Below are 229456 nucleotides of genomic sequence, written 5' to 3'. Positions count from 1 at the left end.
CCGTCGGCGTCCGATCGTCGCGTGGGTCGGCATGGCGGTGCTCACCCTGTCGGCGTCGTTCTGGCTCGGACCCCTCGCCGCCTTCAGCCTGGGTCTCGTCGGCTCGCTGGTCTGGGTCGCCGCCGCCCAGCTCGTGATGATCGCTCTGGATCGCACGGCCCGCGACGCCGACCATCTCGCGGAGCTGCAGCAGGCCGCGTCGGCCTGGCAGGCTTCGCAGAGCGGCCGGCAGCGGGAACGTCGTATCCACGTGCAGCGGGCGTTGCAGGCGGCCGGCCCCGTGCTGGCCCGCACCATCGAGTCGGGGGGCAATCTCCGGCCGTCCGACAAGGCCGCCGCCCGCCGCGCCGAGGCCAGCCTCCGCGACGAGCTGCGCGGCACACGCCTGCTCGACGACGGCGTCCGCGCCGAGATCGACGCCGCGCGCCGGCGCGGGGCCGTGGTGAACCTCTTCGACGAAGGTGGGCTCGCGGGGCTCGGCGCGGCCGACCTCGACGACATCCGCACGGAACTGGCCTCCGTCCTCAGCGATGCCGTCTCGGAGCGCCTGATCATCCGCACGTCGCCGCACCACGAGGTGGCGGTGACGGTCGTCGGGCGCTCCCGCGGCGAGGGCGGCTCCGGCGACGACGATGAGGTCGACCTCTGGCGTGAGATCCGCCGACCCCGCTGACAGCCGGGGCCAGGGGCGGAGGGGGGAACCGCCGACGCACGTGCACCGAGAAGACCGAGGGGTGAGGGGCGGCGTGATCGCCGACCCCTCACCCGGGCGGACAGTTACCCGAAAACTGCCCGCAAAGCCGGAACCGGCTCTCAGAGCGGTCCGACCGAACGCATGATGCGTTCCAGCTCCTCCAGTATTCGACAGCTGCCCCACCGTCGTCTGTAGGCATTTCGGGGGACACTTCCGAGGTTCAGGCGGTGAATCCGTTCCAGCCGGCGATGCGGTCGAGCGGCCGGCGCAGCCCGCGCGCCGAGAGCTCCCACCGCGAGCGCGTCGCGGTCTCGGGCACCGTGGCGTCGGCTACCTCGCGCAGGTAGGCCTCGCTGACCACGACGACCGCCGCAGCCAGCTCCTCTTCGGTGGGGGTGCCGCGGACGACCTCGGCAACGGCGCGCGGTGCGCCGGGGTCGATCCCGGCGTCGGTGCTCGGCCGGCTCACAGCGGGATGTTCCCGTGCTTCTTGGCGGGCAGGCTCGCGCGCTTGTTGCGCAGGGCCCGCAGGGCCTTGGCGATCGACACGCGCGTCTGCGCCGGTTCGATGATCCCGTCGAGCTCGCCGCGCTCGGCGGCGAGGAACGGCGATGCCACGTTGTACGTGTATTCGTTGGCCAGGCGCGTGCGCACGGCGGCGACGTCTTCGCCGGCCTCTTCGGCGCGCTTGATCTCGCCGCGGTACAGGATGTTGACCGCGCCCTGACCGCCCATGACGGCGATCTCGGCGGTGGGCCAGGCGAGGTTGATGTCGGCGCCGAGCTGCTTCGAGCCCATGACGATGTAGGCCCCGCCGTAGGCCTTGCGCAGGATCACCGTCACCAGCGGCACGGTGGCCTCGGCGTAGGCGTACAGCAGCTTCGCACCGCGGCGGATGACGCCGGTCCACTCCTGGTCGGTGCCGGGGAGGTAGCCGGGGACGTCGACGAGGGTGACGATGGGGATCGAGAACGCGTCGCAGAAGCGCACGAACCGGCTGGCCTTCTCGCCGGCGTCGATGTTCAGGGTGCCCGCCATCTGCGACGGCTGGTTGGCGATGATGCCGACCGTGCGTCCCTCGATGCGGCCGAAGCCGATCACGATGTTCGGGGCGAACAGCGGCTGCACCTCGAGGAAGTCGGCGCCGTCGACGAGCCCGGAGATGACCGTGTGGATGTCGTACGGCTGGTTGGGGGAGTCGGGGATGACCGTGTTGAGCGAGCGATCGGCATCGGTCGTCTCGAACTCGAACGGGGTGTCGTACACCGGGATCTCGGCGAGGTTGTTGTCGGGGAGGTAGCCGATGAGGCTCCGCGCGTAGTCGATCGCGTCGTCCTCGTCGTCGGCGAGGTAGTGCGCGACGCCCGAGCGGGTGTTGTGCGTGTGCGCGCCGCCGAGCTCTTCCATCCCGACGTCCTCGCCGGTGACGGTCTTGATCACGTCGGGACCGGTGACGAACATCTGGCTGGTCTTGTCGACCATGATGACGAAGTCGGTGAGGGCGGGGGAGTACACGGCCCCTCCGGCGGCGGGGCCCATGATGAGCGAGATCTGCGGGATGACGCCCGAGGCCGCGGTGTTCAGGCGGAAGATCTCGCCGTACTTGCCGAGGGCCACGACGCCCTCCTGGATGCGCGCTCCGCCGGAGTCCAGGATGCCGATGATCGGGATGCCGCTGCGAAGCGCCAGCTCCATCACCTTGATGATCTTGTCGCCGGCGACCTCGCCGAGCGACCCGCCGAAGGTCGAGAAGTCCTGCGCGTACACCGCGACGGTGCGGCCGTGGATGGTGCCGGTGCCGGTGACGACCGAGTCGCCGTAGGGGCGGGACTTGTCCATGCCGAAGGCGGTGGTGCGGTGGCGGACGTACTCGTCGAGTTCGACGAACGAGCCGGGGTCGACCAGCATCTCGAGGCGCTCGCGCGCGGTGAGCTTGCCCTTCGCGTGCTGCTTGTCGCGGGCGGCGGCTTCGGCGTCGACGACCGCCTCCTGGAACCTGGTGCGCAGGTCCGCGATCTTGCCGGCGGTGGTGAAGAGATCGGGCTGGTCGGTCACGCTTTCCACCCTAGCGACCGCGACGGCACCGGCGTTGGAGGGTACCCACAAGCGAAACCGTGGGGTGCTGTGGCATCCGTCCACCGCCGTCCCTGCCCGGTGACGCGCCGACGCGCAAGACGGGTGCCCCGATCCGGCGGGATCCCTAGGGTGTGGTGCATGGCGATTCCCTCAGACGGTTACCCGCGCACCGCGGCCCGGAGCCCCCGTGTCCAGGTGGTCGAGACCACCGACTCCACGAACGCCGACGTCGTCGCCGCGGTCACGCACGATCCGGCCGGGTGGCCCCACCTGTCGCTGCTGGTGACCGACGACCAGCGCGCGGGGCGCGGGCGGCTCGACCGGTCGTGGACGGCGCCGGCGGGGACCGCGCTCGCCGTGTCGCTGGTGGTCGACGCCTCGACGATCCCCCTCGCGCTGCGCGGCTGGGTGCCGCTCGCGGCGGGCGCCGCGATGACGCGGGCGATTCGTACCCAGCTGACCGGTCACGGGGGCACCGCCGAGCTCAAGTGGCCGAACGACGTCCTCGTCGACGGCGGCAAGATCTGCGGCATCCTGGCCGAGGCCGTGCCGGAGACCTTCGACACGGTCGTGGTCGGCGCGGGGATCAACACGCGCATGAGCCGTGCCGATCTGCCGGTGACCACGGCCACCTCGTTCGCCGCGATCGGTGCCGAGTGCGACGACGACCGCCTGCTCGCCGACTACGTCGAGCACTTCGGCGAGCTTCTGTCGCACCTGTCGTCGGGAGGGGCCGAGCGCGTGCACCGCGACATCGAGAAGCTGTGCACGACGATCGGGCGCGAGGTCACGGTCTCGCTTCCCGACGGAACGAGCGTGCGGGGGCGCGCGTCGCGCCTCGACGCGGATGGTCGCCTGGTCGTCGAATCCGGAACGATCGAGACGATCGTCTCGGCCGGCGACGTCGTCCACGTGCGCTGACGGGCACGCGCTGACGGGCACGCGCGCCGACGGACGCGAGGGCGCACGGGCGATGACCCCGCCGCCGTTCCGCGTGTGCGACGGGTCTGACGCGGCTCACGCCGCACAATGAGAACGTGACCCAGCCGACCAGCTCGATCGGGCGCCCGCGCACGCCGGCGCCGGGCACCGCTGCGCCGGAACTGCGCATCGCGCGACTGCGGGCGCACGCGCGGCGTCTGACGTGGTCGGGCCTCGTCCTGATCGCGGTCGCGGGGGCGACGGCCTACTTCTACGACAACCTCCCGGCGCCGTACGAGAACTGGATGCTGCTGACGACGGCCGGGGCGCTCGTGCTGCTCTTCGTGGTCATCCCGTTCCTCGTCTGGCTCTCGCACACCTGGACCATCACGACGCGCCGGGTGATCGAACGCTCGGGGCCGTTCGGGGCGAACCACCGCGAGATCTCGCACGTGCGGGGCTATGCGATCCAGATGCGGCGCGGCATCCTGCAGCGTCTGTGGGGCGCGGGCACCCTGTCGCTGTCGAACGGCGTGGAGCCGGCGTTGCGCATGAAGAACATCCCGAACGCGGTGCTCGTGCACGAGACCCTCGTCGACCAGGTCGAGGTCAACCAGATCCTGGCGCACCGCGATTCGCAGACGTTCGGCTCGGGCTCGGTCGACGTCTGACCCGAGCGGCGCCTCCCGGAGTGGGCGGCACCCGGCTCGCGCCCCCGTGACGGGCCCGACAGAATGGATGCCGACGGAAGGAGCGGCATGGTGCTGCGAGTCGGAGTGGTCGGTGGCGGACAGCTGGCGCGGATGATGATCGCGCCCGCCGTGGAGCTGGGGCTCGAGATCCGCGTTCTCGCCGAAGACGAGGGGATGTCCGCGGCGCTGGCGGCGACCGCCGTGGGCGACTACCGCGACGTCGACACCGTGCTGGCGTTCGCTCGCGACGTCGACGTGATCACCTTCGACCACGAGCACGTGCCGCAGGACGTCCTGGCCGCCCTCGTCGATGCCGGTGTCGCCGTGCACCCGGGTCCCGCCCCGCTGGGGGTGGCGCAGGACAAGCTCGTCATGCGTCGGCGCATGGCCGAGCTCGGCCTCCCGCAGCCCGAATGGGCGGCCGTCTCCGACGCCGCCGACCTGCAGTCCTTCCTCGACGACCACGGCGGTCGCGCGGTGGTGAAGACCGCGCGCGGCGGGTACGACGGCAAGGGCGTACGCGTCGTGTCGGCCGCGACGGAGGCTGACGACTGGTTCGCCGCCCTGGCCGAGGACGGCAACGGGGGCTCGCTCCTGGTCGAGGAGCTCGTCGACTTCACCCGCGAGCTCGCGCAGCAGGTGGCGCGGCGTCCGTCGGGGGAGGTTCGGGCCTACCCGATCGTCGAGACCGTGCAGCGCGGCGGCGTCTGCGCCGAGGTGCTCGCCCCGGCCCCCCGCGCGGCCGACCGGGTGCAGCGCGTTGCGGCCGAGATCGGCGTCGCCGTGGCCGAGGGGCTGGGGGTCACGGGCATGCTCGCGGTCGAGCTGTTCGAGACCACCGACGAGCGCATCCTCATCAACGAGCTCGCGATGCGCCCGCACAACAGTGGGCACTGGACGCAGGACGGGGCGGTCACCAGCCAGTTCGAGCAGCACCTGCGCGCGGTTCTCGACCTGCCGCTGGGGTCGACGGATGCCATCGCCCCGTGGTCCGTCATGATCAACGTGCTCGGCGGTCCCGTCGACGGCACCCTCGAGGAGCGCTTCGCGCCGGCCATGGCCGCCCACCCGTCGGCGAAGATCCACACCTACGGCAAGGCCCCCCGGCCGGGTCGCAAGGTGGGGCACGTCACCGTCATCGGTGACGACCTCGACGATGTGGTCTACGAGGCGCGCGGCGCCGCGGCGTTCTTCGACTGAGCCTGCGCTCGCGCGCCGTTCCGGCTTCTTCCAGCGAGCCGCCCTACCCTGGACCGGTGACCCGGCCGCTGCATTCCTCCGAGACGCCCGTGGTCGGCGTCGTCATGGGCTCCGACTCCGACTGGCGCGTGATGAGCGACGCCTCTCAGATGCTCACCGAGTTCGGCATCCCCCACGAGGTGGAGGTCGTCTCAGCGCACCGCACGCCCGACAAGCTCATGCGCTACGGCCGCGAGGCCCGCGGCCGGGGGCTGCGCGCGATCATCGCGGGGGCCGGAGGCGCCGCGCACCTGCCGGGGATGCTGGCCTCGGTCACCGCCCTGCCGGTCATCGGCGTCCCGGTGCAACTGGCGACCCTCGACGGTCTCGACTCCCTGCTGAGCATCGTGCAGATGCCCGCCGGCATCCCGGTGGCGACCGTCTCGATCAACGGGGCGAAGAACGCGGGACTGCTCGCCGCGCGCATCCTGGGCACCTCCGACGACGCGGTGGCCGATCGGATCGAGTCGTACGCCCGCGACCTCGAGGCCCAGGTCGAAGAGAAGAACCGCCGCTTGAAGGACTCCCTGTGAGCGTGGCGGCCCCGCCGCGCCCCCGCCGGCAGGCGCCGCTCATCGAGTCGCGCCCGCTGCGCAACCCCGATGCCTCCGATCCCGCGGTGATGACCCGCCGCGGCTGGTGGCTCGTCGTGATGAACTTCCTCGTGCCGGGGTCGGCCCAAGTGCTCGCCGGCACCCGCCGGCTGGGGCGCATCGGCCTCGGCGCGACCCTCGCGATGTGGGCGATCCTCGTGCTCGCCGCCATCGGTGCGGCGCTCTGGCCGAGCGGATTCTTCGCCCTGGCGACGGGCTCGTTCATCCCCGAGTTCCTGTCGTGGTTCCGCCCGCTGCCGCTCACCCTCGTGCAGATCGCCCTGGTGGCCTACGTCGTGCTGTGGGTCGTGCTCACGATCGACACCCTGCGTCTGGTGCGCCTGGTCAAGGTCGGGCCCGTGGCGAGGATCGGCATGACGATCGTCTCGGTCGGCCTGCTCGTGCTCTCGGGCTCGGGGGCGGCGTGGGCCGCGCAGACCGCGGGCGCCACGCGCGACGCGTTCGCCGACATCTTCTCGCAGTCGGCGCCCGTCGTGCCGCCCTCCGACGGGTACTACAACATCCTCCTCCTCGGCGCCGACTCCGGCGAGGGTCGCGACTCCATGCGCTTCGACAGCATCTCGGTGGTCTCGGTCAACGCCACCACCGGCGCGACGACCATCACGGGCATCCCGCGCGACATGCCGGGCTTCCCCTTCGCTCCGGGCCCGATGCAGGACGAGTACCCCAACGGCCACGAGGGCAAGTTCGACCCGACCTGCGGGTGGGGGAGCGGCATCAATCAGCTGCGCACCGAGGTCGAGGTGTGCCAGGACGGCAACGCGCTGTACCCGAACGCCGTGTCGCAGGGCTCCGAGCCCGGCATCGAGGCCACGAAAGACGCGGCGGAGGGCATCCTCGGCATCCAGATCCCGTATTACGTGCTCATCGACATGAAGGGCTTCGCCGACGTGATCGACGCGCTCGGCGGAATCGACATCACCGTCAACGAGCGCCTGCCCAAGGGCGGCCCCGCCTACGACGGGCAGCCCGTCGACGACTGGGCTTTCGGCTGGGTCGAAGCGGGCGCGCAGCACATGGACGGCGACACCGCCCAGTGGTTCGCCCGTTCGCGCTACACGACCAGCGACTTCGACCGCATGGGTCGTCAACGGCAGCTGCAAGAGGCGATCCTCGCCCAGTTCACGCCGCAGAACGTGCTCTCGCACTTCCAGGAGGTCGCGAAGGCGGGAACGAACGTCGTCGAGACCGATCTGCCGCAGGGCCTCATCGCTCCCACGCTCGTCGACCTCGCGCTGAAGGCCAAGGGACAGCCGGTCGGCACGCTGGAGCTGACCCCCGAGGGCGGCGTCGACGAGTTCGACCCCGACTACGCCCAGGTGCAGCAGATGGTGCGCGACAGACTGCACCCGCCGACCGAGACGGAAAGCCCCACCCCATGACCGTCACGCTGCGCGTCGTCCTCGACCAACTCGTCTCACCGACCTCGCGCGACCTCGCCGAGGCCTCGGCGTCTCTCACCCAGGCGCTCGTCGACACCGCCCCGCGCGGCTGCGACGTGGCGGCGATCGTCCCCGCGCCCGGGCTGCCCGACGACGCCGGCGTGACCGGGCTCACCTCCGAGACGCGCCTGGCCGTGCGCCGTCGCGAGCTCGCGACCTCGTGGCAGCTCGGGGTCGCCCCCGGGATCGGCAAGGGCCTCATCCACTCGCCGACCGCCCTCGCCCCCCTCGTGCGCCACGACCGCGTCAACGAGACGCACCAGATCGTGGTGACCCTGTGGGATCTGCGCGCCTGGGAGACGCCCGACGAGCTGCCCAAGGCCGAGATCCTCGCGAGCCGCGCCCTGCTCTCGCGCGTCGCCAAGCACGCCGACGCCGTCGTGGTTCCCACCCACGCGATGGCCGAGCGTCTCGCCGAGGTCGCCAAATCCAAGCTCGTGCAGAAGGTGCGCGTCATCGGCGGCGCCCCCGCCGCGGGCCTGCGCGTTCCCTCGGATGCCGTGGGACGCCTGCGCGCGCTCGATCTGCCCCTGTCGTTCCTCGCCGCCGCCGGAGGTGCCGCCGCCTCGGACGGACTCGCCGAGGTGTTCTCCGCGGTCGTCGCCTCGGGCTGGGAGGGCGACGTCGTGGTGTTGGACGTCCCCGAGGGGGAGGAACCGGCGATCGCCGACATCGCGGCGGCGGCGGGTCTCGCCAAGGCCCGCGTGCACGCGCGCGGCTCCCTCGATCGCTGGGACCGCGCGGCGGTGCTCTCGCACGCCGCGGCCTTCGTCACCGCGTGCGGACGCACCGATTGGCCGTGGCGCACGGTCGACGCGCTCGCCGTGGGCGTGCCGATCGTCGCCCTCGACACCCCGGTGCACCGCGAGGTGCTCGCCGACGCCGCGGTCTTCGCGGCCGCCGACGAGCTGGGCGCGGCCGTGGCACGGGCCATCGCAGATGACGCCGACCGACTGCGGGTCCTCGCCGGCGACCGGGCGAAGGGCTTCGCCTGGGAGGCCTGCGCCGACCGGGTCTGGGCCCTGCACGCCGAGCTGTGACCGCTGCGGACCACAGCGCGACGGCCCCCTAAGCTCGGACGCATGCCTGCACCCGTCGGGATCGTCGTCCGCACCCGTCAGCGTCCCGGATTCCTCCGGCGGGCGTTGACCGACATCGCCGCCCAGACCGAGACCGAGTGGCGTCTCGTCGTCGTCAACGACGGGGGAGACCCCGCCGAGGTCGACGCGATCGTCGCCGCCGCGGAGCTCGGCGATCGCGTCGACGTCGTCCACATCGCCCCGGGAGAAGGAGGGCGGTGCGCGGCGGCGAACGCCGGCATCCGCTCCCTGCGCACCGACTACGTCGTGCTGCACGACGACGACGACCGGTGGCATCCGGAGTTCCTCGCCCGCACCGGTGCCTGGCTCGACGCGCACCCCGACCAGGCGGCCGTGTCGGCAGCCACCGAGATCGTCTACGAAGAGAACCGCGGCGGCGCGTGGGTCGAGGTCGGCCGGGCCCCCTTCTGGGCGGGCATGACGCGGATCTCACTCGGCGAGATGATGTCGGTCAACCGCGCGGTGCCCATCTCGTTCGTCTACCGCCGTGCGCTGCACGACGAGGTGGGTGGGTACGACGAGACCCTCGACGCCGTCGAGGACTGGGACTTCTACCTGCGCATCCTGCGCGGGCACGACATCGGCTTCCTCGGCGGGGAGGCCCTGGCCTTCTGGACGCAGCGCCCCGACTCCGTCGGGCTCGACGCCAACAGCATGTTCGGCCTGGCCGCCGAGCACGCCCGCGACGACGCCGTCGTGCGCGACCGCGCCCTCGCCGAGTGGGTGCAGCGGGAGGGGGCCGGTCTGCCGCTGTACATGTCGGCCCTGCAGGCTCAGCTGAGCGCCCAGCTCGACGGCGTCGCGGAGCGTCTGCGGGCCGAGATCCGCGACGATCTGCGGCGCGAGATCGACGCGCACCAGCCGGTTCTCTCGCGCCTGCGGGGGTGGCGCCGCCGCCTCGGGCGTCGATAACGGCCGCTTACCGATTCCACGCAATATTCCCATCCGTCACTCAAGCCACGCATAATGAACGCGTGAAGCACGCTTTCGACGTCGCCCGCCCGTCTCGCTCGAGGCGCGCGCGTGTCGCGCTGCCCGGCCTCCTGCTCGTGGCGGGTGTGCTGACGCTCTCGGCCTGCGCCACCCCGGTGGCGGGGGCCAGCCCGTCGCCGACCGCGTCGGCCACGGCGTCCGCCTCGCCGACGCCGACGCCGACGGCGTCGCCGACCGAGACGACGGCTCCCGAGCCGACTCCCACCGAGAGCGCCACCGCCGACGCCCCGTACAACGGCGAGGTGCTCGTCATCACGTCAGAGGTGCGCGACGGCAACCTCGAGGTCACCGCGATGGTCCCCGGGGTGTCGGAATCGGGGGGTACCTGCACGCTGACGCTCGACGACACGCAGGCGTCCGTCTCGGTCTCCGCCAACGAGGGCAAAGACGTCACCTACTGCGGCGTGATGTCGATCCCCGTCGACACGACTTCCGCCGACGTCGCATTCCACGTCGGCTACTCCTCGTCGAACCTGCGTGCGCAGTCCGAGACGGCCACGATCGAGCTCACCCCGTGAGGCAGCGGTCGCGCCGCCGCAGCGTTGCGGCGGTCATCGCCACGTGGGCCTGCGCCATCGCGCTGCTGGCCGCGGTGCCCGTCACCCTCCCGGCCACGATCGCCCCGGTCGCGTCGGCCGCCGCGGCCGACGCCCGCGACTTCACCCCGGGCAACATCATCGACGACGCGGTCTTCTACGACGGCTCGGCGATGGGCGCGGGCGAGATCCAGAGCTTCCTCAACGGCAAGGTCACCACCTGCCGGTCGGGCTACACCTGCCTCAAGGACTACCGGCAGAACACCGACGACCGCCCCGCCGACAAGTACTGCAACGGGTACGCCGGCGCGGCCAATGAGAGCGCCGCGACCATCATCGACAAGGTCGCGCGCTCGTGCGGGATCAGCCAGAAGGCGCTGCTCGTCCTGCTGCAGAAGGAGCAGGGCCTGGTCACCTCGACCGCCCCATCGGCCTGGAACTACTCCGCGGCCACCGGCCAGGGCTGCCCCGACACCGCGCCGTGCGACGCGTCGACCCAGGGCTTCTTCTACCAGGTCTACTACGGCGCCCGGCAGTTCGAGGTGTACCGCATGAACCCCAGCTGGTGGGGCTACCAGGCGGGCCGCTGGAACAACATCCTCTACAACCCCAGCGCGAGCTGCGGCACGCAGCGGGTCTTCATCGAGAACCAGGCCACGGCGGGGCTCTACATCTACACCCCGTACGTGCCCAACCAGGCGGCGCTGAACAATCTCTACGGCGAGGGCGACGGCTGCTCGGCCTACGGAAACCGCAACTTCTGGCGTACCTACTCCGACTGGTTCGGCTCGACGCAGGCCGGCGGCCGCCCCTTCGGCAACCTCGATGCCATCGAGGCGTACCCCGGCGGCATCCGTGTGCGGGGGTGGGCGATCGATCCCGACACCTCCGACCCGATCCAGGTGCACGCGTACCTCGCGGGCGACGCCACCGCGCTCACCGCCGACGGCGACCGACCCGATGTGGGCTCGGCCTATCCCGGCAGCGGCAGCAGGCACGGCTTCGATTCGCGCATTCCCGTGACCCAGGGGGGCAGTGGGCAGGTGTGCGTCTACGCCATCAACACCGCCCGCGGGTCCAACGTGACCCTCGGATGCCGCGACATGCCGTTCTACACCGGGTCACCGGTGGGCGCGGTCGACGCGGTGAAGGTCTCGTCGGGCTCGGTCACGGTCTCGGGATGGGCCATCGACCCCGACACGGCCTCGTCGATCGACGTGCACGCGTACGTCGACGGAGTCGGGACGGCTCTGCGCGCCTCCGGCTCGCGCACCGACCTCGCCACGCACTACCCCGTGCACGGCACGAAGCACGGCTACAGCGCGACGCTGAAGGTCCCGCTCGATGCGAAGCAGATCTGTCTGTACGGGATCAACACGGGTCGCGGCGACAACACGACCCTCGGCTGTCGCAGCATCATGACGCCGGCCTCGCGCGACATCGGTCGCGCGCCGATCGGCAGCCTCGACGCCGTCGACGTGGCGGGCACGTCGGCCCGCGTGTCGGGCTGGGCGATCGACCCCGACACGAAGAAGTCCATCCCGGTGCACATCTACGTCGCCGGAGCCGGTCGGGCCATCACCGCCGACGACTCCCGTCGCGACGTCGGTGGGGCCTACCCCGCGTACGGCAACGCCCACGGCTTCTCCGAGGTCGTCGACCTGGTGCCCGGCAAGAGCACTGTCTGCGTCTACGCCATCAACACCTCGGGCGCCAACACCACCCTCGGATGCCGCGACGTCACCGCGGCCGATCAGGGGCGCGCGCCCATCGGGAACTTCGAGTCGGTCTCGGTCTCGGGGCGCAGCGCCACCGTGACCGGCTGGGCACTCGACCCCGACACCGTGCGTCCCATCGCGGTGCGCATCTCGGTCGACGGCAAGGTGACCCGCCTCACCGCCCAGGCCAACCGCCCCGACGTGGCCGGCGCCTATCCCGTGTACGGAGCGGCCCACGGGTTCTCGCGCGCGGTGGACATCCCCATCGGCCCCTCGAAGATCTGCGTCACCGCCGTCAACACGAGTGGGCCCGACACCGATCTCGGATGCCGTTCGATCACCACGCGCGACGAGGGGCGCACCCCGATCGGCAGCGTCGACGAGGTGAGCGTCTCGGGCACGACCGCCACTGTGCGCGGGTGGGCGATCGATCCCGACACCGCGCGTCCCATCGCCGTCCACGTGTACGTCGGGGGTTCTGCCACGGCGCTCACCGCCGACCGGAGCCGGCCCGACGTGGGCGCGGCGTATCCGCCCTACGGTTCGGCGCACGGGTATCAGACGAACGTGCCGATCCCGGTCGGCACCTCGCGCGTGTGCATCTACGCGATCAACACCGCCGGCGCCAACCCCCTGCTGGGCTGCCGCAGCGTGACCGGCATGGCCGGTGCCCCGGTGGGCCGTCTCGATGCGGCCAGCGGCGGGACCGGCACGGTGTCGGTGCGGGGCTGGGCGTTCGACCCCGACGTGAAGGGTCCCGTGACCGTGCGGGTCGCCATCGACGGCACGACGCGCGAGGTCCGGGCAGACAAGAATCGGCCCGACGTGGGGGCGGCCTTCCCGGCCGCCGGCTCGGCGCACGGTTTCGAGCAGCGGCTGACGGCCTCGAAGGGCAATCGGCGGGTGTGCGCGAGCGTCGTCGACGACAAGGGCGGCTCCCCCGTGTCGCTGGGCTGCACCTCGGTCACGGTCCGCTGAGGCAGGGCGAGCCGAACCGCTGAATGGGCCCGTCGATCGTCGCTGCGATCGACGGGCCCGTTCAGCGTTTCGTCGGCTCGGTCGGCGTGTGTCCGGCGTCGCCTCGTCGGCGTATCGCCGACCTCGCGGGGTCGAGCGTCAGCCTCGAGTGCCGCTCACCGCGTCGGGGAGGGCGGACACGTGCTCGCTCTCGTCGGCGCCGCGGACGATGAGCGCGCGGGTGAGCACGGCCAGCCCGCCGAAGAAGGCGATGCCGAGCAGGGGCACGGCCAGCGGGGGCGACCACTGCCACGCGGCGAGGAAGTCCGCGGTCTCACCGGCGAGGTAGCGGTGGGCCGTGCGGACGGTCGTGATGGTCACCCCGAGGACGAGGAACGCGGGGAGCAGCCACCGCAGCATCGCCACGAGCCGGTTCACGCCCGCGTCGAACGGAACGCGGTTGGGCCCGGAATCGACGGCGAGGGCCGCGATGACCAGCAGGGCGGCGACCAGCGGCATCGTGTAACGCCCCTGCCAGCCGTATCCCGACCACTGCAGGCCCGACAGGACGCCCGGGATGAGGGTCGCCGAGGCGAAGGCGAGCAGGATCGCCCACCGCGCCCGCCGGGAGGCGAGACCGAAGCAGAGCACGACGACACCGCCGAGCAGCAGGATCCACGACGTGGACAGGATGTTCGGGCTGCGCAGATCGAGCCAGCCGAGGTTGCCGTACATCTGGGTGACCTGCTCGTGGTAGTTCGAGTAGAACACCGAGATCCCCGCGAGCCCGTCGCCGAGGGTCGCCGGCTTCTGCACGCCCACGTAGTTCGTTCCGTGCAGGACGACCCACGCGACGCTGAAGCCGGTGACCACGGCGATGCCGCCCGCCACGATCCAGGCCCGTCGATCGGTCAGCAGGCGGCGTGTGCGAGCCACCCCGGCCAGCAGCAGCAGAGCCACGGCGGTGACGGCGAGGAACAGCGGCGAGAGTCCGCGCGAGACCACGAGCACGCACGACGCGGCGAGCAGAAGGGTGTGCTCCTCGCGCCAGCGGGTGGTTCGCGGACCGCAGGCCACGGCGAAGCCGGCGACCGTGGCGGCGAAGAGCGTGGCGATCTCCCAGGCGCTGGGGTTCAGCACCATGCCGACGTAGAGCGTCATCGGGGTGAGCAGCAGCGAGGCCGCGAGCAACGGCAGAGGGGTGCGCGCGGTGCGTCCGAGCAGCGACAGCCCCCACGCGAGGAAGAGGGCCGTGACGAGCGCCGCCAGACCGCGGGCCAGGTACAGGCCGTATTCGGTGGGGACGAGCAGGGTGCCCAGGCCCGTCCAGAGGTAGAAGACCGGGTTGTAGAGCCCGGCGTTGGTCTGTGCCAGCACCTCGGCGGTCGAGGTGATGCGCAGCGGGCCCTGGCAGGCCGCGGTCACGTCGGGCTGGAAGGCGATGCAGCCGGCGAGCAGATCCATGTTCGCGAACCGCGCCGGCAGGGTGGGCTCGAGCATTCCCGCCTGTCCCCGCACGACGGCTGCGGCGTACACGTAGTGCGCCGCCTCATCGGCCCCCGAGGCGATCGGCAGGAAGACCGCGCCGGACAGCAGCATCGCCAGCAGGGCGACGAAGATGACCGCGATGTGGGGCACACGGTGCCGGGGGAGCGACAGACGGAGGGGGAACGAAGGCATCGGGTGGATCTCTCTGGGGCTGACGTTCACCGGCATGGTGAAGGCGGCGACGGCCGGTGCGATCTTACAAGCCGTCTCCTCCACACCCCCTCGGCGTCCGTCGGGCGAGGACGGACCCGCTGGTACGATGATGCCGATGTCTGCGGCACGATCGAGCACTCTGGTCATCGTTCCCGCCTGGAACGAGGGCGAGAGCGTCGGTCCCACCGTGCGGGAGATCCGCGCTCAGCCCGAGGGGTGGGACATCCTCGTCGTCGACGACGGGTCCCACGACGACACGGCGCAGCGAGCCCGCGAGGCGGGGGCGACGATCCTCTCGCTGCCCTTCAACCTCGGTGTGGGCGGAGCCATGCGTGCCGGCTTCCGTTACGCCCAGCGCCACGGGTACACGCGGGCCATCCAGGTCGACGCCGACGGCCAGCACAACCCGCGCGACATCGCCGCGGTGCTCGACGGTCTCGAGTCCGCCGACATCTCGATCGGGGCGCGGTTCGCCGACGTCGGCAACTACGCCGCCCGAGGACCGCGCTGGTGGGCCATGCGCATGCTCGCAACGGTGCTCTCGCGCATCGCCGGCACGCGCCTCACCGACGTCACGAGCGGCTTCCGCGCCGCCAACGTCCGCGCGATCGACCAGTACGTCGTCTACTACCCGGCCGAGTACCTCGGCGACACGGTGGACTCCCTCGTCAACGCGCTGCACGCCGGTCTCACCGTCGTGCAGGTGCCCGTGGCGATGCGTCCGCGTGCCGCGGGGCGACCGAGCCAGAACCCGTTCGGCGCCGCCGTGTACCTGCTGCGATCGGTGTTCGCCCTGTCGCTCGCGATGATGCGGGGTTCCGCCACCAAGACCGGAGTGAGCGCATGATCGTCATCGCGGGAATCGCGTTCGCCGTCGTGGTGCTGACGATCATCGTCGTCCTGCTGCTGCGTAGACAGCTCCGCGAGAAGTACGCCACGCTGTGGCTGCTGATCGGTTTGGCCCTGCTGGTGATCTCGATCTTCCCGGGACTCCTTGTTCAGCTCACCCACCTTCTGGGCGTCGAGGTTCCCGCCAACCTGATCTTCGCGATCTCGATCGTTCTGCTGGTGGGCGTGGCGCTGCACCTGTCGTGGGAGCTGTCGCAGGCCGAAGAAGAGATCCGTGTGCTCGCCGAAGATGCCGCGATCAACCGGGCCGACATCGAGGCCCTGACACGGCGCCTCGACGCGCTCGAGGGCGCCGGGTCCGTTCCGGGCCCCGCTCAGCCGTCCACCGAGGGTCCCGACCGCCCCTGACGCGGTGCGCGCGACACCGCGACTCACGGCGTGGGCGACTCCGACGGGCGCGCGGGAAAGATCCAGTACCGGTAGGCGAAGTAGTTCCAGACGGTGGTCGAGCCCACCGCCACGATCTTGCCGACCACCCAGGGCAAGCCCAGGGCCGCGATCCCCGCGACGATGCCGGTCGTGGCGACGGTGTTGAAGGCGACGAGCGAGGTGTATTTCAGGGCGCTGGATGCCATGCCGGCGTCGGACGAGAAGGTGAAGGTCCGCTGCAGCACGAAGGTGACGGCGAAGCTGAGCAGGAAGGCCGTGGGTGTCGCGATGACCAGGGCCACCCCGAACACGTCGTGCAGCAGCGCCAGCAGGCCCACGTCGATGAGGAACGCCCCTCCTCCCACGACCAGGTAGCGCACCGCGCTGTGCGACCAGACGCGGCGCACGGCGCGGGCGAGGGGACCGGAGTGGACCGGTCCCCGGCGCCCGCGGTCGCTCACGGGCGTTCGAGGTACTCGCGCAGTCGCACGCCGGCGTCGCCGAGCGGGACACCGGCGGCCTCGGTCGCTCGCGCGTCGAGCACGCTGTTCAGCGGACGGGGCGCCACCGGCCCCTGAGCGCCGGCGAAGTACTCGTCGGTGCTCACACCGCTGACGCGCGCGGGGTCGTGACCGGTCAGCTCGAACACCCGGCGGGCGATGTCGAACCAGGTGGTCGGTTCGCCCTGTCCCGTGACGTTGTAGACGCCGGCGGGGGCGCGCGTGTCGAGCAGGGCGCGGATCGCGGCGGCGATGTCGACGGTGAACGTCAGGCGTCCCACCTGGTCGTCGACCACGCGCGGATCGATACCGCGTTCGGCGAGGGAGGCCATGGTGCGCACGAAGTTGTTGCCCTCGCCGATCACCCAGCTGGTGCGCAGGATGTAGTGGCGGGGGACCGCCGACACGAGGGCGTCGCCCGCGGCCTTCGTCTGGCCGTAGACGCCGAGCGGTGAGACGACGTCGTCGGTCGCGTAGGCGCCGTCCTTCGTCCCGTCGAAGACGTAGTCGCTCGAGACGTGCACGAGGGTGATGCCGTTGGCGGTGGCGATCCGGGCGAGCGCTGCCACCGCGGTGACGTTCGCGGCCCACGCCTCGGTGCGCCCCTCCGGCGTCTCGGCCACGTCGACCTTGGTGTACGCGGCCGCGTTGATGATCGTGCCGTAGTCGCGCCAGCGGCGCGCGGTGTCGAGCTCGGGCGAGGTGAGGTCGAGCTCGGTGCGCGAGGCGTATTCGATCCACGGGTGGTCGCCGAACTCCGCGCGCAGCGCGAGGCCGAGCTGACCGTTCGCCCCGGTCACGAGGATCTTCTGCGGGGGCATGGGCACCACGTCGGCGAGGCGCGGGTGCTGGATGTCCTTGGCGCTGATCTCGACCTCGTCGAGGGGGATGGGCCACGCGATCGCCGCGGTCTCGTCGGCGAGGTTGAGGAAGGTGTACGTGGCGTCGGGAGACCAGTGGTCGTTGACGAGATACGTGTACGCGGTGTCGGGTTCGAGCGTCTGGTACGAGTTGCCCACGCCGCGCGGCACGAAGATCGCCGTCGACGGGTCGAGCTCGGTGGTGAACACGGCGCCGAAGCTGTCGCCCTCGCGCAGGTCGACCCAGGCGCCGAAGATCCGGCCGGTGGCGACCGAGACGTATTTGTCCCACGGCTCGGCGTGGATGCCACGGGTCGTGCCGACGGCATCGTTGAACGAGATGTTGTTCTGCACCGGGCCGAAGTCCGGCAGCTCGATCCCGGCGGCCGTCATCTTCTCGCGCTGCCAGTTCTCTTTGAACCAGCCGCGGGCGTCGCCGTGGACCGGCAGATCGAGCACGACGAGCCCCGGGATGGGGGTCTCACGCACCGACAGGGACTTGCCGAACTCGATGGACACCGTGGTCACTGTCCCTTGCTGGCGTAGAAGGCTTCGACGCCGTCCTTGGTGGGCGCCCACCAGGCTTCGTTGTCGCGGTACCAGTCGACCGTGGCGGCGAGCCCCGACTCGAAGTCGCCGTAGGTGGGCTTCCAGCCGAGCTCGGTGCGCAGCTTGGTCGAGTCGATCGCGTAGCGCAGGTCGTGTCCGGGCCGGTCGGTGACGAGGTCGTAGGCGTCGGTGGGCTGGCCCGCGAGCTGCAGGATCAGTTCGACGACGCTCTTGTTGTCCTTCTCGCCGTCGGCGCCGATGAGGTACGTCTCGCCGATCTCGCCCTTGTCGAGGATCGTCAGCACGGCGGACGAGTGGTCGTCGGCGTGGATCCAGTCGCGCACGTTCTCGCCCGTGCCGTACAGCTTCGGGCGAATTCCGCGGAGCACGTTGGTGATCTGGCGGGGGATGAACTTCTCGACGTGCTGGTACGGGCCGTAGTTGTTCGAGCAGTTGCTGATGGTCGCGCGCACGCCGAACGAGCGCACCCAGGCGCGCACGAGCAGGTCGGAACCGGCCTTCGTCGAGGAGTACGGCGACGAGGGGTTGTACGGCGTGTTCTCGGTGAAGCGCGCGGGGTCGTCGAGCTCGAGGTCGCCGTACACCTCGTCGGTCGAGATGTGGTGGAAGCGCACGTCGTGACGACGCGCCGCCTCGAGCAGCGTGTAGGTGCCGATGATGTTGGTGTCGAGGAAGGGGCGCGGGTCGTGCAGCGAGTTGTCGTTGTGCGACTCCGCGGCGTAGTGCACCACGGCGTCGGCCTCGGCGACGAGCGGGTCGACCACGGCGGCGTCGGCGATGTCGCCCACGACCAGGCGCACGCGATCGGCGGGAAGCCCCTCGAGCGAGGCGCGGTTGCCCGCGTAGGTGAGCTTGTCGAGCACGGTCACCGTGTGGTCGGTGTGCGCGATGACGTGGTGCACGAAGTTGGAACCGATGAAACCGGCGCCACCGGTCACGAGAAGACGACTCATACCGACAGGTTACCGGGGCGCCCGGGCCGATCGCGGGGCACCCGGATTGGCAGGCGCCTCCGGATGGGGGAAACTGGACCTCATGCGCGGAATCATTCTGGCGGGCGGCACGGGCTCCCGACTGCACCCCATCACTCAGGGCATCTCGAAGCAGCTCGTACCGGTCTACGACAAGCCGATGATCTACTACCCCCTGTCGACCCTCATCCTGGCCGGGATCCGCGACATCCTCATCATCACGACGCCGCAGGACTCCGAGCAGTTCCAGCGGCTGCTGGGCGACGGTTCGCGCTTCGGGATCTCGCTCACCTATCGGGTGCAGCCCTCGCCGGACGGTCTCGCGCAGGCCTTCATCCTGGGCGAGGAGCACATCGGCTCCGACTCGGTCGCCCTCGTGCTCGGCGACAACATCTTCTACGGCCAGGGCATGGGAACGCGCCTGCGCCAGTACAGCGACCTCGACGGCGGTGTCGTCTTCGGGTACCGCGTGGCCGACCCCACGGCCTACGGCGTCGTCGAGTTCGACGCCGAGGGGCGCGTCGTCTCGCTCGAAGAGAAGCCCGAGCACCCCAAGAGCAACTACGCGGTCCCGGGACTGTACTTCTACGACAACGACGTGATCGAGATCGCCCGTGCCCTCACGCCGTCGCCGCGCGGCGAGCTCGAGATCACCGACGTCAACCGCACCTACCTCGAGCAGGGGCGCTTGAGCGTCGAACTGCTCCCGCGCGGCACCGCGTGGCTCGACACCGGCACCTTCGACTCGTTGAGCGAGGCGACGGAGTTCATCCGCACGGTCGAGAAGCGTCAGGGGCTGTCGATCGGCTGCCCCGAAGAGGTGGCGTGGCGCATGGGCTTCCTGTCCGACGACGAGCTGCGCGAGCGCGCCGAGCCGCTGGTGAAGAGCGGCTACGGCCGTTATCTGCTCAGCGCTCTCGAACATGGCGCCGAGCGCTGAGCCGGAGCGGACGAAACCTCTGACCGAGGAGACGTCCGCTTCCGCGCGTCCGGGTTCCGCGGGGCGCGCCGTGATCTACGCCGTGCGCTCGGCAGGCCGGATCGAAGAGACCAGCGTGCTCGCCCTCGAGGCGTTGCGCCGCGTGTCGACCGCGATCGTCCTCGTGCACCCCGGGCCCCTGGCATCCGAGGTCCGCGCGCGCCTCGACGATCTGATCGACGACGTCATCGAGACCGACGGCGAGGAGTTCGACTCGGAGGCGTACGCCCCCGCGATGGAACGTCTGCGCCGCCGGTGGCCCGCGATCGACGAGATCGTGCTCACCGGAGACTCCTGGTTCGGCCCCGTCGCCGACCTGGCTCCGCTGTTCGAGCGCATGGCCGACAGCGCCGCCGATGTCTGGGACGTTCTGCCGGCGGCTCCGCCGCGCGAGGCCTTCCCGGGCGAGGGGTTCCCCGCCGTCGCCGATCGGCCCTGGTTCTTCACCGTGGTCCGCCGCGCGCTGTTCGAGAGCGCCGCGTGGCACCGGTGGTGGGGGCCGACGTCGGCCGCCGGTGAGCGGGAACGCTCGCTCGTCGCGGAGATGACCGCGGCGGGCTTCGCCCACGAGCGGGCCTTCGACACCACCCGCTTCCACGCGCACGACCCCGGGCTGTTCGCGCCCGAGGACCTGCTCGACGTCGACGTGCCCTTCGTCGACCGCGCGGTGTTCACCAGCTACCCGCCGTTCCTCGATCGCTTCGCGATCATCGGCAGCGAGATCGCCGCGATGATGGGCGAGCGCGGGTACCCGCTCGACGTGCTGCGCTCGAGCCTGGCGACGTGCGTGGCTCCGAAGGCGCTCAACACCACGCTGGGGCTGCTCTCGGTGCTGTCCGACGAAGCGGTCGAGCCCGAGGCGGGATCGTCGCTGTCGATCGCCGCGGTCGTGCACGTGAGCGACGTCGACGAGATCGACGAGGTCCTGCGCCGCCTGCAGTTCCTCCCGTCGGGCGCCTCCGTGTTCATCACGACGACCGAGGGCGTCACGGCGGCCCGCCTGGAGCGCCTGCTCGAAGCGTGGGCGACGACCAACGCGCACACCTACGAGCTGCGCGTGACCCCCCAGAGCCCCGGCCGCGACATGGCCGACTACTTCGTCGGATGCCGCGACGTCATCCAGTCCGACCAGTACGACCTGGTCGTGAAGCTGCACATGCGCCGCGCGCCCTGGAAGACGATGAATCGGCTGCGGTACTTCCGCCGGTACCAGTTCGACAACCTGCTCAGCAGCCCCGGCTACGTGCGCAACCTGTTGTCGCTGTTCGAGAAGGAAGAGCGACTGGGCGTCGTCTTCCCCCCGATGATCCATGTCGGCTACGCGACGATGGGGCGCGGGTGGGCTCTGCTCGAACCCCACGCCGAACGGCTGAGCAAGCGCCTCGGCATCCGCGTGCCGCTCGACGCCGTCTCGCCGCTGGCGCCCTACGGGGGCATGTGGGTCGGGCGTCCCGCGGCCTTCCGCGTGCTGACGCAGCGCCGGTGGACCTTCGCCGACTACGGCTGGAAGGGCGAGCGGCGCTTCGGTCACCTCGCCCACCTGCAGGAGCGCCTGGTGAGCGCCGCGGCCGGGCAGGCCGGCTACTACTGCCGCACCGTGCTGAACTACGCGCACGCCGAGATCGGCTACACCGCGCTCGAGTACAAGGTCGACCAGATGTTCTCGACCACCCGCGGGTGGCCCGTCGAGCAGATCGGGTTCCTGCATCGGGCCGGCTACACCGGCTACGGCGGGACCGTCGCCCTGGTGCGCATGTACGTGCGCACGAATCATCCGCGGGTGGCGGACGCCTTCCGTCCCGCGTACCGCGTGGCGCTGCGGGCCCACCGCGTGCTGTCGGCGGGTCGCCGTGTCGCCTCGCGTCTGCGCAGCGAACGGGGCGAGAAGGAGCGAGAGGTGTCGTCGTGAAGACCGCAGAGCTGATCGGAGACTGGACCCGTCCGGCCGACACGTTCCCTCCCGACGGCAAGCGGCTGCTCATCTACGTCGTCTTCGACCGTCGCGGCGAGGTGGGCGACTTCGTGCTGTACGCCCTCGAGCACATGCGCGCGTTCTGCGACGAGATCGTGGTGGTCTCGAACGGTCCGCTCACCGCCCAGGGTCGAACGCGGCTCGAGACGGTCGGCGACCTGGTCCTCGAGCGTCCCAACGAGGGCTACGACATCTGGGGCTACAAGCACGGTCTGGACGCCGTCGGGGAGCGCGTGTCGTCGTTCGACGAGCTGCTGCTCGTCAACGACACCTGGTTCGGTCCCATCCGGCCGTTCGGCCCGATCTTCGAGCGCATGAACGCGCACCCCCTGCACTTCTGGGGCATGACGGACCACCTGCGGGTGGAACCGCATCCGTTCACGCAGGACGAGGACTACCTGCCGTACCACCTGCAGTCGTACTGGGTGGCCGTGCGTCGGAACATGTTCACCTCTCCCGAATGGGACGCCTACTGGCGCGACCTCCCGGCGATGACGACGTACTCCGACGCGGTCACCAAGCACGAGGGAATCTTCACCCAGCACTTCACCCAGCAGGGTTTCTCGGGCGAGGTCGCGTTCCCGACGCTGACCGACAAGATCGAGAACCACGCGGTGCTCTACGCCGAACAGCTCATCGACGCCGGGTGCCCGACGCTGAAGCGACGGCCGTTCTTCCAGTGGCCGGTCTTCCTCGACCGCGTCGCGGTGATCGGCAAGTGGACCCTCGAGGCCGTGGAGCGCAACGGCTACCCGGTCGAGCTCATCTTCGACGACCTGGCACGCAACGTCGAGCCGCGCGTGCTGAACGCCGATGCCGCCCTGTTGCGCGTGCTCTCGCCCACCGACGACGGCTACGACCCGTCGAAGCCGATGCGCACGGCGGTGTTCGCGCACATCTTCTACGTCGAGATGACCGACGAGATCCTCGATCGCGCGGGTTACCTGCCCGGCGACGTCGACCTCATCGTGACGACCCCCGAGCGCGAGCGCGCCGACGAGATCGAGCGCATCATCGCCGCGCGGGGGTTCCCCGGGCGCGTCGAGGTGAGGGTGGTCGCGTCGAACAACGGCCGCGACCAGGCGGCGTTCCTCATCGGATGCCGCGACGTGCTGCTGTCGGACCGCTACGACCTGGTGGTCAAGATCCACTCGAAGAAGACGCCGCAGGACGGCGCGAACATGGGGCGTCACTTCCGTCGCCACCAGTTCGAGAACCTGCTCGGCGGCCCCCACGAGGCAGCGACCATCGTCTCGCTCTTCCAGCAGCAGCCGGGGCTCGGACTCGCGTTCCCGCCCACCGTGCACCTCGGTCACCCGACCATGGGGCACGGATGGTGGGCGAACCGGCCCGGAGTGGCCGAGTTGTGCGCCGAGCTCGGCATCCGGGTTCCGCTCGACGAGGTCTCGCCCCTCGCGCCCTTCGGGTCGATGTTCTTCGCCCGCCCGCAGGCGCTGCGCCTGCTCCTGGAGCGGGAGTGGACCTACGACGAGTTCGGCGGTGCCGAGGCGTACGTCGACGGGGGACTCGCGCACATCCTCGAGCGGATGCCGGTCTACGCGGCCGGCGAGCTCGGGTACCACTCGATGACCATCGCCACCCCCGAGTACCTCTCGAAGAGCTACACCGCCTTCGACTACAACCTCGACCACATGTCGGCCACGATGCCCGAGGACACGCAGCACCAGGTGCAGTTCCTCCGACGCGCGGGCTACATCGGGTGGGGACGATTCCGTGACTTCGTCGACATGTGGGTCCGGCTGCACCGTCCCTCGGCCGCCGACCGCATCGATCGGGCATTCACCTCCACCGAGCGTGTCCGCGGGGGCCTCTGGCGCGCGCGACAGCGACTGCGTCGTCGGTGAGTTCAGACCCCGTGCAGGAACCCACCAGTAGAATCGGTCCCCATGTCCAGTTCCTCATCCTCCGCGGATAACGCGCGCTTCGCACGCCTCGCGGAGATGCCGATGCGCTCCGTCGGCGTCACCCCCGGCTTGGGGTTCGCATCGCTCTGGACGACGCTGCGCGACATCTTCGCGCGCCGCGAGATGCTCGACCTCCTCGTCAAGCGCGACATCAAGGCGCGCTACAAGGATTCCGCGCTCGGATTCGTGTGGGCGCTCATCCGCCCCCTCATCCTGCTGGGCATCTACTTCGTCGTGCTGGGCCAGTTTCTGGGCGCGGCGCGCGGCATCCCGGACTTCGCCATCTTCATCTTCACCGGCCTGACGGCGATGAGCCTGTTCCAGGAGATCGCCGTGGGTGGCACCGGGTCGATCATCGCCAACGGCGGTGTCGTGAAGAAGGTGTACATGCCGCGCGAGATCTTCCCGCTCGCGGCGACCGGATCGGCCCTGTTCAACTTCCTCATCCAGCTCGGCGTGCTGCTGGTCGCGACGGTGATCGCGGGCAAGCCGCCGCTGCACTGGCAGATCGTCTACGCGGTCCCCTCGCTGCTGCTCATCCTCGTCTACGGTCTGGCCTTCTCGCTCTTCTTCTCGGCGGTGAACGTCTACCTCCGCGACGTGCAGTACCTGGTCGAGGTCGTCACCATGCTCCTCATGTGGCTCTCGCCGGTGCTGTACGCCTGGCACCTCGCGAGCCAGATCATCACCAGCCCGACGCTGCTGGAGATCTACACGAACAACCCGCTGACCCTCGCCGTGCTCGGATTCCAACGAGCGTTCTGGCTCGGGGGCGACGGTCTGGAGCAGCCCGCCCACCTCGTGCTGCGCATGTCCGTCGCACTGCTCATCGGTCTCGTTCTGCTCGTGCTCAGCCACCGTGTCTTCGTGCGCCTTCAGGGCAACTTCGCCCAGGAACTGTGATCGATATGTCGTTTGACGTGACCCCCGCCCTGGCGCGCCCCGAGGTCGTCGTGCTCACCGACGTGTCGAAGCGGTTCGTCGTGCGCAAGGACACCTCCATCAAGGAGCGCCTCGTCACGCTCGGCCGCGCCGGCCGTCGCCACCGCCAGGACTTCTGGGCGCTCAGCGACGTGAGCCTCGACATCCGCGCGGGCAACACCATCGGTCTGATCGGGCACAACGGCTCGGGCAAGAGCACGCTGCTGAAGGTCATCGGCGGGATCATCCAGCCGACCTCCGGCGACGTGAAGCAGCGCGGGCGCGTGGCGGCTCTGATCGAGTTGGGTGCCGGGTTCCACCCCGACCTCACCGGTCGCGAGAACGTCTACCTGAACGCCTCGGTGCTCGGGCTCAGCCGGGAAGAGACCCGGGCGAGCTTCGACGACATCCTCGACTTCTCGGGCGTCGGCGACTTCATCGACACCCAGGTCAAGTTCTACTCGTCGGGGATGTTCGTGCGCCTCGCGTTCGCGATCGCCGTGCACACCGACCCTGACATCCTGCTCGTCGACGAGGTGCTCGCCGTGGGCGACGAGCAGTTCCAGCGCAAATGCCTCGACAAGATCAAGGAGTTCCAGCGCCAGGGACGCACGATCATCATCGTGTCGCACGCCCTCGACCAGATCGAGGAGCTGTGCGATCGGGTGATCCTCATGGACAAGGGCCGGGTCGCGTTCGACGGCCTCGCCGAGGCCGCCGTGGAGCGCTTCCGCGAGCTGCTCGAAGAAGGATCCGGCAAGGTGTCCGCGCGCCCCGAGCAGGTGCTGCGGGCGGCGGAGATCGTCGCGGTCGACGTTCGCGCGGCCGACGGCACCCGCTCCAACGACTTCCAGACGGGCGAGTCCTTCCGCGTCGGTGTGACCGTGCGGGGCCTGCGCACGCTCGATGAGTGGGCGCTCGGCTTCAGCATCGACACCTCGTCGGGTCTGCTGGCCCTGGCGTCGAACACCAGCATGCTGGGCACCTCGCTGCCGGCCCTCCACGAGGGCGAGACGACGACCGTCGAGATCGACGTCGACAGCGCCCGCTTCAACCCGGGCAGCTACTGGGTCAACGCGAACCTGCACGGCATCAGCGAGTCGACCTCGCACGCCCTCATGCAGGGCGCGGAGTTCACGGTGCACGGCCGGTCGGACTCGCTGGGGTCGGTCCCCGCCGAGGTGCGCTTCCGCTGAGCCCCCGCCGACCCGCTCCCGCGGGTCAGCGTCGCGGCTGCGCCTCCCAGGCGCGTACGGCAGCGTCGAGCAGGGTGCGCGCCCGGGCGTCGAACGAGTGCTCGGCGCGCACGCGCGCGCCGGCCGCGGCCAGCGCCTCGGCGTCGGGGAAGACGGCATCCAGGTTTCCCGAGAGCATGCGGATGAGCTCGGGCACCTCGTCGTAGGTGGCGACGGCGCCGCCGAACAGCTCGTCGATCCCCTCGACCCGGTCGCTGATGGCCCGGCCGCCCGCGGCGACCACGTCGAAGAGGCGGTTGCCGATGAACCCCCGCTGCTGCATGGCGGGCCAGTGGTCGTTCAGCACCACACCGGCGCTCTCGTACAGGCCCGGCAGGTCGTCGTTCGACACACCGGTCGCGCGGATGTGCGAGGCCGGGATCCAGCCGCGCCAATCGGGACCGATGACGGTGACGGGGATGCCGGCGCGGATGGGCTCGACGATCGAGGGGCGCAGGATGCCGCGCGCCGTGCCCACGAAGAGGATGTCGTCGCCGCGCTCGCGCCCCTCGGGGCGGAAACGCGTCGCATCGGTGCACTGCAGCAGGGGCGTGATGGCGACGCCGAGCTTGGCGCCGGTGGCGGCGGCCCAGGGGGCGGAGGCCGCGAAGACCCGGTCGAAGCCCGCGACGTCGGTCGCGGTGATCTCGTCGGGGTGGCTGATGACCCACAGCAGGGAGACGCCGAAGGGGGAGGCCTCGAGGGGTTCGGGGCCCCGCAGGGCGACCGTGACGTCGTCGAGGTGCCGCGTGGAGCGCGTGCGAGCGGCATAGGAGTCGATCACGACCTCCTGCCCCAGCCGGCGGAGTGCCCCGGCCAGGGCGCGGGCGAAGTGCGTGTCGCCCCATCCCTCGGCTCGCACGCCGACCGGTGTCGCGGTCCGCAGGGCCCAGCGCAGCACGGGGACCTCGGTGCCGTCGGCGAGTTCGATCGTGCGCCGGGGGCGCCGCACCCGGGGGAGCGGACCGGAGCGCGTGCGCTCCCACCCCGCGCGGCGGAGGAGGTCGTCGGCACCGGCGAGAGGACGCGGCGCGTCGGCGGACACCGCCTCGCGGCCGGCGGATCCGGGAGTGCGGGAGCCGGCATCCGGGGTCGGCGCGGTGGGGTCGGCGACGCGCGAGCGCGTACGCGTCTCGAGGTCGAGGGCGACGAGCGCGCGCGTGCCGAGGCGTCCCGCGGCATCCGGGCCCCGCAGCGCGGTGTCGATGTCGGCGCGACGGACGGCGACGGTGAGGCCCGCCAGGGCCGGGACCTCGAGCATCGTGGCGGGGGAGAGGGCGGTGAGATCCTCGACGGGGTGCCCGGCCAGGAACCGCCCCTCGGAGGTCGCTCCGACCGCGGCGATCGTGCCGTCGCCGTCGCGCCAGACCGGGGCGACGACCGTTCCCGACGGTTCCGCGGCGACGCGTGCCGCCAGGACCACCGCGTCGGCGGCGGTCAGCGTTTCGTTCGGGCCCCGCAGCACCAGCACCTCGGCCGTCGAGGTCTGCACGAGCTCGTCGAGGGCGCGCGCGGCGTCGTCGTGCCGTCGCCGACCGATGCGGACGCGCGGGTGCGACGCGGCCATGATCGACGCGAGCGTCCAGTCCTCGGGGCGGTCGTCGAGCACGGCGATCGCCACGCCCTGACCGTCGACGTCGGCGAAGCGCACGGCCTCGGCGATCGACTCGTCGAAGTCCCACTCCTCGGGGCCGAGGGCGAGCAGCAGCTCTCGGGAGAGGGGAGTGCGACCCGCCGTCGCGGCGACCTCTCCGCCGACGCGGGCGCGAGACGCCGCCGCGGTGATCGTGCGCGACAGCTCGGACCACGTCGCGACCGCGGGTTCCGCCGCGGGGCCGTAGGGCAGCGAGTGGGCCTCGCGCCGGCGCCAGGCGTGTCCGACCGGTCCTCCCGGGGCGTCCCACGCGTCGGGATGACGGGTGCCGTACGCGACGGCATCCCACAGGGGGCTCACCTGCAGACCTCGCGGGTCGGCGACGAGATAGGCGTACAGCGCGGGAACGCGCCACGCCTCGGGGAGGTGGTCGCCGACCGCGGTGTCGACGAACAGCGGAGACAGGCGCAGGCCGTCGCGGTATCCGCCGTTCACGTAGCGGCGCACGGCGGCGGCCTCGGAGAGCGGCGAACCCGTCTGCGCGCGGACGTAGTCGAGGTCGACGATGCCCGCCCGCCGGATGACGCGCGCCCACCAGACGCGGTCGAGGCGCGCGACCAGGGGGCGCAGGGGAGCGAGGTCGCGCGCGGCGCGCACGCGCGAACGGAGAGCGGACAGCATGCGTCCGATTTTACGGAGCGACCGGCGGTGCGGCCGACGGGGTCAGGCGCGCTCGACCCAGTAGCCGTCGCCGCGCATGCGCAGCGAGGTGCGCAGATCGATCGTCGCGTCGACGGCGTCGAGCGGCAGGGGGAGTCGGGGCGCCCGCGCACCGCGGCGCCACCCCTCGATGCGGCCGCGCAGCGACACCAGGTCGCGCCGCAGCACGAGGCGCGCGACCGACACCACCGCTTCGACGGCGACGGCACGCAGTCCCCACCGCGAACGCAGCACGCCGTACTTGCGCAGCAGGTAGCCGCGGGCGAACCCCGACAACCGGCGCTGGCGCTCCGACTCGGTGCCCGCGCTCGCCCCGCCGAGGTGCGTGCCCACCGGCTCGGTGATCGCGACGCAGCCCCAGCGCGCCGCGCGCAGGCGGAAGGCCAGGTCGAGCTCTTCGCCGTACATGAAGATGTTCGTGTCGAACGTGCCCACCTCGTCGAGCGCGGCGCGGCGGTAGACCGCGACCGCGCCGTACGGACCGAGCACGGGCGGAACGCTGGCGTGCACCGCCGAGAGGGGCGCGCCGTGGAAGCGCACGAAGCCGGCGCCGGTGACGTCGGCGACGATGCCGTACGAGTCGACCGAGCCGTCGGGGGCGAGCAGCAGGGTCGCGGCGCTGCCGATGCGGGATGCCGGGTCGTCGGGCAGCGCGGTGATCGCCGCAGCGACCGCGCCGGGCTCGAGCACGACGTCGCTGTTGACGAGCATGACCAGGCGTGCGTCTCCCGCCGCCATGCCCACGTTGCACGTGCGGGCGAAGCCGAGGTTGACCTCGTTGCGCAGCAGCGTGACCTCGGGGAAAGCCTGCTCGATGCGGTCGGCGGTGTCGTCGGGCGAGCGGTCGTCGACGACGATGACGCGTGCCGCGACGCTCTGGTCCAGCGCCGCGCGCACGCACGTGCGCACGAAGTCCCAGCCCCCGTACACGGGGATCACGATGTCGATCTCGGGATCGGCACTCATGCGCGACCGGCCTTTCGTTCGGACACCGGCACCCGGAGGGCAGCACGGGGGATGAGCCCCCAGTGTACGACCGCACCCGTGGTCGACCCGGGTCGGTACGATGGGACCGCCTCCCCGGCGCACCCGCCCATGACCCCCACCGACCCCGCCGCCGCCCCGATCGAGGGGTACATCGTGCTGGCGGCGTACCGGCCCCCGGCGGAGCTGTTCGCCCGGCAGCTGCGCTCGCTCCAGGCGCAGACGCTCGGCGCGTTCCGCTGCCTCGTCGTCGCCGACGGCGGCTCCGACGCGGTGCGCGCGCAGATGATCGACGCCGTCGGCGACGACGACAGGTTCGAGGTCATCGGGTTCGAGGAGCGTGTCGGCTTCTACCGCAACTTCGAACGCGGACTGGCCGCGGTGCCCGCCGACGCCGCGTGGGTCGCGCTGAGCGATCAGGACGACGTCTGGATGCCGGACAAGCTCGCCACCCTCGTGCCGGCGCTGCAGGACGCGGCGCTCGTCAGCGGGCAGGCGCGCGTGGTGACGTATCCGGAGGGCGTGGTGGTCACGGCATCCACGGCGCGGCGCGAGGTGGACGCGACCTCGCTGGTGCTGGAGAACCAGTTCTCGGGCGCCCTCTGCGTTCTGCGCCGGTCGCTGCTCGACGTGGCCCTGCCCTTCCCCGCCCTCCCCGGACCCGCGCAGGTACACGATCACTGGCTGGCCGTGTGCGCCGCCGCGACCGACGGCACCCGCGTGGTCGACCGGGTCGTGCAGGACTACGTGCAGCACACCGCCAACGTGCTCGGCGAGGCCGATGCCGCGCGCCTCGGCTGGCGCGAGACGCTGAGACGACGCCGCGCGGCGCTCGCCGCCGAGGGCGGAGGCCCGCGCGCCCTCGCCCGCTCGCTCTACGTCGTCAACGCCGGCTGGGCCGAAGCCATGACCGACGCTCTGCGCGCTCGGGTCGACACCCCCGTCGCGCGCGGGCTCGCCGCCGCCTTCGGCCGTCGCCGGCGGGCCGGGGCGACGGTGCGCGCCGTTCTCGGGGCCGTCCGTCGCTCGGAGACGACCCCGCGCACCGCCGTCGTTCATCTGCTCGGGGCGGCGCTCTGGAGCGTCACGGGCGGTCGGCGCGGGAACGCCGCGCGCTGAGCCGCCGCGGTCGGTGCGTCTGCCCGGGCCGTGCCCTCAGCCGCGGGTGAGGAGCCTGCGCTGCGCGCGGATCTCGCGGGTCGCGGCGATGCCGACGACCGTGAGCACCACGACCTCCGACACGGCCAGACCCCAGACGATCGCGGTCGCGCCGAGGGTCGCGCCGAGCACGAACATGGCCGGAAGGCCGACGCTCGCCGAAGCGACGATCGCCAGCAGCACGACGCGGTTGCGGCCCGCCGGCACCAGGACGTTGCGGATGAGCGGCGTCGTCAGCGAGATGATCAGGTACGTCACGCCGTAGGCGGGGAACATGGATGCCGGAGGGGCCACCGCCTCGCCGAGGAACGCCGCCGTGAGCCAGGGTCCGAGCAGCACGAGCACCAGCAGGCCGATCACGCCGACCACGAGGTGCAGCGCGAGCGCGACGAGGTGGCGGCGGGTGCGGCCGGCCTCCCACGAGGCTTCGAGCACCCACTTCTGCAGGGTGTTGCCCACGATGAGGATGGCCGTGAGGCCGACCCGGTACAGCTTGTCGGCCGAGGTGAGTTCGGCCGCGGCCTGCGTGCCCACGACCCCCTGCGCGATCGGCACCGGCGCGGTGGTGTAGCTGCCGCCGAGGCCGTCGGCGCTGGCGAGGGGCAGGTTCTCGCGGAAGCTGCGTCCGATGCCGCCGACGTGGAACGGGGGGACCACGCGGCCGTACATGTGCACGTGCAGCGCGGCGAGACCGACGAGCACGCCCGCGATCATCATGAGCGGATACGCCACCAGCTGACCGGTGAGCTGCATGATCGCGGCGCTCGCGGCCGTGAACACGGCCATGGGGATCGCCTCGAACCACAGCACCATCCGCGCCCGGCCGGTGCCGACGGCGTACCACGACATCGTCAGGCCGGTGAGCCCCGTCGCGAGCACCACGAGAGCGGCCACCCCGCCGAACGCCCCGCCGACGAGGGCCGCGGCGATCGCGGCCGTCACGCCGCCGACGACGGCGAAGACGGCCAGACGCGACCAGAAGCTGTGCGCGTAGACGTCGCGACGCGCCTCGTCGTGCTCGGCCATCGCGATCCGGGCGCCGCCGGCGACGTTCCAGCCGTAGCTCGAGATCATCGCCAACAGGCTGCCGAGCGCCTGACCCGTTCCGATCGCCGCCCATCCCTCGGCGCCCTGGATGCGCGCCGCGATCGGCAGCACGAGCAGCGGTACGACCGCGACGATCATCGGGGCGGTGCCGAAGCCGATCAGGCGCGCGAGCAGGACCTTCACCGTCGTCGCTCCCCGCGCGTGCGATCCAGCACCTCGGCGGTGGCGTCGGCCGCGTCGTCCCACGTGAAGCGCGACGCCCACCGCTGTGCGTCGGCCCGCATGGCGGCATCCGGCGGCGTCGTCAGCGCGGAGGTGATCGCGGCGCCGAAGGCGGCGGCATCCGTCGCATCGGCGTACCGGGCGGCGTCGCCGCCGACCTCGCGCAGCACGGGCACGTCGTGGGCGAGCACGGCGACGCCGCGCCGCAGCGCATCGACCACCGGCAGCCCGAAGCCCTCGACCAGCGAGGGGCACGCGTACAGGTCGGCGACCTGGAACAGCGCCTCGAGCTGATCGTCGCTGACCCACCCGGGCAGCACCACGTCGCGCTCGAGGCCGAGTCGCCGCACGTCTTCGGCGAGCGGGTCGGGCAGGCGGCTGCCCGCGACGACCACGACGGGGCGCACGGCCGGGTCGATGGTGGCGCAGGCGGCGAGCAGACCGGGGAAGTTCTTGTGGGGCATGCGGTTGCCCACGCTCAGCACGATCGGCCGGTCAGCGGGCAGGCCGAGCGGCGCCAGGATGCCGGCGGGATCGGCGACCGGACGCGGTGCGGTGCTGCCGTTGTGCACGACGTCGATGCGCGTGGCGTCGACGTCGAGGTGCGCCGAGATGCTGGCCGCGGCCGCGTGCGAGACGGTGAGGACGCGGTCGGCCGTGCGGGCCGACCGGCGCATGAGCGTGGAGGTCACCGCGCGCTGCGCCCGCTGGGCCAGGCCGCCCGGCACTTCGTCGTAGATGGCGTCGTGCACGGTCACCACGCGCGGGACACCGCGGAACACCGGACCGAAATTCGCCGGCGCCCACACGAGGTCGGCGCGGCCGCGACGGGCGACGGGGCCGGTGGCGGCGACCGCACCCAGCGCCCACGTCGCGGGGTCAGCGCCCACCCACGGCACCGTCTGCACGTGCCCCGGGAAGAACGACGACACGCGCTCGGCGCCGACGCGGCCCGTCAGGGCGGCGAAGCGCACGTGCGGCAGGCGCTCCGCCAGGCGCGGCAGAAGCTCGCGCACATACGTCTCGGTGCCTCCGCGCGACCCGGTGAAGCCGAGCAGATCGACGAGGATGCGTCGGTCGGCCATCAGCTCTCGATGACGGCTTCGGGGCGCTGCTCGCGCCGGGGCGTGGTGAGCACGCCCGAGAAGAAGCTCATCATCACCGTCTGGAAGCCCAGGACGATCGTCAGCGCGCTGGGCACGGCGATGCGCACCGCCTGGGCAGCGTTCTGGGTGCCGAAGTCGAGGCTGCCCCACAGCGAGACCTGCACGATGGCGATCACGATGCCGAGCAGGAACAGGCCGACGCCGATGAGGAGCCCGCGCTCGGCGGACCACCTCGCCACGATCCGCCGATACCGCTCACTGGTGGGGAGGAAGCCCTCTTGCGTGGCGTAGAGCTTGGTCAGCCAGAAGAACAGCAGCGATTGGAACCCCGTCACGCACAGCGCGCTCGCATAGACCATGGTCGTCACGTCGAACCCGACCCCGGCGATCTCGATGCCGCCGAACGACAGGACGCCGACGGTGATGGCACCCAGGAAGAACGCCACCAGGCCCGGGTAGACGAAGAGCCAGCGCGGGGCGAACAGCAGCAGGAACCGCAGGTGGCGCCAGCCGTCGTGCCAGCTGCGCAGGTGGGGAGGACGCGAACGCCCGTCCTTCTTCAGCGTGGTGGGTACCTCTTCGATGCGGTACCGCGCGAGCGACGCGCGCACGACCATCTCGGAGGCGAACTCCATCCCCGTGGTCTGCAGGTCGAGCTCGCGGATGCGCGCGCGGTTGAAGCCGCGCAGGCCGCAGTGGAAGTCGCGGATGCCCGGTCGGAAGAACAGCTGCCCGATGAACGACAGGACCGGGTTGCCGAGGTACTTGTGCAGCGGCGGCATGGCGCCCGGGGCGATGCCGCCGAGGAACCGGTTGCCCATCACCAGGTCGGCTCCGGCGCGCAGGCGCTCGACGAACGGCTCGAGGTTCTCGAAGTCGTAGCTGTCGTCGGCGTCGGCCATGATGACGTACTGCCCGCGCGCGGTCTCGATACCGTTGATGAGGGCCGCACCGTAGCCGCGCCGCGGCGCGTGCGAGACGCGGGCGCCCAGGCGCTCGGCGAGGGCCTGCGAGCCGTCGGTGCTGCCGTTGTCGGAGATCAGCACCTCGCCCCGGATGCCGCTGCGGGCGAGGAAGCCCTGCGCCTTGCGGATGCAGACCTCCAGCGTCTCGGCCTCGTTGAGGCACGGCATGAGGATCGTCAGCTCGACGTCCGTCGAGTCGGGAGTGGTCACGGGGTGTCTTCTTTCGTCTTCACCGCGGCGGGGGTCGGCAGCGGCAGTGCCGAGAGGATCCCTTCCACGGTGCGGCGGATGGTGCGGGTGCCCACGGCGGTGTCGTACCAGGCGCGCGAGGTGCGGCGCAGGTCGTCACCCCCGTCGGCGACGGCCCGGATCGCCCGGGCGAGGTCGTCGGGTCGGATGGAGGGGGCGACGATGCCGTTGACGCCGTCGTCGATGAGTTCGGTGGCGGCGTTTCCCTCGTCGGCCACGAGCACGACGGGCGTGCCGTGGGCGTTGGCCTCGACGACGACGAGTCCGTACCCCTCGCGACGCGACGGGTTCGCGAGGCACAGAGCGCCGTGCAGGAGCGTGTCGAGCTCGGCATCCGAGACGAAGCCGGGGAAGTCGGTCCACTCGTCGCCCCCGACGCGGTGCACCTCGGCGCGGACGGCGTCGGAGCTGGGTCCGGTGCCCAGCACGACCAGGCGCAGGTCGGGGATTCCCGCGCGGGCGGCGGCGACGGCGGCGGGCAGGGCCTCGACGCGCTTGTCGGGGATGTGACGACCGACGTACAGCACGTAGGGCGGCGTGGTCGCGGGGGAGGGGGCCGCCACGTCGACGGCGCCGTCGATGAGGCCCGGGCTCACCACGGGCGGGCGGCGGAGCCCTTCGCGCCGGAGGCGCGTGGCGCTGAGCTGCGAGTGACAGGTCGCGAGGGGCGTGATCGCGATCGCCGCGCGCTGCAGCACCCACGCGATCGTGCCGGTGACGGCGCCGGAGTACTCGACCCACTGGCGGCGGTGCCACACCTCGAGGTAGTCGACCACCAGGCGCGTGCCGGAGCCGAGCAGCGCCAGGCGCGCGGCGAAGACGTTGAAGATCGGCAGTCCGCTCACGATGACGGCGGCGTAGCGCCGGCGCCGACGCACGAGGGCGCGGAAGAGTGCGGCGGCGTAGCGCAGGGCCGCCGGGATGCGGCGCACGCCGTCGGCGGAGTACAGCGACAGGCGGCCGGTGACGGGACGGATGCGGAAGCGCTCCTCGACGGGGGTCGCGCCCTCCCACTGCACGGCGGTGAGGTAGTCGACCTCGAGGCCCCGCCGCCCCAGCTCGTCGGCGAAGGCGCGGTACTGCCGCTCGCCCCCGCCCGTGGAGTACGGGAAGAGGCAGTCGTAGGCGACGGCGACCGTCGAGGAGCGGGGCACCTCAGCAGCCCTCGATGCGGAACAGGCGTGCGGCGGGCCCCTGCTGGTCGACGAGCACGAGGTGCTCCGACGGGGTGAGGCCGTACAGTCCCTGGCGGTCGAGTCCGACGCCGGGGTTGTTCCACACGTTCTGCGCACCGAAGTCGAGGACGTAGTCGACGCCGAGGCGATCGACCGCCTCGCACACCCGGGGGTCGCTGTCGATGTCGCGCAGGGCGTTGTTGATGAGCTCCTCGTCGGGCCCGAACGCGCCGAAGACGTGCTTGCGCAGCACCTCGCGCTCGCCGATCGCGTAGGCGAGCGACGTGCCGGTCCAGGGGCTGCCCGCGATGACGGCGTCGGCGGGGGTGGTCTCGGGCAGGCGCTCGAGCAGGGCCTCTTCATCGGCCGTGAGCAGGGGCGAACCCGCGTCGAGCGCGTAGGCGCCGCGGGCGTCCTGCACCGCGCGGACGATGTTGGGGCTCACCCCGACCGAGAAGACGACGACGGCAGCGACCGCGGCGATGGCCACGCGCAGGCCGCGCGCCGCGCGGGCGCGCTGGAGCGATCGCGCCGCGAGGTCGACCAGCGTGATCGCGCCGAGCACCGCGACGGGGATCCCCGCGGCGGGGAGCAGTGCGGCCAAGCGGAAGGAGTCGTTGTACCAGGGGTTGGTGAGCAGCTCGCGCACCGGGTTGCCCGCGGCGGTGCCCGACACCAGCACGAACAGCACGGTGGCGACCACCATGGGGCCGGCGATCACCAGGCGGCGCGGGCGCCGGACGATCGCGACCACGCCGACGAGCAGCAGGAGCGAGATCGTCACGGTGACGGTGTAGCCGTGGGGCGACAGCAGCAGCGCCTCGCCGAGGGCCTGCGCGGTGGTCTGCCACGGCAGCCAGCGCGACATCTCGGCGTTGGTGCGCATGACCCGCCACAGCACCGCGAGCACGAGCAGCAGTCCGAGCAGCATCGCCGCCGTCGCCATCCACCGGCGGCGGGTGGGGAACGAGATCGCCGTGGTCAGCAGCTCGACGACGACGATCGCCGCGCCGAGGGCGACCATGCCGAGGAACGCGTTCGGATGCGACAACCCGACCCCCGCCGAGGCGACGAGCAGCAGCACGGTGGCGCGGGCGCGGGCGGGCAGGCCGCGGCTGCGCAGCAGGTGCACCACGACGGCGACGCCGCCGGGCAGCACCGCGTAGCCCATGGCGTTGGGGTAGAGCACGCCGAAGAACATCAGCAGGATCGGGAAGGCGCCGAATCCGGTCGACAGCGCCGCGGAGCTCACCACGACCGCGGTGCGCTCCGACAGCAGGGCCGTGCTGAGCGCGACGACCGACAGCGGCCAGGCCACGGCCGACAGCGCGATGTTGGCCGCGTTGACGGCGAGGGGGACCGAGACTCCCGTGACGTTGGCCGCGAGGGCTGCGACGGTGTGCCAGCCGTTCGGGTAGAACCCGATGTCGGATGTCGCGCCGATGTGGAAGGCCGAGGCGTTGTCGGTGTCGACGGCGAAGGCGACGGTGTTGAGGTGGACGATCGCGTCGAAGGTCTGCGAGATGTGCGCCGGCCCGCCGAAGACGACGGCGAGCTGCAGCGCGATCACGACGGCCGCGATGCCGAGCGCCACCACGCCCCACACCGCGGTGGACGGAGGGGTGCGGTCGTCGCGTTCGGGGCCGACCCAGCGGCCCAGGCCGAAGGCGGCGGCGGCGGCGACGACCGTGAGGATCACCACCGGCAGCGGCGACCACCCCAGACCCACGAAGGGCGCCACGGTGGCGGAGACTGCCAGGATCGCGATCGACACGACCGGGGCCAGAGCCAGGATGCGCAGGCGACGCACGCCCCACCCGGCCGCGAGGACGACGATTCCGGGGACGGTGAGAGCGAGGATCGAGACGATGACGGGCATCACGATCACCGACCAGGAATCGCTCATGCACTCCCATTTCTCGCTGGACGACAGTCAGTCATGCTAACGGACGGTCCCTGACCCGCCCCTGAAGGCGTCGGCGAGGCCGCCGTTTAGACTGGACGGGTCGCGGCACCGTCTCCGCGCATCCGTCGACACGAAAGACGCTTCTCCGCATGGATCTTCTCATCGTCGGCTCGGGTTTCTACGGCCTGACCATCGCCGAGCGCGCGGCCGCCGCAGGTCGCAAGGTGACGGTCATCGACCGCCGCCACCACATCGGCGGCAACGCCTACTCCGAGAACGAGCCCGAGACGGGCATCGAGGTGCACCGCTACGGTGCCCACCTCTTCCACACGTCGAACCCGACGGTGTGGGAGTACGTCAACCGCTTCACGCGGTTCACCGACTACGTGCACCGCGTGTACACGACCCACAAGGGCGTCGTGTTCCCGCTGCCGATCAACCTCGGCACGATCAACCAGTTCTTCCAGGCCGCGTACACGCCCGACCAGGCGCGGGCGCTCGTGCACGAGCTCGCCGGTGAGTTCGATGCCAAGGACGCCACGAACCTCGAGGAGCGCGGGATCGCCCTGATCGGCCGCCCCCTGTACGAGGCGTTCATCCGCGACTACACCGCGAAGCAGTGGCAGACCGACCCCAAAGACCTGCCGGCCGAGGTCATCTCGCGCCTCCCGGTGCGCTACACCTACGACAACCGCTACTTCAACGACACGTGGGAGGGTCTGCCGGTCGACGGCTACACCGCATGGTTGGAGCGCATGGCCGATCACCCGAACATCGACGTGAAGCTGTCGACCGACTACTTCGACGAGTCGCAGCCGCTGAACAAGAAGGCCACCGTCGGCCAGGTGCCCGTGGTCTACACCGGCCCGGTCGACCGGTACTTCGACTACGCCGAGGGCGAGCTGTCGTGGCGCACGCTCGACTTCGAGCAGGAGGTGCTGCCGATCGGCGACTTCCAGGGCACCAGCGTCATGAACTACGCCGACGCCGACACCCCGTACACGCGCATCCACGAGTTCAAGCACTTCCACCCCGAGCGCGCCGACACCTACCCGACCGACAAGACCGTCATCGTGCGGGAGTACTCCCGCTTCGCCACGCGCGCCGACGAGCCGTACTACCCGGTCAACACGGCCGACGACCGCACCGGACTCCTCGCGTACCGCGAGCTGACCAAGGGCGAGCGCGACGTGCACTTCGGCGGACGACTGGGCACCTACCAGTACCTCGACATGCACATGGCGATCGGCTCGGCGCTGACGATGTGGAACAACCAGCTCGCGTGACGTCGCCGTGCCTCTGACCCTCGGGTCGCGCACCCGCCCGGCACGCGCCGGACGGGCGGACGAGGGGCGCTGGGCGTATCGGCCCGACATCGACGGGCTGCGGGCCGTGGCCATCCTGCTGGTCGTCTCGTACCACGTGTGGTTCGGACGGGTCTCGGGCGGCGTCGACGTCTTCCTCATGCTCTCGGCGTTCTTTCTCACCCGCGGTTTCGTCCGGCGGATGGCCGGGGATCACCCCGTGCGCCCGATCCGCCACCTGCTGGGAACCTTCCGCCGGCTCCTGCCGGCCGCCGCGGTGACCCTCGTCGGCGTGCTCGCGCTGGTGTGGACGCTCTACCCGCCCACCGCGTGGCGCATGGTGTGGGAGCAGACGTGGGCCTCGCTCGCCTACGTGCAGAACCGGGTGCTCGCGGCGGATGCCGTGGACTACTACGCCCGCACCGAGGTCCCGAGCCCGCTGCAGCACTTCTGGTCGCTGTCGGTGCAGGGGCAGGCGTTCCTGCTGTGGGTCGCACTGTTGGCGCTGTGCCAGGTGCTCGTCCGCCGCCGGGGGCTGTCGCCCGACCGCGTCGTCGGGGTGGTCTTCGGCGCGGTGTTCCTCGTCTCGTTCGTCTACTCGGTCATCCGCACCGCGGCCGCGCAGGAGGCGGCCTACTTCGACACCGGCGCTCGGCTCTGGGAGTTCGCGGCGGGCTCCCTGCTCGTGCTCGTGCTGCCGCACGTGCGCCTGGGCCGGGTGGCGCGCGCCGTCGTGGGGTGGACGGGGCTGGCGGGCCTGCTCGTGCTCGGCATGGTGCTCGATGTCCGCGGCGGTTTCCCGGGCTTCCTCGCGCTCTGGCCGGTGCTCTGCGCCGCCGCGATCGTGATCTCGGGCTCGGACACCGACGGGGAACGCGACCTCGGGCCCGGGCGGCTGCTGGCATCCCGACCGCTGCGGGCGGTGGGACGCGACGCGTATGCCCTCTACCTCGTGCACTGGCCGATCCTGGTGACCTTCCTCGTCGTGAACGACCGCGTCGATGTCGGGCTGGTCGGTGGTGCGGGCATCATCGTGCTGTCGCTGCTGCTGGCGCGCGCGCTCACCTGGGCCGTCGACCGCCCGGTCCGGGCGTGGCGGCGTTCCGATCCCTCGGCGCTCGTTCCGATCGCCGTGCTGGCGGTGGCCACCACCGTGGTCGCGGTGCCGGTGGCGAGCTGGCAGATCGCATCGTGGAGCGAGCAGCGCGTGATCGCGGTGCGCGCGGAGGTCGCCAACCCCGGCGCGGCCGTGCTCCGTGACCCGACCCTGCCCCGGACGCCCGCCGACGCGATGCTGCTGCCGCTTCCCACCCTGCTCGACGACGAGTGGACCCAGCTCGAGCAGGTGTGCTCGTCGTACCGGCTCGTCACCGAGCAGATCCTCGAGGGGACGTGCTTCGAGACCGCGGGCACCTCCCGCGCGTCGCGGACCGTCGCCGTCATCGGCGACTCGCACGCCCAGCAGATCACGGCCGCGCTGCTGCCGGTCGCCGACGCGCAGCACTGGGGAGTGGTGTCGCTGGTGAAGGGCGGATGTTCGATGGGCCTCGACGAGCCGGGGCTCGATCCGACCTGCGACGACTGGCGCGAGGCCGCCATCGCGCACGTCGAGCGGATCGCGCCCGACGCCGTGATGACGGTGGTCACGCGCTCCGACGCCGGCGACGACGACGAGATGGTGCGGGCCGGCATCGAGGGGTTCCTCGACCGCATGGGCGATGCCGGGATCGAGGTTCTCGGCATCCGTGACAACCCGCGGTTCGCCTTCGACATGTTCGGCTGCGTGAACGAGTCCGCCGACCCGCTCGAGTGCGCGGTTCCCCGCTCGGCGTCCCTCGCCGACCGCAACCCGGCCGACGACCTCGATCGACCGGGGCTGAGCCTGGTCGATCTCACCCCGTGGATCTGCCCCGACGACCTCTGCGTCGGCGTCATCGGCAACGTCGCGGTGTACCGCGACGACAACCACCTGACCCGCATGTACGCCCGATCGCTCGGCCCGTCGCTGGCCGAGCAGCTCCCGGCCAGGCTCGGATGAACGCCCCGCGTAGGATTTCCCCGTGACCCCCGCCGCCGTCGGCGCCCCCGGATCGGCGCGGCGCTCCCTCCACTCGCTGTGGCTGCTGTCGGCGCGCGATCTGCGCGTGCGCTACTCGATCAGCGCGTTGGGATACCTGTGGTCGGTGCTGGATCCCCTCGTGATGAGTGGCATCTACTGGTTCGTCTTCACCCAGGTCTTCCACCGCTCGGTGGGGGAGGAACCCTACATCGTCTTCCTCATCACGGCCCTGTTGCCGTGGGTGTGGTTCAACTCCGCCGTGACGGATTTCACGAAGGCGTTCAAGAAGGACTCCCGCCTGGTGCGCTCGACATCGATCCCGCGGTGGATCTGGGTGAACCGCATCGTGGTGAGCAAGGGCGTGGAGTTCCTCTTCTCGCTCCCGGTGCTCGTGCTGTTCGCGGTCTTCGGCGGGGCGCAGGTGTCGTGGGCGCTGCTGGCCTTCCCGCTCGCCGTGCTGCTGCAGACGACGCTCCTGGTGGGGCTCGGTCTGATCGTCGCCCCGCTGTGCGTGATGTTCGGCGACCTCGAACGCACCACTCGTCTGGTGCTGCGCGCCCTGTTCTACGCGTCGCCCATCATCTACGGCGTCGGCAACCTCCCCGGCGTCTTCGCGGACATCGCGGCGTTCAACCCGCTCGCGGGGATCTTCACGCTCTACCGCGTCGGGTTCTTCCCCGACCAGTGGGACACCCTCACGGTCGTGGTGGGTGCGGCGGTGAGCCTCGGCATCCTGGGTCTGGGCCTGGTGGTGTTCCCGCGGCTCGAGCGTCCGGTGTTGAAGGAGCTGTGATGGCCGGTCCCGCGATCGACGTCCACGGGTTGGGGGTGCGCTTCCGCCGCAACCGCCGGGGTGGCCGCAGCCTCAAGGACATCTTCGGCGGCACCGCGCGCCGTTCGCGGCCCGACGAGTTCTGGGCGCTGCGCGACGTGTCGTTCCGGGTGCAGCCGGGGGAGTCGATCGGCGTGGTCGGCCGCAACGGCCAGGGCAAGTCGACGCTGCTCAAACTCGTCGCGGGCGTCCTTCTCCCCGACGAGGGGGGAGTGTCCGTCGACGGCGGGGTCGCACCGCTCATCGAGATCACCGGGGGCTTCGTCGGCGACCTCACCGTGCGCGAGAACGTGCGGTTGACCGCCGGGTTGCACGGGATGCCACGGGCCGAGGTCTCCCGACGCTTCGACGACATGATCGCCTTCGCCGAGATCGGCGACTTCGTCGACACCCCGTACAAGCACCTGTCGAACGGGATGAAGGTGCGCCTGGCGTTCTCGGTGGTCTCGCAGCTCGACGAGCCGATCCTGCTGGTCGACGAGGTGCTCGCCGTCGGCGACCGGTCGTTCCGCGAGAAGTGCTATCGCCGCATCGACGAGTTGCTCGCCGAGGGGCGCACCCTGTTCTTCGTCAGCCACAACGAGAAGGACCTGCGCCGGTTCTGCACGCGGGGGCTCTACCTCGACGGCGGCGAGCTGAAGCTCGACGCCCCGATCGCCGAGGTGCTCGACCGGTACAACGCCGACTACGCGACGGGCTGAGCGGGCTCCAGGGGAGGCATCGGCTTCCACGACGCGTCGCGGGTGATGCGGCGCCCGTCGCGGAGGCCGCGGAACAGGTGGCTCGTGCCGCGGAGCTTGCGCTCCACCACCACGAGGCGGATCAGTTCCTTCACGAAGGTCAGGGTGGTCCCCGCGCTGAACGGCAGGGCCCGGTAGACGCCGAGCTGGCGGTAGTACTTCTGCAGATACGCGCGGTTGCGCATGATGTAGTACCGGTACGCGTCGCTGGAGGCGTTCATGTGGCGGATGCCCATGTCCCACTGCTTGATCTCGCGGGTGCGGCGCAGCACGAACTCGTTCACGATCACCGAGGGCGTCTGGCGGGAGGCGAGCCACCCGTAGAGCTGGTCGTCCCAGTAGATGAAGAAGCGGGGATCGGGCAGGCCGATCTTCGCCACGATGTCGCGGTGGATGAACATCCCCTCGAAGCAGCCCGAGTTCATCGGCTTGAAGCCGGACTCGTCGAAGCCGGCGGGGGCGAAGGGGATGGGGATCGCCATCGACTCGGCGACGCGGTACTGCCAGTAGAACTCGCTGCCGTCGTAGTCGTAGCGCCGCCCCTGGATGCTGCGGAATCGCGGTGCCCATCGGCCCATGCGGGCGAGACCGTCGGAGACGACCTCGACGTCGTCGTCCATGAGCCAGATCCACTCGGATCCGAGCTCGTACGCGACGCGCATGCCCTCGCTGAAGCCGCCGGAGCCACCGGTGTTCGTGTCGAGTCGCCGGTACACCAGCTCGGTGGGGAGGCGGTCCCGGAACGATTCGACGACGGCGGTCGTGTCATCGGTGGAGGCGTTGTCGATGACGACGAGGTGGCCGGGCGCCGGCTCCATCTGCGTGATGCTCTCGAGCAGGCGCGTCAGCAGGTGCGTGCGGTTGTAGGTGACGACGACGATCGTCGCCGTGGCCGGGTCGAACGCGTTCACGAGCGCTCCTCGAAGGTCGCGCGCCACTGGGCCTCGGAGACGAGGTCGGGAAGAGCCCGGCGGTACTGGGCGGACAGGCGGGGCCACTCGCGCTGCAGGCGTCGGTGCAGGCGCACGCTGTCGACGAGCATGCGGCGGAACTGGGCGCGATCGCGGGTGTAGATGTTCTTGCCCGAGCCGTCGGCGGCGCTCACGAGCGCGCTGTCGTACGTCGGGATGCGCCACCAGTGCGCGTCGTTCTTGCCGAACTCGACCTCGGGCTGGTCGACGTTGGCCGGATCGGGGGTGTGGAACCAGTGCGAGAGCAGGGTGCGCACGGTGAAGGTGCGCAGGGCGAGGCCGCGCGGGCTGTCGAACTCGTGCTTCTTCAGACGCTTGAACACCTGCCGGCCGCGACGGGCCCGCAGCGGAACGCCCGAGTCCTTGTGAACGACGGTCTCGGGGTGCTTCCGGGCGACGGCGCGCGCGTCGGGCATGGCGGTGGCCAGGCCCGCGCGCATGTGCTCGGGGCCCGACAGGATGTCGCGCAGTGCCCGGTGCCGGAGTTCCACCGGGTAGTACTGCATCATCAGGAGGTGCTTCAGATCGACACGTCGACTGTGGCGGATGAGGGTTCCGCCCAGCGGTGAGCGGGAGTGCAGCAGGGCCGCGACGATGCGGTTGCGGGCATGGAAGTACGCCTGCCAGTCGATGGAATCGTCTTTGCCGATCCACGACACGTGCCACAACGCCACACCCGGCATCGACACGGTCGGGTACCCGGCATCCCGAGCCCGCACGCAGAACTCGGCGTCGTCCCACTTGATGAACGCCGGCAGCGACAGGCCGATGTCGCGCAGGATGCTCGTGGGGATGAGGCACATCCACCAGCCGTTGTAGTCGGCGTCGAGGCGCATGTGCAGCATGGGGCTCTGGCGCAGGTTGGCGACGCTGAAGTCGTGGGGGAGGCGCTCCTGGTAGAGCGCCCGCCACATGAAGGGGGCGTCGTCGACGACCTCGGCCCACGCGTGCAGCTTCGGACGGTCGAGCAGATCGAACATGTGGGCGCCGACGATCGTGGGAACCGAGGCGTAGCGGCCGAACACCACCGAACGCCGGATGGATTCCGGTTCGATGCGCACGTCGTCGTCGAGCAGCTGCACGAAGTCGCTGCCCGAGCGGGCGAGGGTCTCGACCATGGCCCGGGCGAAACCGCCCGACCCGCCGAGGTTGGGCTGACGCAGCACCTGCAGGGTCTCGCCCAGGCGTTCCGCCACCGCGGGGTAGGCGTCCTGATCCTCGACGAGGTCGGTGCCCTGGTCGATGATGAACACGCGGTCGACGACGTCGAGCACGTCGGGGGCGTCGGCGAGGGCCTGGAGCGTCTCGACGCAGTAGTCGGGCTTGTTGTAGGTCGTGACGCCGATGCTGGCCTTGCCGCCGCGCGCCGGCTCCTGCTCGGTGGTCCACTCGGCGCCCTCGAACATCGCGTCCGCGCGATCGGCGGCGACGTCGAACCAGATCCACCCGCCGTCGCTGTACTGGTCGAGCACGAGGTCGAACGAGGTCGCGACCTCGTCGCCCTTCACCTCGCGGGTCTCGATGCGCTGCTTCGTGCCGCTGCCGTTCGAGCGGTACACCAGGATCGTGGCGTTGCCCGAGGTGTGAACGGTCAGGCGCACCTGGCGGACGGCCGTCCAGTGCTGCCAGTACGAGGCGGGGAAGGCGTTGAAGTACGTGCCGAACGACACGCGGCGCCCCGCGACGATGCGGGCGCGGTGGCGGTCGAGGATGTTGCTGAGCTGGGCGACGTTCGTGACGCGCACGGGTTCTTCGTCGATCGTCGACCAGGTCTCGGGGTCGACGTACAGCGCGAGAAGGTCGGGGTCGCGATCGAGCGGAAGCACGGCGTTCTGCAGGGTGTACGTCACGAAGAGGTCTTTCGTTCAGGGGCCGCGGCCGCGGGCGGCCAGCCAGCCAGCGGGAAGTCTACCCGGCGCGTCGCGGGCCGTCCTGAGCGTCGGCATCGCCGTCGGTCCCGTCGCCGGCGTCGTCGGCGCGGGGGGTGCGCGGGCCCGCCGCGGGGTTCTCGCCGGCCGCAGCGCCCGGCGGTGCGGCGGCGGCCATGCGCTGGTCGAGCTGCTCGCGCCACGAGCGGGACTGCCCCGCCCGCACCGCGCACAGCGCGAGCAGCAGCCACCCGGCCCCCGTCAGCGTGAAGCTCTCGAACGCCGAGACGGTGAGCAGGGCGACCAGCGTCAACGGGGCCCACGCGTGCACGATCGCGCGGCGGGAGCCCGCGACGAGCCACCCGCGGGCCAGGCCGAGGCCGCCGAGCGCGCCGAAGAGCAGCAGCCCCACCCACCCGAGCTGCAGCAGCACGTCGAGGAAGGCGCTGAGCGCGGAGGCATGCCACGCGCCGAGCGCCAGGGTGATCAGGTCGAACGGCACGATGCCGGGTACCCACGCCCCGAACCAGCCGAACCCCTGCACTGGACGCAGCTCGGCCACGTCGAGCACGCGCACCCACAGATCGGTGCGGAGCGACAAGTCGGCGCTCGCGCCGAGCGCGGCGACGAGGGGAGCGCGCAGCGCGAAGACCGCCCCCGTCGCGATGACGACGCCCGCGCCCAGCAGCGTCTGCGCCGTGCGGCGGCGAGCGGCAGGAACGCGCCGCACGGCCCACAGGGCGCTCGCGGCCAGCCCCGTCACGGCGGCGACGACGATGACGGTGGGCGAGCCGCTGAGCGCCGCGAGCACGCCGCCGAGCATCACCGAGCCGATCGCGACCCCGGTGTCGACCGAGCGGGTGCGCCACTCCACGAGGAAGGTGATCAGGGCCACGACCGTGACGAAACCGAGGGCGTTGCGCGTTCCGAACACGCCCTGCACGGGGCCCAGGTCGGCGATCGCCCCCTGGATCTGCAGGAAGGGGATCGGAAGATCCAGCAGGATGCCGCTGAGCACCTCGAGCGCGAGCGACAGGCCCAGCAGCCATCGCAGCACGTCGCCGAGCGCCCGCACCGTCTGCACCGCGTCGCGCACGAGTCCGATGACCACCGCGAGGAACGCCAGCGCGGCGAAGGAGAGCCATCCGCCGAGCGCCTCGGCGGGGGCCGTGCTCCAGAACACGCTCGCCCCCGCCCAGGCGACGAGCAGCACGAGCGTCGTGGGAGCCAGGCGCACGAGGTCGATCTCGTCGCGCCGGGCCCAGAGGATCGCGCCGCCGAGGGCGCAGAGCCCCGCGAACACCGTCGCGAGCGTCACCGACCCGGCGACCGCCGCGATCGCGAAGCCGCCGAAGGCGGCGGCGAACACCGCGAGGGTGAAGGCGCGGGCGAGGGCCGGGGAGGCGAGCAGGGGGAGCGGCGCGGCCGGCGCCGAGGTCACGGCGCGGGTCTCTGCAGCTCGCCGCGTTCGATCGACAGGCTCTGCTCGCTGGGGCCGACCCCCACGAGCGGCGTCTGCTTGATCTTCGCGCCGAAGAGCACGACGAACATCCATCCCCACAGCAGCAGCGGCCCGGATTCGGTCAGGCCGAGCACGACCAGCAGTGCTCCGATCAGGGTCGGGAGCAGTGTGAGGGGCGAGTGCGGGCGATCGGCGCGCAGGTCCCACCGCGGTCGATCGACGGCGAAGAACCACGAGCGCCAGACGTACGCGAGGTACACCAGCGCGAGCAACAGGACGCCGATGCCCCCCAGCTGCAGATACGCGTCGAACCACATGCTGTGCGCCTGCACGACGGTCTGTCCGTGGTCGACGATCCAGCCGTCGATGAGCGGTTCCGAGGCGATCCAGGGCGTCGAGAAGCCCCACCCGACGATCGGGTGCTGGTCGGCGCGCGCCACGACGTCGGCCCAGATGCCCTCGCGGCCCGTGAGGTCTGCGCCGCGGCCGAGAAGCCCGAACAGGGCGTCGCGGCCGAACCACAGCGCGGCGCCCGCGCCGAGCCCGACGGCGGCGTACAGCAGGTACCACCGCGTGCGTTCGCCGGGGCGACGGGCGGTGCGCATCACCAGCACCGTGCCGAGCACGAGGGCGACGAAGGCCGCCGCGATGAAGGCCGTCGCCGACCCGGCACGGACGAAGAGGAAGGCGGCGACCGCCATCCAGCCGATGAGCAGCGTGCGGCGGGGGGCTCCGGCGGCGAGGCGCACCGCGAAGACGATGAGGGCGACGAGCATGACCGCGGCCAGCAGGTTGGCGTTGCCGAACACGCCCTGGATGCGACCGCCGTCGAAGAGGTTGTCGCGCGACCAGTAGACGATCGGATCGACCCGTTCCGAGGCCACGACGAAGCCGGGCAGCAGCGGGCCGCGCACGAACACCGAGACCACGACCTCGAACAGCAGCGACAGGCCCACGATCCATTTGGCGGCCGACGCGACCGCCCGCACGACGTCGCGCCAGGTGAGCACGGCGCCGATGAACAGCGCCTGGAAGGTCGTGATGGCCAGCAGCAGCCACGTGAGCACGGATGCCGCGGGCCACGCGCTCCACGAGATCGAGGCCGCCGCCCAGGCGACGTAGCCGAAGGCGAGCCAGGGCAGGCGGCGCACCGCCACCGGGGGACGCACCACGATCCACACGATCGCCGAGACCACGGCGGAGCAGGCGACGACGATCGCGGCGACGAGGGGGCCGACCGCGTTGACGAGCCCCACGCCACCCAGGGCGAGCACGAGCACGAGCACGCACCAGGCGCGCAGCAGCAGGTGCCCGGTCGTCTCGCGCGGCGGTGCCGTCGGCAGCGCCGACACGGGGTGATTCGTGTACATCGCCATGGTGTGTTCAGGGTACCGGTCGGCATCCGGGGGCGCGGGGTGCTGCCACTAGGCTGACGCCCGTGCTTGTTGCGATCTCGAACACGCCCCGCGACTACGCCTGGGGCAGCCCGACGCTCATCGCCGACCTCGAGGGCCGCGAGCCCACCGGCGCCCCCGAGGCCGAGGTGTGGTTCGGCGACCACCCCGGCTCGCCCGCCGAGGTGCACGACGGCTCCGACCGCACGCTCGACGCCTGGCTCCCGGCCGAGGCCGCGGCGCACGGTGTCCCGGCGAAACTCCCGTACCTGCTCAAGCTGCTCGCCGCCGGCGCGCCCCTGTCGATCCAGGTGCACCCCTCGAAGGATCAGGCCGTCGAGGGCTTCGCCCGCGAAGAGGCCGCCGGTGTTCCCCGCGACGCGGGGTCGCGCAACTACAAGGACGACAACCACAAGCCCGAGGTCATCGTCGCCCTCAGCGACACGTTCACCGCTCTGGCGGGCCTGCGCGACATCGCGCGCACCCGGGCCCTGGTCGCCGCCCTCGGCGACGCGCCCGCGGTCACGGCGCTGCGCGAGCGCCTGGCCGCCGACGACGCGAGCGCGGCCCTGCGCTCGACGATCGGCTGGCTGCTGGGAGACGCCGATGCGGCGGAGATCGCCGAGATCGTCGACGCCGCGGCCGCGGCCCACTCCGGCGAGTTCGCCGCGGAGCTGGCGTTGGCGGGCTCGCTCCACTCGGCGTACCCGGCCGACCCGGGCATCGTGGTGGCGCTGCTGATGAACCTCGTCGAACTGCGCCGCGGCGAGGCGATCTTCGTGCCCGCCGGCGTGCTGCACGCGTACGTCGCGGGTCTCGGCGTCGAGATCATGGCTGCCAGCGACAACGTGCTGCGCGGAGGGCTGACCCCCAAGCACATCGACGTCGCGGAGTTGCTCTCGCTCGTCGACTTCCGTCCCGCCGAGCCGCCGTTCCTGTCCCCGACCGTCGCGGACGGTGTCGAGGTGTTCGCCCCGGGGATCGCGGACTTCGCCCTCGGACACCTCCTGCCCGGCGCCGCGGCGGAGCTGGAGCTGCGCGGGGTGGCGATCGCCCTGGGCGTCTCGGGTGAGACGGTGCTCACCGGTGCCGCCGGCGGCACGGTGACCCTGACGGCGGGTCAGGCGGCGCTCATCACGCCCGACGAGTCGCCGGTCTCGACCGACGGCGGCGGCGAGGTCTTCGTCGCGATGCCCGGCGCCTGACGACCCGACACGCCGTGGCGCGTCGTGAAGGTTCATCTCGGCCTTGAGGGTTTACGATCCGCGACTTGACCAAATGGAATGACACGGGTGTAATTACTTATGCGCGGCACCGCGCGTCACGGGGTTCGAACCAGGCGGAGGACGATATGGCGACATCGCAGTACCGGTCCGGTGTCCCGGACAACTGGTTCGTCGATCCGGTCGATCTCGGTGTTCCCGGAGTCCGTCGTGACATCGACTCCACCGAAGAGAACACCCTCTCGTGGCAGACCGATGCGCTGTGCTCGCAGACCGACCCCGAGGCGTTCTTCCCCGAGAAGGGCGGCTCGACGCGAGACGCCAAGCGCATCTGCACCTCGTGCGACGTGAAGTCCGAGTGCCTCGAATACGCGCTGCAGAACGACGAGCGCTTCGGCATCTGGGGCGGTCTCAGCGAGCGCGAGCGCCGCAAACTCAAGCGCCGCGCCTGATCTCCGGCCCGCTTCACCCGTAACCGAGCGATCCCGCCGCCGACGGCGCGGCGTGCGTCATCGCGCAGGAGCGCGCTTAGGCTGATCCGCGTCATGCCCGCTCGTGTACACGCCATCCTCGTCGTCCGCCCCGAAGGACGCACTCCCGCCGCGAACCATCTGCAGCGGACGCTCGCCGCGCTCGCCGCGCAGACGCGTCCCGTCGACGCCCTCACCATCGTGCTGTGCGGCGCCGATCCGGCACTGACCCAGCTCGCCGCCACCTCGGGCGCCGAGGGCGTGATCACCGCCCCCGCGGGAACCTCCTTCGCCGCCGCGACCGCACTCGCGACCCCACGCCTCACCGGCGACGCGGTGTGGCTGCTCGCGCAGGACACCGCGCCCGACCCCGACGCCCTCGTACGACTGGCCGGTGCCCTCGAGCTGTCGCCCTCGCTCGTGGTCGCCGCCCCCAAGCTCGTGGCGTGGGACGAGCGCGACATGATCCTGTCGCTCGGCGTCAGCATGAACCACTACGGCAGCACCGTCGAGCTCGCCGCGGGCGAACTCGACCAGGGCCAGCACGACGGCGACGCCGACGTACTCGGTACCGACGTGCGCGGCGTGCTCGTCCGACGCGACGCGTGGACCTCGCTCGGGGGCCTGGATCCCGCCCTGGGCGGCGCCGACGAGGGGCTCGACCTGGGCGTGCGCGCCCGCCTCGCCGGCACCCTCGTCTCGGTCGTGCCCGCGGCCCGCGTCGCGGTCGCCGGTGACGGTGTCGCGGCGATGGCCCGCGGCCGTCGACGGGCCCGACGACGCGCCTTCGCCACGCGCACCGCGCAGTTGCACCGTCGTCTCGCCTACGCGCCGGCGCCCGCCGTGCCCCTGCACTGGTTGTCGTTCCTGCCGCTGGCGCTCTGGCGCACCGTGCTGCACCTCGTGACGAAGATGCCCTACCGGGTCCTTCCCGAGTGGGGCGCGACCCTGCTGGTCATGGCCCGGGTGGCCGCGGTCGCCCGCGCCCGCCGCCGCATCCGCGCGGTCCGCACGGTGGGGTGGTCGCGCATCGCCCCCCTGCGGGTCTCCCGCGCAGAGATGCGGCTGCGATGGGAGGGCGACGGGGCCGACCCCGACGCCCCCGTGCGCTCGGAGCTGCGCTTCTTCGTCGGCGGCGGCGCGTGGACGGTCCTCGGCGCCCTCGCGGTGTCGGCGGCGCTGTTCGCCCCCCTCCTCGCCTGGCCGGTGCTCGGTGGGGGCGCCCTCGTGCCGCTGCGGGCCAACATCGCCCAGCTCTGGCAGGACGCCGCCTGGGGAGCGCGCCCCTTGGGCCTGGATGCCGTGGGCCCCGCCGATCCGTTCTCGGCCCTCGTCGCGCTGATCGGCACCCTGTCGCCCGGCGACCCCTCGCGGGCCTTCGTGGTGCTGTGGGTGCTGGCCCTGCCGCTCGCCGTGCTCGGCGCGTGGTTCGCCGCCACGCGCGTGACCGAGTCGTCGCTGCTGCGCATCACGGCCGCCCTCGCCTGGGCGCTCGCCCCGACGTTCCTCGCCTCGCTCGTCGAGGGTCGCCCGGCGGGGGTGCTGCTGCACCTGCTGCTGCCGTGGCTGTTCTACGCCGCGAGCGTCGCCCACCGTTCGTGGGCGCCCGCCGGTGCGGCATCCGTTCTGCTGGTGGGCGTGCTCGCGTGCGCCCCCTCGCTCGCTCCGGCCGTGGTCGTGCTCTGGTCGGCGGCCCTGGTCGTCGTGGCCCTCGTCGCCGGTCGCGGCGTGGCGCGCGTGGTCTGGCTGCTGGTGCCCTCGATCGTCGTGTTCGTGCCGCTGGTGTGGACGCAGGTGCGCACGGGCAATGTCTGGGGCCTGCTCGCCGACCCCGGCGTGCCCTACGCCGGCGCCGAGGTCCCGTCCGATCCCCTCGGGCGGGCGCTCCTGGCCGTCGGCTTCCCCACCTCCGACCCCGGCGGGTGGGCGTCGCTCACCGGCGGTCCCGTCTGGTGGGTGGGTCTTCTCGTGGCCCCCTTGGCCGTCCTCGCCGTGCTGTCGGTGCTCACCCCGCGGTGGGTCACCGGCTCTGCTCTCATCGTCGTCACCGCCGCCGGGCTGGCCACCGCCTTCGCCGCCGTAGGCGTGGCCGTCTCGTTCGATCACGCCGTCGCGGTGCCGCTCTGGCCCGGCGCCGGCCTGAGCCTGGCGTGGGTGGGGGTGGTCGGTGCGGCGGTCGTTGCGCTCGACGCCGGCATCGTGCCGCGCGTCTCGGCGCTGCGCCCGATCGGCGCCCTCGTGGTGCTCGCCGCCCTGCTCGTCGCCGTCGCGCCCGCACTGACGGCGCAGACGGGTAACGGCGACTCCGGGCGCTCGGTCGTCACCAACGGTCCCGTCTCGACCCTGCCGGCCTTCGTCGCCGCCGAGGGGCGCGGGTCCACTGACGTCGGGACGATCGTGCTCGACCCGCGCGCCGACGGGCTGCGGGTCGACGTCGTCTGGGGCGGAAGCGCGACGCTGTCGGGGCAGAGCACCGTGCAGTCCACGCGCACGACCCCCGGTCCGGGCGACGTCGAGCTCGCCGCCCTCGCGGCGGATCTCGTGTCGCCCTCGGCCGACGACGTCGTCTCGCGCCTGGCCGCGCGCGGCATCGGCTTCGTGCTGCTGGAATCCGCCCCCGCGGGGGAGGACGACGTCATCCGCGGGGCGCGCCTGGGGGCTGCCACCTCGCTCGACCAGCGCGATCTGCTCGACCCGGTCGGGGCGACCTCCCGGGGCGACCTGTGGCGCGTCAACGCCCCGCTGCAGCCGCGCGCCGAGATGGACGCCCACCAGGTCGCCCTGCAACGGCTGGTGACGTTCGGATCGATCGGCGTGCTGCTGGTCGCCCTGCTGCTCGCCGTTCCCACCGCCGCGTCGCGCCGCGTCGCGCGCCGCACGCCGCGCATCGTCGGCCCGACGCCGGGAGGATCCCGATGAGCAACCGTCGCTTGGCCCGCGTGGCGGCCACCAGCGCCCGCGTCGTGGCCGGCGCCGCCGTCGCCACGGCGGCGGTGGTGGGAACCGTGGTCGGCATCGCCGCCCCCTGGCCCGAGTACACGGCCACCCCTGTGCGCCTGGAGGCGACGCCCGCTCCCTCCGACACCGTGCTCGCGTGCGACGGCCCCCTGCTCGCCCTGGGGCGCAGCGCCGACGCCGCCGGCAACCTCAGCGCCGCCGCCGCCCAGCAGGTCGTCAGCGGACCCGCCGACAGTGCCGCGGCGGTCACCACGCTCACCGGCGCCACGGCCGACGCGTCAGGCGACGCCGAGGCCCTCCGCGCGGCACCGCTCGACGAGACCCAGACCCCTCTGGCCGCCGCGGGGTCGGCGACCGCCGTGTCGGACGATCTGACCGGGTTCGCGGCATCCGCGTGCCGCGCCCCCCTCGCGGAGTCGTGGCTGGTCGGAGGCGCGACGACCACCGGCGCGAACGACCTGGTCGTGCTCGCCAACCCCGGCGAGGTGCCCGCGACGGTGCAGCTGTCGGTCTACGGTGCGCAGGGCGTGTCGACGCCTCCGGGCGGGCGCAACCTCGTCGTGCCCCCCGCCGGTCGCCGCGTGGTGCCCCTGGCGGGGCTCCTGCTGGGCGAAGAGAGCCCGGTCGTGCGCGTGGTCGCCTCGGGCGCTCCGGTGCACGCGTCGCTGCAGTCCGCCCTCACCCGCGTGCTGCTGCCCGGCGGGAGCGACCAGGTCGCCCCGATCGCGCAGGCCGACACGCGGCTGGTGATCCCGGGCGTCGAGGTGCTCACCACCGGTCAGGGGCAGGCCGGCACGGTGCTGCGTCTGCTGTCGCCCGGCGCCGACGCCACCGCCACGGTGACCCTGTCGCCGCTGGACGCCGCGGTCGCCGCCCCCGCTCCGAGTCAGGTTCCGCTGAGCGTCGGCAAACCCACCTCGCTCGACCTGTCGGGTCTGGCCGCCGGTGCGTACACCGTCGAGGTCGACGCCTCGGCTCCGGTCGTGGGCGCGACGTGGTCGACCACGGGATTCGGCGAGGGTGCCGACTTCGCCTGGTACTCCCCGGCACCGCGCTTCATCTCGGCGAGCACCATCGCCGTGGCTCCCGGCGTGGGCGCCGCGGTCGTGCTGACCGCCGAAGCCCAAGACGTCACGGTGACCCTCGCCCCGACCGACGGGGGAGCGCCGATCGTGGCGACGGTCGCCGCGGGAACGAGCGTCGCGGTCCCCGCGGCGGCGGGTGCCTATCGTCTCGAGACGAGCGCCGCGGTGCACGCCGCGGTGACCTACTCGGGAGCGGGCGCGCTCGCGTCGTACCCGCTGTGGCCGGCGGATGCCGCCGCCTCGGCGCTGACGATCCTGCCCTGACGCGTCGCCGCGACGTCGTGCCCGTGAGGCGTGCGCGCGTCGATCAGAAGAAGCGGAAGCGCTCGGGGCCGAGGTCCCACGGGTCGCGATCGAGGAACTCGGCCGCGGCGCGGAAGACGGCGCCCTCGATCACCATGCGGCGGTGCAGGTCGTCGTCGTGATGCGGATGCCCGAGGCGCTCGATGGGCACGCGGTAGAGGATGATGCGTTTCTCTTCGCGCAGCACCGTCCACCGGGGGATGCCATCGGTCGCGGCCGGCGGCATGATGCCGATCTCGAACGACACGTCGCGCAGCTCGGTCCAGGCCGAGCGCAGGAACTCCGCGGCGGCCCCCACGGCGACGTCGAAGCGCTCGACGCGCGTGTCGACCGGCGGCAGCGGCGGACGCACGACGGGACTGCGGTTCTCGCGCCCGTGGCGGCCGTGCCGCGACGGACGGACGACCGGCCGGGCTTCGCGGGATCGTCGACGCACCATGCGTTCATCCTATGGTTGCGGTGCGCGACGTCGGCAGGTCCGTCGGTACCGTCTGCATTATCCGCGGGCACCGACACCGTTCGGTTCGACGCATGAAGTCGACGCATAAACGCGGATCGTGCGCATAAACGCGCTGCCGTCGTGTTTATACGCAGGATGAGCGTTTATGCGTGTGGGGGCGATGCGGGCCCGGCGCAGAGGGCGCGATGGTGCGGCTGTACCGCCGCTGTCGGGTGCGGCATCCGGGGGCGACGGCGCGGCGCGGCGGTCGCCAGGCGCCGGCTGAGTAGGCTGACCCGCGATGCGCGACAGACTCTGTTCGAAGGTGGCGTGCGCCCGCGAGGCGATGAGCACCCTCACCTACGACTACGGCGACCAGATGGCGGCCCTCGGCCCCCTCGGTCCCGTCGGAGACCCCCACGCGCACGATCTGTGCGCGATCCACGCCGATCGCCTGTCGGTTCCGCAGGGGTGGGTCGTCGTGCGGCACGAGACGCTGCGCGCCTGAGCCCGCCGCGTCAGACCCGCTCGGTGAGGGCGGCGGCGCGCTGATTCTCGAGCAGCAGCGCCCGGTACTCCCGGTCGCGCCGCACCGTCGACACGGCCCGCACGAGCGTCTCGGGGTCGGTCGGGGGCAGGGGCGACACGAACGGGCGGACCGCCTCGGCCAGCGCGGCGGCGACCCGCGCGCGCGAGGCCGGGTCGAGCGCGTCGGCCCCGCGCACGAAGGTCGACATGCGCGCCGCCAGTCGGTCGGGCAGGCGCGAGACGTCGGCGATCGCGGCCCACGATTCGAGTCCCGGAGGGATGCCGGGGGCCGGCGGCGGCAGAGGACGCGTGCGCGTGCGCTCGCTCGAGGTGCCCGCGAGCAGATCGCCCAGGCGCTGGGAGCGGGGCGTGAACATCCCCACCACCGCCGCGATCGCCCCGAGGGTGAACCACAGCTCGAGCACGCCGACGAGGGAGCGGATGAACGCCTGACGGAACCCCGCCGCGCCGCCGTCGGTGCGGACGATGCGCCCACCGACCACGAGGCGGCCGAGGCTGCGTCCGCGCGACAGGGTTTCCACCGTCGTGGGCAGCGCGACCATGACGACGACGAGCAGGGTGACCACGGCGATCCCGACCGCGCTCTCGGGCAGCGTCGCTCCCACGACCATGGTCGCGATCAGCAGGCCGCCACCGAGCAGGAGCGCGAAGCCCACCACCATGTCGATGAGGCAGCCGACCGCCCGCAGGAAGAACCCGAGGGGTTGGACGTCGAGGGCGACGGCCTCGCCGGTGAGGGTCTCGTCCGCACCCGTGTGCACGAGTGCGACCGAAGGTCCGGGGGTCGACGACGATGCCATGCGTACAGTTGACCACATGGACCTCGACGCCCTCACGGCCGCCCGACGAGACGAGTGGTCCCGCCTCGACGATCTCGGCCGTCGGCGCCGGTTGAGCGGCCCCGAGGTCGACGAACTCGTCACGCGCTACCGCGCGGCATCGGCCGACCTGGCCGACATCAAGACCTCGGCCGGACGCACGCCGCAGGGCGACTACGTCTCGCTGCTGCTCGCCCGCACGCGTCTGCGGCTGACGGGCGTGCGGGAGAACGTGCTGAAGCAGTTCCCGCGCTTCTTCCTGCAGCAGCTGCCCGCGGCGCTGTACCGGGTGCGGTGGATGACGCTGGCGGTGACGGTGTTCTTCGTCGCCGTCGCCACCCTCGTCGCCCTCTGGATCTCGAACGACCCCGCCGCGGTGGCCGCGCTCGGCTCGCAGAGCGAGCTGCAGAACTACGCCGACGAGCGCTTCGTCGACTACTACCGCGAGAATCCCAACGCGATCTTCGCCGGGACGGTCTGGACCAACAACGCGTGGATCGCGGCGCAGTGCGTGCTATTCGGGGTGACCGGCTTCTGGCCGGCGATGGTGATCATGCAGAACGCCGTGGGCGTGGGGCAGTCGGCCGCGATCATGATCGCCTTCGACCGCGCCGACGTGTTCTTCCAGTTCATCCTCCCGCACGGCCTGTTGGAGCTCACCGCGATCTTCGTCGCGGGGGCGGCGGGTCTGCAGATCTTCTGGGCCTGGGTCGCCCCCGGCCGACGCACGCGCGCCGCGGCTCTGGCGGCGGCCGGACGATCGCTGGCCACGGTGGCGGTGGGGCTCGTGTTCGCCCTGGCGCTGTCGGGACTGGTCGAGGGCTTCGTCACGCCCCGCGACTGGCCGTGGCCCATCAAGATCGCCATCGGCGCGCTCGCGCTGGGCGTGTTCCTGTTCTACATGCTGTGGGTGGGCCGGAGGGCTGCGGCCGCGGGCGAGACGGGCGATCTCACCGAGTACGAGGCGGGGACTCCGACCCTCACCGCCGGCTGACGGCATCCGGTCGTTCCCGACCGTTCCCCGGCGTGTCATTTTTGATTCACTCAAAAATAGCTAGGGTGGAGGCATGCTCGACAGTCAGCCGGACGCCACCGCGGATGCCCTCATCCGTGGCGCGGGTCTGCGGGTGACGGCGACACGCGTCGCCGTGCTCGAGGCGCTCCGCGCCCGGCCGCACGCCACCGCCGACGCGGTGTTCGACGGGATCCGGGGCACCCTCCCCGGAACCAGCAAACAGTCCGTGTACAACGCGCTCGGCGACTTCGCCGACGCGGGACTCGCCCGCCGCATCGAACCCGCCGGCCACGCCGGCACCTTCGAACTGCGCGTGGGCGACAACCACCACCACGTGGTGTGCACCGGCTGCGGACGCATCGACGACGTGGACTGCGTCGTCGGTGCGGCTCCCTGTCTGCACATGCCGGAGCAGAGCGGCTTTCTCATCGAAACCGCCGAGGTGACGTTCTGGGGCGTGTGCTCCGATTGTCGAGCGAAGTCCGAAGCCGAAAAACCGAGAGGATCCCGATGAGCGACGCTCTGAACGGGTGCCCCGTCTTCCACGATGGAGCCGCCCCCGACGACAACCGACTGCCCGTGGGCGAAGCCCCCGCCGACAGCGAGCCCGCCGGCGCCCTGCCCCACCCGACCCAGGGTTCCGCCAACCGCGTGTGGTGGCCCGAGTCGCTGAACGTGAAGATCCTCGCGAAGAACAACGCGCTGCGCGACCCGCTCGGCACGGACTTCGACTACCGCGCCGCGTTCGAGGCGCTCGACCTCGCCGCCGTCAAGAGCGACATCCAGCAGGTCATGACGACCTCGCAGGACTGGTGGCCGGCCGACTTCGGGCACTACGGCCCCCTCATGATCCGCATGGCGTGGCACAGCGCCGGCACCTACCGCGTGACCGACGGTCGCGGCGGTTCGGGCGCGGGCATGCAGCGCTTCGCGCCGCTGAACAGCTGGCCCGACAACGTCAACCTCGACAAGGCTCGCCGCCTGCTCTGGCCCATCAAGAAGAAGTACGGCCAGTCGATCTCATGGGCCGACCTCATGATCCTCGCCGGCAACGTCGCGCTCGAGGACATGGGCTTCCCGACCTTCGGCTTCGCCGGCGGCCGCACCGACGTGTGGGAGCCGGACGACGACGTGTACTGGGGCCCCGAGACCACGTGGCTCGGCGACGAGCGTTACACGGGCAACCGCGAGCTGGAGCGCCCGCTCGCGGCCGTGCAGATGGGCCTCATCTACGTCAACCCCGAGGGCCCCAACGGCAACCCCGACCCGCAGCTGTCGGCCCACGACATCCGCGAGACGTTCGGCCGCATGGCCATGAACGACGAAGAGACCGTCGCCCTCATCGCCGGTGGTCACACCTTCGGTAAGACGCACGGTGCCGCGAGCGACTCGCACGTCGGCGTGAACCCCGAGGCCGCCGACATCAACGACCAGGGTCTCGGCTGGAAGAACAGCCACGGCACGGGCAAGGGCGACGACACCATCACCAGTGGTCTCGAAGTCACCTGGACCTACCACCCGACCCGGTGGGACAACGAGTTCTTCCACATCCTCTTCGCCTACGAGTGGGAGCTCTTCCAGAGCCCGGCGGGCGCCCACCAGTGGCGTCCGAAGAACGGTGGCGGCGCCGATATGGTGCCCGAGGCGCACTCCGACGGACGCCGCGAGCCGCGCATGCTCACGAGCGACCTGGCGCTGCGCGTCGACCCGGCGTACGAGAAGATCTCGCGCCGCTTCGCCGAGGACCCGGCCGCCTTCCAGGACGCCTTCGCCCGCGCCTGGTTCAAGCTGACCCACCGCGACATGGGCCCGCGCGAGCGTTACCTCGGCTCCGAGGTCCCCGCCGAGGTGCTCGTCTGGCAGGACCCCGTGCCCGCCGTCGACCACGCGCTCATCGACGCCGCCGACGCGGCGGCGCTGAAGCAGCGGATCCTCGACAGCGGCCTGACGGTGCCGCAGCTGGTCACCACGACCTGGGCCGCCGCATCCACCTTCCGCGGCAGCGACAAGCGCGGTGGCGTGAACGGCGCCCGCATCCGCCTCGAGCCGCAGAAGAGCTGGACGGTCAACAACCCCGAGCAGCTGGCATCCGTGCTCTCGGTGCTCGAGAACATCAAGGCCGACTTCGACGCGCAGGCGGCGGACGGCAAGAAGGTCTCGATCGCCGACCTGCTCGTGCTCGCCGGTAACGCCGGTGTCGAGCAGGCCGCTCGCGCGGGCGGTGTCGAGGTCGAGGTGCCCTTCACCCCGGGCCGCACCGACGCGACGCAGGAGCAGACCGAGATCGAGTCGTTCCGCTGGCTCGAGCCGGTCGCCGACGGCTTCCGCAACTACGCCTCGCGCGACGCGCGGCTGCCCGCGGAGTTCCTGCTGCTCGACAAGGCCAACCTGTTGACGCTCACCGCGCCCGAGATGACCGTGCTGGTCGGAGGCCTCCGGGCCATCGGCGCGAACTGGGACGGCTCCGACTGGGGCGTCTTCACCGACACCCCCGGTGCGCTGACGAACGACGTGTTCGCCAACCTGCTCGACCTCGGCACGACGTGGAAGCCGCTCGACAGCGGCAAGCACGCGTTCCAGGGCACCAAGGACGGCTCGGGCGAGACGGTCGGGATCGGCACCCGCGTCGACCTGGTGTTCTCGTCGAACTCCGAGCTGCGCGCGCTCGCCGAGGTCTACGCCTCGGACGACGCGAAGCAGAAGTTCGTGCGCGACTTCGTCGCCGCCTGGCAGAAGGTCACCGAGCTCGACCGCTTCGACCTGGTCTGACCACCCGTCCCCGCTGCGGCGGGGCGCGCTGCGGCTCGGTACCCGCGGCATCCGGAAGGCCCGTCCCCTCGCGGGGGCGGGCCTTCCGTCGTGCGCGCGGCGCTGCGGCGGCTCAGCTGCAAGCTGTTGCTGCCATCGTGCTCTGCCGGGCGGATGTCCCACTTTGTGCGGGTTTGCGGTGCGGGTGCTGCACGAAGTGGGACACGCAGGGTGCGGGCGACTGCCGTGCGGAGGCGGCGCGTGAGGCGGTGTCTGCCGGGGGGATGTCCCACTTTGTGCAGGTTTGCGGCACGGTTGCTGCACGAAGTGGGACACGCAGGGTGCGGGCGACTGACGTGCAGAGGCGGCGCGTGAGGCGGTGTCTGCCGGGGGGATGTCCCACTTTGTGCAGGTTTGCGGCACGGAGGCTGCACGAAGTGGGACATGCGCGCGGTGGCGGTTGTGTCTGCCGGGGGGATGTCCCACTTTGTGCGGGTTTGCGGTGCCGGGGCTGCACGAAGTGGGACACGCAGGGCAGGGGCGACCGCCGTGCGGGGGAGGCGCACGAGGGGCGTGCGGGAGAGGGGGCCGGGCTCAGGCGAGCGACAGGCGGCGCAGACCCTCGTCGAGCGAGACCGCGGGCGTCCAGCGCAGGTCGCGGCGGATCTCGGTCTGGTCGAACCAGTGCGCGGTCGACAGTTGCTCGGCGAGGAAGCGCGTCATGGGAGGTTCGTCCTCACCCGGGCGCACGGCCCACACGCGCTCGACGAGGGCGCCGGCCGCGCGAGCCAGCCCCGCCGGCACGCTGAACCGCGGCGGTTCGACGCCCGAAGCGCGGCAGATCCCGGCGAGCAGGTCGCCGACCGGGCGCGGCTCGCCGTTGGTCAGCACGTACGCGCGACCGCTCACCTCGTCGACACGGTCCAACGCGGCGACGATCCCGGATGCCGCGTTGTCGACGTACGTGGAATCGATGAGCGCGGTTCCCCCGTTGAGCAACGGGAGTCGACCCCGGCGGGCGCGGTCGATCGCGCGGGCGATCAGCTGGGTGTCGCCCGGCCCCCACACGAGGTGCGGGCGGATCGCGACCAGGGCGGTGTCGCCGCCCGCGCGCGAGAGGGCGATCAGCTCGGCCTCGGCCTTGGAGCGGGCGTACTCGCCGTGCGCGGCTTCGGGGTCGGCGGGCTCGGCCCCGACGCCGGCCAGGGCGTGACCGGCGTGTGCGACCGACGGCGACGACACGTGCACGATGCGCCGGACACCGGCGGCCGACGCGGCGTCGAGGAGCGTCCGCGTGCCTTCCACGTTCACGGCCCGGAACTGCGCGGGGTCTCCCGCCAGCGACACCTTCGCGGCCAGATGCACCACGCCGTCGACACCCTCGAGGGCGGATGCCACGGCATCCGGATCCGTCACGGAACCGAGGCGATCCTCGGCGCCGTCGACGCGCGAGGGGCGGCGCTGCAGCGTGCGCACCTGATGACCGGCGTCGTGCAGGGCACGCACGACGGCGCCGCCGAGGAAGCCGGACGCGCCGGTGGCGAGGACCCTCACGGCGCCGTCGGCTTCGCGCCGGCGAGCAGACGCTCGGCCCACGCGGCGAGGCGCGAGCGGTCGATCTTGGAGTTGTGGCGGATGTCGGTGGGCAGCGCCGGCACCACCAGCACGGCGGCCAGCGACTGCGCCGTCGAGGCGCGGACGGCCTCGGTCAGTTCCGGCGTCGCCAGCCCCGGGCGCCGCGCGCCGGCCTCGACCACGGCCACGACGACCTGTCGACCGATGGGGCCGACCCCGACCGCGGCCGCGCGTTCGACGGCGGGCACGGTCTCGGCATCCTGCTCGATGCCGACCGGGGTGACGGGACCCTCGGCGGTCGTGATGACGTGGGGGAGTCGCCCCTCGATCCACAGGCGTCCGTCGGCGTCGAGGTGACCCACGTCACCCGTGCGGTGCCAGCGGTCGGCGACCCCGCGGCGGGCCTCGCGGTCGGTGAGGTAGAGGCGGAAGTATCCGCGCTTGAGGTGCGGGGCCGAGATGACGACCTCGCCCGTCACACCGGCATCGGTCGACGGCTCTCCCGTGGCACGGCCGTCGGGGCCGATCGCCGAGATGCGCACCTGGCCCGTGCCGAGGGGACGGCCGACGCAGACGCCGCGGTCGCCCGTCACCGCCGCCCGCTCGATCTCGGGCAGGGTCACATCGGCGACGAGCAGGCACTCGGTCATGCCGTACGGGGTATGCGCGGTCGCACGGGGCATGAGCTCCTGCGCACGGCGCAGCAGGTCGATGCCCACGGGGGCACCCGTCGAGAGGAAGGTGTCGACGCGGGCGAGGGCGGCGCGGTCGTCGGCGTCGAGGGCGCCTGAGGTGGCGACGACGTTGTGCACCGCGGCGGGCGAGAGGAACACGATGCGGGCGTCGGAGGCGCGGACGGCTGCGGCCACCGCCGTGGCGGTGAGGGTGCGCGGCGCCGAGACGTCCATGTCGGGGGTCGCCGAACGCGTACCGAGCGCCGGGCCCAGCAGCGCGAACGGCGCGAAGCCCGTCACCAGACCGGTGTCGGCCGTGACGCCGAAGTGCGCGGCCAGGGTGTCGCGCAGGGCCGCGAGTTGCGCGTGCGTGTACACGACGCCCTTCGCCGGTCCCGTGGACCCCGAGGTGAACAGGATGGCCGCCAGGGCATCGGCGTCGGGGGCGGCGGGCAGCGCGCGCCCGCGGCCGGCGCGCGCGAGGTCCGACAGGCTCGCCTCGACGCCGAGAGCGCGCGAGGTCACCGACGGCAGAGAGGCGGCCGACACCCGGCGCCCCGGCCATCCGAGCGCGCGGGCGGCGGCGAGACCGGCGACCTCGCCGATGACGACGTCGGGAACGGCGCCGCGCACGGCACGCGACAGACCCCGGATGCCGAGACCCCGGTCGGCCACGACCACGACGGCGCCGATGCGCAGGCACGCATACAACGCCGCGGTCAGGGTGGGTCCGGGTGGCACCAGGAGCGAGACGCGGTCGCCCGCGCGCACGCCGAAGGCGTCGAGACCGGCGGCGAGCTCGTCGACGCGGGTCGACAGCTGCCGCCAGCTCACGCGCAGCGGCGCGCCGTCGCGCGCGGTGCTCATGTCGATCACGGCGGTGTCGTCGTCGTCGCGGCGGGCGACGAGGGCGTCCCACAGGCGACCGGCGGGGGCGGTGTCGCCCGCACCGTCGAGCTCCGCTTGCGCGCGTGCCGCCTTCGCGCGGCCCGCGCGGGTCTCGGCGGGGGCGGCGTCGGCGGGGGTCGCGCCGGGGAGAGCGACGACCTTCTCGTCGAGCCAGTCGAGCACGACGTCGGCGTAGGGGCGCTCCTCGGCGATGAGGTGCCCGGCGCCTTCGAAACGATGCACGTCGGCGTGCGGCATCCGCTCGGTGAGATCGTCGAGGTGGCCCTCGCCGAACACGGGGTCCTTCGGTCCGCGCAGGAAGAGCGCGGGGACGTCGAGGTCGCGGAGCCCCGTCGACATCCGACGGAGCGCCGGAGTGCTCTCGTCGGTCGCGGTGGCCGGGATGTCGGCCACGAACCCGCCGATGCCGCGGCGACGGGCCACGGTGGCGTACGGGGAACGGAACGCCGCCCGCACGGCCGGGTCGAGATCGGCCAGCGCGAGGGTGGTGTCGAGGAACGCCGTGGTGCCGGTGGTGCCCGCGGCGAGCATTCCGCGCGCCGTCGCCACCCGCAGGGCGAAGGGCAGGGGGGCACCGTCGGGGTGATGCACGGCGGTGTTGAGGGCGATGACGGCCGCGAGGCGGTCGCGGTTCTCGACGGCCCAGCCGAGCGAGACGGGTCCGCCCCAGTCGTGGCCGATGGTGACGACCGGGCCGGCGAGGTCGAGCGTCGTCACGAGGGCGTCGAGGTCGGCGATGCGCTGCGCGAGCGTGCGGCGGAGCGTCGTGCGCTCCGAGAAGCCCATCTCGAGCTGGTCGACGGCGACGACGCGCCACGGGGTCGCCCCGGCTACGGCGCGGTCGAGGGAGGTGTTCACCAGGGCCCGCCAGAGGTACGACCACGTCGGATTGCCGTGCACCGCCACGATGGTGCCGCGGGGCTCGATGCCGCGTTCGGCGAGGGAGGGACCGGTGTCGAGCACGTGCCAGGTGCGCGTGCGCCCCGCGTCGGCGGCGGCGCCGGACACATCGACCAGTCGAGAGAGCGACGGATCGAGCCCGGGCAGCCCGGCCGGGGGAAGAGTGGCGGCGGGGGCGGTGACCCTCACCAGGCCAGCTCCAGCATGCCGGTGTTCAGCCCGGAGCCCACCCCCATCAGCAGGACGCGATCACCCCGGCGGAGCGTGTGCTGCTCGTCGGCGAGGGTGATGGGAATGGATGCCGGACCGACGTTGCCCAGGTGGGGGTACGTGACGGGCACGCGGGTGCGGTCGAGCTTGGCGGCACGGACGATCGCGGAGGTGTGCACGGACGAGACCTGGTGCGTGATGTACCGGTCCATCCCCGTCCACGAGAACTCGCCCTTGGCTTCTTTCCACGCCGAGACGACGAGGTCGAGGCCCCCCTTGAGCAGGGCTTTGGCGTCGGTGAACATGCCGTCGACGCTGCCGACGCAGAGGTCGTAGAACTCGGTCGCGGCGCGGGTGACGCCGCCGACCAGGCGGTGACCCTCGGGATGGTCGCTCGCGCGTCCGAGCACGGCGGCGGCCGCGCCGGAGCCGAGGGTCAGCGATGCGAACTCCTGCATGAACGCGTCGCGATCGAGGTCTTCGCGCACGAGCCGGTTGATCGTGTTGACCTGGATCTCGTCGGCGTCCTCGCCGTTGACGATGAGCGCGTAGCGCACCTGGCCCGACTGGATCATGCCCGCGGCGAGGCTCATACCGTTGATGAAGCCGAGGCACGCGTTGGCCACGTCGAAGTTGATGGCGGAGCTGGGCAGACCGAGGCCGTGATGCAGGCGGACGGCGACCGAGGGCTCCAAGTGCTTGCGGGTGACGGAGGTGTTGATGATCAGGCCGATCTCGCTCGGATCCACGCCCGCCTCGGCCAGTGCCTGCTTGCCCGCGGCGATGGTCGCCTCGTCGGAGGACTCGCCCGCGGCCCAGTTGCGACGCTCGTTGACGCCGGCCACGCGACGGAGCAGACCGGGCTTCAACTTCAGCCGGTGCAACGCGGGAGCGAGCCGATCCTCGATGTCGTCCGACGTCGTGACCCGGCCGGGCAGAACGCTCGCCACCGATACGAGGGCCACATCGTCGAAGCGTGTCGTGGCGTTTCCTGGCAAGAGTTCTCCCGCATCCTGTGCGTAGACGGCGCAGCCGGGCGCGGAGGGGACGCGCCGACGGCTCGAAGGGTACCCCCCAGGATAAGCCGCGTCGTATGTCTCCGGCTGCATGGGGGCTGGGTGTGCTACAGGCGCCCGGCCGCCTTCAGCGCGAGGTAGCGGTCGGCGACGAGCGGCGGCAGATCGTCGGCCGACGCCGAGACGGCGTCGCCCCCGGCGCGGACCACGGCCGCCCGCACCCGGTCGGCGTCATGCCGCGCGCGCTCGATCGCGGCGGCGGCGTACACGTCGGCGGCGTCGCGGTGGGCCGGGGCGTCGCCCGGGCCGTCGGTCGCCGTCGCCACCAGCAGCCGCGATCGCGCCGCGACCGCCGGGAGCGACGCGAGGAACGCGCGTGCGGCTTCGGGGTCGTCGGCGGCCGTCAGCAGCACGACCAGCGCGGGGCGCACCGAGAGGCCCCGCACCTGCGCGAAGGCGGCGTCCCAGTCGGTGTCGATGAGTTGCGGGTCGACGGGCGCCATCGCCTCGACCAGCGCGGGCAGCAGCTGCGCGCCATCGGTGCGGGTGACGCGCGCGCGGGTCACGCGATCGAACAGGAGGAGGTGCACGTGGTCACCGGCGCGCGTCGCGAGCACCGACAGCAGCAGAGCGGCCTCCATCGCGGCATCCAGCCGCACGCCGTCACCCACGCGGGCGGCGGCCGTGCGTCCGGTGTCGATGACGATGACGACGTGCCGATCGCGCTCGGGACGCCAGGTGCGCAGCATGGTCGTTCCGGCGCGCGCCGTCGCCCGCCAGTCGATCGAGCGCACGTCGTCGCCCCGCACGTACTCGCGCAGGCTGTCGAACTCGGTGCCCTGCCCGCGCACCTGCAGCGAGGTGTTGCCGTCGAGCTCGCGCAGGCGGGCGAGTCGCGAGGGGAGGTGTCGCCGGGAAGTGAACGGGGGCAGGACGCGCAGACGCCCGGGGGCGTCGACCACCGCCTGTCGGCCGGCGAGCCCCAGGGGACCCGCGGCGCGCACGGTGACGAAGGCGCTGCGCAACTCGCCCCGGCGCCGCGGGAGCAACGACAGCGCAGCTCCCCGTCGCTCGCCGGGCGGCACGGTGAAACGCTGCCGCTCGTCGGGCGCCCCGGCCGTCGGCTGCCACGCGTCGCGCACGACAGCGCGCAGAAGGCGGGTACCGAGGTTGCGCACCCGCAGTTCGCCGGTCACCGGCTCGTCGCGCAGCGCCCGCTCCGGCAGCGTGCGAGTGATCTCGACCCGGCGCGGGTCGGCGGCGAGGGCGATGTCGATCGCCGCGAGCACGACGCAGAGAGCCACCCATCCGCCCGCGACCGCCCACGCCGGAGCCCCCGCGGTGCTGAGCAGCACGAGGGGCCCGACGCCGAGGGAGACGAGCAGGGCGAGACGGCCGGAAACGAACATCAGATGGGGACGCGCGTCTGCTGCAGGACCGACGTGAGGATCGCGTCGACCGAGACGCCCTCGATCTCGGCCTCGGGCCGCAGGCGGATGCGGTGACGCCAGACGGGCACGAGCATGGTCTGCACGTGGTCGGGCGTGATCGCCGGGTAACCGCCGAGCCAGGCCCACGCCTTCGCGGCGGCGAGCAGTCCCGTGCTGGCGCGCGGGCTCACACCCAGCAGCACCGACGGGCTCTGACGCGTGGCGCGCGCGAGGTCGACCACGTAGCCGAGCAGGTCGTCGTCGACGGCCACGGATGCCGCGGCGCGCTGTGCCGCCAGGATCTGCGACGCGGTGACCGCCGGCGTCACCCCGGCCTCGTCGAGGTGCCGAGGGTCGAATCCGCCCGCGTGGCGGCGGAGCACGTCGACCTCGGCGTCGCGACCCGGAAGGTCGACGACGAGCTTGAGCAGGAAGCGGTCGAGCTGGGCCTCGGGCAGAGTGTAGGTGCCCTCGTGCTCGATGGGGTTCTGCGTGGCGGCGACGAGGAACGGGTCGGGAAGCGCACGGCTCACCCCATCGGACGACACCTGACGTTCTTCCATGGCTTCGAGCAGCGCCGCCTGCGTCTTGGGGGGCGTGCGGTTGATCTCGTCGGCGAGCAGCACGTGCGTGAACACCGGGCCCGCGCGGAACTCGAACTCCCCGGCCCGCGCGTCGTAGACCAGCGAACCCGTCACATCTCCGGGCATGAGATCGGGGGTGAACTGCACGCGGCGGGTGTCGAGACCGAGCGCGCGGCTGAAGGAGCGCACCAGCAGCGTCTTGGCGACGCCCGGAACGCCCTCGAGCAGCACGTGTCCCCGCGAGAGCAGGGCGATCAGCAGCCCCGTCACGGTGCCGTCCTGGCCGACGACGGCCTTGCCGACTTCGAGGCGCACCTGGTGCATGGCCTCGCGGAGGGCCGTGTGGTCGTCGGCGCTCGCGGTCGTGGTGTGGGGAGCTGCGGAGTTCTCGGGGCTGTCGGTCATCGGGTGGTCCCTTCGGTTCGGACGGCGGCGCGCACGCTCGCCTCGAGATCGCGGAGTCGGTCGGCGGCCGCGACGAGTTCACGGTCGGTACGGGGTGAGTCGTCGACGAGGATGCCGCGGACCAGGCCACGGTCGGCGCCCAGGCGTTCGGCGACGGCATCGGAGGTGTCGACGGGGGAGGTGCGCGCCGCGAGGCCCAGCAGCCGACCGAGCCGGGCGCGGCTCGCGCGCCGTAGCTCGTCGAGCGCGTGCCCCGCGTCGGCCGAGGCGGCGTACAGCCGCGCGCGGCCCTCGGTGGTCTCGTTCGCCCGCACCGTGACGGGGAGGCGCTCGGTGACGAGCGGGCCGAACCGACGGCCCCGCCAGACGGCGGCGGTGAGCGCGGAGGCGAGCAGCAGAAGGATCGCCGGCGTCACCCAGGGGGGTGTCAGGTCGGCGAGGGTCGGGGCGGTGGTGCCCTGGTCGGCGTCGGAGGGCGAGGGCACGTACCAGACGAGAGCGTCGGTCTGTCCGAGCACGCCGATCGCCAGCGCGGCGTTGCCGTCGGCCGTGAGGGTGGAGTTGGTGAGCACCGACAGACCGTCGAGGGCGGTCACCGTGCGTCCGCCCCGCTCGTCGGTCAGCAGGGCGTATTCGTCGCCGACGGGGTAGCAGCCCTGCACGCCGTCGCCCGGCACGAGCATTTCGCCCACGCGGGCGTCTCCGGCGCCCCGCGCCGCGGGCACGTCGCACGCCGGGCCCGTCGTCGCGTCGTCGGCGAAACCGCCCAGCGACGAGCCGTTCAGCAGCACGCCCAGCGCCCGCGAGCGCGGTTCGACGAGCACGGTGTGCCGTGCCCGTTCCGCGAGGTCGCTCAGTGCGCCGTCGGAGAGCATCGGGGCGTCGCGCAGCACGAGCGTGGCGTCGCCTCCGCCGAGCGCGCGTTCGGCGGCCTGACGGTCGCGGGCGACGGTGACGCGGACGCCCTGCTGCTCGAGGATGCGCACCACCGCTCGGGTGCCGTCGGGGCCGGCCGACTCGGGGTCGAGCACCGCGCGCTGCTGGTAGCCGCCGTACACGAGGGAGCCGCCGACGAGCGCGACGAGCAGCAGGGCCACCACCAACGCGATCCAGCCGAGCGCGGCGCGTCGGCGGGGGTGCGCGGAGCGCGAGGCCGATGCGGGACTCGCGACACCCGAGGGGGCGCTCATGAGGGGGCCGCCGCGCGGTCGGTGACGGCGCTGTCGGTGACGGCGCGGGCTCGGACGGCGGCCTCGTCGAGATCGGCGATCGCGCGATACCCGTCGGCGGTTCCGGGGCGGCGCAGATAGCGCACGTCGTCGAAGCTCGCGGCGGCGGTGTCCATCGCGGCGGCGAGTGCGGGCAGGGCGACCCCCGCGGCACGGCCGAAGGCGCGCGCCGTCGCCCCCGGCGGCGGGTCGACGAGGCCGCGCTCCGACAGACCCCGCGCGACGGCGCGGAAGCGCAGCACGATCGCGGCGTCCCATGCCCCGCGGGCGGCGGCTTCATCGGCCTCGCGCCGCAGTTCGTCGGCCGATCGCCCGTCGTCGTCGTCGAAGAGCGCGCGCGCCGCCGGCTGCGCGCGTACGAGACGGCGCGGGCGCCCCCAGATGAGCAGAGCGACGATGATGCCGACGGCCAAGAGCACGGCCAGCACGATGAGGGCCGAGGGCCCCCAGTCGGCGTTGCCGGACGGCCGCAGCAGGTCGCCGATGAACGAGGCGACGGCCTGCGCCACGCGGTCGATGAAGGTCGGCTCGGACGCCTGGTACGACGGGTCTTCGAGCTCGCGCTCCGCCCACTCCCGCGCCTGGTCGGGGTCGGGGAGGAGCGGGAACACCGCGGCGGCGGCGGTCGCGAGAGCGGCGGCCGTCATCGATCGGTCGGCGACCCGGGCGCGGCCCACGAGGTGGGCGCCGCGGGCGGGGCCACGTCGGGGCTCGGCGGGGCGGGCGGCGGGGGAGTCGCCGGACCCGAGACCGCCTCGTCGGCGGACCGATCGGCGGGCGTGGCCGACCCGGTCGCGGGTGCGTCCGAGGCGGGAGCGGGGACCGGGGGAGCACCGTACTGCGCCGGGGCACCGTATCCGGCCGGGGCGCCGTATCCGGCGGGGACTCCGTACCCGGCGGGAGCGCCATACCCGGCGGGGGCGCCGTAGCCGGCGTACGGCGGTGCCGCCCCGACGGGCACGGGTGCTGGCCGCTCGACGACGCGACCGACGCCGACGAGGTACGGATCGGCGAGGTCGGTGGCCCCGGCATCGCGTGCCTCGACGTAGGTGTGCAGATCATGGTCGAGTCCCTCGACCCGCATGCGGGCGTCGACGTAGACCAGCGCGGCCGAGGTCGACTGCACGACCAGCGCGATGCACTGCACGAGCAGGATGCCGAACTGGCCGATCACCTGCACCACGACCATTCCCACGACGGCCCCGATCTCGTCGGTGCCGGTGGGGGCGAGGATGCCCGGAACGATCCCCGCGATGAGGCTGAAGGGCACCGAGATGAGCTGGGCGAGCACGCTGAAGCCGAACGAGATGATCACGATCACGCCGAACGTCGACCAGAACCGCCGGCGGGTGAGCCGCCACGAGCGGGCGATCCCCGCGCGGATGCCGGCGCCTTCGAGGATGATCACCGAGGGCACGAGGAAGAGCTTCGTGGTCAGCCACGCGTACAGCGGGATGAGCCCGAGCACGAACAGCACGCCGACGAGGATGCCGAGCCACAGCACCGAGATCACGAGCAGCGTCACGATGCCGGCGAGCACGCCGACGACCACCAGGCTGGCGAGCACGACCAGGGCGCTGTAGCCGATGAGCCGCCAGATCACCGGGCGCACGCGGGCCCAGACGGCCTTCAGGGTCGGCTTCTCGGCCACGACCGCGTGAGCGACCTCGGAGACGACGACGCCCTGCACCACCACGCTGAGCGCTCCGACCAGCAGGCTCAGCACCAGGGCGGCGGCGCCCGTGATGACGGTGGATCCGGCGAAGATCGCGCCCCAGTCGTCACCGCCGTAGGCAACGGTGTCGAGGCGCGAGAAGCTGGCGACGGCGATGGCGCCCACCGCGGCGGCCAGCACGATGTAGGCGACGGCCTGCACGACGAGCGCGAAGCCGAGCAGCACCTTCGGGTTGTGCCGCAGGGCGACGAACGAGCGGCCGAGGATCGTGCCGAAGCCGTACGGGTGCAGGGGCACGATGCCGGGGCGAGAGGCCGGGGTCCAGTTCGGATACGCGGTCACGGTGACGCCTCCTCGTTGCACGGCAGTATCTTCATCGTGTCACACACCCCCGACACGCTCGGCCTCATCTCACCCTCGTCGACTACTCTCGGAGGAACGCGCCCTCACCCCGGGTGCTCTGCCCGTGCCGCACGGGTTCGAGACGGAAGACGTACCCCCGAATGACTTCACGGATCCTGGTGGTCGACGACGACACCGCGCTGGCCGAGATGATCGGCATCGTGCTGCGCACCGAAGGATTCGACACGGTCTTCTGCGCGGACGGCGCCCAGGCCGTCGACGCGTGGCGCACCGAGCGGCCCGACCTCATCCTGCTCGACCTCATGCTGCCGGGGGTCGACGGCATCGAGATCTGCACGCGCGTGCGCGCCGAGTCCGGCGTGCCGATCATCATGCTCACCGCGCGCACCGACACCGCCGACCTGGTGAAGGGTCTCGAGTCGGGCGCCGACGACTACATCATGAAGCCGTTCAACCCCAAGGAGCTGGTGGCTCGCATCCGCACGCGTCTGCGGCCGTCCCAGGCTCCCGTCGACGAGACGCTGCGCATCGGCGACCTCGTCGTCGACGTCGCCGCGCACGAGGTGCGCCGCGGCGACAGCCCGATCGCGCTGACGCCGCTCGAGTTCGAACTGCTCGTCGCCCTGGCCGAGAAGCCGCAGCAGGTGTTCTCGCGCGAGATGCTGCTCGAGCAGGTGTGGGGCTACCACTACAAGGCCGACACCCGTCTGGTGAACGTGCACGTGCAGCGCCTGCGCGCCAAGATCGAGGCCGACCCCGACAACCCGCGGATCGTCACCACCGTGCGCGGCGTGGGCTACCGCGCCGGCGCGGTGGCCTGAGCGCGCGATGACGGGCGCGGTGCGGACGCTCCCGCCGCGGGTCAGCAGCTGGCGCGATTGGCGGGCGGTCCGCGATCGCCTGGCGACGCTGTGGCGACGCTCCCTGCGCTTCCGCACGATCCTCATCACGGTGGCCCTCACCGCCGTGACCATCCTCGTCACGTGCGTGGCGATGGCCCTCGTCATCCAGAACGAGCTGTTCACCGCCCGCAAGGACCAGGTGCTCCTCGAGGCCCAGCGCGCGACCGCGTCGGCGCAGGCCACGCTCGACGCGGCCGTCGACTCGACCGATCCAGCCGCGGCGCAGACGCTCATGAACGGCATCGCGACGCGGCTGTCGCAGCAGTCCTCGAGCGATCTGATCGCGCTGTACCGCATCGGTCCGCCCTCGCCCCTGGCGCCGCAGCCGTTCATCTCGCCCGCGTTCGAGTCGGGCCTCGTCTCCGACGCGCTGCGCAAACAGGTGCAGTCGAGTCCCGATCTGCAGTGGTGGCAGTCGGTGGCGTTGCCCTCCGACGGGGGCCGCGACGTTCCGGGCATCCTGGTCGGTCATCAACTGCGCTTCCCGGCCGAAGACGGGGTCGATTCCTACGAGCTGTACATGGGGTACGACCTCATCAGCGCCTCGCAGACCCTCGCGTTCGTCCAGGTGCTGCTGTGGGTGGTGGGTCTGATCCTGGTGGTGCTCATCGGTTCGATCGCGTGGTTCGTGCTGCGCTCGATCACCACGCCCATCGCGGATGCCGCCGAGACCAGCGCGAAGCTCGCGGCGGGCGATCTGGGCGTGCGTCTTCCCGTGCGCGGCGAAGACGAGCTGGCGACGCTGAACCGGTCGTTCAACGCCATGGCCGACAGCATCGAGTCGCAGATCAAGGAGCTGGCCGACCTCTCGCTCGTGCAGCAGCGCTTCGTGTCCGACGTCTCGCACGAGCTGCGCACGCCGCTGACGACGATCCGCCTCGCCGCCGACATCATCAACGACCAGCGCGAGGAGTTCGATCCGGTCACGGGGCGCGCGGCCGAGCTGCTGCACGCGCAGGTGCAGCGCTTCGAGGTGCTGCTCACCGACCTGCTCGAGATCAGCCGGTACGACGCCGGCTCCGTGCAGCTCGAGCTCGAGGCCACGAGCCTCGCCCATCTCGCCGAAGACGTGATCCTCTCGATGGAGCAGCTCGCCGAGGGGCACGGCTCCGACGTGCGCCTGGTCGCACCCGGCGGGTACACCCCCGTCGACATGGACGCCCGCCGCGTGCGGCGCGTGGTGCGCAACCTGCTCGGAAACGCCATCGAGCACGGCGAGGGGCGGCCGATCGTCGTCTCGGTCGACAGCAACCGCGACGCGGTGGCGCTCGGCGTGCGCGACTTCGGTCTGGGCATGAAGGCCGACGACGTCGAGCGCGTGTTCGACCGGTTCTGGCGGGCCGACCCGTCGCGGGTGCGCACGATCGGCGGCACGGGTCTGGGCCTGTCGATCGCCCTGGGCGACGCGCGGCTGCACGGCGGCACCCTGGCGGTGTGGTCGGAACCGGGCCGGGGGTCCAACTTCGTGCTCACCCTGCCCCGAGACGGACGACCCGTGGGCGCCTCGCCCCTGCCTCTCGTCCCCGACGACGAGCAGGGCGGCGCCCTCGAGGCGCTGGGGCTCACCCAGCCCATCTCGCTCAACCGCTCGACCTTCGGGAGGATGCCGTGAGACGCGCCCTGGCCCTCGTCAGCCTCGCTCTCGTGCTCGCCCTGACGGCGTGCACCGGATTGCCGACCACCGGGTACGTCAACCCCGGCCGCGGCCCGCAGAGCGACGACGCGCAGGCGTTCGCGTTCGTGCCCGACGGTCCGCAGGACGACGCGTCGCCGGCCGAGATCGTCGAGGGGTTCCTGCGCGCGGGCTCGGGGCCGGCCGACGACTGGGCGACCGCGAAGCTGTTCCTGTCGCCCGGTGCCACGTGGGACCCCCGCGCCCGCGTGACGATCGATACGCTCGCCGCGCGCCGCGCCGCGCCCTCCGCCGACGGCTCGGTGGTGACGGTGTCGCTGTCGACGGTGGCGGGGGTGGATGCCGACGGCGCCTACGCCCCGGCCGCCACGGGCAGCGCCCAGACCCTGTCCTTCGCCCTCGCGCAGGTCGACGGCCAGTGGCGCATCACCTCCGCCCCCGACGGGGTCGTGCTGTACGAGGAAGTGTTCCCGACGGTCTACCAGTCGGCATCCATCGCGTACTTCGACCCGACGTGGAGCTTCATCGTCCCCGACGTGCGATGGTTCCCCCGTGCGCTGGTGGCCAGTCGCGTCGCGACGGCCCTGGTCGACGGTCAGCCGAGCTCGTGGCTGTCGGGCGCCGTGCGCAACGCCTTCCCCGAAGAGCTGTCGCTCGTGGGGCGCTCGGTGACGCTGTCGTCGGGGGGAGTCGCTCAGGTGCAACTGCCGCGGGCGGCTCTGAGCCTGGACCGCACGACCCTCGACCGCATGCAGACCCAACTGGCGCGCAGCCTCTCGTCGGCCGGCATCAGCGAGGTGCAGATGACGGTGGAGGGCACCCCGGTCACCGCCTCCGAGGTCGCCGTGCGCGTGACGCGCATCGATCCCTCGCCGGCGGTGCTCACCTCGCTCGGCGTGTTCGGCGCCCTGTCGGGCGACCAGGTCGAGTCGATCCCGGGTCTGTCCGACGCGATCGAGTCCCTGGCGCCGACGATGGTGGAACTCGAAGCCGACCGCAGCCTGGCGGCGGTGCGCACGCAGCAGGGAACGGTGGCGAGCGCGCTCGCCGACGGTCGGACGTTCCTGCTCGACGACCGCCCGGGCCTCATCGCCCCCACGATCGACGCCGAGGGAGCGATCTGGAGCGTGCCGAGTGCGGCCCCCGCGCAGCTGCACGTCATCACGCCCGAAGGGGTTCCCCGCGACGTCGGCAATGCGTGGCCCGATGCCTCCGAGATCACCGCGATGCAGATCTCCCGTGATGGTACGAGGGTGGCGGCCATCGTCACCGTGTCGGGTGCGCGCGAGGTGTGGGTCGCCGGCATCCTGCGCTCGGCGGGCGAGATCGACCTCGGTCCGCCGCACGTGCTGTCGTTCTCGCAGCAGGGGGCGTTCGACCTCGCGTGGCTCGACGACACCACCATCGGCGTCCTCTCGTCGGTCGACGATGTCAGCCGCTTGAGCGAGCTCAGCGTGGGCGGTCGCGGCACCGAGGCGCAGGCGCCCGAGGGGGCGCGCACGCTCGCCGCGGGGAGCACGAGCGTCCGCGTGCTCGACGATCAGGGGCGCCTCTACAGTCGGCGCGGAAGCTCGTGGACCCTGGTGGCCTCCAACATCCGGGTGCTGGCGGCGCAGCAGGGCACCACGTCCTGAGCGGGCGCGGCTTCTCCCCAGCGCGGTCGGTGTGGCATCCGTCCACGGTTGGGGCATTTCGCCCTGCGCCCGAGCGGGGGCGTCCGGAACGATGGCCCGCATGTCTCGTCCTGCGCTCGTCGACACGATCTCATCGGCCCTCCGCGATGCCCTGACCTTCTGGCTTCCGCTGGCGTGCGCCGGCTGCGGCGCGCTCGATGAGTCCCTGTGCTCCGGATGCCGCCGGGCTCTGGCCGCCGTCCCCGTCCCGCGCGAGGTGGGGCCGGGGGTGCCCGTGCTGTGCGCGCTCGAGTTCTCAGGGGTGCCGGCGCGGGTCCTGCGCGCCCTCAAAGAAGAAGGTCGCACCTCCCTCGCCCGAGATCTCGCCCCCGCTCTCGCCGATGTCTTGCGTGCGGCGGCGGTCTCCGGCGCCCTCGTCGTTCCGGTGCCCTCGTCGGCTGCGGCCTTCCGGCGCCGCGGCTATCGACCGGTCGAGTTGCTGGTGCGTCGGGCGGGGTGGCATCCGGAGCGCGTGCTGCGGGTGCGGCGCACGCCGGCCGATCAGCGCGGCCTCGATCGCATCGCCCGACAGCAGAACGTCGGGGGAGCCTTCGCCGCGCGGTCCGTCGTCGGGCGCCGGGTGGTCGTCGTCGACGACGTGGTGACGACCGGGGCCACGCTCATCGAGGCGACGCGGGCCCTCCGAGCGGCGGGAGCCGCCGAGGTGAGGGCCGTCGCGCTCGCGTACACGCCGCGTCGCAGCGCATCAGAAGGTGAATCGCAGGTGATTGCTACGTGACAGGGCGGTGGCGTCGGACTAGCGTGGGGATGACTGAAGGCGACGGATGTTCCGCCCTTAGACCGGGCGGAACCCGGAACAAGGAGGTCACTGATGGACACCAACATCGTCGGAGTGGGAGTCGGTATCACCGATCGTTTCCGCACCGTGGTTGAAGAGAAGGTCAGTCGCATCGAGCACCTGGCGCCCCGCGCTCAGACTCTCGAAGTCAAGGTCACCCACCGCTCGTACCGCAACGGGCGCATGGAAGACGACACCGTCGAGCTGACCCTCGACGGCAAGGGCCCGGTGGTCCGAGCCGAGGCCACCGATGCCGATAAGTTCGCCGCTCTCGACCTCGCGGTCGACAAGATCTCCGAGCAGGTGCGGCGCGCGAAAGACAAGCGCGTCGACGCCCGAAACCACCCCCGCGGGGCACGGTTCGAGAAGGGCACCGGCGAATTGGCGGGTATCGATGTCGAGCCCGCTTCCGTCGAGGTGCTGCGCGCCGTCGCCACCGGTGAGGTGCCGGTCCAGGATTCCGATGTCGACGAGGCGGAGTACTCGCCCGTCGTCATCCGCCAGAAGGAGTTCGGCGCCGAGTGGATGACGGTCGAGGACGCCGTCGATCGTATGGAGCTCGTCGGCCACGACTTCTTCCTCTTCATCGACGCCCGCACCGACCACCCGAGCGTCGTCTACCGCCGCAAGGGCTGGGACTACGGCGTGATCGCGCTCGCCGCGCAGGCCCCACCGGCGGAGCAGATCGCGTCCTGACGCACCCTGCCGCATGACGGAGCCCCTGTCCGGAAGGACAGGGGCTCCGTCATGCGATCTGCCGGGGATCAGCGGATGAAGAACATCTTGGCGCCTCCCCTGTTGCGGGCTTGGCCGATCGTGGGGGTGCCGCCGAGGCCTTGGACCGTGACGGGGGTGTTGGTGTTGGTGGTGTTGCCGATGCCCAGTTCTCCCTGGGGGTTGTTACCCCACGCGTAGACGGTGCCGGTGTTGTTGACGGCGTACCCGCTGAAGTAACCGGCGTCGATCTGGGTGATGCCGGTGATGTTCTGGACGGTGACGGGGGTGTTGCTATCCGTGTTCGTGCCGTTGCCGAGCCCTCCGTTGGCGTTGTATCCCCAGGCGCGGACCTGTCCGCCGACGAGCGCGTAGCCGGTGGAGAGTCCTGCGGCGATCTGGGTGGCGCCGGTGATGTTCTGCACCGTCACGGGGACGGAGCTGTTCGTGTTGGTTCCGTTGCCGAGCGCCCCGACGGCGTTGGAGCCCCATGCCCGAATCGTTCCGCCACCGACGAGGGCGAATCCGCTGAACGAGCCCGCGGCGATCTGGGTCGCGCCGGTGATGTTCTGGACGGCGACGGGTGTGGTGCTGTTCGTGGAGGAGCCGTTGCCGAGCTGGCTTCGATCGTTGAGACCCCAGGCTCGCACCTGCCCACCGGCGACGATCGCGTAGCCGCTCCCGCTGCCTGCGGCGATCTGGGTGGCGTCGGTCAGGGTGCTGACGGTGACGGGTGTGGGGCTGTTCGTGGTGGTGCCGTTGCCGAGCTCGCCATTGACGTTGGACCCCCAGGCGCGCACCTGGCCGTTGGATAGCAGGGCGTACCCGCTTCTCGACGCGGTGGCGGCGATCTGTGTGACCCCCGACAGGCTGGGAATCTTCGCCCACGTGGTTCGGGTGGTGGTCGTGCCGTCGCCGAGTTGTCCGAGGGAGTTGTCTCCGATGCTCCAGACGGTGCCGTCATGGAGCAGGGCCAGAGAGAAGCCGGACGCGGCGGTGAGGCTCTTCACGGGGGAGGGGAAGACGAGCGACAGCTGGGCGGGTGTCGAGATCGTCGTGGCCGAGGAGCCGATGCCGAGGGAGGAATTGTCGTTGTTGCCGGTGGCGTAGGCGTTGGCGCCCAGCACCGTGAGGGTGGCCGTGCCGGTGACGCCGGTGCTGGCCGCGGTGAGCAGCAAGGAGCTGCCGGGCGTGGCCCAGGTGTCGGTGGTCGTGAGGGTCGTGGTGGCGATGCCGGAACCGTTGGTCGTGGCGGTGGCGGGCGAGAAGCTGGAGCCGGCCGGCCCCGTGAACGTCACGGCCTTTCCGACGAGAGGCTGGTTCGCGCTGTCGCGAAGCACCGCGGTGACGACGGTCGTACCCGCGGCGACGACCTGCATGTTCGACGTCGTGACGCTGAGGGTGTCGCTACCGGTGCGGAGGAAGAACATCTTGGCTCCTCCTTTGATGCGGGCTTTGCCGATCGTGGGGGTGCCGCCGATGCCGGGGACCGTGACGGCGGTGTTGGTGGTGCTGGGGGTGCTGCCGATGCCCAGTTCTCCCTGGGCGTTGTTTCCCCAGGCGTACACGGTGCCGGTGTTGTTGACGGCGTACCCGCTGAAGTTGCCGGCGTCGATCTGGGTGATACCGGTGAGTGGGTCGAGCTGGTTGGTGCCGGTGAGTTGGCAGACGGTGACGGGGGTGTTGGTGCTGCTGCCCGTGCCGTTGCCGAGCGCCCCGTTGCCGCTGTTTCCCCAGGCGCGGACCTGTCCGCCGACGAGCGCGTAGCCGGTGGAGAGTCCTGCGGCGATCTGGGTGGCGCCAGTGATGTTCTGCACCGTTACCGGGATGCTGCTGCTCGTGTTCGTCCCGTTGCCGAGCGTCCCGACGGCGTTGGAGCCCCATGCCCGGACCGTTCCGCCGACGAGAGCGAATCCGCTGAACGCGCCCGCGGCGATCTGGGTGGCGCCGGTGATGTTCTGGACGGTGACGGGTGTGGTGCTGTTCGTGGTGGTGCCGTTGCCGAGCTGGCCTTGATCGTTGAGGCCCCAGGCGCGCACCTGCCCGCCGGCGACGATGGCGTAGGCGCTCGAGGTGCCTGCGGCGATCTGGGTGGCGCCGGTCAGGGTGCTGACGGCGACGGGTGTGGGGCTGTTCGTGGTGGTGCCGTTGCCGAGCTCGCCATTGACGTTGGAGCCCCACGCGCGGACCTGGCCGGTGGACAGCAGGGCGTACCCACTCCTCGACCCGGCGACGGCGATCTGTGTGACTCCCGACAGGCTGGGAATCTTCGCCCACGTGGTTCGTGTGGTGGTGGTGCCGTCGCCGAGTTGTCCGACGGAGTTGTCTCCGATGCCCCAGACGGTGCCGTCGTCGAGCAGAGCCAGGGAGAAGCCGGGCGCGCCGGTGAGGCTCTTCACCGGGGAGGGGAAGACGAGCGACAGCTGGGCGGGCGTCGAGATCGCCGTGGCCGAGGAGCCGGTGCCGAGGGCGGAATTGGCGTTGTTGCCGGTGGCGTAGGCGTTGGCACCGAGCACGCTGAGGGTGGCTGTGCCCGTGATACCGGTGCTGGTCGCGGTGAGCGGCAGGGAGCTGCCGGGCGTGGCCCAGGTGTCGGTGGTGGTGAGGGTCGTGGTGGCGATGCCGGAACCGTTGGTCGTGGCGGTGGCGGGCGAGAAGCTGGAGCCGGCCGGGCCGGTGAACGTCACGGCCCTTCCTGCGAGGGGCTGGTTTGCGGTGTCGCGGAGAAGCGCGGTGACGGCGGTCGTGCCCGCGGCGACGACCTGCATGTTCGGCGTCGTGACGCCCAGCGTCCCGAGCTCGCTACCGGCCGCGTAGGCGGGAGCAGTGGTCATCACGACGATGGCGGGAACGCTCCAGGCCGCTCCACCGAGGAGTGCGCGGCGGGACGGCCCGGACGCCGTGACGGGGGCGAGGGAATCTGAGGGGGTGATGTTCATGCTGGCGCGCTCCACTCGGGAAGGTGGTTCGTTCGGGGCGACCCTGATGAGTCGAATTTTCACCCTTCACGTCACCGTCCGTCGAGATCGGAAGCCACACATGATTCCGAGACCGGGTGAAGTCGCCTTGATCCGGCAGAACGTCAGCAGTCGCGGGGGAGCGCGGCTCCACCGTGCAATCCCGGGGATCACCCGGCGGGTGATCCCCGGGAGGAGCTGCTGTCGCGCAGAGGCGCCCGCGGGTTCGCGCAGCCGCGCCCCGCAGCGCGGGACCCGCGTCATCCGCCGTACGAAGCGGATCCGGCCGTGCTCAGCCGTCGAAGATGTCGCCGAGCAGCGAGCCGATGACGAGACCGCCCAGCATGCCGCCGACCATGTTGCCGCCGCCCATTCCGCCGCCGCCGCGGCCGTAACCGCCGCCGCGCCCGCTGCCGTCCCATTCGTTGGGTCGGGACTGCTCGATGTCGCGCTGGGCGATCTGCAGGGATTCCGAGGCGAGCGACCCGGCCCGGCGGGCGGTGGCCAACACCGTCTCGCGATCGTCTTCGGCGACCGGCCCCAGGGGGAGCCCCGCGCGCAACCGCTCGGCCTCGACGAAGCGCGTCCGCGCGTCGGCTCCGATCCACCCGCGGTGGCCGGTGATCAGGCCGCGGGCGACGGCGAGCTGACGGTCGGCGTCGTCGATTGCATGCTCGACCTGTTCCTGAGAGGGGACGGGACGTGAGGCGCGCTCGCGCGCGTGGTCGAGAGCGGCGTTGGCCTGCCGCAGGGACGACAGCGCCGCGAACGGGTCGGTGCGGGTTCCGGATGCCGGCAGTGCCGCCAGAGCACGCTCCAGGTCGGCCATGGCCTGCGTGACGGCGGGGGTCTGGGCGCCGCGACGGGCTTCGGCGAGGTCGCCGCGCGAGTCCTCGACGACGGCGGCGAGGGTGGACTCCGCGCGGAGCGCTTCGATCTCGAACATGTCGACCGCGTCGAGCAGGGACTCCGCGCGCCGTGCCGATTCGGTGGCGGCTTCGAGGGCGACCGAGGCCTGCTCGCGCTGCCCGGCCTCGCGGCGACGCTCCGAGACGGCGGCGGTGTGCACGGCGAAGTCGAGCAGTTGCTCGATCTCTTCGGGATTCCCGCCGATCTGCTGCAGGGCGGAGTCGCTGTAACGGCGCGCCAGCCGCTCGACGACCTCGCGGGCGTTCGGGACGCGCTCGGCGAGGCGGTCGCGGTCGGCGCGTACGCGCGCGATCGTCTCGGGTGCGCGGCGCACGGCGTCGATCTTGGGCTGGAGAACCTGCGTGCGCTCCTCGAGCAGGTCTTCGGCCCACTGCGACAGCTGGATGATGCGCGCGTTGCGCGTGCGCAGCTCGTCTTTGGTGTCGGGGATCTCGTCGTGGTTCAGCTGGTGCAGCCGGAACGCCTCGGCGAGGTGCGTGCGCACCGACTCGAGGGCGGCGGCGAGATCTTCGGTGGCCTTGTCGCCGAGCTCGGCGCGAGCGAAGTCCAGCTCGTCGGAGGTGAGGCGCACGCGCTCATCGGCGGCGACGATCGCGAGCTCCGCCCGGCGGGCGAGATCGGCGTCCGCCGCGTCTTGCTCTTCGCGCTTCCTCTTGCCCCAGAAACCGGCCATGGGTCGATCCTAGGCCGCGGGGTAGGGGCCGTCGCCGAGTGTTCGCTTTGGGCGCGAGTGCCGACTTTCGGATTGCGGCCGCCTCGCAGGTCACGAACGGGTAACACGGATAACATGGGCGATGTATGCCTGTTCGCAGGCCGGTGCCCACGCGGGCGCCGCACCCGACAGATGGAGATGCTTCGTGGCCAATCCGCTCGAGAAACTGCTGCGCGCCGGTGAGGGGCGCATCCTCCGCCGTCTGCAGGGCGTGGTCAAAGCGACCGGCGCGCTCGAGGAGGACTACGAGCAGCTCACCGACGACGAGCTGCGCAACGAGACCGTCGAGCTGCGCGCCCGCTACAAGGCCGGCGAGACGCTCGATCAGCTCATGCCCGAGGCCTTCGCCGCCGTGCGCGAGGCGGCCAAGCGCACCCTGGGTCAGCGTCCCTACGACGTGCAGGTCATGGGCGGCGCAGCCCTTCACCTGGGCAACATCGCCGAGATGAAGACCGGTGAGGGCAAGACGCTGACGGCGGCCCTCCCCGCCTACCTCAACGCCATCGCCGGTGAGGGTGTGCACGTCATCACCGTCAACGACTTCCTCGCGAGCTACCAGTCGGAGCTCATGGGCCGCGTCTACCGTGCTCTCGGCATGACGACCGGAACCGTCGTGGCCGGACAGACCCCCGAGGTGCGTCGGGAGCAGTACGAGGCCGACATCAGCTACGGAACGAACAACGAGTTCGGCTTCGATTACCTGCGCGACAACATGGCGTGGCGCAAAGAAGACCTCGTGCAGCGCGGACACTTCTACGCGATCGTCGACGAGGTCGACTCGATCCTCATCGACGAGGCGCGTACCCCGCTGATCATCTCGGGTCCGGCATCCGGCGAGGCCAACCGCTGGTTCGCCGAGTTCGCGAAGCTCGCCCGCACCCTCGAGGCCGGCGTCGACTACGAGGTCGACGAGAAGAAGCGCACGATCGGCGTGCTCGAGCCCGGTATCGAGAAGGTCGAGGACTACCTCGGCATCGACAACCTGTACGAGTCGGCGAACACGCCCCTGATCTCGTTCCTCAACAACTCCATCAAGGCGATGGCGCTGTTCAAGCGCGACACCGACTACGTCGTCATGAACGACGAGGTGATGATCGTCGACGAGCACACCGGTCGCATCCTCGTCGGGCGCCGCTACAACGAGGGCATCCATCAGGCGATCGAGGCCAAAGAGGCCGTGCCCGTCAAGGCCGAGAACCAGACCCTCGCCACCGTCACGCTGCAGAACTACTTCCGCCTGTACGACAAGCTCGCGGGCATGACCGGTACCGCCGAGACCGAGGCCGCCGAGTTCATGTCGACCTACAAACTCGGCGTCGTGCCCATCCCCACGAACCGGCCGATGGTGCGCAAGGACCAGTCCGACCTCGTCTACAAGAACGAGACGGCCAAGTTCGCGCAGGTCGTCGAAGACATCGTCGAGCGCCACGAGAAGGGCCAGCCGGTCCTCGTCGGCACCACCAGCGTCGAGAAGAGCGAATACCTTTCGCGTCTGCTGGCGAAGAAGGGCGTGCGCCACGAGGTGCTCAACGCCAAAAACCACGCGCGCGAGGCCGAGATCGTCGCCCGCGCCGGTCGCCTGGGGGCCGTGACGGTCGCCACCAACATGGCCGGCCGTGGCACCGACATCATGCTCGGCGGCAACGCCGAGTTCCTCGCCGTGCAAGAGATGAAGGCGAAGAACCTCGACCCGGTCGAGACGCCCGAGGCCTACGAGTCGGAGTGGGACTCGGTCTACAAGGGCACGCGCGACACCGTCGCCGAAGAGGCCGCCAAGGTCGTCGAGGCCGGCGGGCTCTACGTGCTGGGCACCGAGCGTCACGAGTCGCGCCGCATCGACAACCAGCTGCGCGGTCGTTCGGGTCGACAGGGCGACCCCGGCGAGAGCCGCTTCTACCTGTCGCTGACCGACGACCTCATGCGGCTGTTCCAGTCGGGTGCGGCCGAAGCGATCCTCGCGCGCACCAACTTCCCCGACGACGTCGCGATCGAGTCGGGGCTGGTGTCGCGCGCGATCAAGAGCGCGCAGTCGCAGGTCGAGGCGCGCAACGCCGAGATGCGCAAGAACGTCCTCAAGTACGACGACGTGCTCAACCGTCAGCGCGAGGCCATCTACGCCGACCGCCGTCACATGCTCCAGGGCGACGACATCGCCGACCGCGTGCAGCACTTCATCGAAGACGCCATCACCGCGGTGATCGACGACCACACCGGCTCGGGGCACACCGAGTCGTGGGACTTCGACGCCCTGTGGACCGAGCTGAAGACCATGTACCCGGTGAGCGTGTCGATCGACGAGGTCGTGGCCGAAGCCGGTGGGAACAAGGGGCGCATCACCCCCGAGGGGCTCAAGCGCGAGATCATCTCCGACGCCCGCATCGCCTACGAGAACCGCGAGAAGAGCCTCGGCGAGCAGGCTATCCGTGAGCTCGAACGCCGTGTCGTGCTGCAGGTGCTCGACCGCCGCTGGCGCGAGCACCTCTACGAGATGGACTACCTGAAAGACGGCATCGGCCTGCGTGCCATGGCTCAGCGCGACCCGCTGATCGAGTACCAGCGCGAGGGCTACCAGATGTTCCAGTCGATGATGGGGCAGATCAAGGAGGAGTCGGTCGGATACCTCTACAACCTCGAAGTCGAGGTGAAGAAGGTCGAGGGCGACAACGCCGAGGTCGAGGCCAAGGGACTCACCGTCAGCCCCGTCGAGACGCAGCGCCTCGAGTACTCCGCGGCGAACGATGCGGGCGAGGTCGAGGTGCGCAACGACCGCGGACAGGTGCAGCAGGCAGCCACCAACCGCCTGCGTCAGTCCGGACAGGCCGCCGCTCCCGCGACCGAGACGGCTCCGGCCGCGGCCCGCGGGGCGTTCGGGCAGCGGACCGACGGCGAGGAGCCGGCATCCGGGAACCGCGCCGACCGCCGCGCCGCCGGAAAGAAGAAGTAAGAACGACCCGGATGCCGCGCCCCCACGTCGGGGCGCGGCATCCGTCGTTTCACCAGGGAGGTGCAGGAGCGGTCCACCGGGTGTCGATTGGCTGGATACCGACGGGGATATCCTGAACCGATGAGCCCGCTACGCCCCCTCGACCAGTCCTCGAAGCTGAAGGATGTCCTCTACGAGATCCGCGGCGAGGCCCTCGTCGAGGCCGACCGGCTCGAGGCCGAGGGGCACTCGATCCTGAAGCTCAACACGGGCAACCCCGCCACGTTCGGTTTCGAGGCTCCGCATCAGATCGTGCGCGACATGATCCAGTCGATCCCCAACGCGCACGGCTACAGCGACAGCCGCGGCATCCTGTCGGCGCGGCGCGCGGTGGTCTCGCGATACGAGGAAGAGCCCGGGTTCCCCCACCTCGATCCCGACCACGTGTACCTCGGCAACGGGGTGTCCGAACTCATCACCATGACGATGCAGGCGCTCCTCGACGAGGGTGACGAGGTGCTCATCCCCGCGCCCGACTACCCGCTGTGGACGGCGATGACGAGCCTGGGCGGCGGCACCCCGGTGCATTACCTGTGCGACGAGCAGCGCGAATGGCAGCCCGACCTCGACGACATCCGTGCGAAGGTGACCCCCCGCACCAAGGCGATCGTCATCATCAACCCCAACAACCCCACGGGCGCGGTCTACTCGCGCGAGGTGCTCGAGGGGATCGCCGACATCGCCCGGGAGCACTCGCTGCTTCTTCTGGCCGACGAGATCTACGACCGCATCCTGTTCGACGATGCGGTGCACATCCCCATGGCCACGGTCGCGCCCGACCTGCTGTGCCTGACCTTCAACGGCCTGTCGAAGACCTACCGCGTCGCGGGCTACCGCTCGGGATGGTTGGCGATCACCGGGCCCAAAGACCACGCACAGGGCTTCCTGCAGGGCATCAACCTGCTGGCATCCACGCGTCTGTGCCCCAACGTGCCGGCGCAGTTCGCGGTGCAGGCGGCGCTGTCGGGCGTGCAGTCGATCGACGCGCTCATCGCCCCGAGCGGTCGTCTGCACGAGCAGAGGGATGCCGCCTGGCAGGGACTCGAAGCGATCCCGGGTGTCTCGTGCGTGCTGCCCCGCGGGGCGCTCTACGCCTTCCCCCGGTTCGATCCCGAGGTGTACGAGATCCCCGACGACGGCAAGTTCGTGCACGACTTCCTCATCGCCGAGCACGTGCTGCTGGTGCAGGGGTCGGGCTTCAACTGGCCGGCCACCGACCACGTGCGCATCGTCACGCTGCCGGAGGCCCGTGTGATCTCGGATGCGATCGAGCGGTTGGGGAACTTCCTGTCGTCCTGGCGGCCGTGATCGAGGTCGGGCGCGGAAGTTTCCTGAACGTTTCTACGTAGATTCTGGTCTCGGCCTTCGCCGTCGACTACTCCGTGATCATTCTCGTCACGAGTGCGATCATGACGTCTTTTTCCTTCGGGTCGCTCATTGCAACGAGTAGGGCGGTCGCCGCCAGAGCATTGTTTGATATCCGCCTTGTGCCGCCCGCTTTGTTCAGGATGCCGTTCCTGGCGAGGAAGGTGACGAACAGGGCAGCGGCGGTGCGTTTGTTGCCGTCCACGAGCGGATGATCTTTCACGACGAGGTAGAGCAAATTGGCTGCCTTTTCCTCGACGGTCGGGTAGAGGTCGTGGCCGTCGAAGCTCTGGTAGAGCGTTGCGATGATTCCGGTGAGTCTGTCGCCGCGTTCTCGTCCGAGTAGCGTGTCGGCGGGGAACTCCTTGCGGAGTTGCGTGACTACGTGGTGTGCGTCATCGAGGGTCAGTTCCCACGCGGGCATGACGGACGATTGGGCGTCAATCTTTCCGTCGTCGTAGTCGCGGAGGAGTGTGAGTCCGGGGAGGTAGCTCTGGAGGACGTCAGCGACTCCGGATAGGAGTTCATCCGTTGAGCGGTGCAGGATGTGGACGATCGCGTCGAGTTGTTCGAGGCGCTGCTCGTTGACGACGTATCCGCGAACCAGGTATTCGCGTAACTGTCGGGTGGCCCAGATCCGGAACTGTGTGGCCGTGGCGCTCTTCACGCGGTAGCCGACGGAGAGGATGGCGTCGAGATTGTAGAAGGGAAGCTCGCGCGCTACACGGCGTGGGCCCTCAACGCGAACCTGTCGGAATTTCCGACAGGTTGCCGCCTCGTCGAGTTCACCCTCGTCGTAGACGTGCTGGATGTGTTCGACGACGTTCGTACGTGACGTCTGTAAAAGTTCCGCGATCTGCTGCTGGCTCAACCAGACGGTCTCCGCGTCGAATCGGACGTGGAGGGTCGGAGCACCATCCTCACGGTGGTACAGGATCACTTCGCCGGACGGCTGCGCGTCCGTCATGCGGTGTGCTCGCGACCTTGCATGTCATTATCTCGGCCTGGGATCTCCCCGATGCGTCGAGAGTGCAGCGTATGGTTCCGACGCCGGGATGACGGTGCCCACGGCGGAAGTGTGATGGGCGTGAACGTTGCGCCCATGTCGGGGCACCTCTGGGGAACATCGACCTTCGTCACAGCAGCGCCAACGCCGTCACACGCCATCGCCCGTCGAGGCCCTCGAGGCGCAGGGCGATGGCGCGCGTGCGTGCGCGGGCGGCCGCGGTGACGGTGGCCTCGACGACCCCGTCGGCGGGCTGCGAGAGATGGACGTTGCGGATCTCGTGCACATCGCGCAGGGCGGCCACGCGCCGCGCGCTGCGGGCACGTGCCGCGAGGCTCGCTCGCACTGACAGGGACCGGTAGACCTCCTCCGACAGCCAGCGCGCGAGTTGTTCCACCTCGCGAACACCGGCCAGCACCTCGAGCACGCCCCGCACGATGTTGCGGATGAACGTCTCGGGCGGGGGAAGGGCGTCCGCCGACGTCTTCTGCGGGCTGAAGAAGTCGTCGTGGCGGGAGGCGGTGCCCCCGGTCGCGGTCGAGCGTGTGAGCGGCAGCGTCATGCTTCCCTCCGTCGTCATGAATGGCGCCAACGAGCGGGGGGATGAGGCCGAGAGTAAGCCAGCGGGAGAACACCCGCCGGGGCATTCGTCGACTCTGTGGACGAAACGCGGGAAGGGTGAGGTGGGGAGGGGGAGTGGATCCGGAGCGGGTTCAGTCGTCGTGGCGGATGTCTCCGCGTCCCCACAGCTCGGGGAAACTCGCTGCCTGCGACTGCCGCCAGAGAGCCGCCCGGCGAGCCGTCTCGCTCCGTTCGTCGAGGTAGGCATCGACGCTGTCAAGGTCGATCCGCCATCGTGGCGGTTCCCCGATCTCGACGCCGCGCAGCTGCCCCTCGCGGGCGAGCGCGATGACGTCGGCGACACCTAAGCCCAGCGTCCGAGCGACCTGGTCGGCCGGGACGAATCGCTCGCGGGGTGAGGACGCGTCCGTCATCCGGTCAGTATGTCCCCATTTCGGTGGGCACACGAGAATCACCCGTGAGACGCGAACGAGAGGTGCGGCGTAACCCGCGCAGCGATGTGCGGGTGTTTCCGCGCGTCGGTGATGGTCTGTCGCTTCGCCCGCCCGAAGGAGACGGCCTGTCCAAGTTCACCTTCGAGTTCACCCACGCCGAGGGATCCGGCGCCCGCGCGGTGGAGACCCCGCGAGTCCCGCCGGACGAGCCCTCTAGTCTGGAGGGGTGTCGACACTCAGTGAACTCGTCTACGCCCAGGGCCGCTCGAGCGAAGCCGATGTCGAGTGGCTGCACCGCCTCGCCGGCGATGGACAGTTGCTCGCCGACCTGGCCTTCGCCGACATCGTCATCTGGGTACCCACCCCCGACGACTCGTTCGTCGCCGTCGCGCACACGCGTCCCGGGGGAGCAGCGACGCTGTTCTACCGCGACATCGTCGGCGATCGCGTACGTCCCCAGTGGCGCACGCAGGTGCGCGAGGCGTTCCAGAACGGGCGCATCGTGGATTCGGCCTCGCCCGACTGGTTCGAAGAGACGCCCACCCGCGTCCGCGCCGTGCCGATCGTGCGCGAACTCTCGCGCGAGGGTCACGCCGTGACCACCGTCGGCGTGCTGACGCGCCACACCAACCTGGGCGAGACGCGCACCCCCTCCCGCCAGCAGATCACCTTCAACGACTGCGCCGACGACCTCTTCGGAATGATCTCGTCCGCCGAGTTCCCCGACCTGACCGCCCCCACCGCCCCGCGGCGTGGAGCGCCCCGCGCCTCGGACGGCCTCATCCGCCTCGACGTCGACGGCATCACGACCTTCGCGAGCCCCAACGCGCTGTCGGCGTTCAACCGCATGGGCTTCGACGACGAGCTCGAGGGCGAGTCGCTCGCCGAAGTGACCGCGCGCATCCTGCCCGCCAAGCGCCAAGACGTCGACGAGTCGCTCCCCGTGGTCGTGAGCGGTCGGGCTCCGTGGCGGGCCGACATGGAAGCTCGCGGCGTGCAGGTGTCGCTGCGCACCATCCCGCTGCGCGACCGCGGCACGCGCATCGGTGCGATCGTGCTCAGCCGCGACGTCACCGAGATCCGCCACCAGGAGCAGGAGCTCATCACCAAGGACGCCACGATCCGCGAGATCCACCATCGCGTCAAGAACAACCTGCAGACGGTCGCGTCGCTCCTTCGCATCCAGGCTCGTCGAACGCACTCCGACGAGGCCCGGGACGCCCTCAGCCAGGCGATGCGTCGCGTCTCGGCGATCGCCGTCGTGCACGACACGCTCTCGGAGGGACTGGCGCAGAACGTCGACTTCGACGACGTCTTCGCGCGGGTGCTGAAGCTCGTGGCCGAGGTCGCGGCGGCGCCCAACACCCGCGCGCGCACCCGCAGCACCGGCAAGTTCGGCACGCTGCCGAGCCAGTTCGCCACGCCGCTCGCCCTCGCTCTCACCGAACTCGTGACCAACGCCGTCGAGCACGGTCTCGCGGGGCAGGAGGGCGACGTCGAGATCGCCGCCGAGCGCGGCGACGAGATGCTCGAGGTGAAGGTCCGCGACACCGGAGTGGGGCTTCCCGAGGGCCAGGTGGGTCGCGGCCTCGGCACGCAGATCGTGCGCACCCTCATCCAGGGAGAGCTCGGCGGAACGATCGACTGGCACACGCTCATGGGCAGTGGCACCGAGGTGACCATCGAGATTCCACTGCGCTACATCGGTGGTTCGTCGGTCTGAGCTCAGGCCGAGGGCGCGCGAGTCGGACCGGAACGCCGAGAAGGCCCACCCCAGAGGGATGGGCCTTCTCGGTGACGACGTCAGGAGGCGCGGCGGGCGCGCGCGGCGCGGCGCTTGAGGGCGCGACGCTCGTCTTCACTGAGGCCACCCCACACGCCCGAGTCCTGACCGGACTCGAGGGCGTACTGCAGGCAGACCTCGGTGACGGTGCAGCGTGCGCAGACCGACTTGGCCTTCTCGATCTGGTCGACCGCGGGGCCGGTGTTGCCGACCGGGAAGAACAATTCGGGGTCGACGGTCAGGCAGGCTGCTTTGTCGCGCCAATCCATAGGGGTGCTCCTTGTAACAGAAAAATGATCGATTCGGCACCGAGATTCGGGTCCGGTACCCTGGTGGGAACGCGAGCGATTGCTCGCCCCACTTCGCTGTGGGAGCACACGGCTTGTTCCATGCTCCCATAGCGTTTCCCCCTGATCAAGAGGTAACCGGTAGGTTTCCGGAACGTAACGGCGCCGCTGCGCCGTCGGGAGGGCCTGTTCGATGCCTGTTCGTCTCACGGCCGCCGCTCTTCTGGCTCTCGAGGCCGTCGGCATCCTGGCCCTCGCCGGCTGGCAGATCGTGGCGTTGCTCGGGGGCGACACCGACTCGATCGTCAGCTCCCTCGCGCTCATCGTGCTCACCGTCATCGGCGCGGCCATCGTCGGCGCCTTCGCCGTCGCCACCGCGCGCGACGTGTCGGCCGGGCGCTCGGGCGGAATCGTCACCCAGCTGCTGATCCTGTCGGTCGCGATCGGTGCGATCACGGGGGAGTGGGCCGCGCCGGGCATCGCCCTGCTCATCGCGGTCCCCGGGGTCATCGGCCTGGTTCTGCTGGTGCTCGCGGTGCGGGCCTCGGCGCCGCGCCGGCGCGACGACGAGTCCTGAGCGCTCCGCCCGGCACCCACGCGAAGACCCCGCCGCCGCCGGAGCGGGACGGGGTCGTGGCAACGCGGGTCAGGCGGCGGCGAGACCGAGGGTCTTGCGCAGACGCGCGACGTGGCCGGTGGCCTTGACGTTGTACATCGCCTCGGCGATGGTGCCCTCTTCGTCGATCACGAAGGTCGAGCGCAGCACACCGGTGACGGTCTTGCCGTAGTTCTGCTTCTCGCCCCACGCGCCGTAGGCCTCGTGCACCGCGTGGTCGGCGTCGCTCAGCAGCGGGAAGGTCAGCCCGTCGCTGTCGCGGAACGCCCGCAGCTTCTCGGGCAGGTCGCGCGAGAGGCCGAGCACGGTGTATCCGGCGCCCTGCAGCGATGCGAGGCTGTCGCGGAAATCGCAGGCCTGCGTCGTGCAGCCGGGCGTCTGGGCCGCGGGGTAGAAGTACAGGATCACGCGGCGGCCACGGAAGTCGCTCAGCGAGACGGGGTGCTCGTCTTGATCGAGCAGGGTGAAATCGGGCGCAGTGTCGCCCTTCGCGAGGTTCGTCACCCCTCCAGCCTAGAACGCTCGATGGCCTGGAACGAGGTCAGCAGGCGATGCAGGGAGTCGAGGCGCGCCGCAGCCCCGGGACCCAGGCGACCGGATGCCACGGCTTCGGCGATCGCGCAGTCGGGCGCATCGGGAAGATGCGTGCAGCCGCGCGGGCACTCCTCGGCGGCTTCGGCGAGGTCGGTGAAGGCCCCCAGCACGTGCGCGGGGTTGACGTGGCCGAGGCCGAAGGAGCGGACGCCCGGGGTGTCGATGACCCACCCCGACCCCGCGGGACCGCGGTAGCGCAGCGACACCGCCGACGACGAGGTGTGCCGCCCGCGTCCGGTGACCACGTTGACGTGACCGATGGCTCGCTCCGAACCTGTCAGCGCGTTGACGAGGGTGGACTTGCCGACGCCGGAGTGACCGACGAAGACGGTGGAGTGCCCCGCGATGGCTTCGCCGATGGCGTCGAGGGGCATCGCCCCCTGCGCGCTCGTGAACACGCGCAGGTCGATGCCATCGAAGTGCGACAGGAACTCGGTGGGGTCGGCGAGGTCGGTCTTGGTGACGACGAGCAGGGGACGGATGCCGGCGTCGAGGGCCGCGACGAGATAGCGGTCGACGAGGCGCTCGCGGGGCTCGGGGTCGGCGGCGGCCACGACGATCAGCATCTGGTCGGCGTTGGCGACGATCACCCGCTCCACCTGATCGGTGTCGTCGGCACTGCGGCGCAACAGAGACGTGCGCTCCTCGAGACCGATGATGCGCCCGAGGGTGCCCTCGTCACCCGACTGGTCGCCGACGACGCGGGCCCGGTCGCCGTTGACGATGGGCTGCTTGCGCAGCTCGCGCGCCCGCGTGGCGAGCACGCGTCGTTCGTCGGGCCCGTCTTCGTCGATCAACACGGTGTAGCGGCCGCGGTCGACGCCGAGCACCCGGGCGATCTGCGCGTCGGCGTGCGCGGGTCGACGCTTGGTGCGCGGCCGGTTGGCCTTCGGGTTCGGGCGCGTTCGGATCGACGACTCGTCGTACTCCAGGTCGTCGTCGTCGCTGTCGTCGAGCCAGCTCACGCGTCAGCCCACGGCATCCGTCGATCCGTCCGGATCGAGCATTGCGCGCCAGAGCGCGGCGAACTGGGGGAGGGTCTTGGCGGTCGTGCCGATGTCGTCGACCTGCACGCCGGCGACGCGCAGACCGAGCAACGCGCCGGTCGTCGCGAGGCGGTGGTCGTGGTGGGCCTTCCACTCGCCGCCGCGCAAAGTCTGCGGCACGATGCGGATGCCGTCTTCGAGCTCGTGGGCCTCGCCCCCGAGCGAACGCAGATTGCCGACCAGCGCCGCGATGCGGTCGGTCTCGTGACCGCGGATGTGCCCGATGCCGTGCAGCGTGGTGGGACCGTCGGCGAAGGCCGCGAGACCGAAGAGGGTCGGCGCGAGCTCGCCCGCGGCCGAGAGGTCGAGCTCGACCCCGCTGATGCCCTCGCCCGCGGCGACGGTGAGCGCTCCGGCCCGGCGACTGACGCGCGCGCCCATCTCGGCGAGGATGTCGCCCAGCAGGGCCCCCGGCTGGGTGCTGTGCAACGGCCAGCCCGTGACAGTGACCGAGCCCCCGGTGACCATCGCGGCGGCGAGGAACGGTGCGGCGTTGGAGAGGTCGGGCTCGATCGCGACGTCTTTCGCGCGGACGGGTCCGGCGGGCACGATCCACTCGCCGGGCGCCGGGCGCTCGACGTGGATCCCCCGGTGAGCGAGGGCCTCGACGGTCATGTCGATGTGCGGGATGCTGGGCAGCCGCGAGCCCACGTGACGCAGGTGCAGCCCGACGTCGAAGCGCGGGGCGGCCAGCAGCAGGCCCGAGACGAACTGGCTGGACTGGCTCGCGTCGATCTCGACCTCGCCGCCGCGCACGTGGCCGTGGCCGCGGACCGAGAACGGCAGCGCCCAGTGGCCGCCGTCGTCGATGTCGACGCCCACCTCGCGCAGGGCGCGGATCATCGCGCCCATGGGGCGGTGCAGCGCGCTCTCGTGCGCCGTGACGTGCACGTCGCCGCGGGCGAGGCCCGCGAGGGGGGCGACGAACCGCATGACGGTTCCGGCTTGGCCGCAGTCGACGGTCGAGTCGCCCGTGAACGACGCGGGCGGGGTGATGAGCAGGTCGGGCCCGAACGGGGAGTCGGTCTCGACCTCGTCGATGCCGACTCCGAGGGCCCGCAGCGCATCGATCATGCGCGCGGAGTCGTCGGAGTGCAGGGGCGCGTGCAGGGTGCCCGGGCCGTCGGCGATGGCGGCGAGCACGAGTTCGCGGTTGGTGAGGGACTTCGACCCGGGCACCGTGACCGTGGCATCCACGGGATCGGTGGCGGTGGGCGCGTTCCACGCACCGCGGGGAGTGGCGGTTGAAGGGGAATACCCGAGGGGAGTCATCGGTTCCTAGCCTAGTGAAAGGGGACGACACGTGACCGCACTTCTCGAGCGCGAGAGCAGGGCAGGGGCCACTCCGGTGACCCTCGCGATGCCCGACGTAGACTGGCGCGCAATGGACGACACGGCGAACGCGAGCCCACTCCACGTGGAGCCTCGTGAACAGTTCGAAGAGCAGGCGCTGCCCTTCATGGATCAGCTCTACGCCGCGGCGATGCGCATGACGCGCAATCCCGCCGATGCGGCCGATCTCGTGCAGGAGACCTTCGTGAAGGCCTTCGGCTCGTGGGCGTCGTTCACGCAGGGCACCAACCTGAAGGCGTGGCTCTACCGCATCCTGACGAACACGTACATCAACACGTACCGCAAGAAGCAGCGCGAGCCCTACCAGAGCGCCATCGACGATCTGGAGGACTGGCAGCTCGGCGGTGCCGAGTCGACCACCGCGAGCAGTTCCCGTTCGGCGGAAGCCGAAGCGATCGACCACATGCCGGCATCCGTGGTCAAGGACGCGTTGCAGTCGATCCCCGAGGATTTCCGGATGGCGGTGTACCTCGCCGACGTCGAGGGCTTCGCCTACCAGGAGATCGCCGACATCATGAAAACTCCGATCGGCACGGTCATGAGCCGTCTGCACCGCGGCCGGCGGCTGCTGCGCGACCTGCTGTCGGACTACGCCAGAGAGCGCGGCATCCAGACCGCCACGGGAGAGACGAAATGAGCGACTGCGGCTGCGACCAAGCACGACGCGACCTCGAAGAGTACCTGCGCAATGAGGTCTGCAAGACCCAGCACAAAGACATCCGCGAGCACCTCGAGAGTTGCCCGGGATGCCAGGACGAGGCCCTCGTGGCCCGCACGCTGACCGACGTGGTCGCGCGTGCGTGCAAAGAGACCGCGCCCGACGAACTGCGCGACCAGGTGCTCTCGCGCCTGCGGGCGATCCAGGCGACGCACTGACCGTTCCGGGCCCCGGCTCGGCGTGTGTCGGAGGCCGTCCGTAGGCTGGGGGCATGGCGATCATCGACACGCTCCCTCTTCCCGCGGATGCCGAGTCCTCGGCGACCCTGTCCGACTCCGGCTTCGACTACGCGGTGGTCGACCCCGACGGGTCGGGGTTCGTCGACTTCCTGAGATCGGTCTCGCGCGGTTTCCTCGGTGAGGAGCCGTCGGATGACGAGGTCGAGAGCGCCCGTCGCGCGCTGCGTTCGCGTCGACTGGTCGGAGTGTTCGACCCCGCCGGCGCAGAGCCCGCCTCGCCGGTGGCGACGGTGGACTCCTGGCCGGCTGAGTTGACCGTGTCTCCGGGGCGCATCGCGCCGCTGTACTCGATCAGCGCCGTCACCGTCGCGCCGACCCACCGCCGACGCGGCATCGCGCGCGCCATGCTGACCGGCGAGCTGCGCACCGCGGTGTCGGCCGGGTACGCGATCGCGGGGCTCACCGTCACCGAGGCGACCATCTACGGGCGCTGGGGCTTCTCGCCCGCCGCCTGGGCGAGCGACGTCGTCGTCGACACCCGGCGGGCGCGCTGGACCGGCCCCGTGGCCCCCGGCCGTCTCGACTTCGTCCCGCGCGAAAGCCTCCCCGAGCGGTTGGCTGCGGTGCACGAGCGCATCCGTACGCGTCGGCCCGGATCCGTCGCCGGGTGGGAGGGCCGCTGGCGGGGGATGGCGGGACTCACCCCCGATGCGAAAGACGGCAAGAAGGTGCGGGCGGTCGCGTATCGCGATCTCGACGGCGTGGAACGCGGCATCCTGGTCTACACGATCGGCGAGGATCCGGGCGACGACTACACGGCGCACGAACTCAGCATCCGCGCCCTCTTCGCCGACGGTGACGAGGCGTACGCGGCGCTCTGGCGTTACGCGATCGAACACGACCTCGTCGCGCGCGTGACCGCATCGCTGCAGTCGGTCGTGCCTCCGGTGCAGTGGATGGTGTCCGATCGCCGGGCTGTCACCGCCACCCTCACCGACCATCACTGGCTCCGCATCCTCGACGTCGCCGGCGCGCTGACCTCGCGCCGCTACGCCGGAACGCTCGATCTCGTGCTCGCCGTGCACGACCCGCTCGGTTTCGCCGACGGTTCGTGGGCCGTGCGCATCGATGAGTCCGGAGAAGCGACGGTCACCCCGGCCGGCGACGACGCCCCCGACGTCGAGCTGAGTGTGGGAGCCCTCTCGTCGTTGCTCCTGGGGGGCGTGCGCGCGACGGAGCTCGCGGCCGCGGGAACGGTGCACGGCGACGCAGAAGCCCTCGCCGCCCTCGACGGTGCGTTCACCCCCGAAGCGACCCCCCTCCTCGACATCTGGTACTGACCCCTCGTCCATAGCCTTTCCCCGTAAAATCCGGGGCGATGTCCGAATCGTCTCCACCCCTGTCCGCTGAGCGGGCGCCGTCGCGGCTCCGCGCGCGGCTGCGCACTCTCGGCGCGGTGTCCCGCCGGTACCTGCGAGATCACCCCGTGTCGCTCTGCGTGGTGGTGGCCGTGCTCGCCACCGCGGCCGCGACCGGGTCGCTCTGGGGTGAGGACGCTCTCGTCTGGGGGGCGGGTCCGCTCGCCACCTTCGCCAACGGACGGTGGTGGACGCTGGTCACCGCGCTGGTGGTGCCCGACTCGACGATCGACGCCGTGTCGTCTGTGCTGCTCGCGCTGACGGTGCTGGCGTACGCCGAACGCCTGCTGGGCTCGCGCCGGGCCGCTCTGCTGCTGGTCGTGCTGGGACTGAGCGGTCTCGTGGTCGGGATCGGCCTGCACGCGGCGGCATGGACGGTGACCGATCTGCGTCCGGTGGTCGCCGCCGAGGTTCCCGTGCTCGATCCCACGACCCCCATCGCCGGGGTGGTCATGGCGGCGTCCGCCTTCGCCCCGACGCTCTGGCGTCGACGGCTGCGGCTGGTGGGCTTCGCCCTGCTGGCGCTGTTCGCGCTCTACGCGGGCGACGCCGACTCGTGGTACCGCCTGACCGCCGCGGTCATCGGCCTCGTCGTCGGCGCGGTGCTCGCGCGGGGACGCGAGCGTCGCTCGTGGCATCGCAGCTCGACACGCGAGACCCGCACGCTGTTCGCGATGCTCGTCGCGGTCGTGGGCAGCGGGCCGCTCGTGGCCCTCGTCAGCGGCGGTGGTCGCGGACCCCTCTCGCTCGTCGTCGAGGCCTACACCCAGTACGACGACGAAGTACTCAGTCGGTGCGGCCGGGTCGCCGAGGCGGTGTGCGATGAACAGATCGCCCTCCTCATGACCCGGGGCGCCGGCCCCGCTCTGCTGGCGATCGTGCCCCTCGTGCTCCTTCTGATCGCGGCGTGGGGCCTGCGCCGCGGGCGCCGGGCGGCGTGGGTCCTCGCGATGCTGGTGCTCGTGGCATCCGCCGTCCTGCCGGTGATCTCGCTGCTCGACGGCCGCCTGCAGATCGACCCGTGGGTCGACGGCAGCGGCGCCGAATACGTGCTCTGGGCGATCGCGACCATCGTCGTCCCGCTCGTTCTGGCGGCGGCTCTCGTCGTCACCCGCGCGCGCTTCTCGGTGCGCGCCACGCGCAAGGCCGCCGCAGTGGTCACTGCCGTCGTCGTCGTCGCATTCGTCGCCTGCGGGACGACGTTCTTCGTCGTGGAGTCGCTCAACCGCCGCTCGTTCAACCGCGACCTGTCGCTTCCCGAGATGCTCGGCCTCACCCTGCGGCGCTTCCTGCCGCCGTCGTTCACCCACCCCGGTGGCTCGTCGGCCTTCCCGCACCAGGGTCCGGCGCTGTTCGTCTACCAGTGGATCGGGGTGCTGTTCTGGGCCGTCGTCGTCGCCGCGATCCTCTGGCTCTACCGTCGCGCCCGCCGTCCCGTCGCGGGGGGACACGCGCACTACCGCGAGCTGCTGCGGCGCGGGAGCGACACCCTCGGCTTCCTCGGCACGTGGGAGGGCAACCGCCACTGGTACTCGGACGACCGCGAGTGCGCCGTGGCGTACCGGCTGACCGGTGACGTCGCCCTGGCCGTCGCCGATCCTCTGGCCCCCGCGGGGCGCCGGGTCGAGGCGCTGCGCGGGTTCACCGACTACTGCCTCGAGCACGGCTGGATCCCCGCCTTCTACAGCGTGCACGGCGACACCCTCGACGACCTCGTGAGCCTCGGGTGGCGGCACGTGCCCGTCGGGGTCGAGACGGTCATGGACCTCGCGGGTCTGACCTTCGCCGGCAAGACCTGGCAGAAAGTGCGCCAGCCGCTCACCCGCGCCGAACGCGAGGGCTACACCGCGGTGTGGACGCGGTGGCACGAGCTGACAGTGGGTCAGGCGTCGCAGGTCGTCGCGATCGACGAGGAGTGGGTGGCCGACCGCGCGTTGCCCGAGATGGGTTTCACGCTCGGCTCCCTCGACGAGCTGCGCGACCGCGAGGTGCGCCTGCTGCTCGCTGTCGGCCCCGACGACCGCGTCGAAGCGGTGACGAGCTGGATGCCGAGCTGGACCGACGGTGAGATCACCGGATGGACCCTCGACTTCATGCGCCGTCGCACCGACGGACCCAACGGCATGATGGAGTTCCTCATCGCGAAGGCCGCGTTGCAGCTGCAGGAGGAGGGCGCCACGGTGCTCAGCCTGTCGGGCGCTCCGCTCGCCGACGACCCGGCCGAGCCCGTCGACGGCGACCCCGCCCCGCTGCGGGCACTGCTGCGCTGGCTGGCGGAGGTGCTCGAGCCGGCGTACGGTTTCGCCTCGCTGTTCCGCTTCAAGGGCAAGTTCCGCCCCCGGTACCGTCCGCTCGCACTGGCGTACCGCGACCCGCTCCAGCTCCCCGCGATCGGGGCCGCCGTCGGACGCGCCTATCTTCCCGACGCCTCCCGTCATGAGATGGTCGCTCTGGCGAGGAGTGCGTGGGAGGGCCGCCGATGAACCGTTTCCTGCTGTCTTCCGAGCTGATCGACAGTCCGCTGCTGGTCGTGTGTGCGATCGTCGCCGGGGTGGGTGCGCTCGCCGTGGTGTCGTGGGCTCCGCGCCGCGTGGTCCGCACGCTCGTCATCGGCGTCGCCGCGGGGGTGGTGATGTACATCGTCGCCCACATCCTCGAGGCCATGAACCTCTTCCAGGGCCCGCTGCCCGCCGGGGCCGCCGCCTGGGCGGCGGGCGGCGTCGCCGCGGCCGCGGTGGGCGTCGTGGGCATCTGCCGCCGCCCGTGGGGGCGTCGGGTCGCCGGTTCGCTGACGGTGGTGGCGGCGCTCCTGGCCGCCGCGCTCGGCGTCAACACCGCCTACGGGGTGACGCACAACCTCGCCGCCATCCTCGGCGTGCAGGCGCTCGATCCCGCGGCTCTTCCCGCTCAGGCCGCCGTCGCGGGAGACCCGGCGACGCTCTACGAGACCTGGGAACCCCCCGCGGGGATGCCGACGCAGGGGGCGCTGAGTGCTCTGTCGGGGAACGCGAAGATCCCCACCGGGCAGTTCGCGGCGCGAGACGCCTCGCTGTACCTTCCGCCCGCAGCACAGGTCGCGAACCCGCCGGCCCTCCCGCTGCTCGTCTTCATGATGGGGCAGCCCGGTTCACCGGATCCGACGGCGCTGGCCAAAGCGCTCGATGCCTTCGCGGCGAAGAACAGGGGCCTCGCCCCGATCGCCGTCGTCGTCGACCAGCTGGGGGCTCCCGACCGTGATCCCGCGTGCGTCGACTCCGCGAAGTACGGCGCCGTGTCGACCTACATCAACCAGCTCGTGCCGCAGTGGGCCGAGAAGAACCTCAACGTCGTGAAGGACCACCGGTACTGGACCATCGGGGGCTTCTCGAACGGTGGCTCGTGCGCCGCGATGTACGGCTCGAAGTACCCGGACGTGTGGGGGCAGATGCTCGACGTCATGGGCAACGAGTTCCCGGGATCCGAGCACGTCGCCGAGACCGTGGCCGACACGTACAACGGCGACGCGGGCGCGTTCCAGGCCAACAAGCCGTCGGTGATCATGGCGGCAGCTCCCGCCGGGACCTACACCGGCCACCTGGCGATCTTCACGTGGGGAAGCGCCGACACCACCTACGGCCCGGGACAGCAGGCCAACTCCGAGGCCGCGCAGGCCGCCGGGTTCACCGTGCTGACGCACATCGTCGAGGGTGCGGGCCACACCGGCGAGGCGCTCGACGCGAGCCTCGAGTTCGCCATCCCCGCGCTGGCTCCGACGCTCGGACTGGCGCCGCCGGCATCCTGACGCGTCGGCGGTCTCGGCATCCTGTCGCGAGGAATCCGCCCACGCGAAAGGGCCCGGTCGACGATATCGACCGGGCCCTTCGACGTACGGATCAGCGCGCGAGCGCCTCCGCCATGATGGCGGCGTGCTCGTTGGCGTGCACCTTGGGCGAGCCGGTCGCGGTCGACGCCGCGGAGGCACGCGAGATGTTGCGGATCGAGCGGCCACCGAGCTGGTCGGCGATCTCGAGCGCGATGAACGGCCACGCGCCCTGGTTCTCGGGCTCGTCCTGAACCCACACCAGTTCGGCGTTCGGGTACTGATCGAGCACGCGGGTCAGCTCTTCGATCGGCGCCGGGTAGTACTGCTCCAGGCGCACGAGGGCGATGTTCGGGTTCGGGTTCTTGTCGAGCTCGGCGCGCAGATCCCAGTGGATCTTTCCGGCGTGCAGCAGCACGCGCATGACGGCGCCGCGGTCGACACCGCGGTTGTCGTCGAGCACCGGCTCGAAGCGACCCTCAAGGAAGTCCTCGACCGGGCTCGTGGCTCCGCGCAGACGCAGCATGGCCTTCGGGGTGAAGACGATGAGCGGACGACGCGGGCGCTGGTACGCCTGGCGGCGCAGCAGGTGGAAGTACGAGGCCGGCGTCGACGGGCGCGCGACGATCATGTTGTCCTGCGCGCACATCTGCAGGTAGCGCTCGATGCGGGCCGACGAGTGGTCGGGTCCCTGGCCCTCGTAGCCGTGGGGGAGCAGCAGCACGACACTCGACTGCTGAGCCCACTTCTGATCGGCCGACGAGATGAACTCGTCGATGACCGACTGCGCGCCGTTGGCGAAGTCGCCGAACTGCGCCTCCCACAGCACCAGGGAGTCGGCGCGCTCGACCGAGTAGCCGTACTCGAACGCCATGGCCGCGTACTCGCTCAGCAGCGAGTCGTAGACCCAGAAACGTCCCTGGTTCTCGCTGAGGTTCGCCAGCGGCAGCCATTCCTGACCGTTGTCGCGGTCGTGCAGCACCGAGTGGCGCTGGACGAACGTGCCGCGGCGCGAGTCCTGACCGGCCAGGCGCACCGGGGTGCCCTCCATCAGCACCGAGCCGAAGGCGAGGAGCTCGCCGAAGGCCCAGTCGATGTTGCCGTTGCGGCTCATGTCGAGACGCTTGTCGAGCAGCTGCTGCAGCTTGTTGTGCACGGTGAAGCCGTCGGGCTTGTTCACGAACGCGTCGCCGATGTGCTGCACGACCTCGCGCGAGACGCCCGTGGTCTCGGGCGCGCCCGTGGGCACGTCGTCGACCGCGTCGGCCGTGACGACGGGGGTCGTACCGGTCTCGGCTTCGTGGGTGTCGGCGAACGCGACTTCGAGACGGTTCTGGAAGTCCTGCTTGGCCTGCTCGTACTCGTCTTCGGTGATGTCGCCGCGACCGACGAGCGACTCGGTGTACAAACGGCGCACCGAGCGCTTGGCCTCGATGAGGTTGGTCATCAGCGGCTGCGTCATCGAGGGGTCGTCGCCCTCGTTGTGGCCGCGTCGGCGGTAGCAGACCAGGTCGATGATGATGTCGCGGTGGAACTCTTCGCGGTACAGGAACGCCAGCTCGGCCGCGCGGACGACGGCCTCGGGGTCGTCGCCGTTCACGTGCAGCACGGGGGCCTGGATGGTCTTGGCCACATCGGTGGCGTACACGGAGGTGCGCGCGTCGGTGGGGGTGGTGGTGAAGCCGACCTGGTTGTTCACCACGACGTGGATCGTGCCGCCGGTGCGGTACCCGCGCAGCTGCGACATCTGCAGCGTCTCGACGACGACGCCCTGACCCGCGAACGCGGCGTCGCCGTGCACGAGGATGGGCAGCCACGAGAACGTGCCGATGGGCTTGCGGTCCTGCTTGGCGCGGACGATGCCCTCGAGCACGCCGTCGACGGTCTCGAGGTGCGAGGGGTTGGCCGCCAGGTAGACGGGGAGCTCATCGCCCTCGTCGCCGACGAAGGTGCCCTCGGTGCCGAGGTGGTACTTCACGTCGCCCGAGCCGCGCTTGCTGCCGGTGGCGACCGCACCCTCGAACTCGCGGAACACCTGGCCGTACGTCTTGCCACCGATGTTGGTGAGCACGTTCAGGCGACCGCGGTGGGCCATGCCGATCGCGGCTCCGTCGAGGCCCTTGGACGCGGCGCCCTGGAGGATCTGGTCGAGCAGCGGGATGAGCGACTCGCCGCCCTCGAGGCTGAAGCGCTTCTGACCGACGTACTTGGTCTGCAGGAAGGTCTCGAACGCCTCGGCCTGGTTGAGCTTCGACAGGATGCGCAGCTGCTCGTCGTGCCCGGGCTTGGTGTACTTGACCTCGATGTTGCTCTGGAACCACTGACGCTGGATCGGGTCCTGGATGTGCATGTACTCGACACCCATGGTGCGGCAGTACGAGTCGCGGAGCACGCCGAGGATGTCGCGGAGCTTGGCGACGCGCTTCGTGCCCAGACCGCCGGTGACGAACTCGCGGTCGAGGTCCCAGAAGGTCAGACCGTGCGACTCGATCTCGAGGTCGGGGTGGGTGCGCTGCACGTATTCGAGCGGGTCGATGTCGGCCATGAGGTGGCCGCGCACGCGGTACGAGTTGATGAGCTCCTGCACGCGGGCGCTCTTGTCGATGCGCTCCGAGAGGTCGACGCTGATGTCGGCCGCCCAGTGGATGGGCGCGTAGGGGATGCGCAGCGCCGCGAAGATGTCGTCGTAGAAGCCGCGCTGCCCGATGAGCAGCTCGTGCACCTTCTTGAGGAACTCGCCCGACCCCGCGCCCTGGATGACCCGGTGGTCGTAGGTGCTGGTGAGCGTGATGGTCTTGCCAATCGCCAGCTCGTTGAGCGTCTTGTCGCTCGCGCCCTGGAACTCGGCGGGGTAGTCCAGCGCACCCGCGCCGATGATGGCGCCCTGACCGCGCATGAGACGGGGGACCGAGTGCACGGTGCCGATGCCGCCGGGGTTCGTCAGCGACAGCGTCGTGCCCTGGAAGTCGCCGGGCGTGAGCTTGTTGCCGCGTGCACGACGCACCAGGTCTTCGTACGCGTCGAGGAAGTCGCTGAAGCTGAGGGTGTCGGCGCGCTTGATGCTCGGCACCAGCAGCGCGCGGGTGCCGTCGGGCTTGGGCATGTCGATCGCGATGCCCAGGTTGATGTGCGCGGGGGCCACCACCGAGGGCTTGCCGTCGATCTCGGCGTAGTAGACGTTCTGGCTCGGGAACTCCTTGAGTGCCTGGATGAGCGCCCAGCCGATGAGGTGCGTGAAGCTGATCTTGCCGCCGCGCGTGCGCGACATGTGGTTGTTGATGACGATGCGGTTGTCGATCATCAGCTTCGCGGGCACGGTGCGGACGCTGGTCGCGGTGGGGACCGTGAGCGAGTCGTCCATGTTGGAGGCCAGGGCCTTCGGCATCCCCTTGAGGACGGTGACGCGGTCCTCTTCGGTGCTCGGGGCTGCGGCCGCGGGCGTCGAGGCGGGGGCCTGCGCCGGGATCGGCTGCGGCTTCGCGGGCTTGGCGGTGGTGCGCGCGACGGGGGCCTGACCGACCACCGGGATCGGCGCGGTGACCGGCTTGGGCTCCGAGGGCGGCGCTGCCGCGGCGGACCCGTCGACGACCGGGTGGTACGCCTCCAGGATCGGCCACCAGGCCTTGTCTACGGAGTGCTTGTCGACCTTGAACTGCTCGTAGAGTTCGTCTACGAGCCACTCGTTCGCGCCGAACTCGCCCTCGCTCGAAGTACCGACGCCCGCCACCTGGCTCGACACAGTCGATCGCCTGCTTTCCTCGATGAAGATTCCTGTGGATACGCGCGAACGTCACCGTCCGGCGCGTCGTCAAGCCTAGCCGAGGTTCCTGGGCGGTCTGCGGGTCTTTACGTTCTCTTGATGTGGTGAGGTGGATGCCATGGAGTTCTCCGGCGCTCAACCCGATGTCGATCTGACCTACTCGGACGTGTTCCTGGTCCCGCGTCATTCCGAGGTGCGCAGCCGCCTCGACGTGGACCTGGCACCCGGTGACGGGAGCGGTGCCACCCTTCCGCTCGTGTCGGCGAACATGAACTCCGTCACGGGAACCCGACTCGCGGCGACCCTGGCGCGTCGCGGCGGCCTCGGCGTGCTCCCGCAGGACCTCGCGCTGCCCGACCTGCTCGATGCCGTCGCCTGGGTCAAGGCGCAGCCGACGGCCTGGGACGCCCCGCTCGTGCTGCCTCCGACCGCGACGGTCGCCGACGCGCGTCTGGTGCTCCCGCCGGTGCCCGGGCGCGGCATCGTCGTCGCCGAGACCCGCGACGACGGGGTCGTCGCCCTCTCGGCCTTCCGCGGGATCGTTCCGGCCACGCGCCTCGCGACGGCGCTCCCGGATGCCACGCTCGGCGACATCGCTCGGGGCGACGCCCCGGTGGTCTCGGTCGATCAGCTGGGGGATCCCCGTGCCGTCTTCGCGCTGGTGGGGGAGGCCGACATCGTCGCCGTCGTCGACGCGGACCGCGTGGTGGGCACGCTGTCGGCGCGGAGCGCCGTGCGCGACTCGGTCTACCGCCCGGCGGTCGACGCCGAGGGACGCCTGATCGTCGCGGCCGCGGTGGGGGTCAACGGGGACGTCGCCGGCAAGGCGCGCGCCCTCGCCGACGCCGGCGTCGACGTCCTCGTCGTCGACACCGCCCACGGTCACCAGGCGCAGATGCTCCGGGCGCTGCGCGAGGTCGCCGCGCTGGATCTCGGCATCCCGATCGCCGCCGGCAACGTCGTCACCGCCGAGGGCGTGCGCGACCTCACCGACGCGGGTGCGACGATTCTCAAGGTCGGGGTGGGGCCGGGGGCGATGTGCACGACCCGCATGATGACCGCCGTGGGGCGGCCGCAGTTCTCGGCCGTGCTCGAGACGGCGGAGGCCGCGCGCAGCGTCGGGGCGCACGTCTGGGCCGACGGCGGAGTGCGGTATCCGCGCGACGTCGCCCTGGCGCTGGCGGCGGGTGCGGCATCGGTCATGGTCGGTTCGTGGTTCGCCGGGACGATCGAGTCGCCCGGGCGCCTGCGTTCCGACGCGGACGGCCGGGTCTACAAGGAGTCGTGGGGCATGGCCTCGACCAAGGCCGTGCACGGGCGCTTCGGGGCACTCGACCCGTTCGAGCGCGCCCGCAAGGAACTCTTCGCCGAGGGTATCTCGTCGTCGCGCATCTACCTCGACCCGCAGCGCCCCGGCCTGGAGGACCTGCTCGACATGATCACGTCGGGCGTGCGCTCCTCGTTCACCTACGCCGGCGCCGCCACCGTCGCCGAGTTCCACGAGCGCGCCCGCGTGGGGCTGCAGTCGGCGGCCGGGTACGACGAGGGCAAGGCGCTTCCGGTCAGCTGGTGAACACCCGCTCGAGGTCGGCCGCGGCCTCGAGCGTGATCCACGCCCCGACCTGCACCGACAGATCGAGGTCGTCGCCCTCGGCGCGCGCGGGGCGGCGGGGATCGGCCGGGAACAACCCGCCGCGGCGTGCGTCCCAGAGCGCGTCGGCGTTGCGCTGGACGAGGCGCCGCGCGGTGCGCGAGAGGGCATCGCCCTCGGCGTCGCCGCTCTCGGCGAGATCCATCGCCGCCTCGGCGAGATAACGCGCCAGGATCCCGGCGAACAGGCCGCCGTCGCCCCCGCCCGCCGCGGGGAACAGTCCGTCGTCGGCGGCGCACCACCGTTCGACCGCGGCGACGAGAGCCCGGGCACGCTCCACGTGCGCCCACGCCGGGTGCGCGTCGTCGGCCAGGGCCCGCTCGCCCAGCAGCAGGGCGAGCCCCAGGGCCGCGCCCTGGTTGTACGTCCACAGTTCGCTCCGCACGACGCCGTGCTCGACGCCGTCGCGGACGAGGCCCGTGTCGGACTGATCCAGGGTGGATGCCATCCACGTGTCGAGTGCGACGGCCTCGGCCCGGTGGCCGGTCAGAGCGAGCACCATGGCGCCGGGCGCGTTCGCCGGAGCGTTGAAGAGGTCACTGCCGACGCACCAGGGCAGTGCGCCCACGCGCGGATCGATCGCCCGGTGCAGCACCCGCGAGATGCGGCGCAGGGCGCGGGCGTTCAGGTGCGTGCGCGCGAGCGCCAGGCCCATCCAGGCGATGTCGTCGTAGTACGGGGTCGTCCACCGGCCGATCGTGCGCAGGGTCACCCCCCGGGCGAGGCGGCGCATCATCCGCCGACGGCGCGCGTCGGGCCGGTTGCGCTCGGCGTCGCCGAGCACGTGCAGCACGTGCGCGTGCCACCAGTAATGCCACGTGCGCTCGCCGTCGGCGCCGGGCAGCGCCGCCCTCGCCCAGGCCACCGGGCCGTAGCGGTGCACGAAGCGGTCCGTCACCTGACGTTCAGCGGTGGCGGCGCGCTCGCCGGCCGTGGTCTCGGCATCCATGCACCCATCCTCCCCAGGTGCCGGGATGCGCAGAATCCGGATGCCAGGGGCCCGGGGCTGCAATAGAATCGAGCGCACGATGGACGACCCTCCCAGTTGTAGACCCAGGCCCCGACGCCGCCCCTTCGACACCGACCCCCGGTCGAGCGGAGGTGATGCCTGATGGATTACGTCATGCTCGGCGTGGGGCTCATCCTCACCGTCGGAACGGGACTCTTCGTCGCCAGTGAATTCGCCCTGGTGAACCTCGACCGCGCCGACCTCGAAGCCCGCCGCGAGGCGGGCGAGACGCGGCTCTCGCTCACGATCGATGCGCTGCGCATCACCTCGACGCACCTGTCGAGCGCCCAGCTCGGCATCACCCTGACGACGCTCCTCACCGGTTACACGATGGAACCGGCCATCTCGAACCTGCTGCGGCCGGTCTTCCAGGCGTGGGGACTGCCCGAGGCGGTGATCGTCACCCTCGCCGCGATCATCGGCGTCGGTTTCGCCACCGTGCTGTCGATGATCCTGGGCGAGCTCGTCCCCAAGAACTTCGCCCTCGCGATCCCGCGGCAGACGGCCAAGCTCGTCCTTCCGTTCCAGGTCGCGTTCACCGCCGTGTTCAAGCCCGCCATCCTCGTGCTCAACGGCAGCGCCAACGGGGTGCTCCGCTCCATCGGCGTCGAGCCGAAAGAGGAGCTCTCGGGCGCCCGTTCGGCCGAGGAGCTCTCCAGCCTCGTCAAGCGCTCGGCCAGCGCCGGCATGCTCGAGAAGGACACCGCCTCGCTCCTCGACCGAAGCCTCACTTTCGCCCGCCTCAGCGCCGCCGACGTGATGACCCCGCGCCCCAGCGTGCATGCGCTCGCCGCGGGCGACCCCGCCGACGACGTCGTGCAGTTGGCCCGGCGCACCGGGCACAGCCGCTTCCCCGTGTACGGCGAGTCGATGGACGACATCGTCGGCGTCGTGCACCTCAAGGCCGCCATCGGCGTGCCGCGCGACAGGCGCGGCGACGTGCCCGTGGCCGCGCTGTCGACGGAGCCGCTGCGCGTCCCCGAGACGGTGCACCTCGACACCCTCGTCTCGGAGCTGCGTTCGCGCGGCTACCAGATGGCGATCGTGGTCGACGAGTACGGCGGGACCGCGGGCGTGGTCACCCTCGAAGACCTCGTCGAAGAGATCGTGGGCGAGGTGCTCGACGAGCACGACCGCTCCCGCGCCGGGGTGGTGCGCTCCGCGGCATCCGTGATGTTCCCCGGAGACCTGCGACCCGATGAAGCCCTCGACCGCGCGGGCGTGCGCGTGCCCGAAGGAGAGGTCTACGACACCGTGGGCGGCTTCATCATGGCCGAGCTCGAGCGGATCCCCGCGGTGGGCGACACCGTCGAGACCGACGAAGGGGTCCTGAGCGTGCACCGCATGGACGGCCGTCGCGTCGACCGCGTGCAGTTCACCCCGAAGCCGGTGGAGCAGAACGTCGGCGACCTCGTGCGCGCGGCGAAGGGCGGTGATCAGCGATGAACGATTGGGCGGGAATCGCCTGGCTGGTCGTGCTGCTCGTGGCCAACGCCTTCTTCGTCGGCGCGGAGTTCGCGGTGATCTCGGCGCGGCGATCGCAGATCGAACCCCACGCCGACCGCGGCTCGCGGGCGGCGAAGACCGCGCTGTACGCGATGGAGCACGCCACGCTCATGTTGGCCACGTGCCAACTCGGCATCACGATCTGCTCGCTGCTGATCCTGAACGTGTCCGAGCCCGCCATCCACCACCTGCTGGCGGGGCCCCTCGGCCTCACCGGTCTGCCCGAGGCGGCCGTCGACGTGGTGGCGTTCATCGTGGCGCTGCTGATCGTGTCGTACCTGCACGTCGTGTTCGGCGAGATGGTTCCGAAGAACCTGGCGTTCTCGCTGCCCGACCGCGCGGTGCTCATGCTCGCGCCGCCCCTGGTGGCCGTGTCGAAGGCGTTCTACCCGATCATCGTCGCGCTCAACTGGACGGCGAACCACGTGCTGCGCCTGTTCCGCGTCGAGCCGAAGGACGAGGCCGCCTCGACCTTCACCCTCGACGAGGTCGCGACGATCGTGAGCCAGTCACGGCGAGAGGGCATGCTCGACGACGCGTCGGGAACCGTCAGCGCGGTGGTGGAGTTCACCGAGAAGACCGCCGCCGACGTCGCCGTCCCCATGAGCGACCTCGTGACGCTCCCCGCCCGCACGACTCCGGGCGAGATCGAGCGCGCCGTCGCGCAGCACGGCTATTCGCGGTACGTGATCGTCGATGACACCGGCAACCCCACCGGGTACGTCCACCTCAAAGACGTCCTGCGCGCGGCCGACGGGACGGCCGCCGACATGGCGCGTCCGATCCCCGCCAAGCGCATCCATCAGATGGTGTCGGTGCTCGAGACGACCGATCTCGAGGACGCCCTGGCTCTCATGCGCCGCTCGGGTCGCCACCTGGCGCAGGTGCGCGACGGCAGCGGCGACGTGAAGGCCGTGCTGTTCCTCGAGGACATCATCGAGGAGCTCGTCGGCGAGGTGCAGGACGCCACCGAGCGCCGTCGCTTCGTCTGAGGCCTGACACACCGGATGCCACGGCCCCAGGGGTCGTGGCATCCGGTGTTCTCGTTCGCGGGGGTGAGCGCTCGCCGATTCGCCGTGGGGTGGGACCCGGGTCAGGAAGTCGCGGCGCGGCTCAGTACGCGCGGGTGTACTGGGCCGGCGCGGGGGAGTCGGCGCCGAGCGCGGCGGCGGCGCGCAGGCCGTAGTGCGGGTCGCGGAGCCACTCGCGGCCCGACAGGACGGCGTCGGCCCGGTCGTCGGCGACGATGTTCTCGGCCAGGGCGGGGTCGTCGATCATGCCGACGGCGGCGACCCGCAGTCCCGTCTCGCGGCGCACGGTCGCGGCGTACTCGACCTGGTAGCCGGGGCCGGTCACGATGCGCTGCTGCGGCACGAGACCGCCGCTGGAGACGTCGATCAGGTCGGCGCCGGCCGCACCCACCAGCCGCGCGGCGGCGACGGTGTCGGCGACGCTCCAGCCGCCCTCGGCGGCGTCCGTCGCCGAGAAGCGCACGAACAGGACGACGTCGGGGGTGGCCGCGCGCACGGCCTCGGTCACGCGCACGAGCAGGCGTACCCGGTTCTCGAACGAGCCGCCGTACTCGTCGTCGCGGTGGTTCGTGAGCGGTGACAGGAACTGGTGCAGCAGGTAGCCGTGGGCCGCGTGCAGCTCGACGACCTCGAACCCGGCCGCGACGGCCCGGCGGGCGGCATCCGCGAAGTCCTCGACGACCTTCTCGATGCCCGCGGCATCGAGGGCGACGGGCTCGGCGAACGTGTCGTACGCGAGCGCCGAGGGGGCGAGCGTGGTCCAGCCGCCGGCCTCGGGCGCGACGGTGCCGCGGCCGCCGGTGAGCGGGGAGGTGGTCGACGCCTTGCGGCCGGCGTGGCCCAGCTGTACGCCCGCGACGGCGCCCCGCGCGCGGATCGCCGCGACGATGGGGGCCCAGGCCTCGGCCTGCGCGTCGGTCCAGATGCCGGCGTCTTCGGGCGAGATGCGGCCTTCGGGCGACACCGCCGTGGCCTCGGCGATCACGAGGCCGGCGCCGCCCGCGGCGAACTGGGCGAGGTGCACGTGGTGCCAGTCGTTCGGCACGCCGTCGACCGCGCTGTACTGGCACATCGGCGAGACCCAGAGCCGGTTGCGCATCTCGATACCGCGGATGGACAGGGGTGTGAAGAGGGCACTCATGGAAGACCTTTGCGCTTTAGGGTGACGCCATGACGGCGAAGGACTGGACCGGGCGCGATGCCGGTCGCACACTGCGGTGGCCAACGGCGCACGACGACAAGTATTCCCGCGGGGTCGTGGGGATGCGTACGGGGTCCACCCGGTATCCGGGCGCGGCGATGCTGGGAGTCGAGGCCGCGTGGCGCACCGGAACGGGCATGGTCCGCTACCTCGGACCCGAGCGCGCGCAGAACCTCGTGCTGCAGCGTCGGCCCGAGACGGTGACCGCCGACGGGCGGGTGCAGGCGTGGGTGATGGGATCGGGAACGGATGCCGCGGAGCGCGACGCCGCCGAGACCGCGGCGCTGCGCGGCATCCTGCGCGCCGACGTGCCGGTCGTCGTCGACGCGGGAGCCCTGGACCTGGTCGCCGGGGCCACGGCACCGGTCATCGTGACGCCGCACGCGCGAGAGCTCGACCGACTGCGCGAGAGCCTGGGCCTCGAAGCGGCCGATCCGCGAGACGACGACGCCCGCGAGGCGGCCGCGCGCGAGACCGCCGAGGCCATCGGCGCGGTGGTCCTGCTGAAGGGCGCCGTCACGATCGTCGCCGCCGCGGGCGGATGGACCCGCCGCGTGACGACGGGCACGCCGTGGCTCGCCACCGCCGGTACCGGCGACGTGCTCGCGGGCGTGCTCGGCGCCGTCACCGCCGGGTCGGTCGCCGCCGATCGCACCTCGCTCGACGACCTCGCCGCGTGCGCGGCCACCGCCGCGTGGCTGCACGGAACGGCCGGCACACGGGCATCACAGGCCTACGGCGGCCTCGGCGGGCCGATCACCGCGCTCGACATCGCCGGGGAGCTGCCCTCGGTCGTGGCCGGGCTGCAGGCGGACTCGATCGGGTAACGGTTGTCGTCGCGACCCGCGCGACGGCGGGGGAGCGCGAGCCACGCGTCCGGGACGCTCAGGGGCGCCCGCTTAGGATGATGCGGTGGTGAGGCGTGTCGTTCCCTTGTTGATCGCGTTCGTCGCCGTACATGTCGTCGTCGGCATCCTGGGCTATCAGCAGCCCAACGAGCCGATGGGCGATGTGTACCTGGTGTACGAACCCTGGTCGCGCTGCGCGCTGTTCGGCGGCATCGACGTCACCTCGTGCACGCGGTCCGACGCGTGGGCCTGGCCGGGCATCACCGAGAAGTGGATCTATCCGCAGCTCGCGTTCCTGCCCATGACGTTCGCCTGGCTGTTCGCCTGGGCCGTCGGGTACACGCCCGCCTGGGTCATCACCGTCGCGCTCGCCAACCTGGTCGCCTTCGTCGTGCTCGTGGGCAAGGGACGCTCGCGCGGTCGTGTGATCGCCGCCTGGTTCTGGCTCGCGTCCATCCTGCTCATCGGGCCGGTCGGCCTGTACCGCATCGACGGCATCACGGTGCCGTTCGCGATCCTCGGCAGCATCTGGCTGCTGCGCCGCCCGTTCGTGGCCTCCCTGCTGCTGTCGATCGCCGTGTGGATGAAGGTGTGGCCTGCGGCGATCCTGGCCGCCGGTCTCATCGCCGCCCGCCGTCGCCTGGCCCTCATCTGGGGTGCCGTCGCGGTGTCGGTGACCACCGTCATCGCGGTCGTCGCCCTGGGCGGTGCGTCCTACGTCTTCGGCTTCGTCGGAGACCAGACCACCCGCGGCATCCAGATGGAGGCCCCCGTCGGCGGGCTGTACATGTTCCTCGCCGCCTTCTACGTTCCCGGCTCCGAGGTGTACTACGACGGCGGCGTGCTCACCTTCCAGGTGACGGGACCCGGCGCCGACCCCCTCATCGCCGCGATGACGCCCATCATGCTGCTCGTCATGGTCGGGATCGCCATCGTCGGCATCGTGAAGCTGCGGCGCGGGGCGACCTTCGTGAGCCTCTTCCCGCCGCTCTCGCTCGCTCTCGTCACCGCCTTCATCGCGCTGAACAAGGTCGGCTCGCCGCAGTACTACGTGTGGCTCTTCGCCCCCGTCGTGCTGGGGCTGATGATCGATCGCCGTCGCTGGTACGGATTCGCGGGCATGACGCTCGTGATCGCGGCGCTCACGCAGTGGATGTACCCGCTGCTGTACGACGGGCTCATGGCGACGCACCCGAACCCGTTCCCGGTCTTCGTGCTCGAAACGCGGAACCTGCTCGCCCTCGTGCTGCTCGTGTGGGCCGTCGTGCGCGTCGTCCGTGCGCCGATCGACCGCGTCCGTCCCCCCGCCGGGCTGCACGAGATCGTGACCGGGCGGCGTCCGGCGCGAACGCGGATCGCTCCGCGCGGCTGACCCGGGGTTCGCGTCTGGGCGCGGTGCTGCCGCGAGACGGTGCGCCGCGACCGGGGTGCACGCGGCGTCGTCCGACGGAGACACGCAGCGCTTCACTTCGCGGTGCGGCGCGTCGCTGCGCAGCGCTGTGCGGCGCGGTGGCGACGCGGCCCGTTCCGCCGAGGCCGCCCGCGGCCTAGTCTCGAATCATGCTCATCGCCTTCTCTGTCGCTCCCTCGGGTGTCGGAACCGTCGCCTCGGAGAACCCCGACGCGTCGGTGCACGACGCCGTCGCCGCAGCCGTCGCCGTCGTGCGCGCCTCGGGTCTGCCGCATCGCACGACCTCGATGTTCACCGAGGTCGAGGGGGAGTGGGACGAGGTGTTCGACGTCGTCAAACGGGCGACGGATGCCGTGCTGCCCTACGGATCGCGGGTGTCGCTGGTGCTGAAAGCCGACATCCGCCCCGGACACACGGGCGAGATCGACGGCAAGATCGAGCGACTCGAGGACGCGCTGGAGCGTCACGTCGACTGAGCTGATCGATCGAGCCTGATCGATCGAGCCCGATCGACGGAGTCGTGACGGGACAGTGGTCGACGGTTGCGCGAGGGGGCGCAGCTGCGTCGGGTTCACCCGGCGGGCGGGTCGTTCCAGATGCGCCTGGTGATGGCGGTGACGTCGGCATCGATGCGGGCGAGGTCTCCGCGCAGGCGGCTCTCGACGCTGTCGATCTTGGCGCCCAGGCCGGCTTCGACGGTGTCGATTCTGGCGGCGAGGCCGGCTTCGACGCTGTCGATTCTGGCGCTGAGGCCGGCTTCGACGGTGTTGATTCTGGCGGTGAGGCCGGCTTCGACGCTATCGATCTTGGCGGTGAGACCGGTCTCGACGCTGTCGACCCGGGTCCTCGTGACGTGGATCTCGGCCACCGTCTCGTACCGCACGGCGTCGAGACGTGCCTCGAGCCGGTCTGTGTTCGCCGTGATCACTTTCGTGAGCGATCCCATGATGAGGTTCGTGCTGAACGTCATGCCGCCCAGAACAGTCGCGGCGAAGGTTCCGATGAGCACCCATACTTGCGGTTCCGTCACGTCCGGCATCCCTTCATCCCGCGGTGAGGAAACCCAGACTGTCAGCTTTCCGTGGGGGTGGAACCGCTCGACCGCGGAGATCGGGAGAAGTTCACCCGCGGTGCGGGTGGGGAGGAGCAGTCCGCGGGGTGCACGGTCGACCCTGACGCCGACCTCACCCGCCGCACCCGGCCCTCGAAACGATTCGACGCTCGCGGCCGCGCGGACTAGCATCGCAAGGTGACCTCTTCGACTTCCTCGAGAGGTGCGGCGATGCGGGCGCTCCTTTCTCTCGCCATCGGCAGCTTCGGCATCGGCATGACCGAGTTCGTGGTGATGGGCTTGCTGCCCAACATCGCCCGCGAACTCGTCCCCGGCGCGTGGGCGGCCTCGCCCGACGACGCCATCGCCCAGGCCGGCTGGCTCATCTCGCTCTACGCGCTCGGCGTCGTCGTCGGTGCGCCCACGATCGCCGGCTCCGTGGCACGGTTCCCGCGTCATCGCGTGATGATCGTGCTCGCCGCCGCGCTGGCATTCTTCACCCTGCTGACCGTCATCGCCCCCACGTTCGAGCTCGTCGCGGCATCCCGATTCCTCGCCGGACTCCCGCACGGCGCCTACTTCGGCATCGGCGCCCTGGTGGCCGCCGACGCGCTCGGCCCCGGCAATCGCGCCAAGGGCGTGGCGTTCGTACTCACCGGGCTCACGATCGCCAACGTCGTCGGTGTGCCGCTGGGCACCCTTCTCGGCCAGCAGGTCGGCTGGCGCGCGGCGTTCGCCGTGGTGACCGGGATCTTCCTGCTCGCCACGATCTGCATCGCCCTCTTCGTACCGAAGCACCCCGGTTCGCCCGGTCGTCGATTGCGTGACGAACTGCGTGTGTTCCGCATCGGACAGGTCTGGTTCGCCCTCGGCATCGGCGCCGTCGGGTTCGGCGGATTCTTTGCGATGTACAGCTACATCGCGCCCATGATCACCGATGTCGCGGGCCAGCCCGAGTGGGCCGTCTCGCTCGTACTCGTGCTCGTGGGGATCGGCATGACGATCGGCAACATCGTCGGCGGCGCGCTCGCCGACAAAGACCTGCGGTTCTGGTTGTACGTCGGGCTCGTCGCCCTCGGTGCGGCATCGGTGGGCCTGGCTCTCACGGCCGGGTGGATCGTGGCGCTGGTGCTGTTCGCGTTCCTGGTGGCGTTCTGCGGTGCCGCCCTGAGCCCGGCGATCCAGACGCGACTCATGGACGTCGCCGAGGACAACCAGTCCATCGCCGCGGCGTTGAACCACTCGGCGCTCAACATCGGCAACAGCCTCGGCGCGTTCCTCGGCGGCCTCGCTATCGCCGCGGGCCTCGGACTCGTCGCCCCGGCGTGGGTGGGCGCTCTGCTCGCCCTGGGCGGACTGGTGGTCGCCGTGGTCTCGTACCGCGTCGAGGACCGCAGCGGACGCCACCCCGAACATCGGGTGCCGGCCGCCGAAGCCGCGCAGACCGCGATCACCGGTTCGATCCCGACGCAGCGCTGAGCGCGCGTCGTGTCGACCACGGGCCGGCGGCTGACGCGGCGCTGAACCTTGGCGCGAGTGTCCCGGACACGCCGCCTTGGGGTCCGGGGATGCGGAGTGTTCTGGACACTCGACGGTGTGTGCGGGCGGTCGCGGCGACGGCGCGCCGCTCGGGTGAGGGTCCGGAACGCGCCGGGTATGCGTGGGGGTGCCGGCTCGCCGCGGCAGCGGCGCGGCCCTACCGCGACACGCGCGACCTCGTCCTCGACCGACGGGGGGCCGGAGGAACGGATGCCGCGGTGCCCGGCATCCGGAATCGTCAGGTCGCGAAAAGACGACGCAGGTGCAGGGCGACGGCGGCGGTCTCGATGAGGAAGCCGTCGTGGCCGAAGTCGCTCGACAGCACGACGGCGTCGTCTCCGTCGAGCGTGTTCGGGATGCCGCGGGCGATGCGGTGCTGCCCGTCGATAGGGAACAGGCGGTCGCTGTCGATGCCGAGCACCAGGGTCGTCGCCGTGACGCGGCCGAGGGCGTCTTCGACGCCGTCGCGGTCGCGGCCGACGTCGTGCGAGTTCATGGCCTCGACGAGGGTGAGGTAGCTGTTCGCGTCGAAACGGCGGGTGAACTTGTTGCCATGGAAGTCGAGGTACGACTCGACGGCGAAGCGTCCGCCGCGGCCCAGCGGGCTCACCCCCGACTGCCACGAACGTTGGAATCGCTGGTTGAGCTCGGTCGGGCTGCGGTAGTTCAGCAGTGCCATGCGCCGAGCGAGGGCGAGTCCGCGGTGCGGGCCGTCGCCGTCGCCGGCGTCGTAATACTCGCCGCCGGCGAAGCGGGGGTCGATGCGCACGGTGTCGAGCTGCACCGAGTTCAGGGCGATCTGGTCGGCGGTCGTGATCGGCGGGGCGGAGAGGATCGCGGCGCGGGCGACGCGGTCGGGGTGGCCGACGGCCCACTCGATCGCGTGCATTCCGCCCATCGACCCGCCGACCACGGCGAACCACCGCTCGACGCCGAGCTCGTCGGCGAGCAGGGCCTGAGCCTCGACCTGGTCGCGGATCGTGAGGTACGGGAAGCGCGAAGCCCACTCGTAGCCGTCGGGGGCGATGCTCGCCGGTCCCGTCGAGCCCTGGCATCCGCCCAGCATGTTGGGGGCGACCACGAACCAGCGGTCGGTGTCGATGGCCGCACCGGGGCCCACGAGGTCGCTCCACCACCCGGCGGTGGGGTGCCCCGGACCGGCGGCACCGCGCACATGGCTGTCGCCGGTGAGCGCGTGGAGGATCAGCACGGCGTTGTCGCGGGCGGGGGAGAGCTGTCCCCACGTCTCGTACGCGAGACGCACGTGGGGCAGCGACTGCCCGGTCTCGGTCGCGAACGCGCCGAACGAGGCGAATCGGCGGTCCCCCGCGGGGTCGCCGTCGCGCCACGCGCCGGTCGCCGGGGGGCGTCCGAGCAGCGATCGGGCATCGGCCTCCGTCACCGGGGCCGAGGGCACCGTGTCTTCGGAGATCTGCCAGTCCATGGCATCCATTCTCGTCGGTCGCCGGCGGCCCGACCGGACTGTTACGTCGATGTCGGAGACCGCGCGTACGATTCGGCGCATGGGTGCATGGAGCGCAGAACCGTTCGGGAACGACACCGCCGCCGACTGGGCGTACGAACTCGAAGGGCAGACCGACTGGAACGTCGTGCGCGACGCACTGCGCGTCGCCGCCGATACCGAGGGCTCGCAGCTCGACTCCGACGCCGCGACGGTGGCGATCGCGGCCGCCGAGGTCGTCGCGCGGGGGCTGGGGCGGGTGCCCGGCCGGGCCTTCTCCGACGCGGTCACGGCGTTCGTGGCGCGCGCGTCGGCGCCGTCCGCCGAGTTGGTGTCGTTGGCCGACGCCGCGGTCGTCCACGCGACCTCCGACGACGGTGAACTGGCCGAGCTCTGGGAGGACGACCCCGACTGGCACGCCGAGAACGAACGCCTGCGCTCGGCGCTGACCACCGTCTGACCTCCTTGTCCAGCCCCCGCCTCCGGCGCGGAGGGCTGGCCAGAATCGCCGCATGGCGACCTTCCTTCTCATTGCGGCCTCAAGCGACATCGGCGGGGCGACCGCGACCCGACTGCGCGACGCCGGTCATCGCGTTGTCACGACGGCGCGGGATTCCTCGGTCATCGAGCCCGACTTCGTTCTGGATGCCACGGACTTCGACGCCGTCGACCGCGTGGTCGGCGAGGTGGGCGAGCTCGACGGCATCGCGGTGTTCGCGGGCTCGATGCTGCTCAAGCCCGCGCACCTGACCTCGCGCGAGCAGTACGACGGCCTCATCGCCGCCTCTCTGACCACGTCGTTCGCCGCCGTGCGCGCAGCCGGGACGCACATGCGCGACGGTGGCTCAGTGGTGCTGGTGTCTTCGGCCGCGGCCCTGGCGGGACTGCCGAACCACGACGGCATCGCCGCCGCGAAGGCCGGCGTCATCGGGCTGACGCTGTCGGCCGCCGCCAGCTACGCATCGCACGGGCTGCGGGTGAACGCCGTCGCGCCGGGCCTGGTTCAGACGCGCCTGACCGCGAAGCTCACGTCGACCGACATGTCTCGGAAGGTGTCGGAGGCCATGCACCCCCTCGGACGCCTGGGCGAGCCCGAGGACGTGGCTCGCGCGGTGGAGTTCCTGCTCTCGCCCGAGAACGCGTGGATGACGGGCCAGATCATCGGGGTCGACGGGGGCCTCGGGAGCCTGCGTCCGCGCCAGAAGGTCTGACGCGGGCGTCGCGCGGTGCGCGGCGTGTGATCAGCGGAGCGTCAGGGACGGGGGAGGGTCGCCATGCGGCGTGGGTCCTCCTGGCATCCCTGGTCCTCCGCTCGTCACCCGACGCCGCGCTGCGCGCGCCGCGCGACGCCGAGCTGTCCGCACGCTGCGCGACGCGACGCGCCGGACACGAAGACGACGCATCCCTCGACGCCGCGAAACGCCCCGACCCGGACAGCCGGGTCGGGGCGTTTCGCGAGAGGGGGTCAGACGCGCGAGGCCTCGGACAGGCGCCGCGCGGCGGCGAGGGCCTGGTCGAGGTCGGCCTTGAGGTCGGCGATGTTCTCGAGACCCACCGACAGGCGCACGAGGCCCGGCGTGACACCGGCGGTGAGCTGCTGCTCGGGCGTGAGCTGGGAGTGCGTGGTGGATGCCGGGTGGATGACGAGCGAGCGCACGTCGCCGATGTTGGCGAGGTGGCTGAACAGGCTCAGCGAGTTGACGAACTCGCGACCCGCTTCGACACCGCCCTTGAGCTCGAACGACAGCACGGCACCCACGCCCTTGGGGGCGTAGTTGTTCGCGGCGGCGTACCAGGGCGAGGTGGGCAGGCCCGAGTAGTTCACGGTCGCGACATCGGGGTGCGACTCGAGCCACTCCGCGATCTCTTGCGCGTTCTGCACATGACGCTCGATGCGCAGCGACAGGGTCTCGATGCCCTGGATGAGCTGCCAGGCGCTCTGCGGCGCGATGGAGGCACCCAGGTCGCGCAGCAGCTGCACGCGCGCCTTGATGATGTACGCGAGACCGTCGCCGACCGCCTGCGTGTAGACGGCGCCGTGGTACGACGGATCGGGCGTGGTCAGGCCGGGGAACCGGTCGGAGTGCTCCGACCAGGGGAAGGTGCCGCCGTCGACGATGACGCCGCCGATCGTGGTGCCGTGCCCGCCGAGGAACTTGGTCGCGGAGTGCACGATGATGTCGGCGCCGTGCTCGAAGGGACGGATGAGGTAGGGCGTCGCGATCGTGTTGTCGACGATGAGCGGCACGCCGGCCTCGTGCGCGACATCGGCGACCGTGCGGATGTCGAGCACGTTGATCTTCGGGTTTCCGATGGTCTCGGCGAAGAAGAGCTTGGTGTTGGGACGCACGGCGGCACGCCAGGCGGCGGGGTCGTCCTGGTTCTCGACGAACGTCGTCTCGATGCCGAGCTTCGCGAGGGTGTACTTGAAGAGGTTGTAGGTGCCGCCGTAGATCGAGCTCGACGACACGATGTGGTCGCCGGCCTGCGCGATGTTGAGCACGGCGATGGTCTCGGCCGCCTGGCCGCTGGCGACGAGCAGAGCGCCCGTGCCGCCCTCGAGCCCCGCGACGCGCTGCTCGACGACGTCTTGCGTGGGGTTCTGGATGCGCGTGTAGATGTTGCCGAACTCGGCCAGCGAGAACAGGTTCGCGGCGTGGTCGGCGTTGTCGAACACGTACGAGGTGGTCTGGTAGATCGGCGTGGCCCGGGCCTTGGTCACCGGATCGGGCTGGGCACCGGTGTGGATCTGCTTGGTCTCGAAACGCCAGTTCTCGGATGCCGACATGGCCGCTCCTCAGCTCGGGTGGCCTGGGCGGTCGCCGTGGCCTGATGCGAGCGTAGACACCGCCTCCGACACCGACAACAGGGGCGGACACGGGCCGTAACACCCGTGTCGGAGGGTGCCGGTAGCGTGGATGCCATGACGCGACGTGCAGTGGTGACCGGGGCCAGTTCGGGTATCGGAGAGGCGACGGCGCGACTGCTGCGCTCGCGCGGGTGGGACGTGGTGGGCGTCGCCCGCCGGGCCGAGCGGCTCGCGGCGCTCGAGGCCGAGACCGGTGTCGTCGCCCGCGCGGCCGATCTCACCGTCGCCGACGACATCGCCGACCTGTCGGCCTGGCTCGCCGAGACCGGTGGCGTCGACGCGCTGGTGCAGGTGGCCGGTGGGGCGCGCGGCACCGACCGGGTCGAAGACGGCGACGCCGACGACTGGCGCTGGATGTTCGAGGCCAACGTGCTCTCGTCGCAGCGGCTCGTGGCATCCCTTCTCCCGCTCCTCCGCGAGGCCGCGCAGCGCGTCGGGCACGCGGACGCGCTGTTCGTCACCTCCACCGCCGCGAAGACCGCGTACCCGGGAGGGGCGGGGTACAACGCCGCCAAGGCGGGCGAGGCCATGCTCGTGAACGCCCTGCGGCTCGAACTGAACGGCGAACCGATCCGTGTGATCGAGATCGCGCCGGGCATGGTGCGCACCGAGGAGTTCACCCTCAACCGCGTGGGCGGCGACCACGATGCCGTCGACAAGCTCTACGAGGGCGTCGAGGCGCCCCTGGTGGCCGACGACGTCGCCGACGTCATCGCCTACGCGCTCGATGCACCGGGGCACGTCAACCTCGACCTCGTGACGATGCGCCCCGTCGCGCAGTCGGCGCAGCACCTGCTCGCGCGGGGGCCGCTGCGCCCCCGTCAGAGCGAGCGCCCGGAGTAGCCGAGGGGCCGTTCCCGTCAGGGCTGCCGCCCGGTGTCGCCGGCATGCCGTCACCGTCGGTCTCTCCGCCGCGATCACCGTGGGCCCGTCGATCCTCGGCCGGTCGAGCCCGAGGTCGTCGTTCAGGCCACCTCGCCGCGTGCGGCGTGGGCGGCGGTCTCGGTCTCGGCGCTGTCGGCGAACGCCACTTTCGGCACGAAGAACAGCAGCACGGCCGCGGCGAATCCGCCCGCCGCGCAGATCGCCCACACCGTCAGGTAGCCCGCGAGCGGTGCGGCGGTGGCGGCCACGGCCGCACCGGCTCCACCGGCGAGGACCACGCCGAAGACGGCGGACGACATCGTTCCGCCCACGGTCTTGGTGGTGTTGGTCAGGGCGGATGCCACCCCTGTCTGCCCGCGAGGAGCGGCGGCGGCCGCGGCCGCGGGCATCGCCGCGACGAGGGCGCCCGAGCCCATCCCGGCGATCGCGAGGCACAGCAGCACCTGCCAGAGCTCGACGTGCAGGGGGAGCAGGAGCGCGTATCCCGCACCCACGAGCGTCGCGGCCCCGATCAGCATCGCGCGCGGACGCGCCCACCGCGAGGTCACGGCGAACAGCACAGCGCCGACGATGAGCGAGACGAGGTAGACGCCGATGACGTTCGATCGGTCCGCGGCATCGAGACCCAGGCCGTAGCCGAGTGCGCGGTCGGTGCCGGCGTAGGTCGCGAGCGGGCCCTGCGCTCCCAGCAGGCTGATGCCCACGAGGAAGGCCGTGGCCTGCACCGGCCACATCTCGGGCCGGCGCAGCACGCGGATGTCGATGGCCGGATCGCGTTGACGGAGCTCGAACAGCACGAAGACCACGCCCAGCACGAGGCCCGCGGCCAGCAGCCCGACGATCGCGATCGGACCCGGGCCGTCGGGGAGCCGCACGAACGACAGGGCGCCGGTGACGCAGAGCAGAGCGCCGGCGAGGATCGTGAAGCCGCCGAGGTCGAGGCGGCGGTCGCTCGTCGACGGCTCGGACTCGGGCACGCCCCACCAGATCACCAGGCAGATGAGCGTCACGACGATCGCGGGGACGGCGAGCGAGAGGCGCAGATCGCCGCCGGTCGCGGTGAACAGGCGCCCCGCAGCCAGGGCGCCGATGATCGCGCCGGCCTGCAATCCCACGACGAGCAGACCTGCGGCGCGGCGGGTCTGCGACACCCCCCGCTGCTGCCGGCGTCCACGGTCGAAGATCAGGGCGATCTCGAGCGGCAGCCACACGACGTAGAAGCCCTGCAGGGCCCAGGCCAGCAGGAACGTCGTGAACGAGTCGGCGAAGACGAGCCACCAGCTCGCCGCCGCGGTCGCGATCGCCGAGAACAGCAGCACGCGCTTGTGCCCGAACATGTCGCCGAGTTTGGCCAGCACCGGCAGCACGAGCGCCGACAGCAGAAGCTGCGCGGCTTCGAACCAGTTGACGTCGGCGTCGCGGATCCCCAGGTGCGTGACGATGTCGGGCAGCAGGGGGACGTAGAACCCCTGAAGGATGCCGCTGGCGAGCTCCACCAGCACGAACCACCCGATGAGCCCCGCGGTCACCCCGAGCGCCGAGGTGCGCACCCGTCCGACCGCACCCGAGATGCGCGACATGGCGCGACGATAGCACCGCCGCCGTCCTCGGCATCCGCAATCGACTCCCCGCCGGGGTGCCACGATCGCACCGGGCACCCCGCGATGAGGCGGCATCGGGCGCGGCGGCGTCTCGATCACGCCCTAGGGTGAGACGAGTCGACGAGAGGAGTCCGGTGTGACGGACGAGCGCGAGCGGTTGAGCTGGGACGATTTCGGGGTCGCCACGCGCGACATCTCCCGGGCGATCGTCGCCGACGGGTTCCACCCCGAGGTGGTCGTCGCGATCGCCCGAGGCGGACTGCTGCCGGGCGGCGCCATCGCGTACGGACTGGGTGTGAAGAACTGCGGCGCTCTCAACGTCGAGTTCTACACCGGCGTCGGCACCGTCCTCGATGCGCCCGAACTGCTGCCCCCCGAGCTCGACCTGTCGTACCTCACCGGACGACGGGTGCTCCTCGTCGACGACGTCGCCGACAGCGGTCGCACCCTCGACCTCGCCGTGAAGCTCCTCGGCCGGCACGGCGCCGAGACCCGTTCGGCCGTGATCTACACGAAGCCGTCGACGATCATCACCCCCGACTACGCGTGGAAGGACACCGATCTCTGGATCGACTTCCCCTGGTCGCACCAAGGGTCGGTGCACGAAGAAGACGCCGCGTGAGCGGCAAGACTCTCGCGCAGCTCGCCGATGCCGGCCTGATCGACGCGTCGTGGGTGACGCCCCTCGCCCTCGTCGCCGACGACATCGCGGCGCTCGGGGAGCGCCTGCGCACCGAGGGGCAGCCGTACCTCCCCGCCGGTGACCTCGTGCTGCGTGCGTTCCGCACGCCGATCGACGCGGTGCGCGTGCTGATCGTCGGCCAGGATCCGTACCCCACCCCGGGGCACCCGATCGGCCTGTCGTTCGCAGTCGACCCGCACGTGCGGCCCGTGCCGCGGAGCCTGTCGAACATCTACCGCGAGCTCTCCGACGACCTGGGGATCGCCCCCGCGCCGCACGGCGACCTCTCGGCCTGGGGCGCGCAGGGCGTCATGCTGCTGAACCGTGTGCTCACCGTGGCGCCGGGCTCCCCGGCATCCCATCGGGGGTGGGGGTGGGAGCGCGTGACCGACCACGCCATCCGCAGCCTCGTCGCCCGCGAGGCTTCGCTGGTCGCGGTGCTGTGGGGGAAGGATGCCATGAACCTGGCCCCCCTGCTCGGTGACACCGCCATCGTGTCGTCGCCGCATCCGTCGCCCCTGTCGGCCAGCCGGGGGTTCTTCGGCTCGAAGCCGTTCTCGCGGGTCAACACCCTGCTCGAGGAGCAGGGCGCGGACCCCGTCGATTGGCGTCTCCCGGCCTGACGACAGCGCCGCGCGGCCCGGGGTCACACGCTCGAAACGCCGCTGTGCGTAAAGTGTCGAGCGTGCTGGAAGAGGAGTACGAGAAGGCCCGCCGTCGGTTGCCCACGCACCTGCGGCGTGCGCCGGAGCCCGAACGACCGTTCACGTATGAGATCCGCCCGGCCACCGAGGCCGACATCCCCCACATCCGCGAGATCTACAACTATTACGTGCGCAATTCCGTCGTGACCTTCGACGAGAAGGCCTGGACGATCGCGAAGTGGCGCGACAAGTTCGCCACGTTGAACAAGCTCGGACTTCCCTTCCTCGTGGCGGAGTCGCCCAGCGGTCAAGTGCTCGGGTACGCGCTGGTGCAGCCCTGGCAGTCCAAGTCGGCGTACCGGTACACGGTCGAGAACTCGATCTACCTCGGTCAGGCCGCGGCGGGCAAGGGACTCGGCCGCGCCCTGCTGGAGGCGCTGATCTCCGCGTGCCAGGAGCTCGGCATCCGCGAGATGGTCGCCGCGATCAGCGACAAGGGAGCCGACGCGTCGATCGCCCTGCACGAGAAGCTGGGGTTCACCGAGGTGGGTCGCATGGGCCGCGTGGGCTTCAAGTTCGGCCGCTGGCTCGGAGTCGTGTACCTGCAGAAGAGCATCGTGTCGAAGAAGAAGCGTCGGAGGCTGTTCGGCTGAGCTGGTTCGGGGTCCGTTGGTGTGGGCGGGCCGAACTCCTGAGTTTTGGCCTGCGGATGCCGTTCTCCGCACCCGCGCGAGGTTCGGAGCCGGATTTCTCAGGAGTTCGGCCCGCCCCGGGGCGTGGGTCCTGACGGGCGGCGGGCCCGGGCGAGGTCGCGTGGGCGGGGCCAGATGGGCCCGTGGCCGGTGCAGCCGACCCCGTTCCGATGTGCGCGGCCGCGGGTGTGGGCGGGCCGAACTCCTGAGTTTCGGGTTGCGGATGCCGTTCGCCGCACACGCGGGAGGCTGGACGCCGGATCTCTCAGGAGTTCGGCCCGCCCGCATGCGGCCGGTCGGGATGGCGCGGCCGGCGCTCAGCGCGAGCGCGGCGTCGACGGTGCGGCCCGGCGCACCTCGTCGACGAGCGTGCGCCAGGGACCGTCGACCTGACCGTCGCCCAACCGCGCTCGCCGCACGGCGATGCCTCCGCGATGCACCTCGATGCGCCACTGATAGCGGTCGGCACCCGACGACGCAGAGGGGGCGGCATCCCACGGGCAGCTCTCGACGAGTTCGCGCCACTGAGCAAGACGCGCCGGGTCGGGCTCGGCCCGCCACTGCTTCTGCAGCCCGGCGAGGCCACCCGAGCGCACGACGACCACGGCGAAGTGCTCGTCGTTCGCGGCGTCAGGCTGCGGCATCCTCCTCGACGCCGACTGCGACCCATGCGGCGCGGACGGCGGCGACCTCCTCGGACTCCTCACCGTACTCGCTGGCGGCGGTGGCGCGCGTGGCGGCGGCGAAGGCGGCGAAGTCGGCGGTGGGCGAGAGGGTGCCCGCGGTGAGGGTGCGGTACCAGATGAGTCCGGCGCGCTCCCAGGCGAAGCCGCCCAGTGTCGTCGCGGCGACGTGGAAGGCGCGGTTGGGGATGCCGGAGTTGATGTGCACGCCCCCGTTGTCGTCGTCGGTCTCGACGTAGTCGCGCATGTGTCCGGGCTGCGGGTCGGTGCCGAGCACGTCGTCGTCGTAGGCGGTGCCGGGTGCTTTCATCGACCGCAGTGCTTCGCCCTGCACGTCGGGCGCGAAGATGCCCGCGCCGATCAGCCACGACGCTTCGTCGGCGCTCTGGCCGAGCCGGTGCTGCTCGGCGAGGGCGCCGAACACGTCGGACAACGACTCGTTCAGGGCGCCGGACTGCCCCTGGTACTCGAGACCCCCGGCGGCCTCGGTCACCCCGTGGCCGAGCTCGTGCGCGATGACGCTGAGCGAGCGGGTGAACCCGACGAACACCTCGCCGTCGCCGTCGCCGAACACCATGCGCTCGCCGTTCCAGAACGCGTTGTCGTAGTCGTCGCCGAAGTGCACCGTCGCGAGCAGCGAGCCGCCCGCCGCGTCGATGCCGTCGCGTGCGAAGGCGTCCCAGAAGAAGTCGTACGTGGCACCGAGACCGCCGTACGCCTCGTCGACGGCGGCGTCGCCGACGGGCTCTTCGTCTTCGCTGCGCACGCGCCGACCGGGCAGGTTCTCGCTGTTCTGCGCGTCGGAGATGATGCGATCGGGGGCGGGAACCGCTTCGGCGACGAGCGCGTCGCCGTCGATCGACAGCCGGAGCCGGGTGCGGGTGGGCCGCGGCGGCCGCGGCATCGCCAGGGTCTTGCGAGCCGCGGCGGCCGCGCGTGCGAGCCGCGGGTCGTCGGTGGACGCGAGCCGATCGAGCAGGAACGGGGGAACGATGCCGGGGTACATGCGCCGAGGTTAGCGCCGACCTCCGACATCGCGGCATCCCTTGCTCACGCGCACGACGGCGCTCCGCAGCGCACGGGATGGGGCCATCCGCGCGAAGACCGCCGCGCCGAAGCCCGTTCTTGCGGCGGCGGCGAACTTCAGCGTGGCAGGGTCGGGATCGACGCCAACAGCTGCCGCGTGTACGCCGCCTGGGGCTGCAGCAGCACCTTCTCGGTCGGGCCCTGCTCGACGACCTTGCCGTCCTTCATCACCACGACCTGGTCGCACACGCTCTGCACGACGCCGATGTCGTGCGAGACGAGCACGAGGGTCAGGTCTTCTTCGGCGCGCAGGCGCGCGATGAGGCGAAGGATCTGCGCGCGCACGGTCACGTCGAGGGCCGACAGCGGCTCGTCGCCGACGAGGATCCGCGGGCGGTGCACGATGGCGCGCGCGAGCGCGATGCGCTGGCGCTGACCGCCCGAGAACTCGTGGGGGAAGCGCGAAGCCATGTCGGCGTCGAGGCCGACCTGCACGAGCACGTCGCGCACCCGGGCGCGCCGGTCGCCGTCGATGCCCAGGGCCCAGAGGGGTTCGCCCACGATGCGACCGACGTCCATGCGCGGATCGAGCGACGCGTACGGGTCTTGGAACACCATCCCGGTGGTGCGGCGCAGCCAGTGCAGCGAGCGGGCGGAGCCGCCGGCGACGACGGGGCGCCCCGTCACCTCCACGGTGCCCGCCGACGGGGTGTCGAGGCCCAGCAGCAGCCGGACGAGCGTCGACTTGCCCGATCCCGACTCGCCGATGATCCCCACCGCCGAGCCCGCGAGCACCGACAGGTCGACGTCGTCGAGGGCCGTCGTGCGTTCGGGCCGTGCGAAGCCCTTCCGCGGTGCGGGATAGGTGCGCGAGAGCCCGCGCGCGTGGATGAGCGTCTCGGTCACGGCGTCTCCCCACCGGTCGGCGCGGCGTCGGGGGCGGTGGCGGTCGCGCCGGACCCGCCCGCGTCGCGCTGTGCGGGCTCGACCGGCACGCCGGCCGGGGTCGCGGCATCGTGACCGGCGGTCTCGGGATGCCAGAGCGTCGCCGTCGCGTCACGCAGCAGCGCCCGCGTGACCGGCGACGACGGCGCCCGCAGCAGGTCGGCGACTGCTCCGTGCTCGACCACGCGGCCGTGCTCGAGGACCACGGCGTGGGTGGCGACCTGCGCCAGCACCGCGAGATCGTGCGTGATGAAGACGAGGGACATCCCGGCGTCGTGGACCAGGGACCGCAGCAACGACAGGATCCCGGCCTGGATGGTGACGTCGAGGGCCGTGGTCGGTTCGTCGGCGATCAGCAGACGGGGACGGCACGCGAGCGCCATCGCGATCGCGACCCGCTGGCGTTGACCGCCCGAGAGCTGGTGCGGATAGCGCGCGACGATGCGCTCCGGGTCGGGGAGGGCGACGCGTTCCGCCTCGATCACGGCGCGGCGCGCCGCCTCTCGGCGGGAGACGCCCTCGTGGATGCGCACCGATTCGCCGATCTGGCGCCCGACCGTGCGGATGGGGTTGAGGGCGGTCCGCGGCTCTTGGAAGACCATGCCGATGTCGTCGCCGCGCAGGCGCGCGAGCTCGCGGTCGTCGAGACCCAGGATCTCGCGGTCGTTCCAGCTCACGCTCCCCGAGGCCCGGGCGTCGTCGGGCAGCAGCCCCAGGATCGCCAGGGCGGTGAGGGACTTGCCCGAGCCCGATTCGCCGATGATGCCCACCCGTGCGCCGTCGGGCACCTCGAACGACACGCCGTCGACGACGGCGCGGCCGCCGATCTCGACGCGCAGGTCTTTCACGACGAGGCTCATGCGACCACTCCCGGAACGTGGGTGCGGGCGGCGGGTGCACGCTGGGCGAGCGTCGGGTCGGCGGCTTCGCGCAGGGCGTCGCCGAGCAGGTTGAGCCCCAGCACGGTGAGGGTGATCGCCAGCCCCGGCCAGACGACGGTGAGCGGGTGCACCGAGATGTACGACTGCAGATCGCTCAGCAGGACGCCCCACGACGGTTGGGTGACCGGGGCGCCGAAGCCCAGGTACGACAGTCCGGCCTCGGCGAGCACGGCGACCGCCATGCCCCACGACAGCTGCACGATGAAGACGGGGGCGACGTTGGGCAGCAGGTGCCGGGTGAGGTTCTGCCAGGGGGTCAAACCGCTGGCACGCCCCGCGAGCACGAAGTCGCTGTGCAGCACGCGACGCAGTTCCGGGCGCGTCACGCGGGCGATGTTGACGCCGAAGCCGATCCCCACCGACCAGATGACCACGGCGAGGGAGCCGCCCCAGACGGCCGAGATCATCATGGCGATGATGAGCACGGGGAACGCGATCAGGATGTCGACGAGCACGGCGATGCTCTCGCGGATCCACCGCGCGGTGAGCGAGCCGAGGGCGGCGAGGGCGAGGCCGAGCACCGACGCGACGATCCCGGCCCCGACGGCGACGACGATCGTCGTGCGGGCCCCCGCCATGAGCAGGCTCGCGATGTCGCGACCGTTGTTGTCGGTGCCGAGCACGTGCGGCCACGAGGGGGAGAGCCAGCGCGCACGCGCGTCGACGGCGGCGGGATCGAACGGCGTCCACACCAGCGACACCACGGCCGTGATCACCAGGAGCACGACGATCAGGATGCCGAACCGGCCGGTGCCCAGATTCCACAGGCGTTTCAGGGTGCTCACGAGGCCTCCCGCTGGCGGGGATCGATCAGGCGGTGCACGAGGTCGACGACGAAGCCGACGAGCAGCACGAACCCGGTGAGGGCGAGCAGCTCGCCCTGCACCTTCGGGAGGTCGCGCGCCGCGACGTCGGCGACGAGCATGCGGCCGACGCCGGGAAGGGTGAACAGCTGCTCGATCACGACGGCGCCGACGATGATGCCGGCGATCTGCAGTCCGAGCACCGTGATCACCGACAGTCCGACGTTCGGCAGTCCGTGGCGCACCAACGCCCGCGTGCGGGTCAGTCCCTTCGCCGCGGCCGTGCGCACGTAGTCCTGCCCGAGGGCCTGCAGGGTGGCGCTGCGGACGAACCGCAGCAGCATCGCGCCCTCGACCACGCCGATGGTGAGCGCGGGGAGCACGAGGGCGCGGAACGCCGCCCCGGGGTCGTTCCACCCGGCGCGGGGGAACCCCTGCGGCGGCAGCCAGCCCAGCCAGACGGCGAACACGACGACCAGCAGCATCCCCGCCCACACCACCGGCACGGCGGCCAGGGCCTGCGACGCGACGCTGAGGGCGGTCCCCCCGGCGGTGCGCCGGCCGAGGGCCGACAGCACTCCGAGCGGGATGCCGATGAGCAGGGCGACCGTGAGCGACATGACCGCGAGGGGCACGGTGACCCGCGCCTTGTCGAGGAGTTCGGCCGCGACCGACTCGCCGGTGACCAAGGAGGTACCCAGATCGCCCCGCAGCAGCCCGCCGATCCAGTCGAAGTACTGCGTCCACAGCGGCACGTCGAGGCCCAGGCTCTCGCGCAGGGCGGCGACCTGCTCGGGGGTCGACTGCGTTCCGGCGATCAGCTGCGCGACGTCGCCGGGGAGCACCCGCAGCGACAGGAAGATCAGCGCGCTGGCCACGGCCAGGCCCAGGAGAAGCAGGCCCAGCCGTGTCAGCGCGTAGCGGATCACTCCGAGGAGACCGTCACGCCCGCGAGGGGCAGGCGCACGTTGAGCGAGTTCTTCGGGAAGTTCGCGACGTTCGTGCCGACCGCGGTGCGCGGGGTGGCCAGGAGCAGCCAGTCGGCGGCATCCTCGTCGTCGACGATGCGGGCGGCCTCGGCGAGCAGGTCGGAGGACTGCTGCTCGTCGGTGGTCGCCTGGGCCTGCGCGTACAGGCTCTGCACCGTCGCGTTGTCGTACCCGAAGTAGTACGTGGGGTTCGCCCAGTTGCCGAAGTCCCGCGCCTCGACGTGACGCACGAAGCTCAGGTCGTAGTCGTGGTTCGTGTAGACGTCCTGCAGCCAGGTCGAGAAGTCCACCGATTCGACCTTGAGCGTGACGCCCACGTCGGCGAACGACGACACGAGGAACGTCGGGATCGACGTGGGGTAGACGTTGGGGATCGTCAGCGTCAGCTCGAGGTTCTCGGCACCGGCCTGGGCGAGCAGGTCGCGGGCGCGGTCGGGGTTGTACGACACGCTGCCCGTGAGGTCTTCGTACCCGGGGTCGAGCGGGGGGATCGGACCGTTCAGGGTCTGCGCGGCGATGACCGTCTCGACGAGGGCGTCGTGGTCGATGGCCAGACGCAGGGCCTCGCGCACCCGCTGGTCGGTGAGGGGGGCGCGCTGGTTGTTGAACGCCAGAGTCGCCTTGTCGGTGGTCAGGCCCGTGTCGATCGTGAAGTTCCCGGTGCCCTCGACCTGGCTCTGCAGTTCGGGGTCGACCTCGAGGGCGACGTCGAGGTCGCCGCTGACGGCGGCGTTGACGGCCGCGCTGCGGTCGGGGATGTAGTCGAGGACGACCTCGGCGACGCCGGCCTTGTCGCCCCAGTACCCGTCGTATCGGGCGAGCGTGAGGCTCTGACCGGTGTTGCGCGACGCGACCGTGAACGGCCCGGTGCCGTTCGCGGCGGTCTGGAAGTTCGTCGTGTCGGCGTTCTTGAACACGAGTCCGGCGCGGCCGGTGAGGGTGAACAGGAAGTCGATGTTCGGCTGCGCGAGCGTCAGCACGACGGTGGACGCGTCGGGCGAGGCGATCGAGGCGACGTTGGCGAGGTCGGCGCTGTTCTGGATGGTCGCGTCGTCCTTCGCCGTCTGCAGCGAGGTGACCACGTCGTCGGCGGTCATCGCGGTGCCGTCGTGGAAGGTCACGCCCTCCCGCAGGGTGAAGGTGTAGGTCAGCCCGTCGGGCGAGATGGTCCACTCCGTGGCCAGGGCCGGGACGATCGCGTTGTCGTCGTCGCCGTTGCGGGTCACGAGACCCTGGTAGACGTTGTCGACGAGGGCCTGCTCGAGGGCGGCTCCGCTCGTGTGGCGGATGTCGAGGTTCGACGGTTCCAGCGACAGACCCACCGTGAGGGTGGCGTCGGGGTCGACGGCACCGGTCGGGGCCGATGCGGTGTTCCCGCCGGTGCAGGAGGTGAGGAGGAGGGCTCCGATCAGGAGCGCGCTCGTGGCGAGGGCGGTGCGGCGCAGCATTGCGGGGATGTCCTTTCGCAGGCCGAGGGCATCCGAGTGCTGTGGATGCCGTGCATGGGGTGGGAACAGCCTACTTTCACCCGCATTCCCTCCACGTCCTTCATGACGGTGCGCGACGCCGTATGACGAGGAACCCGCCTTCGGGTGAGCCCCGCCGGCCGCGCCGAGGCTCAGGCGGGGGCGGCCGCGTCGCGGATGATGTCGGCGAGCGCCGCCGGGTCTTCCTCCTGCGCGTTGTGGCCGGTGGGGAGCACGCGCACGGCGGCACCGGGCACCCGTTCGACGAACTGGTCGGCGTCGGCCGCGGTGACGAAACCGCGTTCCCCGCGGATCAGCGTGATCGGGGCGGCGACACCGGCCACGTCGTCCCATCCGGTGCTCGAGAGCACCGCGCGAACGGCATCCGGGGTCGTCGCGTCGGCACCGGCGTTCGCCGCCGCTGCGGCGAGGTGGGCGAAGTGGTGCTTCCACTCGACGCGGCCGTCGGCCCGCACGCGCGAGTTGAGGAAGACCCCGCGTTCCGCGGCGTCGCGCGTGCCGCCGAGCCCGAACGACAGGGCGCGGTCGACCAGCTCGTCGCGCGACGCCCAGTCGGTGGGACCGGCGAAGAACGCGCGGATCTGCGCGGGTCCGGCGCTCGGATCCACCCCCGGGGTGATGTCGACGACGACGAGACGCGCGACGAGCTCGGGACGGGATGCCGCGACGGCGGCCGCCGTGAGCCCGCCGAGCGAGTGGCCGACCAGCGTCTGCGGGCCCTCGGTCCAGGCTTCGAGGGCGATCGCGACGTCGGGAGCCAGCACGCGCGCCACGTAGGCGGCGTCGTCGCGCCATGAGGAGTCGCCGTGGCCCGGCAGGTCGAGGGCGAGGGCGGGGACCCCCAGGTGGAGCAGCGTCGTGTCCCACGTGTGGGCGTTCAGCCCGGCTCCGTGCAGCAGGGTGACCTCGGGTGGAGCATCGCCCCACCGCAGGCCGCTCAGCGTGCGTCCGTCGGGCAGGGTGAGCTGCACCCGCTCGACGGAGGGGACGTCGAGGCCGAGATCGTCGGCCTGCGCGGGAAGGAACGAGAACTCGTCGACCTCGGGCATGACAGCCACCCTGTCATCGCGGGCCCGGATGCCGCCACCTCGGCGCCTCGGGGCGTCACGGCGGGCGTCACGGTCGGCGCCCGATCGACGGCATGACGCGACCGGTGGGTCGGCGAACGCGGCACCGGTCGCACCCGCCCGCCGTAGGCTGTCGCCATGGGCGAGGAACAGCGCGTGCACCTGTCGAAGAAGGCTCCCGAGGCCTACGCGGCCCTGCGGTCGTTCTCGACCACGGTCGGCCGCATCGCCGCCGAAGCCGGCATCGACGCGCGGCTGCGCGAGATCGTGCAGATCCACGCGTCGCAGCTCAACGGCTGCGCCTTCTGCGTGCGCGTGCACGTCGACGCGGCGGTGAAGGCCGGCCTCGACGCCGACGTCATCGCCCAGATCGCCACCTGGCGTGAGTCGGGGGTCTTCGACGAGCGGGAGCGGGCGGCGCTCGAACTGACCGAGTCGTTCACGTTCATCCACGAAGACGGCATTCCCGACGAGGTGTACGACCAGGCCGGCGGCATCTTGAGCGAGCAGGAGTACGTCGCCCTCAGCTGGGTGCTCGTGGCGATCAACGCCTTCAACCGCGTGGCCATCGCGGGTCGGTACCCCGTTCCCCCGCGCGGGGGGTCCGCCGGGGGCGTCGCCGACGACCTCGCCCCCGCCGCCCACCTCCACGGCGAGGACCCCGCGTGACCGGGTCGTCAGAGTCGCGATCGTCCGAGTCGCGATCGCTCGTGTCGGGTGCGACGAACTTCCGCGACGTCGGAGGTCTGCCGACCCGAGAGGGACGCACGCGTGAGGGGGTGCTGTTCCGCTCCGGCAACCTCGTGCACCTCGACGACGCCGGGGTGCAGACGCTGCGCGAGCTCGGCATCCGGCGCGTGATCGACCTGCGCGACGAGGCCGAGGTGGCCCACGCGCCCAGCCGCTTCGACGACGTGCCGGTCGACGTGCAGCACACCCCGCTGTTCCTCGGATCGGTGGCGTCGTTCTTCGCGCGTGATCTGAGCCTGGCCGACATGTACGACGGCATCGTCGATGACTCCGCCGACCGCGTCGTCGAGGTGGTGCGCGGTCTGCTCGACGCCCAGCCCGTGCTCGTGCACTGCACCGTCGGCAAGGACCGCACGGGGGTCACGGTCGCGATCGCGCTCGCCGCGGCGGGCGTGGATCGCGAGGCCGTCATCGCCGACTACGCGCGCACCGAGGCTCTGCTGCCCACCGAACGCAACGCCGCCGTGCTCGCCGCGATCCGCGCGGTGCACCCCGGCAACGTGCACGTCGAGGACTTGGCCACCCGGTCTCCGGCGCCGGTGATGCGCGCACTGCTCAGCCGGCTCGACCGCGAGTACGGCTCACCGGCGGGCTACCTGCGGGCGCACGGGCTGAGCGACGACGAGCTGCTCCGGCTGCGTGCGGTGCTGGTGGGCTGAACCGATGCGGCCGGCGCCCGCCGTCTCGTCGGCGTCGAGATACAAAGGGGGAACTCAGGTTAGGCAACCCTTCACTCGCGGTATAGTGGAAGCCATCATGACCACCTCCACCGAGCACAACGACGCCGCGTGCCGCGCGTCGCGGCACACCCGCGTGCAGCACCTGGTGACCGCCGACGAGACCTCTCTCGTCGAGCTCCAAGCTCTGCTCGCGACCTTGCCGATCTGCTCGACCGGGCGGGTGTTCGTCGAGGTGCCCGATGAGTCGTGGATCGGACGCATCGCCGCCCCCGCGCGCATGACGCTCTCGTGGCTCGATCGCTCGCGCCGTGGCGGCGCCCCCGGCACCGGCCGCGGTTGCGCTCCGGGCGAGGCCCTGGCACGGGCCGTCGCCGGCTGGTCCGGCGAGATGCTGTGCTGCGACGACGACGCCACGCGCGTGTTCCTGCTGGGCGGCTACCTGGGTACCGCCGAGATCGTCGACGACCTGGTCGCGCGTCACGGCGTCGACGCGCAGTCGATCCACACGCCCGAGCGCTTCGGTCTGGCGACCGCACGCTGAAGCGGGCCCCGCGGCGTCGCGAAGACCCCGCAGCCGTCGACCCCGACAGTGATGGTTCGGTTCAGCTGCCTCGCGGCACGTAGTTGCCCTCGATCAGGCCCGCCTCGATCTCGAAGCGGTTGCCCAGGGGATCTCGGCCCGCGAGCGCGTAGAGCACGGGCATGAGAAAGCCGTAGCGACGCCACTGGCGGTGATGCACGGCCTCGTGTCCGAGGACGACGTCGGTGGGCCGCACGTCTCCGGTGAGGAAGCAGCCCCCGACGCACACTCCGCCGCGCGGGAACGCCCACGAGGGCAGGCCGCGGAACACCCAGAGGCCCTGCCGCTTCTCGATGCGGCCGGTGCTCCACAGCGATCCCCACACCCACCCGACCGTGCAGCCGTACCAGTAGCCGACGCGGCTGACGGGGGAGTCGAGCAGCACGGCGGGAATGAAGCGATCCCAGACGCGACCGCGCGCGACGGCGCGGTCCGCGCGCTCGCGCCAGCCGGCCGGAGGGGGCGGGAGGGGGCTCATGCCAGGGCTCCGATCAGTCGAAGGATCGTTCCGAGGTCGTCCACGGCGGCGGCGGGCGACGACGGCGAGAACTCGGTCAGGGTCGCCCCCGCCATCGGCATCCGTTCTCTCAGACGACGAATGGATGCCACGACGTCGGCCGTGCGCGCACCGAAAGGCACGGGGTGGGCGACGCCGGAGATCTCGGCGGGATCGAGGACGTCGAGATCGACGTGCACGTAGACGCGCGAGGCCCCGGTGGCGACGACCGCGTCGGCCAGGGCGTCGGGGTCGGCCAACGCGTCGGCCGAGACGACGCGCACGGCGTTGTCGTCGACGTAGCGCTGCTCCTCGTCGTCGAGCGATCGGGTGCCCGCCAGCACGAGACGCGAGGCGGCGATGCCGGGGTGCAGGCGCAGAGGGTCTTCGCCCTCGCCCGTGATCGCGCGCAGCACCATGCCGGTGAACGCGCCGCTGGGGGAGGAGGCGGGGGTGTGGAGGTCGGGGTGCGCGTCGATCCACACGACGGCGAGGTCGTCGTCGGCCACGGCCGCAACCGCGCCGAGGGCGACGCCGCAATCGCCGCCCACCACGATCGCCGGTTCGGCGGAACCGCGTACGGCGTCTTCGATGCGCTCGCGCATGCGCCAGAGGGCGGTGAGCCGGTGGATGCGCGTGCCCTGGGCGTCTCCGGCCTCGGTCGGGGCCTCGAGCACCGTCGTCGAGGCGCGGGGCAGGTCACCGGCGATGGCATCGGCGCCGTCGATGAGCTGCATCGCCCGCGACGACGACGAGCCCTGCCACTGCGGGGCGACGATGAAACGCGTCATGGGTGTTCCTCGCGAAGAGACGAGAGTGCATCGCCCGGCGGGCCGGGCGATGCACTCTCGGTGTCGATCAGAGGTCGGGGCTGGGCGCGTCGATCGCGGCGCGCTGGGGGCCGCCGACCTTCAGCGCGGCGAGACGTGCCTCGACCTCGGTGAGCTCGCCCACGTCGTCGAGCGCGTTGAACTGGGCGTCGATGCTGGAGGCCGCGAGCTCCTGCTTGCCGGCGGCGAGGGCTTCTTCGCGACGGATCTTGTCTTCGAAACGGCCGAGCTCGCTGGTGGGGTCGAGCACGTCGATCGACTTGACCGCGTCGTGCACCTTGTTCTGGGCCTCGGCGACCTTGGCACGGGCGAGCAACTCGCTGCGCTTGGAGCGCAGCTGCTCGAGCTTGCCCTTCATGCCGTTGAGGCCGTCCTTGAGCTTGTCGACGACCTCGGTCTGCGACGCGATCGTGGGCGCGGCCGACTTCGCCTCGCTCTCGGCGGTGATCTGACGCTGCAGGGCGATCTTCGCGAGGTTGTCGAACTTGTCGGCCTCGCTCGCGTTGCCGGTGGCGCGCAGCTCGTCGCCCTTGCGGCTGGCGGCGAGGGCCTTGTTGCCCCACTCGGCCGCCGCCTGCACGTCTTCTTGGTGGTCGCGCTCGAGCAGACGCAGGTTGCCGATGGTCTCGGCGATGGCCGACTCGGCGTCGGCGATCGAGTTCGAGTAATCGCGCACGAGCTGGTCGAGCATCTTCTGCGGGTCCTCGGCCTGATCGAGGAGCGAATTGATGTTCGCGCGAACGAGGGTCGAGATGCGACCGAAGATGGACTGCTTGGCCATGCGGGGTGTTCCTTCCTGAGGGCGACGATGTCGAGTCTGGTGTCGGATGCTACGAATTCTCTGTGATCGGCCCGGTCGCCGGTAGGGGTGGATCAGCGTCGATTGACACGTCCTCCGCCGGAACGGCTGCGTCCGCCGCCGCCCCCGGCCCTGCCGCCTCCGCTGCGGGAGCGTCCGCCGCCGCCGAAGCCCCCGAAGCCGCCCGAGCCGCCGCTCCGTCCGCCGCCGCCGAAGCCGCCGAGGCCACCCAGGCCGCCGCCGCCGAAGCCGCCGCGTCGGCCACCGCCGCCGAGCAGAGAGTTGATCGCGATCCCGCCGAGCAGAGCGCCCATCATGTCGCCGCCCCCGCCCTGACCCCCGCCGCCGCCGAAGGCGCCGACGTCGTTCTGGGCGAGCGACCCCGCCTGCGAGCCCAGCTGCGCGGCGCGCTGGGCGAGCGACAGCGCCGCCGCCGGGTCGGTGGAGCGCGTCTGCTCCGCCTGCACGAGGGCGGCGCCGGCCTCGGCCAGGCGCGTGCGTGCGGTGGGCCCCACGGCTCCGCGCCGTGCCGAGATGAAGTCCTCGGTCGCCGACACCTGGGCGCGGGCCTGGGCCAGCGTGCCGTCGAGTTGGCTCTCGGCGCGGCGGCGTCGCTCGGCGGCGTCACGGGCTTCGTCGAGCACGGCGTCGATGGTCGCGTTGGCCTGCTGCAACCCCTCGAGGGCGCGCAGGGGACTGGGGCGCGGGGGAGCCAGGGTCGCGCGGGCGGCGTCGAGCTGCGATCGCGCCGAGGCGGCCGCTCCGGCGATGCGTCCGTCGGCGTCGGTGAGCTGCGCCGCCGCCGCGAGGTCTCCCTCGATCTCGGCGACGAGTGCGCCGGCCCGCTGCTGCGCGTCGGCGAGGTCGGTGCCGAGAGTCGTGATCGCGCGCTCCAGCACGTCGGCCTGGGCGACCGCGGCTTGGGCGGCGCGGATGGCGACCGCCGCCTCGCCCGTGCGCCCGGCGCCGAGGGCCGCCTGCGCCGCGGCCGTCTGCTCAGCGGCGAGGTCGAGTCGGGCGCGCGCCTGCACGGGGTTGTCGGCGACGGTGGTCAGGGCGTCGTCGGCATACTGCGCACGCAGACGCGCGAGATCCGCCTCGGCCGCAGCCAGGGCCGCCGCGACGGCCGTCTGCTGCTGCGTCGTGGCGGCCAGGGCGGCGGGGGCGTCGGCCTCCAGCGCCCGCAACTCGTCGAAGGCCGCGGTCTTGGCATCGAGTGCCGCGTCGGCGGCGGCGCACAGGCGCAGGATCTCGGCGTACCCGGCGCGCTGCTGCTCGGGGGTCTCGGGGGTCTCGTCGTCGAGCTGCTGCTGGATCGAGAAGGCCGCGTCGAGGTCGGCCTTGGCCTGGGCCAGCACCTCGACGAACGGTGCGGCGGCGGCGTCGCCGAACTGGGCGCGGGCGAAGCCGAGCTCCTGCTCGCTGGTCTTGACGGCGTCGTCGGTGGCGACCAACGCCGACCCCGCGCGCCGGGAGAGGTCGTCGATGCTCTCGGCGGGGCCTCCCGCGGCGCCCGCCGTCGCGCGCCGACGACGCAGGCCGAACCACACGAGTCCGCCCGCGATGGCCACGAGGAGCAGGCCCACCACCACGATGGGTCCGATCGCCGGTCCGCTCTGCGTGGCGGGAGTGGGCGGGGGAGCGGGCTGGTTGCCCCCCGCTTCGGAGTAGGCGGCGCGGATGCCGTCGGCCGCCGAGATCGCCGCCCCCGCGTCGTCGCCCGCGGCGAGCAGGGGCTGCACGCGTTCCTGTTCGATGGCGCCGAGCTGCGCGGCGGTCAATGCGCCGTCGTCGACGTCGCCCGAGAGGTAGAACGTGGCGGCGCCGTCTTCGATCGCGACGGCGAGCAGGTACTGGTGGGGTCCGAGCTGGTTGCGGTTGGCCGTCTCGTTCGCCCAGTCCTCGGCGGCGGGTGGGTCGGTGAACCCGTCGACGTACACGACCCACAGGTCGAGCCCCGTCTGCGTGGACAGCGTGATCATGCGCGACTGCACCTGCGCCTCTTGCGCGTCGGTGAGCACGTCGGCCTGGTCGACGACGTAGCTGGAGCCCAGCGAGGGAGGGGGGACGGCGAGGGCCGCGAGAGGCCCGCCGAGGATTCCCCCCACGGCCAGCAGCAGAATCGCCAGCACGTGTGCCGCCTTCGGCTTTCGCATGCCTCCCCTTTCGACGACCCGAAGTCCCCAGCCTATAAACGACCGCCGACACCGGGGAAGGACCGGCGCGTCCGCTGTCAGCGCACAATCGCGCCGCCTAGGCTCGAGCGTTCGGAGGTACCCATGGACGACCGTTACGGCACCGATGTGCTCGCCCGCGGCTGGCGCGACGCCGGACGCACCCCGCCCGCCCGCGTCGCGGCATCCGCAGACCTGGTCGTCGAAGTGGTCGGCGACGGATTCTGCGGAGCGGTGACCCGCGTCGACGGCATGAACGTCGAGCTCGAGGACCGCTTCGGCAAGCGACGCCTGTTCCCCCTCGGCGGCGGCTTCCTCGTCGACGGCGCCCCGGTGGTGCTCGACGCGCCGTCGGCGGCCCCGAAGGGACGCACGCGCACGGCCTCGGGCTCGTTCGCCGTCGCCGATCAGCGCGCCCGCACCGCCCGCGCGAGCCGCATCTTCGTCGAGGGCAAGCACGACGCCGAGCTCGTCGAGAAGGTCTGGGGCGCCGACCTGCGCGCCGAGGGCGTGGTCGTGGAGTTCCTCGAGGGCGTCGACCTGCTCGAACAGGCCCTGGATGCCGAGCCCCCCACCGCCGAGCGTCGCTACGGCGTGCTCGTCGACCACCTCGTGCCGAACTCCAAGGAGTCGCGGATCGCCGACAAGATCGCCCGAGGCCGCCACGGCGCGCACGTGCGGATCGTCGGCCACCCCTTCGTCGACGTCTGGCAGTGCGTCACGCCCCGCGCCCTCGGCATCGCCGCGTGGCCGGAGGTGCCCCGCGGCATCGAGTGGAAGGTCGGCGTCTGCCGCGCCCTCGGCTGGCCCGCCGAGGAGCAGGCCGACACGGCCCGCGCGTGGCAGCACATCCTGTCGCGCGTCACCACGTTCCGCGACCTCGAACCGGCCCTGCTCGGCCGCGTCGAGGAACTCATCGACTTCGTGACCGTCCCGTGAGCGGCCGCAAGCGCGCCACCTCGCGAGAGTCGCCGGAATCTGTCGCTCCCGCCGACGAGACGCGACAGAATAGGGCGACTCGCGCGGCGGATAGCCTGGATGCCATGGATGCCGCGCCCGTCTTCCGCGACAAGCCCGTGTCGTTCGTCCGGCGCAGCGGACGCATGTCCGAGGCGCAGGACCGCGCCTGGGCGGAGTTCTCGCCGACCTACCTGCTCCCCGTCGAGCGGGGCGCGGCCACCACGAGCGTCAAAGAGGGATCGGCGATCGACCCGGTCGAGGTCTACGGCCGTCGCGCCCGCCTGACCGTCGAGATCGGTTCGGGCCAGGGGCACCAGATCGTGTCGGCCGCCGCCGCCGATCCCGACAACGACTTCCTCGCGGTCGAGGTGTTCACCGCCGGCCTCGCCCGCACCATGCTCGACGCCGACCGCGCGGGGGTGAAGAACCTCCGACTCGCCGAGGCCAACGCCCCCGAGGCGCTGGAGCACCTGCTGCCGACCGGCTCCGTCGACGAGCTGTGGGTGTTCTTCCCCGATCCCTGGCACAAGAACAAGCACACCAAGCGGCGACTGATCGCCCCCGATTTCGTCCGCGTCGCCGCCCTGGCGCTGCGGCCCGGGGCGACGCTGCGCCTCGCGACCGACTGGCAGGACTACGCCGACCAGATGCGCGAGGTGCTCGACGAGGCGCCCGAGTTCTCGCGGGCCTTCTCGGGCGACTGGGCGGAACGCTTCGAGGGCCGCGTGCTCACCGCGTTCGAGCAGAAGGGGCTGCGGGTGGGTCGCGACATCCGCGACCTGACGTACACGCGGGTGGCGCCGTGACCGCGCACGCCGCGGTCGCCGAGCGCGAGCGCTCCACGCTCTCGCTGAAACTCGTGCCGGCGCTGCTGGTCTGCCTCGCCGCCCCGGCGCTGTTCGTCGTACAGGTCATCTGGCTCGGCTGGCTGCTGCTGGCTCTGGCCGTGGCATCCGGAATCCTCGTCGACCGGCGCGCCGGCGTCGCCGTCGTCCCCGGTCGCGACCCCGAGCCGAGCATCGCCCGCGACGTCTCGCTCGTCGCCCTCGGTCAGTTCATCGTCAGCCTCATCCCGCTGCAGGCCGAGCTCGACAACGCCGCCTTCCTGCGTTTCACGCTCGCGCTGGGCGGGGCCGTGCTCGTGCCGTACGTGATCTCGAGGTTCGTCTACCGCGACCACGCGATCCGTTTCCCGTGGCGCGGCGGCGGGCGGTGGACGTGGTGGCAGTGGGCGTGGCTGGGCGGCGTGATCGTGCTCGGCTACCTGATCCTGCCGTTCTACTTCATCACCTCCGGCGTCTACATGAACTGGCCGGTCGTCGACACCCCCGAGATGATCGCGCGCCTGTTCGTCGGCGTGGGCGCGGTGGGCATCTGGGACGAGCTGTTCTTCATCTGCACGGTGTTCGTGCTCCTGCGTCGGCATTTCCCCGACCTCACGGCCAATCTGCTGCAGACGATCGTGTTCGTGTCGTTCCTGTGGGAGCTCGGCTACCAGGCCTGGGGTCCGGCGCTGACGATCCCGTTCGCCCTCATCCAGGGCTTCCTGTTCTTGAAGACCCGGTCGCTCTGGTACGTCGTGACGGTGCACCTGCTGTTCGACGCCGTCGTCTTCGGGGTGTTGGTGCACGCCCACAACCCCGGCGCGGCATCGATCTTCCTCATCTGAGGTCGATCCCGGATGCCGGGCCCCGGCGTCGTTCGCGTCGTCCGACCCGTGCACGGGTGCTGCCCAGGCGCGCTCGCTAACCTGAGGGTCGGACGCCTCCCGCGTCCCCGGACGACGGATCAGTACCCGGACTGCGACAAGACTGGCCAAGGAGCACAGCCATGTCGTGGATCGTCCTCATCGTGTCTGGTGTCCTCGAGGCCGTCTGGGCCACCGCCCTCGGGCGTTCCGAGGGCTTCACCAAGCTCTGGCCGAGCGTCGTCTTCGGCGTCGCGCTGGTGGCATCCATGGGCGGGCTCGCCTATGCGATGCGGGACATCCCCACCGGCACGGCGTACGCGGTGTGGGTCGGCATCGGCGCCGCACTGACGGTGGTGGTCGCCATGATCAGCGGCGCCGAGGCGATCTCGGTCGTGAAGGTGCTGCTCGTGCTGGGCCTCGTCGGGTGCGTGATCGGCCTGAAACTGGTGGGCGACGCCCACTGACCAGGGGATTTCCTGAAAGTCAACCGCAGGGAACGTTCGGGTTGATCCGCTACTATCTGGCTTCACTGCACTTGTCCGGGCCCGACACCGTCGTCACTCGCCCACATCTTCCCCTGTGAAAGGTTCCGAGTGAGCGCACCGCCGAGCGAGCTTGCCTCCCCGACGCGTCCGTCGCGCGTCATCGAGCGACCGAGTCGACTCGACCGCCTGCGCGACTCCCGAGTGGGTCGGGCACTGCGTCAGTACGGGCACGACGTGCTGCGTACGCCCGAGGGCATCGTCCCGGTCGAGCGCGGCGCGTTCACGCGCGTGCTGCTGCTGTGGGCCATCGCCCGCGCGGTCAACTTCGGTTTCCTGTGGGGCTTCTACTCGATCGCCAAGGCGGCGCGGTGGGGCTTCGGTCCCGACAGCGAGCGCCTCGGCACGTTCTTCGACTACCTGACCGGGTGGGACGCCGACCGCTACGGCCAGATCGCCGCGCAGGGCTACCCCACCTCGCTGCCGATGAACGTCTCGGGCGACATCCTTCCGAACAACTGGGCGTTCCTGCCGGTGTTCCCCACGATGGTGCGCGTGCTGTCGGGCGCGACGGGCCTCGGGTGGCAGCCGGTCGCGATCCTGCTGAGCATGGGCGCGAGCCTGGGTGCGACGTGGCTGCTCTTCCTGCTGCTGCGCACGGTCACCAAGCCGCAGCCGGCGTGGTGGGCCGTGGTGTTCTTCTCCTTCGCCCCGATGTCGTTCCTCTTCGTGATCGGCTACAGCGAGGGCCTGTTCATGCTGCTGATGTTCGCCGGCATGCTGCTGGCGATCAAACGGCGGTATCTCTGGATCCTGCCGATCGGTCTGATGACGGCGTACACGCGTCCCGGGGTCCTTGCCCTGGGGTTGGCGCTCGGCATGGTCTTCCTGGTGCGGTTCTTCCGCCGCCGGGTCGACCCGTTCCCCGTGCGCGAGTGGGCCTCGCTCATGGCGAGCGGGCTCGTCATCGCCGCCGCGGGACTGTCGTGGAACCACATCGCGCAGCACTTCACGGGCACGCACAACGCCTACATCCGCACCGAGCTCGGATGGTGGCTCGACTACGTCGGAAACGACGAGTTCACCCCGTTCACGCCGTGGTTCCGCCAGGCGGGAACGCACCTGGGCGTCGTGGGCATCATCCTGGTCGTCGCCCTCATCGTGGCCTTCCTGGCCCTGATGTGGTCGCGTCCCGTTCGCCGCATGGGCCTCATGGTCGTCACCTACGGCTTCAGCTACGGCATCTACATCCTGGCCGTGTTCCTCCCGCAGCAGAGCACGTTCCGACTGCTCATGCCGATGGCGCCCCTGATGGGCGACGAACGGTGGTCGTCGACGCCCCGGCGTCGCACGGCGATCCTCGTCGGATGCCTCGTGTTGCAGGTCGTGGCGATCCTGCTGCTGTGGACCCGCGGCAACCCGTGATCCGCTGACCTCCGAACGACGAAGGGGCGACGCCGTGACGGCGTCGCCCCTTCGTCGTTCTCACGGGCGTCAGTCGGGTCGGCCGGCCGGATCGATGGCGTCGATCATGTCCTGCTCGACGGCGTTGTCGGCATCCATCTCGGCCGTGCCGACCGCGCCGCTCTCGTCGTCGGCGAAGGCTCCCGCGGAGTCGTCGTCGTGACCGGCCGGTGCGGGCGCGGTCTCGGGAGCGAGCGGCACCGTGGGTTCGGCGGGGGTCGGGACCGTCGGTTCCGACGGGGTCGGAGCGAGCGGTTCGTCGGGAATCGACGGGGTTCCCGGGTCGGAGGGAGCCTGGGGGAGGGGGTCGGGGTGCTCATGCCCCCACTCTGGGTGCCGCGTGCCGATCGGGCGACCCCCTTTCCGCCGGACCCCGCGGGGTGTACCGGCGCTAGGCTCGACGACGGGGGAACGACGTGAAGGGAAAGACGTGTCCACGGCGCACGATGTGACGCGACGCGAGGCGATCGCGCAGTACCGACTTGTCGGCGAACCATCCGAGCCCGATCTTCAGGGGCTCGTCGAGCTCGCGGCGACCATCTGCGGGGTTCCCACCGCGGTGATCAACATCATCGACGATCGCATGCAGCACCAGATCGCGGCGGTCGGCATTCAGGCGGCGTCGTGCGCCCGCGAGGACTCCATGTGCGCCGCGGTCATCAGCACGCCCGGACGCGTCGTCGTGCCCGACGCGCGTCTCGACGAACGGTTCGCGCGGAGTGGTTTCGTCACGGGCGAGATCGCCCACGTGCGTTTCTACGCGTCGAGCCCCCTGATCACCCCGGCCGGTGTCGCGATCGGAACGCTGTGCGTCTTCGACGACGTGGTCGGAGAACTCTCGGATGCCAGCAGCCGCGCCCTCGATCTGCTCGCCCACCAGGTGATCGATGTGCTCGAGCTGCGTCGCGTGCAGCGCGACCTGATCGAATCGAACGCGTCGCTCGAGCACTTCGCCGTGCAGGTCAGCCACGACCTGCGCAACCCGCTGACGGCGCTGACGGGCTTCATCGAGCTCGCCTCGGACAGCCCCGAGATGGCGGCCGCGCCGCGCGCGGCGCAGTCGCTCGTCCGCGCAGAGGCCGCCGCCGGACGCATGACGTCGATGGTCACCGACCTGCTCGACTTCGCGCGCATGGGGGGCACGCGCCCCCACCTCGTCGAGGTCGACGTCGCCGACACCGTCGATGCGGTGCTCGAAGACCTCGACGGCGCTCTCGTGCGCACCGGCGCCGAGGTGACCGTCGACGCCTCGGCCCGGGTGATCGCCGACGACACTCTGCTCCGCGTGCTGCTGCAGAACCTCATCGCCAACGCGGTGAAGTTCACGGTGGCCGCCGAGAAGACGCCGACCATCCGCGTGAGCGTCGAGGTCCTGCCCGACGGCTGGCGCATCAGCGTCGACGACAACGGCGAGGCGGTCGAGCCCGAGCTGCGCGAACGCGTGTTCGAGCCCATGCAACGCGGCCACGGTGGCGAGGTTCCGGGCATCGGCATCGGTCTGGCGACGTGCCGGCGCATCGTCGACGCACATCGGGGATCGATCGGACTCGATGCCTCGCCCGCCGGAGGTACCCGGGCCTGGTTCGTGCTCCCTCTGCAAGACGCCGCCTGACCGATACCGGCCGCAGCCGTCGGACGCAACCATCGCGACACGGTGCCGCGCGGGCCGTAGCGTGGGCCCATCGAGACGCGGCGCCCCGTCATCCGTCTCGCCCGAACCCCCGCCGCCGAGGAGGAGCGTCCCATGGCCCGCAATGTGCGACTGATGCGCTGCACCCCCGACGACGTCTTCCGCGTGCTGGCGAACGGGTGGCTCTACCCCCTGTGGGTGGTGGGGACCTCGCGGATGCGCGACGTCTCCGAGGCCTGGCCGGCCGAGGGCTCCACGCTGCACCACTCCTTCGGGTCGTGGCCCGCCCTGATCAACGACACCACCACCATGCGCGTGTGGGAGCCGCCGTATCGCGCGGTGCTCGAACCGCACGGCGGTCCCATCGGTGTCGCCCGCGTGGCGATCGACGTGAAGGCGCGCGGTGACATGTGCGTCGTCCGTATTCAGGAAGAGCCGGTCACCGGGCCGACGACCCTGCTTCCCGACACGGTCTTCGACGCGATCACGCGCTGGCGCAACGCCGAGACCCTGCACCGCCTCGCCTACCTGGCGGAGGGGGGCGCCCCCGGAACACAGGGCGGAGCGTCGGCCCTCGGGCACGAATCCACCGCTCAGAGGGAGCCGATCGACCGATGAGCGAGACCTACGACGCGATCATCGTCGGATCCGGACCCAACGGCTTGGCCGCGGCGGTCACCCTGGCGCGCGCGGGGTTGTCGGTCGCGGTGTACGAGCGTTCGACGACCTTCGGGGGCGCCGCCTCGACGGCCGAACTGACCCTGCCCGGTTTCCGGCACGACGTGGGCTCGGCGGTTCATCCCCTCGCCCTCGAATCGTGGTTCTTCCGCGAGTTCGGTCTCGATCGGCGCGTGCCGCTCATCGTTCCCGAGATCTCGTACGCGCACCCCCTCGACGGCGGACGCGCCGGACTCGCCTACCGCGATCTCTCCCGCGCGGCCGAGGGCCTGGGCGTCGACGGTCCCGCCTATGAACGCCTCATGCGTCCCCTCGTCGATCACCTGCGCGGGGTCGCCGACTTCACCGGCAACGCCCTCCTGCGTGTGCCGGGCGATCCCCTCGCGGCCTTCTTCTTCGGCATCCGCTCTCTTGAGCAGGGCGGGCCCTGGTGGAACGCGCGGTTCCGCGAAGACGTCGCGCCGGCGCTGGCCACCGGTGTCTCCGCGCACACGATCCTGCACCAGCCGAGCCTCGCGGCCGGCGGTGCCGGTCTCGTGCTCGCCACCTACGGGCACGGCCGCGGATGGCCGATCCCCGTCGGCGGCAGCCAATCGATCGCCGACGCGATGATCGCCGACATCCGCGCGCACGGGGGCGTGTTCCACGCGGGCGTCGAGGTCACCGCCCTCGAGGAGTTGCCGCCGTCGCGGGCGGTGCTGCTCGACACGACGCCGCGGGCATTGATCCGCCTGGCCGGTGACCGGATGCCGGCGGGGTACCGCCGCGCCCTGCAGCGGTTCCGCTACGGCGGGGGTGTCGCCAAGGTCGACTTCGCGCTGAGCGACCCCGTGCCGTGGACCCACCCCGACATCGGCGGCGCCGGAACGGTGCACATCGGCGGGACGCGAGCCGAGATCGCCGCGGCCGAGAACGCCGTCGCGCGCGGCGATCTGCCCGACGCGCCCTACGTGCTCGCCGCGCAGCCGACGCTCTTCGACCCCACCCGTGCGCCCGAGGGCAAGCACGTGCTCTGGGCGTACACGCACGTGCCGGCGGGGAGCCCCGCCGACCGCGAGGAGGCGGTGGTGCGTCAGATCGAGCGCTTCGCGCCCGGCTTCCGCGACACGGTTCTGGCCTCGTCGTCGCGCACGGCCGTCGACATCGCCGCGTGGAATCCGAACTTCCCCGGCGGCGACATCTCGGCGGGCGCGCCGACGCTCCCTCAGCTGCTGGGGCGGCCGGTGTACAGCCCCGAACCCTGGCGCACCCCGATGAAGGGCGTGTACCTGTGCTCCTCGTCGACGAGTCCGGGGCCGGGGGTGCACGGCCTCGCCGGGTGGCAGGCGGCCCTCAGCGCCCTGCGGCACGAGTTCGGCACGCGCCTGCGGCCCGACCTCGCCCCGCGCGCCGACCAGGTCTTCACCTCGGCGCCCTGACGGTGCCCGAGGGTGACAGTGTTCTGCGCCTGCGTCGGCGGTTGGATGCCGCGACGCGCGGGGCGCGCGTGGTCGAGGGCGAGTTGCGTTCCGGTTCGGCGGCCGGCAGGTCGCTCGCGGGGCTGCGGATCGAGGGGTACGACACCCACGGCAAACACCTGCTCACCCGGTTCGACGATGCCACCACCCTGCACACGCACCTGCGCATGCAGGGCAGCTGGACGATCACGCGCGCCGGTCGCTCCCTGCCGACGGCCGAGCGCGAGCGGGCGCGCGTGCGTCTGCGCTTCGACGACGGCCGGGAGATGTGGGGCATCGACCTCCCCGTCGTCGAGCTCGTCGCGACGGCCCGCGAGCGCGACGTGATCGGTCACCTGGGCCCCGATCCGCTGCGCGACGACTGGGATGCCGCCGAGGCGGTGCGCCGGCTGTCGGTGCGGCCGGAGCGCACGTTCGTCGCCGCCCTGCTCGACCAGACGCGCATCGCCGGTCTCGGCAACCTGTGGGTGAACGAACTCGCCTTCCTGCGCGGCATCCATCCCTTCGCGCCGATCGGGGCGACGGATCTGCCTGCGCTGGTGGCCCTCGCCGCGCGGTGCCTGCGGACGTCGGCGACCGTGCCGGGGATGTACCAGGTGACGACGGGCGACCGACGCCGTGGTTCGTCGCACTGGGTGGCGGGCCGTGCGGGACGCCCGTGTCTGCGGTGCGGTACCCGGGTCCACGTGCGCGCCGAGGTGGCCGACGACCCCGAGCGACGGCGCACCTGGTGGTGCCCGCGGTGCCAGCCGGTGCCCTCGGGCGCCGAGGTCGGATCACCGGGGTAGAACAGCGGCCGCCGAGAACGAGAACCAACTGCGCGTCACGGCGCGGTGTCGGTACCGCCGAACGCCGGGGCTGTCGCGACGCCGGCGGCCCTCGTCGCCGAGGAGCCGCCGGACCGTCGCGTGCGGTACGCGATCAGGAGATGTCGCCGGTGGGGGAGTCCGCGGTGTTCGACGCGTCGTCGGCGTCCTTCTGGGCCGCCGCCCCCTCTTCGGGGGATTCGCTTCCCGCGCCGTTCGAGTCCTGGTCGGGGGCGTCGTCGGTGCGTCCGTCGATGTCGGTCATGTCGTCTCCATCCGTCAGGGGTCGTCGTGTCGACCCGGGCCGACGCTGTCACGCGTCGACGTACGTGTCCAGGGGGTCGACGAGGGCCGGGCGCCGCTGCGCGCGCCGCGGCATGCAGACACGGGCATGGCGGGGGAGCCCGGTTTCTCTCACAGGAACGGGGCGAGGGCGCCGGCCGTCAGCGCGAACGCCAGGGCCGTGCCGCCGACGACCGTGGCCGCGGTGGCAGTCGCACGTTCGGCGCGGTGACGCCGGGCCGTGTTGGCCGGGTGCGTCGTCGAACGCAGAGAGGATTTCGCGGCGGAGAGCTCGTCGTAGCGACCGACGGGGATGCCGTGCGCGTCGCGCGAGACGTATCCGCCGGTGACCTGGTCGACGCAACCGAAGTATTCGCCGCCGCGATGGGCGACCCAGAAGCCGGTGTCGACCTTCGCCCAGAGGACACGGGTGGAGGCGAGCGCGCTGAGAGGCGCGAGGGAAGCGGTGCTCATGTCACGCCGCCACAGACAGGCTGGGGCGCCGAGCAGCGGGCGCGGTGCCGCGCGTCGCGGCGGCACGGGCGGGTGCCTCGGCCGTGGGGATCTCGGCGTTCAGGTCGACGACCAGACCGGCCGACGAGTTCGCCATGTCGGCCATGTCCTTGAGAACGCGGGGGTTCAGGGACTCGGGCTCGGCCGAATCGAAGACGAATCGCATCGGGATCGCCGGCTGCAGCCAGATCGTCGATCGTCCCGGGGTGCCGTCGACGTGAGCCCAGCTCAGAGTGAAGCTCTCGCTGCGGCGGAGTTTGGTGGTCGCGACGACCTTCAGGTGCGACAGCAGTCGATCGGGGATCTGGATCGACTCGCTCGTCGTGCCGTAGAACAACTGCCCCATGGGGTTCTCCTCTCGCAGCGGTTTGCTGGTTTACAAACATACTCGACTAGTAACTAGTTTGTCTAACTATTGGTTTGGCGATATAGTTTCTCCACCAGGGAGGAGTGTGTCGTGACAGATGTCCGCGTCGTGCCTCGCGAGAGCGCCTCTCCGACCGACTCCGCTGAGCCGAGCTACTGGTACGGCGACGAACCCGCCGACCGACGTATGCGCAGCAAGGCCGTCCTCGAATCGCTCCGGGTGTACCGCGCGGCCGAGGTCGCGATGCGTCGCCGCACGCGCGACTCGATGTCGATGGGCGAGAACGAGTTGCTCGTTCTGCGTTACCTGCTGCGCGATTCCTCCCGCCGCGTACGACCGGGGGAGTTGACGAAGTACCTGGGTCTGTCGACGGCGTCCACCACGGCCATCCTCGACCGGTTGGAGCGATCCGGGCACCTCACCCGCGCCGCCAATCCCGACGACCGCCGCAGCATCTTCGTGCAGGCGACGCCGCGCGCCGATGCAGAGGTGCGGCAGACCCTGGGCACCATGCACGACCGCATGCTGGCCGCGGTGATCGACATGACACCCGAAGAATCGGCGAGCGTCGTCGCCTTCCTCCGGCGCATGAGCGACGCGGTCGACGGCGTTGCGGTCGAGACCCCGGCGGTCGACTCCCCGTGATCTACGTGCTCGTCGGCGGCCCCCGCGACGGACAGCACGTGGATGATCTGCCGCGCGGCTACCGTCTGTCGCTGGGCGACCCGCAGCCCGAACCGTTCGGCGAGTTCGAGACGGTTCGCGCCGTGTGGTTCGAGCTCGACGAGGCGATGTTCCGCACGGTGCAGCGACGCGACTGATCGGTACCTCACGTCGGCACGCCCGGCAACCCGGCCCCGTCGGGCGTCGGTGACCCGCAGTCTGTGAGCATGCGCTGTGTCACCTACGCCGGAGAAACCGTCCTCACCACCGATGACGTCGCGTCGTCCCTGATTCTGTTGACGGCGGCGGTGGCGAAGGAAGGCCAAGCCGAGGCCGTCAGCATCCCGATCGTCACCGACGACAAGAAGGTCGCCCAGGCGGAACTCGTCATCGGAGTCGGTAACGACGTGCTGTCGGCACCGGTCGACTGGACCGACGAGGAGCCGGACTTCTCGCACGCGGCCCAGGAGCTGAAGGACCACCGTCTCTTCCCGCGGACGCACCTGCGCGCCGTCGAGCCCGCGGAGTCCGACGAGGGCGACGGCGAGCCCATCGACTGGGACTTCGACCAGCCGACACGGGCCTGACGCCTGTGCGGGTGAGGCCCGGGCTCCGCAGGGTGGGAGTCACGCCGCGAGCCTTGCGTCGGGTTCGCGGCGTCCGCTATGTTCGCAAGTCCGTGTCGACCGGCACGATGAGCCGAGGGGACGACACGATGACCGCGATGCGCGATCTTCGTCAGGAGCAGCAGGACGCATACCTGCCGTTCCTGCTTTCGTCGTACCCTCCGGTGCCGGCCGCCTAGACCTCGTTCTCTCGCGCCCCGCCCGTCAGGTCGGGGCTTTTCTCTTTCCACCGTGTGGGGGAGTGCTCCGACCGGAGCTCACCCCGACCGCGCATCCGCGCACCACACGAAGGAAAGGACCCATGCAGAAGCTCACCGAACGACTGGTGTCGTGGGCGAGCCTGATCGATGACAAGACCATCGAACAGGCCCGTACCTCGTCACGCATGCCGTTCATCTACCCCCACCTCGCCCTCATGCCCGACGCCCACCTGGGCCTGGGTGCGACGGTCGGGTCGGTCATCCCGACTCTCGGAGCGATCATGCCCGCGGCCGTCGGGGTCGACATCGGCTGCGGCATGATCGCGGTCAAGACGCAGTTCACGTCGTCCGATCTGGCCGGTCGCGACCTCGCGGAGCTGCGCCAGCAGATCGAGCGTGCCATCCCGCTGTCGGCCGGTCGCGACAACCGCAAGATCGTCGCCACCGCCGAGCCGCGCGTGGCCGAGCTCGAGTCGCTCGCCGAGAAGGCCGAATTCGACCCCGCGAAGTACGCCGGTCACTGGCGTCACCAGCTCGGTTCGCTGGGCAGCGGCAACCACTTCATCGAGATCTCGCTCGACGAGAACGACGACGTGTGGATGTTCCTGCATTCCGGCTCCCGGGGCGTCGGCAACCGCATCGCGCAGCACCACATCAAGGTCGCGCAGCGTCTGGCGAAGCAGTGGTGGATCGAGCTCCCGCATCCCGACCTGGCGTACCTCGTCGAGGGGACCCCGGAGTTCACGCGCTACATCCGCGAGCTCCGGTGGGCACAGCACTTCGCCCTGCTGAACCGTGAGGAGATGATGGATCGCGTCGCGAATCAGCTCGGACGCTTCCTCGACACGACCGTCGAGGAGCGGGAGCGCATCAACTGCCACCACAACTTCACGGAGTCCGAGAGGCACTTCGGCAAGCGCGTGTGGGTCTCGAGGAAGGGTGCCATCATGGCCGACGAAGGTCGGCCGGGGCTCATCCCCGGGTCGATGGGCACCGCGTCGTACGTCGTCGAGGGGCGCGGCAATCCTGTCGCGCTGAACTCGTCACCGCACGGAGCAGGCCGGGAGTACTCGCGATCGGCGGCCCGCAAGACCTTCACGCACGAGCATTTGCGCGACGCGATGGCGGGCATCGAGTACCGCGACACCGACGCGTTCATCGACGAGATCCCGCAGGCGTACAAGCCGATCGATCGGGTCATGGCGGACGCCGCCGACCTGGTGAGCGTGCGACACACGCTGCGGCAGATCGTCAACGTGAAGGGCGACTGAACAGGATGCCGCGGGCGCGGCCGACGTGCCCGTGGCATCCTGCTCCCGCCGGTGGCGTTCGTAGGGTCGCTCTCGGCGGGTGATTCCACCGATCAGCGGGGGGAGATACACCTCCGGGAGGATGCGGTCTCTTCCCTCGGTTCGACAGCATGGGGTCAACGTCTGCCGCACCGCGCAGGCGTCGAACGCCCCCCGGAGCGGAGAACCCATGCCCCCGACCGCCGACTCGGCTCCCGTGCCGACCGTCGAGCGCCCCGTCGACACCGCAACGCTCGAGCGGCAGAGAGCCCGCATCCGTGCGGCGCAGGCCCGCCTGGCGGCATTCATCGCCAGTACGGCTGCCGATGTCGACGAGGTCGCCCGCGAGGCGGAGGCTGCGCTGCGTGCCGCGGTGTCGTCGGGCGCGGGTGTCGAGCGCGTCTCGGCGGAACTGGAGCTCAGCCCCCGGGCGCTGCGCGCGATCGTCGACGGGTCGGTCCGGCTTCGCAGTCTTCACCCCGACGAGCGCCTGAGGTCGGTGTAACGCGGACACACGCGAGGGCCCCGGCGAGCACGCGCAGTGTGCGCTCGCCGGGGCCCCCGTGGTGGCATCCGATCCGGGTCAGCTCAGACGCTCGGCGCGGTACTTGTCGCCGCTGAAGCCGAGGATGAGGTAGCCGATGACGTGGAACACCACGAGCAGAGCGAGCGAGAAGAACCACCCGTGGCCGAAGGCGCGGCCCACCCGCAGCGACACGATGATGTGGAAGACGAAACCGACGATCGGCACCAGGTAGAGCAGCGCGAACCAGCCCGAGAACCCGGCGATCTTGGTGAGGTAGACGACGTTCACGAGGGGGATGATCGCCAGCCACCCGGCATACCCCGCCTTGGTGAAGACACGCCAGAGCGCGACGACCAGCACGACGTACACGGCGATGGCGAGGAGCGAGTTGGTCGCGCTGAGCGCGAAGAGCGAGGTCTGCTCGGTGATGGAGGACGGGCTCGAAGTCAGCATGGGCTCATCGTAGGGCGTTGCCAGGGAGTTCTCAGGGTCGGCGTCCCCGCGCCGGAACACGCCGCCGGGATTACGCTCGGTGCAGGTCGAGCGATGGCGGAGGCGGACGGCATGGGCGAGAGCCGATTCGAGTGGGGCGGCCTGAGCGCCGGCCGGGGCGACTTCGTCACCGCGCCCGAGGCCCTCGCGATGCTCGAGGTGCTGGCGATCGCGCACACCGACCTCGAGGTGTCCACCGAGCTGCGCGATGGCGCCGCCCGCGCGCGATTCGCCCGAGGCGCGCGGTGGGCAGTCGTCTCGACCCCCGGTTCTCGCTGGTTCTCGGTCGAGACCGACACCGGTCACCGCACGGAGCTCATCGACGCGACGTCGTCGAAGGACGAAAGCGCCCGCCTGCTGGCCGTCTACGTGGATGTCGCCGAGGCCTATGTCCGCGGCGACGCCGCGCCCACGCAGGGGCACGGCTTCGGGGGGTCGACCGTGACCCTCGACGTCGACGGCCGACGCGTGGTTCTGACGCAGCCGCTCGGTCGTCGCGTGCGCGGGATGTTCGGACGCTAGGCCTCCGCCGCCTCCGCGGTCAAGCCGTTGGGGCCGAGGCCCCCGCGTTGACAGGCTGGACCGGTACGCGACGAAGGGAACACCATGAGCGACCCGCAGAACTCCGCCCCGGCCGACGACGCAACCGACCTCGGCGACGACCCGACGGTCAAGCCGAGCCAGGAGACCGACCCCGACGAGGGCTCGAAGGCCCCCACCAAGGACGACCCGAACGCCGACCACCAGGCCACCGGCATCGGGATCATCGACGGCGAGTGAACCGGATGCCGTGGGGTCGGAGCGCGAGTCCTCGCCCCCGCCCCACGGCGTCGGGGATGCCGCGGGCGCGGTGATAACCTGGACCGGTCCGCCTCCGTAGCTCAGGGGATAGAGCGTTGGTTTCCGGTACCAAAGGCCGCTGGTTCGATTCCAGTCGGGGGCACCAGGCGAGACAAGGGATCGCGGGTCATTGAGACCCGCGGTCCCTTTCGTCTAGCGGCGGGCCTCGTCGGAGCGTCATCGTTCGCGCCGGGTGAGATCACGCGTTCGTGGCGAGATCACACGCTATGTGGCGTGATGTCGTGCGTAACGTGTGCGTTGGCGCCGGGCGTGTGCCGTCGCGCCGTGCGACGTGACGCCGCTGCCAGCCCGCGTGCGGCGATGCTGTCCTTCACCAGAGACGCCGGTCCGAGCGAATCGTCGAGCAGCAGCGGCCCGATGGAGGCTCTGCGCTACTCCGGGAGCGCCACTCCCTCATCGCAGATCTGCGCGATCAGAGCGTGCCGTGGTCTTCTCTGGGGATGCGCACGGGCCTCAGCCGCCAGGCGCTGAGTGAGCGCGTTGTCGGCGCCGACAGATAGGGAGCCACGCGTCATCGCCGGCCCGGTTTGTCGGCTGGAAGTTCCTGCGCCGTCCAGATTCGACAGCTCTGGAACGGAGCGACGGATTGACGTAGAATATGACTCTGAAATCATACTGCGATGGAGGGTGCAATGACTGCCTCGACGCTCATCCGCGCCGCCCGCAAGAGCCAGCGACTCACTCAGAAGCAACTCGCAGACCGCACTCAGATCGACCAGAGCCGCGTTTCCCGGTCAGAGGGCGGGCGAGATACCGAATTCGGCACGGTGGAGCGACTGCTCGCCGGCGCAGGGCATCGGCTGTACTCCGCACCGACCCAGCGTGACGACGCGGCGACTGCGGCTGAAGAGATTCGGCATCGGCTAGCGGAAGGGCAGAGGGACCGCGCTCTTCGCGCGCTCCTGCAACTCAACGACAATCTTCTCGCCGAGCGAGGGTTGGTGCGAGGGATTCTCGGCTTGGCCGAGCCTGCATCGACGCTGGATCGAGCGTGGGATGCTGCGCTCGCGGGTCTCGTCGCCTGGCGGCTGCGAGAGGGAGGACTCCCCGCACCCGAGTGGGTTTCAGATCCGAGCCGGTATCTCCGTGCGCCCGCGACGCTCGACGTCGACCCGGCCGACCCGACTCCGCCCCCGTCGGAGGTGCCAGACGAGTTCGCCGAGCGCGGTGTGCTCGTCTGGCGTGACACCTTCGCGAGCGTGTGAGCGTGGCGACGACGCTCGACAGAGAGGACATCCTCGACGGGCTCAGGGCCCTCATCGCTGAGCTGCACGACTCACACCAGGTCGCGGGTATCCGGATCGTCGGTGGAGCAGCTCTCGCGCTCCGCTACTTCGACCGTGGCACGACGCAGGATCTCGATTCGCTCCACATCGAGCCGGGAAGTCACGCCAAAGTCGCAGCAGCCGCGGCGAAGGTAGCCCAGTCCCGCGGGTGGGATCCGGGCTGGCTGAACTTCGACGTCGAGAAGGCCGATGCGCTTCCCACGTTCGGTCGTAGATCCGTCGAGTGGGAGACCATCTACGACCACGACGGCATCGTTATCCACGTCGCCGCTCAGGAAGCGATGCTGGCGATGAAGCTGCGCGCCAACCGGCCCGGCCGCGATACGAACGACATCCGGCAGCTTCTACGACTGTGCGACGTCACCACACTCAACGACGCCGAGGAACTTTACGAGGACTTCTACCCGGGGGATGCGCTCTCGGACCGCGCCGTGAATATGGTCGCCGCCATCCTCGAGGGCGGGCTGCCAGACGAGGTCCCCTCGCCGGGGCCGATCGAACTCTAGCGACGCGATCAGGAACACACCTCGATTAGTGCTCCGACGGCAAGGCGATAGTGGTCGAGCGCGGCTCCGTTCCCATCGCTCGCTCTTTTCAGACTTCGCGCTCCGCGCTGCGCTCACCAACCGCACGTGCCGGTCGCTGGTCCGATTCCCGTCGGGGGCACGTGTCAGCAGAGGGCCGCGAGTCGTTCAGACTCCGCGGCCCTCTTCTCGTTCGCCGACGCGTGCACACCCGGCGACTCACCCGGTCGTAAGGCAAATTCACCCGCATCGGCGGTGAGCGCCATCCGTCGTCGGTCGAGGGTGAATGGCCGCCCGGCGTGGTCGCGCGGCGGGTGCTCAGCCGTGATCGTCGCTGTGACGCGGCCCCGTGAGCAGCCCCACGTCGAGCAGCGAGTCGAGAGTCTGCCGAACCGACGCCCGCGCGTCGCCCCCGTCCGGTGCCCCATGGGTCTCCACGGCGGCGGTGACGAGTTCGTCGAACGAGGCGCCGTCGGCGGCGAGCCACAGGGTGGGGCCGATCCCGTCGAGGAGGTGCACGGTGGTCTGGTCGTCAGGAGCTCTCGTCAGCAGCGCCAGACGCCCGTCGAGCTCGACGGCATCCTGAACCGGCGTCCGGCGGAAGGGGTGCACGTCGGTGCGATGGCGATTGTTCCGGGCGAGGGGAACATTCAGCGCGATGGCACCCGGCAGGGCCGCCCGCTCGGTGTCGAATAGGGCTCGCACGAGGGGGAGTACCTCTTCGGCCTCGCGATAGCGCAGGCCGAGCGCGCCTCCCGTCCCCTGGATGTGGCCGATGAGGGTCTGCAGGGGCGCCGTGAGCTCGCCGAGATAGCTGCACTGCGGGGCGAGGGCGGCGACGGCCTCGTCGACGGGAAGCTCGACGAGTCGCGGCGGCGCGTCGCCGCTCAGGCGATCGAGAGCCACGATGGCGTGCAGCCGCAGAGGTGCGTCGGGCAGATCCCGCAGCCCCAGGCTGCGCGGAGACAGCTGTCGCTTGGCCCGCGCGACATCGTCGATGATCGACAGCGGCTTGCGGTAGGCCACGACCCCGCCCTCTGCGGTGACGCCGACGCTCTCGTCGCTGACGTAGGCGTACTCGCGCGCGAGACGCGACATGAGCGTGGTCTTGCCCATGCCGGACCGACCGGAGAAGAGGATCACGCGGCCCCGGTCATCGGCGACGGCTCCCGCGTGGACCATCCAGAGGTGACCGCGTCGGGCAGAGAGCGCGGCGTGGGTCACCTGGGTCGTCAGATCGGCGACGGTCGCGTCGAAGTGGAAATGCGCCCGGGGAGCCACCGTGGCGACGGGCGACCGCGGATGCGCCGGGCGAGCGCCCGACCAGGCCTCGCCCAGCAGATCGCGGTCGGACGGGGGGAGCCCTGCGATCGCCATGCGCACGACGACCCCGAGTGCCTCGATGTCGAGATCGGCGTCGGCGGTGGTCGGCACGGACATGAGGCCCTCCCCGTGCCGTTGCGGGGGCGACACGGCTACCGAGTGTGCGAGGTGGTCGATACCGGCGGTGCCCGCCGAGCGCGATGGTCGACCGGGTGAAACCGTCGGCGCCCGCGGCCGAATCGCGCGCGCCGGCCCTTTGTCAAGACCGGTCGACGCATTCGTCACCGCTTGCGATGCTGGACCCACCTTGGAAAGGGGTCTGTCATGAGTATCGGAGCCGGCATTGCGCTCTTCGTCATCGGCGCCATCCTCGCGTTCGCGGTGAACCTGCCGAACGAATTCGTGGACCTCAGCATGATCGGGTACATCATGATGGGCGCGGGGGCGGTCGTGTTCGTGATCGGGCTCGTGCTGCTCGTTCGCCGCCGTCAGACCGACACCGTCACCCGCACCGAGGCCGCGGGCGGCGCGCAGGTCACCCGTTCCACCACCCGCTCCTCGAACGACGACCTCGTCTGATCGCTCTCGGGGGCATCACCCCGAGGGACCCGCCATGACCGAACCCCCTCCCACCGTCGCCGACGATTCCGCTGTCGGCGGCCTCTTCGACGGTCGGTACCGTCTGGGCCGCGTGCTCGGACAGGGTGGGTATGCCCGTGTGTACGAGGCTGTGGATACGAGTCTCGGGCGCACCGTCGCGCTGAAGGTGATCGACGCGGGCAGCGCCGACCCGTCAGACGCCGCGCGCGTGCGTTCCGAGATCCGCCTGCTCGCCTCACTGTCGCACCCGTCGCTCGTCACGCTCTACGACGCGCGTCTCGCCGCCGAACCGGCTTACCTGTCGATGGAGCTGATCGCCGGCCCGACGCTCGGCGAGCTCATCGCCCGCGGACCCCTCCCCGGCCCCGACGTCGCCCGCACGGGGCGCGAGATCGCCGAGGCGCTCACCGTCATCCATTCCCGCGGCATCGTGCACCGCGACGTCAAGCCGTCGAACATCCTCGTGCGCCCCGCCGCCCACGCGGGCGAGAGCCCCCGCGCGACCCTGGCCGACTTCGGGATCGCGTCGCTGGTGGGGGCGACGCGCCTGACACGCGCCGACACCGTCATCGGCACCGCCGCCTACCTCAGCCCCGAGCAGGCGCGGGGCATGCCGGCGGCCCCGCCCAGCGACGTGTACGCCCTCGGGCTCGTGCTGCTCGAGGCGCTGACGGGAACGCGCGCCTTCGCCGGCCGCACGCCGCACGAGGCGCTCGCCGCGCGTCTGGTCGCGGCCCCCGAGATCCCGCCGTCGATCCCCGACCGCTGGCGTACGGTGCTGCAGGACATGACGGCCGTCGACCCGGCGAAGCGACCGGATGCCGCGGGCCTCATCGCCGTGTTGCGCCCCCTGTCCGACCTCGAGACGTCGCCGGCCGCGTCCTCTCCGCGCACCGCGCCGCTGCCCGACGCGACCGCGCCCACGCGCATCCTCGACTCATCCGCCTCGACGTCTCGTCGCCCCTCGCGTCGGCTCGTGATCGTGGCGTCCGTGCTCGCGGTGCTCCTCGCCGCCGGAGCGGTGACGGCGGCCGTCGCCGTGTCGAGCGCGGGATCGAGCGTGCAGCCCGAGCTCCCGTCGCTCCCGCAGCCGCTCGACCAACACGTCGATGACCTCTGGAAGGAAGTCGCTCCATGAGGCGCCGTATCGCTCCCGCCGCCGGTCTCGTCTTGGCTGCGGTCCTGACCCTCTCGGCGTGCACGCCGCCCGCGGCCGAGCCGACCGCGTGGCAGTCGACGGTCGAGATGGTCGCCGCGCAGGCGTCCGGCGGTGACTACGCCGCCGCCCTGGCGACGCTCGATGCTCTCGAGGCCGAGGTCATCGCTCGTCGCGACGCCGGAGAGCTCCCCGCAGACGAGGCCGAGGCGATCCTCAGCCGCATCGCCACCGTGCGCGCTGATCTCACCTCCCTCATCCCCACCCCGACGCCGGAGCCAGAGCCGGCGCAGACGAGCGAGCCCGTGCAGCAGCAGCCGTCCGTGCCGGAAGAAGACGAATCGAGCGATGACGGCACCGAGGTCGACCCGGGCGAGCAGGATCCGGGCAACGCGCCGTCCGACCAGGCTCCGGGCGGCAACGGCAACGGCAGCGGGAACGGCAACAACGGGAACGGCAACAACGGGAACGGAAAAGACAGCGGGGGCGGACCGGGCAAGAAAGACGGCTGAGTCCGGGTGAGGACCGCGGCGGTATCGCCGCCGGCCACGTCACGATTCCGACCCCGGACGACGACGCCCCATCTCGTTGCGCGGCCGCCGAATGGCATCCATTCATCCGCATTCGCCGGTCGCGAGCCGTCGTCCCCGTGCGGCGTGCGAGGATGGCCCGGTGCCGCGCCGAGTGACCGCTGAACTCGACCTCGATCTGGGGTCGTCCGTCGACCTGATCTTCCAGATCACCGCCGCCCAGGGGGTGCCCCTCGTGAGCGAGACGTTGACCTTCTCGCAGGGCGATCGCGTGTACACGCCGACCGAGATCGTCGACCAGTCGGGCAGCCGCTTGCACCGTCTCACGGGGGAGCAGGGCCCGCTGTCCGTCCGGTACGAAGCGCGGGCGAACGGCCCGTCGCAGAACCCCCGCACGAGCGACCTCGAGACCATCACCTACCTGCGCCCCAGTCGGTACTGCCAGTCCGACGAGGTGTTCGCCCAGGCTCGCCGCCAGTTCCGCGGGCTCACCGGTGCGGAGTTGGTCTCGGCGGTCTCGAGCTTCGTGGCGTCCACCGTCACGTACACCCCCGGGCTGAGCCTCGGGACCGACAGCGCGGTCACCACGCTGATGACCGGCCAGGGTGTCTGCCGCGACTACGCGCACGTCGTCATCGCGCTGCTGCGGGCCATGGACATGCCCGCCCGCTACGCCGCGTGCTACGCGCCGGGACTCGAACCGATGGACTTCCACGCCGTCGCCGAGGCCTACCTCGACGGCGCCTGGTACGTGATCGACGCCACCCGCCTCGCCGACCGGCGCTCGCTCGTGCGCATCGCGACCGGACGCGACGCGTCGGACTGCGCGTTCCTGAGCTTCTACGGCGGCTATGTCGGCCTCGATCGCCTGCACGTCGACGCGGTGCTCGAGAACGAGGTCCCGGATGCCGCGACCCCCGACGACCACGAAGCCCTGGTGCAGATCGCCTGAGACCCCGCGCAACCGCAGACACGGCGTCGGACTCCGCGCGTCGTCGCCCACGGCCGCGACTCTCGCATCGTGCGCGCGGGGAGCGTGCAGCCGGCTCGGCCTAGAATTGCAGGGCTATGGATCCCGCTGCCCTCTCCGCTGCCCTGCTCGCCGTCATCGCCCCGCTCGCGGAGGCGCGACGAGAGGGCTCTTCGGCGGGGATCACGGCCGCCGACCTTCCGCTCGAGCGCCCGAAGAACCGTGACCACGGCGACTGGGCCTCCAACGCCGCGATGAAGCTGTCGAAGGTCGTCGGCGCCAACCCACGGGAGTTCGCCGCCGACATCGCCGCGGGTCTCGAGGCCGTCGACGGCATCGCCAGCGTCGAGGTCGCTGGTCCCGGCTTCATCAACATCCGCCTCGACGCGGCTGCCGCGGGTGCGCTCGCCAAGACGATCGTCGACCAGGGCGCGGCCTTCGGGACGAACGACTCCCGCGCCGACGAGATCATCAACCTCGAGTTCGTCAGCGCCAACCCCACCGGGCCCATCCACCTCGGCGGCACGCGGTGGGCCGCCGCCGGCGACGCTCTCGCCCGCATGCTGTCGGCGCAGGGCGCCCAGGTGACGCGCGAGTACTACTTCAACGACCACGGCGCGCAGATCGACCGCTTCGCCCGCAGCCTCGTCGCCGCCCACCAGGGCGACCCGACGCCCGAAGACGGCTACGGCGGCGCCTACATCGGCGACATCGCGCAGCGCGTGGTCGAGGCGTACGACGGTGACATCGACGCCCTCGACGCCGAGGCCAAGCAAGAGGCCTTCCGCGAGCTCGGGGTCAACCTCATGTTCGGCGAGATCAAGCAGTCGCTGCACGAGTTCGGCGTCGACTTCGACGTGTACTTCCACGAGAACGACCTGCACGACTCGGGCGCCGTCGAGCGCGCGGTCGCTCGCCTGCGCGAACTCGGCCACATCTTCGAAGCCGACGGGGCGACGTGGCTGCGTTCGACCGAGTTCGGCGATGACAAAGACCGCGTCATCATCAAGTCCGACGGGCAGCCCGCCTACATCTCGGGCGATCTGGCGTACTACCTCGACAAGCGCGAGCGCGGCTTCAACCGCTGCATCATCATGCTCGGCGCCGATCACCACGGCTACGTCCAGCGCCTGATGGCGATGTGCGCGGCCTTCGGCGACGAGCCGAACGTCAACCTCCAGGTGCTCATCGGTCAGATGGTGAACCTCGTGCGCGACGGTCAGCCCATGCGCATGTCCAAGCGCGCCGGCACCGTGGTCACCCTCGAGGACCTCGTCGAGATCGTCGGGGTGGATGCCGCCCGCTACGCCCTCACGCGCAGCTCGGCCGACTCGAACCTCGACATCGACCTCGACGTGCTGCAGAAGCGCACGAACGACAACCCGGTCTTCTACGTGCAGTACGCGCACGCCCGTACGCACAACGTGGCGCGCAACGCCGCGGCATCCGGGGTCGACCGCTCCGAGTTCGCGCCCGAGCTGCTCGACCACGAGACCGAGTCGGCTCTGCTGGGCGCTCTGCAGGAGTTCCCGCGCATCGTGTCGTTCGCCGCCGAGGTGCGCGAGCCGCACCGCGTCGCGCGCTACCTCGAGGAGCTCGCGGGTCTCTATCACCGCTGGTACGACAACTGCCGTGTCATCCCGCTGGGCGACGCGCCCGTCGAGTCGGTGCACCGCACGCGCCTGTGGCTGAACGACGCCACCGGCCAGGTGCTGCGCAACGGTCTGACGCTGCTGGGCGTCAGCGCTCCGGAGCGGATGTAAGCGATGACGGATGCCACGACGCCCCGCCGTCGGCCCCGTCGCCGGATCGCGGTGATCGTGGTGGTCATCGTGCTGCTGGTGGCGGCCGTGGTCGCAGCGGAGTTCATCGCGCGCTCGGTCGTGACCGGGACGGTGCGCTCGCTCGTGGTCGAGAACGTCGGTCTCCCCGACGACCAAGACGTCGATGTGCAGGTCGCAGGTCTCGTCCTCCCGCAGGTGATCGGCGGCCGTCTCGACGACGTCACCGTCGCCTCGGACGACGTCGAGCTCGGTCCGCTCGCCGGCGACGTGTTCGTCGAACTGCGAGGCGTTCCGGTGTCGGGCGATTCCGCCGCGGACGGCGGAGTGGCATCTGTCCGGCTCGATCAGGATCAGCTGCGGTCTCTGCTCGGTCAGATACCCGACATCCCCGTGGGGACGGTGACCGTCGCCGCTCCCGACGTCACCTTCGAGACGTCGCTGTCGCTGTTCGGGATCGCGATCCCCGTCGGCGTCGCCGTGACTCCCGGTGCCGCCGACGGCGACCTCACCCTCACGCCCGCGTCGTTCGCGGTGGCGGGCAACGCGCTGGATGCCGACACGCTCCGCGGCCAGTTCGGGGGCGTCGCTGACGGGTTGCTCCAGACATCGACCCTCTGCATCGCGGACCGTCTGCCCGCGGGGCTCGCCCTCACGTCGGCGACGGTGCAGGGACAAGATCTGGTCGCCACTTTCGACATCGCGGGCGGCATTCTCAACGACGCGGCTCTGCAGAACGACGGCACCTGCGGCTGAGGCGGCCGGCCGATCGGCCCATGACGGCCAGCAGACCCGCGTCGTCGCCCGCCGTCACCCGTCGAGAGAGATGGTCGGCCCGGTGACAAGGCCGGCGAGACGCATCTGTTCGATCGCGATCGAGACCGCCGCGCGCGCGTCGGCGACGGCGGCGTCCGCGTGTGACCGGCGGGCGACCTCGGTCAACGTCTCGAGGTCCGCGTTCTCGGCCGCGCGCCACAGGGCGGGGCCGATACCGTCGAGAACGTACAGCGTGCTCTCGTTGTCGCCCGTACGCAGGATGAGCATGCGGCCGTCGTCGAGTTCCACGGCATCGATGACCGACGTGCGCGTATACACGTCGGTGGCCGCGGGCGCGGCGGGAAGGTTCGTCACGCCCGCTCCTCTCGTCGGTGCGGGGCGCGGGGGCCTTGGGGCGAACAGGTCGTGAACGAGGTTTTCCACCTCGGCACCGTCGCGGTAGCTCATCCGCATGGCGCCGCCGACGGCGGCCAGATGAGCACGCACCGTCGTCAGAGGATGGGGGATCTCAGCGAGGTAGCTGCTTTGAGGTGCGAGGGCGCTGAGCGCCTCGGCGTCGTCGAGGATCTCGATGCCGGGATGTGCGTCGTGGCGCCGATCGAGCACCACCACCGCGTGCAGTCGTAACGGGTGAAAGGGCAGGCGCCCGAGCCCGAGCGACGTAGGGGAGCGTTGCGTCTTGGTGAGCCCTCGGGGCGTGATGATCGAGAGCGGCTTGCGGTACGGCAAAACCGAGAGGTCGGGAGCGATCCCCACGCTCTCATCGGTCACGTAGGAATAGGTACGCGCCAATCGCGTCATCAGCGTCGTCTTACCCATTCCCGACGGTCCGGCGAACAAGACAACCCGTCCGTCGCGGTCGGCGATCGCACCCGCGTGCACCATCCACAGCGCACCGCGCCGAGCGGCGAGGGCCGCGAGCGTCACTCGCGTCGACAGGTCGGCGAATGCCAGGTCGGGCGGCTCGGTGAGCTGCGGGGTCACCCGCTCCACGGGCGCGGTCGGCGCGCCGGTGGACCGGGCGTCCGACCAGATCTCGCGGAGCACCGTACGGTCGTCGGGTGCGAGGGCCTCCACGTCGATACGCACGGTCACCCCGAGGGCGTCGACGTCGAGATGGTGGTCGGTGATCAGCGGGTCCATGGAGGGGGCAGCCCTTCTGATGTCATGGTGACGCGCGGCGGGGTTCGATCGTCGATGCGGGGCGTAGCTGGCGGTCAGGCCCTTCGGGTCGACTGTCGCGTGGGGCACGGGGCTAGACAGATAACGCACCGCTCATCATGAGGGCGCGAGACAGACAGAAGTGCGGCGCGAGCCGGGAGACCCCGAACCCTCGCCGCACCCCAACTCTGACTGGCGTGGTTACTGCGTGATGAGGTAGGCGCGGTTGCTGTACGCCTCGTTGTGGGTGTTGCCGAGGCGGGTGATGGGTCGGCTGGCGGTGTAGGGGGTGGGGGTGGAGGCTCCGCCGCCCCATTTCAGGAGTGTGCCGTCGTTCTTGAGGGCGAAGACGGAATTGCTTGAGGTGGTGATCTGGGTGACGCCGGAAATGCCGCTGATTTGGATGGGGGTGGGGCTGGCGGTGGTGGTGTTGTTGCCGTAAGCGCCGGTGCCGTTGTTGCCCCAGGCGTAGACGGCTCCGGTGTTGGTGAGCGCGAACAGTGTCCAGGCGTTCCAGCTGACGGCAGTGAGGCCGCCGGCGAGGGAGGTGATGTTGTTGAGGGTGGTGATCTGGACGGGGGCGGGTTGGTCGTTTGTGGTGCCGTCGCCGTTGTAGCCGGAGGATCCTTGGCCCCACGCCCAGACGGTTCCATCGGTCTTGACGAGTACGCCTCCGCCCTGCCTTCCCAGGACATCGACGACATCGGTTCCGTTGCTGACCTGGGTGATGGGAATGGGGCCGCTGGCCGCGCCGACACCGGCCATTCCGCCGAGGTTGTTGTATCCGAGAGCCCACAGCGTCTTATCTGACTGCACGGCGAATAGCGTGCCGTTCGCCGCAGAAACTTTGGTTATCCCGGAGAGGTTTGGCACCGGAGCAGGCGTCGACCGGCCTGTTGTCGTTCCGTCGCCGAGTTGGCCGCCTTGATTGTTGCCCCATGCCCAGACGGTTCCGTCATTCTTCAGCACGTAAAACGTTCCGCCTCCGCTGTTAGAGATGGCGAGGTCGGCGCCGTCGCTGATACCGGCGACTTGCGTGTACGGATTGTTGCCCCCGGCGCGGCTCCACACGGTGCCGTCTTGCAGAAGCACCAGCTCGTTTCCGGGGCCATTCTGCGCGCGGACGATGGGCGAAGAGAACTGCGTCACCGTCTGCGTGGACGTTCCGTTCTCCTGAATCAGCATGTTCGCCCCCAACACCGTGAAGGTGGCAGACCCCGAGCCAGATTCCGAGATAGCGGTGATCACCGTCGAGGAGCCGGGTGCTGCCCACAGCGTGTTCAACCGGAACCTCGTGGTGAACGTGCCTGCGCCGTTGGTCACGCCATCGGCCGGGGTGAACGTCGACCCGCTCGGGCCGACGAGCGAGATGGGGCGAGCGGTGAGGGGGGTGCCGTTCAGGGCGAGCACCCTCACCGTGACGGTCACTTGCCCGTTCGCCGGAACAGTGCCGGAAGGTGTCGTGATGGTGAACGTGCGCGCGTCGGAGGCGGCCGCGTACGCCGGAGCGGCGGAGAGCATCGTGACGGCCGGAACGGCGATCAGGCCGGCTCCGACCACCGTGCGACGCGACGGCTGCAGGAGGGGGGGCGGGGATGGGACGGACGGCGAGGGAACGACCATGGCGACTCCTTGGGGAGGTGAGCGACGAAACTGCGACACGGGGATGCGAGAGAGAGTGGAGTTGTCCACGCTTCCTCCCCAGACGAAGGTCACCCGCACAGCACATGTGAAATTCACCCACCCGCACGCCAGAAATGGTCCGGCGTCTTCCGCTCAACTGCCGCGGCGCCGGGCCGGGTGAAACGCTCGGAGTTCGACAGAGAATCGCGACACGCCATCGCATCCGAGTGGCATCCGCCCGCGGCCCCACCGTCCGCTCGTCGTCACCCGGTTCTCGCGCGAACGTTCCTCGCTCGGCGTGCATGGCGGCGCATCGCGCGAGGGTTCGTACCCCGGTGCCCTAGACTGCAGGGACTACCCGCCGTGTGACTCTCCGCGCGGGTGGGCGCCGTGATCCGCGGCCGTCGCGTCGCCGCAAAACCCGATTGGTTCTCCTGTGTCCGCCTCGCACTCCGCGCTCGTGCCCGAGTGGCTCACCGCCCCGGCCGAAGCGAATGAGCTCGTTGCCCCCGTCTGGCCGTCGTCCGCTCGCCGCGTCGACGACGGTTCCGTCGAGATCGGCGGCGTCTCGGTCTTCGACCTCCGTGACCGCTTCGGCACCCCGCTCTACGTCCTCGACGAGAACGAGGTGCGTGCCCACGCGCGGCGCGCGCGCGAGGCGTTCGAGGCCGCGGCGGCTCGTCATGGCATCCGGGCTCGCGTCTACTACGCGGGCAAGGCGTTCCTGTCGACCGAGGTCGTGCGCTGGGTGGTCAACGAGGGACTCGCGGTCGACGTCTGCACGCGCGGTGAGCTCGAGGTGGCCCTGGCCGGCGGTGCCGATCCCGCGCGACTGGGGTTCCACGGCAACAACAAAAGCGTGGGTGAACTCGAGCGCGCGGTCGAGGTCGGTGTCGGCTCGGTCGTCGTCGACAGCCCGATCGAGATCGAGCGTCTCGCTGCCCTCGCCGACCGTCGCGGTGCGGTGCAGTCGGTGCTCGTGCGCGTGCGCACCGGCGTGCACGCTGAGACCCATGCCTTCCTCGCCACCGCGCACGAAGACCAGAAGTTCGGCTTCTCGCTCGAGGGCGCGGCCGACGCGGTCGCCCGCATCCGCGAGCTTCCCAGCCTGCGCTTCGTGGGCCTGCACGCGCACATCGGCTCGCAGATCTTCGATTCCTCCGGCTTCCGCGAATCCGCCGCCCGCCTGGTCGACCTGCACGCCGACCTGCTCGCCGGGGGAGAGATCCCCCTGCTGAACGTCGGCGGCGGCTTCGGCATCTCGTACACCTCGGTCGACGACCCGAAACCCCTCGAAGCGATCGCCGACGGCATTCTCGACGCCATCGCCGACGAGTGCGCGGTGCGCGGCATCCCCATGCCCGACGTCGCGTGCGAACCCGGACGCATCATCGTCGGTCAGGCCGGCGTCACCCTGTACGAGGTCGGCACCGTGAAGACCGTCACCGCGGGCGAGAACCTCGACCGCACCTACGTCAGCGTCGACGGCGGCATGAGCGACAACGCCCGCCCGGCGCTCTACGGTGCCGATTTCTCTGCCCGCATCGTCTCGCGCAGCAGTGCCGAGACCCCGGTGCTGTCGCGCGTCGTCGGGCGGCACTGCGAATCGGGCGACATCGTCGTGGATGCCGAGTACCTCCCGGGCGACGTCACCCCGGGCGATCTGCTCGCCGTGCCCGCGACCGGCGCCTACTGCTTCTCGCTCGCGAGCAACTACAACTACACGCCGCGTCCGCCCGTCGTCGCCGTGCGCGACGGTGCCGCCCGCGTGATCGTGCGCGGCGAGAGCATCGACGACCTCCTCTCTCGCGACGTCGGCGTTCCGGCATCCACCCTGATCGACACACCCCACGGAGACACCGAATGACCGACTACCGCACGCTCCGCGTGGCGCTCCTCGGCGCCGGCGCCGTCGGCTCGCAGGTCGCCGACCTGCTGCTCAAGCACGGCGACGAGCTCGCCGACCGCGCGGGCGCCAAGCTCGAACTCGCCGGCATCGCCGTGCGCAACCTCGACGCCAAGCGCGAGGCCGACCTGCCCCGAGAGCTCTTCACCACCGATGCCGAGACGCTCATCGTCGGCTCCGACATCGTCATCGAGCTGATGGGCGGCATCGAGCCGGCCCGTACCCAGGTGCTGCACGCGATCGCCTCGGGAGCCGACGTGGTCACCGCCAACAAGGCGCTGCTCGCGACCCACGGCTCCGAGGTGTTCGAGGCCGCCGACCAGGTCGGCGCCGAGGTGTACTACGAAGCCGCCGCCGCCGGCGCCATCCCGATCATTCGACCGCTGCGCGACTCGCTCGCCGGCGACCGCGTCGTGCGCATCATGGGCATCGTCAACGGAACGACGAACTACATCCTCGACCGCATGGACACCGAGGGCGCCGACTTCGCCGACGTGCTCGCCCAGGCGCAGGCCCTCGGCTACGCCGAAGCCAACCCCACCGCCGATGTCGAGGGCTACGACGCAGCCCAGAAGGCCGCGATCCTCGCGAGTCTCGCCTTCCACACCACCGTGCCGCTGGATGCCGTGTACCGCGAAGGCATCACCTCGGTCGACGCCGCGATGATCGAATCGGCGCGTCACGCCGGCTACGTCATCAAGCTGCTCGCCGTGTGCGAGCGCCTCGCCGCCGAAGAGGGCGGCACCGAGTCGATCTCGGTGCGCGTGTACCCGGCGCTCGTCGACCGCAGCCACCCCCTCGCGAGCGTGCACGGCGCGAACAACGCCGTCTTCGTGCAGGCGGAAGCCGCCGGCGACCTCATGTTCTACGGTGCCGGCGCCGGTGGCGTTCAGACCGCGTCGGCCGTGCTCGGCGACGTCGTGTCGGCCGCGCGCCGCCACATCGCCGGGGGAGTGGGCGTGGGCGAATCGACCCGCGCGAACCTCCCCGCCGTGCCGATCGGTCACGTCATCACGCGGTACCAGATCACGCTCGAAGTCGACGACAAGCCGGGCGTCCTCGCCACCGTCGCCGGCATCCTGAGCGAGGGTCGCGTGTCGATCGCGACGGTCGAGCAGACGGTCATCGAGGCCGACGAGAAGACTCAGACCGGCGGCTCCGCCCGTCTGGTCATCGGAACACACAAGGCCCGTGAGCAGGACCTGAGCGAGACCGTCGAGCGTCTCGCCGCGAGCGGCGTCGTCGAGCGCGTGGTCTCCGTGCTGCGCGTGGAAGGGAACTGAACATGGCACACCTCTGGCGCGGAGTCCTCCGCGAATACGCCGACCGTCTGGGCGTCACCGACGCCTCCACCGTCGTCACCCTCGGCGAGGGCGGCACGCCGCTCCTGCCCGCCCCGTCGCTGTCGCGCCGCACCGGCGCCGACGTCTGGGTGAAGTTCGAGGGGATGAACCCCACCGGCTCCTTCAAGGACCGCGGCATGACGGTCGCGCTCTCGCGCGCCGTCGAGCACGGCGCCAAGGCCGTCATCTGCGCCTCGACCGGCAACACCTCGGCATCGGCGGCCGCCTACGCCGCGCACGCCGGCATCACCGCCGCGGTGCTCGTGCCCGAGGGCAAGATCGCCATGGGCAAGCTGAGCCAGGCCGTCGCGCACAACGGCCGCCTCATCCAGATCCGCGGCAACTTCGACGACTGCCTCGAGATCGCCCGCGAACTCGCCGACCACTACCCGGTGCACCTCGTCAACTCGGTCAACCCCGACCGCATCGAGGGGCAGAAGACCGCCGCCTACGAGGTCGTCGAGGTTCTGGGCGACGCCCCCGACTTCCACTTCATCCCCGTCGGCAACGCGGGCAACTACACCGCCTACTCGCGCGGCTACCGCGAAGAGGCCGCCCGCGGCGCCGCCACGACCGTGCCCCGCATGTTCGGGTTCCAGGCCGCCGGCTCCGCCCCGCTCGTGCGCGGCGAGGTCGTGAAGAACCCCGAGACGATCGCCAGCGCCATCCGCATCGGCAACCCCGCCTCGTGGGATCTCGCCCTCGAAGCGCGCGACGCCACCGACGGCTGGTTCGGCGCGATCGACGATGCCCGCATCCTCGAAGCGCAGAAGATCCTCGCCGGTGAGGTCGGCATCTTCGTCGAGCCCGCCTCGGCGATCAGCGTCGCGGGACTGCTCGACCGGGCCGAGGCCGGGGTCATCTCCGCCGGCGCCAAGGTCGTCCTCACGGTCACCGGGCACGGACTCAAGGACCCGCAGTGGGCCCTCCGTCAGCCCGACGGCACCGACGTGCAGCCCACCGTCGTCGACGCCACCACCTCGGAGGTGGCATCCGTCCTGGACCTGCGGCCGGTGAGCGCGTGACCGCAGGCCCCGGCCGTCGGGTCGCGGTCCGCGTTCCCGCCACCAGCGCGAACCTCGGACCCGGCTTCGACACGCTCGGCCTCGCGCTCAGCGTGTACGACGAGCTCGTCGTCGAACAGCTCGACGGCGACCGCCTCGAGATCGAGGTCGAGGGCGAGGGCGTCGCCGACGTCCCGCGCGACGCCTCGCACCTCGTCGTGCGGGCCATGGCGCACACCTACGCCTCCGTCGGGCGCGCCCTGCCGGGGCTGCGGCTGACGGCGCGCAACGTGATCCCGCACGGGCGCGGCATGGGATCGTCGGGGGCCGCCGTGGTCGCCGGCATCCTCGCCGCGAAGGGGCTGCTCGAGGGCGACGCCGACTTCAGCGACGTCGACCTGCTGCGCCTGGCCACCGAGCTCGAGGGGCACCCCGACAACGTCGCGCCGGGCCTCTTCGGCGGGCTCACCATCGCGTGGATGGATGCCGCGGGCCCGCAGCACAAGCAGCTCATCGTGCACCGCGGAGTGTCGCCCCTGGTGTTCGTGCCGAGCTTCACCATGTCGACCGCGGTCGCCCGCAGTCTGCAGCCGCTGCAGGTGCCCCGCGAGGACGCCGTGTTCAACGTCTCTCGCTCGGCGCTGCTCATCGCCGCGATGACGCAGAGCCCCGAGCTGCTCATGGCCGCCACCGAAGACAAGCTGCACCAGAACTACCGCGCGCAGGCCATGCCCGAAACCGACCGCCTCGTGCGGGCGTTGCGGGCAGAGGGCTACGCGGCGGTCGTGTCGGGTGCGGGGCCCAGCGTGCTCGTGCTCGCCGACGGTCCCGGACAGCGACTCGCCGCGGCGGATCTTATGGCATCCGTGGTCGACACCCCGTGGCAGGCGCTCATGCTCGCCGTCGACGTCAAGGGTGGTACAGTGAAAAACGCAGAGGGTTCCGCGTAACTTCGCGAATCTGAGCCTCTGCACCACCTGCGAAATCCGCAACACATCGCGAACCCGGTATCGGCTGCAGTCTCCCGAACCGCTGGTGTCTCTTCGTCTGCGTTCTGCACGGCGAAGCGCGATCTGATCACGTAGCACTTCAGAGGAGCACTCGTGGAGTCCATCTCCGAGACCCAGCCCATCGACGCGCCCGAGGGCGCCGAGACCCCCGCCGAAGAGCAGCCCACGGCTGCGACGCCGGGCACCGACACCGCGCAGGCCGAGGCCGTCGCCGAGACGACGGATGCCGAGGGCGTCGACGCTCCGGATGCCGCCGCCTCCGCCGCCGCGACCGACGCGGCGCAGCCCGAGGCGCTGTTCACCGACGAGGCGCTCGCCTCGGACGCACCGGCCGCCGAGGCCGCGTCCGACGTCGCGGAGCCCGCCGCCGCCGAGGCGCCCGCCGCCGAAGCGCCGGCCGAAGAGCCCGCGCCGGTCGAGAAGCCCGCCCGGGCACCGCGCAAGCGCGCACCCCGCCGCGCGACGACGGCCACCGCCAAAGAGAAGGCCGCCGCCGAGGCCGCTGCGGCCGACGAGAAGGCCGCGGCCGACGCTGCAGCCACCGAAGCCCCCGCCGTCGACGAGGCCGCAGCCGACGCTGCGGTCGTCGAGGCGCCCGCCGCCGAGTCCGTCTCGGACGACGCCGCGACCACTCCCGTGACCACCGCGGCCGATGTCGCCGACGAGGTGGCCGCTGCCGAGGCGACCTCGACCGTCGAGGCCGACGCCCCGACCGCTGACGCGCCCGTCGCTGACGCACCCGCCGTCGACGCCCCGGCCGTCGACGAGGCCGCTGACGCGTCCACCTCCGACGCCGACGGCGCAGACCAGGCCGACGAGACCCCCGCCCGCGGCCGTGGCCGCAGCCGGTCGCGCAACCGCAACCGCAACAAGCCCGACGCCGCGGACAAGCCCGAGGCGCAGACCGCGGCCGCCCCCGCCGACGAGGCCGAGGCCCCGCAGCAGGGTGGCCAGCGCGACAACCAGCGTGACGGTGGTCAGCGTGACAACCAGCGTGACTCGAACCAGCGTGACAACCAGCGCGAGGCCGGGCAGCGCGACAACCAGCGTGACTCGAACCAGCGTGACGGCAACCAGCGTGACGCCGCCCAACGTGACGGCAACCGCCAGAACGGCCAGCAGGCCCAGCAGCAGCAGGACGGCACGAGCAACCGCAACCGTCAGCGCAACAAGCGCCGCGGCCAGAACACCACGGGCGACGAGTTCGAGACCGAGATCGGCGAGGACGACGTGCTCGTTCCGATCGCCGGTGTGCTCGACGTGCTCGACAACTACGCCTTCGTGCGCACGACCGGCTACCTCTCGGGCCCGAGCGACGTCTACGTCTCGCTCGGCCAGGTGAAGAAGTACAACCTGCGCAAGGGCGACGCCGTCGTCGGCGCGATCAAGCAGCCCCGCGAGGGTGAGCAGCAGGGGCGTCAGAAGTACAACGCGCTCGTGCAGGTCGACTCCATCAACGGCCTCTCGGTCGAAGATGCCGCGACGCGCGTCGAGTTCAACAACCTCACGCCGCTCTACCCGCAGGAGCGCCTGCGCCTCGAGACCGGCCCCGAGAAGCTCACCCAGCGCATCATCGACCTGGTCGCCCCGGTCGGCAAGGGCCAGCGCGGTCTCATCGTGGCGCCGCCCAAGGCCGGCAAGACGATCGTTCTGCAGCAGATCGCCAACGCGATCGCCACGAACAACCCCGAGGTCCACCTCATGGTCGTGCTCGTCGACGAGCGCCCCGAAGAGGTCACCGACATGCAGCGGACCGTCCGCGGCGAGGTCATCGCCTCGACGTTCGACCGCCCGGCCGAAGACCACACCACGGTCGCCGAGCTCGCCATCGAGCGCGCCAAGCGCCTGGTCGAGCTCGGTCGCGACGTCGTCGTGCTGCTCGACTCGATCACCCGCCTCGGCCGTGCGTACAACCTCGCCGCCCCCACCTCGGGCCGCGTGCTCTCCGGTGGCGTCGACGCGTCGGCGCTGTACCCGCCGAAGCGCTTCTTCGGTGCCGCGCGCAACATCGAGAACGGCGGATCGCTCACGATCCTCGCCACCGCGCTCGTCGAGACCGGCTCCAAGATGGATGACGTGATCTTCGAGGAGTTCAAGGGCACCGGCAACAGCGAGCTGCGCCTGAACCGTCAGCTCGCCGACAAGCGCATCTTCCCGGCGGTCGACGTCAACGCGTCGAGCACGCGTCGCGAAGAGATGCTCCTGTCGAACGACGAGGTCAAGATCACCTGGAAGCTCCGCCGCGCGCTGGCCGGTCTCGAGCCCCAGCAGGCCCTCGAGGTCGTGCTCGGAAAGCTCAAAGAGACCCAGTCGAACGTCGAGTTCCTCGTGCAGATGCAGAAGTCGATCCCCGCGCCCGCGCGCGGCGGTGACGACAACAGCATCCGCTGATCCGACCGGGAGTCGCGATGTCGGTACCCGCGATGTTCGAGTCGGTGCGCAGCCTGCTCGACGAGCACAAGGCCGTTCAGGAGGAGCTCTCCGACCCGGCCGTGCACGCCGATGCGGTGCGCGCGAAACGGGTCAACCGGCGCTACGCCGAGCTCAGCCGCATCGTGCACGCGTACGAGTCCTGGGTCACGGCATCCGACGATCTGGAAGCCGCCCGGGAGCTCGCCCGTGAGGACCAGGCGTTCGCCGACGAGGTGCCGGCACTGGAGGAGCGCGTCGTCGAGACGCAGGAGCGTCTTCGGCGCCTTCTCATCCCGCGCGATCCCGACGACGCCCGCGACGTGATCATGGAGATCAAGGGCGGTGAGGGCGGGGCCGAGAGCGCCCTCTTCGCCGCCGACCTGCTGCGCATGTACCTGCAGTACGCGGCATCGATGGGGTGGAAGACCGAGATGCTCGAGCGCACCGAGTCAGACCTCGGCGGCTATAAGGACGTGCAGGTCGCGATCAAGGGGTCGTCGAGCGACCCCGCGCAGGGTGTGTGGGCGCACCTGAAGTACGAGGGCGGCGTGCACCGCGTGCAGCGGGTGCCGGCCACCGAGTCGCAGGGGCGCATCCACACCTCGACGACCGGCGTGCTGGTGTTCCCCGAGGTCGACGCGCCCGAAGAGGTCGGGATCGACCCCAACGACCTGAAGATCGACGTGTTCCGCTCGTCGGGACCGGGCGGCCAGTCGGTCAACACGACCGATTCGGCCGTGCGCATCACGCACGTGCCGACGGGGATCGTCGTGTCGATGCAGAACGAGAAGTCGCAGCTGCAGAACCGCGAGGCCGGTATGCGCGTCCTGCGCGCCCGCCTGCTCGCCAAGCAGCAGGAGGAGCGCGACGCGGTCGCCGCCGACGCGCGCAAGTCGCAGATCCGCGGCATGGACCGCTCCGAGCGCATCCGCACCTACAACTTCCCCGAGAACCGCATCGCCGACCACCGCACCGGGTACAAGGCCTACAACCTCGACCAGGTGATGGACGGCGCCCTCGGCCCGATCATCGAGTCGGCCATCACGGCCGACGAAGAGGCACGTCTGACGGCACTGGCCGGCGAGTGACGCCGCCGCGTCGCGGCCCGAACTCCTGAGAAAACCGCGATCTGGCGCCTCTGCGCCCGCTGGGTGCTGGCGCGAGACGAGAATCTCAGGAGTTCGGCTCGCCCGCAGACTCCGAGACGCTCACGCGTCCCATACCGGCGGGTGGGGGAGCGCTCCGCGTCGGCCCTCGAGCTGAGCGGCGAGCGACAGCAGCTCGGCTTCGCCGCCGGGGCGACCGACGAGTTGCACCGAGACGGGGTGCCCGGCGGCGTCCGTCGTCACCGGCAGCGTCAGGGCTGGGAGCCCTGCGACGTTGACGAAGCTCGAGTACGGCGCGTACTCGACCTGCATCGCGAAAGTGCGTTCGGGATCGTGCCCCGCGTAGGAGCCCACGGGCTGGGGAGCCTGCGCCAACGCGGGGGTGAGCACCGCGTCGAACGCGGCGAAGTCGGCGATCGTGCGCCGTTCGAAGGCGCGCGCCGAGGCGAGACCTCCCAGCAGGTCGAGCGACGACAGTCGGCGCCCCTCGCGCACGAGCCACGCCGTCAGCGGCTCGACCAGTGTCATGTCGTCGTCGCTGAGAGGGATGCGCGCGGCGCTCGCGCGCCACAGCACGTGGAAGAGCGACGCGTAGCCGAACGGATGCCAGTCGGCGTCCTCGACGTCGTGCCCGGCGTCGGCGAGCCAGGCGGCGGCCGTGTCGTAGGCCGAGCGTGCATCGGGATCGAGGGTGATGTTCTCGTCGTCGTCCCACGGCGAGACCGTGGTGACGCCGATGCGGAGCGGGCCCGGGTCGCGCCGTGCGGCGTCGACGAACGGGCCGGTGCCGGGGGCGGCCGTGGCGTAGGTGAACGGACCGAGTCCCACCAGGGCGTCCAGCAGCAGTGCCGCATCTTCGACGCTGCGCGCGATCGGGCCGGTGACCGACAGCCCGTCGGGGGAATCGAAGCCCGAGCCGATCGGCAGCCGTCCGCGCGAGGGCTTGAGCCCGACGACGCCCGTCGTCGCCGACGGGATACGGATCGATCCGCCGCCGTCGGACCCCACCGCGGCGGGCAGCAGCCCCGCGGCGACCGCGACGGCGGCCCCGCCGCTCGAACCGCCCGCGCCCGCCGAGAGGCGCCAGGGATCGCGGGCCGGCGCGTGGATGAGGGGTTCGGTGAAGCCGGTGAGGCCGAACTCGGACGTGCTCGTCTTGCCGAGGTTCACCGCGCCCGCGGCGTCGAGCGCCTCGGCCAGCGGATCGGACGTCGAGGGGACGAGATGGGTGCGGGAGCGCGAGCCGTACCGCGTCGGCACCCCGGCGCGGGCGACGAGGTCCTTGTCGGCGAGGGGGATCCCCCACAGCGGACCCCGGGCGGGGGAGGCCGCGACCTCTCCGGCTCGGCGGATCGCGGCATCCGGGGTCACCTCGGCGAACGCCCCCAGATCCGCGAACCGCCGGATGCGGGCGAGGTAGTGGGCGGCGAGGTCGGTGGGCGAGAGATCGCCCGCGCGCAGCGCTGCGACCTGCGCGGCGAGGGAGAGATCGTGCAGCCGCGTCATGAGTGGAGGCACCGCGTCAGATCGAGTACTCGGGCGCGGTCAGCAGGGCGCGCGTGTCTTCGCCGCTCCGTCGCGAACGCGCCGTGGCCGGAACACCGACCAGCACGCTGCCGGCGGGGGCGTCGCGCGTCACGACGGCGTTGGCCCCGACGACGGAGTGCGCACCCAGGGTGATCGGGCCGAGCACCTTCGCTCCGGCTCCGACGGCGACGCCGTCGTGCAGGGTGGGATGCCGTTTGCCGCCCTCGCGCTGACGACCGCCGAGCGTGACCCCGTGATACAGCATCACGTCGTCGCCGACCTCGGCCGTCTCGCCGACGACGACACCCATGCCGTGGTCGATGAAGAAGCGTCGGCCGATCGTGGCGCCCGGGTGGATCTCGATGCCGGTGAACCACCGGGTCACCTGCGACAGGGCCCGCGCCGGGAAGCGCAGGCCCTGTCGCCACAGGCGGTGCGAGACGCGGTGCATCCACACCGCGTGCAGGCCCGGGTACAGCAGGGCGATCTCGAGCCCGCTCCGGGCTGCCGGATCACGGAGTTTGGCGGCGGCGACGTCTTCGCGGATGCGGGAGATGGCCCCCACGTCAGTCTTCGCGCAGGTGCTCGTACAGGGCCGTCGAGAGGTACCGCTCGCCGTACGAGGGGATGATCACGACGATGTTCTTGCCGGCGGCTTCGGGGCGGCGGGCCACTTCGAGAGCCGCCCAGATGGCGGCACCCGACGACATGCCGACCAGGATGCCGTCTTTGGCCGCGGTCTCGCGGGCCAGACGGATCGCGTCGTCGAACTCGACGTCGATGACCTCGTCGATGATGTCGCGGTCGAGGATCGCGGGCACGAAGTTGGGACCGATGCCCTGGATCTTGTGGGGGCCGGGGTGGCCCTTGGTGAGGACGGGGGAGTCGGCCGGCTCGACGGCGACGATCTGCACGCCGGGCACGCGCTCTTTGAGCACCTGGCCGACGCCCGTGATCGTGCCGCCCGTGCCGATGCCGGCCACGAAGTAGTCGACCTTGCCGTCGGTGTCGCGCAGGATCTCTTCGGCCGTCGTCTTGCGGTGGATCGCCGGGTTCGCCTCGTTCTCGAACTGGCGAGCCCAGACGGCTCCCGGAGTCTCGGCCACGATGCGCTTGGCCTCGTCGACGGCGTGCGACATGCCCTTGGTGGGGTCGGTCAGCACGAGGTCGGCGCCGAAGGCCTTGAGCAGGATGCGACGCTCTTTCGACATCGACGCCGGCATCGTCAGGATGACCTTGTACCCGCGGGCGGCGCCCACCATCGCGAGGGCGATGCCGGTGTTCCCGCTGGTGGACTCGACGATCGTGCCGCCCGGCTTCAGCTCGCCCGAGGCTTCGGCCGCGTCGACGATGGCGATGCCCAGGCGGTCCTTCACGCTGGAGGCCGGGTTGTAGAACTCGAGCTTGGCGAGGATCTGCGCGTCGGTACCCTCCGCCACGCGGTTCAGTCGTACGAGTGGCGTGTCGCCGAACGCAGAGGTGATGTCGGAGTGGATGCCGGGCATGGCTTGCCTTTCGCCGTCGATCAGAACCCCCTCATTTTAGGCGAGGCCACCGACATCTCCGGCCGTATGACGCCGCGCGACTAGGCTGGGCTCCCGTCATGCCAGAGACCGTCCCCGCCCCCGCCCCGTCGTCGGTCGCCGACGTCGTCCGCGACACCGCCCGGCGCTTCGGTGCAGCCGGAGTCCCCGACCCGCAGGTCGACGCCGAGCTGCTCGTCGCGCACGTGCTCGACTCCTCTCGCGGGGGAGTGCAGGCCGCCGCCATCCGGGGCGATCGGATGCCGCCGCCCGCCGTCGCGGCCCTGGCGCCGCTCGTCGACCGACGCTGCGCGCGCGAACCGCTGCAGCACCTGACGGGGCTCGCGCCCTTCCGCTCCCTGGAACTGGCGGTCGGGCCGGGCGTCTTCGTCCCTCGGCCCGAGACCGAGATGGTGGCGCAACTGGCGATCGACGCGTTGCGCTCCGTGGCATCCGAGAGTCCGATCGCCGTCGACCTCGGCACCGGCAGCGGCGCGATCGCGCTCGCGATGGCCACCGAGGTGTCGCACGCGCGGGTCTTCGCGGCCGAGAACTCGGTCGACGCCTACATCTGGACGAAGCAGAACGTCGCCCGCATCGGCGCGCGCAACGTCACGCTCGCCTTCATCGACCTCGCCGACGCGTTCCCCGAGCTCGACGGCACGGTGTCGGTCGTGGCATCCAACCCGCCCTACGTGCCCGACGACGCGATTCCCCGCGACCCGGAGGTGCGGTTGTTCGATCCGCCGGCGGCGCTCTACGGCGGACCCGACGGATTGGATGCCGTTCGACAGCTGAGCCGGGTGGGTCTGCGTCTCGCCCACCCCGGCGGCTCGATCGTCATCGAGCACGGCGAGTGGCAGGGAGCGACCATCCGCGACATCCTCACCGCAGATGGCTGGCGCGCGGCGGCGACGCACCCCGACCTCACCGCCCGGGACCGCGCGACGACGGCCGTACGCCCCTGACCATGATCGGCCGCGCGCGCGACTAGACTGGCGCGCGTTATGTCACCCGTCTACGACTGCCGTGACGAGTCGCAGCTGCTTCCCGGAATGCGCCACGCGCGTCAGGCGATCGGCCGAGGCGAACTCGTCGTGCTCCCCACCGACACCGTCTACGGAATCGCCGCCGACGCGTTCAATGCGCGCGCCGTCGCGGGACTCCTCGAGGCGAAGGGCCGCGGCCGCCAGCAGCCGCCGCCCGTGCTCGTCGCCGGCGTCGGGACGCTCCGCGCCCTCGTCGCCGAGATCCCGCCCGCGGTCGACGACCTCGTGCGTGAGTTCTGGCCGGGAGGTCTGACCATCGTGCTGCCCGCGCAGCCCTCGCTGTCGTGGGATCTCGGCGACACGCACGGCACCGTGGCCGTGCGCATGCCGGCCCACAAGCTCACCCTCGAACTGCTCGAAGAGACCGGTCCCCTCGCCGTCTCGAGCGCCAACCGCACCGGCATGCCCGCCGCCGTGAACATCGACTCCGCGCGCGACATGCTCGGCGACAGTGTCGCGGCCTACCTCGACGCCGGGGTGAGCGAGACCGGCATCGCCTCGACCATCGTCGACGCGACCACCCTGGTCGGGGGAGCGGAGCCCCGGGTGCGCGTGCTGCGCGAGGGGGCGATCTCGCGCGAGCGCCTGCGCGAGGTGCTCGGCGACCTGCTCGAGCCCGACCCGGTCGACGACCGCGACGTGACCCCGTCCGCTCCCGTGTCGTTCGACACCCCCTCGTCGTCCGACCCCGCGCCGCGGGCCGACGCTCACGAGACCCCGGATTCCGAGGCGCCGGGTCCGTGACCCAGTACCTTCTCACCATCCTCTTCACGGCAGCGGTGACGCTGGCGCTGTCGTGGGTGGTGTGGAAGCTCGCCCTGCGGTTCAAGCTGTACCCCGGGATCCGCGATCGCGACGTGCACAAGACGCCGACTCCGCGCCTGGGCGGGGTGGCGATGTTCCTCGGCGTCGTGGCCGCCTTCGCACTGTCGAGCCGCAACCCCTACTTCTCGATCTTCTGGACCGACCCGGTTCCGGTGCTCTCGCTGCTCGGTGCGGTGCTGCTGATCGTCCTCGTCGGTGTCGCCGACGACCTGTGGGACCTGGACTGGATGATCAAGCTCGGCGCGCAGTTCATCGCCGCCGGGATCATCGCCTGGTTCGGCCAGTTGCAGATCCTCTCGCTGCCGATCGGCGCCCTCACGGTCGGGTCGAGCTGGGTGAGTTTCCTGCTCACCGTCTTCGCCCTCGTCGTCGTCATGAACGCCGTGAACTTCATCGACGGGCTCAACGGTCTGGTCGCGGGGGTCTGCCTCATCGCGAACGGGGTCTTCTTCGCGTACTCGTACCTGCTCGTGCGCGACACCGGCGCCAGCACCTACTTCAACCTGGCGTCGTTCATCGCGGCGGTGCTGGTGGGGGCCTGTCTCGGGTTCCTCCCGATGAACTGGACGCCCGCCAAGCTCTTCATGGGCGACGCCGGGGCGCTCATGCTCGGTCTGCTCATGGCGAGCTCGGCCATCGCGATCACCGGGCAGCTCGACCCCGCCGTGCTCGACCCCGAGAAGATCGGGCGATCGCAATTGCTGGGTGCGTTCATCCCCATCCTGCTGCCGGTCGTGATCGTGCTGCTTCCCCTTCTCGACTTCGGGCTCGCCGTCGCGCGGCGCCAATGGGCCGGACGCTCGCCGTTCTCGCCCGACCGCAAGCACCTGCACCATCGCATGCTCGACATGGGTCACACCGATCGCGACGCCGTGCTCATCTTCTACAGCTGGACCGCCGTGGTGAGCCTGGCGTTCCTGCTCATGTACATCGGCACCCAGCAGAGCTGGCCCGGCGACTACGCCTTCGGCATCGTCTTCGGCATCGTCGGCGTCGCCGCCTGCGTGGTGCTCACCCTGCTTCCGTCCCGGCGCTTCGCGCGTCGCCCCGTCCGTGAGGAACCGTCATGACCGCCCCGCTCTCCAGCACCCCCGTTCTGCGCGCCGCCCTGATCTGGTCGGCGGTGGTCGCGGTGGTCGTGCTCGTCGTCGCCGTCGGGGTGGGCGCTCTCGTCGCCGGGGGTGACGGAGCGCTCAGCGGGGGAGTGGGAGCCGCGGTGGGCGCCATCTTCCCGGCGCTGACGGCCGTGAGCATCCTCGTCGCCAACCGCTTCTACGGCCACCCGTCGTGGCTGCAGATCTTCTTCGGCGTCGTGCTGGGCGGATGGCTGCTGAAGTTCGTGCTCGTCATCGTGGCCTTCCTGGTGCTGCTGCGCCTGGAGTGGGTGGTGGCGCCGGTGTTCTTCTTCGCGCTGCTGGCCACGGCCGTCAGCTCGCTCATCGTGGACCTCGTCGTCATCTCGCGCATGCGTCTTCCCGCGGTCTCCGAGACCGTCCTGCCGACGCACAGCGATCCCAATGAGGTCTGACCACACTCGGATGCCGCAAATCCACCGATCTTTGATACTGTGTTCATACGCACCTCGGCCGGTGTGCGGCGGTAACGCCGAGGCCCCGGGGAGAGACGTTTCCCACCCTCCCCGAACCGCTTCGTTGCGGCTCGAGAAGCTGGAGCCACCCCGTTGACTCAGGCGAATACGATCGCGCACATCGTTGCTGACGCGAACACATTCCACCCCCCGTCCATCTCGGACTTCTTCCCGCCCGAACTGCTGTTCGCCGGGACGCCGTTCGCGGTCACGCGCATCACCGTCGTGCAGCTGCTCGCCACCGCGGTGATGGTCCTCATCATCGTCGTCGGCACGCGCCGCATGACCGTCGTGCCCGGTCGCTTCCAGAGCGTGATGGAGCTCGGCTTCGGGTTCATCCGCGAGCAGATCGCCTTCCAGGTCCTCGGCGAGAAGGACGGCAAGCGCTTCCTTCCGCTGCTGACCGCGATGTTCTTCACGATCCTCGCGCTCAACCTCACCGGCGTCATCCCCGGACTCAACATCCCGGGTACCTCGGTGGCCGGAGCACCGCTGGTCTTCGCCCTGACCGCGTACGTCGCATTCGTCTACGCGGGCATCCGGCGCCACGGCGTGGGTCACTTCCTGAAGAACTCGCTCGTGCCGAGCGGTGTGCCGGTCTACCTCGTGCCGATCATCGCGATCGTCGAGCTGATCTCGGTCTTCATCGCACGGCCCGTGTCGCTCTTCCTCCGACTGCTGCTGAACATGATCGTCGGGCACCTCATGCTCGTCCTGTTCTTCTCGGCCACCCAGTTCTTCTTCTTCAGCTTCAACCTGCTCACGCCTCTCGCTGCGGGAACGCTGGCCCTCGGGTTCGCGTTCACCCTCTTCGAGGTGTTCGTGGCGCTGCTGCAGGCCTACGTCTTCACGATCCTCACCGCGGTCTACATCCAGCTCGCGGTGGCGGAAGAGCACTGACGACCAGCCGCCCGGCTGTTCGCCCTACGAAAGGAAACCCTCAGTGGACGCAACGACGATTCTCGCTCAGGTCACGGGCAACATCGCGACCGTGGGCTACGGTCTCGCTGCCATCGGCCCGGCCATCGGTCTCGGCATCATGATCGGCAAGACCATCGAGTCGACCGCCCGTCAGCCCGAGCTCGCCGGCCGCCTGCAGACCACCATGTTCATCGGTGTCGCATTCATCGAGATCCTCGCGCTGATCGGCATCGCCACGCCCTTCATCTTCGGCGCGCTCTGATCCACCCGATCCCCGAGTAAGGAGACAGGATGCTTCAGGCTCTTGTCACGGTCGCAGCCGAGGAAGGCTCCAGCGGTAACCCGCTGCTGCCCGCTGTCTACGACATCGTTTGGTCGCTCGTCTGCTTCATCATCATCGCCTTCGTCGTGTGGCGCATCGCGCTTCCGCGCGTCGGCGCGGTGCTGGATCAGCGCAGCACGGCCATCGAGGGCAACATCGCGAAGGCCGACGAGGCTCAGCGCAAGGCCGAGGCCGCTCTCGAGGAGTACACCGCGCAGCTCGCCGCCGCTCGCAAAGAGGCCGGCGAGATCCGCGAGTCCGCTCGTGAAGACGGTCGCAAGATCGTCAACGAGGCCAAGGACACCGCGTCTCTCGAAGCGGCTCGTCTGACCGCCGCGGCGCACACGCAGATCGAGGCCGAGCGTCAGACCGCTCTGGTGTCGCTGCGCGCCGAGGTGGGCACGCTCGCCGTCGACCTCGCCGGCAACGTCATCGGGGAGTCCCTCTCCGACGACGCGAAGGCGCAGGCCGTGGTCGACCGCTTCCTGGCCGACCTCGAGGCATCCGAGAAGGCGGCCAAGTAATGGGCAGCGCGACCACTCAGGCGCGGGCAACCGTCGCCGGCGCCCTCGGCGCCGCGAGCGGTGTCGACCTCGACGTCACCCGCGAGCTCTTCGCCGCGGCACGCACCGTGGACTCGTCGTCGCACCTGAGCGGCGCGCTGGCCGACTCGTCGGCGCCCGCTTCGGCGCGCACCGACGTGGTCACGGCCGTGTTCGGCCCGTCGTTCGCTCCGACGACGGTGGCGCTGCTGCGCTCCGTCGTCGAGCAGCGCTGGTCGAGCGTCAGCGACCTGATCGACGGGCTCGAAGAGCTCGCGATCCGTGCCGCCGCCGTGGCCGACACGCAGAGCGACGTCGAGGGGGAGCTGTTCCAGTTCTCGCGCACCGTCGCCGCTAACGGCGAACTCGAGCTCGCGCTCGGCAGCCGTGTGGGCGAGCCCGCCGCGAAGGGTGCGCTCGTCGCGTCGCTTCTCGAGGGGCGCGTCAGCGCCGCCACGGTGCTTGTCGCCTCGTCGCTCGTGCAGCAGCCCCGTGAGCGTCGCGTGCGTTCGCTCCTGCGGTGGGCCGAGCGACTCGTCGCCGAGCAGCGCGGTCGTGTCGTGGCCACGGTGCACGCCGTCGCCCCGCTCAGCGAGGCGCAGGCGACCCGTCTGCAGAACGCCCTCGGCGCCCGGTACGGCGCCGTCGTGACCCTCAACACGGTCATCGACCCGACGGTGGTGGGTGGACTGCGCGTGCAGATCGCCGACGACGTCATCGACGCGAGCGTCTCGGCGCGTCTCGCCGACCTGCGGCAGCGGATCGCAGGCTAAGACTTCCCGCCTGAACGGGCGGAGATCTGGGGGCCGATGGCCCCACGAACGAAGGAAGACAATGGCAGACCTCTCTATCAGCCCCGACGTCATCCGTGACGCGCTGAAGGACTTCGTCAACGCCTACGAGGCCACTGGCGCCGCGGCGAACGAGGTCGGTTCGGTCGTGGATGCCGGTGACGGCATCGCTCACGTCGAAGGCCTCCCCGGTGTCATGGCGAACGAGCTCGTGCGCTTCGCGGACGGCACGCTCGGCCTGGCGCAGAACCTCGACGAGAACCAGATCGGTGTCGTCGTGCTCGGCGAGTTCTCCGGCGTCGAAGAGGGCCAGCCGGTCACCCGCACCGGCGAGGTGCTCTCGGTCGGCGTCGGCGAGGGCTACCTCGGCCGCGTGGTCGACCCGCTCGGCAACCCGATCGACGGCCTCGGCGAGGTCGCGACCTCCGGCCGTCGTGCCCTCGAGCTCCAGGCTCCGGGCGTCATGCAGCGCAAGAGCGTGCACGAGCCCCTGCAGACCGGCATCAAGGCCATCGACGCCATGATCCCCGTCGGCCGTGGCCAGCGTCAGCTGATCATCGGCGACCGCCAGACCGGTAAGACGGCCATCGCGATCGACACGATCATCAACCAGAAGGCCAACTGGGAGTCGGGCGACGTCAACAAGCAGGTGCGTTGCATCTACGTCGCCATCGGCCAGAAGGGCTCGACCATCGCTTCGGTGAAGGGCGCGCTCGAAGAGGCCGGCGCGATGGAGTACACCACCATCGTCGCGGCCCCCGCGTCGGACCCCGCCGGCTTCAAGTACCTCGCTCCCTACACCGGTTCGGCCATCGGCCAGCACTGGATGTACGAGGGCAAGCACGTCCTGATCATCTTCGACGACCTGTCGAAGCAGGCCGAGGCCTACCGCGCCGTGTCGCTGCTGCTGCGCCGCCCGCCGGGCCGCGAGGCGTACCCCGGCGACGTCTTCTACCTGCACTCGCGTCTGCTCGAGCGTTGCGCGAAGCTGTCCGACGAGCTTGGCGCCGGTTCGATGACGGGTCTGCCCATCATCGAGACCAAGGCCAACGACGTCTCGGCGTACATCCCGACCAACGTGATCTCGATCACCGACGGCCAGATCTTCCTGCAGTCCGACCTGTTCAACGCCAACCAGCGTCCCGCGGTCGACGTGGGTATCTCGGTCTCGCGCGTCGGTGGTGACGCCCAGGTGAAGTCGATCAAGAAGGTCTCGGGAACGCTGAAGCTCGAGCTCGCTCAGTACCGCTCGCTCGAGGCGTTCGCGATGTTCGCCAGCGACCTCGACGCGGCGTCGCGTCGTCAGCTCGCCCGCGGTGCGCGCCTGACCGAGCTGCTCAAGCAGCCGCAGTACTCGCCGTACCCCGTCGAGGAGCAGGTCGTCTCGATCTGGGCCGGAACGAACGGCAAGCTCGACACGATCGAGGTCTCCGACGTGCTGCGTTTCGAGCGCGAGCTGCTCGATTACCTGCGTCGCAACTCGACCGTGCTCGACACGCTGCGCGAGACCAACGTGCTGGGCGACGACACCGTCGCCGAGCTCACGCAGAAGGTCGACCAGTTCATCCTCGAGTTCCAGGCGGGCGACGACCAGGCTCTGGTCGGCACCGAGAAGGTCGAGGCCGCCGAGGCCGAAGACGTCAACCAGGAGCGGATCGTCAAGGGCCGTCGCTAAAGCGACGACACGAGAACGGAATCATGGGCGCACAACTACGGGTCTACAAGCAGAAGATCAGTTCTGCTCAGACGACCAAGAAGATCACGAAGGCGATGGAGCTCATCGCTGCGTCGCGCATCCAGAAGGCGATGGCGCGTGTGCGCGCGGCGTCGCCCTTCGCGCGTGCCGTGACCAGCGCGGTGTCGGCGGTGGCGACGCACTCGAGCGTCGACCACCCGCTGACCACCGAGCGTGAGACCATCCGTCGCTCCGCCGTGGTGATCTTCACCTCCGACCGCGGACTCGCGGGCGCGTTCAACTCGCAGATCCTCCGTGAGGGTCTCGAGCTGAGCGAGCTGCTGCGTTCGCAGGGCAAAGAGGTGGAGTACTACCTCGTGGGTCGCAAGGCCGTCGGCTACTTCCAGTTCCGACGCATGGCCAGCAAGGCCCAGTGGACCGGCGACACGGACACGCCCCAGTTCTCGACGGCCGAAGAGATCTCGGCCGCCGTTCTGGAGTCGTACCGCCGCTCCGGCGAGAACGACGGCGTCGATGAGATCCACCTCGTCTACAACCGTTTCGTCAGCATGATGACGCAGTCGCCCGAGACGGTGCGCCTGCTTCCTCTCGAGGTGGTCGAAGCAGACACCGCCGCGGCCCCCGCGACCGTCTACCCGCTCTACGAATTCGAGCCGGACGCCGAGACCGTTCTCGACGCGCTCCTGCCGGTGTACGTGCAGAGCCGAATCTTCAACGCCCTCCTGCAGTCGTCGGCGGCAAAGCACGCCGCCACGCAGAAGGCCATGAAGTCGGCCAGCGACAACGCCGACAAGCTCATCACCGACTACACCCGCCTGCGCAACAACGCGCGTCAGGCGGAGATCACGCAGCAGATCGCCGAGATCGTCGGCGGCGCCGATGCTCTGGCATCCGGCAAGTAAGTCCCAAGGAGAGAAGAAGCCATGAGCCTCACCGCCGAGAAGAGCGACGCGACCGTCGTCGGGCGCGTCGCGCGCGTCACCGGCCCGGTCATCGACATCGAGTTCCCCCACGACTCGATCCCCGAGATCTACAACGCGCTGAAGACGACGATCGTCATCGACGGCGTCTCCAACGAGATCACGCTCGAGGTCGCCCAGCACCTCGGTGACGACCTCGTTCGCGCGATCGCCCTGAAGCCGACCGACGGTGTCGTGCGCGGCCAGGAAGTGCGCAACACCGGCGGCCCCATCTCGGTGCCCGTCGGCGATGTCACCAAGGGCAAGGTGTTCGACGTCACCGGCGAGGTGCTCAACGCAGCGCCCGGCGAGACCGTCGAGATCAGCGAGCGCTGGGGCATCCACCGCAAGGCGCCGAGCTTCGACCAGCTCGAGTCGAAGACCACGATGTTCGAGACCGGCATCAAGGTCATCGACCTTCTCACCCCGTACGTGCAGGGTGGAAAGATCGGCCTGTTCGGTGGTGCCGGCGTCGGCAAGACCGTCCTCATCCAGGAGATGATCCAGCGCGTCGCGCAGGACCACGGTGGCGTGTCGGTGTTCGCCGGTGTCGGTGAGCGCACCCGTGAGGGCAACGACCTGATCCACGAGATGGAAGAGGCGGGCGTCTTCGACAAGACCGCCCTCGTGTTCGGCCAGATGGACGAGCCGCCGGGAACGCGTCTGCGCGTCGCCCTGTCGGCGCTGACGATGGCGGAGTACTTCCGCGACGTGCAGAAGCAGGACGTGCTGTTGTTCATCGACAACATCTTCCGCTTCACGCAGGCCGGTTCCGAGGTCTCGACGCTGCTGGGCCGCATGCCCTCGGCCGTGGGTTACCAGCCCAACCTCGCCGACGAGATGGGTGTGCTCCAGGAGCGCATCACCTCGACGCGTGGCCACTCGATCACCTCGCTGCAGGCCATCTACGTGCCCGCCGACGACTACACCGACCCGGCGCCGGCGACCACGTTCGCCCACCTGGATGCCACCACCGAGCTCTCGCGTGAGATCGCGTCGAAGGGTCTGTACCCGGCCGTCGACCCGCTGAGCTCGACGAGCCGCATCCTCGACCCGCGCTACATCGGTGCCGACCACTACCGCGTGGCCACCTCGGTGAAGCAGATCCTGCAGAAGAACAAGGAACTTCAGGAGATCATCGCCATCCTCGGTGTCGACGAGCTCTCCGAGGAAGACAAGATCGTCGTGTCGCGTGCACGCCGCATCCAGCAGTTCCTCTCGCAGAACACCTACATGGCGAAGAAGTTCACCGGCGTCGAGGGCTCCACGGTCCCGATCAAGGAGACCATCGAGTCGTTCGACGCCATCGTCAAGGGTGACTTCGACCACGTCGCCGAGCAGGCGTTCTTCAACGTCGGCGGCATCGGCGACGTCGAAGAGAAGTGGGCGCAGATCCAGAAGGAGAACGGCTGACATGTCGTTGCGTGTGAGCCTGGTCTCGGCCGACGCCGAGGTGTGGACGGGAGAAGCCTCTCTCGTCGTGGCCAAGACCGTCGAGGGCGAGATCGGCTTCATGCAGGGTCACGAGCCGGTGCTCGCGATCCTCGCTCAGGGTGAGGTGCGCATCACGCGGACCGACGGCACGAAGATCCTGGCCAACGCCAAGGACGGCTTCTTGTCGATGGCCGACGACGAACTCACCATCGTCGCCGGGAACGCCGCCCTCGTCTCCTGACGACTTCTTCGATCACGACGCGCGTCGCCCGGTTCGCCGGGCGGCGCGCGTCTTTCCTGCGCAAGGGTGTTCATGCTGGTCCTGCTTCCCCCGTCGGAAACCAAGCGCCCGGGCGGTGACGGAACCCCGCTCGACCTCGGGGCTCTGGCTCTGCCGTCGCTGCGACCGCACCGTGCGGCCGTGATCGAGGCGCTGGTCGCTCTGTCGTCCGACGAGGACGAGGCCGCCCGCGTGCTCAAGCTCAGCGCGAAGCGTCGGCACGAGGTCGCCGACAACGCGGCCCTGCGCTCGGCGCCGACCCTGCCGGCGATCGACCGGTATACGGGCGTGCTCTTCGACGCGCTGGATGCCGGGACCCTGAACGCCGAGCAACGATCCTGGCTCGGTGCGCACGTGCTGGTGCACTCGGCACCCTTCGGACCGGTCGGCGCCCTCGACGGCATTCCGGCGTACCGGTTGGCCGCGGGGACCTCGGTGCCGGGGCTGCCGGCCCTGCGCCGCGTCTGGGCCGAGGCGGTGACGACGGCGTTGTCGGTGCGGGGCGCGTCGTTCGTGCTCGACCTGCGGTCGGAGGCGTACGTGGCGCTCGGACCGGTGCCGACGGGGGTCGACGCGGCGTACGTGCGCGTGGTGACCGAGGGCGAGGGGGGCGCGGTGCGCGCGCTGAACCACTTCAACAAACACGCCAAGGGGGATCTCGTTCGCGCGCTGGCCCTGTCGGGCGCCGACATCGCGACGCGCGCCGACTTCCTTGCGTGGGCGGGCGGCGCGGGGTGGATCGTTCGCGAAATGCCGGCGGGTGAGATGGAGCTTGTCGTCTGAGCCCGGCGTGGCCCTGTCAGGAAAGTCTCAGCTTCGCTAGCATGTGACTCGCACGGGGCGCACGGACGCTCCGCCGCGCATTCGCCTGGAAAGGAATCCGCAATGGATGACTCCTACTACTACTCCGACGACGGCGGCTTCGCAGCGCTGGCGTTCCTGGCCATTCTGATCCCCATCCTGCTCTTCTTCGTGGCCATCGCCTACGTCGTCTCGTCGTTCCTCTACATGAAGATCTTCGAGAAGGCGGGTGTGCAGGGCAAGTGGCGCGCGTGGGTGCCGATCTACAACACCCTGGTCGCCGCGAAGCTCGGCGATCTCTCGCCGTGGGTCTTCCTCATCGCTGTCGTCGCCTCCAGCGTCCTCTCGAACATCCCGGTGATCGGCTGGATCCTGTCGCTCGTGCCCCTCGCCGCGGGTCTCATGTACTCGTACCGCATCGGGCTCAAGCTGGGCAAGGACTGGCCCCTGCTGTTCCTCTGGCTCATCCCGGGCATCGGTGGCTTGATCTGGCTGGCGATCGTCGCCTTCAGCAGCAACCGCTGGAACCCCGAGGTCGGTCCCTCGCCGTGGGCGAAGACCTTCCTGGCAGACAAGACCGTCTGGAACGGCATCCCCGTTCAGCCCTACCAGAACGTCTCGGGTGGCGCCGGCGGTGCCGGTTACGGCTCGCCCGCCGCGGGGCCGGGCCACGTGCCGCCCACCGCTCCTCCGGCGCAGGGCTACACGCCCCCGCAGACCCCGCCCGCGGCAGGCCCGACGCCGCCGCCCTCGGCTCCGCCGGCCGGCCCGCAGGTCTGATGCCGCAGGTCTGATGCCGCACAGGGCCCTCCGCTTCGGCGGGGGGCCCTTCGCTTTGCTCTTTCGCGGTGCGCCGGGATGCCGAGAGCCTTCACCCGGCCGGAGCACGCAGGGTTCGGGTCCCGGTGTCGTCGGTCGGGGATAGCGTGGAGGGATGACATCCCCCGCGCTTCCCCTTCGCTCCGTCGGTCGCTCCGGTCTGCGTGTCTCGGCCGTCGGGCTCGGCTGCAACAACTTCGGCCGAGCCGGCACCGCCACCGAGACCCTCGACGGCACGCGCGCCGTGCTGGACGCCGCGATCGACGCGGGGGTCACGTTCCTCGACACCGCCGACGTCTACGGTCGCGAGTTCGGGTTGTCCGAGACCCTCATGGGCGAGGCGCTCGAGGGGCGCCGCGACGAGGTGGTGCTCGCGACGAAGTTCGGCCACTCGCACCTGGCGCCCGCACTCCCCGGCGGCTCCAAGGGTTCTCGCGCTCACATCCGTCGTGCCGTCGAGGGCTCGCTGCGGCGCCTGCGCACCGACTGGATCGACCTGTACCAGCTGCACACCCCCGACGACTCCACGCCGATCGACGAAACGCTCGACGCCCTGGCCGACCTCGTCCGCGAGGGCAAGGTGCGATACATCGGCCACTCCAACTTCGCGGGGTGGCAGATCGCCGAGGCCGAGTACGCGGCATCCGGAGTGCGGTTCGTCTCGACCCAGAACCAGTACAGCCTGCTGGCGCGCGCGGCCGAGCGCGAGGTGCTCCCCGCGGCCGAGCGCTTCGGGCTCGGGCTGCTGCCCTTCTTCCCGCTGCACAACGGACTGCTCACCGGCAAGTTCACGCGCGAGGGCGGTCCCGAGGGGAGCCGCATCATGCGTCAGCGTCCCCACCTGTGGCGCGACGCGCCGTGGGACGCCCTCGAGCGCTACCAGGCCTTCTGCGACGCGCGCGGCATCAGCATGCTCGAGGCGACGTTCGCCTGGTTCCTCGCAAACCCCCACGTGGCGAGCGTCATCGCCGGGGCGACCAGCGCCGACCAGGTGCGAGCCAACGCCGCGGCCGCCACGGCCTGGACCCCCGCCGCCGCCGACCTCGACGAGATCGACGGCATCTTCGCCCTCCCCGCCGATCCCGCGGCGGGATGATGGGGCGCGGCGCGTCCCCGGGCGATGCCGGGGTGTCCACTAAGATGACAGAGCCGTGCGTTTCCGCCGGCGCAGCTGTCGGCCAACCGGAGGATCTTTCGTGCCCGAGGTGACCACCCACACGCGTACCGTTCCCCTCGGCGCGGGCGACGTCGAGCTGTCATGGGCGGCGAGCACCGACACGGGCCGCCGCCGCGAGGTCAATCAAGACGCCGTGCTCGCCGAGTATCCGCTGTTCGTCGTCGCCGACGGCATGGGCGGGCACCTGGGCGGTGAGATCGCCAGTGCGAGCACCGTCGACCGGCTGAGCGCCGTCGTCGCCACCGGATCCGTCTCGTCGAAGAGCATCGAGAAGGCTCTGTCGCGCGCGGTGAAGGACATCATCGCCCACCCCGAGACCACCGACGAGGGCACCGGCACGACGCTCACCGGTCTGTATCTCGAGACGCACACCGACGAGCCGCACTGGGTCACCCTGAACATCGGCGATTCACGCGTCTACCTGCTGCGCGACGACGAGATCGTGCAGGTCACCACCGACCATTCCGTGGTGCAGGAACTCATCGCGGCAGGACGTCTCAGCCCCGAAGAGGCCGAGAACCACCCCTACGGCAACGTGATCACGCGCGCCGTCGGCCCGAGCGAAACCGTCAAGCCCGACTACCTGCGCCTCGACGTCCTCGACGGTGACCGTTTCGTCATCTGCTCCGACGGGCTCACGAAAGAGCTGACCGATTTCGGCATCCGGCACTTCCTCGAGGCCAACGCCGATCCGGCCGCAGCGGTCGAAGCCATGATGGCGGCGGCACTCGAAAACGGCGGTCGCGACAACATCACGATCGTCGTGCTCGACGTGGCCCGCCGGTCCGCCTGAGAATCTCCTCTTGACCGCGGTGACCCGCGGATTCTACGTTCGGCATATGACCTCCGCTCCCGAACGGACGTCGGGCAAGGGATTGGCCAGCGGGACGCTCGGACTCTGGGGTTCGACCGTGATCGGACTGGCCTCCACTGCTCCCGTCTACTCCCTCGTCGCCACCCTCGGTTTCGTCGTGCTCGCCGTCGGTGCCTCGGCGCCGATCGCCTTCGTGCTCGCGTTCATCCCGATGCTGTTCATCGCCTTCGCCTACCGCGAGCTGAACAACGAGATGCCCGACTGCGGCACCACCTTCACGTGGGGCACCAAGGCCTTCGGCCCCTGGATCGGGTGGATGGGCGGCTGGGGTGTCGCTGTGGCGGGCATGGTCGTGCTGGCGAACCTCTCGCAGATCGCCGGCATCTACCTGTGGTCGCTCATCGGCGACGGATCACTCGCCGAGAACGTGCCCCTGGTGACGGCGACGGGCGTGGCGTTCATCGCCGCGATGACCTACATCAGCTACCGCGGGGTCGAGATCGGCGAGCGGATCCAGAACATCCTGCTCGCGGTGCAGTACCTCGTGCTGGTGCTGTTCGTCGTCGTGGCCCTGTGGAAGTTCTTCGACGGCACCGCACCCAACCCGACACCGTTCGACCTGGCGTGGTTCAACCCGCTGGGGTTCACCGACTGGAGCGGCTTCACCGAGGCCGTGCTGCTGGCGCTGTTCATCTACTGGGGCTGGGACACCTGCCTCGCCCTGAACGAAGAGACCAAGGACCCGAAGCGCATCCCGGGCCGCGCCGCCCTGCTGACCACGGTCATCCTGCTCGCCACCTACGTCACCGTCACGGTGGCCGCCATGATGTACGCCGGGGTCGGCGAAGACGGCGCGGGGCTCGCCAACGCCGAGAACGCCGACGACGTGTTCCTCGCGCTGAAGGACGACCTCTTCGGGCCCTTCGCCTGGGTGCTGATCGTGGCCGTGCTGATCTCGGCGGTCTCGTCGACGCAGACGACGATTCTGCCCACGGCGCGCGGCACGCTCGCGATGGCGGCGTACAAGGCGCTGCCCGAGCGGTTCCGCACCGTGCACCCGCGCTTCCACACGCCGTCGTTCTCGACGCTGGTGATGGGTATCGTCGCGAGCGTCTACTACGTCGGAATGACGCTCATCAGCGACAACATCCTGCAGGATTCGATCCTGTCGCTCGGGCTGGCGATCGCGTTCTACTACGCCATGACCGGCTACGCCTGCGTCTGGTACTACCGGCGCGAGCTGTTCCGCTCGGGCAAGAACCTCGTGTACCGCGGCATCCTGCCCCTGCTGGGCGCGCTCATGCTGACCTACGCCTTCGTGCAGTCGGCGATCGACATGTGGGACCCGGAGTACGGCAACACCGTGCTGTTCGGCATCGGCGGCACCTTCGTCGTCGGCATCGGCGCGCTGGCGATCGGCGTCGTGCTGATGGTCGCGTGGTTCCTCGTCCCCGCGTCGAAGCCGTTCTTCCGCGGCGAGAGTCTCAACCGCGAGACCGAGGTGCTCGTGCCCGACGAGCCGATCGCGTACCCGCGTTCGGTCGACGGCGGCATCTGAGGGCACGCTCCGCTCGGCCGGGCCGCGCGTCGGGGAGACGCGGCGTGGTGCCCGGCCGGGCGCGCGCACCCACGAGAGCACACGTTGCGCGTCTGGTCTCGCGACGGATCGACCTCGCTGCGGGGCGGGTCAGACCGCGGAGCGGATGGCGCCGACCTCGCGGCCACCGCCCGAGATGCTCAGGGGCAGCAAGGCGAGCGTGTCGGCGACGGCCTCGGGGGACAGGGCTCCGGCGCGCTCGAGCAGGCGCAGCGCGACGGCGTGGCCGGCGCGGTTGGAACCGTCGAGCATCTTCAACGCCACGGTGGTGCCGTCGGGGGCCGTCATGACCTGCACGCCCTCGGCGCCCATCTTCGAGAAGACGCCGAGACGTTCGATCACCACGGTGTCGGGGCGACCGGGGCCGTCGATCGTCCACGGGTGCTCCCGCACGGCACGCACGAGGGTGCCGGCGCTGCGGTGCAGGGCGAAGGGGGAGCGCTCCGACGAGGTCGCGATGCGCTGGATCGCGCGCGCGAGGCCGATGAGGCTCATGGCGTAGACCGGGGCGCCGCAGCCGTCGATCGCGGTCGTGGTCATGCGCTCGCCGACCAGTCGCTCCAGCACCTCGCGGATGTGCACCTGCAGGGGGTGCTGTTCGTCGAGGTAGTCGGCGGTGGGCCAGCCGTTCGCCACGCACGTGAGCAGCATGGCCGCGTGCTTGCCGGAGCAGTTCATCCGCAGCGGCGAGGGGGCGCCGTGATCGCGGACGAGCTCGTCGCGCGCGGCGGTGTCGCTCGGCCACGCGGCGGGGCAGCCCAGGTCGTCTTCGGTCAGTCCAGCCGACTGCAGGATGCCACGGGCCACCTCGACGTGACGCTCGGTGCCGCAGTGGCTGGCCATCGCGATCGCCAGACGCTCACCGGACAGGTCGGCGCCCGCAGACAGGCAGGCCAGCGCCTGCAGCGGCTTCATGCTCGAACGCGGGAGGAACGACGCGGACGCCTCGCCCAGAGTCAGCTTCTCGGAACCGTCGGGGGCGAGCACGACGGCGACGCCGTAGTGGCGGGACTCGACGAATCCGCTGCGTTCGATGACGGCGAGCTCGACGGAGGCGGGGGGCGTGGCGGGCATCCCTCCATCGTATCCCCGCGGCCCCCTCGTATCCCGGGCCTGCCACCCGCGTGAGGTGCCGGTATTCGTCGCTTCGGCCGCGGCCGAAGCGACACATCCTGGCAGCTCACGCCCGAGGGTCGGCGGGGGCGGCAGACTGGAGAGCATGAACGGAGAACACCACTACCGCCTGCGCTCGACCTGGACCGGCGACCGGGGGAGCGGGACGAGCGGCTACCGCGACTACGACCGCTCCGTCACGCTCCACGTCGATGGCAAGCCCGAGGTCGCGGCATCCGCCGACACGCCCTTCCGCGGCGACCCCGAGAAGTGGAACCCCGAAGAGCTGCTCCTCGCGGCGCTGAGCGAATGCCACCTGCTGTCGTACCTGCACGCGTGCGTCACCACCGGTGTCGTCGTGACCGCGTACGTCGACGACGCGTCGGGCACCATGCAGGAAGACGGCAAGAGCGGCGGGGCATTCACCGAGGTGGTCCTTCGTCCTCGCGTGCAGGTCGCGGAGGAGTCGATGGTCGAGGCCGCCCGCGCCGCACACCGGCAGGCGCGCGAGTGGTGCTTCATCGCGAACTCGGTGAACTTCCCCGTGCGTCACGAACCCGAGATCACCGTCGGCTGAGCCGTCCGCTGCGACGGCGCGCGGCGGCGTCGTACAGTGAGCGCATGCAGTTCGAACCGGCCCTCCGCCGCCTCGACCGGATCGCCGGCGGACGCCACGCCGATCATCGCGTCGCCGTCTCCGACGACCCCCGCGTGGTCCGGGCGTTCCGCTCGGTCACCGTCCTGCTGGCGATCGGCTTCGTGCTGGGGATCGCCACGGTCGTCGTCGCGCTGGTCATGACGCTCAACGGGGCCGACGTCGGCTTCGCGGTGTGGATGCGCTGCCTCGTCGTGCTCGCCATCACCACGACGCTGTTCTACTTCCTGTGGCGCGCCCGGGCCGGGTGGTACTGGGCGTTCCGCCGCCTGCAGCTGTTCAGTCGGATCTTCCCCATCGTCGCCCTGGTGCTCGCGGCCATCCCCGGGTTGTACCCGTTCTGGGTCGTCACCGAGCAGATCCTCTTCGCGGTGCTGCTGATCGGGGTGTCGGACTACCTGCAGTCCGATGTCATGCGGGCGGCGTATCCCAAGCCCGAACGCTGAGTCTCCGGCATCCGGATGCCGGAGACCCGGCGTGGTCGCGGGCGCCGCGGCGAGCACGGCTCCGGCATCGTGACCTCGCGAGGGGCCCTTCGCGCTCCGAGCGCGGGGTGTGCAGGAGTCGTGCGTGCAGCCGCCGGGAGCCCCGACACGGTGGGCACCGCCGGCGACGTCGGGGTCGCTCGGTCGCACAACGGAAAGGACCCCGCCGGCGCGAGGCCGACGGGGTCCGTTTCGTGAAGAGGGTACTCAGCGCACGTCGTCGTCGACCCAGTCCATCGACTTGGTGACGGCCTTCTTCCACAGGCGCAGCTCGCGGTCGCGCTCGTCGGAGTCCATGTCGGGCTCCCAGCGCTTGTCTTCCTGCCAGTTGGCGCGGAGGTCGTCGAGGTTGTTCCAGAAGCCGACGGCGAGGCCCGCGGCGTAGGCGGCACCGAGGGCCGTCGTCTCGGCGACGACGGGACGCACGACCGGTACGCCGAGGATGTCGGCCTGGAACTGCATGAGCTCGTCGTTGGCGGTCATGCCGCCGTCGACCTTGAGCTCGGTCAGGTCGACGCCGGAGTCGGCGTTGACGGCCTCGAGCACCTCGCGGGTCTGGAAGGCCGTGGCCTCGAGGGCCGCGCGGGCGATGTGGCCCTTGTTGACGAAGCGGGTCATGCCGACGATCGCACCGCGGGCATCCGGGCGCCAGTACGGCGCGAACAGACCCGAGAACGCCGGGACGAAGTACACCCCACCGTTGTCGTCGACGGTGCGGGCCAGGGCCTCCACCTCGGGGGCCGAGGAGATGATGCCGAGCTGATCGCGCAGCCACTGGATGAGCGAGCCGGTGACGGCGATCGATCCCTCGAGCGCGTAGTGCGCGGGCTGGTCGCCGAGCTTGTATCCGAGGGTGGTCAGCAGTCCGTTCTTCGAGCGGACGATCTCTTCACCCGTCTGGAAGATGAGGAAGTTACCGGTGCCGTAGGTGTTCTTGCTCTCACCCGGGTCGAAGGCGGCCTGGCCGAAGGTCGCGGCCTGCTGGTCGCCCAGGATGCCGGCGATCGGGGTCTCGCGCAGCAGCGACGAGGATTCGACGGCGCCGTACACCTCGGACGAGGAGCGGATCTCGGGCATCATCGAGCGCGGCACGCCGAAGTCGGCGAGGATGTCGTCGCGCCACTCGAGGGTCTCGAGGTCCATGAACAGGGTGCGGCTGGCGTTGGTCACGTCGGTGGCGTGGACGCCGCCGTCGATACCGCCGGTGAGGTTCCACAGCACCCAGGTGTCGGTGGTGCCGAACACGAGGTCGCCGGCTTCGGCCTTCTCGCGGGCGCCGTCGACGTTCTCGAGGATCCAGACGATCTTCGTTCCCGAGAAGTAGGTCGCGAGCGGCAGGCCGACGATGCTCTTGTAGCGCTCCGGGTCGCCGTCGGCGAGACGGTCGACGATCGACTGCGTGCGGGTGTCCTGCCACACGATGGCGTTGTAGACGGGCTTGCCGGTGTTCTTGTCCCAGACCACCGCGGTCTCGCGCTGGTTGGTGATGCCGACGGCGGCGATGTCGTGGCGGGTGATGTCGGCGCGGCTGAGGGCCAGGCCGATCACCTCCTGGGTGTTGCGCCAGATCTCGAGGGGGTCGTGCTCGACCCACCCCGCGCGGGGGAAGATCTGCTCGTGCTCCTTCTGCCCGACGGAGACGACGCTCCCGGACTTGTCGAAGATCATCGCGCGCGTCGAGGTCGTGCCCTGGTCGATGGCGAGGACGTAGTCGGCCATGGAAGGACTCCTTTGTCTAGTTCAGTGTGAGGAAGGGGTGAAGACGGGTGCGGGGGCGACGCGCAGTCGAGGGGCGCGTCGCCCCCGCGGGAATGTCAGCTGCTGAGGCTGAGCAGCACGGGGGCCAGCAGGCCCGCCAGCAGACCACCGACGAGGGGACCGGCGACCGGCACCCAGGCGTAGCCCCAGTCGCTGGAACCCTTGCCCTTGATGGGGAGGATCGCGTGCGCGATGCGGGGGCCGAGGTCACGGGCCGGGTTGATGGCGTAACCGGTGGGGCCACCGAGCGAGGCGCCGATGCCGACCACGAGCAGCGCGACGGGGACGGCCGCGAGACCGCCGATTCCACCCGGGACGCCGATGTCGGCCACGCCGTAGTCACCGAAGCCGAAGATCACGAAGACCAGGACGAAGGTGGCGATGACCTCGGTGAGGAAGTTGAAGCCGTACGAACGGATCGCGGGGCCGGTCGAGAACACGCCCAGCTTGGCGGCCGGGTCGGGCTCGTCGTCGAAGTGCTGCTTGTAGGACGCCCACGCGAGTACGGCGCCGATGATGGCACCGACCAGCTGCGCGGCCACGGCCACGAGGAACTGGACGAAGGCGATCTTGCCGGCCACGAGGAGGCCGATCGAGACAGCCGGGTTCAGCTGCGCACCGGAGTACGCCGAGACGATGACACCGGCGAAGACCGCCAGGCCCCATCCCCAGTTGACCATCAGGGTGCCGCCGGCGTTGCCCTTGGTCTTGGCCAGGGCCACGTTGGCGACCACGCCACAGCCCAGCAGGATGAGCATCGCGGTGCCGACCACCTCCGAGAGGAAGTACAGCCCCAAGTTGACTTCTTGCATGTCGTCATCGACCTTTCTTCTGTCACCCGGACAACTTCGGCACGGGTGGTGTTATGCGGCTCGGTGCTCCGAACCTACGGCGAGCGTGCGGGCGCGCAACAGGCGGCGCGCCCGCACGTTCTCTCAGATTCGCGCGACGCCGGCCGATGCCAGATCGACGCGGTGGGCGGAGCGCAGGATCTCGGTCGTACGGTTCACTTCTTCGTCGACACGGTCGGAGTCCCAACCGAGGGGCTCCGCAATCGTCTCGGCGACCTCTCGCAGCGTGCGCTCGGTCATCCCGCCCACGAAGGCGAGGTGGGTGCGGCGCAGCAGCACGTCGATCAGGTGCACGACCTGCTCGTTCTGGGCGATCCAGACCAGCTCTTCGCGGTAGTAACCGGCCGCGTCTGCCAGGGCGGTGGGCTCGGCGGGGAGAACCGCGAGGATCGCGTCGGCGCGCGTGCCGTACCGCTCGAGCATGGCATCCACGAGCTCGGCCGAGTGCGCATTCGTGCGCGTGGCGATCCAGCGGCGCCGCTGCTCGGGGGTCGAGGGGAAGCCCGCGCCGCCGCCGATGGGCAGGCCCTGCGTGCTGATGCGGTGCGGACGACGCAGCTTCTGCAGCGTTTTCATGCTCAAGTGCTCGGCCAGCGCGCGGAACGTGGTCCACTTGCCGCCGACGAGGCTCATCGAGGGGACACCGGCGACCTCGTCCTCGACGATGCGGTAGTCGCGCGACACGAAGCCGGGCGCGGTGTCGTCGTGGCGGGGGAGCGGACGGATACCCGAGAAGGTGTACACGATCTGCGAGCGGTCGACGGCGACGCGGGGGAACACGTGGCCGATCAGGTCGAAGAAGTACTCGATCTCGTCGTCGGTGCACACGACCGGCTTCGACGGGTCGGCGTCGATGTCGGTCGTGCCGACGAGGACGCGGTCCTTGAGCGGGTAGATGAGCACGATGCGGCCGTCGGAGTGCTCGAAGAAGATCTCTCGCCCACCGGTCGCCGCGAACAGCTCCGGGTTGTCGAGCACGATGTGCGAGCCCTTGGTGCCGCCCATGAACTGCGTCGTGAGCCCCATGGCGGAGTTCGCGAGGTCGGTCCAGGGGCCGGCGGTGTTGAGCACGACCTTCGCCTTGACCGAGAACTCCTCGCCCGAGACCTCGTCGCGCACGCGAACGCCGTTCGCGTCGGCGCCGACGGCCGAGACGTAGTTGACGGCCTGGGTGCGACCGGCGCCGGCTTCGATGCCATCGCGCAGCACGTCGAGCGCGATGCGCTCGGGGTCGTGCATCGAGGCATCGAAGTACGTGGCCGTGTAAGCCAGGTCGGGGTTGAGCTGGGGGAGCTCGGTCAGCGACTTCTTCTTGCCGAGGAACTTGTGGCGGGGAACGGAGCCGCCGTCGCGCGAGAAGGTGTCGTACATGATGAGGCCGACCTTGATCAGCAGCGCACCACGCTCGTTGGGCTTTCCGCGGCCGTGCGTGACGAGCAGGCGGAAGGGCGCCGACAGGATGCCGGAGAACGTCTTGTAGATCGGGATCGTCGTCTCGAGCGGCTTGACGTAGTGGGGCGCGGTCTTGAGCAGGTCGTTGCGCTCGGTCACGGCCTCTTTGACGAGGCGGAACTCGCCGTTCTCGAGGTAACGGATACCGCCGTGCACCATGTGGCTCGACGCCGACGAGGCGCCCGACACGAAGTCGCCGCGCTCGACGAGGGCGACGCTGACGCCCTGCAGGGCGAGATCGCGGAGGGTGGCGAGGCCGTTGATGCCCCCGCCGATGATGAGGACGTCGAGGTTCTCGGCGTCGCGGAGCGCCTGGACGTCGGCGCGGAGCTGTGTTGCGGGGGACGACATGTCGACTGCGACCTTTCGTTGTTGGTACGACAGTCACAATGCGCCTGTCTGCACGTTGTTGCAAGCCCCTTGAACAAACGTGCACAATGGTGTTCATGGGAACGCAACCATGGTGACGCAGGCGGAAGAGCGGTCCCGTGACGCACTGCGCGCGGCGCAGCTGTACTACATGCAGGACCTGACGATGGACGCCATCGCGCACGAGATGCGCGTGTCACGCTCGTCGGTGTCGCGCCTGCTCCAGCACGCCCGCGACGTGGGCCTCGTCACGATCTCGATCAGCCCGCCCGACGACGCACGGGGCCAGATGGCACAGCGCATCGCCGACCGATTCGGCATCACCGCGCACGTCGTGCCGACCCCGGCCCGCACCTCCGAGGCCGAGCGTCTGGAGCGCACGGCGCTGACCGCGGCGCGCATCCTCGCCGAGCGGGTGGAGTCGTCGATGACCGTCGGCGTCGCCTGGGGGTCGACCCTCTCGGCCGTCGCCCGTCACGTGCCGCTGAAAGACGTGCACGACACCCACATCGTGCAGATGAACGGAGCCGCGAACGTGCGCACCTCCGGCATCCCGTACGCCGGCGAGATCCTGTCGAAGTTCGGCACCGCCTGGTCGTCGTCGGTGCACCAATTCCCGGTGCCCGCGCTGTTCGACGACCCCCGCACCAAGCAGGCGATGTGGCGGGAGCGCTCGGTGCGCTCCGTGCTCGAGATCCAGCAGCGCGTCGGCCTGTTCGTCTTTGGCCTCGGCTCGCCGCACGCCGACGTGCCCTCGCACGTCTACAGCGGCGACTACTTCGACGAGCGCGACCGCGCCGTCATCGAACGCGAGGGCATCGTGGGGGACTGCGCGACGGTGTTCTACCGCGCCGACGGCTCGAGCGACGTCCCCGAACTGAACGCGCGCTCCAGCGGGCCCGACCTCGACACGGTCCGGCGCATTCCGCGCCGCTTCTGCGTCGTGTCGAGCCTCTCGAAGCTCGACGGCCTGCGCGGGGCCCTCGCCGCCGGTCTGATCACGGAGCTCGTCGTCGAGGAGTCGCTGGCGCGCCGCCTGCTGAGCGTGACCCGCTGACCCGCCTCGGTCAGCGCTCGCCGAAGCCCTCGTCGATCAGGGCGCGGAGCTCGTCGAGGGCCTGACGGGCCTGCGGGCCACTCGCGCTCACCCGCACCCGTGCACCCTGCCGGACGCCGAGCGCCATCAGGGCGAGGAGGCTCCGCGCCGACACTTCGTCGGAGCCCGCGTCGAGGTCGGCGATACGCACCTCGGCGTCGTACCGCGACGCCGCCTTGACGAACGTGGCCGCCGGGCGCGCGTGCAGGCCCGACGGGTTGACGAACACCGTCTCGAACGAGATCGCGTCCTTCTCGCCTAAGGGTGCAGAACTCTGGGAGTCGATGCCGTGCGCCGTCGGTTCGTCGTCGCGATCCGCGGATGCCGTGGCCTCGCCCTCGCCGAGCTGACGCTGTTTCGCTGCGCCCGCGCCCCGCACCTCGGCGGCCACGGCGTCGAGATCGGCGCCGCCGGCCGCGGTGACCACCGCGGCCACGAGCCCCTCGACGAACGGCGCGGAGCTCAGCCTCACCCGATCGGGCACGGCGACGAACTCGAGGGCGGTCTCGGCGCTGAGGATCGCGGAACCGAGGTCCATCAGCACGAGCACCCCGTCGCCGGAGTCGGCGTCGTCGATCGCGGCGGCGATGGCGACGGCATCCGTGCCCAGATCGCCGTCGGGACCGCCCGCGGCCACGCGCACCCCGGGCGGCTGCTCGCCGCCCATCTGCAGGGCCAGGTGCACGGCGGCATCGGCCAGCGCGCGGCTGTGCGAGACCGCGACGATCCCGATCACTCGGCCGCCGCCAACGTGTCGCGCAGGGCCTCGAGCAGCATCGTCGCCGAGGTCGCCCCGGGGTCGAGGTGGCCGGCGCTGCGCTCGCCGAGGTAGCTCGCGCGGCCCTTGCGGGCCACGAGCGGCTCGGTCGCGTCGCGACCGCGGGCCGCCGCCTCGGCCGCGGCCCGCGCGGCGGCGGCGGGTGTCGCCCCGGCGGCCGCGGCGGTGTCCCAGGCGTCCACGGCGGGCCAGAGCGCGTCGATCATCGTCTTGTCGCCGAGCTCGGCCTTGCCCCGGGCGACGACCCCCTCGACGCCGGCGCGCAGGGCGGCGCCGAGGGTGGTGGCATCCACCTCTCCCTCGCTCAGCGCGGGCCCCATGCGCAGGAAGAGGGTGCCGTACAGCGGACCGCTCGCGCCGCCGACCGACGAGACGAGCGTCATTCCGACGGTCTTGAACAGGTCGGTCGGGCTGGCGGGACGGGGGTCGAGCCGCGCGACGACGGCATCGAGACCGCGCGCCATGTTCGAGCCGTGATCGGCGTCGCCGATGGCGGAGTCGAGCTGCGTCAGCTCGTCTTTGTGCTGCTGGACGGTGTCGCGGAACGCTCGGATCCACGACACGAGGTCGTCGAGTGCGACGGTGCCGCTCATGCGCCCCACCGCAGGCCCGGGGTCACGACCGGCGCATCCCAGAGGCGCAGCATCTCGTCGTCGGCCTTCACGACGGTGAGCGAGGCGCCGGCCATGTCGAGACTCGTGATGTAGTCGCCGATCAGGACCCGCTGCACCTCGACGCCGGCCGCGGCCAGCAGCGGAGCGATCTCGCCGTAGAGCAGGTACTGCTCGATGAGGGGCGTCGCGCCCAGACCCGACAGCAGCACGATCGCGGGTCCCACCGGCTCGCCGAAGTCGTGGACGATCGGGTCGACCAGGAGGGCGGCGATCTCGTGCGCGGATGCCAGCTTCACGCGCGAGCGGCCCGGTTCGCCGTGGATGCCGACTCCGACCTCCATCTCGTCGTCGGGCAGCTCGAACGTGGGGCGCCCGGCGGCGGGCACGGTGCAACTCGTGAGCGCGACGCCCATCGAACGCCCGGCGGCGGCGACACGTCGGGCGAGGTCGGCCACGGCGGCGAGGTCGGCGCCTTCTTCGGCCCGTGCCCCGACGATCTTCTCGAGGATGACGGTGGTGCCGGTTCCGCGGCGTCCGGCGGTCCAGGTCGAATCCTGCACGGCCACGTCGTCGGAGACGAGAACCGACTCGACCTCGACGCCCTCGGCGGCGGCGAGCTCGGCCGCCATCTCGAAGTTCAGCACGTCGCCGGTGTAGTTCTTCACGATGTGCAGCACGCCGGCGCCCGCATCGACCGCCTGCGTGGCGGCGAGGACCTGGTCGGGGGTGGGGGAGGTGAAGACCTCGCCCGCGGCGGCGGCGTCGAGCATGCCCCGCCCGACGAACCCGCCGTGCATCGGCTCGTGACCGGACCCTCCGCCCGACACCAGCGCCACCTTGCCCGCGCGCGTGGGCTCCGCCCGCAGGATCACCCGGTTCTCGGCATCCACCCGCACCTCGGGGTGCGCGGCCTGGATCCCTCGCAGAGCTTCGGCCAGAACGTCGGCCGGGTCGTTCACGAACTTCTTCACGGGTGCCTCCTCGTCGTGGCGTCGACGGCTCAGGGCCGTCACTCCCGACCCTGCTCGCCGTGCGTCGCCGCGTCAAGCGGCAAAGGCTCAGAGGCGCTCGTGCGGCAAGACCTGCTTGATGCGCTCGAGGGGGTTCTGGGCCGGAGCCTCGTTGTACGCGTTCGCGAGCTGCTGCTCGCTGAGCGCGTGGATCGCGGCCATGATCTCGTCGGTCGCGAGTCGACGGGCGCGGCCCGAGGACGCGGGGCCGTGCGGGGAGAGGTCGAGGGGCGTGCCGAAGCGCACCGTGATGCGCTCCTGGGTCGTCGGGATCTTCGCGCCCACGGGCATGACCTTGTCGGTGCCGATGAGACCGACCGGAACGACGGGGGCCCCGGTCTGGAGCGCGAGGAACGCCACGCCCGTGCGGCCCTTGTACAACCGGCCGTCGAGAGACCGCGTGCCCTCGGGGTACAGCGCCACCGCGCGGCCGTCGTCGAGCAGCGCGCGTTGCTGATCGAGCGCGTCGAGGGCCTTCTGGCCGGCGCCACGCTCGACGGGGATCGCGCCGATGGCGGTGAAGAACTGCCGCGAGGCCCACTTCTCGAAGTACGACGACTTCGCCATGAAGTGCACGGGGCGGGGAGCCGCGACCGGGATGGCGATCGAGTCGATGAACGACAGGTGGTTGCTGGCGAAGATCACCGGGCCCGTGCGCGGCACGTTCTCACGGCCCTCGATGCGCGGGCGGTAGACGGCCCGCGCCAGCGGGGCGATCAGGAAACGGCCGAGGCCGTAGGCCGCACCCATCTGCTGCGGCGCGGCGGCGGGGGTCTCGGCGGCGTCGGAACTCACCCGTCGAGGTTACTCGCCGCCGCATGCCGGGTCGCGCATGCCCGCCCGCGTGTGCGCACCCGCGTCTGCGTGCCCGGGCGCGACGGTGTGCGCGCGGGGACTCCCAGGATCGACAAAGCCGGGTGCGCCAGGATGGACGTTCCCCGTTCTTCTCGAGAGGTCTCCCGTGCGCTTCCGCCCGATCGCTTCCCTGTCCGTCGCCGCCGCCGCGGTGCTGCTGCTGGCCGGATGCACCGGTTCGCCCGATCAGGCGCAGACCCCGGATGCCAGTGCGACCCCGGACGCCGGAGCGTGCCAGACCCCGTTCACCGGCGAGGTCCCCGCCGGGCTCGAGGTGTCGGGTGACTTCCAGGGCCCCGTCACCGTCACGCGTCCCGACGGCTTCACGCCGACCGACGTGCAGCGCACCACCCTCATCGAGGGCTCGGGCGCCGAGATCGCCCCCGGCGACATCGTCAAGGCGAACTACACCGTGATCGACGCCGCCAGCGGTGCCGTCGCGCTCGACTCCCTGACGACCGATCCCGCGGGCATGGACATGGTCGTCAACGCGCAGCAGATCTTCGGCGCGGCCCTGTCATGCGTGCCGATCGGCTCGCGCACGGTGTCGACCTTCCCCGCCGGCCTGCTCGGCGACGGGTCGCCGGCCTACGTGCTCGTGGCCGACGCCATCGAAGAGCTGCCCACGCGCGCCACCGGCACCGAGGTCCCGCCCGTCGACGGCATGCCCACGGTCACGCTGGCCGACGACGGCGCTCCCACCATCACCGTGCCGACCACGCCCGCTCCCACCGAGACGCGCATCGAGAACCTGCGCCGGGGCGACGGCGACGTGGTCAACCCCGGCGACCAGGTGATCGTGCAGTACACCGGCGTGCTCTACGACGGCGGTACCGTGTTCGACTCGAGCTGGGACAAGGGCATGCCCACCGAGTTCCCGACCACGGGTGTCGTCGCGGGCTTCCGGCAGGCACTCGAGGGCCAGACGGTCGGTTCGCAGGTGCTCGCCGTCATCCCTCCCGCCGACGGCTACGGCGACCAGGAGCAGGGAGCGATCCCGGCGAACTCGACCCTCGTCTTCGTGGTCGACATCCTCGGCGTCCAGCACGCTCCCGCAGCCGCTCAGTAGGCTGACGGGATGCGCCGCGTCCTCATCCTCGGTTCCACCGGTTCGATCGGCACGCAGGCGCTCGACGTCATCCGTGCCAACGCCGACCGCTTCGAGGTCGTCGGCCTCGCCGCCGGCACCGACCGCGCCGGCCTACACGCGCAGGCCGAGGAGTTCGGCGTGGAGCACACGGCGCTCGGCGCGGCCGACGCCGAGCAGCTCGTCCGCGACGTCGAGGCCGACGTGGTGCTCAACGGCATCACCGGTTCGGTCGGCCTCGGCCCCACGATCGCCGCGCTCGAAGAGGGCCGCACCCTCGCCCTCGCCAACAAGGAGTCGCTGATCGTCGGCGGTTCGCTCGTCACCGCGCTCGCCGCACCGGGCCAGATCGTGCCGGTCGACTCCGAGCACTCCGCGATCGCGCAGGCGTTGCGCTCCGGTGAGGCGCACGAGGTGCGCCGGCTGGTGCTCACGGCATCCGGAGGCCCCTTCCGCGGGCGCTCGCGGGCCCAGCTCGCCGACGTCACCCCCGCCGAGGCGCTCGCGCACCCCACCTGGGACATGGGCCGCGTGGTCACCACGAACTCCGCGACCCTGGTCAACAAGGGCCTCGAGGTCATCGAAGCGCACCTGCTGTTCGACGTGCCCTACGACCGCATCGACGTCACGGTGCACCCGCAGTCGATCGTGCACTCGATGGTGGAGTTCGTCGACGGCTCCACGATCGCCCAGGCGTCGCCGCCGGACATGCGACTGCCCATCTCGCTCGGGCTCGACTGGCCGCACCGCGTCGCCGGCGTCGGCGCGCCCCTGGATTGGACGCGCGCCTCGCAGTGGACCTTCGAGCCCCTCGACGAGGAGGCCTTCGGCTCGGTCGCCCTGGCCAAGCGCGTCGGACGCGCGGGGGCGACCTACCCCGCCGTGTTCAACGCCGCCAACGAGCAAGCTGTCGACGCGTTCCACGAGGGGCGACTGAGCTTCCTGGACATCGTCGACCTCATTGAGCGCGTGGTCGACCAGCACGAGCCGCCGTCGACGCTCACGCGGGAGTCGCTGGCCGAGGCCGAGGCCTGGGCGCGACGCACGGCCGACGCGATCATCGCCGCGCGCTGACGACGGCTCGCGGGCTCCCGCTCCCGCGGGGCTTCGCGCGCGGGGCGGCAGCGCCGTCCTCACGCGCCGGGCGGCGTCGGGTCGCGGATCCGCGGGACGGGCGGGCGTCAGGCCGGGAAGTCGACCGGGCGCTCGGGATCCGACGACGGCGTCCGGTCGGCGGGGTACGGAACGGGCCACTGCGGATCCGGCACGGCCCAGCCGGCCGCGCGCAGCGCGCGGCGCGACAGCTCACGCGCCGAGTACGGGGTGCGAACGCCCCGGATGTCGCGGTAGTCCTGGTGGCCGGGGCCGGCCCACAGGATGGCGTCGCCCTCGCCGACGAGCTTCACGGCCTCGAGGATCGCCCGCTCGGGCGGGGTGAACTCGTGGACCTCGGCGTCGGGGCGGGCACGGCGCGCGCCCTCGACGAGCACCGTGCGAATGGCATCCGGGTTCTCGTGACGGGGGTGGTGGTCGGTGACGATGAGCACGTCGCTGCCGAGGACGGCGGTGCGGCCCATGTCGAGACGCTTGGTCGCGTCGCGATCGCCGTCGGCGCCGAACACCATGACGACCTTTCCGGGCGTCACGCGGCGGACCGCCGCGAGCGTCTTCTCGAACGCGTCGGGGGAGTGCCCGAAGTCGACGTAGACCGCGGGCCCGTCGGCGCCCGAGACGAGCTGCGTGCGGCCGGGGAGCGAGGCCTCGATGCGCTCGCCGTCGAGGGTGCTGAACAGGTGCTCCCACGTGTAGCCGGTCTCGAGCAGCATGACGATCGCCAGACCCGCGTTGGCGGCCATGTGCCGGCCGATCACCGGCACGACGGTGGTGAGCGAGCGGCCCGCGCGATCGCGCAGCGTGAACTCGGTGCCCTCCTGACGCTCGTCGACGATCTCGACGACCCAGTCGGCGTGTTCCGCCGCGGCGGCGTCGTCGGCGATGGCCGGTGTCGCGATGGTCACGACGGGGATCTCGGCGCGGGCCGCGATCTCGGCACCCGAGGCGGAGTCGAGGCAGACGACCCCCCGTCGTGCGCGGTCGGGACGGAACAGCGGGAGCTTGGCCTCGAAGTACTCGCGCATGTCGGCGTAGTCGTCGAGGTGGTCGTGGGTGAGGTTGGTGAAGCCGGCGACGTCGAAGACCAGACCGTCGACGCGGTGCCGGGTGAGCGCCTGGGCGCTGACCTCGACCGCGACGGCCTGCACACCGCGCTCGCGCATGAGGGCGAGCAGGGCGTGGAACTCCGAGGCCTCGGGAGTCGTCAACCGCGACACGATGACGTCGCCCGCGATGTGACGCTCGGCCGTCGACGACAGACCCGTGACGACCCCGAGCTGCCCCAGGATCCCCTCGAGCAGGTGCGACACGCTCGTCTTGCCGTTCGTGCCGGTCGTGGCGAGCAACTGGGGGAGCTCGTCGTCGGGACCGGTGCCGTAGACCCAGGCCGACAGGTCGCCCAGCAGGGCGCGGGGATCGTCGACCACGACGATCGGAAGACCCGCGGGGCCTGCGATCTCGGCGCCGTCGGCATCGGTGATCACCGCGACCGCACCGCGCTCGGCGGCGGTCGCGCTGAACTCGGCACCGTGGCGGTTGACTCCGCGGATCGCGACGAAGGCCTCGCCCGCGCGCAGATCGGCGGTGGCCAGCGTGATGCCGGTGAGGGTCGTGCCGTCGACGTCGCCGGAGCTGCGCACGCCGAAGCGGCGGGCGAGTTCCGCGAGGTCGCGGCGGGGCGGACGCTCCGGCCGGAGCACGGGCGGGAGGTTCGAGGGCGCGTGGGTCGGCATCTCGTCCATTGTCGCATCCGGTGTCGCACAGACACCGCATCGCGGCCGCACGGGCGGTTCAAAGGGATGCGGCGGTATCGTCGGCGGGTGACTGCGATCGCGTTCCTCCTCGGCGTCATCGTGCTCGTGCTCGGCCTGGCCGTCTCGATCGCGTTGCACGAGGTCGGGCACCTGGTGCCCGCCAAGCTCTTCGGCGTGCGCGTCGGGCAGTACATGATCGGCCTGGGGCCCACGCTCTGGTCGAAGCGCATCGGCGAGACCGAGTACGGCGTCAAGGCCCTGCCGCTCGGCGGGTACATCTCGATGGCGGGCATGTATCCGCCCGCCCCCGACGAGGACGAGCCCGGCACCCGCCGGTCGCGCTTCTTCGCCACGATGGTGCAGGACGCCCGCGACGCCAACGCCGAGACGCTCGTCGCCGCCGACGATCGCGTCTTCTACAAGCTCCCGGTCTGGAAGCGCGTGATCGTCATGCTCGGCGGCCCGCTGATGAACCTCGTGCTCGCCGTCGTGCTGTTCTCGATCGCGCTGAGCGGCATCGGCGTGCAGCAGGGCACCACCACCGTCGCGTCGGTCTCGCAGTGCGTGATCCCGGCGAGCCAGCAGCGCGACGCGTGCACGTCGGCCGATCCCGTCGCCCCCGCCGCCGCCGCGGGCATCGAGCCGGGCGACACGATCGTGTCGATCGACGGGACGCCGGTGGCGACGTTCGCCGACGCCGCGGCGATCATCCAGCGCTCGCCGGGCACGCCGCTCTCGGTCGTCATCGAACGCGATGGGGCGCAGCAGACCGTGCAGTTCACCCCGCAGACCACCGATCGCGCCGTCACCGACGCCCAGGGTCGCCCGGTCGTCGACGCGTCGGGTGCCCCCGAGTTCGAGACCGTCGGCTTCGCCGGCGTGACCGCGCAGCAGTCCCTCGTGCCGCAGCCCCTGTGGAGCGGTCCCCAGGCGACGATCACCCAGATCGAGGCGGTCGGCCGGATCGTGGCGACCCTGCCCGTGCGCATCTACGACACCGCGGTCGACACCCTCACCGGTCAGCCCCGGGACCCCACCAGCCCCATGAGCGTGGTGGGTGCGGGCCGCCTCGCGGGCGACATCGCCGCGGTGGACGCGCCGATCCTCGACCGAGTGCAGTCGATCATCGCCCTCCTGGCGGGTCTGAACGTCGCTCTCTTCGTCTTCAACCTCATCCCGCTGCTGCCGCTCGACGGCGGCCACATCGTCGTCGCCCTCTGGGACGGTCTGAAGAAAGTCCTCGCGCGCGCTCGCGGGCGCATCGCCAAGCCGGTCGACGCGACCCGCCTGGTGCCGGTGACCTTCGTGGTGGTGATCCTGCTCGTCGGGATGGGCGGCGTGCTGTTCCTCGCCGACATCTTCAACCCGGTGAAGCTGCTCTAGGCGGACGCGGCGCTCTCGTCGCCGGCGCAGTGCTCCGGCACATCGACGCGGCCGCACCCGGAACGGGGGCGGCCGCTGTCGCTTGTGTAGGAGGCGTGCCGTTCGCCTCCGGCCTCAGAGCACGTGGGCGATGAGACGCTCCAGCGTGCGCATGCCGTCGCGCGACAGGATCGACTCGAGGTGACCCTGCACCGAGGCGTAGCCCGGGCCGCGGAGCGCGTAGACGTCGCCCGTCTCGGCATCCGCCGCGACGTCGGTGACGGTCTGCGTCGTGCCGGCCGCGGAGCCGACGGCGAGGCCGCGCTGCGTGTCTCCGGCAGCCACCCGCGCCGTGAACGTGTTGTAGAACCCGATCGAGGCGGACTCGCCGAACAGCTCGACGCTCTTCTGCAGGCCCTGGTGCGGCCGGGCGAGGGGTTCGAGGTCGATCCCCAGCGAGTCGGCGAGGATCTGGTGGCTCAGGCACACCGCCAGCAACGGCGTCGATGCGGCGCGGCGGCGTCCGACGACGTGGCGCATCGCGCTCATGCGCGGGCTGTCGTCGCGCGGGTCGCCGGGGCCGGGGCCCGAGACCACCAGGTCGGCGGCGTCGAGGTCGTCGTCGGAGACCTCGGACCAGTGCACGATACGGGTGTCGAGACCCAGGTGGCGCAGCTGGTGCGCGAGCATCGTGGTGAAGCGGTCCTCGGCGTCGACGACGAGCGCCGTGCGGCCCGCGAAGGGACCGGAGCCGTCGGGATCCTGCGGGTTCATCCAGAACGGTGCGAGGCGGTCGTTGCGGGATGCCAGCAGCTCGGCGATCGCGGGATCCTCGCCGAGGGGGCGGCGCGGGGCCGCCGGTGCGTCGGGATCGGCGTCGGCGGGAGCGGCGGGCGTCATGTCGCGGGGGATCGCGCCGATCGCACCGAGCACGCCGGCGGCCTTGCCGTGGGTCTCGCCGACCTCGCCGTACGGGTCGGAGTGGCGCACGAGCGTCGCGCCGACCGGCACGCGCAGCCGCCCGTCGACCAGGTAGGCCGTGCGGATGAGGATGGGTGCGTCGAGGTCGTGCGTGGGTCCCTCGGTGGCGCCGTTCGGGGTGAAGAGCGCGGCGACGCCGGAGTAGTAGCCGCGGGGGGTCGTCTCGTGGCGCGCGATCACCGTGCAGGCGTTCTGCATGGGGGAGCCGGTGACGGTGGGCGCGAACATCGTCTCGCGCAGGATGTCGCGCGGGTCGAGGTCGCTGCGCCCGCGCAGCATGTACTCGGTGTGCGTCAGGCGCGACATCTCTTTGAGGTGGGGACCGGTGATGCGTCCGCCGTCGCTGCAGACGGCGCTCATCATCTTCAACTCCTCGTCGACGACCATGAAGAGCTCTTCGGTCTCTTTGGTCGAGCGCAGGAACTCCGCGAGGGTCTCGGACGTCGCCCCGCCCGCCGGGTGACGGAAGGTGCCCGAGATGGGGTTCATCGTGACGATGCCGCCCTGGGCGCTGACGTGCGCCTCGGGGCTCGCGCCCACGGCGATGTGCCCGTCGGTCACGACGGCGAAGGTCCAGTAGGCGCCCTTCTCGTGCTCGAGCAGCGCGCGGAACCAGGTGAGCGCGGCGATCCGCGGGTCGACGTCGACCCCGGCGACGAAGTCGCGACGGATGACGAAGTTGGCACCCTCGCCGCGGCCGATCTCATCGGCGATGACCTCGCGCACGATGTCGGCGTAGTCCTCGTCGGTGATGTCGAAGCCGGCGTCGTGCAGGGGGATCGCGGTCGTCGGCAGGGATGCCAGTACCTCGGCGCGGGGGAGCGAGATGCGCTGGTCGATGACGAGGCATCGCAGCGGCGCGCCGTCGTCGTGGCAGACGAAGCCGCGCTCGCGCACCTGGCGGTACGGCACGAGGGCGAGCACTTCGCGGGGTGTGCCGGCGTCGTCGACGAGCGGCACGTCGGCCAGCAGGTCGACGTCGACGACGTCGCCCGTGAGGACCTCGACCGTGACGCCGTCACGGGCGATCACGGCGAAGGGGGCAGAACCTGCGGCGAGGTCGAGGAGCAGGGAGGAGGGGTCGGGCCCGGTCATCGAGATAACTTCCGTCTGTGAGCGAGGGTCCAAAGCGGCCGCCGAAAACACGAAGACCGCCCGGGTTCCCCAGGGGGAGGGCGGTCTGTTGCATGCGAGCGCACCGCCTAGACGGTGTGCCACCAGGATGTGTGCGCGCGCATGGCGCCGAACCTACCACAGGGCACCTTCAGCCCCCGTCCGGGTACCACGGCGTAGGCTGAGTCCGTGCCTGCAGTGAACATCGGGATGCCCCGCGTGCCGGAGGTCCTCGCGCCTCGTCGCAAGACCCGCCAGATCAAGGTGGGCAAGGTGCTCGTGGGCGGTGACGCCCCCGTGAGCGTGCAGTCGATGTGCACGACTCCCACCACCAACATCAACGCCACCCTTCAGCAGATCGCCGAGCTCACGGCATCCGGCTGCGAGATCGTGCGCGTGGCCGTGCCGTCGCAAGACGACGCCGACGTGCTGCACATCATCGCGAAGAAGAGCCAGATCCCGGTCATCGCCGACATCCACTTCCAGCCGAAGTACGTCTTCCAGGCGATCGACGCCGGCTGCGGCGCGGTGCGCGTGAACCCGGGCAACATCCGCAAGTTCGACGACCAGGTCGGCGCGATCGCGAAGGCGGCCAAGGCCGCGGGCGTGTCGCTGCGCATCGGGGTGAACGCCGGGTCGCTCGATCGCCGCCTGCTCGAGAAGTACGGCAAGGCCACGCCCGAGGCGCTCGTCGAGAGCGCCGTATGGGAGGCCTCGCTGTTCGAGGAGCACGACTTCCACGACTTCAAGATCTCGGTCAAGCACAACGACCCCATCGTCATGGTGAAGGCCTACCGACTGCTCGCCGAGCGGGGCGACTGGCCCCTGCACCTCGGCGTCACCGAGGCCGGCCCCGCGTTCCAGGGCACGATCAAGAGCGCCACGGCCTTCGGTATCCTGCTGTCGGAGGGCATCGGCGACACGATCCGCGTCTCGCTCTCGGCCCCGCCCGCCGAAGAGGTCAAGGTCGGCCACCAGATCCTGCAGTCGCTGAACCTCCGCGAGCGCAAGCTCGAGATCGTCTCGTGCCCCTCGTGCGGCCGCGCGCAGGTCGACGTCTACACGCTCGCCGACGACGTCACCGAGGGCCTCAAGGACATGACCGTGCCGCTGCGCGTGGCCGTCATGGGCTGCGTCGTCAACGGCCCCGGAGAAGCGCGCGACGCCGACCTGGGCGTCGCCTCGGGCAACGGCAAGGGCCAGATCTTCGTGAAGGGCGAGGTCGTGAAGACCGTCCCCGAGTCCGAGATCGTGGCGACCCTCATCGCCGAGGCCAACCGCCTCGCCGCCGAGATGGGCCCCGACGCCGCCACCGGCACCGCGCAGGTCATCACGGCCTGACGCGGCGCTCACCCGGCCGCCGCGCGCAACGGCGTCGCCGGCGCGCTGCGGGGTTCCGCTAGCGTCGGCATCGTCATGACCGAGAATCCCGCCGCCTCCCTCACCCGTCCGCTCATCGCCGGGGTGGTCACCGCCCTCGTCGGCTTCACCAGCACTTTCGCGGTCGTCCTCACCGGTCTCCGGGCCGTCGGGGCGACGGCGGAGCAGGCGGCCAGCGGGCTGCTCGCCATCACCCTGGTCGTCGGTGTCGGGTGCATCGTTCTCGCGGGGCGCTACCGCATTCCCATCACCGTCGCGTGGTCGACCCCCGGCGTCGCGTTGCTCGCCGCCACGGGTGCGGTCGACGGCGGATGGCCCGCCGTGGTGGGCGGCTTCCTCGTGTCGGCGGCGCTCATCCTCTGCACCGCGCTGTTCCCCCCGCTCGGGGCCCTGATCGCCCGCATTCCCCCCTCGATCGCGCAGGCGATGCTGGCCGGTGTGCTGCTGCCGCTGTGCGTGGCACCGTTCCTGGGCCTGATCCAAGACCCGTGGGGCGTGGCACCGGTGCTGATCGTCTGGCTCGTGGCCTCGCGTCTGCTGCCCCGCTGGGCCGTGCCGCTGGCCTTCCTCGCCGCCATCGCCGTGGTCGCCGTGGAGCTGGCGCGTACCGGCGTCGACGCGGATGCCGCGACCTTGCTGCCGCGGCTGGAGTTCACCGTCCCCACGCTCACCGTCGGATCGGTGGTGGGCATCGCGCTGCCGCTGTTCGTGGTGACCATGGCGTCGCAGAACGTCCCCGGCGTCGCCGTGATGCGCAGCCTCGGCTACACGATCCCGTGGCGCCCCGCGATGCTGGTCACCGGCCTCGGATCGGCCGCCGCGGCGGGCTTCGGCGGACACGCGATGAACCTGGGGGCCATCAGCGCGGCGATCGCCGCCGGCCCCGACTCCCACCCCGACCCGAAGAAGCGCTGGGTGGCGGGCGTCTCGGCGGGCAGCACCTATCTCGTGCTGGGCGCGCTGTCGGCGGCCTTTGCCGCGATCGTGCTGCTGGCCCCGGCAGGCGTCATCCCGGCGGTGGCGGGCGTCGCGCTGTTCGGCGCCTTCGGCTCGGCGGTGCAGCAGGCCATCGATGATCCCGGCGAGCGGCTCCCCGCCGTGGTGACGTTCCTGGTCGCGGCATCCGGGATCGCGGTGTTCGGGGTGAGCGCGGCCTTCTGGGCGCTCGTGGCGGGCCTCGTCACGCGCGCGGTGCTGCACGTGGGGCGCCGCGCCGGCTGAGCCCGGGGGCTGCGCGCGGCCTCAGTGCAGGGTGCCGGCCGACACGGCGAGATCCGTCGGCACGTCGATCGCGGCGCGCACCGCGCTCTCGAGCGCGCGCACGATGTCGGCCAGCGGGAGCGACGGGGCGCCGACGGGGGCGTCCTCGCTCGCGTACGGGACGTGCACGAACCCCGCGCGCGCCCCCGGCGTCGACGCCGTCGCGTGCAGGGCGGCGAACATCACCTGGTTGCACACGAACGTGCCCGCCGAGTACGACACCGCGGCGGGAATGCCGGCCTCGCCCATCGCCGCCGCCATCGCCTTGACCGGGACGGTCGCGAAGTACGCCGCGGGCGCGCCCTCGACGATCGGGCGGTCGACGGGCTGGGCGCCGTCGTTGTCGGGGATGCGGGCATCGGCCAGGTTGATGGCCACGCGCTCCGGGGTGACCTGCGTGCGACCGCCGGCGAGTCCCGTGGCGATCACCACGTCGGGTCGATACCGGTCGATGAGGGCCCGCAGCTGCGCGTCCGCCCGGTCGAAGGTGACCGGCAGCACCTCGACGATCAGCTCTTCGGGGCCGCTCCAGCCCGCCGAGACGGCGCGCACCGCATCACCGGAGGGGTTGGTGGCGTCACCGGCGAACGGCTCGAAGCCCGTGAGAAGCACCGTGGTCATCGTTCCAGGCTACGGCGCGGGGGCTGCGTCGACGATGCCCGCGGCGCGGGCGCCGCACACCCGGCATCCGGCGCGCCCGTCGACGCCGATCGGCGACGTCGTTACCGATCCGACATCGAAAACATTCCCCGCGAGGGAACCGATGGGCGGGATGTGGACACTACAGAGTGTGGATGACGACGACGCCGGGCTCTGGCCCCGGGTATGCCGAGGCGACGAGCTCGCGCTCGCCGCGCTGTTCGATCGGCACGAAGCGCGGCTGTTCCGCCACGCCACGAGACTGCTCACGCACCGCGAGGACGCGAAGGATGCCGTGACGGTGGCGTTCTTCGAACTCTGGCGCAAACGCGCGTCGGTGCGTCTGGTCGACGGGTCTCCGCTGCCGTGGCTGCTGACGGCGGTGGCGCACTGCGCACGCAACCTCGAGCGCTCGGGGAGGCGGTACCGCACCCTGCTCGAGCGTGTGCCCGCGGCACCGCCCGTTCCGGCGCCCGACGTCGACGACGGCGCCGTGCTGGGCGCCCTGAAACGGCTCCCCGAACGGGAGCAGGCCGTCGTCGTGCTGGCGGTGCTCGAGGGCTACGCCGAACGCGAGGTGGCCCAAGCCCTCGGCATCCCCGCGGGAACGGTCAAGTCGCGTCTCGCCCGCGCGAAGGCGAAGATGCGCGACGACCTCGCGCCGGAAGGAGCACGGGCATGAACGACGAGCTGACGCCCGATGAGCGAGCGGCGATGCGCGCACGCATCCTCGGCGGTGCGCGGGGGATCACCCCGACGGGCGCCCACCGGGGCACCTGGATCGCGGGATCGGTGGCGGCGGCTCTGATCGTCGCGATCGCCGGGGGAGTGGCGGCGACGTCGACGCTGAGCGCGCCCGAGATCGCGACCTCGCCGTCGCCGAACGCGACCGCGCCGACGCCCCGCTTCACCGCGACGCCGACGCCCACCCTGAGCCCGACCGCTCCCTCGCCGACCCCGACCGCGCCGGCTCTGGCTTTCGGCGGCGACTGTTCGACCGTCTTCGACGACAGCACGGTCTCGGCTATCGCGGGCGTGGAGATGCGGCTGTCGCGGGAGCCGATCGTGTGGGATGCGAGGTGGCTCGGCGGGATCTCGTGCCAGTGGCGCGCCCAGGACCCGGCCGAATGGCAGGTGGTGAACCTCACCGTTCTGCCGTGGTCCGTCGTGCCGGACGAGGTCCGGTCGCGGGTCGGCGCGGCACCCGTCTGCGACGGGGGTGGGCCCTGCGACTACTCGGAGCGGTTCGGCGACGCGTGGGTGGTCGTCGGTTCCGACGACGGCGCCACCGCGGTACGTGCGGTCGCGGAGGCGGGTGCGCGCGCAGCCGTGTCGCCGGGGACCGAGCGGCCCCTCTCGCCCGGCGCGTGGCGCCTCGCCGACTGCGGCGAGCAGCTTGAGGGGGCGGTGGAGGGGGCACTCGGGCGTGACGATCTCGGACCGCTCGGAACCGACAACGTGCCGCAAGGTCAGGCCTGGGAGGTTCTCACGGCCCGGGGCGCGGCATCCTGGTGCACGTTCGTCCCGGTCTCGTACGACGAGACGAATCCTCCCAGCCTGCGGGTCAGCCTCGCCGCGGGTGCGCGATCCGATCCGGGCGAGGGGGAGCAGTCGGGCGGCAGCCCCGTCGAGGTCGGCGGAGCGCAGACAGCCTGGTGGATGCCCGCAGCAGACGGCAACGGCGGGCGCCTTCTCGCGAACGCCGCCGGAGGGGTCGTCGACGTCAGCGGCGAGAATCTGTCGAGGGAACAGCTGCGAGCTGTGACCGCGGCGATCATCTCCGCCCTCGGCTGAGCTCTCGGCATCCACCTCCCACCCGCCGCGACGGCACGCACCGCATCGCCGGAGGGGTTGGTGGACGACGACGCCGGGCTCTGGCCCCGGGTATGCCGAGGCGACGAGCTCGCGCTCGCCGCGCTGTTCGATCGGCACGAGGCACGGTGTTCGGGATGAGCGCGGCCTTCCGGGCGCTCGTGGCGAGTCTCGTCACACGCGCGGTGCTGCACGTGGGGCGCCGCTGACGGGCGGGGCGTCGGCGGATGCCGTGCTCCCACTCGGTGGGAGAGACCAGTGACCAGGTCTGGTTGACCAAGCTCGCACGGCGGTGAGAGGATTCCGGCATGAAGACCTCCCACGTGAAGGTGCAGTACGCCAAAACGCATCTCTCGGCTCTCATCGCCTCGGTGCAGCGCGGTGACGAGGTCGTCATCGCGCGCGGCGACACGCCGGCGGCGAAGCTCGTCGCCGTCGATGCTCCGTCCCGTCGAGAACTCGGGTTCGTCGCTTACCAGGTGCCTCCCGGCTTCGCCGATGCGCTCCCCGACGACGAGCTCGCCGCATGGGAAGACGGGGCGTGAGGTTTCTTCTCGACACGCACACTCTGTTGTGGGCGTTGACCGCTCCCGAGCGACTCGGACCGCAGTCGTCGTCGGTGATCGCCGATCCGGCATCCCGACTGACTGTCTCGGCGGTGTCGGCCTGGGAGATCGCCACGAAGAACCGGATCGGAAAGCTACCCCGGGCGGACGCGCTCGTGGGCGGCTACGAACGTCATCTCGACCGCCTCGGCGTCGAACGGCTTGCCATCGACGAGACGCACGCGCTTCTCGCGGGTTCGATGCGGTGGGACCATCGCGACCCCTTCGACCGGATGCTCGCGGCGCAGGCGATGGTCGAGTCGCTGACGCTCATCACCGACGACGCCGCCTTCGCCGGTCTCGCCGGGTTGGCGGTGCTCTGGTGACTTCTTCTTCTTCTTCTTCTTCGTCACGTGTCGTGACACGGGCGTGCGCCGCACTGGTGGCGTCGCCGGGCTCTGCACGGCCCGTGACGGACACTGCGCCGCCCGTACGGGCCGTGTCGCTCGCTCAGCGGCGCGCATCGCGCTGCGCGATGGCGGCGGTTCGGTCGAGCCACGCGCGACGCTCTGCGTCGTCGGACCTGCGCACCGACGGGAAGTGCGTCGTCCGCACCGAACGGATGCCGCAGAAGCGCAACGTCTGATTACGGACCTGTCGGAGGGTCGGGTCTCCCGTGTACGCGAGGAACCATCGCGGAGAGTCGCTGGTCAGCAGGAGTCGCCCGGTGCGAGCGGTCAGCAGGCCCTGCGGCACGCCGTTCGCCCCGTAGCGATAGGTGCGCTGCGGGACGAGAACGCGATCGAAGAAGCCCTTCAGCAGTGCGGGGGTGGAGGCCCACCACACCGGCGTCGCGACGACGACGTGCGACGCGGCCAGCAAAGCGTCGAGGGCGTCGGCCAGGTCGGGCTCCAGGTCTTGCCTCTGCCGGTATCCCCGCTGGAGGACCGGGTCGAAGTCGAGGTCGCGCACGGCGAGGAGCCGCGCGTCGCCGTGCGCGTCGGCGTAACGCCGAGCGAGGGCGGAGGTGAGCGAGTCGGCGGAAGGGTGTCCGTCGAGGACGAGCGCGGTCATGGGTCTCCTAATGTGGACAGTGTCCAGAATCTGGACGATATCAACATAGCTAGAATCTTGCCTGTGTCAACATCGTCGAAATACCACCACGGCGATCTCGGCCCCGCTTTGCTCGTCGCTGCGGACGAACTCCTCGCCGAGAGCGGTGTCGGCGTCTTGAGCCTCCGTGAAGTCGCGCGGCGCGCGGGGGTCAGCCACAACGCGCCCTACCACCACTTCGCCGACCGACGTGCGCTCCTCAAGCGCCTGTCGGAGCGCCATATGGCGCAGCTCCTCGAAGGCCAACGACGCGCCGTCGCCGAGGTGACGCCCGGTGCGCCGGCCATTCGCGCCATCGCCAGCGCATACGTCGACTACGCCGTCGCTCACCCGCAAGGCTTCGCGCTGGTCTTCGACCCCGAGATCTGCATCCCCGGTGCACCGTCCGCCGAGATGGCCCCGCTCATCCGTGCAAATGAGGACCTCATCGCCCAGGCGATCGTCGCCGTCGATCCGACTCTGAGCGGAGAGCGTCTGGAGGCCACGGTCGCGGGCGCCTGGTCGCTCGCTCACGGCATGGCGACCCTCGTCGTCGCCGGCCACCTGCCGCAGGACGCCGTCGTATCCGGCCTCGATGCGCTCGTCGCTTTCGTCCGACAGATGCCCACGGCGTGAGCGAGCCGCGGCATCCGCCGCCCTAGACTCGACTCTCGTGGTGACCCGTCTGTCGAACTTCTTCCTCCGCACGCTCCGTGAAGACCCCTCCGATGCCGAGGTGGCCAGCCACCGCCTGCTCGTGCGGGCCGGCTACATCCGCCGCAACGCCCCGGGCATCTTCGCCTGGCTGCCGCTGGGCCTGAAGGTCAAGGCCAAGATCGAGACGGTCGTGCGCGAGGAGATGGCGAACGCCGGTGCTTTCGAGGTGCACTTCCCCGCACTCCTGCCCCGCGATCCGTACGAGCAGACCGGCCGGTGGGAGGAGTACGGCGACGCGCTGTTCCGCCTGCAGGACCGCAAGGGCGCCGACTACCTGCTCGCTCCCACGCACGAAGAGATGTTCACCCTGCTGGTGAAGGACCTGTACTCGTCGTACAAGGACCTGCCGCTGACGCTGTACCAGATCCAGGACAAGTACCGAGACGAGGCGCGCCCCCGCGCCGGCCTGCTGCGCGGCCGCGAGTTCACGATGAAGGACGCGTACTCGTTCGACGCGACCGACGCCGGACTCGACGTCTCGTACCAGGCGCAGCGCGACGCCTACGAGCGCATCTTCACGCGCCTGGGCCTCGAGTACGTCATCGTCGCCGCCGACGCCGGTGCCATGGGCGGCTCGAAGTCGGAGGAGTTCCTGCACCCGACCCCCATCGGCGAAGACACCTTCGTGCGCTCCGCCGGTGGCTACGCGGCCAACGTCGAGGCGTTCACCACGGTCGTGCCCGAGGCACTGCCGATCGAGGGCCGCCCGGATGCCGTGATCTTCGACTCCCCGAACACCCCCACCATCGCGACCCTCGTCGACCACAGCAACGCCCACCTCGACGCGCCCGCCCCCGGTATCGCCGGCCCGGCGACCGACGGGGCCACCGAGTGGACCGCCGCCCACACGCTGAAGAACGTCGTGATGGCCCTCACCCACCTCGACGGAACGCGCGAGCTCGTCGTCGTGGGTCTTCCCGGCGACCGCGACGTCGACGACAAGCGCGTCGAGGTCGCCTTCGCGCCCGCCGAGGTCGAAGCCGCGACCGAAGCTGACTTCGCCAAGCACCCCCTGCTGGTCAAGGGCTACATCGGCCCCTGGTCGCCGACGGGCGCCGTGCTGGGCGAGGAATCGGCCACCGGCATCCGGTACGTCCTCGACCCGCGCGTCGTCGACGGCACCGCGTGGATCACCGGCGCCAACGTCGACCAGAAGCACGTGCACTCGCTCGTCGCCGGCCGCGACTTCGTCGGCGACGGCTTCGTCGAGGTGTCGACCGTGCGCCCCGGAGACCCCGCTCCCGACGGCTCGGGCCCCGTGGAGCTCGCGCGCGGCATGGAGATTGGTCACGTCTTCCAGCTCGGTCGCAAGTACGCCGAGGCCCTGGGCCTGAAGGTGCTCGACGAGAACGGCAAGCTCGCCACGGTCACGATGGGCTCGTACGGCATCGGCGTCACCCGCATCCTCGCGATCATCGCCGAGCTCAACAACGACGCGAAGGGCCTGATCTGGCCCGAGTCGGTCGCCCCGTTCGACGTGCACGTCGTCGCCACCGGTCGCGACTCGGCGGCGTTCGAGCTCGCCGAGTCGGTCGCCGCCCAGCTCGAGGCCGCGGGGCGCGACGTGCTCTACGACGACCGCCCCAAGGTCTCGCCCGGCGTCAAGTTCGGCGACGCCGAGCTCGTCGGCATCCCGCGCATCCTCATCGTCGGCCGTGGCGCCGCCGAGGGCCAGGTCGAGCTGTGGGACCGCCGCACGGGCGAGCGCGAGACGCTCGCGGTCGCCGACGCGGTGGCGGCGCTCACCCGCTGATCGATCCGCCGGAACGGCACCCCGCCGACGCGAAGTCGACCGGGGTGCCGTTCCGCCTTTGACCGACCCGGTCGGTGCGCGCGCCGGTAGCGTGGATGCCATGATCGCCGCCCCCCGCCTGTCGCTGTCCGACGGCTCCACGATCCCGCAGCTCGGCATCGGCACCTACAAGGTGCCCGCCGACGTCACCGCCGACCTGGTCGCCGGCGCGCTCGCCGCGGGCTACCGTCACGTCGACACGGCCGCGCTCTACGGCAACGAGACCGAGGTCGGCGAGGGACTGCGCGCGTCGGGGCTCGACCGCGACGACCTGTTCGTCACGACCAAGGTGTGGAACGACGACCAGGGGTTCGATGAGACGCTGCGCGCGTTCGACGCCAGCAGCGCACGGCTGGGCCTCGACCGGGTGGACCTGTACCTGATCCACTGGCCCATCCCCAGCGCGGACCGCTACGTCGACACCTGGCGCGCCCTGCTGCGCCTGCGCGACGAGGGACGGGCCACCTCGATCGGCGTCAGCAACTTCGCCATCCCGCACCTCGAGCGGCTGCGCGACGAGACGGGTGTGCTCCCCGCGGTGAACCAGGTCGAGCTGCACCCGCGCTTCCCGCAGAACGACCTCGTCGACTGGGACTCCGCGCACGGCATCGTCACCGAGTCGTGGGCGCCGCTGGCGCGCGGCGGGCTGCTCGACGAGCCCGTGCTGATGCGGATCGCCGAGCGCTACGGCAAGACTCCGGCCCAGGTCGTCGTCCGCTGGCACCTCGACCGCGGCCTGGTCGTGTTCCCCAAGTCGGTGTCGCTCGCGCGTCTGCGCGAGAACGGCGACGTCTTCGACTTCACCCTCGACGCCGACGACCATGCGGCGATCGCGACGCTCGACACGGGGGAGCGCACCGGGCGCGACCCCGCGTTGGACTGACGCTCAGACGTCGAGCCGCGCGTAGCGGGCGCGGAACACCGTGAACACGCCGTAGGCAATGAAGCCCAGGCCCACGAGGAACGCCAGCACCGGCCCGGTGGGAAGCGCGATCAGCGCCGACACCGCGCCGTCGAGGCCGCCCGCGGTATCGGGCTCGACGGTCACGGCGGCCACGATGAGCAGCACCCCGACGATCCCGAGCGCGACGCCCTTGGCGAGGAAACCCACCACCCCGAGCGCGCTGAGGGCGTGGCCCGCCGGTCCGTCGGGGATGCGCACCTTGGAGTGGAACGAGCGGCGCAGTCCCATCCACACGAAGCCGATGCCGACGCTCGCGACGACGACTCCGGTGGTGCCCAGCAGCAGCCCGCCGAGGGGAAGGGTGAGCACGGCGGCGCTGGCGTCTTCGGCGGCCTGCTCGGCGCGGGGGCGCGCACCGAGCGCGACCGAGGCCGAGAGGATCCCGATGACGACGAAGACGAGGCCCTGCGGCGCCTCGGCGGCGATCCGCGCGAGGCGGCGCCACCCCGACAGATGACGGGGAGCGACGGCCTGCAGCAGGTGCCAGCAGCCCAGGGCGACGAGTCCGATCGCCAGAGCCCAGAGGGCCACGGCACCGAGCGGCACCGCCGCGAGGGCTCGGAATGCCCCGGTCTGGTCGGTGTCTTCGGCCGCACCGAAGCCGACGGCGAGCACGAGGCCGCCGATGAGCAGGTGCAGGATGCCGTTGGCGACGTATCCCGTGCGCGCCGCGACGCGGAAGGCGGGGTTGGCCTCGGCATCGCGCGCGGCTGTTCGGGCGGAAGACGGCACGGACGAACCGTATGCCGCGGTGCGGGAATCCGGTAATCGCGTGTGCCGTGTCCCTTGCGTCGTGTGCGGCGCCGTGCGTTCGCCCGCGTGGCCGCGCCCGTCGCGCGTCGTCTCGCGGCGTCCGCGGAGGCCCGAGCCCCGCGCCCCGCCCCTCGCCCGATTCGGGCGGTGCCGCGTTGCCTAGGATTGCCTGATGCCCGCTCCCCGCCGCCCGCGCCCGCGCCGGTGGAATGCGCTCCCCGTGCTCACCCGCCACGCCCCGCCGCGCGTGCTGCTGATCGTCGGGATCGTCGTGGTGGTGCTGGGGGCGTTGATCGTGTCGCGGCCGCTCACCTCGCTGGTCTTGCTCGGCATCTACGTCGGTGCCAGTGCCGTGGTGATGGGCATCGTCGAGTTGGTCGCGCGCCCCGCCGGATGGTGGGCGCGGTCGGTGGCCGCCGCCTGGATCGTCGCCGGTGTCGCGGTCCTGGTCTGGCTGGGGCGCAGCCTCGAACTGCTGCCGCCCGTGCTCGCGGTGCTGCTCGTCATCGGGGGGCTCGCGTCGGTGGGACGCGCCGTCTCGCCGGGTCAGGTCAGCGCCCGCGTGCTGTCGTTGGCCTGGGGTGTCGCCCAGATCGCCCTCGGACTGCTGTCGTTCACCTGGCCCGACGTCACGGTCCTGGTGCTCGCGGTGGTGTTCGGGGTGCGCACGATCGTGTTCGGCGTGGGGGTGTTCGCCCGCGGAGTCCGCGGCATCCGTCGTCCGCACGCGCCGCGAACGCCGTTCGACGCGCCGCGGGCCGTTCGACGTCGCCGGACGCGGCTGCGCTGGGCCGCCGCCGGCCGCTACGCCCTCTCCCTGGTGCTGGTCGCGACCGCCGCGGGCGGGTGGTGGCTGAACGACTGGCTCAACGACGGCGCTCCGGTCGTCGACGCCTTCTACGACGCCCCGGCCGAGGTGCCGAGCGGTCACGGCCGTCTCATCCGCTCCGACGCGTACCTCGGCCGCCTTCCCCAGAACGGCGACGTCACGCGCATCCTCTACACGACGAGGGATGCCGTGAGCCGGCCCGCCGTGGCGAGCGCCCTCGTGATCATGCCCAAGGACCCGCCCCCGGGACCGCGTCCCGTCATCATCTGGAACCACGGCACGACGGGGGTGGCCCAGGGGTGCGCACCGAGCCTGCGCGACGCCTCGGCGACCCGGTGGTCGATCCCGGCCCTCGAGCAGGCGCTGAAGGCCGGCTGGGTGGTCGTCGCCTCGGACTTCTCCGGCCAGGGTGCACCCGGCACCTACCCCTACCTGATCGGCCGGGGCGAGGCGCGCTCGTCGCTGGACGCGGTGCTGGCGACGGCGGAGCTGCGCACCGACGTGACCCTCTCGCCCGACACGGTGGTCTGGGGCCACTCGCAGGGCGGACACGCGGCGCTGTGGACCACCGCGATCGCCGAGGACTACGCCCCCGGGATCGACGTACTCGGCACGGCCGTGGTCGCCCCCGTCGCCGACCCGCCCGCCCTGGCGCGCGAGCTGCTGTCGGGACCGCCGAACGCCATGCTCTCGGTGATCACCTCGTGGGTGCTGGTGCCGTACTCGCAGACCTACGCCGACGTGCACCTCGACGACTACATCGCCGAGGGCTCGCGCTCGATCGTGCTCGAGATGACCCAGCGATGCCCCACCGAGCCGGGCGTCGTCGTCTCGGTGCTGACGGCGCTCGGGGTGTCGGAGGACCGCCCGCTGTACAACGCCGACCTCACCGACGGCGCCCTCGGACGCCGACTCGCCGAGAACGCCATGACCGAGCCGCTCGGCACGCCGATGCTCGTGGCCTGGGGAGCCGACGACGAGGTCATCCCGCCGAGCCTGCAGCGCGACTACGTGCAGAAGCTCTGCGCCGAGGGGCAGCCGGTGCGGTGGGCGACGTACGCGGGCTACGACCACCTGCGCCCCATCCTGCCGAAGTCGCGGTTCCTGCCGGTCCTCTACACCTGGACGAAGAACCTCATCGAAGGCAAGACGCAGGTCGTCGACGGGTGCGGTCTGCGCTGACCGCCGGCATCCGGCATCCGGCCCCCGGTCGTCGTGCGGCGCGGTGGTGAAGATCATGTGTCGTTCTCGGTGAATCCTGGCAGGACGGGGTCGTTCTGATTACGGTCGGAGGGTGCCCGAGAACACACCAGAGCTCCGTCCCACCCACCCGCTCGCGATCGCGCCCGTCGTGGCGCCCGCAGCCTCGGTCGACGGCTTCACGAAACAGTTCCTGCAGAACCTGAACTTCGACCAGGGCGTGACCCTGTCGGCGTCCGACGTCAACGACCAGTACCTGGCGCTGGCGTTCACGGTGCGCGACTACCTCATGGCGCGCTGGTTCGACGATCGCGCCCAGCAGAAGAAGCTGCAGGCGAAGACCGTCTGCTACCTCTCGGCCGAGTATCTGCTGGGCCGTCAGCTCGACAACAACCTGCTCGCGGCGCGCCTCACCGACATCGCCACCGAGGCGCTCGCCCAGTGCGGCATCGACATCGACGCCGTGCGCGCGGTCGAGATCGAGCCGGGCCTCGGCAACGGCGGCCTGGGTCGTCTGGCCGCCTGCTTCATCGACTCGCTCGCAACGATGAGCGTGCCGACCATCGGGTACGGCATCCGGTACGAGTACGGCATCTTCCGTCAGGCGTTCGCCGACGGGCAGCAGATCGAGCAGCCCGACGCGTGGCTGCGCATGGGCTCGCCGTGGGACTTCCCGCACCCCGAGGCCGCGCAGACCGTCTCGTTCGCCGGTACGACCGAGACGTACGACGACGACGGCGTCGAGCGCACCCGCTGGGTCCCCGAGTGGAACGTGCTCGCGGTGCCGTACAACATGATGGTCCCGGGCTATCACAACGGCCGCGTCAATACCCTGCGCCTGTGGCGTGCGGTGGCCACCAACGCCTTCGACCTGCACACCTTCAACTCGGGCGACTACGTCGAGTCGGTGCGCGCGCAGACGTTCGCCGAGAACATCTCGAAGGTGCTCTACCCCGAGGACTCCACGCCCCAGGGCAAAGAGCTGCGCCTGCAGCAGCAGTACTTCTTCGTCGCGGCCTCGATCGCCGACTTCATCGAGAACGTGCTTCCCGACGACTTCGACATCGAGGCACTGCCCGAGCGCGTCATCTTCCAGCTGAACGACACCCACCCCGTCATCGGCGTGCCCGAGCTCATGCGCGTGCTCGTCGACGAGAAGAAGCTCGAGTGGGATGCCGCCTGGGCCATCACGCAGAAGTGCTTCGCCTACACCTGCCACACGCTGCTGCCCGAGGCGCTCGAGGTCTGGCCGGTCGACCTGCTCGGCCGCCTGCTGCCCCGCCACCTCGAGATCATCTACCGCATCAACGACGAGTTCCTGCTCGAGGTGCGCGAGCGCTTCGGCGACGACGAGATGCTCATCCGCAACATGTCGATCATCGGCGAGCACCCCACCCGCTCGGTGCGCATGGCCTACCTCGCCACCGTCGCCGGTTCCAAGGTGAACGGCGTCGCCGAGCTGCACTCGCAGCTGCTGCGCGACAACGTGCTCAAGGACTTCGCCCAGATGTGGCCCGACAAGTTCACCAACGTCACGAACGGCGTGACCCCGCGCCGCTTCCTGCGCCTGGCGAACCCCGACCTGTCGGCCCTCATCACCGAGGCGCTCGGCGCGGGCTGGACGGTCGACCTCGAGCGGCTGCGGGGGCTCGAGGCCCTCGCCGACGACGGCGACTTCCGCGAGCGCTTCGCCGCGGTCAAGCTCGCCAACAAGCGGCGCCTCGGGCGTGTGCTCGAGTCCCGCGGTGACGCGCCCCTCGACGACACCCACATGCTCGACGTGATGATCAAGCGCCTGCACGAGTACAAGCGGCAGACACTGAAGGTGCTGCACATCGTCAGCACGTACGAGGGGATCGTGTCGGGGCGCCTGCCGATCGACGAGGTGCAGCCGCGCACGTTCCTGTTCGGGGCGAAGGCCGCACCCGGGTACGGCATGGCCAAGCGCATCATCCACCTCATCAACGCCGTGGGCGAGGTCGTCAGCGCCGACCCGCGCGTCGAGGGCAAGCTCCAGTTGCTGTACCCGGCGAACTACAACGTGACGTTGGCCGAGAGCATCATCCCCGCCGCCGACCTGTCGGAGCAGATCTCGCTCGCGGGCAAAGAGGCTTCGGGCACGGGCAACATGAAGCTCGCGCTCAACGGAGCGCTCACCATCGGCACCGACGACGGAGCGAACGTCGAGATCCGCCGCCTGGTCGGCGACGACAACTTCTTCCTCTTCGGCATGAGCGAGCCCGAGGTCGAGGCGCTCTGGAGCGAGGGCTACCGCCCCGCCGACCACTACCAGGGCGACGACCGGCTGCGCAGCGCCATCGACCTCATCGCCTCGGGAGCGTTCTCGGACGGCGACCGCACGGTGTTCGAGCCGCTCGTGTCGAACCTGCTGTACGAAGACCGGTTCATGGCCCTCGCCGACTTCTCGTCGTACCTCGACGCGCAGGAGCGGGTCGACGCGGCCTACGCCGACCAGGACGGCTGGGTGCGCTCGGCGATCCTCAACGTCGCGCGCAGCGGGTACTTCTCGTCGGACCGCGCGATGCGCGACTACCTCGAGCGCATCTGGCACGCGTCGCCCGTGAGCTGAGCGGTTCCGGATGCCGCGGCCCCCTCGGTCGCGGCATCCGCGTTCCGTGACGTGTGCGCCACGCACGACCGGCGTGCCGCTCGGGGCCTCGCGGGGTGCCCCGCTCTGGCAGGATGCCTTCGGTCGCTGACCGGCGCGGGTCTGTCGGCGCCGGGCGCGCGACGCAAGAGTGAGGATTCACCCGACCCCGGAGGCCCCGTGCAGATCGCCGACATCCCCGTGCCCGACACCCTCGCCGCGCGCGGTGCCCTCGAACTGGCGACGCAGTACCAGTCGCCCGCGATCACCGCGCACGCCCTGCGCTCCTGGCTCTGGGCCGAGGCGTTCGCGCGCGTCGATGGCATCACCGGCATCGACCACGAGCTGCTGTACGTCGCCGCCGTGCTGCACGACGTCGGCACGGTCGCCGAGTACGACAACCACACCCTCTCGTACGAGCACGCGGGCGGCCACGTCGGCATCGCCCTGACCGCGGGGGCGGGGTGGGAGCCCGCGCGGCGCCAGCGCGTGCTCGAGGTGATCGTGCGGCACAACTGGCCGAGCGTCGACCCGGCGATGGATGCCGAGGGCCACCTGCTCGAGACGGCGACGGCGCTCGACATCTCGGGCGCCCGCCCCGACGCGCTGCCCGAGGACTTCCGCCGCGAGGTGCTCCGCGCCCATCCGCGGGGAACGCTCGCCGCCGAGTTCGGCGCCTGCGTGCTCGACCAGGCCGCGCGAAAGCCCGACACCGCGGCGCGCCGACTGGCGGAGGGGGGAGTGGTCGCGAAGCTGGCCGCGAACCCGCTCGAGCGCCGGTGACGCAGGCTCCCGTGCGTCGAGCTGCCCGCCACCGGCCCTCCCGTGCAGAACTCCTGAACTTCGCGACGTCGCGCGGGTCGAGGTACCGGGATCCCGCGGGTCGGCGGGGAGGCAGTGGGCGGATCACAGGAGTCGTGCGCAGCCCGGGCGTCGGCCGAATCGCTCGCCGGGTCGCGGGGCGGGTGGCATCCCGGGTATCGTAGGGGGGTTGTCGGCGCCGGTCGCGTCGACGAGAGCTGAATAACGGAGGGCCCTTGTGGACATCGATCTCGCACTTCTGAAGACGATCGAACGCGAGAAGGAGATCCCCTTCGATGAACTCGCGCGCATCATCGAGCAGGCGATCCTGACCGCCTACGCCAAGCACATCTCGCCCACCGGCGAGATCCCCGCCGGCGCCCGCGTCGAACTCGATCGCAAGACCGGACACGTCGGCGTCTTCACACCCGTGACCGACGACGAAGACATCGTCATCGGCGAAGAGGAGCAGTCCTCCGACGACTTCGGTCGCATCGCCGCCTTCGCCGCCAAGCAGGTCATCAGCCAGCGTCTGCGCGACATCGCCGACGACGCGGTGCTGGGGGAGTTCCGCGGCAAAGAGGGCGACATCGTCGCCGGCGTCGTGCAGCAGGGCCCGAACCCGCGCATGGTGCACGTCGACCTCGGAACGGTCGAGGCGATCCTCCCGCCCGAAGAGCAGGTTCCCGGCGAGACCTACGCGCACGGCTCGCGTCTGCGCGTCTACGTGACGAGCGTGTCCAAGGGCAACAAGGGGCCGCAGATCACCGTGTCGCGCACGCACCCGGGCCTGGTCCGCAAGCTCTTCGCCCTCGAGGTGCCCGAGATCGCCGCGGGCCTGGTCGAGATCGTGTCGCTGGCTCGCGAAGCCGGTCACCGCTCGAAGATCGCCGTCAAGGCCAACGACCCGACAGTCAACGCCAAGGGCGCTTGCATCGGTGAGCTCGGCCGCCGCGTGCGCGCCGTCACCGAAGAGCTCGCGGGCGAGAAGATCGACATCATCGACTACGACGCCGAGCTGCCGCGCTTCGTCGCGAACGCGCTGTCGCCGGCCAAGGTCACCTCGAGCTTCGTCCTCGACGCCACGACCAAGGCCGTCCGGGCGCTCGTGCCCGACTACCAGCTGTCGCTCGCGATCGGCAAAGAGGGGCAGAACGCGCGTCTGGCCGCCAAGCTGACCGGCGCGAAGATCGACATCCAGCCCGACAGCATCCTCGAAGACAACTGAGCGTCCGTCGCTGCGGCGACGGCGAGGTGTACGATGGAACCAGTACGAACGTGCGTCGGATGCCGCGCACGCGCCCCCCGATCCTCGCTTCTGCGTGTGGTCGCCGACGGATCTCAGCTCGTCCCCGACGAGCGGGCGGTCCTGCCGGGCCGGGGTGCGTGGGTGCACGAGACGGACGCGTGCGTGAGAAAAGCTCTCGCGCGTCGCGCCTTCGTACGAGCATTGCGTGTGTCAGGCCCGCTTGACACGCAGACCTTCGAATCACACCACCAGCGAAAAGGCTGAACGGCTATGGACACGAAGTGAACGGCTCGAAATGAGACCCGTCCGCAAGTAACGGTCTGCCCTGTCCGGGGTAGGCCCTCAGACAGGAGAATTGTGGCAAAACCACGCGTGCACGAGATCGCTTCCGAGCTCGGCGTCGACAGCAAGGTCGCGCTTGCGAAGCTGAAGGAGCTCGGCGAGTTCGTCAAGAGCCCCTCATCCACCATCGAGCCCCCCGTGGCTCGTAAGCTCCGCGCCGCCCTCGCGGCCGAGAGCTCCTCCGGATCCTCGGATGCCAAGCCCGCCGCCGCTGCGGCGCGCCCCGGCGCCCGTCCCGGCCCCGCTCGTCCGGCAGCGACCCCGGGCGCCCGCCCGTCGGGTCCGACCCCGGGCCCCGCCAAGCCCGCAGCCCCCGCCGCCGCCCCGGCTCCGGCCGAGGCCGCTCCCGCGGCAGCGACCCCCGCGGCATCCGCTCCCGAGGCTTCCGCCCCGGCCGCGGCGACCCCCGCTCCCGCAGCTCCCGCGTCCGGTGACGCCGAGGCGTCGTCGTCGGCGACCCCCGGTGCCCCCAAGCCCGGCCCGAGCTCGCCCCCGCGTCCGGGTGGCGCGCGTCCGGGCAACAACCCGTTCGCGTCGGCCCAGGGCATGGGCCAGCGTCCCGCCGGTCCCCGTCCGGGCAACAACCCGTTCGCGTCGGCGCAGGGCATGGGCCAGCGCCCGACGCCCGGCAACATCCCGCGCCCGCAGGCTCCGCGTCCCGGTGCCCCGCGTCCCGGCGCTCCCCGTCCCGGCGGTGCCGGTCGTCCCGGCGGTGCCGGTCGTCCGGGCGCCCCGTTCCAGCAGCGTCCCGGCGGCCCCGGTCGTCCCGGCGGTGCCGGTGGCGGCTTCCAGCGTCCCGGTGGCGCACCCGGTGCGGGCGGCGGCGGTTTCGCCGGTCGTCCCGGCGGTGGTGGCGGTCGTGGCCGTGGTCCCGGCGGTGGTACCGCAGGTGCCTTCGGTAAGGGCGGCGGCAAGTCGAAGCAGCGTAAGTCGCGTCGGGCGAAGCGGCAGGAATTCGAGATGCGGTCGGCGCCGGTCGTCGGCGGCGTCAACGTCTCGAAGGGCAACGGCGAGATCATCCGCCTCCGTCGCGGCGCATCGATCTCCGACTTCGCGGACAAGCTCGAGGCCCTGCGCGGCTACAACGTGCAGCCCGGCACGCTCGTGACCATCCTGTTCAACCTGGGCGAGATGGCCACCGCGACCGAGTCGCTCGACGAGGCCACCTTCGAGGTGCTCGGCGCCGAGCTCGGCTACAAGATCCAGATGGTCTCGCCCGAGGACGAGGACAAAGAGCTCCTCGAGGGCTTCGGTCTCGACCTCGACGGCGAACTCGAAGCCGAGAGCGAGGACGATCTCGAGATCCGTCCTCCCGTGGTCACCGTCATGGGCCACGTCGACCACGGTAAGACGCGACTGCTCGACGCCATCCGCCAGACCAACGTCGTGGCGGGCGAGGCCGGCGGCATCACGCAGCACATCGGTGCGTACCAGATCTGGACCGAGCACGACGGCATCGAGCGCGCGATCACCTTCATCGACACCCCGGGTCACGAGGCGTTCACCGCCATGCGTGCCCGCGGTGCGCAGGTGACCGACATCGCGATCCTCGTGGTCGCGGCCGACGACGGCATCATGCCCCAGACGGTCGAGGCGTTGAACCACGCCCAGGCGGCGAACGTGCCGATCGTGGTCGCGGTCAACAAGGTCGACAAGCCCGACGCCAACCCGGCCAAGGTGCGCCAGCAGCTCACCGAGTACGGTCTGGTCGCCGAGGAGTACGGCGGAGACGTCATGTTCGTCGACGTGTCGGCTCGCGAGAACCTCAACATCCAGGCTCTGCTGGATGCCGTGCTGCTCACCGCCGACGCGGGTCTGGACCTCACGGCCAACCCGAACAAGGCGGCCCGCGGTGTCGCGATCGAAGCGAGGCTCGACAAGGGCCGCGGCTCGATCGCCACGGTGCTCATCCAGTCGGGAACGCTGCGCGTCGGAGACGCGATCGTCGCCGGAACGGCTTACGGCCGCGTCCGCGCGATGATGGACGAGAACGGCGACGCGGTCGACGAGGCCTACCCCTCGCGTCCCGTCTCGGTGCAGGGCCTCAACTCGGTCCCCCGC

Annotated in this window: 207 protein-coding genes, 1 tRNA gene and 1 riboswitch (2 of these 209 only partly in view); of the genes, 129 read left to right on the top strand and 79 right to left on the bottom strand. The window is 71.1% G+C overall.

Annotated features, from left to right (window positions below):
- Positions 1-673: the 3' portion of a hypothetical protein gene (locus BJP65_RS04795; RefSeq protein WP_083285706.1), read on the top strand. 362 nt of this gene lie to the left of the window's left edge; the window shows 673 of its 1035 coding nt (coding positions 363-1035); the start codon falls outside the window, past its left edge; the stop codon is at positions 671-673.
- Between the two features lie 241 nt (positions 674-914).
- On the opposite strand, the gene BJP65_RS04790 is transcribed toward BJP65_RS04795, so the two are convergent.
- Both BJP65_RS04790 and BJP65_RS04785 read right to left on the bottom strand, forming a co-directional pair.
- On the bottom strand, positions 915-1163 hold the full coding sequence (locus tag BJP65_RS04790) for an acyl-CoA carboxylase epsilon subunit (RefSeq protein ID WP_055834433.1): 249 nt from the start codon (positions 1161-1163) through the stop codon (positions 915-917).
- On the bottom strand, positions 1160-2749 hold the full coding sequence (locus BJP65_RS04785; protein ID WP_191926318.1) for an acyl-CoA carboxylase subunit beta: 1590 nt from the start codon (positions 2747-2749) through the stop codon (positions 1160-1162). The genes BJP65_RS04790 and BJP65_RS04785 overlap by 4 nt, the downstream gene beginning before the upstream one ends.
- Before the next feature lie 159 nt (positions 2750-2908).
- Here BJP65_RS04785 and BJP65_RS04780 point away from each other — a divergent pair, with 159 nt between their 5' ends.
- From BJP65_RS04780 to BJP65_RS04740, 9 genes are all read left to right on the top strand, one after another.
- Positions 2909-3691, top strand: coding sequence for a biotin--[acetyl-CoA-carboxylase] ligase (locus tag BJP65_RS04780; protein WP_070408390.1), 783 nt, complete (start codon positions 2909-2911; stop codon positions 3689-3691).
- Positions 3692-3807: 116 nt separating this feature from the next.
- A complete protein-coding gene (locus tag BJP65_RS04775) occupies positions 3808-4362 on the top strand; it encodes a PH domain-containing protein (protein ID WP_070408389.1) in 555 nt (184 codons plus the stop codon).
- An 87-nt stretch (positions 4363-4449) separates the two neighbouring features.
- A complete protein-coding gene (locus tag BJP65_RS04770) occupies positions 4450-5583 on the top strand; it encodes a 5-(carboxyamino)imidazole ribonucleotide synthase (protein WP_070408388.1) in 1134 nt (377 codons plus the stop codon).
- Between the two features lie 104 nt (positions 5584-5687).
- Positions 5688-6155: a 5-(carboxyamino)imidazole ribonucleotide mutase gene (gene purE, locus BJP65_RS04765; protein ID WP_055835907.1), complete on the top strand. Its 468-nt coding sequence runs from the start codon at positions 5688-5690 to the stop codon at positions 6153-6155.
- Complete coding sequence (locus BJP65_RS04760) at positions 6152-7618, top strand: LCP family protein (protein WP_070408387.1); 1467 nt, start codon at positions 6152-6154, stop codon at positions 7616-7618. The genes purE and BJP65_RS04760 overlap by 4 nt, the downstream gene beginning before the upstream one ends.
- Positions 7615-8718, top strand: coding sequence for a glycosyltransferase (locus BJP65_RS04755; RefSeq protein WP_070408386.1), 1104 nt, complete (start codon positions 7615-7617; stop codon positions 8716-8718). The genes BJP65_RS04760 and BJP65_RS04755 overlap by 4 nt, the downstream gene beginning before the upstream one ends.
- A 42-nt stretch (positions 8719-8760) precedes the next feature.
- Complete coding sequence (locus tag BJP65_RS04750) at positions 8761-9690, top strand: glycosyltransferase family A protein (protein ID WP_070408385.1); 930 nt, start codon at positions 8761-8763, stop codon at positions 9688-9690.
- A gap of 62 nt (positions 9691-9752) precedes the next feature.
- Complete coding sequence (locus BJP65_RS16480; RefSeq protein WP_070408384.1) at positions 9753-10289, top strand: hypothetical protein; 537 nt, start codon at positions 9753-9755, stop codon at positions 10287-10289.
- Positions 10286-13003, top strand: a complete 2718-nt coding sequence (locus BJP65_RS04740; RefSeq protein ID WP_258027523.1) for a hypothetical protein — start codon at positions 10286-10288, stop codon at positions 13001-13003. The genes BJP65_RS16480 and BJP65_RS04740 overlap by 4 nt, the downstream gene beginning before the upstream one ends.
- Positions 13004-13141: 138 nt before the next feature.
- On the opposite strand, the gene BJP65_RS04735 is transcribed toward BJP65_RS04740, so the two are convergent.
- On the bottom strand, positions 13142-14662 hold the full coding sequence (locus BJP65_RS04735; RefSeq protein WP_181015985.1) for a DUF2142 domain-containing protein: 1521 nt from the start codon (positions 14660-14662) through the stop codon (positions 13142-13144).
- Positions 14663-14792: 130 nt separating this feature from the next.
- Between BJP65_RS04735 and BJP65_RS04730 the strand changes: the two genes are divergently transcribed.
- Positions 14793-15530, top strand: coding sequence for a glycosyltransferase family 2 protein (locus BJP65_RS04730; protein ID WP_070409848.1), 738 nt, complete (start codon positions 14793-14795; stop codon positions 15528-15530).
- A complete protein-coding gene (locus tag BJP65_RS04725; RefSeq protein WP_055834466.1) occupies positions 15527-15940 on the top strand; it encodes a DUF2304 domain-containing protein in 414 nt (137 codons plus the stop codon). Before BJP65_RS04730 ends, BJP65_RS04725 begins: the two co-directional genes overlap by 4 nt.
- Positions 15941-15963: 23 nt before the next feature.
- Here the strand turns inward: BJP65_RS04725 and BJP65_RS04720 are convergent, their stop codons facing one another.
- The 3 genes from BJP65_RS04720 to rfbB are packed head-to-tail and all read right to left on the bottom strand — an operon-like array spanning position 15964 to position 18844.
- Complete coding sequence (locus tag BJP65_RS04720; RefSeq protein WP_055834468.1) at positions 15964-16422, bottom strand: GtrA family protein; 459 nt, start codon at positions 16420-16422, stop codon at positions 15964-15966.
- Entirely contained in the window at positions 16419-17840 is a 1422-nt protein-coding gene (locus BJP65_RS04715; protein WP_070409846.1) for a bifunctional dTDP-4-dehydrorhamnose 3,5-epimerase family protein/NAD(P)-dependent oxidoreductase, read from the bottom strand. Before BJP65_RS04715 ends, BJP65_RS04720 begins: the two co-directional genes overlap by 4 nt.
- A 5-nt stretch (positions 17841-17845) precedes the next feature.
- The gene (gene rfbB / locus BJP65_RS04710; protein WP_055936604.1) at positions 17846-18844 is read right to left on the bottom strand and encodes a dTDP-glucose 4,6-dehydratase; all 999 of its coding nucleotides are present in this window, start codon (positions 18842-18844) and stop codon (positions 17846-17848) included.
- An 82-nt stretch (positions 18845-18926) separates the two neighbouring features.
- Here rfbB and rfbA point away from each other — a divergent pair, with 82 nt between their 5' ends.
- The 5 genes from rfbA to BJP65_RS04685 all read left to right on the top strand — a co-directional run bounded on the left by rfbA (position 18927) and on the right by BJP65_RS04685 (position 25855).
- Positions 18927-19802, top strand: a complete 876-nt coding sequence (gene rfbA, locus BJP65_RS04705) for a glucose-1-phosphate thymidylyltransferase RfbA (RefSeq protein ID WP_055834474.1) — start codon at positions 18927-18929, stop codon at positions 19800-19802.
- 70 nt (positions 19803-19872) lie between these two features.
- A complete protein-coding gene (locus BJP65_RS04700) occupies positions 19873-21750 on the top strand; it encodes a rhamnan synthesis F family protein (protein WP_181015984.1) in 1878 nt (625 codons plus the stop codon).
- Positions 21747-23678 (top strand): rhamnan synthesis F family protein, encoded by a 1932-nt coding sequence (locus BJP65_RS04695; RefSeq protein WP_070408381.1) that lies wholly within the window; start codon positions 21747-21749, stop codon positions 23676-23678. The genes BJP65_RS04700 and BJP65_RS04695 overlap by 4 nt, the downstream gene beginning before the upstream one ends.
- 42 nt (positions 23679-23720) lie before the next feature.
- The gene (locus BJP65_RS04690) at positions 23721-24641 is read left to right on the top strand and encodes an ABC transporter permease (protein WP_070408380.1); all 921 of its coding nucleotides are present in this window, start codon (positions 23721-23723) and stop codon (positions 24639-24641) included.
- 5 nt (positions 24642-24646) lie between these two features.
- Positions 24647-25855 (top strand): ABC transporter ATP-binding protein, encoded by a 1209-nt coding sequence (locus BJP65_RS04685; protein WP_070409845.1) that lies wholly within the window; start codon positions 24647-24649, stop codon positions 25853-25855.
- A 25-nt stretch (positions 25856-25880) separates the two neighbouring features.
- Here BJP65_RS04685 and BJP65_RS04680 read toward each other — a convergent pair whose 3' ends face one another.
- Together BJP65_RS04680 and BJP65_RS04675 are read right to left on the bottom strand one after the other, a co-directional pair.
- A complete protein-coding gene (locus BJP65_RS04680) occupies positions 25881-28169 on the bottom strand; it encodes a glycosyltransferase (RefSeq protein ID WP_070408379.1) in 2289 nt (762 codons plus the stop codon).
- Between the two features lie 42 nt (positions 28170-28211).
- Complete coding sequence (locus tag BJP65_RS04675) at positions 28212-29174, bottom strand: glycosyltransferase family 2 protein (protein ID WP_070408378.1); 963 nt, start codon at positions 29172-29174, stop codon at positions 28212-28214.
- Between the two features lie 129 nt (positions 29175-29303).
- Between BJP65_RS04675 and BJP65_RS04670 the strand changes: the two genes are divergently transcribed.
- Positions 29304-30311 carry a glycosyltransferase gene (locus tag BJP65_RS04670; protein ID WP_070408377.1) on the top strand — a complete coding sequence of 336 codons (1008 nt, stop codon included), beginning with the start codon at positions 29304-29306 and terminating at the stop codon, positions 30309-30311.
- A 36-nt stretch (positions 30312-30347) separates the two neighbouring features.
- On the opposite strand, the gene BJP65_RS04665 is transcribed toward BJP65_RS04670, so the two are convergent.
- Genes BJP65_RS04665 through BJP65_RS16475 form a run of 5 tightly spaced genes read right to left on the bottom strand, consistent with a single transcriptional unit; the run spans position 30348 to position 37020 of the window.
- Entirely contained in the window at positions 30348-31580 is a 1233-nt protein-coding gene (locus BJP65_RS04665) for a lipopolysaccharide biosynthesis protein (protein ID WP_055834496.1), read from the bottom strand.
- Entirely contained in the window at positions 31577-32704 is a 1128-nt protein-coding gene (locus BJP65_RS04660; protein ID WP_070408376.1) for a glycosyltransferase family 1 protein, read from the bottom strand. Before BJP65_RS04660 ends, BJP65_RS04665 begins: the two co-directional genes overlap by 4 nt.
- Positions 32704-33900: a glycosyltransferase family 2 protein gene (locus BJP65_RS04655; protein ID WP_082516491.1), complete on the bottom strand. Its 1197-nt coding sequence runs from the start codon at positions 33898-33900 to the stop codon at positions 32704-32706. Before BJP65_RS04655 ends, BJP65_RS04660 begins: the two co-directional genes overlap by 1 nt.
- Positions 33897-35093: a glycosyltransferase family 4 protein gene (locus tag BJP65_RS04650; protein WP_070408375.1), complete on the bottom strand. Its 1197-nt coding sequence runs from the start codon at positions 35091-35093 to the stop codon at positions 33897-33899. Before BJP65_RS04650 ends, BJP65_RS04655 begins: the two co-directional genes overlap by 4 nt.
- Before the next feature lies 1 nt (position 35094).
- Positions 35095-37020, bottom strand: a complete 1926-nt coding sequence (locus BJP65_RS16475; RefSeq protein WP_070408374.1) for a DUF6541 family protein — start codon at positions 37018-37020, stop codon at positions 35095-35097.
- 149 nt (positions 37021-37169) lie between these two features.
- On the opposite strand from BJP65_RS16475, the gene glf reads away from it, so the two are divergent.
- Genes glf through BJP65_RS04625 form a run of 4 tightly spaced genes read left to right on the top strand, consistent with a single transcriptional unit; the run spans position 37170 to position 41916 of the window.
- On the top strand, positions 37170-38306 hold the full coding sequence (gene glf, locus BJP65_RS04640; RefSeq protein WP_070408373.1) for a UDP-galactopyranose mutase: 1137 nt from the start codon (positions 37170-37172) through the stop codon (positions 38304-38306).
- A 7-nt stretch (positions 38307-38313) separates the two neighbouring features.
- Positions 38314-40362 (top strand): acyltransferase family protein, encoded by a 2049-nt coding sequence (locus BJP65_RS04635; protein ID WP_083285702.1) that lies wholly within the window; start codon positions 38314-38316, stop codon positions 40360-40362.
- Positions 40363-40384: 22 nt separating this feature from the next.
- Positions 40385-41176 carry an ABC transporter permease gene (locus BJP65_RS04630; RefSeq protein ID WP_070408372.1) on the top strand — a complete coding sequence of 264 codons (792 nt, stop codon included), beginning with the start codon at positions 40385-40387 and terminating at the stop codon, positions 41174-41176.
- Entirely contained in the window at positions 41176-41916 is a 741-nt protein-coding gene (locus BJP65_RS04625) for an ABC transporter ATP-binding protein (RefSeq protein WP_055834515.1), read from the top strand. The genes BJP65_RS04630 and BJP65_RS04625 overlap by 1 nt, the downstream gene beginning before the upstream one ends.
- On the opposite strand, the gene BJP65_RS04620 is transcribed toward BJP65_RS04625, so the two are convergent.
- Genes BJP65_RS04620 through BJP65_RS04605 form a run of 4 tightly spaced genes read right to left on the bottom strand, consistent with a single transcriptional unit; the run spans position 41901 to position 47632 of the window.
- Positions 41901-42866 (bottom strand): glycosyltransferase family 2 protein, encoded by a 966-nt coding sequence (locus tag BJP65_RS04620; protein ID WP_055936635.1) that lies wholly within the window; start codon positions 42864-42866, stop codon positions 41901-41903. The genes BJP65_RS04625 and BJP65_RS04620 overlap by 16 nt on opposite strands.
- Positions 42863-44776 (bottom strand): glycosyltransferase, encoded by a 1914-nt coding sequence (locus BJP65_RS04615; RefSeq protein WP_070408371.1) that lies wholly within the window; start codon positions 44774-44776, stop codon positions 42863-42865. The genes BJP65_RS04620 and BJP65_RS04615 overlap by 4 nt, the downstream gene beginning before the upstream one ends.
- A 58-nt stretch (positions 44777-44834) precedes the next feature.
- Complete coding sequence (locus BJP65_RS04610) at positions 44835-46235, bottom strand: lipid A core--O-antigen ligase (RefSeq protein ID WP_070408370.1); 1401 nt, start codon at positions 46233-46235, stop codon at positions 44835-44837.
- Positions 46232-47632 carry an O-antigen ligase gene (locus BJP65_RS04605; protein WP_070408369.1) on the bottom strand — a complete coding sequence of 467 codons (1401 nt, stop codon included), beginning with the start codon at positions 47630-47632 and terminating at the stop codon, positions 46232-46234. The genes BJP65_RS04610 and BJP65_RS04605 overlap by 4 nt, the downstream gene beginning before the upstream one ends.
- A 62-nt stretch (positions 47633-47694) precedes the next feature.
- Between BJP65_RS04605 and manA the strand changes: the two genes are divergently transcribed.
- The 4 genes from manA (at position 47695) to BJP65_RS04585 (ending at position 53650) form a co-directional block, all read left to right on the top strand.
- Positions 47695-48855, top strand: coding sequence for a mannose-6-phosphate isomerase, class I (gene manA, locus BJP65_RS04600; RefSeq protein ID WP_070408368.1), 1161 nt, complete (start codon positions 47695-47697; stop codon positions 48853-48855).
- A gap of 146 nt (positions 48856-49001) precedes the next feature.
- On the top strand, positions 49002-49325 hold the full coding sequence (locus BJP65_RS04595; protein WP_083285701.1) for a WhiB family transcriptional regulator: 324 nt from the start codon (positions 49002-49004) through the stop codon (positions 49323-49325).
- Between the two features lie 93 nt (positions 49326-49418).
- On the top strand, positions 49419-52262 hold the full coding sequence (locus tag BJP65_RS04590) for a glycosyltransferase (protein WP_070408367.1): 2844 nt from the start codon (positions 49419-49421) through the stop codon (positions 52260-52262).
- On the top strand, positions 52259-53650 hold the full coding sequence (locus BJP65_RS04585; protein WP_070408366.1) for a DUF5719 family protein: 1392 nt from the start codon (positions 52259-52261) through the stop codon (positions 53648-53650). The genes BJP65_RS04590 and BJP65_RS04585 overlap by 4 nt, the downstream gene beginning before the upstream one ends.
- A gap of 43 nt (positions 53651-53693) precedes the next feature.
- On the opposite strand, the gene BJP65_RS04580 is transcribed toward BJP65_RS04585, so the two are convergent.
- Positions 53694-54128: a hypothetical protein gene (locus BJP65_RS04580; RefSeq protein WP_191926293.1), complete on the bottom strand. Its 435-nt coding sequence runs from the start codon at positions 54126-54128 to the stop codon at positions 53694-53696.
- Positions 54129-54429: 301 nt separating this feature from the next.
- Between BJP65_RS04580 and BJP65_RS04575 the strand changes: the two genes are divergently transcribed.
- Positions 54430-54636 (top strand): DUF3499 family protein, encoded by a 207-nt coding sequence (locus BJP65_RS04575; protein ID WP_055834540.1) that lies wholly within the window; start codon positions 54430-54432, stop codon positions 54634-54636.
- A gap of 10 nt (positions 54637-54646) precedes the next feature.
- Here BJP65_RS04575 and BJP65_RS04570 read toward each other — a convergent pair whose 3' ends face one another.
- Positions 54647-55477, bottom strand: coding sequence for an RDD family protein (locus BJP65_RS04570; RefSeq protein ID WP_055834543.1), 831 nt, complete (start codon positions 55475-55477; stop codon positions 54647-54649).
- A 16-nt stretch (positions 55478-55493) separates the two neighbouring features.
- Here BJP65_RS04570 and BJP65_RS04565 point away from each other — a divergent pair, with 16 nt between their 5' ends.
- The 3 genes from BJP65_RS04565 to katG all read left to right on the top strand — a co-directional run bounded on the left by BJP65_RS04565 (position 55494) and on the right by katG (position 59279).
- Complete coding sequence (locus BJP65_RS04565) at positions 55494-56489, top strand: stage II sporulation protein M (RefSeq protein ID WP_055834546.1); 996 nt, start codon at positions 55494-55496, stop codon at positions 56487-56489.
- Positions 56490-56562: 73 nt separating this feature from the next.
- Positions 56563-57024 carry a Fur family transcriptional regulator gene (locus tag BJP65_RS04560; RefSeq protein ID WP_055834549.1) on the top strand — a complete coding sequence of 154 codons (462 nt, stop codon included), beginning with the start codon at positions 56563-56565 and terminating at the stop codon, positions 57022-57024.
- A complete protein-coding gene (gene katG / locus BJP65_RS04555; protein ID WP_156784811.1) occupies positions 57021-59279 on the top strand; it encodes a catalase/peroxidase HPI in 2259 nt (752 codons plus the stop codon). Before BJP65_RS04560 ends, katG begins: the two co-directional genes overlap by 4 nt.
- A gap of 573 nt (positions 59280-59852) precedes the next feature.
- Here the strand turns inward: katG and BJP65_RS04550 are convergent.
- The 8 genes from BJP65_RS04550 to BJP65_RS04515 form a co-directional block, all read right to left on the bottom strand.
- Positions 59853-60812 carry an NAD(P)-dependent oxidoreductase gene (locus tag BJP65_RS04550; RefSeq protein WP_070409841.1) on the bottom strand — a complete coding sequence of 320 codons (960 nt, stop codon included), beginning with the start codon at positions 60810-60812 and terminating at the stop codon, positions 59853-59855.
- Positions 60809-63505, bottom strand: coding sequence for an alpha/beta fold hydrolase (locus tag BJP65_RS04545; protein WP_070408365.1), 2697 nt, complete (start codon positions 63503-63505; stop codon positions 60809-60811). The genes BJP65_RS04550 and BJP65_RS04545 overlap by 4 nt, the downstream gene beginning before the upstream one ends.
- The gene (locus BJP65_RS04540) at positions 63502-64524 is read right to left on the bottom strand and encodes a 3-oxoacyl-ACP synthase III (RefSeq protein ID WP_055936675.1); all 1023 of its coding nucleotides are present in this window, start codon (positions 64522-64524) and stop codon (positions 63502-63504) included. Before BJP65_RS04540 ends, BJP65_RS04545 begins: the two co-directional genes overlap by 4 nt.
- Before the next feature lie 125 nt (positions 64525-64649).
- A complete protein-coding gene (locus BJP65_RS04535) occupies positions 64650-65951 on the bottom strand; it encodes a DUF58 domain-containing protein (RefSeq protein ID WP_070408364.1) in 1302 nt (433 codons plus the stop codon).
- Complete coding sequence (locus tag BJP65_RS04530) at positions 65951-66961, bottom strand: MoxR family ATPase (protein ID WP_070408363.1); 1011 nt, start codon at positions 66959-66961, stop codon at positions 65951-65953. Before BJP65_RS04530 ends, BJP65_RS04535 begins: the two co-directional genes overlap by 1 nt.
- Positions 66958-68151: a DUF4350 domain-containing protein gene (locus BJP65_RS04525; RefSeq protein WP_070408362.1), complete on the bottom strand. Its 1194-nt coding sequence runs from the start codon at positions 68149-68151 to the stop codon at positions 66958-66960. Before BJP65_RS04525 ends, BJP65_RS04530 begins: the two co-directional genes overlap by 4 nt.
- Positions 68148-68837, bottom strand: a complete 690-nt coding sequence (locus BJP65_RS04520) for a DUF4129 domain-containing protein (protein ID WP_156784810.1) — start codon at positions 68835-68837, stop codon at positions 68148-68150. The genes BJP65_RS04525 and BJP65_RS04520 overlap by 4 nt, the downstream gene beginning before the upstream one ends.
- Positions 68834-70228 (bottom strand): glycerophosphoryl diester phosphodiesterase membrane domain-containing protein, encoded by a 1395-nt coding sequence (locus tag BJP65_RS04515; RefSeq protein ID WP_258027522.1) that lies wholly within the window; start codon positions 70226-70228, stop codon positions 68834-68836. Before BJP65_RS04515 ends, BJP65_RS04520 begins: the two co-directional genes overlap by 4 nt.
- 140 nt (positions 70229-70368) lie before the next feature.
- Here BJP65_RS04515 and mtrA point away from each other — a divergent pair, with 140 nt between their 5' ends.
- The 5 genes from mtrA (at position 70369) to hpf (ending at position 75931) form a co-directional block, all read left to right on the top strand.
- A complete protein-coding gene (gene mtrA / locus BJP65_RS04510) occupies positions 70369-71049 on the top strand; it encodes an MtrAB system response regulator MtrA (protein WP_055834573.1) in 681 nt (226 codons plus the stop codon).
- 7 nt (positions 71050-71056) lie between these two features.
- The gene (gene mtrB, locus BJP65_RS04505; protein ID WP_070408359.1) at positions 71057-72742 is read left to right on the top strand and encodes an MtrAB system histidine kinase MtrB; all 1686 of its coding nucleotides are present in this window, start codon (positions 71057-71059) and stop codon (positions 72740-72742) included.
- The gene (locus BJP65_RS04500; protein ID WP_070408358.1) at positions 72739-74397 is read left to right on the top strand and encodes an LpqB family beta-propeller domain-containing protein; all 1659 of its coding nucleotides are present in this window, start codon (positions 72739-72741) and stop codon (positions 74395-74397) included. The genes mtrB and BJP65_RS04500 overlap by 4 nt, the downstream gene beginning before the upstream one ends.
- Positions 74398-74497: 100 nt before the next feature.
- On the top strand, positions 74498-75175 hold the full coding sequence (locus tag BJP65_RS04495; RefSeq protein WP_070408357.1) for a ComF family protein: 678 nt from the start codon (positions 74498-74500) through the stop codon (positions 75173-75175).
- 93 nt (positions 75176-75268) lie between these two features.
- Positions 75269-75931: a ribosome hibernation-promoting factor, HPF/YfiA family gene (hpf, locus tag BJP65_RS04490; protein WP_055834583.1), complete on the top strand. Its 663-nt coding sequence runs from the start codon at positions 75269-75271 to the stop codon at positions 75929-75931.
- 68 nt (positions 75932-75999) lie between these two features.
- Here hpf and BJP65_RS04485 read toward each other — a convergent pair whose 3' ends face one another.
- Positions 76000-78888, bottom strand: coding sequence for an Ig-like domain-containing protein (locus tag BJP65_RS04485; protein WP_156784809.1), 2889 nt, complete (start codon positions 78886-78888; stop codon positions 76000-76002).
- Positions 78889-79198: 310 nt separating this feature from the next.
- Positions 79199-80509, bottom strand: a complete 1311-nt coding sequence (locus tag BJP65_RS04480; RefSeq protein WP_070408355.1) for a hypothetical protein — start codon at positions 80507-80509, stop codon at positions 79199-79201.
- A gap of 184 nt (positions 80510-80693) precedes the next feature.
- Here BJP65_RS04480 and secA point away from each other — a divergent pair, with 184 nt between their 5' ends.
- Together secA and BJP65_RS04470 are read left to right on the top strand one after the other, a co-directional pair.
- Positions 80694-83492 carry a preprotein translocase subunit SecA gene (secA, locus tag BJP65_RS04475; RefSeq protein WP_070408354.1) on the top strand — a complete coding sequence of 933 codons (2799 nt, stop codon included), beginning with the start codon at positions 80694-80696 and terminating at the stop codon, positions 83490-83492.
- A gap of 120 nt (positions 83493-83612) precedes the next feature.
- Positions 83613-84839 carry a pyridoxal phosphate-dependent aminotransferase gene (locus tag BJP65_RS04470; RefSeq protein WP_070408353.1) on the top strand — a complete coding sequence of 409 codons (1227 nt, stop codon included), beginning with the start codon at positions 83613-83615 and terminating at the stop codon, positions 84837-84839.
- Between the two features lie 67 nt (positions 84840-84906).
- On the opposite strand, the gene rhuM is transcribed toward BJP65_RS04470, so the two are convergent.
- The 3 genes from rhuM to BJP65_RS04455 all read right to left on the bottom strand — a co-directional run bounded on the left by rhuM (position 84907) and on the right by BJP65_RS04455 (position 86897).
- Complete coding sequence (gene rhuM / locus BJP65_RS04465; RefSeq protein ID WP_070408352.1) at positions 84907-85863, bottom strand: RhuM family protein; 957 nt, start codon at positions 85861-85863, stop codon at positions 84907-84909.
- 169 nt (positions 85864-86032) lie between these two features.
- On the bottom strand, positions 86033-86464 hold the full coding sequence (locus BJP65_RS04460) for an Rv3235 family protein (RefSeq protein ID WP_070408351.1): 432 nt from the start codon (positions 86462-86464) through the stop codon (positions 86033-86035).
- Between the two features lie 151 nt (positions 86465-86615).
- On the bottom strand, positions 86616-86897 hold the full coding sequence (locus BJP65_RS04455; protein ID WP_070408350.1) for a helix-turn-helix domain-containing protein: 282 nt from the start codon (positions 86895-86897) through the stop codon (positions 86616-86618).
- A gap of 247 nt (positions 86898-87144) precedes the next feature.
- On the opposite strand from BJP65_RS04455, the gene BJP65_RS04450 reads away from it, so the two are divergent.
- Positions 87145-88641, top strand: coding sequence for a sensor histidine kinase (locus tag BJP65_RS04450; protein WP_070408349.1), 1497 nt, complete (start codon positions 87145-87147; stop codon positions 88639-88641).
- An 80-nt stretch (positions 88642-88721) separates the two neighbouring features.
- Here BJP65_RS04450 and BJP65_RS04445 read toward each other — a convergent pair whose 3' ends face one another.
- Positions 88722-88970 (bottom strand): WhiB family transcriptional regulator, encoded by a 249-nt coding sequence (locus BJP65_RS04445; RefSeq protein WP_013583608.1) that lies wholly within the window; start codon positions 88968-88970, stop codon positions 88722-88724.
- 211 nt (positions 88971-89181) lie between these two features.
- Here BJP65_RS04445 and BJP65_RS04440 point away from each other — a divergent pair, with 211 nt between their 5' ends.
- On the top strand, positions 89182-89565 hold the full coding sequence (locus BJP65_RS04440) for a hypothetical protein (protein WP_055834606.1): 384 nt from the start codon (positions 89182-89184) through the stop codon (positions 89563-89565).
- Positions 89566-89634: 69 nt separating this feature from the next.
- Here BJP65_RS04440 and bcp read toward each other — a convergent pair whose 3' ends face one another.
- The 3 genes from bcp to aroA are packed head-to-tail and all read right to left on the bottom strand — an operon-like array spanning position 89635 to position 92516.
- Positions 89635-90108 (bottom strand): thioredoxin-dependent thiol peroxidase, encoded by a 474-nt coding sequence (gene bcp / locus BJP65_RS04435; RefSeq protein ID WP_070408348.1) that lies wholly within the window; start codon positions 90106-90108, stop codon positions 89635-89637.
- Positions 90105-91163, bottom strand: a complete 1059-nt coding sequence (gene rsgA / locus BJP65_RS04430) for a ribosome small subunit-dependent GTPase A (RefSeq protein ID WP_070408347.1) — start codon at positions 91161-91163, stop codon at positions 90105-90107. Before rsgA ends, bcp begins: the two co-directional genes overlap by 4 nt.
- Before the next feature lie 3 nt (positions 91164-91166).
- A complete protein-coding gene (gene aroA, locus BJP65_RS04425; protein WP_070408346.1) occupies positions 91167-92516 on the bottom strand; it encodes a 3-phosphoshikimate 1-carboxyvinyltransferase in 1350 nt (449 codons plus the stop codon).
- 112 nt (positions 92517-92628) lie between these two features.
- Between aroA and BJP65_RS04420 the strand changes: the two genes are divergently transcribed.
- The 5 genes from BJP65_RS04420 to BJP65_RS04400 are packed head-to-tail and all read left to right on the top strand — an operon-like array spanning position 92629 to position 98693.
- Positions 92629-93234: a sigma-70 family RNA polymerase sigma factor gene (locus BJP65_RS04420; RefSeq protein WP_235560549.1), complete on the top strand. Its 606-nt coding sequence runs from the start codon at positions 92629-92631 to the stop codon at positions 93232-93234.
- Positions 93231-93473, top strand: coding sequence for a zf-HC2 domain-containing protein (locus BJP65_RS04415; RefSeq protein WP_055834618.1), 243 nt, complete (start codon positions 93231-93233; stop codon positions 93471-93473). Before BJP65_RS04420 ends, BJP65_RS04415 begins: the two co-directional genes overlap by 4 nt.
- 53 nt (positions 93474-93526) lie before the next feature.
- Positions 93527-94834, top strand: a complete 1308-nt coding sequence (locus tag BJP65_RS04410) for a GNAT family N-acetyltransferase (protein ID WP_070408345.1) — start codon at positions 93527-93529, stop codon at positions 94832-94834.
- 38 nt (positions 94835-94872) lie between these two features.
- Positions 94873-97395: a bifunctional lysylphosphatidylglycerol flippase/synthetase MprF gene (locus BJP65_RS04405; RefSeq protein WP_156784808.1), complete on the top strand. Its 2523-nt coding sequence runs from the start codon at positions 94873-94875 to the stop codon at positions 97393-97395.
- On the top strand, positions 97392-98693 hold the full coding sequence (locus BJP65_RS04400; protein ID WP_070408343.1) for an esterase family protein: 1302 nt from the start codon (positions 97392-97394) through the stop codon (positions 98691-98693). Before BJP65_RS04405 ends, BJP65_RS04400 begins: the two co-directional genes overlap by 4 nt.
- Before the next feature lie 91 nt (positions 98694-98784).
- Here BJP65_RS04400 and BJP65_RS04395 read toward each other — a convergent pair whose 3' ends face one another.
- Positions 98785-102450, bottom strand: a complete 3666-nt coding sequence (locus BJP65_RS04395; protein ID WP_083285700.1) for a multifunctional oxoglutarate decarboxylase/oxoglutarate dehydrogenase thiamine pyrophosphate-binding subunit/dihydrolipoyllysine-residue succinyltransferase subunit — start codon at positions 102448-102450, stop codon at positions 98785-98787.
- Positions 102451-102589: 139 nt separating this feature from the next.
- Here BJP65_RS04395 and BJP65_RS04390 point away from each other — a divergent pair, with 139 nt between their 5' ends.
- Positions 102590-104044 (top strand): GuaB1 family IMP dehydrogenase-related protein, encoded by a 1455-nt coding sequence (locus BJP65_RS04390; RefSeq protein WP_070408341.1) that lies wholly within the window; start codon positions 102590-102592, stop codon positions 104042-104044.
- On the opposite strand, the gene BJP65_RS04385 is transcribed toward BJP65_RS04390, so the two are convergent.
- A complete protein-coding gene (locus tag BJP65_RS04385; protein ID WP_070408340.1) occupies positions 104034-105071 on the bottom strand; it encodes a glycoside hydrolase family 76 protein in 1038 nt (345 codons plus the stop codon). The two genes, BJP65_RS04390 and BJP65_RS04385, sit on opposite strands and share 11 nt — an antisense overlap.
- 162 nt (positions 105072-105233) lie before the next feature.
- Between BJP65_RS04385 and BJP65_RS04380 the strand changes: the two genes are divergently transcribed.
- Positions 105234-106577, top strand: a complete 1344-nt coding sequence (locus tag BJP65_RS04380) for a hemolysin family protein (RefSeq protein ID WP_070408339.1) — start codon at positions 105234-105236, stop codon at positions 106575-106577.
- Positions 106574-107629: a hemolysin family protein gene (locus BJP65_RS04375; RefSeq protein ID WP_055834641.1), complete on the top strand. Its 1056-nt coding sequence runs from the start codon at positions 106574-106576 to the stop codon at positions 107627-107629. Before BJP65_RS04380 ends, BJP65_RS04375 begins: the two co-directional genes overlap by 4 nt.
- A gap of 121 nt (positions 107630-107750) precedes the next feature.
- Here the strand turns inward: BJP65_RS04375 and BJP65_RS04370 are convergent, their stop codons facing one another.
- On the bottom strand, positions 107751-108809 hold the full coding sequence (locus tag BJP65_RS04370; protein WP_070408338.1) for an NADH:flavin oxidoreductase/NADH oxidase: 1059 nt from the start codon (positions 108807-108809) through the stop codon (positions 107751-107753).
- Positions 108810-108838: 29 nt separating this feature from the next.
- Between BJP65_RS04370 and BJP65_RS04365 the strand changes: the two genes are divergently transcribed.
- From BJP65_RS04365 to BJP65_RS04355, 3 genes are all read left to right on the top strand, one after another.
- Entirely contained in the window at positions 108839-109696 is an 858-nt protein-coding gene (locus BJP65_RS04365; protein WP_070408337.1) for an ADP/ATP-dependent (S)-NAD(P)H-hydrate dehydratase, read from the top strand.
- An 85-nt stretch (positions 109697-109781) separates the two neighbouring features.
- The gene (locus BJP65_RS04360) at positions 109782-111089 is read left to right on the top strand and encodes a glycosyltransferase family 87 protein (RefSeq protein WP_070408336.1); all 1308 of its coding nucleotides are present in this window, start codon (positions 109782-109784) and stop codon (positions 111087-111089) included.
- Positions 111090-111277: 188 nt separating this feature from the next.
- Positions 111278-111604 carry a thiamine-binding protein gene (locus BJP65_RS04355; RefSeq protein ID WP_070408335.1) on the top strand — a complete coding sequence of 109 codons (327 nt, stop codon included), beginning with the start codon at positions 111278-111280 and terminating at the stop codon, positions 111602-111604.
- Between the two features lie 95 nt (positions 111605-111699).
- On the opposite strand, the gene BJP65_RS04350 is transcribed toward BJP65_RS04355, so the two are convergent.
- Entirely contained in the window at positions 111700-112167 is a 468-nt protein-coding gene (locus BJP65_RS04350) for a hypothetical protein (RefSeq protein WP_181015983.1), read from the bottom strand.
- Positions 112168-112410: 243 nt separating this feature from the next.
- On the opposite strand from BJP65_RS04350, the gene BJP65_RS04345 reads away from it, so the two are divergent.
- A complete protein-coding gene (locus BJP65_RS04345) occupies positions 112411-113658 on the top strand; it encodes an MFS transporter (RefSeq protein ID WP_070408333.1) in 1248 nt (415 codons plus the stop codon).
- A gap of 298 nt (positions 113659-113956) precedes the next feature.
- Here BJP65_RS04345 and BJP65_RS04340 read toward each other — a convergent pair whose 3' ends face one another.
- Positions 113957-115162, bottom strand: a complete 1206-nt coding sequence (locus BJP65_RS04340; RefSeq protein WP_070408332.1) for a homoserine O-acetyltransferase — start codon at positions 115160-115162, stop codon at positions 113957-113959.
- Between the two features lie 79 nt (positions 115163-115241).
- On the opposite strand from BJP65_RS04340, the gene BJP65_RS04335 reads away from it, so the two are divergent.
- A complete protein-coding gene (locus BJP65_RS04335; RefSeq protein ID WP_181015982.1) occupies positions 115242-115640 on the top strand; it encodes a DUF4259 domain-containing protein in 399 nt (132 codons plus the stop codon).
- Between the two features lie 52 nt (positions 115641-115692).
- Positions 115693-116391 (top strand): SDR family NAD(P)-dependent oxidoreductase, encoded by a 699-nt coding sequence (locus BJP65_RS04330; RefSeq protein ID WP_070408330.1) that lies wholly within the window; start codon positions 115693-115695, stop codon positions 116389-116391.
- A 254-nt stretch (positions 116392-116645) separates the two neighbouring features.
- Here BJP65_RS04330 and BJP65_RS04325 read toward each other — a convergent pair whose 3' ends face one another.
- Positions 116646-117968 (bottom strand): bifunctional o-acetylhomoserine/o-acetylserine sulfhydrylase, encoded by a 1323-nt coding sequence (locus BJP65_RS04325; RefSeq protein WP_055936764.1) that lies wholly within the window; start codon positions 117966-117968, stop codon positions 116646-116648.
- Between the two features lie 135 nt (positions 117969-118103).
- Here BJP65_RS04325 and BJP65_RS04320 point away from each other — a divergent pair, with 135 nt between their 5' ends.
- Positions 118104-118892 carry an SDR family oxidoreductase gene (locus tag BJP65_RS04320; RefSeq protein WP_181015981.1) on the top strand — a complete coding sequence of 263 codons (789 nt, stop codon included), beginning with the start codon at positions 118104-118106 and terminating at the stop codon, positions 118890-118892.
- A 122-nt stretch (positions 118893-119014) separates the two neighbouring features.
- On the opposite strand, the gene BJP65_RS04315 is transcribed toward BJP65_RS04320, so the two are convergent.
- Positions 119015-120514: an MFS transporter gene (locus BJP65_RS04315; protein ID WP_181015980.1), complete on the bottom strand. Its 1500-nt coding sequence runs from the start codon at positions 120512-120514 to the stop codon at positions 119015-119017.
- 157 nt (positions 120515-120671) lie between these two features.
- Here BJP65_RS04315 and BJP65_RS04310 point away from each other — a divergent pair, with 157 nt between their 5' ends.
- The 3 genes from BJP65_RS04310 (at position 120672) to BJP65_RS04300 (ending at position 122514) form a co-directional block, all read left to right on the top strand.
- Positions 120672-121157 (top strand): phosphoribosyltransferase, encoded by a 486-nt coding sequence (locus BJP65_RS04310; protein ID WP_055834678.1) that lies wholly within the window; start codon positions 120672-120674, stop codon positions 121155-121157.
- The gene (locus tag BJP65_RS04305) at positions 121154-121840 is read left to right on the top strand and encodes a uracil-DNA glycosylase (RefSeq protein ID WP_070408328.1); all 687 of its coding nucleotides are present in this window, start codon (positions 121154-121156) and stop codon (positions 121838-121840) included. Before BJP65_RS04310 ends, BJP65_RS04305 begins: the two co-directional genes overlap by 4 nt.
- A 62-nt stretch (positions 121841-121902) precedes the next feature.
- Positions 121903-122514 (top strand): GNAT family N-acetyltransferase, encoded by a 612-nt coding sequence (locus tag BJP65_RS04300; RefSeq protein WP_055835940.1) that lies wholly within the window; start codon positions 121903-121905, stop codon positions 122512-122514.
- A gap of 356 nt (positions 122515-122870) precedes the next feature.
- Here BJP65_RS04300 and BJP65_RS04295 read toward each other — a convergent pair whose 3' ends face one another.
- The 8 genes from BJP65_RS04295 to BJP65_RS04260 form a co-directional block, all read right to left on the bottom strand.
- Positions 122871-123197 (bottom strand): protealysin inhibitor emfourin, encoded by a 327-nt coding sequence (locus BJP65_RS04295; RefSeq protein ID WP_070408327.1) that lies wholly within the window; start codon positions 123195-123197, stop codon positions 122871-122873.
- The gene (locus tag BJP65_RS04290) at positions 123184-124242 is read right to left on the bottom strand and encodes a M4 family metallopeptidase (RefSeq protein WP_070408326.1); all 1059 of its coding nucleotides are present in this window, start codon (positions 124240-124242) and stop codon (positions 123184-123186) included. The genes BJP65_RS04295 and BJP65_RS04290 overlap by 14 nt, the downstream gene beginning before the upstream one ends.
- 137 nt (positions 124243-124379) lie before the next feature.
- A complete protein-coding gene (locus BJP65_RS04285; protein WP_181015979.1) occupies positions 124380-125168 on the bottom strand; it encodes an ABC transporter ATP-binding protein in 789 nt (262 codons plus the stop codon).
- Positions 125165-126067: an ABC transporter ATP-binding protein gene (locus tag BJP65_RS04280; protein ID WP_083285699.1), complete on the bottom strand. Its 903-nt coding sequence runs from the start codon at positions 126065-126067 to the stop codon at positions 125165-125167. The genes BJP65_RS04285 and BJP65_RS04280 overlap by 4 nt, the downstream gene beginning before the upstream one ends.
- The gene (locus tag BJP65_RS04275; protein ID WP_055936774.1) at positions 126064-126933 is read right to left on the bottom strand and encodes an ABC transporter permease; all 870 of its coding nucleotides are present in this window, start codon (positions 126931-126933) and stop codon (positions 126064-126066) included. The genes BJP65_RS04280 and BJP65_RS04275 overlap by 4 nt, the downstream gene beginning before the upstream one ends.
- Positions 126930-127880 (bottom strand): ABC transporter permease, encoded by a 951-nt coding sequence (locus BJP65_RS04270; protein ID WP_070408325.1) that lies wholly within the window; start codon positions 127878-127880, stop codon positions 126930-126932. The genes BJP65_RS04275 and BJP65_RS04270 overlap by 4 nt, the downstream gene beginning before the upstream one ends.
- Positions 127877-129388, bottom strand: a complete 1512-nt coding sequence (locus BJP65_RS04265; protein WP_070408324.1) for an ABC transporter substrate-binding protein — start codon at positions 129386-129388, stop codon at positions 127877-127879. Before BJP65_RS04265 ends, BJP65_RS04270 begins: the two co-directional genes overlap by 4 nt.
- Positions 129389-129558: 170 nt before the next feature.
- Positions 129559-130476, bottom strand: coding sequence for an alpha/beta fold hydrolase (locus BJP65_RS04260; RefSeq protein WP_055834698.1), 918 nt, complete (start codon positions 130474-130476; stop codon positions 129559-129561).
- Between the two features lie 156 nt (positions 130477-130632).
- Between BJP65_RS04260 and BJP65_RS04255 the strand changes: the two genes are divergently transcribed.
- From BJP65_RS04255 to BJP65_RS04245, 3 genes are all read left to right on the top strand, one after another.
- The gene (locus BJP65_RS04255) at positions 130633-131163 is read left to right on the top strand and encodes a carboxymuconolactone decarboxylase family protein (protein WP_070408323.1); all 531 of its coding nucleotides are present in this window, start codon (positions 130633-130635) and stop codon (positions 131161-131163) included.
- Positions 131160-131903 (top strand): tyrosine-protein phosphatase, encoded by a 744-nt coding sequence (locus BJP65_RS04250; protein WP_070408322.1) that lies wholly within the window; start codon positions 131160-131162, stop codon positions 131901-131903. The genes BJP65_RS04255 and BJP65_RS04250 overlap by 4 nt, the downstream gene beginning before the upstream one ends.
- 97 nt (positions 131904-132000) lie before the next feature.
- Positions 132001-132465, top strand: a complete 465-nt coding sequence (locus BJP65_RS04245; RefSeq protein ID WP_070408321.1) for an SIP domain-containing protein — start codon at positions 132001-132003, stop codon at positions 132463-132465.
- 61 nt (positions 132466-132526) lie between these two features.
- Here the strand turns inward: BJP65_RS04245 and BJP65_RS04240 are convergent, their stop codons facing one another.
- From BJP65_RS04240 to BJP65_RS04225, 4 genes are all read right to left on the bottom strand, one after another.
- Complete coding sequence (locus BJP65_RS04240; RefSeq protein ID WP_070408320.1) at positions 132527-132982, bottom strand: Fe-S oxidoreductase; 456 nt, start codon at positions 132980-132982, stop codon at positions 132527-132529.
- Positions 132979-133791 carry an arginase family protein gene (locus BJP65_RS04235; protein ID WP_070408319.1) on the bottom strand — a complete coding sequence of 271 codons (813 nt, stop codon included), beginning with the start codon at positions 133789-133791 and terminating at the stop codon, positions 132979-132981. Before BJP65_RS04235 ends, BJP65_RS04240 begins: the two co-directional genes overlap by 4 nt.
- Positions 133792-133858: 67 nt before the next feature.
- Positions 133859-134611, bottom strand: coding sequence for a PspA/IM30 family protein (locus BJP65_RS04230; protein WP_055834714.1), 753 nt, complete (start codon positions 134609-134611; stop codon positions 133859-133861).
- A gap of 92 nt (positions 134612-134703) precedes the next feature.
- Positions 134704-136785 (bottom strand): YgcG family protein, encoded by a 2082-nt coding sequence (locus BJP65_RS04225; protein WP_070408318.1) that lies wholly within the window; start codon positions 136783-136785, stop codon positions 134704-134706.
- A gap of 123 nt (positions 136786-136908) precedes the next feature.
- On the opposite strand from BJP65_RS04225, the gene BJP65_RS04220 reads away from it, so the two are divergent.
- From BJP65_RS04220 to BJP65_RS04200, 5 genes are all read left to right on the top strand, one after another.
- Positions 136909-137742: a DUF3097 domain-containing protein gene (locus BJP65_RS04220; protein WP_070408317.1), complete on the top strand. Its 834-nt coding sequence runs from the start codon at positions 136909-136911 to the stop codon at positions 137740-137742.
- Between the two features lie 104 nt (positions 137743-137846).
- On the top strand, positions 137847-138569 hold the full coding sequence (gene trmB / locus BJP65_RS04215; protein WP_070408316.1) for a tRNA (guanosine(46)-N7)-methyltransferase TrmB: 723 nt from the start codon (positions 137847-137849) through the stop codon (positions 138567-138569).
- Positions 138566-139432 carry a CPBP family intramembrane glutamic endopeptidase gene (locus BJP65_RS04210; RefSeq protein ID WP_070408315.1) on the top strand — a complete coding sequence of 289 codons (867 nt, stop codon included), beginning with the start codon at positions 138566-138568 and terminating at the stop codon, positions 139430-139432. The genes trmB and BJP65_RS04210 overlap by 4 nt, the downstream gene beginning before the upstream one ends.
- 86 nt (positions 139433-139518) lie before the next feature.
- A riboswitch (guanidine-III (ykkC-III) riboswitch) is annotated at positions 139519-139583 on the top strand.
- Positions 139584-139593: 10 nt separating this feature from the next.
- Positions 139594-139917 (top strand): multidrug efflux SMR transporter, encoded by a 324-nt coding sequence (locus BJP65_RS04205; protein ID WP_055834729.1) that lies wholly within the window; start codon positions 139594-139596, stop codon positions 139915-139917.
- Between the two features lie 129 nt (positions 139918-140046).
- Positions 140047-141360, top strand: coding sequence for a hypothetical protein (locus tag BJP65_RS04200; protein WP_156784805.1), 1314 nt, complete (start codon positions 140047-140049; stop codon positions 141358-141360).
- A gap of 69 nt (positions 141361-141429) precedes the next feature.
- Here the strand turns inward: BJP65_RS04200 and BJP65_RS16470 are convergent, their stop codons facing one another.
- Positions 141430-141600, bottom strand: a complete 171-nt coding sequence (locus BJP65_RS16470; protein ID WP_156784804.1) for a hypothetical protein — start codon at positions 141598-141600, stop codon at positions 141430-141432.
- A 229-nt stretch (positions 141601-141829) separates the two neighbouring features.
- On the opposite strand from BJP65_RS16470, the gene BJP65_RS04195 reads away from it, so the two are divergent.
- From BJP65_RS04195 to BJP65_RS04180, 4 genes are all read left to right on the top strand, one after another.
- A complete protein-coding gene (locus BJP65_RS04195) occupies positions 141830-143011 on the top strand; it encodes an ATP-binding protein (RefSeq protein WP_070408314.1) in 1182 nt (393 codons plus the stop codon).
- Between the two features lie 132 nt (positions 143012-143143).
- The gene (locus BJP65_RS04190; RefSeq protein WP_070408313.1) at positions 143144-143647 is read left to right on the top strand and encodes an SRPBCC family protein; all 504 of its coding nucleotides are present in this window, start codon (positions 143144-143146) and stop codon (positions 143645-143647) included.
- Positions 143644-145125, top strand: coding sequence for an NAD(P)/FAD-dependent oxidoreductase (locus BJP65_RS04185; RefSeq protein WP_070408312.1), 1482 nt, complete (start codon positions 143644-143646; stop codon positions 145123-145125). Before BJP65_RS04190 ends, BJP65_RS04185 begins: the two co-directional genes overlap by 4 nt.
- Before the next feature lie 2 nt (positions 145126-145127).
- Positions 145128-145952, top strand: a complete 825-nt coding sequence (locus BJP65_RS04180; RefSeq protein WP_070408311.1) for a DNA-formamidopyrimidine glycosylase family protein — start codon at positions 145128-145130, stop codon at positions 145950-145952.
- A 133-nt stretch (positions 145953-146085) separates the two neighbouring features.
- Here BJP65_RS04180 and BJP65_RS16465 read toward each other — a convergent pair whose 3' ends face one another.
- The 3 genes from BJP65_RS16465 to BJP65_RS04170 form a co-directional block, all read right to left on the bottom strand.
- On the bottom strand, positions 146086-146235 hold the full coding sequence (locus tag BJP65_RS16465) for a hypothetical protein (RefSeq protein WP_156458740.1): 150 nt from the start codon (positions 146233-146235) through the stop codon (positions 146086-146088).
- Positions 146236-146384: 149 nt separating this feature from the next.
- Positions 146385-146726 carry a hypothetical protein gene (locus tag BJP65_RS04175; RefSeq protein WP_055834749.1) on the bottom strand — a complete coding sequence of 114 codons (342 nt, stop codon included), beginning with the start codon at positions 146724-146726 and terminating at the stop codon, positions 146385-146387.
- A 1-nt stretch (position 146727) separates the two neighbouring features.
- Positions 146728-147111, bottom strand: coding sequence for a hypothetical protein (locus BJP65_RS04170; RefSeq protein ID WP_070408310.1), 384 nt, complete (start codon positions 147109-147111; stop codon positions 146728-146730).
- 111 nt (positions 147112-147222) lie between these two features.
- On the opposite strand from BJP65_RS04170, the gene BJP65_RS04165 reads away from it, so the two are divergent.
- From BJP65_RS04165 to BJP65_RS04145, 5 genes are all read left to right on the top strand, one after another.
- On the top strand, positions 147223-147777 hold the full coding sequence (locus tag BJP65_RS04165; protein ID WP_083285697.1) for a MarR family winged helix-turn-helix transcriptional regulator: 555 nt from the start codon (positions 147223-147225) through the stop codon (positions 147775-147777).
- Positions 147774-147953 (top strand): hypothetical protein, encoded by a 180-nt coding sequence (locus tag BJP65_RS04160; protein ID WP_070408309.1) that lies wholly within the window; start codon positions 147774-147776, stop codon positions 147951-147953. The genes BJP65_RS04165 and BJP65_RS04160 overlap by 4 nt, the downstream gene beginning before the upstream one ends.
- Before the next feature lie 69 nt (positions 147954-148022).
- Positions 148023-148382, top strand: coding sequence for a hypothetical protein (locus BJP65_RS04155; RefSeq protein ID WP_070409836.1), 360 nt, complete (start codon positions 148023-148025; stop codon positions 148380-148382).
- A 340-nt stretch (positions 148383-148722) separates the two neighbouring features.
- Complete coding sequence (locus BJP65_RS04150) at positions 148723-149892, top strand: RtcB family protein (protein WP_070408308.1); 1170 nt, start codon at positions 148723-148725, stop codon at positions 149890-149892.
- Between the two features lie 208 nt (positions 149893-150100).
- Positions 150101-150415 carry a hypothetical protein gene (locus BJP65_RS04145; RefSeq protein ID WP_070408307.1) on the top strand — a complete coding sequence of 105 codons (315 nt, stop codon included), beginning with the start codon at positions 150101-150103 and terminating at the stop codon, positions 150413-150415.
- Positions 150416-150493: 78 nt separating this feature from the next.
- Here the strand turns inward: BJP65_RS04145 and BJP65_RS04140 are convergent, their stop codons facing one another.
- Entirely contained in the window at positions 150494-150889 is a 396-nt protein-coding gene (locus BJP65_RS04140; protein ID WP_070408306.1) for a DUF5684 domain-containing protein, read from the bottom strand.
- A gap of 111 nt (positions 150890-151000) precedes the next feature.
- Here BJP65_RS04140 and BJP65_RS04135 point away from each other — a divergent pair, with 111 nt between their 5' ends.
- The 5 genes from BJP65_RS04135 (at position 151001) to BJP65_RS04120 (ending at position 153581) form a co-directional block, all read left to right on the top strand.
- Positions 151001-151450, top strand: coding sequence for a hypothetical protein (locus BJP65_RS04135; protein WP_156784803.1), 450 nt, complete (start codon positions 151001-151003; stop codon positions 151448-151450).
- A gap of 84 nt (positions 151451-151534) precedes the next feature.
- Positions 151535-151708 carry a hypothetical protein gene (locus BJP65_RS16460; RefSeq protein ID WP_156458742.1) on the top strand — a complete coding sequence of 58 codons (174 nt, stop codon included), beginning with the start codon at positions 151535-151537 and terminating at the stop codon, positions 151706-151708.
- Positions 151709-151798: 90 nt separating this feature from the next.
- A tRNA-Arg gene (locus BJP65_RS04130) sits at positions 151799-151874 on the top strand.
- A gap of 547 nt (positions 151875-152421) precedes the next feature.
- A complete protein-coding gene (locus BJP65_RS04125) occupies positions 152422-152994 on the top strand; it encodes a helix-turn-helix domain-containing protein (protein WP_055834781.1) in 573 nt (190 codons plus the stop codon).
- A 2-nt stretch (positions 152995-152996) separates the two neighbouring features.
- Positions 152997-153581, top strand: coding sequence for a hypothetical protein (locus BJP65_RS04120; RefSeq protein ID WP_156784802.1), 585 nt, complete (start codon positions 152997-152999; stop codon positions 153579-153581).
- A gap of 336 nt (positions 153582-153917) precedes the next feature.
- Here BJP65_RS04120 and BJP65_RS04115 read toward each other — a convergent pair whose 3' ends face one another.
- The gene (locus tag BJP65_RS04115) at positions 153918-155039 is read right to left on the bottom strand and encodes an ATP-binding protein (RefSeq protein ID WP_070408304.1); all 1122 of its coding nucleotides are present in this window, start codon (positions 155037-155039) and stop codon (positions 153918-153920) included.
- Between the two features lie 207 nt (positions 155040-155246).
- Here BJP65_RS04115 and BJP65_RS04110 point away from each other — a divergent pair, with 207 nt between their 5' ends.
- The 6 genes from BJP65_RS04110 (at position 155247) to BJP65_RS04085 (ending at position 160715) form a co-directional block, all read left to right on the top strand.
- Positions 155247-155501, top strand: coding sequence for a DUF6458 family protein (locus BJP65_RS04110; RefSeq protein WP_055834791.1), 255 nt, complete (start codon positions 155247-155249; stop codon positions 155499-155501).
- 34 nt (positions 155502-155535) lie between these two features.
- Positions 155536-156660: a serine/threonine-protein kinase gene (locus tag BJP65_RS04105; RefSeq protein WP_070408303.1), complete on the top strand. Its 1125-nt coding sequence runs from the start codon at positions 155536-155538 to the stop codon at positions 156658-156660.
- Positions 156657-157190, top strand: a complete 534-nt coding sequence (locus BJP65_RS04100) for a hypothetical protein (protein ID WP_070408302.1) — start codon at positions 156657-156659, stop codon at positions 157188-157190. Before BJP65_RS04105 ends, BJP65_RS04100 begins: the two co-directional genes overlap by 4 nt.
- Positions 157191-157350: 160 nt before the next feature.
- Positions 157351-158160 (top strand): transglutaminase family protein, encoded by an 810-nt coding sequence (locus BJP65_RS04095; protein ID WP_070408301.1) that lies wholly within the window; start codon positions 157351-157353, stop codon positions 158158-158160.
- 116 nt (positions 158161-158276) lie between these two features.
- Entirely contained in the window at positions 158277-159941 is a 1665-nt protein-coding gene (gene argS, locus BJP65_RS04090; RefSeq protein WP_055834805.1) for an arginine--tRNA ligase, read from the top strand.
- Between the two features lie 3 nt (positions 159942-159944).
- Entirely contained in the window at positions 159945-160715 is a 771-nt protein-coding gene (locus BJP65_RS04085) for a DUF2993 domain-containing protein (RefSeq protein WP_070408300.1), read from the top strand.
- Positions 160716-160769: 54 nt separating this feature from the next.
- On the opposite strand, the gene BJP65_RS04080 is transcribed toward BJP65_RS04085, so the two are convergent.
- Positions 160770-161879 (bottom strand): ATP-binding protein, encoded by a 1110-nt coding sequence (locus tag BJP65_RS04080; RefSeq protein WP_070408299.1) that lies wholly within the window; start codon positions 161877-161879, stop codon positions 160770-160772.
- 219 nt (positions 161880-162098) lie between these two features.
- Positions 162099-163457 carry an RCC1 domain-containing protein gene (locus tag BJP65_RS04075; protein ID WP_181015978.1) on the bottom strand — a complete coding sequence of 453 codons (1359 nt, stop codon included), beginning with the start codon at positions 163455-163457 and terminating at the stop codon, positions 162099-162101.
- 499 nt (positions 163458-163956) lie between these two features.
- Here BJP65_RS04075 and lysA point away from each other — a divergent pair, with 499 nt between their 5' ends.
- The 6 genes from lysA (at position 163957) to prfA (ending at position 172283) form a co-directional block, all read left to right on the top strand.
- Positions 163957-165387, top strand: a complete 1431-nt coding sequence (gene lysA, locus BJP65_RS04070) for a diaminopimelate decarboxylase (RefSeq protein WP_083285695.1) — start codon at positions 163957-163959, stop codon at positions 165385-165387.
- Positions 165384-166709: a homoserine dehydrogenase gene (locus tag BJP65_RS04065; protein WP_070408296.1), complete on the top strand. Its 1326-nt coding sequence runs from the start codon at positions 165384-165386 to the stop codon at positions 166707-166709. Before lysA ends, BJP65_RS04065 begins: the two co-directional genes overlap by 4 nt.
- Before the next feature lie 2 nt (positions 166710-166711).
- Complete coding sequence (gene thrC, locus BJP65_RS04060; RefSeq protein WP_055834824.1) at positions 166712-167794, top strand: threonine synthase; 1083 nt, start codon at positions 166712-166714, stop codon at positions 167792-167794.
- On the top strand, positions 167791-168723 hold the full coding sequence (thrB, locus tag BJP65_RS04055; RefSeq protein WP_055834827.1) for a homoserine kinase: 933 nt from the start codon (positions 167791-167793) through the stop codon (positions 168721-168723). The genes thrC and thrB overlap by 4 nt, the downstream gene beginning before the upstream one ends.
- Before the next feature lie 153 nt (positions 168724-168876).
- Positions 168877-171174: a transcription termination factor Rho gene (gene rho / locus BJP65_RS04050; protein ID WP_070408295.1), complete on the top strand. Its 2298-nt coding sequence runs from the start codon at positions 168877-168879 to the stop codon at positions 171172-171174.
- Between the two features lie 32 nt (positions 171175-171206).
- A complete protein-coding gene (gene prfA, locus BJP65_RS04045; protein WP_070409834.1) occupies positions 171207-172283 on the top strand; it encodes a peptide chain release factor 1 in 1077 nt (358 codons plus the stop codon).
- A 120-nt stretch (positions 172284-172403) separates the two neighbouring features.
- Here prfA and BJP65_RS04040 read toward each other — a convergent pair whose 3' ends face one another.
- From BJP65_RS04040 to cysK, 3 genes are read right to left on the bottom strand one after another with little or no spacing between them, the layout of a single operon-like run.
- A complete protein-coding gene (locus BJP65_RS04040; protein ID WP_070408294.1) occupies positions 172404-173807 on the bottom strand; it encodes an amidase in 1404 nt (467 codons plus the stop codon).
- 16 nt (positions 173808-173823) lie between these two features.
- Positions 173824-174393 carry a serine O-acetyltransferase EpsC gene (gene epsC, locus BJP65_RS04035; protein ID WP_070408293.1) on the bottom strand — a complete coding sequence of 190 codons (570 nt, stop codon included), beginning with the start codon at positions 174391-174393 and terminating at the stop codon, positions 173824-173826.
- Position 174394: 1 nt separating this feature from the next.
- Positions 174395-175333: a cysteine synthase A gene (gene cysK, locus BJP65_RS04030; protein ID WP_055834839.1), complete on the bottom strand. Its 939-nt coding sequence runs from the start codon at positions 175331-175333 to the stop codon at positions 174395-174397.
- Between the two features lie 98 nt (positions 175334-175431).
- On the opposite strand from cysK, the gene prmC reads away from it, so the two are divergent.
- The 17 genes from prmC (at position 175432) to BJP65_RS03945 (ending at position 190927) form a co-directional block, all read left to right on the top strand.
- Positions 175432-176319: a peptide chain release factor N(5)-glutamine methyltransferase gene (gene prmC, locus BJP65_RS04025; RefSeq protein ID WP_070408292.1), complete on the top strand. Its 888-nt coding sequence runs from the start codon at positions 175432-175434 to the stop codon at positions 176317-176319.
- Positions 176320-176358: 39 nt separating this feature from the next.
- Positions 176359-177144, top strand: coding sequence for an L-threonylcarbamoyladenylate synthase (locus BJP65_RS04020; RefSeq protein ID WP_070408291.1), 786 nt, complete (start codon positions 176359-176361; stop codon positions 177142-177144).
- Positions 177141-178295: an MraY family glycosyltransferase gene (locus BJP65_RS04015; protein ID WP_055834846.1), complete on the top strand. Its 1155-nt coding sequence runs from the start codon at positions 177141-177143 to the stop codon at positions 178293-178295. Before BJP65_RS04020 ends, BJP65_RS04015 begins: the two co-directional genes overlap by 4 nt.
- Positions 178292-178753, top strand: coding sequence for a hypothetical protein (locus tag BJP65_RS04010; RefSeq protein ID WP_070408290.1), 462 nt, complete (start codon positions 178292-178294; stop codon positions 178751-178753). Before BJP65_RS04015 ends, BJP65_RS04010 begins: the two co-directional genes overlap by 4 nt.
- Before the next feature lie 153 nt (positions 178754-178906).
- Positions 178907-179713, top strand: a complete 807-nt coding sequence (gene atpB, locus BJP65_RS04005) for a F0F1 ATP synthase subunit A (RefSeq protein WP_235560535.1) — start codon at positions 178907-178909, stop codon at positions 179711-179713.
- Between the two features lie 43 nt (positions 179714-179756).
- Positions 179757-179996 carry a F0F1 ATP synthase subunit C gene (gene atpE / locus BJP65_RS04000; protein WP_055834851.1) on the top strand — a complete coding sequence of 80 codons (240 nt, stop codon included), beginning with the start codon at positions 179757-179759 and terminating at the stop codon, positions 179994-179996.
- A 29-nt stretch (positions 179997-180025) separates the two neighbouring features.
- Positions 180026-180580, top strand: a complete 555-nt coding sequence (locus BJP65_RS03995) for a F0F1 ATP synthase subunit B (protein ID WP_070408289.1) — start codon at positions 180026-180028, stop codon at positions 180578-180580.
- Complete coding sequence (locus BJP65_RS03990) at positions 180580-181371, top strand: F0F1 ATP synthase subunit delta (RefSeq protein WP_070408288.1); 792 nt, start codon at positions 180580-180582, stop codon at positions 181369-181371. Before BJP65_RS03995 ends, BJP65_RS03990 begins: the two co-directional genes overlap by 1 nt.
- A gap of 61 nt (positions 181372-181432) precedes the next feature.
- Complete coding sequence (gene atpA, locus BJP65_RS03985) at positions 181433-183064, top strand: F0F1 ATP synthase subunit alpha (protein WP_055834859.1); 1632 nt, start codon at positions 181433-181435, stop codon at positions 183062-183064.
- 23 nt (positions 183065-183087) lie between these two features.
- Entirely contained in the window at positions 183088-183987 is a 900-nt protein-coding gene (locus BJP65_RS03980) for a F0F1 ATP synthase subunit gamma (RefSeq protein WP_055834862.1), read from the top strand.
- Positions 183988-184008: 21 nt separating this feature from the next.
- Positions 184009-185457: a F0F1 ATP synthase subunit beta gene (gene atpD, locus BJP65_RS03975; protein ID WP_070408287.1), complete on the top strand. Its 1449-nt coding sequence runs from the start codon at positions 184009-184011 to the stop codon at positions 185455-185457.
- Position 185458: 1 nt separating this feature from the next.
- Positions 185459-185719, top strand: a complete 261-nt coding sequence (locus BJP65_RS03970) for a F0F1 ATP synthase subunit epsilon (RefSeq protein WP_055834867.1) — start codon at positions 185459-185461, stop codon at positions 185717-185719.
- A gap of 72 nt (positions 185720-185791) precedes the next feature.
- A complete protein-coding gene (locus BJP65_RS03965) occupies positions 185792-186541 on the top strand; it encodes a YaaA family protein (RefSeq protein ID WP_070409833.1) in 750 nt (249 codons plus the stop codon).
- A 102-nt stretch (positions 186542-186643) separates the two neighbouring features.
- A complete protein-coding gene (locus tag BJP65_RS03960; RefSeq protein ID WP_070408286.1) occupies positions 186644-187339 on the top strand; it encodes a hypothetical protein in 696 nt (231 codons plus the stop codon).
- 154 nt (positions 187340-187493) lie between these two features.
- The gene (locus BJP65_RS03955; protein ID WP_070408285.1) at positions 187494-188474 is read left to right on the top strand and encodes an aldo/keto reductase; all 981 of its coding nucleotides are present in this window, start codon (positions 187494-187496) and stop codon (positions 188472-188474) included.
- Between the two features lie 100 nt (positions 188475-188574).
- On the top strand, positions 188575-189348 hold the full coding sequence (locus BJP65_RS03950; RefSeq protein ID WP_055834876.1) for a PP2C family serine/threonine-protein phosphatase: 774 nt from the start codon (positions 188575-188577) through the stop codon (positions 189346-189348).
- Positions 189349-189394: 46 nt separating this feature from the next.
- Positions 189395-190927, top strand: a complete 1533-nt coding sequence (locus BJP65_RS03945; protein WP_070408284.1) for an APC family permease — start codon at positions 189395-189397, stop codon at positions 190925-190927.
- A gap of 129 nt (positions 190928-191056) precedes the next feature.
- Here the strand turns inward: BJP65_RS03945 and BJP65_RS03940 are convergent, their stop codons facing one another.
- Complete coding sequence (locus tag BJP65_RS03940; RefSeq protein ID WP_055834882.1) at positions 191057-192040, bottom strand: asparaginase; 984 nt, start codon at positions 192038-192040, stop codon at positions 191057-191059.
- 145 nt (positions 192041-192185) lie between these two features.
- Between BJP65_RS03940 and BJP65_RS03935 the strand changes: the two genes are divergently transcribed.
- Complete coding sequence (locus tag BJP65_RS03935; RefSeq protein ID WP_070408283.1) at positions 192186-192656, top strand: OsmC family protein; 471 nt, start codon at positions 192186-192188, stop codon at positions 192654-192656.
- 44 nt (positions 192657-192700) lie between these two features.
- Positions 192701-193180 carry a hypothetical protein gene (locus BJP65_RS03930; protein WP_070408282.1) on the top strand — a complete coding sequence of 160 codons (480 nt, stop codon included), beginning with the start codon at positions 192701-192703 and terminating at the stop codon, positions 193178-193180.
- Between the two features lie 246 nt (positions 193181-193426).
- On the opposite strand, the gene glpK is transcribed toward BJP65_RS03930, so the two are convergent.
- From glpK to BJP65_RS03915, 3 genes are all read right to left on the bottom strand, one after another.
- Complete coding sequence (gene glpK, locus BJP65_RS03925) at positions 193427-194938, bottom strand: glycerol kinase GlpK (RefSeq protein ID WP_070408281.1); 1512 nt, start codon at positions 194936-194938, stop codon at positions 193427-193429.
- A gap of 95 nt (positions 194939-195033) precedes the next feature.
- Positions 195034-195789 (bottom strand): MIP/aquaporin family protein, encoded by a 756-nt coding sequence (locus tag BJP65_RS03920; protein ID WP_070408280.1) that lies wholly within the window; start codon positions 195787-195789, stop codon positions 195034-195036.
- Positions 195790-195912: 123 nt separating this feature from the next.
- Positions 195913-197631: a glycerol-3-phosphate dehydrogenase/oxidase gene (locus tag BJP65_RS03915; protein WP_070408279.1), complete on the bottom strand. Its 1719-nt coding sequence runs from the start codon at positions 197629-197631 to the stop codon at positions 195913-195915.
- 109 nt (positions 197632-197740) lie between these two features.
- Between BJP65_RS03915 and BJP65_RS03910 the strand changes: the two genes are divergently transcribed.
- The gene (locus BJP65_RS03910) at positions 197741-198706 is read left to right on the top strand and encodes a sugar-binding transcriptional regulator (protein ID WP_055834901.1); all 966 of its coding nucleotides are present in this window, start codon (positions 197741-197743) and stop codon (positions 198704-198706) included.
- Between the two features lie 10 nt (positions 198707-198716).
- Here BJP65_RS03910 and dhaM read toward each other — a convergent pair whose 3' ends face one another.
- The 4 genes from dhaM to BJP65_RS03890 form a co-directional block, all read right to left on the bottom strand.
- Entirely contained in the window at positions 198717-199481 is a 765-nt protein-coding gene (gene dhaM / locus BJP65_RS03905) for a dihydroxyacetone kinase phosphoryl donor subunit DhaM (RefSeq protein ID WP_070408278.1), read from the bottom strand.
- The gene (gene dhaL / locus BJP65_RS03900; RefSeq protein WP_070409832.1) at positions 199478-200116 is read right to left on the bottom strand and encodes a dihydroxyacetone kinase subunit DhaL; all 639 of its coding nucleotides are present in this window, start codon (positions 200114-200116) and stop codon (positions 199478-199480) included. The genes dhaM and dhaL overlap by 4 nt, the downstream gene beginning before the upstream one ends.
- Positions 200113-201108, bottom strand: coding sequence for a dihydroxyacetone kinase subunit DhaK (gene dhaK, locus BJP65_RS03895; protein ID WP_070408277.1), 996 nt, complete (start codon positions 201106-201108; stop codon positions 200113-200115). Before dhaK ends, dhaL begins: the two co-directional genes overlap by 4 nt.
- Before the next feature lie 87 nt (positions 201109-201195).
- Positions 201196-201897 carry a 1-acyl-sn-glycerol-3-phosphate acyltransferase gene (locus BJP65_RS03890; protein ID WP_194717045.1) on the bottom strand — a complete coding sequence of 234 codons (702 nt, stop codon included), beginning with the start codon at positions 201895-201897 and terminating at the stop codon, positions 201196-201198.
- A 211-nt stretch (positions 201898-202108) separates the two neighbouring features.
- On the opposite strand from BJP65_RS03890, the gene BJP65_RS03885 reads away from it, so the two are divergent.
- Together BJP65_RS03885 and dxr are read left to right on the top strand one after the other, a co-directional pair.
- On the top strand, positions 202109-203071 hold the full coding sequence (locus BJP65_RS03885; protein WP_070408276.1) for an FKBP-type peptidyl-prolyl cis-trans isomerase: 963 nt from the start codon (positions 202109-202111) through the stop codon (positions 203069-203071).
- Between the two features lie 9 nt (positions 203072-203080).
- Complete coding sequence (gene dxr / locus BJP65_RS03880) at positions 203081-204163, top strand: 1-deoxy-D-xylulose-5-phosphate reductoisomerase (protein WP_070408275.1); 1083 nt, start codon at positions 203081-203083, stop codon at positions 204161-204163.
- Positions 204164-204270: 107 nt separating this feature from the next.
- Here dxr and BJP65_RS03875 read toward each other — a convergent pair whose 3' ends face one another.
- Positions 204271-205935, bottom strand: a complete 1665-nt coding sequence (locus BJP65_RS03875; RefSeq protein WP_181015977.1) for a Mur ligase family protein — start codon at positions 205933-205935, stop codon at positions 204271-204273.
- A gap of 87 nt (positions 205936-206022) precedes the next feature.
- Here BJP65_RS03875 and BJP65_RS03870 point away from each other — a divergent pair, with 87 nt between their 5' ends.
- Positions 206023-207339: an RIP metalloprotease gene (locus tag BJP65_RS03870; protein ID WP_070408274.1), complete on the top strand. Its 1317-nt coding sequence runs from the start codon at positions 206023-206025 to the stop codon at positions 207337-207339.
- A gap of 114 nt (positions 207340-207453) precedes the next feature.
- Here BJP65_RS03870 and BJP65_RS03865 read toward each other — a convergent pair whose 3' ends face one another.
- Positions 207454-209394, bottom strand: coding sequence for an anthranilate synthase family protein (locus BJP65_RS03865; protein ID WP_070408273.1), 1941 nt, complete (start codon positions 209392-209394; stop codon positions 207454-207456).
- A 207-nt stretch (positions 209395-209601) separates the two neighbouring features.
- On the opposite strand from BJP65_RS03865, the gene ispG reads away from it, so the two are divergent.
- Complete coding sequence (gene ispG, locus BJP65_RS03860; RefSeq protein WP_181015976.1) at positions 209602-210753, top strand: flavodoxin-dependent (E)-4-hydroxy-3-methylbut-2-enyl-diphosphate synthase; 1152 nt, start codon at positions 209602-209604, stop codon at positions 210751-210753.
- Positions 210754-210828: 75 nt separating this feature from the next.
- Complete coding sequence (locus BJP65_RS03855) at positions 210829-212013, top strand: benzoate/H(+) symporter BenE family transporter (RefSeq protein WP_070408272.1); 1185 nt, start codon at positions 210829-210831, stop codon at positions 212011-212013.
- Between the two features lie 21 nt (positions 212014-212034).
- Here BJP65_RS03855 and pcp read toward each other — a convergent pair whose 3' ends face one another.
- Positions 212035-212673, bottom strand: a complete 639-nt coding sequence (pcp, locus tag BJP65_RS03850) for a pyroglutamyl-peptidase I (protein WP_070408271.1) — start codon at positions 212671-212673, stop codon at positions 212035-212037.
- A 169-nt stretch (positions 212674-212842) separates the two neighbouring features.
- On the opposite strand from pcp, the gene BJP65_RS03845 reads away from it, so the two are divergent.
- The 4 genes from BJP65_RS03845 (at position 212843) to BJP65_RS03830 (ending at position 215434) form a co-directional block, all read left to right on the top strand.
- A complete protein-coding gene (locus BJP65_RS03845) occupies positions 212843-213373 on the top strand; it encodes an RNA polymerase sigma factor (RefSeq protein WP_181015975.1) in 531 nt (176 codons plus the stop codon).
- On the top strand, positions 213370-214485 hold the full coding sequence (locus BJP65_RS03840; protein ID WP_070408269.1) for a hypothetical protein: 1116 nt from the start codon (positions 213370-213372) through the stop codon (positions 214483-214485). The genes BJP65_RS03845 and BJP65_RS03840 overlap by 4 nt, the downstream gene beginning before the upstream one ends.
- A gap of 326 nt (positions 214486-214811) precedes the next feature.
- On the top strand, positions 214812-215048 hold the full coding sequence (locus BJP65_RS03835) for a type II toxin-antitoxin system Phd/YefM family antitoxin (protein ID WP_070408268.1): 237 nt from the start codon (positions 214812-214814) through the stop codon (positions 215046-215048).
- Positions 215045-215434 (top strand): type II toxin-antitoxin system VapC family toxin, encoded by a 390-nt coding sequence (locus BJP65_RS03830; protein WP_258027520.1) that lies wholly within the window; start codon positions 215045-215047, stop codon positions 215432-215434. Before BJP65_RS03835 ends, BJP65_RS03830 begins: the two co-directional genes overlap by 4 nt.
- Before the next feature lie 124 nt (positions 215435-215558).
- On the opposite strand, the gene BJP65_RS03825 is transcribed toward BJP65_RS03830, so the two are convergent.
- Positions 215559-216122, bottom strand: coding sequence for an NAD(P)H-dependent oxidoreductase (locus BJP65_RS03825; protein WP_070408266.1), 564 nt, complete (start codon positions 216120-216122; stop codon positions 215559-215561).
- A 63-nt stretch (positions 216123-216185) separates the two neighbouring features.
- Here BJP65_RS03825 and BJP65_RS03820 point away from each other — a divergent pair, with 63 nt between their 5' ends.
- The 3 genes from BJP65_RS03820 to BJP65_RS03810 all read left to right on the top strand — a co-directional run bounded on the left by BJP65_RS03820 (position 216186) and on the right by BJP65_RS03810 (position 219532).
- A complete protein-coding gene (locus BJP65_RS03820) occupies positions 216186-216776 on the top strand; it encodes a TetR/AcrR family transcriptional regulator (RefSeq protein WP_070408265.1) in 591 nt (196 codons plus the stop codon).
- A gap of 37 nt (positions 216777-216813) precedes the next feature.
- Positions 216814-218610: a proline--tRNA ligase gene (locus tag BJP65_RS03815; protein ID WP_070408264.1), complete on the top strand. Its 1797-nt coding sequence runs from the start codon at positions 216814-216816 to the stop codon at positions 218608-218610.
- A gap of 100 nt (positions 218611-218710) precedes the next feature.
- Positions 218711-219532 carry an aldo/keto reductase gene (locus BJP65_RS03810; protein ID WP_070408263.1) on the top strand — a complete coding sequence of 274 codons (822 nt, stop codon included), beginning with the start codon at positions 218711-218713 and terminating at the stop codon, positions 219530-219532.
- Positions 219533-219535: 3 nt separating this feature from the next.
- Here the strand turns inward: BJP65_RS03810 and BJP65_RS03805 are convergent, their stop codons facing one another.
- Positions 219536-220345, bottom strand: coding sequence for a DUF1206 domain-containing protein (locus BJP65_RS03805; RefSeq protein WP_070408262.1), 810 nt, complete (start codon positions 220343-220345; stop codon positions 219536-219538).
- 193 nt (positions 220346-220538) lie between these two features.
- Here BJP65_RS03805 and BJP65_RS03800 point away from each other — a divergent pair, with 193 nt between their 5' ends.
- The 6 genes from BJP65_RS03800 to infB all read left to right on the top strand — a co-directional run.
- A complete protein-coding gene (locus tag BJP65_RS03800; RefSeq protein WP_070408261.1) occupies positions 220539-222377 on the top strand; it encodes a lipase family protein in 1839 nt (612 codons plus the stop codon).
- A 112-nt stretch (positions 222378-222489) separates the two neighbouring features.
- The gene (locus BJP65_RS03795) at positions 222490-224985 is read left to right on the top strand and encodes a glycogen/starch/alpha-glucan phosphorylase (protein WP_070408260.1); all 2496 of its coding nucleotides are present in this window, start codon (positions 222490-222492) and stop codon (positions 224983-224985) included.
- A gap of 198 nt (positions 224986-225183) precedes the next feature.
- Positions 225184-225786 carry an HD domain-containing protein gene (locus tag BJP65_RS03790; protein WP_070408259.1) on the top strand — a complete coding sequence of 201 codons (603 nt, stop codon included), beginning with the start codon at positions 225184-225186 and terminating at the stop codon, positions 225784-225786.
- A gap of 256 nt (positions 225787-226042) precedes the next feature.
- Positions 226043-227032, top strand: coding sequence for a transcription termination factor NusA (gene nusA / locus BJP65_RS03785; protein WP_055834956.1), 990 nt, complete (start codon positions 226043-226045; stop codon positions 227030-227032).
- Between the two features lie 33 nt (positions 227033-227065).
- Positions 227066-227317 (top strand): YlxR family protein, encoded by a 252-nt coding sequence (locus BJP65_RS16225; protein ID WP_083285692.1) that lies wholly within the window; start codon positions 227066-227068, stop codon positions 227315-227317.
- A 93-nt stretch (positions 227318-227410) separates the two neighbouring features.
- Positions 227411-229456, top strand: partial view of a translation initiation factor IF-2 gene (gene infB / locus BJP65_RS03780; protein ID WP_181015974.1) — the 5' portion only. The gene runs 768 nt beyond the window's last position; only the first 2046 of its 2814 coding nucleotides appear in the window; it begins with the start codon at positions 227411-227413; its stop codon lies off the right edge, out of view.

Origin of the sequence: Microbacterium sp. BH-3-3-3 (assembly GCF_001792815.1) — a bacterium.
In the GTDB taxonomy this organism is placed as follows: domain Bacteria; phylum Actinomycetota; class Actinomycetes; order Actinomycetales; family Microbacteriaceae; genus Microbacterium.
The sequence above is the reverse complement of the archived record's forward strand: the minus strand, read 5'-3'. Positions and strand labels throughout refer to the sequence as shown.

Excerpts from the sequence above, each read along its gene's own strand:
- BJP65_RS04780 (WP_070408390.1), top strand. The coding sequence starts at position 2,909 with ATGGCGATTCCCTCAGACGGTTACCCGCGCACCGCGGCCCGGAGCCCC.
- BJP65_RS04770 (WP_070408388.1), top strand. The coding sequence starts at position 4,450 with ATGGTGCTGCGAGTCGGAGTGGTCGGTGGCGGACAGCTGGCGCGGATG.
- purE (WP_055835907.1), top strand. The coding sequence starts at position 5,688 with ATGGGCTCCGACTCCGACTGGCGCGTGATGAGCGACGCCTCTCAGATG.
- BJP65_RS04755 (WP_070408386.1), top strand. The coding sequence starts at position 7,615 with ATGACCGTCACGCTGCGCGTCGTCCTCGACCAACTCGTCTCACCGACC.
- BJP65_RS04750 (WP_070408385.1), top strand. The coding sequence starts at position 8,761 with ATGCCTGCACCCGTCGGGATCGTCGTCCGCACCCGTCAGCGTCCCGGA.
- BJP65_RS04735 (WP_181015985.1), bottom strand. The coding sequence starts at position 14,662 with ATGCCTTCGTTCCCCCTCCGTCTGTCGCTCCCCCGGCACCGTGTGCCC.
- BJP65_RS04730 (WP_070409848.1), top strand. The coding sequence starts at position 14,793 with ATGCCGATGTCTGCGGCACGATCGAGCACTCTGGTCATCGTTCCCGCC.
- BJP65_RS04725 (WP_055834466.1), top strand. The coding sequence starts at position 15,527 with ATGATCGTCATCGCGGGAATCGCGTTCGCCGTCGTGGTGCTGACGATC.
- rfbB (WP_055936604.1), bottom strand. The coding sequence starts at position 18,844 with ATGAGTCGTCTTCTCGTGACCGGTGGCGCCGGTTTCATCGGTTCCAAC.
- rfbA (WP_055834474.1), top strand. The coding sequence starts at position 18,927 with ATGCGCGGAATCATTCTGGCGGGCGGCACGGGCTCCCGACTGCACCCC.
- BJP65_RS04690 (WP_070408380.1), top strand. The coding sequence starts at position 23,721 with ATGTCCAGTTCCTCATCCTCCGCGGATAACGCGCGCTTCGCACGCCTC.
- BJP65_RS04685 (WP_070409845.1), top strand. The coding sequence starts at position 24,647 with ATGTCGTTTGACGTGACCCCCGCCCTGGCGCGCCCCGAGGTCGTCGTG.
- BJP65_RS04680 (WP_070408379.1), bottom strand. The coding sequence starts at position 28,169 with ATGCTGTCCGCTCTCCGTTCGCGCGTGCGCGCCGCGCGCGACCTCGCT.
- BJP65_RS04675 (WP_070408378.1), bottom strand. The coding sequence starts at position 29,174 with ATGAGTGCCGATCCCGAGATCGACATCGTGATCCCCGTGTACGGGGGC.
- BJP65_RS04670 (WP_070408377.1), top strand. The coding sequence starts at position 29,304 with ATGACCCCCACCGACCCCGCCGCCGCCCCGATCGAGGGGTACATCGTG.
- BJP65_RS04660 (WP_070408376.1), bottom strand. The coding sequence starts at position 32,704 with ATGGCCGACCGACGCATCCTCGTCGATCTGCTCGGCTTCACCGGGTCG.
- BJP65_RS16475 (WP_070408374.1), bottom strand. The coding sequence starts at position 37,020 with ATGAGCGATTCCTGGTCGGTGATCGTGATGCCCGTCATCGTCTCGATC.
- glf (WP_070408373.1), top strand. The coding sequence starts at position 37,170 with ATGGATCTTCTCATCGTCGGCTCGGGTTTCTACGGCCTGACCATCGCC.
- BJP65_RS04625 (WP_055834515.1), top strand. The coding sequence starts at position 41,176 with ATGGCCGGTCCCGCGATCGACGTCCACGGGTTGGGGGTGCGCTTCCGC.
- BJP65_RS04605 (WP_070408369.1), bottom strand. The coding sequence starts at position 47,632 with ATGGCGATGTACACGAATCACCCCGTGTCGGCGCTGCCGACGGCACCG.
- BJP65_RS04595 (WP_083285701.1), top strand. The coding sequence starts at position 49,002 with ATGGCGACATCGCAGTACCGGTCCGGTGTCCCGGACAACTGGTTCGTC.
- BJP65_RS04590 (WP_070408367.1), top strand. The coding sequence starts at position 49,419 with ATGCCCGCTCGTGTACACGCCATCCTCGTCGTCCGCCCCGAAGGACGC.
- BJP65_RS04585 (WP_070408366.1), top strand. The coding sequence starts at position 52,259 with ATGAGCAACCGTCGCTTGGCCCGCGTGGCGGCCACCAGCGCCCGCGTC.
- BJP65_RS04580 (WP_191926293.1), bottom strand. The coding sequence starts at position 54,128 with ATGGTGCGTCGACGATCCCGCGAAGCCCGGCCGGTCGTCCGTCCGTCG.
- BJP65_RS04575 (WP_055834540.1), top strand. The coding sequence starts at position 54,430 with ATGCGCGACAGACTCTGTTCGAAGGTGGCGTGCGCCCGCGAGGCGATG.
- BJP65_RS04570 (WP_055834543.1), bottom strand. The coding sequence starts at position 55,477 with ATGGCATCGTCGTCGACCCCCGGACCTTCGGTCGCACTCGTGCACACG.
- BJP65_RS04565 (WP_055834546.1), top strand. The coding sequence starts at position 55,494 with ATGGACCTCGACGCCCTCACGGCCGCCCGACGAGACGAGTGGTCCCGC.
- BJP65_RS04560 (WP_055834549.1), top strand. The coding sequence starts at position 56,563 with ATGCTCGACAGTCAGCCGGACGCCACCGCGGATGCCCTCATCCGTGGC.
- katG (WP_156784811.1), top strand. The coding sequence starts at position 57,021 with ATGAGCGACGCTCTGAACGGGTGCCCCGTCTTCCACGATGGAGCCGCC.
- BJP65_RS04535 (WP_070408364.1), bottom strand. The coding sequence starts at position 65,951 with ATGTTCGTTTCCGGCCGTCTCGCCCTGCTCGTCTCCCTCGGCGTCGGG.
- BJP65_RS04530 (WP_070408363.1), bottom strand. The coding sequence starts at position 66,961 with ATGACCGACAGCCCCGAGAACTCCGCAGCTCCCCACACCACGACCGCG.
- BJP65_RS04525 (WP_070408362.1), bottom strand. The coding sequence starts at position 68,151 with ATGAGCGCCCCCTCGGGTGTCGCGAGTCCCGCATCGGCCTCGCGCTCC.
- BJP65_RS04520 (WP_156784810.1), bottom strand. The coding sequence starts at position 68,837 with ATGACGGCCGCCGCTCTCGCGACCGCCGCCGCCGCGGTGTTCCCGCTC.
- mtrA (WP_055834573.1), top strand. The coding sequence starts at position 70,369 with ATGACTTCACGGATCCTGGTGGTCGACGACGACACCGCGCTGGCCGAG.
- mtrB (WP_070408359.1), top strand. The coding sequence starts at position 71,057 with ATGACGGGCGCGGTGCGGACGCTCCCGCCGCGGGTCAGCAGCTGGCGC.
- BJP65_RS04495 (WP_070408357.1), top strand. The coding sequence starts at position 74,498 with ATGTCTCGTCCTGCGCTCGTCGACACGATCTCATCGGCCCTCCGCGAT.
- hpf (WP_055834583.1), top strand. The coding sequence starts at position 75,269 with ATGGACACCAACATCGTCGGAGTGGGAGTCGGTATCACCGATCGTTTC.
- BJP65_RS04485 (WP_156784809.1), bottom strand. The coding sequence starts at position 78,888 with ATGAACATCACCCCCTCAGATTCCCTCGCCCCCGTCACGGCGTCCGGG.
- BJP65_RS04480 (WP_070408355.1), bottom strand. The coding sequence starts at position 80,509 with ATGGCCGGTTTCTGGGGCAAGAGGAAGCGCGAAGAGCAAGACGCGGCG.
- BJP65_RS04470 (WP_070408353.1), top strand. The coding sequence starts at position 83,613 with ATGAGCCCGCTACGCCCCCTCGACCAGTCCTCGAAGCTGAAGGATGTC.
- rhuM (WP_070408352.1), bottom strand. The coding sequence starts at position 85,863 with ATGACGGACGCGCAGCCGTCCGGCGAAGTGATCCTGTACCACCGTGAG.
- BJP65_RS04460 (WP_070408351.1), bottom strand. The coding sequence starts at position 86,464 with ATGACGCTGCCGCTCACACGCTCGACCGCGACCGGGGGCACCGCCTCC.
- BJP65_RS04455 (WP_070408350.1), bottom strand. The coding sequence starts at position 86,897 with ATGACGGACGCGTCCTCACCCCGCGAGCGATTCGTCCCGGCCGACCAG.
- BJP65_RS04445 (WP_013583608.1), bottom strand. The coding sequence starts at position 88,970 with ATGGATTGGCGCGACAAAGCAGCCTGCCTGACCGTCGACCCCGAATTG.
- BJP65_RS04440 (WP_055834606.1), top strand. The coding sequence starts at position 89,182 with ATGCCTGTTCGTCTCACGGCCGCCGCTCTTCTGGCTCTCGAGGCCGTC.
- aroA (WP_070408346.1), bottom strand. The coding sequence starts at position 92,516 with ATGACTCCCCTCGGGTATTCCCCTTCAACCGCCACTCCCCGCGGTGCG.
- BJP65_RS04420 (WP_235560549.1), top strand. The coding sequence starts at position 92,629 with ATGGACGACACGGCGAACGCGAGCCCACTCCACGTGGAGCCTCGTGAA.
- BJP65_RS04415 (WP_055834618.1), top strand. The coding sequence starts at position 93,231 with ATGAGCGACTGCGGCTGCGACCAAGCACGACGCGACCTCGAAGAGTAC.
- BJP65_RS04410 (WP_070408345.1), top strand. The coding sequence starts at position 93,527 with ATGGCGATCATCGACACGCTCCCTCTTCCCGCGGATGCCGAGTCCTCG.
- BJP65_RS04405 (WP_156784808.1), top strand. The coding sequence starts at position 94,873 with ATGTCCGAATCGTCTCCACCCCTGTCCGCTGAGCGGGCGCCGTCGCGG.
- BJP65_RS04400 (WP_070408343.1), top strand. The coding sequence starts at position 97,392 with ATGAACCGTTTCCTGCTGTCTTCCGAGCTGATCGACAGTCCGCTGCTG.
- BJP65_RS04390 (WP_070408341.1), top strand. The coding sequence starts at position 102,590 with ATGGAGTTCTCCGGCGCTCAACCCGATGTCGATCTGACCTACTCGGAC.
- BJP65_RS04385 (WP_070408340.1), bottom strand. The coding sequence starts at position 105,071 with ATGGATGCCGAGACCACGGCCGGCGAGCGCGCCGCCACCGCTGAACGT.
- BJP65_RS04380 (WP_070408339.1), top strand. The coding sequence starts at position 105,234 with ATGGATTACGTCATGCTCGGCGTGGGGCTCATCCTCACCGTCGGAACG.
- BJP65_RS04375 (WP_055834641.1), top strand. The coding sequence starts at position 106,574 with ATGAACGATTGGGCGGGAATCGCCTGGCTGGTCGTGCTGCTCGTGGCC.
- BJP65_RS04370 (WP_070408338.1), bottom strand. The coding sequence starts at position 108,809 with ATGAGTGCCCTCTTCACACCCCTGTCCATCCGCGGTATCGAGATGCGC.
- BJP65_RS04365 (WP_070408337.1), top strand. The coding sequence starts at position 108,839 with ATGACGGCGAAGGACTGGACCGGGCGCGATGCCGGTCGCACACTGCGG.
- BJP65_RS04355 (WP_070408335.1), top strand. The coding sequence starts at position 111,278 with ATGCTCATCGCCTTCTCTGTCGCTCCCTCGGGTGTCGGAACCGTCGCC.
- BJP65_RS04350 (WP_181015983.1), bottom strand. The coding sequence starts at position 112,167 with ATGCCGGACGTGACGGAACCGCAAGTATGGGTGCTCATCGGAACCTTC.
- BJP65_RS04345 (WP_070408333.1), top strand. The coding sequence starts at position 112,411 with ATGCGGGCGCTCCTTTCTCTCGCCATCGGCAGCTTCGGCATCGGCATG.
- BJP65_RS04340 (WP_070408332.1), bottom strand. The coding sequence starts at position 115,162 with ATGGACTGGCAGATCTCCGAAGACACGGTGCCCTCGGCCCCGGTGACG.
- BJP65_RS04335 (WP_181015982.1), top strand. The coding sequence starts at position 115,242 with ATGGGTGCATGGAGCGCAGAACCGTTCGGGAACGACACCGCCGCCGAC.
- BJP65_RS04330 (WP_070408330.1), top strand. The coding sequence starts at position 115,693 with ATGGCGACCTTCCTTCTCATTGCGGCCTCAAGCGACATCGGCGGGGCG.
- BJP65_RS04325 (WP_055936764.1), bottom strand. The coding sequence starts at position 117,968 with ATGTCGGCATCCGAGAACTGGCGTTTCGAGACCAAGCAGATCCACACC.
- BJP65_RS04320 (WP_181015981.1), top strand. The coding sequence starts at position 118,104 with ATGACGCGACGTGCAGTGGTGACCGGGGCCAGTTCGGGTATCGGAGAG.
- BJP65_RS04315 (WP_181015980.1), bottom strand. The coding sequence starts at position 120,514 with ATGTCGCGCATCTCGGGTGCGGTCGGACGGGTGCGCACCTCGGCGCTC.
- BJP65_RS04295 (WP_070408327.1), bottom strand. The coding sequence starts at position 123,197 with ATGCCGCAGCCTGACGCCGCGAACGACGAGCACTTCGCCGTGGTCGTC.
- BJP65_RS04290 (WP_070408326.1), bottom strand. The coding sequence starts at position 124,242 with ATGTACCCCGGCATCGTTCCCCCGTTCCTGCTCGATCGGCTCGCGTCC.
- BJP65_RS04280 (WP_083285699.1), bottom strand. The coding sequence starts at position 126,067 with ATGAGCCTCGTCGTGAAAGACCTGCGCGTCGAGATCGGCGGCCGCGCC.
- BJP65_RS04265 (WP_070408324.1), bottom strand. The coding sequence starts at position 129,388 with ATGCTGCGCCGCACCGCCCTCGCCACGAGCGCGCTCCTGATCGGAGCC.
- BJP65_RS04260 (WP_055834698.1), bottom strand. The coding sequence starts at position 130,476 with ATGCCCGAGGTCGACGAGTTCTCGTTCCTTCCCGCGCAGGCCGACGAT.
- BJP65_RS04255 (WP_070408323.1), top strand. The coding sequence starts at position 130,633 with ATGGGCGAGGAACAGCGCGTGCACCTGTCGAAGAAGGCTCCCGAGGCC.
- BJP65_RS04245 (WP_070408321.1), top strand. The coding sequence starts at position 132,001 with ATGACCACCTCCACCGAGCACAACGACGCCGCGTGCCGCGCGTCGCGG.
- BJP65_RS04240 (WP_070408320.1), bottom strand. The coding sequence starts at position 132,982 with ATGAGCCCCCTCCCGCCCCCTCCGGCCGGCTGGCGCGAGCGCGCGGAC.
- BJP65_RS04235 (WP_070408319.1), bottom strand. The coding sequence starts at position 133,791 with ATGACGCGTTTCATCGTCGCCCCGCAGTGGCAGGGCTCGTCGTCGTCG.
- BJP65_RS04230 (WP_055834714.1), bottom strand. The coding sequence starts at position 134,611 with ATGGCCAAGCAGTCCATCTTCGGTCGCATCTCGACCCTCGTTCGCGCG.
- BJP65_RS04225 (WP_070408318.1), bottom strand. The coding sequence starts at position 136,785 with ATGCGAAAGCCGAAGGCGGCACACGTGCTGGCGATTCTGCTGCTGGCC.
- BJP65_RS04220 (WP_070408317.1), top strand. The coding sequence starts at position 136,909 with ATGGACGACCGTTACGGCACCGATGTGCTCGCCCGCGGCTGGCGCGAC.
- trmB (WP_070408316.1), top strand. The coding sequence starts at position 137,847 with ATGGATGCCGCGCCCGTCTTCCGCGACAAGCCCGTGTCGTTCGTCCGG.
- BJP65_RS04205 (WP_055834729.1), top strand. The coding sequence starts at position 139,594 with ATGTCGTGGATCGTCCTCATCGTGTCTGGTGTCCTCGAGGCCGTCTGG.
- BJP65_RS04190 (WP_070408313.1), top strand. The coding sequence starts at position 143,144 with ATGGCCCGCAATGTGCGACTGATGCGCTGCACCCCCGACGACGTCTTC.
- BJP65_RS04185 (WP_070408312.1), top strand. The coding sequence starts at position 143,644 with ATGAGCGAGACCTACGACGCGATCATCGTCGGATCCGGACCCAACGGC.
- BJP65_RS16465 (WP_156458740.1), bottom strand. The coding sequence starts at position 146,235 with ATGACCGACATCGACGGACGCACCGACGACGCCCCCGACCAGGACTCG.
- BJP65_RS04175 (WP_055834749.1), bottom strand. The coding sequence starts at position 146,726 with ATGAGCACCGCTTCCCTCGCGCCTCTCAGCGCGCTCGCCTCCACCCGT.
- BJP65_RS04170 (WP_070408310.1), bottom strand. The coding sequence starts at position 147,111 with ATGGGGCAGTTGTTCTACGGCACGACGAGCGAGTCGATCCAGATCCCC.
- BJP65_RS04155 (WP_070409836.1), top strand. The coding sequence starts at position 148,023 with ATGCGCTGTGTCACCTACGCCGGAGAAACCGTCCTCACCACCGATGAC.
- BJP65_RS04150 (WP_070408308.1), top strand. The coding sequence starts at position 148,723 with ATGCAGAAGCTCACCGAACGACTGGTGTCGTGGGCGAGCCTGATCGAT.
- BJP65_RS04145 (WP_070408307.1), top strand. The coding sequence starts at position 150,101 with ATGCCCCCGACCGCCGACTCGGCTCCCGTGCCGACCGTCGAGCGCCCC.
- BJP65_RS04140 (WP_070408306.1), bottom strand. The coding sequence starts at position 150,889 with ATGCTGACTTCGAGCCCGTCCTCCATCACCGAGCAGACCTCGCTCTTC.
- BJP65_RS04135 (WP_156784803.1), top strand. The coding sequence starts at position 151,001 with ATGGGCGAGAGCCGATTCGAGTGGGGCGGCCTGAGCGCCGGCCGGGGC.
- BJP65_RS16460 (WP_156458742.1), top strand. The coding sequence starts at position 151,535 with ATGAGCGACCCGCAGAACTCCGCCCCGGCCGACGACGCAACCGACCTC.
- BJP65_RS04125 (WP_055834781.1), top strand. The coding sequence starts at position 152,422 with ATGACTGCCTCGACGCTCATCCGCGCCGCCCGCAAGAGCCAGCGACTC.
- BJP65_RS04115 (WP_070408304.1), bottom strand. The coding sequence starts at position 155,039 with ATGTCCGTGCCGACCACCGCCGACGCCGATCTCGACATCGAGGCACTC.
- BJP65_RS04110 (WP_055834791.1), top strand. The coding sequence starts at position 155,247 with ATGAGTATCGGAGCCGGCATTGCGCTCTTCGTCATCGGCGCCATCCTC.
- BJP65_RS04105 (WP_070408303.1), top strand. The coding sequence starts at position 155,536 with ATGACCGAACCCCCTCCCACCGTCGCCGACGATTCCGCTGTCGGCGGC.
- BJP65_RS04100 (WP_070408302.1), top strand. The coding sequence starts at position 156,657 with ATGAGGCGCCGTATCGCTCCCGCCGCCGGTCTCGTCTTGGCTGCGGTC.
- argS (WP_055834805.1), top strand. The coding sequence starts at position 158,277 with ATGGATCCCGCTGCCCTCTCCGCTGCCCTGCTCGCCGTCATCGCCCCG.
- BJP65_RS04085 (WP_070408300.1), top strand. The coding sequence starts at position 159,945 with ATGACGGATGCCACGACGCCCCGCCGTCGGCCCCGTCGCCGGATCGCG.
- BJP65_RS04080 (WP_070408299.1), bottom strand. The coding sequence starts at position 161,879 with ATGGACCCGCTGATCACCGACCACCATCTCGACGTCGACGCCCTCGGG.
- BJP65_RS04065 (WP_070408296.1), top strand. The coding sequence starts at position 165,384 with ATGACCGACTACCGCACGCTCCGCGTGGCGCTCCTCGGCGCCGGCGCC.
- thrC (WP_055834824.1), top strand. The coding sequence starts at position 166,712 with ATGGCACACCTCTGGCGCGGAGTCCTCCGCGAATACGCCGACCGTCTG.
- prfA (WP_070409834.1), top strand. The coding sequence starts at position 171,207 with ATGTTCGAGTCGGTGCGCAGCCTGCTCGACGAGCACAAGGCCGTTCAG.
- BJP65_RS04040 (WP_070408294.1), bottom strand. The coding sequence starts at position 173,807 with ATGACGCGGCTGCACGATCTCTCCCTCGCCGCGCAGGTCGCAGCGCTG.
- cysK (WP_055834839.1), bottom strand. The coding sequence starts at position 175,333 with ATGCCCGGCATCCACTCCGACATCACCTCTGCGTTCGGCGACACGCCA.
- prmC (WP_070408292.1), top strand. The coding sequence starts at position 175,432 with ATGCCAGAGACCGTCCCCGCCCCCGCCCCGTCGTCGGTCGCCGACGTC.
- BJP65_RS04020 (WP_070408291.1), top strand. The coding sequence starts at position 176,359 with ATGTCACCCGTCTACGACTGCCGTGACGAGTCGCAGCTGCTTCCCGGA.
- BJP65_RS04010 (WP_070408290.1), top strand. The coding sequence starts at position 178,292 with ATGACCGCCCCGCTCTCCAGCACCCCCGTTCTGCGCGCCGCCCTGATC.
- BJP65_RS03995 (WP_070408289.1), top strand. The coding sequence starts at position 180,026 with ATGCTTCAGGCTCTTGTCACGGTCGCAGCCGAGGAAGGCTCCAGCGGT.
- BJP65_RS03990 (WP_070408288.1), top strand. The coding sequence starts at position 180,580 with ATGGGCAGCGCGACCACTCAGGCGCGGGCAACCGTCGCCGGCGCCCTC.
- atpA (WP_055834859.1), top strand. The coding sequence starts at position 181,433 with ATGGCAGACCTCTCTATCAGCCCCGACGTCATCCGTGACGCGCTGAAG.
- BJP65_RS03980 (WP_055834862.1), top strand. The coding sequence starts at position 183,088 with ATGGGCGCACAACTACGGGTCTACAAGCAGAAGATCAGTTCTGCTCAG.
- atpD (WP_070408287.1), top strand. The coding sequence starts at position 184,009 with ATGAGCCTCACCGCCGAGAAGAGCGACGCGACCGTCGTCGGGCGCGTC.
- BJP65_RS03970 (WP_055834867.1), top strand. The coding sequence starts at position 185,459 with ATGTCGTTGCGTGTGAGCCTGGTCTCGGCCGACGCCGAGGTGTGGACG.
- BJP65_RS03965 (WP_070409833.1), top strand. The coding sequence starts at position 185,792 with ATGCTGGTCCTGCTTCCCCCGTCGGAAACCAAGCGCCCGGGCGGTGAC.
- BJP65_RS03960 (WP_070408286.1), top strand. The coding sequence starts at position 186,644 with ATGGATGACTCCTACTACTACTCCGACGACGGCGGCTTCGCAGCGCTG.
- BJP65_RS03955 (WP_070408285.1), top strand. The coding sequence starts at position 187,494 with ATGACATCCCCCGCGCTTCCCCTTCGCTCCGTCGGTCGCTCCGGTCTG.
- BJP65_RS03945 (WP_070408284.1), top strand. The coding sequence starts at position 189,395 with ATGACCTCCGCTCCCGAACGGACGTCGGGCAAGGGATTGGCCAGCGGG.
- BJP65_RS03940 (WP_055834882.1), bottom strand. The coding sequence starts at position 192,040 with ATGCCCGCCACGCCCCCCGCCTCCGTCGAGCTCGCCGTCATCGAACGC.
- BJP65_RS03935 (WP_070408283.1), top strand. The coding sequence starts at position 192,186 with ATGAACGGAGAACACCACTACCGCCTGCGCTCGACCTGGACCGGCGAC.
- BJP65_RS03930 (WP_070408282.1), top strand. The coding sequence starts at position 192,701 with ATGCAGTTCGAACCGGCCCTCCGCCGCCTCGACCGGATCGCCGGCGGA.
- glpK (WP_070408281.1), bottom strand. The coding sequence starts at position 194,938 with ATGGCCGACTACGTCCTCGCCATCGACCAGGGCACGACCTCGACGCGC.
- BJP65_RS03920 (WP_070408280.1), bottom strand. The coding sequence starts at position 195,789 with ATGCAAGAAGTCAACTTGGGGCTGTACTTCCTCTCGGAGGTGGTCGGC.
- BJP65_RS03915 (WP_070408279.1), bottom strand. The coding sequence starts at position 197,631 with ATGTCGTCCCCCGCAACACAGCTCCGCGCCGACGTCCAGGCGCTCCGC.
- BJP65_RS03910 (WP_055834901.1), top strand. The coding sequence starts at position 197,741 with ATGGTGACGCAGGCGGAAGAGCGGTCCCGTGACGCACTGCGCGCGGCG.
- dhaL (WP_070409832.1), bottom strand. The coding sequence starts at position 200,116 with ATGAGCGGCACCGTCGCACTCGACGACCTCGTGTCGTGGATCCGAGCG.
- BJP65_RS03890 (WP_194717045.1), bottom strand. The coding sequence starts at position 201,897 with ATGGGTGCGGCCTACGGCCTCGGCCGTTTCCTGATCGCCCCGCTGGCG.
- dxr (WP_070408275.1), top strand. The coding sequence starts at position 203,081 with ATGCGCCGCGTCCTCATCCTCGGTTCCACCGGTTCGATCGGCACGCAG.
- BJP65_RS03875 (WP_181015977.1), bottom strand. The coding sequence starts at position 205,935 with ATGCCGACCCACGCGCCCTCGAACCTCCCGCCCGTGCTCCGGCCGGAG.
- BJP65_RS03865 (WP_070408273.1), bottom strand. The coding sequence starts at position 209,394 with ATGACCGGGCCCGACCCCTCCTCCCTGCTCCTCGACCTCGCCGCAGGT.
- BJP65_RS03855 (WP_070408272.1), top strand. The coding sequence starts at position 210,829 with ATGACCGAGAATCCCGCCGCCTCCCTCACCCGTCCGCTCATCGCCGGG.
- pcp (WP_070408271.1), bottom strand. The coding sequence starts at position 212,673 with ATGACCACGGTGCTTCTCACGGGCTTCGAGCCGTTCGCCGGTGACGCC.
- BJP65_RS03840 (WP_070408269.1), top strand. The coding sequence starts at position 213,370 with ATGAACGACGAGCTGACGCCCGATGAGCGAGCGGCGATGCGCGCACGC.
- BJP65_RS03835 (WP_070408268.1), top strand. The coding sequence starts at position 214,812 with ATGAAGACCTCCCACGTGAAGGTGCAGTACGCCAAAACGCATCTCTCG.
- BJP65_RS03825 (WP_070408266.1), bottom strand. The coding sequence starts at position 216,122 with ATGACCGCGCTCGTCCTCGACGGACACCCTTCCGCCGACTCGCTCACC.
- BJP65_RS03810 (WP_070408263.1), top strand. The coding sequence starts at position 218,711 with ATGATCGCCGCCCCCCGCCTGTCGCTGTCCGACGGCTCCACGATCCCG.
- BJP65_RS03800 (WP_070408261.1), top strand. The coding sequence starts at position 220,539 with ATGCCCGCTCCCCGCCGCCCGCGCCCGCGCCGGTGGAATGCGCTCCCC.
- BJP65_RS16225 (WP_083285692.1), top strand. The coding sequence starts at position 227,066 with ATGGAACCAGTACGAACGTGCGTCGGATGCCGCGCACGCGCCCCCCGA.